The following is a 223,789-nucleotide window of genomic DNA, read 5'->3' as shown; positions in this document are numbered from 1 at the left end:
AACGGGTGATCAGCACGGCCGACCCCGAGCCCGACGACGCGACGGTGATCAGCGCGGGCGGCACCATCCGGGTGCCGGACCGTTCCCTGGTGGTGTTGGAGAGGACGATCTGACATGCCGGCCACCCCTCCCAAGGCCACCTACCGGATCCAGGTCCGCCCCGGCTTCGACCTGGACGCCACCGCCGCGATCGTCGACTACCTGGACGACCTCGGCGTCAGCCACCTCTACAGCGCCCCGCTGCTGACCGCGACCCCCGGCTCCCAGCACGGCTACGACGTGGTCGACCACCGGGCCGTCAGCCCGGAGTTGGGCGGGGAGGCCGCCCGGCAGCGGTTGCTCAGCGCGTTGCGCGACAGGCAGCTCGGCCTGGTCGTCGACATCGTGCCCAACCACGCCGGGGTGGCCGTCCCGGTCGCGAACCCGGCCTGGTGGGACGTGCTGCGCCGGGGGCGCGACTCGTCGTACGCCGACTGGTTCGACATCGACTGGGACCGGGGCCGGCTGCTGCTGCCGGTCCTGGCCGACGACCCGGCCGCGCTGGACGACCTCAAGCTGGTCGACGGCGAGTTGCGCTACCACGAGCACCGTTTCCCGGTCGCCGACGGCACCGGCGACGGCAGCGCGGGGGAGGTGCACGACCGGCAGCACTACGAGCTGGTCTCCTGGCGGCGCGGTGCCGCCGAGCTGACGTACCGCCGGTTCTTCGCCATCGCGGGCCTGGCCGGTCTGCGCGTGGAGGACCCGGCGGTGTTCGCCGCCACCCACGACCTGATCCTGCGCTGGGCCGCCGCCGGGGAGGTCGACGGCATCCGCGTCGACCACCCGGACGGCCTGCGCGACCCGGCCGGCTACCTGACCCGGTTGCGGGCCGCCGCGCCCGACGCCTGGCTGGTGGTGGAGAAGATCCTGGAGTACGGCGAGGAGCTGCCGGACTGGCCGGTGGACGGCACCACCGGCTACGACGCCCTGGCCGCGGTCAACGGGCTCTTCGTCGACACCGACGCCGAGGGCGACTTCACCGTGCTGGACACCCAGCTCAGCGGCCGGCGTACCTCGTGGGAGGACCTGACCCACGCCACCAAGCTGGCCGCCGCGACACAGCTGCTCGCCGCCGAGCTGACCCGGTTGGCCGCCCTCGCCCCGGAGGTGCCGACCGAGCAGGCCCGCGCGGCGCTCGCCGAGCTGGCCGCCGCGTTCGACGTCTACCGGGGCTACCCGCCGCACGGCGCCCGGCACCTCGCCGCCGCCCGCTCCGAGGCCGGCCGCCGCCGCCCCGACCTGGCCGGCGCCCTGGACGCGGTCACCCGCCGACTGCGTAACCCCGACGACGAGCTGGCCCAACGGTTCCCGCAGCTCACCGGCGCGGTGATGGCCAAGGGCGTGGAGGACACCGCGTTCTACCGCTGGACCCGCTTCGTGGCGGTCAACGAGGTCGGCGGCAGCCCCGCCCACTTCGGGGTGCCACCGGCGGAGTTCCACCGCTTCGCCGCCGCCCAGCAGGTCCGCTGGCCCGCCAGCATGACCACCCTGTCCACCCACGACACCAAACGCGGCGAGGACGTCCGCGCCCGGCTCGCCGTGCTCAGCGAACTGCCGGGCCGCTGGGCGGAGCAGGTCAAGACCTGGATGGAGTACGCGCCGCTGCCCGACCCGGCGTTCGCCCACCTGCTCTGGCAGACCGCCGTCGGCGCGTGGCCGATCGAACGGGAGCGGCTGCACGCGTACGTCGAGAAGGCCGCTCGGGAGGCCGGGGCCTCGACCAGTTGGGCGGACCCGGACCCGGCCTTCGAGCAGGCCCTGCACGACGTGGTCGACCGCATGTACGACGACCCGAGCCTGCACGACGAGCTGACCGAACTCGCCGCCGCCATCGCCCCGGCCGGCTGGTGCAACTCGCTCGGGCAGAAGCTGATCCAACTCACCATGCCCGGGGTGCCGGACACCTACCAGGGCACCGAGCTGTGGGACAACTCCCTGGTCGACCCGGACAACCGCCGGCCGGTCGACTTCGACGTACGCCGAGAGATGCTGGCACGCCTCGACGGCGGCTGGCGTCCCCCGGTCGACACCGACGGAGCGGCGAAGCTGCTCGTCGTGTCGCGGACGCTGCGGTTGCGGCGGGCGCACCCGGAGCTGTTCACCACCTACCGGCCGGTGCCGGCGCACGGGCCGGTAGGCCGGCACGTGGTGGCGTTCGACCGGGGTGGCGTGATCGCCGTGGCGACCCGCCTGCCGCTGGGCCTGGCCCGGGCCGGTGGGTGGTGTGACACAGCCCTGTCACTTCCCGTTCACGAGATGAAGGACCTGTTCACCGACCGGGTCTACAGTGGCGGAGAGACGCCTCTGGACGACCTTCTGGCCGACTATCCCGTGGCTCTGCTGGCTCCTCCCACCGCTGCCGAGGAGGCCGTTTCATGACCGAATTCTCCGTCTGGGCACCGGACGCCACCCGCGTGCGACTGCGCCTGGCCGGCGACACCGACCACGAGATGCGTGCCACCGCCGACGGCTGGTGGCAGGTCGACGTCCCCGACGCCGGCCCCGACTACTCCTTTCTGCTGAACGACGACGAAACCCCCCTGCCCGACCCCCGCTCCCCGTGGCAGCCTGCGGGTGTGCACGGGCCGAGCCGCCGCTACGACCATCTTGCGTTCCAGTGGACTGATTCCTCCTGGACCGGCCGGCAACTGCCCGGCAGCATCCTCTACGAGCTGCACATCGGCACCTTCACCCCGGAAGGCACCTTCGACGCGGCCATCGACCGCCTCGACCACCTGGTGAACCTCGGTGTCGACCTGATCGAGCTGCTCCCGGTCAACGCCTTCAACGGCGAACACAACTGGGGGTACGACGGCGTCTGCTGGTACGCCCCACACGAGCCCTACGGCGGCCCCGACGGCCTGAAACGGTTCGTCGACGCCGCCCATGCCAAAGGGTTGGGGGTGATCCTCGACGTTGTCTACAACCATTTCGGGCCCTCCGGGGCCTACGCGCCACGGTTCGGGCCCTACCTCGCCGAGCAGAGCAACAGTTGGGGCCGCTCGATCAACCTGGACGGCCCGCACTCCGACGAGGTACGCCGCTACATCATCGACAGCGTGCTCATGTGGCTGCGCGACTACCACGTCGACGGCCTACGCCTGGACGCCGTGCACGCCCTGCGCGACTCGCGGGCGGTGCCGATCCTGGAAGAGCTGGCGGTTTCCGTCGAGTCGCTGTCGACGCACCTGGGGCGGCCGTTGTCGCTCATCGCCGAATCCGACCTCAACGACCCGCGGCTCATCACGCCTCGCGAGGCTGGCGGGTTCGGGCTGCACGCCCAGTGGAACGACGACGCCCACCACGCGCTGCACACGTTGCTGACGGGGGAGCGGCAGGGGTACTACGGGGATTTCGGCTCTTTGGAGACGTTGTCGGACGTGCTAACCGGTGGGTTCTTCCACGCGGGGACCTGGTCGAGCTTCCGCAACCGGCACCATGGGCGGCCTCTCGACTCGCGGGTGCCTGGGCACCGGCTGGTGGCTTACCTCCAGAACCACGACCAGATCGGGAACCGGGCTACCGGGGACCGGATCTCGGCTTCGCTGTCGCCTTCTCTGTTGCGGGTCGGGGCTGTGTTGCTGTTGACGGCGCCGTTCACTCCGATGCTGTTCATGGGGGAGGAGTGGGCTGCTTCTACGCCGTGGCAGTTCTTCACCTCGCACCCGGAGCCGGAGTTGGCCTCTGCGGTGCGGACCGGGCGGCGGCGGGAGTTCGCCTCGCACGGGTGGCCGGAGGGCGATGTGCCGGACCCGCAGGACCCGGAGACGTTCGTACGGTCGCGGTTGGACTGGGCCGAGCTGGACAAGCCTGAGCATGCTTCGATGCTGTCGTTCTACCAGCGGTTGATCGGGCTGCGTCGGTCTCTTCCTGACCTCTCGGATCCTCGGTTGAACGCTGTTTCTGTGCAGCATGGGGACCAGTTCCTGGTGATGCGGCGGGGGGACACGCTTGTTGTCGCCAACCTCGCGGGGCGGGGGCAGGGGGTGTCGCTGCCTGGGGTGGCTCGGCGGGTGCTGCTGGCTACGGGGGAGGGCGTCACGGTGATGCGGGACCGGATCGAGCTGCCAGCGGAGACTGCGGCGATCGTGGCGCTGTGATGGGTTGCCCGATCCGGCACGGCTTGGAGCTGATTGCCAGCGAACATGCTGACTGCGGAGCGGTGCGTGCCTGGCCCGACTACGGCGGATTCAGCCCGATGCGTAGTAGCTAGATAAGAGCATATTCGGCCAACCTGCGAAGTTGAGGGCTGGCCCATCGGTCATGCGTCTCAATCCGATTTACGAGGACGGGCAGACGCTCCGTCCAGACGCCGAAGCAACATGCTTGCGAAGACCAAGAGTTCCCAAACCTCGGCCGGGTCGTTCGGCTCGTAAGATTTGTGAGCCAAAGGGTTCCGGTAAGCCGCGAAAGCGCCCATGAATATCCACATCAAGCCCTCTTGTTCGCTCACCCCATCCTCGGCCCCATTCGGAGCGAAAATTAGTGAACCGTCCTTGGGGTTCATTGTGTAACTCATGAGCCGTTGACCAAATTGAAACTTCGCGGGAATGATGTCGTGTTGCCCGGCAGTCCGCTTCACGCTTAGTTCTACTGCCTGAAACGCTTCGAGGGCGGAGTGTGCCAGGTGACCGTCGTCGAAAATCTGTTCCGCTTTCGCAAGGTCTCGGTGTAGGATGAACGGTCGATGTGGATATTTCGTCCTCTCGACGTCGAGCGAATCGGTAGACGTATCCGGAGCTATCTCGGACTCCCCTTGATTGAGCAGAGAGGATCGAATTTGCCAATAGTCCGTAAATGTTCTGACGGAAGAAAACTTTCGAATATTTCGACCAATGGTGATCGACCAACCATCGGCATTCGGTCCTGAAAGACCGCACGTCCACGGCTCTGGGCTGACGATATGGAAGATTTGATCCGCGATCGTCTCACCTGCTCTTCCGGCCGGTAATCCCGGAAGGTATTGGAGCACCTGCTGCCTAGTCAGCTTGGGTGATGATTCTGGATCCCCCCAAAATCGGTCCACCTCCACGGCGATTTTTAGCAACCCCAGAAATGTATTTATATAAATGCTCGCACCCGGGCAGTTGGATACACCCGCGATGGTCAATCGGAGCTGTGTTTCAGCTGATGGGTGGGAAGGGCGCCTGGTGTCTATACCGACCAAGAGATCGGCGGGAACCTCCTTCATCGCATCCTCGAACAAGCGATCCTGCTGATATAAACCCCTGTCGATGTCTGCGAATACAGGCCAACTTCCTCGGATGTTAAACCGTTCCCAAATTAGGTCTAGGAGTGCCCTCCCACTGTCTCCACTGGGGGACGGAATACCCGCAGGCGCGACCGGTCGGAGAGCCACGCTTACCTCTTCCTCAATTAAATGCACCTAATCGGTGACGTAGCCATTAAAGAACAACCCTCGGTGAAACAAACAACCCTCGGTGAAACACCGGTGAACCCCGCGCCCTGCCTGGTCCGCTGTGGACCTAGTTGCCAAGATGCGCCTTAGTCCATCAAGACAAGTATGCTGCGTTCGCTGCTTGTCTTGTTGATCAAATCTACTCTGTCAGTGGCCAAAGTGCGGACAATTTGAATACCAAGACGTATCGCTGTCTTGCTTGCCTCGATAACGTCGTCCATTGCAACGCCGACTCCATGGACCACCTTGCTTCGAAGTCGATAAAGATCCGCCACCTCGCGCCGAAGCTGCTGTCGCTCAGGTCCAGGCGGGCGGAGGAGACGCGCGATCGCTGATGAAACACGTAGAGTCATCTCTGCATCCCCGCCGAATATAGCTTCCCAGCAAATCACTGAATCAATTAAGGAGTCGAACGGGTCCCGTCGTTCAGCGACTGCCCGCAGTAGCCGGGCTGGCGCCACGCCCAGTCTAAGAAGTTCGACGGAATCCAGCCTCCCGATCCACTCTCGCCATGACTCCACTTCCATTGAACTTAGGGTGGAGGGGACACGAGGTGCAGACAATTCTGGGTCGGATATGCCAACCGAGCCGCCTTGCCCGATCGGTTGAACAAAGCGACGCCACACTGGCAGCACGACCGGGATCGTGGCTCGTTCCAGTGCTAGCATTAATGCAATTCTAACCTGCAATACTCTTTTTTCCAGCTCAAGGGTACTTGATTGTTTCGGCCAGGTGAAGTCGGCGGTGAAGTCGATTGGGGCAGCTGGCATGTCGATGCGAAAAGGGACATCTACTTCGAGAATGACGTCTCCAGCGTCGGAAATTACCACCTCTTCTCCCGATTCGGCCTGGCCAACTGTTCTCCGCTCGACCATCGAGTCTACAAACTCCGGATGATCCTCGAACCGGGCCGAACGAAGACGTCCCCACCCTAACTCGATCACGGCATTCGACGGGAGGGTTGCTCCAGTAAAGGAACACAGTCCCGTTGTCTTGACGGTCGATCCCGAGAGTGCGGTTCTCGCTTTGTCAAGCGCGGTTGGAAGCGCCTCCACTAAGTTCTCTAACGAAGGTGTCGCAGGATTGTGCATGCGCACTTGTTCCCATGCGGCGCTGATGATTGAAGTGCCCGCGAAGGTCCCCTGGATCGAAGTTGCTTGACCCGCCGTCGTAACGATATAGACGCCAGCGTTCTCGTCGCCGAGGCGGAAGGGCAGGCTTGGATCGCTGGTGACAGCCGCTCGTAAGCGCTGCATCACGGGCGACGCATAGGGGCCCAATATGCCCGCATGGGGGTTGCGTAGGTTTAGGAGAAGTTCGCCATAAATTTCCACTGCCGCTTCGGTCAAGGCATCAAGAAGATCATCTTCACTCTTTGTGAATCTCGGCAGGGGTTGAGTGGTTGACCGAATCCGCAGGTAGTTCAAAGCGGATGTGTTGACCTCTGGATAGTACTGGGTTAAGCCCGATAGGATTAGGCGTGCCGATCCAGGGTGGCCGACCGATGACTGCCCTTGCCGCAGAAGAGTGATCAACAGATCGAGCGCTTCGGCTTGGTTTGGAGTTAATGGTCCTGACGGGTTAACGAGAACCCAGTCTATGAAAGCTTTACCCAGGACCTCGCAAAGGAATTCGAGTTGCCCCTCCATGTCGTTGGGGATTAGCGGCACCAGCTTCATTATTCAGCCCTCTTTGCTGCTTGTATTTCAGCCATTCTCGCTCGTCTAGATCGCGATGCGGCTTGCCACCGGTTGACAGGGCTAGAGCCACGGACCGCCGGTCTGGGTCGCCGCTGCACGATCTCACAGCCCATCAACCGATCGCGACCCCAGTAATTGCTGAAGCGAACAACTCGCGCCAAACGGGCAGGGAAGAGTGGCCGTCAATTGAACCGGAGCGCTCCGCAGGGCTGCTGTACAAAACAAGCGGGAGGGGCTACCAGGTGACCTTCAGCCGTTCGGAAGGTAACGTCGATATCGTCAGGATTGGCTGTTGTGATCATCATCCGTCGGCGCGAGGTTGGAGTGCTGCAATGCCCCCACGCGCAACCACCATCGTCGACCCGCGCTTCGCCTCTGAGCTGCGGCGACTTCGTGAGGCGAGGGGTCTCTCACTACGGCAGCTTGCAGCTGCTGTCAAACACGGTAAGAGCCTGATCCACCAGTTCGAAGCGGGGCAGACGAAGCCCACGGTGGACGTAGCGGTCCGGCTCGACGACGCACTTCACGCATGCGGCGCTTTGGCGGCACTAGTCACCAATGCTCCTGACAGCGACGACCGCCTGGCATTCGTGACGGCGTATCCCCGCCGTGTTGACCGTGCCGCCGCAGATGCCCTCGCCGGCCTTCTGGCCGGCTACCGCCGGCTGGAGGATGCCATTGGGTCGGGCCCCATCATGGCACCAGTTCGAGCCCATCTCGGGACCGTGACAGGTTTGCTGCGGCATGCTCCGCCTGACGTACGGCCCCGAGTCGTCGACCTCGCTGGGCAGTGGGCGCAGTTCGCCGGCTGGCTGAGCATGGCGCGCGGTGATGGGCGTGCTGCCACGATCTGGAACGCGAGGGCTCTGCAGTGGGCTACTGAGGCTGGCAACACGGATCTGGTCGCCGCCGTACTATCGTTTCAGGGGCACCAGGCGGAGTTGCGGCACGATCTCCCGGCCATGATCGTACTGTCGCGGGAGTCGCGGCGCGACGAGACGGTGAATACGGCCCTGCGCGCCTACTGCGCAGGGCAGGAGGCCAGAGGTCTAGCCATGGCCGGAGCAGCTAGCGCTGACATACTCGCGCGGCTGTCGGAGGCGTCGGACCTTTCGGCTCAGGCGGCAGAGGAGCCACTGTCCCCTTGGGGCTACTGGTATACACCATCGTTCTTCGCTGTCCAGCAGGGCAGTGTCTGGCGTTATCTGGGTGCTGAGGACAGTCGTGCGAATGGTCGCGCTCTTGAGCTGCTGACGGCCGGTATCGCAGGCGTCAGCGAGGACGCCGGTGGCGCAGAGTGGCACGGCCGAAACCTGGTGCATCTCGCCGTCAGCCAGGCGCAGGCCGGGGATGCGGCGGCGGCCCGCGAAACCCTGGCGGCGGCAGACGCCATTGCGCTTGCCACGGCATCCCGAGAACTCGCCCGCCAAGTGACCGCAGCCGTTCACCACCTCCGACTGTCCGCTATGCCGTAACGGACGCGTTTCGCCTGGTCCACCACCGGTCCTCACACGGACGATAACGGTGGGTGACGGCACTTGGGGCTACTCAAAGACTGATGTCGCGCCCACTGTTCGATGGAGGTGGGCATGCAAGGCGACGAGTCGGCGAACAAGGGTGAGCGGTCAGAAGCGGCCGAGCGGGAGGCTGCCAAACAGCGACTCCTAGCCCAGGCCGAGGCGGAGCGCGTACCCGTGGAGGACACGACCCGTGCGGTCCCGGACCGGCGGTGGCGGCGTGACCAGCGATGACGTCCCGATCGGTCGTCGGGTGGCGAGCTGGCGGGTGCGGCGGTCGATGACGCAGCAGATGCTCGCCGACCGGCTGCGCAGGTCGAAGAGCTGGGTGGACAAGATCGAGCGGGGTGCCCGCACCCTGGACCGGTACTCGGTGATCCAGGAGCTGGCCCACGTCCTGCGGGTGGAGCCGGAGGTGCTGCTCGGCCAGCCGCGGAGCACCCCGGCGGGCACGCCGGACGGGGTGGACGACATCCGGGCCGCGCTCGCCCGCTACGGCATCGCGCAGGCTCCACCGCAGACGGACGAGCTGAGGAGGCAGGTCGGGCATGCCTGGTTGACGTACCAGCACGCGCACTACGGCCAGTTGGTGCGGGTGTTGCCGGGTCTGCTCGACACTGCCCAGGGCGCGCAGAAACCAGACCTGCTGGTGCAGGCGTACCGGATCACCTCGTCGCTCCTGGTGAAGCTCGGCGAGGCCGACCTCGGCTGGCTGGCCGCCGACCGGGCGATGTCCGCCGCCGGTGACGACCCGATCCTGGCGGCAACGGCGGCCATCTCGGTCGCCCAGGCGCTCCGCGCGTCAAACCGCGACCCCCTGGCCCTAACAGCGGCCCTAACCGCCGCGAACCGCATCACCACCACCTCGGCGCGCCTCGGTGATCATGAGGTTGACGGGCCTCATGAAGATCAAACCGGCCGTCAACCTCATGATCGCCGGGGCGGGGGCAGGGTCGCGCCGCAGTGGTCGGCGGGGGAGTGGGCCGTGGGTGGGACGTTGCTGGTGCAGGCCGCGCTGGCCGCCGCGGGCTGCGGTGACACCCGCCGCGCCGACGAGATGATCGGCCGGGCCGCGGGGATCGCCGCCGGGCTCAGGGGGTACGACGATCCGCACCGCACCAGTTTCGGGCCGGTCGCCGTCGAGGTGGCGCGGGTGGTGGTGGCGGCCTTACGGGGTGACGCCGACGAGGCGCTCCAACGGCATGCGGTGATCGTGCGGCGGGAGGGGTGGCGGCGGCTGCCGGCCGAGTATCGGGGTGCGTACCTGGTCGACGTCGCGCGGGCGTACCTGCGACTGGGTGACCTGCGTGGGGCGGCCCGCGCCCTGGTGGACGCGGACAGTGTCGCGCCGGCTGAGGTTCGGTGCCGGCCGTTGGCGCGTACCGTCATCGCCGATGTCGCCCGCGCGCAGCCGGCACCGGCCGGTGTGGCGCGACTGGCGACGCTGGTCGGCCTGACCCGTTGACGGCCGGCGCTCGGCCACCACCTTGCTCCGCGCCGGCCTCGTCGGCGGTGCGTGAGGGCGATTACCGCGTATCAGCGTTCCTCATCGGCCTCGATGGATGACCGCTGGCGGCGACCGCGTGAGCAATGCGGATCCTGCCCGCTCCTGCCTGTCGTACGCGTTGCCCAGGAACAGTCATGGGGCCACTGCTGTGCGTGGGGTGTCTGTGACAGATGCCCCGAACATGTCTGCTTCTCGCGTCTGTGCCCGATGCGAGAAAACCTCTGCTACGTTCCGTTCTGGTAGCAAAGACCCTATTTGGTCGCTATCGGCACCGTAGTGGCGGTGCGGACCTGTTGTACAGGGAGAAGGGTGAGGTTCCGCTAATGTCTGATCGTCTACCGAAACACCGAAATGTCAGCCAAGCAGCAGCTCGGCCCGGACCGCCGGGACGGAGCCGGCGGTCACGCTGGCTTGTGGTCGGGCTGACCGGAATGACCGGGCTGGCCGCCGTCAGCGGCGCCGTCGGCGTCACCGGCGCGTCCGCCCTTGCTGGTGTCAACGATCGCCTCGAAAAGGCCGCGCAGCAGTTCATCGTCGAACGCGGCCGGGTAACCGGCGACGACAATGGCGGACAGGATCCGGGCGGACAGGATCCTGGCGGACAGGCCCCGGGCGGCAACGACGGCGAGGGCCACGAGGGCGGCGAGAGGGTGGTGCCCTGTGACCCCGATCTGCTGATCGCCGCGCTCGTACACGCCAACGCCGGAAACGGGGCGACGCTCAAACTCACCGAGCGATGCACGTACACCCTCACCGCGTTCGCTCCGGTCGCCACACCGCCCACGGCCCACGGCCCCAACGGCCTTCCGGTCATCACCAAACCCATCACCATCAAGGGCGAAGGTGCCACCATCGTCCGGGCGGCGAACGCCGAGCCGTTCCGGATCCTGGAGGTCGGGAGCGGCGGAAACCTGAAGCTCCGCGATGTCACCATCAAGGGCGGTTCGGCGAACGTTTCCGGTGGTGGCGGGATCCGGGTCAGCGCCGGCGGCGAGGCCACCCTCGAACACATCAACGTGGTCCAGAACCGGGCCGCCGGCGCCGGTGGCGGGATCGCCAACTTCGGCATCACCAAGATCAGCGGCAAGACCGAGCACGGCAAGGACTCGGCCACCAGCGGCACCCCCAACACCGAGGCACCCAGCACCGAGGCACCCAACACCGAGGCACCCAGCACCGAGGCACCCAGCACCGAGGCGCCCAGCACCGAGGCGCCCAGCACCGAGGCGCCCAGCACCGAGGCGCCCAGCACCGAGGCGCCCAGCACCGAGGCGCCCAGCACCGAGGCGCCCAGCACCGAGGCGCCCAACACCGAGGCGCCCAACACCGAGGCGCCCAGCAACGGGCCGGCGGCGCAGGCCCCGGATGGCCAGGGCGGCGCGGCGGAACCGCCTGCGGAGCACGCCGGCACGGGTAAGAACTGGGACGACAAGGACAAGGGCGAGTACGAGGGCAACGAGACCACGATCAGCAACAACTCCGGCGTGCTCAGTGGCGGAGGCGTCCACAACAACGGCTACCTCACCATGGAGAACACCCGACTGAGTTACAACGCCGTACGTGGAACCGGCGGCATTGCGATAACCGGTAACGGTGGCGGGGTGTCGAACGGCCGTGTCGCCGTGCTCAACGATGTGCGCCTCGACCACAACCTCGCGGACTTCCGCGGTGGCGGCATCCTGGGTGGACTCAACTCCACCACCAAGGTCACGAACGCTGATATCAGCGACAACACGGCCAGCAACGAGGGCGGCGGCATCTTCACCGACGGCGACTTCCACCTGAAGCACAGCAAGGTCGAGCGCAACTCGGTCTTCCAACGTGGCGGCGGCATCTACAACCAGATCGGCCAGATCGTCATCGAGGACAGCAAGATCAGCGAGAACATCGTCCGCAACGAGCACGGCGGCGGCATCTACGTCGGCACCGGCACTGTCGTGCTGCTGCGGAGTCACGTCGAACGGAACAAGGCCCTGGGCCCGAACTCGCAGGCCGGTGGAATCTACAACCGCGGCACGCTCAGCCTCACGGAGTCCAAGGTCGTCCAGAACGATTCCACCCTGCCGCCCGGCGGGATCTTCACCGAGAACAACCTGGTCACGGTGGATCAGAACTCACTCATCATCAAGAACCGGCCCACCAACTGCACCGGCAGCGACCAACCCGTTCCCAACTGCTTCGGCTGACCCTCAGCCACCCGGACAGCCGGAGTCTGACGGCAGTCGCCAGAAGCACACCGAACATCCGGCCCCGCCCGGGTTTGATCAACCAGATCAGACCCGGGCGGGGCCGATCGTGAGACTCGTCCGCTCAGTCGGGGTCGGCGCAGAGTTGGTGGGTCAAGGTGGTGCGGGCCCACTCTTCCCACGTGTCCGGTGACCAGTCGCGGTCGCGGACGAAGATCAGATAGAGCTGCGGGCTGAGCAGGCCGAACAGCAGGTCTGCCGCCATGTCGACGGAGAGACCGGGACGGGCGTCGGGCTTGCCGACCAGGGCTTCGGCCGCTGCGTACTGCACGGTGTAGTGCGGGTCGGGGCTGTCCGGCCACTGTGCGGCGATCTCAGGGTCGGTGGCCGCGGCAGCCGCGATCAGCGGCATGATCGGGGCGACCCGGCCCAGGATCTCGCGGGCGCCGTGAACGTGCGCGCGCAACTGCCCGGCTGCGGTGGGCTCGGCGCACGCGGCGCGAAACCACCCACGATCCATGGTGGCGACCGGCTCCGTGTCCCCGGCGATGGACGTGTCGACGACGTCCTTGAACAGCGTGCGCTTGTTGCCGAAGACGAAGTAGACCGTCTGGACGGCCACGCCCGCCCGGTCCGCGACCTCCTGCAGGCTCGTCGCCCCGTAACCCTGCGCGACGAACAACTCGCGAGCCGCCTCGACGACCTTTTCACGGGTACGGCGTGAGCGCTCGGCCCGTTTGTCCGGCCGCTTGACCTTGTCCATATTACGAGTCTAACTTTAGAGCATGTCACTAGAGTTCAACTCTAAGATCTTGGAGGAGACGATGGGCCAGCCCGACGCCACCCAGAAGCCGGAACCGGACCTGACCTCGACACAGCGAGACCCGGAGGAGGAGTCCGTCCACCGTGCACTGGAGGGCTACTACCGCACCGGCAAGCCACCGTGGGACACCGGCGTGACGCCGCCCGAGCTGGTCGACCTGGTAGAGGGGCGCGGGGCGCTGCCGCCCGGCCGCGCCCTCGAACTCGGCTGCGGCACGGGGACCAACGCCACGTACCTCGCACGGCACGGCTGGGAGGTGGCCGCCGTCGACCTGATCGACAGCGCCGTCGACCAGGCCAGGGAGAAGGCTGCGGCGGCGGGAGTGGCGGTACGACTGCTGCACGGAGACGCCACCCGCCTCGACGAACTGGACGTGCCGGGTCCCTTCGACCTGTTCTTCGATCTGAGCTGCTACTGCGGGGTCCCGCTGCACCGCCGCGACGCCTACGCCGCCGGGCTCACCCAGCGTGCCGCTCCCGGAGCACTGTTGCTGATGTTCGGGTACGGCCCCGAGTCGCTCGGCAATCCGATCCCCGAAGTCACGTCGTGGGCAGCGGGCGTCACCGCCGACGAGCTCCGCGCCAGGTTCCCCGGCTGGGCGCTGATCGACGTCACACCGGGCACCAACTCGGTGCCGACCTTCTGGTTCACACTGCGCCGCGACGCCTAGCGGCACGGGCGCTTCGGGGGTACGACGACACGCACCGCACCAGCTTCGGTCCGGTCGCCGTCGAGGTGGCGCGGGTACTGGTGGCGGCCGCGCGGGGTGACGCTGCCGAGGCGGTACGGCGGCATGCGGTGATCGTGCGGCGGGAGGGGCGGCACGCGCCCTGGTCGACGCGGACAGTGTCGCGCCGGCTGAGGTTCGGTGCCGGCCGTTGGCGCGTACCGTCATCGCCGATGTCGCCCGCGCGCAGCCGGCGCCGGCCGGCGTGGCGCGACTGGCCACGCTGGTCGGCCTCACCCGCTGACGGCAGCTACCGAGTGAGAGACGACGCGCGGCGGCATCTGGCGACCTGCGACCTCAGTCGAATTCGATGCGCATCAGTCTGCTGTTCGCCCAGTCCGCCAACCGTGTCGGCCGGATCGTGCCGGGATCGTGGGGCTGGTTGAGGTCGTCGACGATGGCGGCGAGGACCGCCGCTCGTTCGGCCGGGTCGGTGACGGGGGTGGCGTGAGCCGGCAGGTCGGCCGTGATGCCGTTCTTCAGGTGGAAGGTGAAGGCGGGGTTCGCACGGAGGTTCGCGCTCCAGCCGGTGGGGCCTCCGCCCGCGCCGCTGCAGAGGTAGGTGGCGCCGTGGGCGCGGTAGAAGAAGATCTCGATGCGGCGGGGGCGTCCGGTGCGCCGCCCGGTGGTGGTGATGTCCACGATCCGTTCGCGGGTGCCGGCCGCGGGCGTGATCTCGATGGCTCGCCTGATCTCCGGCGGTAGGTGCGACAGCGACGTCATGCGGCCTCGTTCTTCAGGGCCGGTCCGAGGAGAAGCCCGCCGTCGACGACGTGCTCGGCGCCGGTGATGAAGGCGGCGTCAGGCGAGGCGAGGAACAGCAGCGTTGCGGTGATGTCGGCGGGTTGTCCGAGCCGGGGGACGGCGAACGGCTCGGGGGAGTAGAAGTCGGCGATCGGGGCGTCGGCACCGGCCGCTGGTTCGGTGATGAACGCGGTGGCGACGACGCCGGGGTGGACGGTGTTGACACGGATGTTGTCGCGACCCAGTTCGAGGGCGGCGGTCTGGGTGAGCCCGCGGACGGCCCACTTGCTGGCGACGTAGGGCGCGTAGAAGGCGGTGCCTCCGGTGCCCATGATCGAGGCGATGTTGACGATCACCCCGCCGCCCGCTCGCCGCAGCGCAGGTGCGGCGGTCTTGATGCCGAGGAACGTGCCGGTGAGGTTGATGTCGAGGATGCGATCCCACGTGGCCTGATCGGTGGACTCGATGAGGGCCGGCGGGTTCTGCACTCCGGCGTTGTTGACCAGGATGGTGAGCGCGCCGAACGCTTCCTCGGTCACCGCGACGGCGGCGTCCCACGACTTCTCGTCGGAGACGTCGAGGCGCACGAAGAGCGCTGTGTCACCCAGTTCGGCGGCGAGGGCGGCGCCGCGCTCGGCGTCGATGTCGGCGATGACGACGTTGGCGCCCTCGGCGTGGAAGGCGCGTACGTGGCTGGCGCCCTGCCCACCCGTGCCGCCGGTGACGAGAACTGTTTGAGCGGTGAAGCGGGACATGCGGGTCCTCCGTGAGCGGGCGAATGGTGAGTCGGACGACTCACCATGGGAACCGTACGCCGCCACGAGTGGTGAGTCAACCCACTCACCTCGCTATGATGGCCGCATGACGACCTATCACCAGCGGGTGGCTCAGCAGAAGCGCGCGCTGATCGTGCGGGCCGCTACGCAGTTGTTCTTGGAGTTGGGCTACGACCGGGCGTCGCTGGCGCGCATCGCCGAGGAAGCCGGGGTGTCGAAGGCGACGCTGTTCAAGCAGTTCCCGACGAAGGCGGCCCTGTTCGACGCCATCGTCATCGACTCCTGGGCCGGTGGTGACGACGCCGAGGTGCCGTCAGCAGGCGACCTGGCAGCCGGCCTGACCGCGCTCGGGCGGCACTATGCGGCGCTGTTGGGGCGGCCGGGGATGGCGGATCTGTTCCGCATCGTCATCGCCGAGTTGCCCCGCTTTCCGGAGTTGGCCAAGTCGCACTTCGCCGAGGGCAAGTTGCCGTACTTCGAGACGGTTCGGGCCTACCTCGTGGCCGAGCACGACGCGGGGACGGCGGACATCGCGGACCCGCAGATGGCCGCCACGCAGTTCCTCGGGATGATCTCCAACTACCTGTTCTGGCCGAGCCTGCTGATCCCGGGATGGACGGTGACCCCGGAGCGCGTGATCGCGGTGGTGGACGACGCCGTCCGCACCATGGTCGCGCGATACGGCCGGCACGCAAACCGATAGAAGGTGGACCAGGCGGCTGCACCGGCACCGACCACGACAGCCCCGCTCACCCGCTGATCGCGCCACCCTGCCCGGGTCGTCAGCCCCAACGTTCGACCCGTCACGCCCACTGTTCGCATTGGGCGTCAAGGCGTGGGTCGGAGCGCACCCAGACTTCGCCCTCGGTCGCCTCGGCCGGGGCGTCGACCCGTTCGAGACCGAGGAACTCGATCAACTGGAGCAGTTCGGCGCGGTCGGCCCGGTCGTCGTCGATGTCCTTCGAGTCGAAGAAGATGTAGTACTGGTCGGTCGGGTCGACGTAGCCGGAATCCGCCCAGATCCGGCCCACTTCGTCGATGGCCGCTGCCTCCGTCGCGAACGTGGCGGCGCGGGCGGCACCCCGGGTCTCCGGTGACGCGTCGAGCTCGGAGAGGTCGGAGAACCACTGGCCGAAGTGGTCGAGCCCGGCATACCCGTTCTCGAAGAACAACATCGCGCTCGGCAGGTAGCGGTTGGCCCGGTCGACCTTCAGGTGCTCCGACCGAGGTTGGTCCGCATCACTGATCCGGGAGATCACCCCCAGGCGGGGCATGAGCACCACACTCTGCCTTGCCGGTGCGTCAGTGATGGTGTACGTATCAGCCTCGCGGCTGCGGAAGAACGCCGAGAACGCCACGTACGCCTCCTGCGGGTCGCCGACCGTGACGTGCTGGTCGTCGCCGTCGCCGGCTGCGAAGACGAATTGCTTCGGGCCGGGCTGGTAGGGGCGGGCCATGAGCGTCCTTCGTTCGGGTGCGAAAGCTCCGCCAGAGTAGTGGGTCAGGGTGACATCACCGCGGTCCCTGATCGGGGCGGGGTTTCCGGGAACGTGAGATTCGGGCATGTATTCCGGCACTGCTGGAGGGGAGAGACAGCAATGCTGGTAACCGGTTATCTCGGCGCGGTGCTCATCGGCGCGCTCGTCGGCCTGCTCGGGCGACTCATTCTGCCGGGGAGGCAACGGATCGGCGTCTTCGCCACGTTCGTCCTCGGCGTCGGCTCGGCGGTGCTGGGCACAGTGGTCGCCAGGGCACTCCACGTCGACGACGACGCCGGTGTGAAGGTGTGGGTGCTGCGCTGGGACTGGATCGTGCTCGCGATCCAGGTCGGCCTCGCGATCGTCGCCGTGGCGCTGGCGAACATGCTGACTTTCACCCGGCTTGCCGGTGGTGACGAAACCCCTCGTCGGCGGCCCCGTCGCAGCAAGGCCAAGAGCTGACGAGCCGACCCCGCTCAGTCGGCCGTCAGCCGGGCCCTACGTCGGGCCAGCGTGTTGCTGACGGCGAAGGCCACCAGCGACAGCGGCACGAAGACCCAGAGCTGAAGCACTGTGTACCGGCGCAGTTCCCCGTCGATGTCGACGCCGGCCAGCTCGGCGTCGAGGGCCCCGAGCCGCATCAGTGCGAGCGCGTACCGGGACAGTGGCGCGTAGTTGAGACCCGCGCCGACCAACCACAGGCCGATCGCTCGGGTGCCGAAGCCGTTCGCTGACGCCAGCAGCCAACCACCCCACGTCACCATCAGCACCACGCCGACGAGGAACTCGGCCAGGATGATCCGCCGTCGGGGGATGGTTCCTCGGCTGCCGTGCATGTCGATGGCAGCCAGGCGACGAACGTTCATCGGAATGATGGTGCCAGCGGCGGGCAAGCCGTGGTCGGAGCGCGGCTTCTTCCAATCGAAGATCTTACGACTACCGGGTGCGGGTGATCGACTTATGCTCGACGTAGCCGGTCAGGCCGACCTTGCCGTACTCGCGGCCGAGACCGCTGGCCTTGTAGCCACCGAAGGGTCCGTCGAAGCTGATCGGCGAGCCGTTCAGCGTGACGGTGCCCGTACGCAGGCGGCGGGCGACGGCCAGGGCGCGGGCAACGTCCGCGGACCAGATTCCGCCGGACAGGCCGTACTCGGAGTCGTTGGCGATTCGCACGGCGTCGTCATCGTCGTCGTAGGCGATGACGACCAGGACCGGGCCGAAAACCTCCTCCTGCGCGATGCGCATGCCGTTGTCGACGTCGGCGAACACGGTCGGGGTGACGTAGTTGCCCTTCTCCAGGCCGGCGGGGATCTGCGGGCCGCCGGTCACCAGACGCGCGCCGTCCTCGATGCCGATGGTGATGTAGTCGATCACACGCTGCTGCTGGTCGCGGCGGATCATCGGGCCGATGAAGGTGTCGGATGCGGCGGGGTCGCCGACCTTCAGCGACTCGACCATGTCTTTCACGGCGGTGACAACCTCCTCGTAACGGCTGCGTGGAGCCAGGATGCGGGTCTGCAGGATGCACGCCTCGCCGTTGTTGCCCAGCGAGCCGAACCGCAGTCCCTGCATCGCGGCGGCCAGGTCCGCGTCGTCCAGGATCAGTGCGGCAGACTTGCCGCCCAGTTCCAGACCGACTCGCTTGAGTTGCTGCCCGGCGATCGCCGCGATCCGCCGGCCGGCGCGGGTCGAGCCGGTGAAGGAGATCTTGTCGACGTCGGCGTGCGAGACGAGGTGCTCGCTGGTTTCCCGGTCCGCCGGGAGCACACTGAGGACGCCTTCGGGCAGCCCGGCCTCGTGCCAGAGGTCCGCCAGCAGCATCATGCTCAGCGAGTTCTCCGGGGAGACCTTGAGCACGACGGTGTTGCCCGCCAGCAGAGCCGGGATCAGCTTCGCGGTGGCGGCGGAGAACGGGGAGTTCCACGGGATGACCGCGGCGACCACACCGATCGCCTCGCGCCGGACGATGGTGTCGAAGGCCACCGAAGGGTCGGACGGCGCGACGATTTCCTCCCAGCCGAACTCCTCGGCTGCATGGAGGTAGGCGTTGGTCTGACGGGTCAGAAAGGGTTGACCGATCTTGGTGAACCAGCCTGCCGAGCCGTTCTCCCTGGAGATCGCCGCGGCGATCTCGTCCGCCCGGGCGGTACGCAGCGCGTCGTAACGACGCACGACGTCCTGGCGCTCCTTCGGCGAGGTGCGCGGCCACGGACCGTGGTCGAACGCCTCACGCGCGGCGGCGACAGCCTTGTCGATGTCGGCTGGTGCGGCCTGCGCCACGCGGCCGAGCACCGACTGGTCGTGCGGGGACAGGATGTCGAGCATCAGGTCCGGCGCGCTGGGAGTCACCCAGGAACCACCGATGTAGAGCTTGTCGCGCACAGTCATGTTTGATTCCTTGAGATGAGAAGGGGTGGAGGTATGCGGGCGGGGTGGATGTCGGCGCGCGGCCGGGCGGACCATCCGCGCGACGGACTCGGCGAAATCGCCGAGTCCGTCGCGGTCGGCGGAGACGCGGCCATCGTGGCCGGGTCGCCCCGCTGCACGTTCCGAGCCACCACGGTGTCGGTCAGGCGGTGGGGTAATCCGTGGACCGGCTCACCTCGGCCCACGAGTTGGCTTCCGCTATACGGCCTTCCTCTGAGCTGATCGCGATCCCTAGTGCGTCGCTGCCGAGCAGCAGCCGGCGCGGAGGCTCCACGGTGTCCACGGTGTCCACGGTGTCGACGATGGCGCGGGCCATGCGGTCCGGGTCGCCGGGCTCGTTCCCGGCATACTGTGCGAATCGATCCAGCCATGCGCCAACCGTCTGCTCGTAGTCAGGCGTGATGGGACCGGAGGGCTGGGCGGCCCCGGTGGCCCAGCCGGTGCGGATACCACCCGGCTCGACGATGGTGACCTTGATGCCCAAGGGGGCCACTTCGTTGGCGAGGACCTCGGAGAAGCCCTCCACAGCAAACTTCGCCGTCTGGTAGGCACCCAGGCCAGGGGTGCCGCCCACCCGGCCGCCGATCGAGGAGATCTGCACGATGTGCCCGGAGCGCTGCCCGCGCATCACGGGTAGGACCGCCCTCGTCACATTGACCACGCCGTACAGGTTCGCCTCGACCTGCGCGCGGAATTCCTCCTCGGGGAAGTCCTCGATCGAGCCGCTGGTGGCATAGCCCGCGTTGTTGACCACCAGGTCGATGGAGCCGAACCGCTGCACCGCCGCGGCGACCACCTCTCGGGCCTGCGCCGGGGAGGTGACGTCGAGCGCGACGGCCGCGAGACGCTCGGGGTGCTCTGCCACCAGGGAAGCCAGCGCTTCCGGCTTGCGGGAAGTCGCCACCACTCGGTCGCCGGCCTCCAGCGCTGCGAGCACCAGTGCCTTGCCCAGGCCCTGCGAGCTACCGGTGATCAGCCAAGTCCTTGTCATCGTACGTATCCTCTCGCTTGTCATTCCTCGCCACCCGAAGCGGGCAGCAACACAACCGTAGAGTTACGGTCGCTAAATGCAACAAGCTTGAGGCGGTAAAATTCTGTTCCGCGACTCACACGCAGAAGATTGCCGTGTAGCTGAAACAGTCGAGTATGATCGCAGCACCATGAGAGCCGATGCCGCCCGTAATCTAGATGCCGTCCTCCGCGCCGGAGCTCGACTTCTGGCCGAGGACCCCGGCACCTCCATGTCAGCCGTCGCCGCTGCCGCCGGAGTGGACCGCACCACCGTGCACCGCCGCTTCGCGAACCGCGAAGCCCTGCTCAGTGCCGTCTTCGAGGCCAAGCTCGACTCCGCCGAGAACGTCCTCGACGAGGCCCGCCTGACCGAGGCCCCCGTGCCCGTCGCCCTGCACCGCTACGTGGAGGGAATCGTCCCCGTCAGCCGCGAATGGCCTCTCGACACTCGCCGCATGATGCACGACGACCCTGCCGCCAGCATCCGCCGTCAGGAGCAGAGCGCCCGAGTTGACGCCTTCATCCGCCGATCACGAGACGAGGGATACCTCCGCGGCGACGTGGACATGACCTGGGCGCGAACGGTCCTCGACCAACTCGTCGACGCCGCCGCCCACCAGTTCCCCACCCTGACGCCGCCGCAAGCCGCCGACCTCGTCGTAGCCACCTTCATGAACGGCCTCGGCGCGGCCTGACGGTCCCCCGTTCACCGCACCACCCGCCTGGCACGGCGGGCGACTACCGGGCAGCCTCCGCTCCCGGCTGACTGAAAACTCCTAACTCGTTGAGTGTTGAAGTCGGCGCCAGCAGATGATGGCGCAGGCGAGGGTGAGGACGGCTTCGTGAATGTCGTCGCGGATCTCCCAGCGGATGCGCAGGTGGCGGAACCAGCGCAGGAGGGCGATGGCCTGCTCGACGACCCAGTCGGGTACCGAGCCCGGAGTCGTGTGGGACACCGCGTCGGGCGATGACGGGTGTGGTGCCGCCGGTCAGGCTGGCGGCGAGGGGGATGCCGTCCAATACGATGCGGGAATGGGCAGATTCCTCGCGCTGTTCCACGGCGCGGCTGACGAGGCCGGCAAGGCCGACCTCACCGAACAGCAGCAGACCGAGTTCATCAACGCCTGGGCGTCGTGGGCGCAGGCCAACGAGAAGGCCATCATCGACCCGGGTGCTCCGCTGAACGCGAAGAAGCTGGTCACCGCGCAGAGTGTCGAGGACGTCACCGACTCTCTTACCGGCTACACCATCGTCGAAGCGGGCTCGCACGACGAGGCCGTTCAGATCTTCTCCGGGCACCCGCACCTGGGGCTGTTCGCCGGGAACTCGATCGCGGTCCTGGAGTGCCCGCCCCCGCCCAGCTGACACTCGTGCCACCCGGCGGCTTAAGGGATCCTGATGCGCTTCAGGACGTGCGCCTCGCGATGGCGGCCTCGACGCCGTCGAGGATCAGGTTGAGGCCGAAGGTGAAGTCCTGGTCCTCCGGGTCCTCGCCCGGTTCGCTCTCGAACGCGCCCGCCGCGAACAGCGGCGCGGCCTCGGGGAAGCGCTCCGGGTGGACGAGCGCGGCGAGGGCGTGGCCGTAGTTCTGCTCGACGTCGGCCTGGCTGAGCCCGGTGCCGCTGCGGCCCTGCGCCATCTGCCGGCCCTGCAGGATCGCGTTGCGCACGTAACCGCTGACGACGACGAGTACGCCTGCCTTCGTCCTTGGGTCCAGGCCAGTGTCGTGCAGGACCCGCAGGAACGCGTCCATCCAGCCGATGGCATTCGGCCCTCGGGGCGGGCCGGCGATCGGAACCTCCACGAGCCACGGGTGTTCGGCGTACCGGTCGCGGATCGCCGCCGCCCAGCGATGGACGCCGTCACGCCAGTTGTCCGCGTCCAGTCGGGGGGCGGACCCGGTGGCGTGGTCGGTCATCAGTTCGACGAGTTCCTCCTTCGAGCCCACGTGCCGATACAGCGACATCTTGGTGAAGCCGAGAGTCTGCGCGACCTTCTGCAGGGTCACCCCGTCCAGCCCCTCGTGGTCCGCCAGGTGCACCGCAGCGGCGACGATCCGCTCGACGTCGAGTTCAGCGGGCCGACCGCGGCGTGCGGATGTCGGCAGTCGCCAGAGCCGCGCCAGGTCGGCGGGCACATCATCGGCCATTGACGGCAAACTGTGTCCCATGGATAGTATCTCCTGTACATTAACGCTGTCGTCGGGCGGGACGGGGAGAAGAAGCATATGGACGTGTCAGCGGGCGCAATCGGCGCCACGGCGAGCCGGGCACCCGCCGGGCAACGCCTCCACGACCTCGACGCGCTGCGCGGCTTCGCGCTGCTCGGGATCTTCGTCGTGAACATCACCTTCATGGCCTCCGGCTACCCGGGCAACCTGGTCACGGACCCGGCGTTCTCGTCGGTCCTCGACGACGCGGCGCGGTCGCTGTCCGCAGTGTTCGTCGACATGAAGTTCTACCTCCTCTTCTCGTTCCTGTTCGGATACAGCTTCACCCTGCAGATGGCGGCGGCCGGGCGAGCGGGCGCCGCGTTCGGGCCGCGGATGCTGCGCCGGATCGCCGGCCTCTTCATCCTCGGCGTCCTGCATACCGCGCTCCTGTACGGCGGCGACATCCTGATGACGTACGCGGTGGTCTGCCTGGTCCTGCTCGCGATGCGCCGGGTCCGCGACCGGACGGCGCTGCGCGTCGCCGGCGTGCTCTACGGGATCGTGCTGCTGAGCCTGCTGGCCAGCGGGCTCCTCGTGAACTCCTCCGCGTTCCTGCCGACCCGAGCCGAGGCGCTGGCCAACGCCGAGAAGGCGACGGCCGCGATGCTGGGCAGCTGGGGCGACGTCATCGGCCACCACCTCTCCGGGCTTCCCCTCCTGGTGCTCCAGTCCGCGACGTTCCAGGGGCCGACGGCGCTGGCGATGTTCCTGCTCGGCATGGTTGCCGGCCGACGGCAGCTCCTCGTCGGCGTCAGCGGGCACGAGCCGGTGCTGCGGCGGATCCAGTGGATCGGCTTCCTCGTGGGTATCGCGGGCGGTGTGGTGTATGCGCTGGGCGGCGGCAACGGCGAGCCACTGGCCGTCGGCGTGAGCGCGGCGACCGCTCCGCTGCTGACGGCTGCTTACGTGGCCACGCTGCTGCGGATGATGCACGGCCCGCGGTTCGGGTTCGTGCGGTCAGCCCTGGCACCGGCAGGGCGGATCGCGCTCACCAACTATCTGGGGCAATCGCTGCTGGGGCTGCTCATCTTCAGCGGGATCGGGCTCGGCCTGGCCGGAAGCGTCTCGCCGGTGGGGACGACCGGCCTGGCATTGCTGATCTTCACGGCACAGCTCGCGGTGAGCGCGTGGTGGCTGCGCCATCACCGGTACGGGCCGGCGGAGTGGGCGCTACGGCGGGTGACGAACGGAAAGACGGCGGAGACCGGCGTGATCTCTAGCGGGCTGAGGCGACGCTGGTGAGCGACCTGTTGCTCGGACCATCGACCGCGGACAGGCCGGTGGCGAGCACGGCGGTCAGCAGGCGCAGAGGATTCGTGGGAGGGTTCGGTTTCCGATGGTCACGATCGGCCCTTCCTCAGTCGACGTCTGTAGATCAGCTTCAGGGGGCGGATTTCCGTGAAGTTCCTTATCACCTCGGGGGGCATCAGTAACCCGAGCATCTCCGACGCGCTCGTCGGCCTGCTGGGCAAGCCGATCGCCGAGTCCACGGCCCTGTTCATCCCCACCGCTGTCTACCCCTTCCCCGGCGGGGCCGAGCGGGCGTGGAAGGCAGTTCACGGTCGGGCCGACATTCCGCTGTGTCAGCTGGGTTGGAAGTCCCTGGGGTTGTTGGAGCTCACCGCGCTGCCGACCATTCGGAAAGAGAACTGGGTCCCGGCCGTCCGGGAGGCCGACGCCCTCCTCGTCTGGGGCGGCGACGTGCTGTACCTGACCCACTGGATGCGCCAGTCGGGCCTGGCCGACCTCCTGCCGTCGCTGAGTGACATGGTCTATGTGGGGGTCAGCGCCGGGAGCATCGCGGTCACGCCGCACAACTGCGACGCTGAGTTCGATCTCGGGTTCGTCCCGGACGGCAGCGACATGGTGCAGGACGCCGACCGGGCGTTGGGGCTGGTGGACTTCACGCTGTACCCCCACCTCAACCATCCGGAGATGGCGGACACCACGTTGTCCGACATCCAGAAGTGGGCCTCCGGAATCCCGGTCCCGACGTACGCCATCGACGACAACACCGCCATCCGTGTGGTCGACGGCACCGTCGACGTCGTCTCCGAAGGCGAGTGGGCACTGATCAACCCCTGAGCGGGGCGTTCCCTTCAGTCGAGCACCGACTCGCCGCCCGGGTTGGCGAAAGACTCTCCGCGTACCTCGATGGTGGTCTTTCCCGGGGTGGCCGGAACCCTCACTACCTACGGGGTGCGTCCCGTTCCGACGCCGGGACCGGTGGCAGGTGGCGGGCGAGTGCGTCACGCAGGGCGCCCGTCGCGGGCCGAAGCAGGCCGACGTTGACCGTGTAGACAGGCTGGCCGGCACGGATCCGTGGACGAAGCGTCGTGCCGGGCGGTGCGACCGCTCCTGGGCGCACGGTGACCTGGAGGACGGCGAACGGGCCAGGGCGGCGAACCGTCGCCGAGTGGATCGCCTGCCACGGGAGGACGGCGGATCGCCCCTTCTCGACGAGCCCCAGCGTCGGAGCGGTGACGTCGACCGATGACCAGTTCTTCCGATGCAGCACAACCGAGAGAACGCTGAAGACGACGGCGTAGAGGGCACCGGAAACGGCGATGTTCGTGTAGTCGGCCGGCAGCCGTCCGGCGATGAGTGCCAGCACGGTGTGGACGAGAACCCAGGCCAGCAGCCCCATCAGCAGCATGAACACGAAGGTGAGGCGGGTGGACGTACGGAACGTCGTCCTGTCGTTCTCGTCCACAAGGGTCCTTCCGCCGACCGTGCCGACGACTGTAGGGCATTCCTGGTTGACGTGGCGCTGCCTGCATGACTGCTGACCGACCAGGTTCCGCTGCCTGTCGACCTCGACTATGCCCGTCCCGACGAGCGGAGGGACCACCCGTCCGAGTGGTCCCTCCGCTGGTGTGCTGGTGAGTGGCTAGACTTCAGGTTGGCAGTTCACCTGTGCTCTGCTGCGGCGGGCGCAGCCTCGGGAGGGTGTTCCAGCACCCTCTCGAGGGGCCGTCCCATCAGACGGCGCCTACTCGCAGAAGACCCGCACGGTGGCATCGGGGGAGTCCACCTCCACGGTCACCTCGTCGAGGTGCTCCACGAGCGCCTCCAACTGCTCGGGCTTGAGCTGCGTCAGGTCGATCGGCACGCCCGAGTCGCTGAGTGAGGCGTTGGCCTTGACCAGGGCCTGCGGCGGGACCAGCGCCGCCAGCCGTACGCCGGCCCGCAGCAGTTGCAGTGGCACCCGCACGTTGACCCGCGACGGCTCGCCGTTGTCGGTGGCGTCCACCACCACCCGCAGGTACTTCACCTTGCCCTTCGGTCGGAGGTCGTGACCTGCCACCGCCGGTGCCTGGTCCCGTTCGATGGCGGCGATGAGCTGCTCCGCCTCCTCTGCGGTGATCTTGCCGGCGGCCAGCATGTCGAGGATGTCCTTGCGTTGTTCGGTCATCTGAACCTCTCCTATCGGATAGCGACGAGCACGGCCGTGCGGCCCTGCTCGATGTCGAAGCGGGCGCCGGGCAGCGCGGAGATGACGCACCAACCGGCACCGAGCGCCCGCATCACACGGATGCGGAACACGAGGCAGGCCACGATCGCCGCGAGGACGACCAGGATCACGACCGGCAGGAGTACGAGCGCCACGGGCAGCACCGGAACCCAGAAGCGGAGGGGCCGATGGTCCGGGCGGTTGACCTTCACGGTCACCAACTGCGGCATCACGATCGGCCGTCCAGCTCGGCCAACGCCTGCTGTGCGGTGATCTCACCGCGGCGCAGCCTGTCGATGATGTCTGCCCGTGACGGTGCCGGGTCGGTCTCGACGAAGTCGAGCATCTGCGTGATCCGGTTGAGTCGTGACTTGATCGTCGGGTAGCTCACCCCGAAGATGCGTTCCATCTCCTTGATCGAACCGTGGCAGCGCACGAACGCCGTGACGAAGACCTGGTCCTCGACGTTGAGCTGAGCCAGTTGCGGTAGCTCGAACTCACCCTCGATCGCGACGCCGTTGCTCGCCAGGCGCACCCGCTCGACGACGAACGGCTGGCCCCTGGTCAGGCTGGTCAGTTCCTGCCAGTCCATCGCCTGCTCTGTCATACCTAAATTTGTACCTTAAGAATCTTCAACTTCCAAGACTTGGACCTTAATTTTCTTAAGACCGAGCTCGTGGCCGGGGAGGTGGCCCCCGCTGCGCCCCTCGCGCCGGCCCCGGCCCTTCGGGTAGGCCGGCTGTCGCGCTGGACGGCCGCAGGTTTGTGCGGGCCGGGCCGGGTAACACTCCCCATGGCTGCTGACCACGAGGACCGCTCGCACCCCGACGCCGCTGTTGGGGCGGTCACCGCGGTGGCAGCTCGGGCGCGGCGTCGTGGGGGCGAGGCGGGACGACTCAGGCTCCGGCTGTTCAGCGTCATCTTGCTCGTCGCAGCCCAGTGCGGGCTGGCCGCGGCCTTGTCCTGGGGGCTGGCGCACTACGTCCTGGACCGCCCTTCGCCGATCTTCGCGCCCAGCGCGGCCGTCGGGACGATCGTCGCCGCCCTCGGGCAGCGCGCCCGACGCACCGCCGAACTGATGCTCGGCGTGGGGCTCGGCCTGGTGGTCAGTGACCTCCTCGTGCGCTTCCTCGGCTTCGGGCTCTGGCAGATCGGCCTGGTGGTGGGGCTGGCCATCGCCGTCGCCCTGCTGGCGACCGGGCACAGCGGAGCGCTGGTCGCGCAGGCCGGCAGCACCGCCGTGCTGATCGCAACGTTCTCGCAGTTCGAGCGGGGCCTTGAGTGGGCGCGGATCGTCGACGCCGGCGTGGGAGGCGTCATCGCTCTGGTGGTGGTCGCACTCCTGCTGCCCATCAATCCGATGCGCGTTCTCGAACGCGCCACCGCACCGGTCACCTCGGCCCTGCGTACGCAACTGCAGGAGGTGGGACACGCGCTGGCCGAGCGCGACCGGGACCGGGCGATGCGCGCACTGGATCAGCTGAGTGCGACAGACCCCGACCTGCAACGCATGGACGAGGCCCTGGGCGGCGCCGAGGAAGTCACGGTGATCGCCCCGGCGCGCTGGCAACGCCGACTCGATGTCGAGCACTACCGCAACGGCATCCCCCACGTCCACCGGGTGAGCCTCGAAGCCCGCGAGCTCGCCCGATGGGCGGTGACCACGCTGGAGTACGACGAACCGGTGCCGGAGGAACTTCCGGCCGCCGTGCAGAAGATCGCCGAGGCGGTCCACCTGCTCAGGCGGGAGGCACGCGCGGGCCAACCCTTCAACCGGACGTACCAAGCGGTGTCGGACGGCGCGCGGCTGGCCGGGCGCGCCTACCGCCAGGGGAGCAAGCCGTTTTCCGACGCGATGGTGATCCAGCTACGCACAATGGCCAGCGACCTGCTCCGCGCGACCGGCTGCCCGCCGGAGACCGCCAACCGGATAGTCCGCGAGGCCAGCACGGTCTAGTGCCTCGTCTTGGAACGTGGATGCGCCGGGTCCTGGACCTCTACGACCACCCTGCGCCGCCGCTGGCCGACCAGCGCCAGCACCTGATCGTGGACTTGGTGTTCCTGCCCACGCATGCGTCCGGTCGAATCGGCGACTACATCCGCTGGCAACCGACGAGCCCGACCGAAGTCCGGATTCGCGACCAGGCCCAAGATCCGCCACCCGGACCACCCGATCAAAGGCTGCTTGACGAGGCACTAGTTACCGACGCCGAGGCTCGACATGAACGCCGCCGGGTAACGGTCACCGCGCGCGGCACCCTTCGGCACGGCCGCCTCGATCTCTTCGAGATCATCGGCCGACAGCTTCACGTCCAGCGCAGGCAACGCCTCGGCCAGCCGCTGCCGGGTGCGCGCACCGACCAACGGAACGATGGACGGGTCCTGCGCCGCCACCCAGGCGATCGCCAGCTGCGCCACCGTGCACCCCTTCGCGTCGGCGACGCGGCGCAACGCCTCCACCAGGGCGAGGTTGTGCGACGCGTTCTCGGCGGAGAAGCGGGGACTGTGGTTACGTGGATCGTCCGCCCGCCCCGGCACCCAGTTCCCCGAGAGCAGGCCCCGGCCCAGCACCCCGTACGCGGTCAGCCCGATGCCCAGCTCCCGCAGCGTGGGCAGCACGTCGGCCTCGACCGCTCGCGATAGCAGCGAATACTCAATCTGAAGATCAACAACCGGATGTACGGCGTGCGCCCGCCGGACGGTCTCCGCGTCAATCTCGGAGAGCCCTACATACCGCACGTAACCGGCGTCGATCATCTCCTTGATCGCGCCGATCGTGTCCTCGATCGGCACCGACCGGTCGAGCCGGGCCGGCCGGTAGATGTCCACGTAGTCGACGCCGAGCCGGGTCAGCGAGTAGCTCAGGAAGTTCCGCACCGAAGCCGGGCGGGAGTCCTGACCGGCGAACCGCATGCCCGGCCCCACCTGCTGCCCGAACTTCACACTCAGCAGATAGCTGTCCCGGTCGCGTCCCCGCAACGCCTCCGACAGCAGCAGCTCGTTGTGCCCCATGCCGTAGAAGTCACCGGTGTCGACCAGCGTGACCCCCGCGTCCAGCGCGGCCCGCACGGTGGCGATGCTCTCCTCGCGATCGGCCGGGCCGTACGCGCCCGACATGCTCATCGCCCCCAGTCCCACCGCGGAAACCGTGGGACCCGTGTTGCCCAGAGTGCGTGTCTGCATCGAAACTCTCCCTCATCGGTCGATCTCGGCTCCACCCTGCGCCGCTGTCCGGCCCGCCGACAGCGGAGCGCTTATCGTGGGAGCGCCGCTCCCTGGCTCGGTGCCCAGTCCCCGGGGCAGCATGGAGGCATGCAGCGTGAGCAGCTCGCCGACTTCCTACGCCGCCGGCGCGAGGCCATCCGCCCCGCCGAGGTCGGCATCGCCGACGGCCCCCGCCGCCGCACCGCCGGCCTGCGCCGCGAGGAGGTCGCCATGCTCGCCGGCATGTCCGTCGACTACGTCGTCCGCCTCGAGCAGGGTCGCAGCAGCCAGCCGTCGACCCAACTGCTCGGCGCCCTGGCCCGGGCCCTGCGCCTGACCGACGACGAGCGAAGCCACCTCTTCCACCTGGCCGGCCATCAGCCGCCGCCCGCCGACGGCATCGCCCGCCTGGCCCGGGCCGGCCTGGTCCGCCTGCTCGACCTGGTGGGCGACACCCCCGCCATGATCCTGTCCGACCTCGGCGAGATCCTGGCGCAAAACCGCATGTCGATCCTGCTCACCGGCGACCACACCGGGCTGACCGGCGACCGCCGCTACGTCGCCTACCGCTACTTCACCGACCCGGTCATCCGCGACCTCCACGGCCCCGAGGAATGGCAGCGGCACGCCCGCCAGCAGGTCGCCGACCTGCGCGCGGTGGCCGGCCGGCGGGCCGGCGACCCGGCCGTGACCGGCCTGATCGAACGGTTGCGGGCAGCGAGCGACGACTTCCTGCGGCTGTGGGCCGAGCACGAGGTGGCGGTGCGCCGGGCCGACCGCAAGACGTTCATGCACCCGCGCGTGGGCCGCATCACGATGCACTGCGAAACCCTGGTCACCCCCGACCTCGGCCAGCAGCTGCTGGTGCTGACCCCGGCCGACGCCGAGGCCCGGGAGAAACTCGAGCTGCTGCGCGTGCTGGGGGTCGAGGAGTTCCCGGCCGGCGTGCCTCACTGACGGTGCCCGCGGTTCCGCACGCCCACGGGAGCTCTGACCGACCCCGACGACGACCGGATCACCGCTCTCGCTGGCCACGCCCGCAGCGTCAGCACGAACAAGCCGTGGGGGCGGTTCAGAACTCCGTGCCGGCATGCGGCTCCTCGCGGATGCCGCCGATACCACCGGGCTGACCAGCGCGTTCAGCGACGCCCTTGCTGTATTGAGGCAGCGGCGGTCCGGGCATGACCCAAAAGAAGACGCCCTTCCTGGAAACCGTGCAGTGCCTGTCATCAGGTTCCGGTCTACGGGGTGCGGCGGGTGGCGAGGGTGGCGGGCATGACGGCGGCGGCGCCGAAGCGGCGGCGGGCGGTGTCGGCGGCGGCTTCGATCAGCCGGGCCCGGGGGCTAACCCCATGGTGCCCACTGGCGTCAGCTTCATCACCAACAGACATGCCAGCCTGATCGCGTAAGCGATCAGGAGCCCGAATGCTTGGACAGGTACAGCAGCACCCTCTTCCGTCGAAGGATCCTCATGTCCCGCACCCCCCGCAAGTACCAGTCCACGTATCGCGTTCTGTCGTCTCTCGCCGTGCTGACCCTGGCTGCCGGTGGCGTCACGGCGTGTGGCGACGACGGTTCCTACGCCACCTCCTCGACCTCGAAACCCCCCACATCGTCCGCCTCGCCGTCGGCCAGCCGGGCGGCCGCAGCGAAGCTACACATGGTCAACAACGGAGGACATCGCCTGGCCTTTTACCTCACGCAGGGCAGCGGTTCCACCATCGTCCTGGACTCCGGCGGCGGCGAGTACTCCTCGCAGTGGAAGGACATCGCCCCCAAGCTTCACGCGGCCACCGGCGCCACCGTCATCACCTACGACCGGGCCGGCCTCGGCGAGAGCGACGTGGTGCCCGGCGCGTGGAAGGTCGAGAGCGCAGTCAGCGACCTCAAGGCAGGTCTCAAGCAGCTCGGCGTCACCAAGGACGTAACCCTGGTGTCCCACTCCCAGGCCGGTGAGATCGCGAACAACCTTGCCCAGGACAACCCGGAGATGCTCTCCGGCGCGGTCCTCGTCGACGCCAACCTCCCCCAGTTCTTCACCGACGAGCAAATCCCCCGCCTCGTGGCCGCAGGCCAGCCGGACGTCGACGTGGCGAAGCAGGATCCCGAGAAGCCTGCGAACCGCCAGCTCATCTCCACCGCGGAAGGCTTCGCCGCCGCCCACCAGACCTTCCACAAGGTGAAGTGGCCCGCCTCCGTGCCGGCCACGGTCATGGTGTCGGAGAAGACCCCCTTTGCCGCGTCTCCCGAGGACGCCCAGCGCTGGCGCGACGCCGCCGCCTCGTTCGTCAAGGAAGCCCCCAACCGCAAGCTCGTCACCGCCAAGGGCACCTCCCACGAGATCCCGACAGATCGCCCCGACCTCGTCATCAAGGCGATCGAAGACATGTTCGCGGCACAGCACTGACCGGCGGGGCGGTTTCTAGGGGTCGTCGCAACATGTGGTCGTGTTGATCAGGCCGTGAGCAGTTTATGCAGGCGCTCGACTGGGGTTTCCCAGTCGAGCGTTTGCGTGGGCGGCCTACGCCCCCAAGATGGCCTTGAGTGCCGCGTCGAGTGCCTGGTCTGCCGGGACGGGCATATCGGGGACCACCCCGACACCTTCCCAGTTGGTGCCGGTGACGCTGTTGACGGTCCGGGCGGTCGGCACGGTCACGAGAATGTGTTCGGTGACCGGGTGGCGGGCCGTCGGATGCGCGCCGCCACGCGTCGTCTCACCGACGACGACGGCCCGGCCGTGCGCCTGCAGGGTGTACGCCACGTCCTCGCCGCCGGAGAACGTCATCGCGCTGGTGAGCACATAGACCGGGCGGTCGGTATAGCGCGGTGCGGGCAGGTGCGCCGTCGTCCAGAACTGGCGCGTGGCGCCGGTGGACCGCTCGTAGAAGTCGTTGAGGTGCACCTGGTCGTCGCGGAAGAAGTAGCTGCACCACATCGCGGCTCCCTCCGGTGTTCCGCCGGAGCACGCGCGCAAGTCCAGGATGAGCGCGCAGCTGAGAGCGACCAGTTGCATGGCCGCACCGATCGCGGCGGCGCCTTCGTCGGCGTACGCGATGCGCCGCACGTCGATGAGCCCGACGGTCCCGTCCAGCTGCTCGACCCGGCGGATCCCCTGGTTCTCTGCCCGCAGCAGCGCGAGGAACGCGGCCCGCCCCCCGTCTTGGTCTGCTGGGTCCAGCGACTGCGGCTGGTCCGACCACAGCAGACGCAGATGTTTGTCCGGGCACACCTCCTGCAGGTGGGCGGTCACCGTCTCGCAGAGCACCGGCCCGTCCAGGTCGTCGTACTCGCCTGCCGCGAGGCGGCGCCGGATCGCGGTTTCGATGTCCGCGACCTTCTCTGGAAAGACGTACCCGGCGTCGATCCGATCCAGGGCCTGTCCGATTATCTGTTCGTTTGAGAGCACGGCGGGCCACGGTAGACCGGAAGCAGGGTCATGGCCACCGTATTTCGCAGGGACTCAGGAGCGCGGCAGCATGCCCACGAGCGACGTGATGATCGCGAGCCGCAGGGCTGACCGCAGGTCGACATGGTGGACCGCGAGCGCCGGCTCGGACTCGTAGACGGCGAGCAGGCTCGGCGGCGGCGAGGTGTAGGCGGACAGTGCGCCACCCATGATCAAGGCGTTCAGGCAGAACAGCTCGGCGTGGTCGCCGACCTCGGGCAGGTCCCGCCGGACGAGGCCGGCCATCACCGCGAGCTTGCCCAGTGAGGCCCGCTTGTGCCGGCGGGCCACCTCGACCGAGACGTTGTGCTCGAGCACTCCGCCCTGCGCGCCGAAGAGATCGCAGAGCACCGTCTGGGCGGCAAGCGATCGGCTGAGCACGTCTGCCACCTGCTCCGCCCGTTCCAGCGCGGACCCGCTCGGGTTGACACCGTGGGCCAGCTCCTGCTCCAGCTCGGCCAGCCAGGTCGTCGTCCGGTCGTCCATCAGGTCGAGCAGGATCGCCTCGCGCGACTCGAAATAGCGCAGCACCGCTGTCTTGGCCAGGCCGACCCGCCGGCTCAGCTCGTTCAGGGTCACCTCGGCCACCGGCATCTCGTCGAGCATCGCCGAGGTCGTCTCCAGGATCGCCCGGCGCCGGACCGCACGCTGCTCCTCGCTGCGCGCCCGCTGGAACGTCATGACGCCAACCCTAGCTTAGGTACCGGCGGTCCCTTGACAGCGTACCGGCGGTACCTTACCGTTTCAGGCATAAGTTACCGGCGGTACATAAGGAGTCTGAGATGAAGTGGACCGAGCAGCAGATCCCGCGTCAGGACGGCCGGGTGGCCGTGGTCACCGGCGCCAACACCGGGCTGGGCTTCGAGACGGCCCGGCGGCTCGCCGAGCGCGGGGCGTCGGTCGTGCTGGCCGTGCGAGACACGGAGAAGGGCAAGCTGGCCGCCGCCCGGATCAACGGCGACGTCTCCGTACAGGAACTGGATCTGGCCTCGCTGGAATCTGTGCGCACCGCCGCGACCGGCCTGCGCGCCACCCACCCACGGATCGACCTGCTCATCAACAACGCCGGCGTGATGTACACCCCGAGGCGGACCACCCGCGACGGCTTCGAGATGCAGTTCGGCACCAACCACCTGGGCCACTTCGCGCTCACCGGGCTGCTGCTCGACCTGCTGCTGCCCGTGCCCGGCTCCCGGGTGGTCACGGTCAGCAGCAACGGCCACCGCATCCGCGCCGCCATCCACTTCGACGACCTGCAGTGGGACCGCTCCTACGGCCGGGTCGCCGCGTACGGCCAGTCGAAGCTCGCCAACCTGATGTTCACGTACGAGTTGCAGCGTCGGCTCGCCGCGCACGGCACCACCGTCGCGGTGGCCGCACACCCCGGCATCTCCAACACCGAACTGCCCCGCAGCGTCCCGGCGGTCGTCCGCCGACCGCTCACCTGGCTCGCCCCGTTGATCATTCAACCCGCGACGGCGGGCGCGTTGCCCACCCTGCGGGCCGCCACCGACCCGTCCGTCCTCGGCGGGCAGTACTACGGCCCCGACGGCGCGACCGAGGCGCGCGGCTACCCGAGGCTGGTCACCTCAAGCCCCGAGTCCTACGACATGAGCCTGCAGCAACGCCTCTGGGCCGTCTCGGAAGACCTCACCGGCGTGCGGTTTCCGGTGGGCCGGGCAGCCGTCGCGGCGTGACCGTGCCGCGTCCCCCTGTCAGCCGTCAGAACGTCGCCGTCGTTCCCTTACCGCGAAGCCCACGGCCATGAAGAGCAGCCCGACCGCGATCAACCCGCCGCCCAGGTCCGAAGTGCTGGTGACACCTCCGGCCAGGCGAATTGCGCAGCGATGATCAACAAGAAGAACGCGAGCACGACCAGTGCGCTCGTCGCTTGCCGACGCCGTGAACCCCCTTGATCCCCGGCGCATGTCCGTGGCTCCCTCAGTCCCTTTGCTGCCGCTGTCGCCGGAGGCGCAGCAGGTGCACGAGTACGGCAGTCAAGCCCAGGATGCTGATCGCGGCCGATGTGGCCACGAACGCATCTGGATAGCGCTCACCGACGGTGCTGGCGAGCACAAACCCGATGATGGTGCCCAGGATCACGAGGAGTATGCCGAGAGTCGGTCGTTTCACTGGGCTCACTCCTCTGTGGCAGCCGGACCCGACTTTCTTGGTTGTGCTCGAAGTTCTCCTCGGCCAAACCTGCGAGATGCGGTGATCGTGCCGACGGCGGACCCCGCGGCTGTCAGGTCCGCCCGTCGGACGTGGTGCCGGCCCGGCCCGGTGATGAGTCTTCCGGCCCGCGCCCGCCATACCTATGAAGGGACATGACGAGACGGAAGGATGTCAGGTCGATCGGCACGCCCGAGTCGCTGAGTGAGGCGTTGGCCTTGACCGGCGCGGCTGACGACGCAGGGCGGGCCGTGGCAGTTCACCCGACCGAGGTCAGGTGCGGGCGCTCGGGACCGACCGCTCAGTGAGCTCCCACCGGTCGCCGTGACCGGTGGCGATCGCGACCGCCTCGATGACCCGCCGGGCCGCCGCCGGGTCATCGACGAGGCTGACGGCGGTTTCGAGGTCGACCGGTGGCCCGCCGGCGAGGCTCGCGGCCACGGCGATCATCTGCCGGTCCCGGTCGGGCACGTCGCCGTCCGCCGCGAAGTCGACCACCGCCGCCCAGTCGGTGACCTGCCCCATCCGCACGGTGTCACCCATGTCCCACACCAGATCCAGGATCCCCACGAGGTCACCGAAGCCCGGCTGGTCCGGCACCGCGGTGCCGGTCAGCAAATGCACGGCGGCCCGCCGGCCGAGCGAGGCGCCGGTGGCAGTGTCGGTGCGCAGGACGGCCCGAATCTCATCACCGGTGAACCCGGAGGCGAAGCGTGGCCGGGTGGCTCTGCGATGCAGCGGCGGCGCCGTATCGGGGTCGGCCAGCAACTCCGCCACCCGCAGGCACTCCGCGCACGGCGGCAACGCGGCGATGTCGACGCGGGTGTCACTGAGATGCATCTCGTAGGCGACGTCGATCGCCCACTGGTCACTGCTCCAGACCGGACGCTCCGGAGCCGAACACAGGGTGAGACCCGTCTTCCCGCCGTCGCCGCCCGGCGCGTCGTCGAGATCGACGGACAGATGCTGGAGCGTGCCGTCCGTACAAGCTCGAGGTGTCATCGGATCCTCCTCACCACCGGCTGCTTCGCCGGTCGCTCGTGCCAACGAAGTCTATCCATGCCCCGCAACCGCCCCCACCGACGCCGAGGCGGCACCCGGAGGGACCCGCCCCCTGCGTCGACCCCACCTGCGCACCGGCGCCCCGCCCGGTGGGGCCAGCTGGCGCCCGACCCGCTCACAGGTGGGCGACGACCACCCTGGTGGCCTGGGCGATGCGGGCGCCGTCGTCGGTGGCGTCCTTCGAAACGATGGTGCCAACAGCGGGCAACGTCCGGAGACGGGCCATGCCAAACGACGCTGGTGATGAGTTTCGGCGCCCGCCCCCGTCACACCTCCGACCGGACACGACGAGAGGCGAGGATGACGTGATGAGTGCGGACAGGCGGCTGGAGGAGCTGGGCGTGAGCGGTCTGGGCGAGGGTGACGAACCGGAGTTCTCGGGGTTGGCGCAGCGGCACCGGCGGGAGCTGCACGTGCACTGCTACCGCATGCTCGGGTCGTTCGAAGACGCCGAGGATGCCGTGCAGGAGACGTTGCTGCGGGCCTGGCGGCGGCGGGAGACCTTCGAGGGGCGCTCGACGTTCCGGGCCTGGCTGTACCGGATCGCCACCAACACCTGCCTGGACCTGCTCGCCAAGCGTCGCCCGGAACCCGCTACCGGCGGTGAGGTGCGCTGGTTGCAGCCGTATCCGGATCGGCTGCTCGACGAACTGCCGGCGGGCGACGCGGACGAGCCGGAGGCGCTCGCCGTGGCGCGGGAGACGATCGAGCTGGCGTACGTCGTCGCCGTCCAGCACCTCGCGCCCCGCCCACGGGCCGCGCTGATCCTGCGCGACGTGCTCGGCTGGCCGGCGAAGGACGTCGCGGAGCTGCTCGGCGACTCCGTCAACTCCGTGAACAGCGCGCTGCAACGGGCCCGCGCCGGCATGCGGGAGCACCTGCCCGCCGAGCGGCAGGACTGGACCGGTGGCGACGAGGACGCCGGGACACGCGAGCTGGTACGCCGCTTCACCGAGGCCAGCGTGGCCACCGACATCGGCCGGCTCACCACGATGCTGCGCGACGACGTGCGCTGCTCGATGCCGCCCACCCCGGGCCTGCAACTCGGCCGCGACGCGGTGGTGAACGACTGGATCGAGGGCGGCTTCGACCGCATGACCGGCCTACGAGGCGTCCCCACCTCCGTCAACCGGCAACCCGCCGTCGCCTTCTACCACTGGCGGGAGCGGGAGAACGTGTACCTGCCGTTGACGATCGACGTCCTGCGCGTCACCGGAGGGGCGATCACCGAGATCACCACCTTCCACGACGACCAGTTCCCGAGGCTCGGGCTGCCGGAGCGGCTGCCGGCGGACGGCACGGAGTAGTCCCGATGTCCGCCCGCTACCCGAGACGATGGAGCAATGACGTGACCAGCATGGACGCCGCCCCGGCAGTTACTCAGACCAACCGCCGACTTCTCGGGCTCGCCGGCACCGGCCTCGTCGCTGCCCTCGCGGCGGTGGTGGCCACCACCCTCGCCGCCGCGCTCGCCCAGGCCGTCGGCGTCGACTTCGAGATCCCCGACGGTGGCGAGACGGTCCCGCTGGGCGGGTTCGCCGTCGTGACCGGCTTCTTCTCGGTCGTCGGCACCGTCATCGCCGTCGCCCTGCTGCGGTGGAGCGCCCGTCCCGCCGAGCGGTTCCTCTGGACGGCGGCGTCGCTGACCGCGATCTCACTGGTTCCACCCCTGCTCGCCGGGGCGAACACCACCACCACCACCGTCGCTCTGCTCGGGCTGCACCTCGTGCCGGCGGCGGTGATGATCCCCACCCTGACGCGCAGCCTCCGCGCCCGGGCCGGTTGACGGTCCCGCGCCGGGCGGTCAGGCCGCCGAGCGACCGGGCCGCCGAGGTCGCGGGGCTCGCCGGCCGATCTCGCATACTCGGAATGCTCCTCGGGACTGGGCGCACGCGGTGCACACCCGCCGCGCGGGCATCGGTCGGATAGCCTGTCGCCCATGGAATCCGTGGACGTGGTCCTGGCCGTCGCATGCCTCGCGGCCAGCCTGGCCATGGCCGCCGTGCTGCTCTACCGGAGCCGTGGCGGCACGAGGGTGCCCCGGATCTTCGGCCGCCCGCAGCCCCTCCCACGCCTGCGGGCCGCGATGCACATCTGCCTCGGCCTCGGACTGGGCGGTGGCTGGCTCGTGAAGGACCTCTTCCCACCCCACTCCACCGGCGACACGGTGCTGTTCAACGCGGTGCGGATCCTGCTGCTGGCTGCCGTCGTCGCCGCCGTGCTGGGCGCGTTCCGGCACCCGCGGTCACTTCCCGACGAGGCCACCCGCTGAGCCGGCTTGCGTTCGTTGGTCTGCCCGTGACGAACGTGCGTTGTTGATCGGCGGCATGGAGATCCGCGCAACATCAGGGTTGTTGCTTCCACCCGCTGAGCAGGGGACCAACAATCCTGATGTTGCGCGGATCTTGGCGACGAGCGTTCGATGCGGGCGGCCTCGCCGGTGTCACGCGGGGCGACGTCAGTCGTCGTGCCGGGCACCGCGATCGGGTGCGGCCATGTCGCCCGTGGCGGGCGTGCCCTCGGCCAGCCCGTACCGCAGGTACACGGTGCCCTTCGTGCTGGCCACCGGTGGTTCGAGGAGTGTGAGGTTCGTGGGCACCGCGCCACCGTCGAACACCTTCTTGCCGACGCCGAGCACGATCGGGTGCACCCACAGGTCCAGCCGGTCGAAGAGCTTCTCGCGCAGGAGGGTCTGCACCAGGTTCAGGCTCCCGACGACCTTCACGTGCTCGTGCCGGTCCCGGATGTCGCGCACCGCGCCGGCCAGGTCCGGGCCGAGCTGGGTGGACCCGGCCCACGACAGGTCGGGCGTGCCCCGGGAGGCCACGTACTTCGGGACGCTGTTGAAGAGCGTGGCGATGTCGTTGTCCTCGCCGCCCTCCTGGTGCGGCCAGTAGGCGGCGAAGATGTCGTACGTCCGCCGGCCGAGCAGGAGAGCGTCCGTGCCCTCGTACGCGGCCGCGACCTGCGCTCCGGCGACCTCGTCCAGTAGGGGCGCCTGCCAGCCGCCGAACGGGAACCCCGCCGGGTCCTCGTCGGGACCTCCGGGCGCCTGCCCGACGAGGTCGAGGGTGGCGAACAGCTCGATGTGGACGAGGCCCATGCCCTACTCCTCACGAAGTGGTTGTCTCGACCCCCGAGAGTAGACCGGTGAAGGCGCGCATAGAGGGTCCTCAGGAGCGTCGGCGTGGTCGTCACGGCAACAGCTTTGATCCGCACGCCGGCCCATCCAGGACCCGTGGACGTCTCAGGGCGTGGCCGGCCGGGGCGTGGGTGTGAACGGGGCCAGGAGGAGATCGGTGAGGCGCCGCTGGGCGGGCTCGTCACCGGTCAGGCGAAGCGCGCCCGATGCGAGCGCTGCCGCCATGGTGATCTGGTGGCCGCAGACGGCCCGGAGGGTGTCGATGTCGGTGGTGAGGGCCGCGTCGGGCTCGGGTGCCGTGCCGCGCCGGATCTGCACTGCACCGTCGGCGACCTCGGCGAGGTAGGTGTCGGCGTCGACGTGAAACTCGTAGACGCCACGTAGGGCCGCGGCTCGTGCTGGATCGAAGGCCGCCTTGATGCTCAGCAGCAGGGAGTCGATGCCGAGGGCGCCCTCGGGGGACTGTGGGGACTGGCTTCCCCAGCGTCCGAACTGAAGGAGGATGGGCTCCAGGGCCCGGCCCCATTCGGTGAGTTCATAGAGGTGGACCCGGGTGGGCGGTCCCAGGTCACGCCGGTGCACGACGCCGTGCTCGGTCAGCTGGCGCAGCCGCTGGCTCAGCACGTTCGGGCTCACTCCGGGTAGGCCGCCGAGCAGGTCGTTGAAGCGCCTGGGGCCGAGCAGGAGGTCGCGTACCACGAGCAGTGCCCACCGCTCGCCGATGACATCCAGTCCACGCGCGACACCGCACGGATCCCCATAACTACGCATGCCGCTCATGACCTTCAGCCTACCCGGATCCTTTTTTAGGAGCGCCACTTGTTCTGTAGGAGTTAACCCTCTAGCTTGGCTCTCATGAGCCTGCTCAACTCCGAGGCGGCGAGCCCGCCGCAAGGTGATGTGAAGCTGCTGGCAACCCCCGTGGCGCAACGCCTGCTCGTCGGGCCCGTGGCGCGCCTGGCCTACACGAGCAGGGATGGGACGCCGCGGTTGATTCCGGTGAACTTCCTGTGGACCGGCCAGGAGTTGGTCGTCGGCGCGTTCGCCGGCACCTACAAGATCCGTGAACTGCGCGCACGACCGGACGTGGCGGTCTGCATCGACACCACGGACGGGCTTCCGGAGGTGCTCATGCTGCGCGGGAAGGTCACCCTGACGGAGGTCGCCGGCGTCCTGCCCGAGTACGCCACCATCCAGCGCACGGGGATGGGCGAGGAGATGGGCAACGCCTACCTGGAGGCGATCGACAAGCCGGGCCTGCGGATGGTCCGGATCGGCCTGCGCCCCACGTGGGTCGGAGTCGTCGATTTCCGGGAGCGGTTCCCGGCCCGGACACCGGAACCCGTCCGAGCCGCACTCAGGGGCAGCCGATAGCGGCAGAGCACCGGCACTCACCTCACGATGACGGAGGACGAGAGATGCGCAAGATTGTCGTGTCGATGTGGACCACGCTGGACGGGTTCGTAGCCGGTCCGGACGACGAGATGGACTGGCTGCTGGTCGACGACCAGCTCCAGAGATACGAGCGGGACCTGGTGGACAACGCCGGAAGTCTGATGCTGGGCCGGGTGACACACGCCGACTTCGCCGGCTACTGGCCGCAGGCCGCCCGGAACCCCGACGAACCCGACGACGTCAGGGGGTACGCCCAGCGCGTCGACGCCCTGGAGAAGATCGTCGTCTCCGCCTCGGGCGACATCGCGACCTGGAACAACACCCGGAGACTCACCCACGTCGACCCCGACGAGATCACCCAGCTCAAGCGTGGGTCCGGCGGTGACATCGTGGTCTACGGCAGTCTGTCCGTGATTCGGTCCCTTGCCCAGTACGGGCTCATCGACGAGATCCACCTCCTGGTGCACCCCGTGTTCCTGCGTGACGGCAAGGCGCTGTTCCCTGGCGGTCAGCCGCCCGCGCGACTGGAGCTCCTGTCCGCCGAGCCCTTCGCCTCCGGGGTCGTCCTCATCACCTACCGCCCGAGCATCGACACCCGAAGCGCCTCCTGAGTCCTGGCCGACGAACCGGGCTCGAGACGCCCAGACGTTCGGACAGGGATCGTCATCGCCGTTCCTCCTGAGGCGCCGTCGGTCAGGGCAGGATCTCGACGTACCCGTCGCTGCCGTGCACACGGATCCGCTGCCCGTCGCGGATCAGCCGGGTGGCGTCGAGCACGCTGACCACAGCCGGCAGGCCGTACTCCCGTGCGATCACCGCGCCGTGCGTCATCAACCCGCCGACCTCCGTCACCAGGCCGGCGATGCCGACGAACAGGGGCGTCCAACTCGGGTCCGTGTGGGCCGTGACGAGGATGTCGCCCGCTTCGAGATCGGCCTGCGCCATGTCGAGGATGACACGGGCGCGTCCTTCGACAGTCCCGGCGGACACCGGCACACCGACCAGGGCGCCGGCCGGCACGTCGTCGCGTCGGTACGCCCCGCGGACGACCTCACCGTCCGAGGTGAGCACCCGGGGCGGGGTGAGCGCCTGGTGCGACCGGAACGCCTCCCTGCGCTGCCGGATCAGCTCGTCGTCCACCCGGTGCGAGCGCACGACCTCGTGGAACTCCTGGAACGTGAGGTAGAAGACGTCCTCCCTCTCGGTGAGCACGCCGGCCCGCACGAGGCGCTCCGCCTCGTCCAGCAGGGCCTGCTTGTAGACGAAGTAGCGGCAGACGATGTCGTACTTCGGGTACTCCCGATAGCCGATGAAGGTACGCACCCGGTCGATCATCCGCTCGGTCTCGTCGGCCTTCTGCTCCCCGTCCGGCAGCGCCCGCAGGCGCGTCAAGACCTCCTGCGCCTTCTGGTGCGCCTGCTGGTCTCCCTGCTCGAAGCGCCTCCTGGCGGCACCCGGCTCGAAGAGCCTGACGTTGTCGAGGATCACCGGCACGAGTGTGCTGGGGCGTTCGCTCCACCGCGGCCTGGTGATGTCGATCTCGCCGACACAGCGCATGCCGTACCGGTCGAGGTACGCCTCGATGGCGTCGCGCGCCTCGGTCCCGCCCGCGAACTTCGGCAGCTCGTCGAGGAAACCGTCGTCCTCGACGCTCTGGAGGAACGCCACCACCTCCGGATGCGGACGGATCTGGTCGGCGACGTCGAGCAGCGCCAGTCCCATCTCCGACGTGATGTTGCCGGGGGCGGACAGGGTGAGGGTGTCCGCGGCGTTCTTCTCGCCCAGCCACTCGTGCAGCCGGTCGTTGAGCCACCAGGTGGCCTCCATGCCGGCCATGATCGCCTGCATGTTCAGCGGCTCGGCGAGGACCCGTTTGTGCTCCTGGAAGGCTTCCAGCAGGAAGTCGAACAGCGCCGTGCCGGTCACCGTCGCGATGTCGCGCCGCAGGGCGGCGACGGACGTCTCGCTGCGCTCGATCAGCTCGGTCACGATGGCCGGGTCGGTCGCGATCGGGGTGGACGCGCCGCCGGTCGTCGGCCTACCGGGACCGCCGTCGTCCGGGAGTGTCGGAACGAAGTCCCGGTCGAGGATGGTCTCCAGCGCGTCCCTCATCAGCGGATCGTCGCGCCCCGCCATCTTCAGGAAGCCGGCGCGGCTGGCGGGGGAGGCCAGCAGCCGGGTGGCGTCGACGAACAATCTCCCGCCGGCCGCCAGCATCGGGGCGATGGCGGTCAGCTGCCACATGGAGAGTCCCAGCGGCCGCATGGCGTCGGTCATCATCTGCTGGTGACCGACCGAGAGGTAGACGTGGTTCTCCTGGTCGCTGGTCGGGGGAACGGGGAACAGCGTGGTGATCGGCCGGCTCTGCACGATCAGGAAGTCGTCGTCGACCAGGCACCATTCGATGTCCTGCGGGCGGCCGAAATGGGCCTCGATCCGTCGCCCGAGCCGCACGAGCCGTACCACCTGCGCCTCGGTCAGCGCCGGCTGTTCCTGCCGCTGCGGATCGATCGCCACCTCCCGCGTACCGCCGCCCGGCAGGGCGGCGACGGCACGGTGTTTGGCGGCAACCGCCCTGGTGACGACCTCCCCGTCGCGCACCCTGAAGACGTCCGGGTTCACCAGGCCGGACACCAGGGCCTCGCCGAGGCCGAAGCTGGCGTCCACGGTCGAGACCTTCCGGTTGCCCGTGACCGGGTCGGCCGTGAACAGGATTCCGGCCGCATCCGGAAAAACCATCTGCTGTACGACGACAGCCATGTGCACCGTGCGGTGGTCGATGCCGTTGCGCAGGCGGTAGACGACGGCCCGCTCGGTGAACAGCGACGCCCAGCATCGGCTGACGTGCCGCAGGATCGCCTCCGGCCCCACGACGTTCAGGTAGGTGTCCTGCTGGCCCGCGAAGGACGCCGTGGGGGTGTCCTCCGCCGTCGCGCTGGACCGCACGGCGTAGGCCGCCTCGTCGCCGAACCGGGCGAGCGCGCGGGTGATCGCTGCCGTCAGCTCGCCCGGGATCGCGGTCTCCTCGATGCTGTGGCGGATCTCCGCGCTCAGCGTGCGGATCTCCTCCCGGTCATCCGGGTCCAGGCGCGAGAGCTGATCGAGCCGCTCGTCGACAGACGGCGCCTCTGCCATGACCCGCCGGAAGGCGGCCGTCGTGACGCAGAACCCGGCCGGCACGCGGATGCCGTCGATCCGCGACAGCCCGCCGAGGTGCGCGGCCTTGCCACCGACGACCGCGACCTGCGTCTCGTCGACCTCTCGAAGATCCACCAGCGGTACGAACTCGCTGCGGCCCGCGTCCATCGACACCACACCCACGTCGCGCCCCCGTTACCTCGTTTGTGCTGGTCCGGCCGCCGATTCTGCGCCACGACCGGGGTCTTGCGGCAAGCCCCCAGGTGCGATATACGTTAGAAGTGGCAGGGAGAGTCATCTCCTTGCCTTTACTTTTTGTCGCCCCCGGTGGTGTGGTGACCCGCCTGACCGCTGCACACCTCGGCCGGCCTCTCCAGGCCGCCGACACCACCGACCGGCGCACCCGAACCGGTCGGGGAACGAGAGTCGCCAGCATGCGGATCCGGATCGACGGCAGCGACCTCCCCGGTCGACGTGCCGGTGCGCAGGCCGACACGCTGCGGCTGAGCGACGTGCACGTCGGAGTTCAGCGCAAGGCCGAGGTGGTCGACCTGGTGCCGGCCCACGCAGACGACGCCACCTGGCGCTTCGAGGTGTCCAGCCGCGAGATCGACGGAATGCTCGACGTCGGCGGTCCATGGGTGCACGGCCGTCCCGGAGCGCGATTCCTGTACCTGAGCTGGGGCACGATGACCGAGGACGGCTTCGCGATGTTCCGACGGGCGAAGTTGATGTTCACCGACGTCCCGACCGAGCTGCTGCGCGCCGCACACGAGGGCGGCGGGGTCCTGGTCGGCCGGGTCGGGCTGACCGACGCCACCGGCGGGCCGCTCTGCGCGCGCGTCCGGCCGCCCGCCATCGCCTGGACGGTGGAGTGAGGGGCTGCGGCCTCCGGGTTGGTTCAGCTAGCTGGCGAAGTCGACGCCGCTGAGGGAGACGGCACGGTGCGCGGCGAGGTGTTCGGCCTCGACGGTGATGGCGTCGCGCGGCGCGCCCGACAGCCGCAGCCAGGGCTGCACGGCGACCGTGAACGTCCTGCCGGACTTGCGCGGGCGCCAGGTGCCGACCAGCTCGCCGTCGACCAGGACGGCGCCAGGGCGACCCAGCACCGGCCACAACTGCTTGGCGTGCGCGGCGTTCGGCACCAGTGTCGCCCGGTCCTTCGCCTGCAGGAACAGGTCGTACGGACCGAGGAGGCGGGTGCCCGTGCCGTCGGCCGACTTCAGCGCCTGTTCGTCGGCGGCCAGCAGTGAGCGCACCTCACCGCAGACCGTCACCTCGACCACGTCGTCGGGCCAGCGCGCCTTCACGTCCTTGACCGGGGCGTCGAGATAGTCGGCCACCTGTTTCGGGGTGGCCGGGCCGAGCAGGCGGAGGTACGCGCGGATGAGGTCGAACCGGTCACCCGGAGCGGCTGCTTTCGTGAAGCCGGTGATGCGCCGCAGGACCGGGGGTGAGGTGTCGAGCTGCAGTTCCAGTCCGGCCCGCACGGCGGCGAGCCGGAACGGCATCTCGTAGAGGTGCGTGGCGTCGCACGGCCGGCAGAACCGCAGGTACGGCTCCGGCAGCATCGTTGCCAGGCGGCCGGACACGTCTCCCTTGACCGCTGGCACGGTGACGATGGCCCGCATGCGAGAGGCGATCTCGTCGAGGGCCGCGAGGTTGTCGATGCCAGCGGCTTTCAGGGGTCGGGACGCGTCGTAGATGCGCTTGCCCGCGTCGGCATCGGTGAAGGGTTCGACCGCGGCCGCCACCCTCCCGACGTCGGCCCGGCGATAGAGGTGGGGGGCGCCCCGCACGGTCCACAGCAGGACCACCTCCCTGCCGGACACCGCGGTCACGTCGACCCCGCGCACCGCCAGCGCCCAGCGGGCGCCGTCCGGCCCGGTGTTCTGCACCCCGATGTCCAGGACGGCGGTGTCGGCGAGCGTGCCCACGCCCCGGTCGAGCTGCTGGGCCCGGACGCGGAAGTTCAACACCTGGCGCCGATCCACCATGCCCGCACCCTACGCTGCTCGACCGGCCCGTCGATCGAGCTGCCAGGAGGCGGCCGGCCACGCCGCGATGAAGCCGGCCATCAGCCCTATCTGACCCGCGAACCAGAAGATCGGGCTGCCGGGCCGCAGAGACGGCTCGGGAACGACGTGGTGCGCGAGAGTCAGCCACGCGAACAGGGCCAGCTCGAAGGCGGTGATGGTCACCAGTTCGACCTTGACGACGGTGGTTGTCGCGTGCCAGATCTTCGTGACGCTGCGACCGGGTTCGCCGATGTACCGGAAGAGGACAGCGATCGTCACGGCCGCCAGATAGTCGCCGGCGTAGTCGATCCACAACGTGCCCTGGGCCGGGTCGTCTCTGAGGGCGTACAGGGCGACCTCGGCGACGACGAAGCCCAGCGCGCAGTGCGCGCCGCAGCGGGACACGTAGGTGACCATGACGCCCCGCCGAGGCCGGCGCTCAGCGTTTCGCCGTCGTCGTCCGGACGCCTCGGGCCTGCCCCAGTTCCAGTAGAGCCGGACGGCCGCCGGGCCGATGTAGAGGACGGTCACCAGCCAGACGATCTCCATGACCCGCACCGGCTGGCGATGCCCGCGTAGGTAGGTGTCGGCGACCACGATCACGAAGCTGACGAACGCCGCCGCGAGTGCGGCCCAGGACAGCGCCAGCAGCCAGGTTGGTTGCATCCTCGCCCCTTCCGCAGCCGGGCGCCGACCCGCCGCCCGCAGCCGAAATGCAGGACCACCGAGGACACCTCGGAGTTTGCCACGCCGTACTCGCCCGCAGTGCGGAAAGGCGCAGGCGAGGATCGCTTGACCTTGACACAGTGACAAGGTCTGTACTGGGGTCCGAGGAGGTGGGTTCGATGACCGGTCCGCAACAGGACACGACCACCACGAGGGCTCTCCAGGGGCTGAAGCACACCAACGCGTCGGTGCGACTGCGTGCGGCCCTGGCCGTCGGCACGACCCCGGACCCGCGAGGCGTCGACCCGCTCGTCGCGCGGTGCGCGATCGAGCCCGACTTCTCCGTACGCGAAATGCTCACCTGGGCCCTGACCCGCCACCCGGCGGCGCAGACGGTCCCCAGGCTGCTGGGTGAACTCGGCTCGGAGCGTGCGCAGGCACGCAGCCAGGCGTTGCACACGCTCTCCAAGATCGGGGACCGGCGGGCGTGGCCGGCGATCACGCGGGCGCTGCTCACCGACGCCGACGACGAGGTGGCGCGCAGCGCCTGGCGGGCGGCGGTCGCCCTGGTGCCCGACGGCGCGAGGGCCGACCTGGCCGGGGTGCTGTCGACGCAGTGGGGGCGGGGCAACCGGGAGACGCAGTTGAGCTTGAGCCGCGCGCTGATCGCGCTCGGCGAGGTGATCATGCCGACGATGCGGGCCGCGATGACCGATCCCGACCCGCGGGTACGCGCGCACGCGACCGCCACGCAGCGGCTGTGGCAGGACCCGGACGCCGGTTTCGCGTACGCGATCGACGAGGCCACGCGGGTGGTGGCGCTCGGCCCGGCGGCGGCGAGCGGGTGATCGGGTGCTGATCGGCGAGGTGGCACGCCGGTCCGGGGTGAGCGCGCGCGTGCTCCGGCACTACGACTCGCTCGGGCTGGTCCGGCCAAGCGGTCGGACCAGCACCGGCTACCGCGAGTACACCGCCGAGGACATCCGGCTGATCTTTCAGATCGAGAGCCTGCGGTCACTGGGGCTGTCGCTGCGCGACGTGCGGCGGGCGCTCGACGATCCCGGGTTCGCTCCCTCGATCCTCGTCGACGACCTCATCCGCCAGACGCGGCAACGCATCGCGGGCGAGATGGAGTTGCTGACCCGGCTGCGTCGGATCGGTGCGGCCGAACCGGTTGACTGGGGGGACGTCCTGGAGACCGTCGGCCTGCTGCGCGGATTGGGTTCGGAGAGCGCTGGCCGGCGTCAACGCGCGGCCCTGTCGTCTTCGGTGAAGGTCTCCGTGGAGGCACTGGTCGAGGCGGTGCTCAGCGAGGCCGACCCGAACGTCGCCGGTGCCCTGCGCTGGGCTCTGGCGCGGTCCGCCGACAGCGGACTTGCCCTGCTGGCGGAGGGCCTTCGGTCGCCGGAGGCTGAGGTACGCAGCCGTGCCATCGAGGCCATCGCCCAGGTGGCGCACGACCCGGCGACCGGCCTGCTGCGCGACGCCCTCACCCACGCCGACATCGTGGTCCGCCGGCGCGCGGCACTGGCGCTCGGGGCGCGGGGCGTGGCCGACGCGGTCCCGACGCTGGTCGACATGGTCGTCGAGGAGGCCCACGACGTCGACGCGGCCGACGCGCTGAGCGCGTTGGCGAGCGACCCCGCGCTGGCGGAGCAGATCACGACCGGGCTCGTCGACCGCCTCGCGCACGAGTCGGTGCGACCGTCAGCGCGTCGACGGCTGACCCAGGCGCTCGCGGACATCCCCGGAGGAGCCGCCTCCCGTGCCCTCGCCGAGCTGACCCAGGACCAGGACCGGGTCGTCGCCATGACGGCGACGTACGTCCTCGGGCTGCGCGACCTGAAGGGCTGACGGACCACTTCCGACCACAGTGGAGGTCGGAGGACGGAATACCGACGTGCCCTTCAACCCGGACCGGCAGGAGGTGGACGGCATCAGGGGCGCTCCGGCTCGCCGACCTTCGTGGTGGAGGTGTTCGAGGTGTGCAAGCCGGCGGTGGCTCGCGTGGCCCTCGGGGGCGGCGAAGGGTCGCTCAGCGAGCTGGCGACCCGAGGGCTGTCCGTCGACTGACCGGCACGACCCGGGAGCTGACGCACGACACGACCGGACTGTCATCTCTACGACCCGGGATGGTGGGGGCGATGGCGGGCGAAGGCGTCGGCCTTACCCCAACGGCCGGGAACGTCCAGGAGTGCCATCCGCCCGAAGGTGGACGGTAGCGCGGGGTCCACGGCCAGGTGGTCCTCGTGCGGGTCTAGGCCGAGCATGGTGCGGATGAGCAGCATGCACGCTCCGCTGGACCACGCCTGCGGGCTGCCGGCGGTCGGGTACCGGACCGGGTACCGGGTGGTGGCGCGGTCGAACCCGCCGAATGCCTCGGGCAGCCGACCCTGGAAGTAGGTGGCCGCGGAGAGGATGCTCTCGGCGATGCGGCCCGCCTCACTGGTGAAGCCGTACCGGCGCAGACCCCAGGCGATGAACGAGTTGTCGAACGGCCAGACCGTGCCGTTGTGGTAGCCGAGCGGGTTGTAGCGGCGCTGCCCCTCGGCGAAGGTGCGCACCCCCCAACCGGAGAAGAGCGCCGGACCCATCAGGTGCTCGACGATTCTCGGGGCCCGCTCCGGTGGCACGATGCCACTCCACAGCAGATGCCCGATGTTGGAGGACAGGCTGTCGACGGGAGTGCCGTCGTGGTCGAGCGCGAGGGCGTAGAAACCCGCGTCCTCCAGCCAGAAGTCCCGGTTGAAGCGGTCGTACAGCGCCGCCGCCTCCTGCTCCAGCCGCTCGGCGAAGGCGGGGTCGCCCCAGACGGTACGCGCCAGCCGCGCACCCCGGATCTTGGCGTCGTAGGCGTACCCCTGCGTCTCGCAGGTGGCCCTGGGAAAGCCCGGCAGTCGTCCGTCGGCGTAGGAGATGCTGTCCCAGGAGTCCTTCCAGCACTGGTTGTCCAGGCCGGTGGCGCGGTTACGCCGCTCGTACCAGATGTAGCCGGTGGAGGTCAGGTCCGCGTACCTGTCGATCCAGGCCAGGGCGGCGCGGGCCTCCTGCTCCAGATCCAGCGCCAGCGCGGTGTCGCCACTCCACCGCTCGTACTCGTCGAGCAGCACCACGAACAGCGGCGAGGCGTCCACGGTGCCGTAGTAGGGCGAGTGCGGCTGCTCCTCGAACGCGGCCGACTCGCCGTAGCGCAGCTCGTGCAGGATCCGGCCGGGATCTTCCTCCAGCACGTCGTCGCGCCGAGCGCCCTGCAGGGATGCCAGGATCCGCAGCGTCGGCGGAGCCAACGACGGTGTCACGGGCAGGGTCTGCAAGCAGGTCAGCAGGCTGTCGCGGCCGAACAGGGTCATGAACCAGGGCAACCCGGCCGCGGGTACGGTCGCGCCGCCCAACGACAGTGGGGCGAAGCGCAACGCGGCCAGGTCCACCAGGCTGCGGGCGTACACCTGTTGGAGGGCGACGCTGTCGGTGTCCAGCGTCGGCGCCGCCGCGACCCAGGCCCGCAGGCTGTCGGGCAGGGTGGAGTCGTCCGGGCGCTGGGCTCGCAGGGCGGAGCGCAGGTCGACGCCGTCCGGGCGCAGCGCCCGCATCACCGCCTGCAGGCGCGTCGACCACTGCTCTCCGGGGCCCAGGTGGACCGTGAACCGGAGGCCGTCCGGGTCGTACTCGGCGGGTTCGGTGGCCGACACGACCACCTCACGCTGGTAGGTGGAGCGGCGGTAACCCAGGCGCAGGTCGTTCGGGCCGACCTCGGTGTAGTACGTGCCCACCTTGTCACTGACGTCGAACTTGATCTCGAAGATGTCGGCGAAGTCGGCAGCCACCTCCAGGCGGATGTCGAGCTCCGTCTCCTGCTCGCCGTAGTTGAAGATCGTCAACGACTCGGTGAGGTCCGGGCCGATCCGCCTGCGCCGGATGGCGGACACGTCGGCCTGCACGTAGTCGACCGCCGCGCCCGGCACCACGAAGAACGTGACCTCGTAGTAATGGCTGTCGTCCACCGACAGTGCGGTCATGCACTCGCCGTTGACGAAGAGCATCCAGCGGGACAGGAAGCGGGTGTCGGCGGCGAACAGCCCGACCGGGGTGGCGGGGGACGACTCCACATCGCCACTGGCGTCGGACACCATGAAGGTGTTCCCGTCGATGCACGCCACGGTGCCCTGGATGTCCCGCATCGGTCACCGGCCGCCGTCCGGGCCGTCGTGCTCCGGCTCCCGCGGGAACAGTCGCCCGATCCGCAACGCCAGGCCGAGGTCACCGTCGACCAGGATCTCGCCCCGGGTGATCGCCGCCAGCCCGTTTACCCGGCCACGCGCCATCGCGTCCGCGACCTGCGCCGAAACCATGATCACGGTGGTGGCCGGCTCGGCGCTCCTCGTCACCCGCATCCGGCCGTGGTCGATGTCGAGGAGCCACTGTTCGAGGCGGTCCCCGTCCCGAATGTCGAAGCGCACGCTCCCACAGACCTTGCTGAAACGCGGGTCCTGGCCGGCAACGGTCAACTGCTCGAAAAAGGCGCTGGTCGCCGTCATCCCACCTCCCCGACCGCTGGTAGCAGCGGATGGCGGCTACCCGGTGCGGGTCACTGTTAACTCGTGGCGGCGCGTCTTGTTCAGGGTTTGAGCGTGAGGCGGCTCCAGCCGATCGCGTCCGTGGTGACGAGAATGTGGTCGGGCTCGCCCGCCGACCCGTCGTCGCGGCCGAAGAGCCAGGCGTACCCGGGTGCCACACTGGCCGTCCCGACCACCGGGCCGTACTCCCGCGCGACCGTGAAGTGCCTCCCGTCGTCCCGGCTGACCAGGAGCCGCGCGAGCCGGTTGGGCTCGGTCCCACCGGCGATCGCGAGCAGGGAGCCGTCCGACCCCACCGTGAGGTCCCACGTCCACCACGGCAGGTCGACGCCGACGTCCGTCCAGGTCTTCGCGCCGTCCGTGGTGCGGAGCAGCCGCATCCCACCGTTCGCTGTCGGCGAATCGGTCAGCGCGTACCCTTCCCGGTCGTCGAGTCCGACCACCGCGACCACGCTCGCGTCGTCGCCCGCGTCCCAGGTGGTCCAGGTCGCGCCGCCGTCGGTGCTGCGGGCAACGGTCGAACCCGAGGCACCCCCCATCCGGTACATCGCCCAGATGGAGCCGTCCGCAGCCGGGTAGAGACTGAACAGTGGACGCCACGAGGGCGCCTTCGCGGTGAGCCGGTACACGGTCCCGCTCGACGGATCCACCGCCAGTGGCTCGGACAGTGGCTTGCAACCGAAGCCGCAGAAGACCGGCCGGGCCGTCGCGGGGAAGGCGGGTACGGCGACGATTGCGGAATTCCCGTCCCGCCAGGTACGGCCGTAGTCGGTGGAGAGATGAAGCACCCCGGCGTCGCTCACCAGGTAGGACCGGTCACTGAGCACGGCGACCTCGTTGCGACCGGCCGGCGTGCCGGTGGAGGAGTTGGCCGTACACCTGGTGCCCTGGAACCGGGCCGCGTCCCAGTCCGACCAGGTCCGGCCGCGATCACCGGTGTACGCGAAGCGCACGACGCAGCCGTCCTCCGACACGTCGACGTCGACCGCGGAGTCGGGTCCGGTCAGCGTGAAGCTGTCCCCCTGGGTGGGCGACGGGTCCGCGGGGAGCACCGGGTCGGCCCGGTCCGCCCCGGCCACCAGCGGCACGACCGCCAGCCCGGCCAGTGCGACGAGTGCGGTGGCCACCATCGCGACCGACCGGCGTCGGCGGGACCGGGCGGTGGATCGCAGCTCGTCGAGGGGCGGCGGAGACACCGCCTCGGTGAGGGTGTCCACGTCGAACCCGGAGAACTCACGACCGTGCATCGATCCTCCTGGTCTCGGTGTCGTCGGTGTCGGTGAGCAGCGCCGCCAGGGCATGCCGGCCCCGGGACAGCCGGGACTTCACCGTCCCGGCCGACACGCCAAGCGTGTCGGCGACCTCGTCCACCGGCAGGTCGACGAGGTAGTGCAGCGCCAGGGCGTGCCGCTGCCCCGCTGGCAGTTCCCGCAGCGCGGCGAGGAGGGCCAGGTGCTCCGGTGAGTGGTCGGCGACGGCCGGTGGCGGGCCGATCCGGCGCAGCAGCCCGTCGAGTACCCGACGGCGGCGGAACCGGCTGCGGGCCCAGTTCACCGCGACCCGCCGCAGCCACGCCTCCGGGTTCTCCAGCGCGGCGAAGCGCCGTGGCGACAGCAGCGCCCGGGTGAACGCCTCCTGGACCGCCTCCTGCGCTTCGCTGAGGTCACCGGTCACCGCGTACAGCTGGACCACCAGGCGCCGGAAACAGCTGGCGTAGAGGACCGAGATCGCATCGCCGTCGGACACCGTCACCTCCCTTCTCCACCACTCCCACCAACGGGCCGGGAAGAAGGTTCCGGTGGCCGGCCAGAAAAAGTCGGCCGGTGATCGAGCGGCTCTGTCCGTCCAGCGACAGGAGGTCAGGCGGACCCGGGCCGGTGCGTCGGCGCCTGGTAGACGTCCGGCACGCCGTCGGCGTCGGTGTCACGCTCCTCCAGGACGCACACCTCCTGGTAGTGGCGGTTGCGAGCGCGGAGTACGACGGTGGCGAGCAGTGCCGACAGCAGCGACCCGAGCAGTACGCCGATCTTGGAGTGGTCGTCCCGTTCGGTGCCGGCACCGAACGCCAGCTCGCCGATCAGCAGGGACACGGTGAAGCCGATCCCGGCCAGCAGCGACAACCCGACCATGTCCCACCAGGCCAGTCCTTCCGCGAGCCGGGCCCGCGTGAACCGCTGCACGAGCCAGGTGGCGCCGAGGACGCCGACGGCCTTGCCCACCACCAGCCCGACCACGATGCCGAGGGTGACCGAGTCGGTCAGCGTCGCGCCGAGGCCACTCGCGCCGGTGATCGACACTCCGGCGGCGAAGAACGCGAACACCGGCACCGCCACCCCGGCGGACAGCGGCCGGATCCGGTGCTCGAAATGTTCCGCCAGGCCTCGGCCCGGCCCCGGCTTACGGCGGATCACCGGCACGGTGAAGGCGAGCGCGACCCCGGCGACAGTGGCGTGCACGCCCGAGGCGTGCACGAGTGCCCAGGTCGCCACGGCCAGTGGCAGCAGCAGCCACCACGACCGGACCCGCCGCTGCACCAGCAACCCGAACAGGGCCAGCGGGACCACCGCGAGCAGCAGCGACCCGAAGTGCAGTGAACTTGTGTAGAACACCGCGATGATCACGATCGCCAGCAGGTCGTCCACCACCGCGAGGGTCAGCAGGAATGTCCGCATCGTCGCCGGCAGGTTGGTGTTGATCACCCCCAGTACGGCGAGCGCGAACGCGATGTCGGTGGCGGTGGGGATCGCCCAACCCGTCAACGCCCCGTCGCCCGCCCACAGGTTGAACCCGACGTAGATCAACGCCGGCACCGTCATCCCGCCGAGCGCGGCGGCGACGGGCAGGACCGCACGTCGGGGGTCCCGCAGGTCACCGGCGACGAACTCACGCTTGAGCTCCAGCCCGGCGACGAAGAAGAAGATCGCCAGCAGGCCGTCGGCGGCCCACTGCCCCAGGGTGAGATCCAGGTGTAGCGCCTCGGGGCCGATCGTCAGGTCACCCAGTGACCGGTACGCCCCGGACCAGGGCGAGTTCGCCCAGGCCAGGGCAAGCACCGCGGCGACCAGTAGCAGCACCCCGCCGACGGTCTCGGTGCGGAGGATGTCGCCGACCCGGCGTACCTCAGGCCAACTGCCGCGCGAGAGGAGCTGCGGCTCGCGGGGTGCGGGCGGCGGGGTCATCGGGAGCCTCCGGAGGGGTCGCTGACGGAATCGCCGACCAGTCTTCCCGGCACACCGCTGATCATCTTAGCCGAACGACGAACACCGGCCCGAACGGTGCGCAGCGAGTTCGGGTGTCGCTGGCGAGATCACCCGAGGTCGAAGTCCACGACGGTCGGCGTCCGCCGGACCCGCACGGAGGTCGCGGCGTCGAAGCCGGCCGCGTCGCGGTGCCACACCGGCTGGGCGTACGAGCAGTCGCAGCGCAGCTTCACCCGCTGCCCGGAGAGCAGGCGCAGGCCGTAACTGTCGCCCGCGTCCGCCACGCCGGCCAGGTCCCCGGTTGCCGCGTCGAAAGCGATCACCTGCGCGTAGGTGAGCAGCTCGTCGACCCGTACCGCCCCGCTCAGCGGTGTCCCGGCGGGCAGGGCCTGGTTCAGGGTCGCGGTCTGCTGGGCGCGTACCCGTACCGTCCGGGCCTGCGCCCGGCTGCCCACCCCGCCGGACCACACGGTGGCGAACCCGTTCGCGGCGAACTGCAGCGGCCAGTGGTACGGCCCGAGGCCGGTGACCGTGTAGCGGCCTTCCTCGTCGGTGGTCGGACCGTGGTCGTCGTACTTCGGGTGCGGCACGTAGGGCACGACCATCACCAGCGCGCGGGGCACGGGTGCGCCCGTCACCGCGTCGGTCACCACCCCGACGACGGTGCCCGGCGGGTCGAGCCGGACGATCGGCGCGCTGGTCACCCTGCCGGCCCGGACGTGGACCACCTGCGCCCGTTCGCGCTCACCGGTGCCGCCGTGCCGGCCGACCCACTGCGAGCCGTGGACGGTCCCGTCGTAGGGGCGCACCAGCAGCCGGTACTTTCCCGGGGCCACGTCGCCGGTCACCAGCACGCCCTGCTCGTCGGCGCAGCCCCCGTACCGGCCGAGCTGGTCCTCACCGATGGCGACCGCAGTGAGGGCCGCCGCGTCCACCGGGAGGAGCGAGGCGCAGGCCCGGGGCACCGGAGCGCCGGTCGCCGCGTCCCGCACCACTGTGCGGACCTGACCGGGCGCGGGCGACCCAGACCCGGGAGTACGGGCGGAGGCCGGCGCGGCGGCCTCCAGGACGAGCAGTGCGACAGCGACGGTGGCGGTCAGGTGGCGCAGGAGTACGCGGCTCATGGGTGTGGTCCCTTCCGGCGGCGTGACGGGGCGAGCCGACGGTAACGGCCCGTAGTTGATCCAAGTTGGTCAATGTCGTTATGCCGACGTTCGGCGGACGGCCAATCCGCACGGGCCGCGCGCGAGGGGCCTTGTGCCCGAATCAGGCGCACGGGTCACGAGTACCGCATAGCGTCACGGGGCAGGTCCACCGCGCTCCGTGGTGGACCGGTGGCGACGTTTACCGGAGGAAGCGGACATGAGTCGTGTCGAGACTGTGCTCCTGCCGGAGCTGGACGGGCCGGTGCCGGCGACGCTGCCGAGCACGTTGGGCCTGCTGAGCCTGGCCCTGGGCGTGGGTGCCCTGGTCGCACCCGGCCCGCTCGCGCGACTGACCGGGGTGGACGACTCCCCGGCCGCGCGGGCCGTGCTCCCGGCTGTCGGCCTGCGCGAACTGGGCAGCGCCGCTGGCCTGCTCAGCGGCCGACGCCCCGCCGGCTGGACGTGGAGCCGGGTGGCCGGTGACGCCATGGACCTGACCCTGCTCGGGCGAGCCCTCGCCGACCGCGACGGTGAACGGCGTCGCCGGGTCGCGTTGACCACCCTCGCGATCGCCGGCATCACCGCCGTCGACGTGCTCTCCGCCGTCCGCATCGGGAGGGCTCGACGGGCGCGGGACCGGGTGATCCGGATGGAGATCGCCGTGACGGTCAACCGGTCGCCCGCCGAGGCGTACCGGTTCTGGCGTGACGTGGAGAACCTGCCCCGGTTCATGGCGCACCTGGAGTCCGTACGCGCCGACGACCTGCGCCGCTCGCACTGGATCGCCCGCGGCCCGGCCGGTCGACGGGTCGAGTGGGACGCCGAGATCATCGACGACCAGCCGAACAGGTCGATCACCTGGCGATCGTTGCCGGGTGCCGGGGTGTCCAACGCCGGTCGGGTGCGGTTCGTGCCCGCGCCCGGTGACCGCGGCACCGAGGTCCGGGTGGAACTGCGCTACGCGCCGCCCGCCGGCGCGCTCGGCCGCGCGGTGGCGAAACTCTTCGGCGAGGAACCCGAGCAGCAGGTCCGTGACGACCTGCGCCGGTTCAAGCAGGTGCTGGAGACCGGCGAGGTGGTCCGGTCCGAGAGCAGCCCCAACGGCATCTCCGTACGCCAACAGGCCACGCAGCGCCCCGCCCAGCCGCTGCCGGCGTCGCGCCGTTGACCGCCCACGCGGTGTCCCGCCGTTGACCTGCTCACGCTCCGAAGGGGACCGAGAATGAAGGCCACCGCCTGGATGGGCACCGACAGCGTCAAGGTGATCGACGTGCCCGACCCGACGATCATGAACGCCCGGGACGCGATCGTGAAGATCAGCACCACCGCGATCTGCGGCTCCGACCTGCACCTCTACCACGGCTACATCCCCGCGATGCGCAAGGGCGACATCCTCGGTCATGAGTTCATGGGCGAGGTGGTCGAGGTGGGCCCGCAGGTCCGCAACCTCAAACCGGGCGATCGTGTGGTGGTGCCCTTCCCGATCGCCTGCGGGCACTGCTCGTCCTGCCAGCGCGGCCTCTACTCGGTGTGCGAGAACTCCAACCCCAACGCGGGGATCGCCGAGAAGATCATGGGGCACTCGCCGGCCGGCATCTTCGGCTACTCCCACCTGCTCGGCGGCTACGCCGGCGGTCAGGCCGAGTACGCCCGGGTGCCGTTCGCCGACGTCGGCCCGGTCAAGGTGCCCGACGAGATCACCGACGACCAGGCGGTCATGCTGGCCGACGTGTTCCCGACCGGCTACATGGGCGCCGAGATGTGCGACATCAAACCCGGGCAGGTCGTCGCCGTCTGGGGCGCCGGGCCGGTCGGGCTGCTCGCCGCGGCCAGCGCCCGGCTGCTCGGCGCCGAGCGGGTGATCGTCATCGACCGGTACCCGTACCGGTTGCGGCTGGCCGAGGAGCACATCGACGCCGAGACGATCAACTACGAAGAGGCCGACGTGCTGGACACCCTCAACGAGATGACCGCCGGCCGGGGCCCCGACGCGTGCATCGACGCGGTCGGCCTGGAAGGACACCACGGTAACGCCGCCATGTACGCGTACGACCGGGCCAAGCAGGTCGCCCGGGTCGAGACGGAACGGCCGTTCGCGCTGCGGGAGGCGATCCTGGCCTGCCGATCCGGCGGGGTGGTCTCGGTCGTCGGCGCGTACGGCGGCTTCGTCGACAAGTTCCCGATGGGCGCGTTCATGAACCGCTCACTGGTCATGCGGACCGGTCAGTGCCACGTCCAGCGCTACACCCGCCCGCTGCTGGAGCGCATCCAGCGCGGCGAGATCGACCCGAGCTTCATCGTCAGCCACCGGATGCCGCTGCGCGACGCCCCGAAGGGCTACAAGATCTTCCAGAAGAAGCAGGACGACTGTACGAAGGTGCTGCTCAAGGTCTGAGTGGGTGGGCGCTGCCGGCGGGGGAGTGCGTCACGGGCGCCAGCCGCCGGCCGTGGCGAGTTAGCGTGTCGCCATGGAGAGTGGCGGTATGTCGGTGCCGGTATCGGTCGACCTCACTGTCCGGCTACGGCCGGTTGCCGAGCCCGACCTGGCGATGTTCCGACGGTTCTGCACCGAGCCGGGCCTGATCGGGCTGGACTGGGCCGGCTTCCGGGACGCCGGCGCGCCGGCACGGCGGTTCGCCGTCGACGGCTACCTCGGCGAGGACGACGGACGGCTCGTCGTGGAGGTCGAGCAGGAGCAGGGCGCCGCTGGCGTCCTCAGCTACACCGCTGGGCGTTACGCCGGACGGGCGTCGTACTGGGAGATCGGCATCGCCCTGCTGCCGCAGTGGCGCGGGCGGGGCGTCGGCTGGCGCGCGCAGGCGTTGCTCTGCGACTACCTGTTCCAGCACAGCCCGGCGCAGCGCATCCAGGCCGGCACCCACCCGGAGAACGTCGCCGAGCAGCGGGCGCTGGAGAAGGCCGGCTTCCAGTTGGAGGGGATCATCCGGGCCAGCGAGTTTCGCGCTGGCCAGTGGCGCGACGCCTACCTCTACAGCCGGTTGCGCGACGACCCGTCCCCCTGGGAGTCGGCGACGAACGGCTAGCGCGCGCGGACTCCCGGCTCCACCGTCAAGGTCCCCGCCTCGGCGTCGATCGTGGCCCGCGCGCCGAGCGGAACGGTGAGCTGTCCGTTGCCGTGGCCCAGTCGCAGCCCGCCCAGGACCGGCACGCCCAGGTCGTACAGGCGGTCCCTCAGCACCGCTGCCGCGTCCCACTCGCCCGGCCCGCCGACGCTGTTGGTGATCTGACCGATGACCACCCCGGCCACCCGGGACAGCACGCCCACCCGGCGCAGTTCCGTCAGCATCCTGTCGATGCTGTACGGAGCCTCGTCCACGTCCTCGAAGAACAGGATCGCGTTGTCGAACTTCGGCGAGTCCGCCGCATCGAGCGAGGTGGAGATCATCGTCAGGGTGCCGCCGAGCAGAGGCCCTGATGCCGTCCCCGGCACCAGCACGGGGGCCGCTGTCTCGGCCGGGTCCCGGACGATCGTCACGGGCGCGGTGGTCATCACCGCCCTGCGGAGCGCCTCGGCCGACTCCGGGCCGGTGCGGGCGTCGTTCCAGTTGACCATGGGGCCGTAGAAGGTGACCAGACCGGTGTCGCGCCACAGCTTGCCGTGGATGCTGGTGATGTCGCTGAAGCCGACGACCACCCGAGGATCCCGGCGCAGACCGGAGACGTCGATCTGGTCGACGATCCGCTGGGTGCCGTAGCCGCCGCGGGCGGCGAAGACAGCACGGATCCCGGGGTCGGTGAGCGCGGCATTCAGGTCGGCCAGCCGCTGGGCGTCGGTGCCCGCCAGGTAGCCGTACCTGGCGAAGACGTGTGCGCCCAGCTCGACCTCCAGGCCCCAGCTGCGCAGGATCTCGATGCCGCGGGCCATGTTCGTGGGGTTGGGGGTGCCGCCGGGCGACACGACCCGAACCCGGTCCCCGGGTGCCAACACCGGCGCCCGTAGGGCGCGTTTCGCACCAGCCGGCGCGGCCTGCGCGGCCTCCGCCGTGCCGACGAGCACCGCGCCACCGGCCGTCGCCGCTCCCATCCGCAGCATGTGTCGACGGGACAGAGGCACCCGCGCGGCCCCCTGGATCGTGGCTGGCTCTGTTCCAGAAGTGGTCACCGGCGTCCCCTCATCGTGATCAGACGATGTGCGAGCCGCCACAGCCTACGACAGTCATCGATCCGATTGGGGGTCCACAGGGGACACAGCGGGCCGTGGCCAGGCCTGGGTAGCCTCGCGGTATGCCGAACGACATCCACCACGGCCAGATTCGGGCAGACGTACGCGCGGGGACGCCAGCCGACGCCGTGGCGTTGGCGGGCCTTCGATGGCGGCGGCTGACCGAAGAAGACGGCTACCCGGGCAATGACCACGACGACTTCGTAGAGCTGTTCGCCACGTGGGTCACCGAGCATCTGTCGACCCACCGGCCGTTCGTTGCCGAGGTCGACGGCGACGTGGTGGGGATGGCCTGGCTGATGGTCGCGGATCGCGTGCCGGCCCCCACGCGCCGGCATCGTCGGACCGGGGACGTCCAAGCGGTGTACGTGGTGCCGGAGCTGCGCAACAGCGGGATCGGCGCGGCCCTGCTGACGGTGATGCTGGCCGAGGCGCGCGAACTCGGCCTGGAACACGTGACCGTCCATTCCAGCGAACGCGCGGTGAGGCTGTACCAGCGGGCCGGCTTCCAACACGGCCCGACCTGGCTCAGCTGGCAACCCGAGTGACGTGAGTGGCCTGTTTGTGAGGACCCGCCCGCCGATGGCAGGGGGTCCGGATCCGCGGGTGACCCCGTTTGTGGTCAGGGAGCCTGGGAACTCGCCCCGTTCGTCCGCAGGCAGGCCTGACGGTATGCCGACGAGACCGAAGGAGCGGGGCATGGACTACGAGCAGATGATCGCCACGGTACGACAGCGCGCGGGCCTCGGTGAGAACGAAGCCGTGCGGTCCGTACAGGCCGTCCTGTCGGTGCTCGGCGAACGGCTCGCCGGACAGGAGGCGGACAACCTGGCGGCACAGCTACCGGATCGACTGGACGCGTCGGTCACCCGTAATCCGCAGGGCCGCCGGTGGGACGTCGGCGAGTTCCTGAAGCACGTCGGCGACCGGGAGCAGGTAGCGAACGCGGACCAGGTGCGTCAACACGCCCAGGCGGTGCTACGTACCGTCGCCGAGGCGCTGAATGACGACGAGCGACACGACCTGCTCGCCCAGCTTCCCGGCGGCATCATCGACCTCTTCGGTGTGCCCACCCCGCGAGGCTGAGCCCCGCGCCGATCGGGCCACCCGTGGCGCTCAGGGAATCGGCCACTCGTGCACCGGCCGGTTGCTGTGCATCAGGTCCACGTAGTGGCGGACCACCTCACGTAACGCCTCCGGCCGGTCCAGGTGGTCGGCGGACTCCAGTCGGTGCAGCGTCTCCACCTGCCAGGTCGCGCCGTTGCGGCCGGTCAGGCAGCGCTGCTCGATGACGCCGAGCAACCGGTCCCGCTCGGTCGGGTCGAGCCCCCACCGATCCAGCCCGTGGTGCGCCAGCGGCAGCAACCGGCGCAGCACCAACTCGGTCACCGGAAGGTAGCCGAGGCCGGGCCAGAAGACCTGCGCGTCGATGCCGTGCCGAGCGCAGTTGGTGAAGTTCTCCTCGGCGGCGCTGAACGACATCTGTGACCACAGCGGTCGGTCCGACTCGGCGAGAGCGCGGACCAGTCCGAAGTAGAAGGCACCGTTGGCGATGGTGTCCAGCACGGTCGGCCCGGCGGGCAGCACCCGGTTCTCCACCCGCAGGTGGGGTCGGCCGCGCGACACGTCGTACACCGGGCGGTTCCACCGGTAGACGGTGCCGTTGTGCAGGCGCAGCTCGTGGAGGTTGGGTACCTCGCCGGCCGCCAGGGCCTGCGCCGGGTCCTCCGGGTCGCAGACCGGCAGCAGCGCCGGGAAGTAGCGCACGTTCTCCTCGAACAGGTCGAACACACTGGTGATCCACCGTTCGCCGAACCAGACTCTGGGGCGTACCCCCTGGGCCTTGATCTCTTCCGACCGGGTGTCGGTGGCCTGCTGGAACAGCGGGATGCGGGTCTCGCGCCACAGCTCCCGGCCGAAGAACAGCGGCGAGTTCGCGCCGACCGCGACCTGGATGCCGGCGACCGCCTGGGCGGCGTTCCAGTAGTCGGCGAACTGGGGCGGGCTGACCTGCAGGTGGAACTGGGTGCTGGTGCAGGCCGCCTCCGGGGTGATCGTGTCGGCGGTCACCGCCAGCCGTTCCACGCCACTGATGGCGATCGGCAGATCCTCACCGCGCGCCGCGAAGATCTGCTCGTTGAGCAGCTTGTAACGAGGATTGGCCGAGAGCGTCTCGGCGGTCAGGTGCTCGGGGCGCAACGTCGGCAGGATGCCGATCATGACCATGTGCGCGCCGATCGTCCGGGCCTTCACCTCGGCGGCGTTGAGGCTGGCCCGCACGTACTCCTCGAAGTCGGCCGTGCCGGTGCCGGTCAGCCGGCGCGGCGGCACGTTGATCTCGACGTTGAACTGGCCCAGCTCGGTCTGGAAGCTCGGATCGGCGATGGCCGCCAGCACGTCGGCGTTACGCATCGCCGGATTCGACGACTCGTCGACCAGGTTCAGCTCGATCTCCACGCCCGTCATCGGCCGGTCGACGTCGAAGCGCGACTCGCGCAGCATCTCGGCGAAGACGTCGAGGCAGCGGCGAACCTTGTCCCGATAGCGGGCCCGATCTTCTCGACTGAAGGTTCGTACGCCGACGTCCTCGCCCATGGTCACCACCCTGTCACCGCTGGCCACCCCTAACCTCGCACGTCGCGGCGGGCGAGGATAGACCCGATGGTCCTTTCCTACCCAACTGCCCGCCCTGATAGCCCAGCCAGCCCGCCCCGTTAGCATTACGGCCCGGAGAGGTGGTGGCGTGCGGATGCGCGAGAAGGTGACCCGGTTGTTCGTCGCGGCGGCGATCGCGGAGGCCTGCTCCTGGCTGGCTCTGCTGGTCGGCATGCTGGTCAAGTACGGCCCGCCGGGCAATGAACTGGGCGTGAAGATCTTCGGGCCGATCCACGGCGGCCTGTTCGTCGCGTACGTCCTGCTGGTGCTGGCCGTGGCCCGGCTGCACCGGTGGAGCCTGCTGGCCACGGCGGTGGCCCTCGCCAGCGCGGTGCCGCCGTTCGCCACCCTGGCCTACGAGCGCTGGGCCCGCCGCCGGGGCATGCTCGGCGTCGACCGCCAGCCCGCCCGCGAGCCCGCGCCGGTCGGCTGACCGGGCGGATCCGTGCGGCCCGGATCTTTCGGGGGAGCGGTCACGTCAGCGCGGAGCAGGCCACGATGCCGGCCAGCAGCAGCGCGCCCAGGAACGCCTGCAACAGCAGCGGCGGTCCGAGATGCGACCACAGCGTCGCGGTACGCGGAGTCAGCAGCTGCCCGGTGGTGAGGTTGACGATCCTCTCGATCCGGGGCGGCAGCTCCGGGTCCCGCTGCGGGCGCAACGTGAGCTGCACCTGGTCCGCCGGGTGCAGGGCGCTCTGCGGCAGGTGACCGTGCAGCTCCACCTCGCAGAGCTGACCGGCGGCGTTACGCAGCCGCACCGGGGTGACCAGATATTCCGGGCCCTGCTTCAACTGCTTCCAACGCCGCCGGGTGCCGCCACCGCCGAAGGAGAAGAGCGCGCGCAGCAGCAGGGCGGGCAGTCGAGCCACCGCCGCCGCGGCGAGCACCGCCACCAGCACCGGCTGCCCGATCCGGACCTCGCGGGTGTAGCCGTCCAACAGGCGGACCAGGCGCCCGGTGACGATTCGCTCCGTCGGGTGCACGATCCGTCGGGTATCGAGTCCGCTGTCCATCTCCACCACCGAGAGTCCGCTTGTGTGCACAGATCGTATCGACGTCCTCGGTTGAACGACGTGAATGAAACCTGGTCACGGGCTCACGGCCGCGAGGTGACATCCCGGGCGACCCGGGTAAGCGGGGGGCCGAGCTGGAAAGGGGTCGAGCATGCAGCTGTCCTTCCTGCGCCCGCTCTACGACCGTCCCGGGCCGTGGTGCTCGGTGTACCTGGACGCCTCCGCGGACACGGAGGACGCCCATCCCGCACTGGACCTGCGCTGGCGCGCCTTGCAGAGTCAACTCACCGACCAGGGCGCCGACGAGGCGAGCGTCGCCGCGCTGGACCGGGTGATCCGTGGGCACGACCCGATGGTCGGGGACTACGGCCTGGCGGTGTTCGCCAGCCACGGCCGGGTGGTGCTCTCCGAGTACCTGTCCGCGCCACCACTGCGCGACCTGGCCAGTTTCGCGCCGCTGCCACACGTCATGCCGCTGCTCGCCCAGCGCGGCGAACAGGTGGCCTGGGTGCGGGTGGTGGCCGACCGGATGGGCGCCGACGCCATGGCGGTCAGCGCCGGCGGGGTCCCCCGGCGGGCACACGTCGCCGGTCGGGACGAGTTCCCGCTGCGCCGAACGAAGCCGGGCGGCTGGTCCCAGTCGCGTTATCAGCGGGCGGCCATGGAAGCCTGGCACCAGAACGCCGGCGACGTCACCGCCGCGACCGTGGACCTGGCCGACAGGGTCGGCGCCGACGTCGTGGTCGTCGCCGGTGACGTCCGCGCCACCGGAATGATCGCCGCGCAGATGCCGGAGCGTTGGCAGGACCTCGTGGTCCGCACCGACGCCGGTTCCCGGGCGGGCGGCGCCGACCAGACGATGCTGGACGACCTCACCGTGCAGACCATCGCGGAGGTCGCCGACCAGCGGATCGCCGCCGCACTGGACAAGTTCGGTGTGCAGGAGGACGTCGGCGGCGGTCTCGACGCGGTCGTCTCGGCCCTGCAACGCAACCAGGTCGACACAATGATCATCGTGGACGACCCGTCGGCCACCGGTGAGCTGTGGATCGGCTCGGAGCCGACCGAGATCGCCGTCGACCCGGGGCAGTTGGCCGCGATGTCGGTGGACGACCCGCAACGGGTACGCGCCGACGCGGCGCTCGTGCGGGCGCTCGTCGGCACCGACGCGGCACTGACCGTGCTGGGCCCGGACGAGGCACCCGAACTGACCGACGGCGTCGGCGCGGTGCTGCGCTACGTCGACCCCGGCACACCGGGGCGCGGCAATGGCTGAGCGCCGGGTGGCGGATCTGGTGGTGGAACGGCTGCTGGCCTGGCGGGTACCCCGTGCCTTCGGCTACCCGGGGGCGGCGATCGCTCCGCTGGTCGAGGCGCTGGAGCGTACCGGTGGCGAACCGGCGTTCGTCCCGGCGCGACACGAGGAGACCGCCTCGTTCATGGCCACCGGGCACGCCAAGTTCACCGGCGGCATCGGGGTCTGCCTCGCCACCCAGGGGCCCAGCGCCGTCCAACTGCTCAACGGCCTCTACGACGCCAAGCTGGACAGCAAGCCGGTGGTGGCGATCGTCGGGGAGGACATCTCCGGGCCGCTCGGCGCCGCGCACCAGGAGATCGGGTTGAGCCGTCTCTTCGGGGACGTGTGCAACCAGTTCGTCCGGTACGGCCGTAGCCCCGAGGACGTGGCGACGCTGCTGGACCAGGCGTTCCGTACGGCGGCGGCGACCCGCAGCCCGACCTGTGTCGTGCTGCCCCGGCAGTTGCAGGAAGCCCTGGTGCCCGACCTGCAGCCGTCCGCCGTCGGGGTGGTCTCGGCGACCCCCGGTGAGCCGCTGGCCCGGGTACTGCCGCACGACGCGGACCTCGACGCCGCCGCCCAACTGCTCGGCGGCGGTCAACGCGTCGCGATCCTGGTCGGCCAGGGTGGTCGCGACGCGGCCTCCGAGATCATCGAGGTGGCCGACCGGCTCGGCGCCGGGGTGGCCGCCTCACTGCTGGGCAAGCCGGTGCTCGACGAGCGGCTGCCGTTCCACACCGGGGTCCTCGGCGAGGTCGGCACCCCGGCGGCGGCCGAGCTGATGGGCGGCTGCGACACGCTACTGATGGTCGGCACCAACGACCCGTGGACCGACTACTTCCCGATGCCGGAACAGGCCCGCACGGTGCAGATCGACATCGACGGTCGCCGGATCGGCACCCGCTACCCGGCGGACGTGCCGCTGGTCGGTGACGCCGCCGAGACCCTGCGAGCGCTGCTGACCCGCCTGCGCGGCAGACCCGAGCAGCGGTGGCGCGCCACCGTGGAGGCCTCGGTGGACCGGTGGCGCGACGTCGCGGCCGAGCGGGTCGCCGCGCCCGCCGATCCGGTCAACCCGCAACTCGTCCTGCAGGAGCTGTCCGCCCGGATGCCGGGCAACGGCGCGGTCGCGGTCGACGTCGGCTCGGTCCTCTACTGGTACGCCCGGCACCTCACCCTGCCGCCCGGGGTGAACGCCCAACTGTGCGGCACGCTCGGTTCGATGGGCTGCGCCCTGCCGTACGCGGTGGCCGCCAAGCTCGCCGCCCCCGACCAACCGGTGGTCGCGCTGGTCGGTGACGGGGCGATGCAGCTCAACGGGCTCGCCGAGCTGATCACCGTCTCGCACCACTGGCAGCAGTGGCGGGACCCTCGTCTGGTGGTGCTGGTGCTCAACAACCGGGACCAGAACGGCATGGGCGGTGGGCGAGCGCCGTCGTCCGACCCGACCCAACGCCGACCCGACGTGCCGTACGCCGGTTGGGCTCGCCTGCTCGGGCTGCACGGGGTGCGGGTGGACCGCCCGGAGCTGGTCGGTGCGGCCTGGGACGAGGCCCTCGCGGCGGACCGCCCCTGCGTACTGGAAGCGGTCGTCGACCCGGCGGTGTCGCTGGCGCCGCCGGAGCCGGCGTTCGCCGACCTGCGGGGCCTGTACGCCGACGGCGCCCCCGCCCGCAAGGTGCGGGAGCAGGTGGAGGTCACCGCGAACGCCGACGACCTCGTTTAGTCGCGCCTGGCCAGGGCATCAGAAGCGGCCCGACGACGCTGGAGGTTCCATGTCCGAGCCCGCTGACCGCCGCTACGGTCCCGCGACCCTTCCGCGGCCGCGCGGCCCGCTCTCCACGGCGGTGGTCAAGGCTCTGCGGCGTCCGCCGCACGACCTGCCGACCGATCTCGGCGTCGACCTCGACCCGGCGGACCCGATCACCGACGAGGACCTTCAGCTGACCCTGTTCCTCTGCTACGAGTTGCACTACCGGGGCTGGCTCGGGGTGGACGAGTCATGGGAGTGGCAGCCGACGTTGCTCGCGCTGCGCGCCCACTGCGAACGCCTCTTCGAGGCGGCGCTGCGCCGGCTGGTGGGCACGCCAGCGGTGCCCGCCGCCGGGGTGCCCGCCGGCCTGGCCGAGCTGGTCGCGGCCGACGACGGGCCGTCGCTGGCCGCGAACCTCCAGCGGCGCGCCGACCTCGCCCAGTTCCGCGAGTTCGTCGTGCACCGGTCCGTGTACCACCTGCGCGAGGCGGATCCGCACAGTTGGGCGCTGCCCCGACTCGGCGGGCCGGCGAAGGCCGCGCTCGTGGAGATCCAGACCGACGAGTACGGCAACGGCCGACTGGACCGGATGCACGCCGAGCTGTTCCGGCGCACCCTCGACCGGCTGGGGCTGGACATCGGGTACGCCGCCCACCTGGACGCCGTACCGGCGGTGACCCTGGCGACCAACAACCTGATGTCGCTGTTCGGGCTGCACCGACGGTTGCGCGGCGCGCTCCTGGGGCACCTCGCCGCGTTCGAGATGACCTCCTCGTTGCCGAACCGCCGCTACGGCAACGGCCTGCGCCGGCTCGGCTTCGACGAGGTGGCCACCCGCTTCTACGACGAGCACGTCGAGGCCGACGCGGTGCACGAGCAGATCGCCGTCCACGACATGTGCGGCGGCCTGGTCGGTGTCGAGCCGGCCCTCGCCCCCGACGTGTTGTTCGGCGCGGCGGCCGGGCTCGCGCTGGACCGGTTGTTCGCCGCGCACCTGCTGGACAGTTGGGCTGCCGGTCGCAGTTCGCTGCGGCCGCCCGCGCCGCCGGCCCTGCCGCCGACCGTCTCGCTCGTCGCGTCGACCCTGGTGGGCCCGCCCCTCGTGGTCGCCCCGCCGGCCCCGACCGCGTTCGTCTGACCGGAGAAGCTGGTCGCGCTGGTCGCGCTGGTCGCGCTGGCTGCGCTGGTCGCGCTGCGAGCCGGCGGAGGTGCCGCCGCCGCCCTCGGGCGTACACCCCTTGCTTCGCCCTTTGCTCTGCACCCACCCATGCGACGGTTACCGACCGTGCGTGGTGCCTGCGTGGGTGCAGAGCAAAGGCGGCGTGTGTGGCGGGTGGGCCCTGCCGGCGCGCTCGCGCTGCGTGACGTGGCGACCTCGGGTCAGCCCTCGCGGGCGGTGCCCGCCCGGAATCGAATTGCCTTGTGGGTGCCGTCGCAGAACGGCTTGAGCGCCGACTTGCCGCACCGGCACAGCGCCACCGTGCCCCGGCGCGGGTCGATCCGCTCGCCGTCCGGCGTGACCAACGCGAAGTCACCCCGGACCAGCAGCGGTCCGTCCTCGTACGGGGTGATCGTGGCGGCCGCTGGCTCGCTGGTGTCGTCGGTGCCCATGGACCCGGAAGTGCCCGCCCTGACCCCACCGAAACCCGAGCGACCGAACGCCATTGATGACCGGCGCACCCCCCTGACCAGCGAAATGTGCCGACGGGTGGGTGATGCCCCGTTTGAACCCCATCGGGACGGGAAGCCGGGCCGCGTGGTGAGCGAACGAGGCAAGGTGGGGCCGGTGCACAAGGTGCACAAGGGGCTCACGGCCGATGGCGCCGGTCTGGCCGGCGACCGGGTCGTGGCCGCGGGCAGCGCCGCCCGGGTGCTGGTCGCCGCCACCGCCCGGGCGCTGCGCGGAGCGGACTGCGCCGACCTCGGGCAGACCGGACCCACGTCGCGCTTCCCCGGTGCCCCGGAACCGGTACGCCGTGCCGCGGTCACCCGGGCCGCCGGACGGGTCGCCCTCACCGTCGACCAGGTCGACGAGGTGGACGCCGCACGGGTCGCCCGCTGGTTCGTCGACCAGTACCCCCGCCGGCGCTACCCCGGGGTGCTGATCGGCTCTCCGCACGGCGGCCTGGCACACCTCGCGGTGGCTCTCGGCGTGCCGTGGCTGCCGGCCAGCTTCGAGATGACCGTGCACTGGACCGACGGCGCGGTGGACCGCCCGGCGGACGCCCTGGAGCACGGGGCGGCACTCGCCACCCGGCTGCTCGCCGGCAACGCCGACCTGCACCTGCGCCAGGTGCACTGCCCGGCCACCCGTGGTCCGCTGACCGGGGCGACCGTGGCGCTGACCGCCGCGTGGAGGGCGCTGCCGGCCGCGTACGCGCGGTTCCTGGCCGACCGGCTGCTCCCCGGTGCCCCCGTGCTGCTGGTGCGCGACGCGCGCACCTGGCCGGTCCTGGAACGCGGTCCGGGGCACAGCTTCCAGGTCGGCTGCCCGGCCAGCGGGCTGGACCCGGTGGACTTCCACCCGGACAGCCACGCGCTGCGGCAGGTCCTGCGCTCCGTCGGCGGCGACGCGGCCCGGTGGGCGCCACCGGAGGTGTCCGTACCGTCGGGTGACGCCGAACACGGCATCGACTCGGGCTTCGAGCTGGCCGTGCGGGACTGGTCCGCGCGCCACCAGCACCCGATGCACCGGGTGCTGGTACCCCGACCGGCGGCACTGAGCGCGGGCGTCGCCGACCTCTACCGGCGGTGGCTGCGCTCCGCCGGCAAGACCGGTGACCGGCTGGTGGTGGAATGCGGGCGCCTGCTCGACCCGTGGCAGGTGGTGCGGGCGGGGCTGGTGCCGTACTGGTGCGAGAACGCCACCCGGCGCAGCGTCGACGAGGCCGAGTGGTGGCTGGCCGGCAGCGAGGCGTTCAGCTCGGTGGACGTGTTGCCCGAGCCGCCCGGGATGCGCTCGCCCGCCCTGGCCGGGCTGCCGCAGTGGCTGGCCGTGGCCGGGTTCGGGCGGCGGCGTCGGGCGTTGGACCGGACCACCGCGCGCGGCTACCCGGTGACCTCCGTGCCCACCCGCCGGGCCACCGAGGTCCTGCGAGCCCAGCCGTACGACCTGCCCGTGCCGCCCCCGCTGAGGGCCGCCGAGGCTCTCGCCGTGCTCCGCGACAGCGGCGGCCACCAGGGGTTGTTGGTCTCCTGAGGCGGAGCACGCCGAAACATCCTCGCGAACCCGGGGTCCCGTGATTGAGTACCTACGGAGCGGGAACATCGCTGACTGCGACGGCCTGATTGCGCTGCGTGGACGCGGTGTCGCCCGCTGGCATCCCAGTCACTGACCCACTTTTCCGGCCCGGTGCGTGGTTCGACCACGCGCACGACCGGTTTCCCGATCCGGGCGGGGGACCTTCCTGAGGGAGGCGCGGATGTTCGGACAGACGAGCACAACCACGACCACACCACCACCACCCACCGATCGAGGTCTGGAGGATCTCGACTCGGCGGCACTGGCGTACGCGGCCCGGATCGAAGGGCTGCCGCCGGAGCGACGCGGAGAGGCCCGCGACGACCTGGTGCGCTTCGCGCTTCCCTTCGCCGGGCGGCTGGCCCGCCGGTACCGGGGGCGTGGGGAGCCCCTGGAGGACCTGGAGCAGGTGGCCCGGCTGGGGCTGGTCAACGCCGTCGACCGGTATGACCCGGAACGCGGGTCCTTCACCGCGTACGCCGCGATCACCATCGTGGGCGAGATCAAACGGCACTTCCGCGACCGCACCTGGGGCGTCCACGTACCCCGCCGGCTGCGCGACCTGATCCTCGAAGTGGGACAGGCCACCGCCGCGCTGACCAGCGAGCTGTCCCGGGCCCCGTCGGTGGCCGAACTGTCGGCCCGACTGGAGACCCCGGAGGAGGAGATCCTCGCCGCGCTGGAGTCGGCGGCCGGCTACAGCCCGGCCTCCCTCAACGCTCCGGTCGGCGGGGAGAGCTCCGCGGAGTTCGGTGACCTGGTCGGCGAGTCGGACAACGCGCTGGAGTCGGTCGACGACCGGGTCACGGTGAGCGGTCTGCTGCACCGGCTGCCCTGGCGTGAGCGGCGCATCCTGGCCATGCGCTTCTACGGCAACCAGACCCAGGCGGAGATCGCCGCCCGGTTCGGCATCTCGCAGATGCACGTCTCCCGGTTGCTGTCGCGGGCGCTCACCTGGCTGCGTCAGGCGATGCTCGCCGACGCGGCGCCGCCGTGGCAGAACGGCGCCGCCGAACCCGACCCGGGCAAGACCCGAATCTCGGTCAAGCAGAACGGCGACCGGGTGGTGGTCGAGGTCGGCGGCGAGATCGACCGCGACGGCGCGGACCAGCTGCGCCGGGCCATGCTGGAGGCGGTCACCGGCCAGCCCAGCGAGGTGGTCGTCGATCTGGTCGGCGCGGGCGGGTTCGACGCCGGTGGGATAGCCGCCCTGATGGCCGGGCGGGACGCGGCGGAGCGGACCGGCGTGCCGCTGCGCCTGACCCGGGTCCAGCCCGCAGTACGCCGCTCGCTCACCGCCGCCGGCCTGGCCCCCGCCCGGGACTGACCGCACACCGACGACAGCAGGGCCGACACCCGGTCGGGCGTCGGCCCTGCTGTGCGCGTACCCCTGGTCAGTGCTCTTCGGGGTTGCCGTCGCTGTGCGGGTGACGCCAGCGTTCGTGGGGCTTCGGCGGGTCCTCGGCGTCCTCGGGCGCGTCGCTCTGTTCGAAGCTCGGCCGGCGGACGCCCTCGGGCTCCGGCACGTCCACCGGACGGGCGCCGGAGCGCGGCGCCGGCCGGTAGTCGACCGCGTCCCGGGCGCCGTGCGCGCCCTCGGCGGCCGGCGACTCCGGGGCGTGGTGCTCCATCCGCAGCTCGTCGGCGAAGTGCTGTGGCGGCTTCGTGGTGCGCTGCGGCAGGTCCCGGCCCAGGTCGGCGACGAGCGGGCCGTACTTCAGGTCGAAGGCGGGGCGCTCGGAGCGGATCCGGGGCATCCGGTCGAAGTTGCGCAGCGGCGGCGGGCAGCTGGTGGCCCATTCGAGGGAGTTGCCGAAGCCCCACGGGTCGTCCACCGTCACCACCGCCCCGTAGCGCCAGGACTTCCAGGCGTTGTAGATGAAGAACAGGGTGGACAGGCCGAGGATGAACGCGAAGATCGTGGAGATCGTGTTCAGCGTGGTGAAGCCGTCGCTGGGCAGGTAGTCGGCGTAGCGGCGCGGCATGCCCTCGCTGCCCAGCCAGTGGTGCACCAGGAAGGTGCCGTGGAAGCCGATGAACATCGTCCAGAAGTGCGCCTTGCCGAGCCGCTCGTCGAGCAGTCGCCCGGTCATCTTCGGCCACCAGAAGTAGTAGCCGCCGAAGAGGGCGAAGACCACGGTGCCGAACACCACGTAGTGGAAGTGCGCCACGACGAAGTAGCTGTCGTGGGTGTGCCAGTCGACCGGCGGGCTGGCCAGCAGCACCCCGGTGAGACCGCCGAGCAGGAAGGTGACCAGGAAGCCGATGGCGAACAGCATCGGTGTCTCGAAGGTGAGCTGGCCCTTCCACATCGTGCCGATCCAGTTGAAGAACTTCACGCCGGTGGGAACCGCGATCAGATAACTGAGGATGCTGAAGAACGGCAGCAGCACCTGACCGGTGGCGAACATGTGGTGCGCCCAGACCGTCATGGACAGCACGGTGATCGCGACGGTGGCCAGCACGATCCCGGTGTAGCCGAAGAGCGGCTTGCGGGAGAAGACCGGGATGATCTCGGTGATGATGCCGAAGAACGGCAACGCGATGATGTACACCTCGGGGTGGCCGAAGAACCAGAACAGGTGCTGCCAGAGCATCGGACCGCCGGTCGCGGCGTCGTAGACGTGCGCGTTGAGCAGCCGGTCGGCCGACAGCGCCAGCAGTGCGGCGGCCAGCAGCGGGAACACCAGGATCACCAGGACGCTGGTGAACAGCATGTTCCAGGTGAAGATCGGCATCCGGAACATGGTCATTCCGGGTGCGCGCAGGGTCAGGATCGTGGTGATCAGGTTGACCGCGCCGAGGATGGTGCCGAGCCCGGAGACGACGAGACCGAGCACCCACATGTTCGCGCCCACACCGGGGGAGTTCTCGACGCTGCTCAGTGGGGTGTACGCCGTCCAGCCGAAGTCCGCCGACCCCTGTGGGGTGAGGAAGCCGCCGACCACCATCAGCCCGCCGAACAGGTACAGCCAGTAGGCCAGTGCGTTGAGGCGGGGGAACGACACGTCTGGCGCGCCGATCTGGATCGGCACGATGTAGTTGGCGAATCCGAACGCCGCAGGCGTGGCGAACAGCAGCAGCATCACCGCGCCGTGCGAGGTGAAGAGCTGGTTGTACTGCTCCGGGGACAGGAACTGCATTCCCGGACGGGCCAGTTCGGCCCGCATCACCATCGCCTGCAGGCCGGCCAGGACGAAGAAGCCGAAGGAGGTCAGCAGGTACAGCAGGCCGATCTGTTTGTGATCCGTGGTGGCGAGGAACTTGATCAACGAGTTGCCGGGGACCGGTGCCCGGACCGCTCCGGGGAAGCCCCCGAACCGGGCCGGTGCCAGGATCGCCGGGCCCCGATCGCGACCGGGTTCCGTGGTTACCCGCTTGGGCATGGCTGTTCACCCCGTCGTGACGGCAGAAAGGACGGGCGTGCCTACCCGACCCTCTCCCCATGTAACCAGCCCAGAGCGGTAATTTCGGTCAGATCGCCAGTACCGGCGCAGGCACCTCGACCGCTCAGGTCGCCGGCAACATCGCCCAGACGGCCTTGCCCTGACCGGCCGGCACGCTGCCCCACCGTTGCGTCAACTCCCGGACCAGCATCAAGCCCCGGCCACCCTCGGCGTGCAGGTCCGTCCCACCCGGCCGGGCCTGGGCGCTGCTGCCGTCCACCACCGCCAGGTGTAGATACGGTCGACGTAGGGTCACCGTCACCTGCATCGGGGTGCCGGCGTGGCGCACCACGTTGCCGACCAGTTCGCTGAGCACCAACGCGGCCGGGCCGGACGCGTTGGGCAGGTTCCACCGTGCACAGGCGTCGGTGACCAGGTCCCGGGCCCGCCGGCACGCCTCGGCCACCGGCTCCAGCCGGGTCCGCATCCGCAGCGTGGCACCCGCCATCCGGGTGGCCTCCGCGCAGTCCGCGGTGACCGGGACCGCCCGGCAGGTGGTCGACTCGGCCAGCCAGCGCGCGGCGACCGGCGACGGGGCGCAGAGCACCACCGGCACCGCCGGCCACTCCTCGGCGCGACGGGCGGCCGCCGCGAAGACGGACAGCGCGAGCCTGTCCTCGACGCTCACCTCGGCCATGTCGATCACCAACGCCTCCGGTTGGTCGACGAGGGCGTCGTTGAGTGCCTGGTGCACCGAGCGCATGGTGCCCAGATGCAGCGCACCGGTGAGTCGGACGACCGCCACCGGTGCCGTGCGGCGCACCTCGCAGGTGATCCGGCTCGACATCAGTGCCCTCGATTCGCTGCTGGGTCGGGAGCTCCCCACTACCCGGGGCCGCCCGGCGTCAAACCGGACCAACGGCGGAGCGAGGAGGCTCACCGGCCGCATCGGCGCAGGTCACGGCCGAGGTCGTCCGGTCAGGACGCCCAACGCGATCATGCCGACGCCGAGGCCCAGGTGCAGCCAGCCGTCCGCGTCGTTGACCGGCAGCACGTTCGCGCCGGTGTCCTGGTCCACCGCCAGCCCGTAGAGCCAGAGCACCAGGTAGACGGCGCCGCCGCCGATCAGGAACGTCCGGGCCCCGGCGACCGTCCGCGCCAGCACCAGACCCGCCACCCCGAACGCCAGGTACACCAGGTTGTGCAGCACCGACACCTGGAAGACACCGAACAGGTACGCGCCCGAGCCGTGGCCGGCGAAGCGCAGGTCGTGCATCCCGCTGGTGATGCCGGGAACGAAGCCGAGCACGCCGATCAGCAGGAGCAGCACGCCCACCGTTGCCGCCGCGCGCCGGACCGGCGCCTTGCCGTCGGCCGGGTTGGGTCGGGCCCGGGAGTGGGCCATCGGTCCGACCATTCCCCGGCTCCTCGCTGCGCGGCGGGTACGAAGCGCTGCGGCCTACCCGCTGCCGCCGCCGACAAACGCCGCCGACGGTCAGGCCGGCAGCAGCCTGGGCGCGCTGGAGAGGTGGCGGACGCACTCGTACAGCTCCACATAGCGTTGGGCCATCACCGCCGGGGTGAACCGCTGCGCGGCCACCCGCCGACACTCGTCCGGGTCGAGCAGGTCGCTGGCGAGCACGAGATCGCCCAGCTCCTCCTCCTCGGCGGTGAGCAGCCCGGTCCGGCCGTGCTCGATCAGCTCCGGCAGACAGCCCCGGGAGGTCGCCACCACCGGGGTACCCAGGGCGAGCGACTCGACCACCGCCGTGCCGCCGGGCTCCTCCCACCGCAGCGGGAACAGCGACGCGCGGGCGCTGGCGAGCAGGTCGTCCCGCTCCTGACCGGCCACCGTGCCGACCCAGCGGACCAGGTCACCGTCGACGTGCGGCGCCACCTCGTCGAGGAAGAACCGCACGTCCGGGTTCTGCCGGGCCTCGTCGCCGGCCGCGGCCAGGTCGGCCGGCCGATGGTACGGGCCCACGGGACCGGCCAGCACCAGCGGGAACCCGACCCGGTGGGCCAGTCGGGCACCCACGTCCTGCCCCTTGCCCGGGTTGATCCGGCCCAGGATGAGCAGGTGCTCGCCCTTCTCCGGTCGGGGTCGGCGGTCGGCGTCGACGGCCAGCGGCGTGGACAGGTGCACGTGCCCCACCGAGTGCTCCCGCAGCGCCAGCGGGGCCCGGGCCAGCTGCGATGCGGAGACCCCGTTGACCCGGACCCGGTCGCCGCCGTCCAGGCTGCCGTAGAGCGCGGGATGCTTGGCCAGGTCCCAGTGCAGGGTGTGCAGGGTCGGCGGCCCGGCCGGCCCCATCGCGGCGAGCGTGGCCAGGCCGACCGCTTCCACGTGGTCGTGCACCAGGTCGATGTCGTCGCGGGAGTGCAGCTCACGGACCACCCCGGCCAGGTGCGCCTGGGCGATGCCACAGACCTGGTTGTACGGCCGCTGCAACGCGGCGAACTGCCCGTCGGCGAAGACCGACACCCGCTCGTCCACCGGCAGGGTGCTGCTGCCCACCGAGGCGAGCACCACCCGTACGCCCAGTCGCCGCAGCTCCGGCACGAGCGTGGCGATCACGTTCTCGATGCCGCCGTAGCCGGGCGGTGGCACGGACAGCCACGGCCCGGCGTTCATCAGCACGGTGAGGCTCATCCGGCTCGCCCCTTCCGGCCGCTCACTGGGCCCGCGGTCGCCGACTGCGGGGCTCGCAGGATCGGCGCAGCCCTCGCGCTCACGCGGCGGCCACCCGTCGGCGCGGCACCCGGTGGCGCAACTCGGCCAGCGGCGGGCGTTCCTCGATGGACACGTCGGTGACCACGATCTCGCGGTCCAGGTTCGGCAGGGTGTCCGAGCCGCCGCGACGGAACTGCGTCAACAACGCCTCCGGTGCCAGGCCGGGGGTCGCCCAGCCGCGCCGCTGCAACCGGGACCAGGCGGTCAACATGATCTGCGCGGACATCCGGCCCAACGCCGCCGTGTCCTGGTGCCGGTGCTTGCGCTCGCCGAGGTCCACCTGCGCCATCGCGTCGAGGCCGACCAGGTCGAGCAGGTCGATCATCATGGCCGTCTCCACCCCGTACCCGGAGACGAACGGCACCCGGGCCAGCACGTCCCGGCGGCCCGCGTACTCGCCCGCGAGGGGCTGCACGAAGCCGGCCAGCTCGGGCCAGAACAGGTTGAGCAGCGGTCGAGCCATCAGCTCGGTCACCCGGCCCCCGCCGTCCTGCTCCACGCTGGCGGTGCCCACCAGTGGCCGGTGGTAGAAACCCTTCACGAAGTCCACGGAGGGGTCGGTCAGCAGCGGGCCGAGCAGACCGCTCACGAAGTGCGGCCGGAACTCCCGCAGGTCGGCGTCGATGAACGCCACCACGTCCCCCTCGGCGGCAGCCAGACCGGCCCAGAGGGCGTCGCCCTTACCGGTGAGCCGGGGCAGCCCCCGGGTCATGGCGTCCTGGCTGACCACCTCCGCGCCGGCGGCCCGGGCCACCTGCGCCGTGCGGTCGGTCGACCGTGAATCCACCACGATCAGCTCGTCGACCAGGGCGACCCGATCCATCAGGTGCTCCCGGATGGTCGACACGATCGCGCCGACGGTGGCCTCCTCGTTGCGCGCCGGCAGCACCACACTGACCCGGGTCTCGCCCTTGGCCCGCATCAGCCGACGTGCCGGCCAGTCGGCCGCCGTCGTCGTCCGGTACGTGGCCCACGCCTCCACCACAGGTGACACGCTCGATGTCGCATCCCGCACGGGCACCCCCTCCGTTCGTGCGTGAAAACCGAAATTGGTAGTTCCCATTCCCTGCCACGCGTTAACCGCTTTCTCGGCAACAGCTTGATCACAGAGGTGACGCCGGTGCGTTCCCGGGGGATGAACGTTTGATTGCGCACACCCCGGGGGACTGCTCCCATCGCACATGAAAGGTCTCCGAAGGGGTGTCGAATGCGTCAGTGCCGGGTGGGTCTGGTCGGAGCCGGCGGCGTGGCACAACGTCACGCGCGAGTGCTGTCCGGCTTCGAGGACGTCGAGCTTGTCGGCGTCACCGACGTCACACCGGAGGCGGCGTCCGCGCTGGCCACGCAGCACGGCACGCGGGCCTGCGCCGACATGGCCGAGCTGCTGGGCACCGGCCCGGACGCGGTGTACGTCTGCGTACCGCCGTTCGCACACGGCCCCGCCGAGGAGGCGCTGGTCGAGGCCGGGGTGCCGATGTTCGTGGAGAAGCCCGTCGCCGTCGACCTGGGCACCGCCGAGCGGATCGCCGACCTGGTCGCGCGCCGGGGGTTGCGTACCGCCGTCGGCCACCACTGGCGCTACCTGAACGTGCTCGACCAGGCCCGCGAACTGCTCGCCGACCGTCCGGTGCGGATGGTCTCCGGCGCCTGGCTGGACAAGGTGCCCCCGGTGGCCTGGTGGTCGCGGCGGGACCGCTCCGGCGGCCCGGTGGTCGAGCAGGCCGCCCACGTGCTGGACCTGGTCCGCGTGCTGGCCGGCGAGGTCACCGAGGTCACCGCGTACGGCAACGGCACCCCGCCGCCGGTCGACGGCGCCGACATCGATTCGGTGACCACCGCAGTGCTGCGCTTCGCCGACGGCGCGGTCGGCACCCTCAGCGCGGCCTGCGTGCTGGGTTGGAAGCACCGGGCCGGCCTCGAGATCCTCGCCGACGGGCTGGCCCTCGCCCTCACCGAGGACGGCCTGTCGATCCGCGACGCCGACGGCGAACGACACGTGCCCGCCGATCCGGAGGCCGCCCGGGTGGCGGTCGACCGAGCGTTCGTCGACGCCGTGCGCGGCATCGGCGACGACGTCCGCGTCCCGTACGCCGAGGCCCTCGCGACCCAGCGACTGGCCCTCGCGGTGGCCGACTCGGCCCGCACCGGCGCGACCGTACGGCTCACCACCCCGACCGCCCCGGCGGCGCTCTCCACGGGGGTGGCCGTCGATGCGTGACAAGGTCGTGGTGGTCACCGGTCCCGGTCGGGTCGAGCTGGTCGAGCAGGACGCCGCGCCGCTACGCCCCGGCACGTTCCGGGTCGAGACGCTCTTCAGTGGCGTCTCCGCCGGCACCGAACTGAGCTACGTCAAGGGCACGAACCCGTACCTGAACGTCACCTGGAACGCCGACCTGGGCCTGTTCCAACCGGGCGCGGCGAGCACCCCCTACCCGGTGAACCGACTCGGTTACATGCAGGTCGGCCGTGTGGTGGAGAGCCAGACCCCGGCCGTCGCGGTGGGCACGGTCGGCGCCATGACCTACGGGCACCGCACCGGCTGGCTGGCCGACCCGGTCGCGGAGCGGTTCGTGCCGCTGCCCGACGACCTGGACCCGCTGCTCGGCGTCTACGTCGCGCACATGGGCCCGATCTGCGCCAACGGTCTGCTGCACGCCGCCGCCGACCTGCACGGCGCCGACGTCCGCGCGCTCGGCGACGGGGTACGCGGCCGGCGCGTCGCCGTGGTCGGCGCCGGTGTGGTGGCGCTGCTGACGGCGCTGTTCGCCCGCCGCAACGGCGCTGCCTCGGTGGTGGTGCTCGACCCCACCCCGCAACGCCGCCACGCCGCCGAGGCGCTCGGCCTGGAAACCCTCGACCCGGACGCGGACGACCCGGCCGTCGTGCTCAAGACCCGCTGGGCGCACACCGCCGGTGACCGGGGCGCCGACGTGGTGTTCCAGTGCCGGGGACAGGCCTGGGCGCTGCAACTCGCCCTGCGGCTGCTGCGCCCCCAGGGCACGGTCATCGACCTCGCCTTCTACCAGGAGGGCGCGGACGCGGTCCGGCTCGGCGAGGAATTCCACCACAACGGGCTCTCGCTGCGCTGCGCGCAGATCGGCCGGGTGCCGCGCGGCCTAGCACCCACCTGGGACCGGGAGCGGCTCTCCGCCGAGACCGTCGACCTGCTCCGCACGTACGGGGACGTGGTCCGTAAACACCTCGTGTCGGCGGTGGTGCCGTTCGACGAGGCGCCCACCCTGCTCACCGACCTGGCCGACCGTCGACGCCAGGAACTCCAGGTGGTGCTGGCCGCCTGATCGGCCCCCGCAGCGGGGTGCTGGCCGCCTGACCGGCTCCCGGAGCGGTCACCGGGAGCGGGTCGGCCCGGACCGCGTCCGCGGGGGTGACGCGGCGGACTACCGTTCCCGGCATGAGCACCCCGAAGGACCGGCCGGTCAGCACCCCGAAGGAGCGGTCGGTCGGCCTGGCCGCGCTGCTGCCGTACCTGCGTGAGCACCGCGGCACCCTGGTCGTGGTGGGTGTGCTGTCGCTGGTCGGCGCGGCGGCCTCGCTGGCACAGCCCCTGCTCACCCGGTCGGTGCTCGACCGGATCGGCGCCGACCACCCGGTCTCCGGACTGGTGACGGTGCTGGTCGCCCTCGTGGTGCTCGGCGCGGCGATCGGCGGGCTGCGCGACTACCTGCTGCAACGCACCGCCGAAGGCGTGGTGCTGGGCACCCGGCGACGGCTCGCCAGTCACCTGCTGCGGCTGCCCATCGCCGAGTACGACAGCCGACGCACCGGCGACCTGCTCTCCCGGGTCGGCTCGGACACCACACTGCTGCGAGCGGTCGTCACCTCCGGGCTCTTCGAGACGGTCACCGGGGCGGTGACGGTGGTCGGCGCCGGCACCGCCATGGTGCTGCTCGACCCGCTGCTGTTCGGCATCACCCTGCTCGGGGTGGCGCTGGGGCTGGGCTTCGCCGTCACCTTCGCCCGCCGGGTCCGGGCGCTGGCCCGCGCCGCCCAGGAGCGGATCGGCGAGATGACCTCGGCGGTGGAGCGGGCCATCTCGGCGGCCCGGACCATCCGGGCCAGCCGCGCCGAGACCCGGGAGGCGCAGACCGTCACCGGCAGCGCGCGGGAGGCGTACGCGGCCGGACTGCGGGTGGCCAGGGTGCAGTCACTGGTCGGCCCGATCGGCTCGATCACCGTGCAGGGCGCGTTCCTGCTGGTGCTCGGCATCGGCGGGGCGCGGGTCGCCGCCGGGGCGATCTCCGTCGGCGACCTGGTCGCCTTCGTCATGTACCTGTTCCTCCTGGCGCTGCCGTTGGCCCAGGTGCTGCGGGCGTACACCCAGTTGCAGTCGGGTCTGGGCGCCCTGCAGCGGATCGAGGAGATCCTCGCCGTGCCCGCCGAGGGCGCGGCGGACCGGCCGGCGCCCTCGGTCGCGACGGCGACCCCGCGCGGCCCCACCCCCATGATCGAGTTCGACCGGGTGGGGTTCGGCTACCCGGGCGGCGAGTCGGTGCTGCACGAGGTCAGCTTCACGGTGCCCGCCGGGACCCGTACCGCGCTGGTCGGCCCCTCCGGCGCCGGCAAGTCCACCCTGCTGGCCCTGGTCGAGCGCTTCTACGAGGTGAGTGCCGGCGCGATCCGGCTGGACGGCACCGACCTGCGCGACCTGCCTCGCGACGCGCTGCGGGCCCGGCTGGGCTACGTCGAGCAGGAGGCCCCCGTGCTGGCCGGCACGCTGCGGGAGAATCTGCTGATCACTGCTCCGGACACCACCGACGACCGGTTGCGCGAGGTCCTGGACGAGGTCAACCTCGCGCACCTGGCGCAACGCACCTCCGAAGGGCTGGACGTCCAGGTGGGTGAGGGTGGAGTGCTGCTCTCCGGAGGTGAGCGGCAGCGCCTGGCCATCGCCCGCGCGCTGCTCGCCGGCCCGCCGGTGTTGCTGCTCGACGAGCCGACCAGCAACCTCGACTCGCGCAACGAGGCCGCCCTGCGCCGCGCCATCGACGCGGTGGCGGTCCGGCGGACGCTGTTGATCGTGGCGCACCGGCTCGCCACCGTGGTCGACGCGGACCAGATCGTGGTCCTCGACGGTGGCCGGGTGGTGGCCGTGGGCACCCACGCCGAACTGGCCGACACCGACCCTCTCTACCGCGAACTCGCCAGCCACCAACTGCTGGTCGGCTGACCGACGGCCGCTTGCGGCGAACTTGCCGGGCGGCCGGGCCGCGCACGGCGGCCGGAATCGCGTACCGTTGCCGCTCATGGGTGTGTCGCAACGGTTCAAGAGCAAGTTCCGGCGGTTCCTCCAGCGCCCCGGCTCGACCGTGGATCTTGCTCCGCTGGAGAAGCTGCTGCCGGCGATCGAGGCACGCGAGGATCAGCTCGCCGCGCTCGACGACGCCGAGCTGACCGAGGCCGCGGGCGCCGCCGTCGGTTACGAGGAGATCTGCGCGGTCGGCCGGGAGGCCGCCCGCCGTGGCCTCGACCAGCGGCCGTACGACGTGCAGCTGCTCGGCGCGATGTCGCTGCTCTCCGGCAAGGTCGCCGAGATGGCCACCGGTGAGGGCAAGACACTGACCGCCACGATCGCCGCGTACGGGCACGTCCGGCTCGGCAACGGTCCGGTGCACGTGCTCACCATCAACGACTACCTGGCCCGCCGCGACGCCCAGTGGATGGAGCCGGTCTACACCCTGCTCGGCCTCACCGTCGGCTGGGTCAACGAGGCCTCCACGCCGCAGGAGCGGCGTGACGCGTACGCCTGCGACGTCACCTACGTCTCGGTCAGCGAGGCGGGCTTCGACTACCTGCGCGACCAGCTGGTCACCGACGCCGAGGACCGGGTGCAGCCCCCGCTGACCACCGCGATCGTCGACGAGGCCGACTCGATCATGATCGACGAGGCCCGGGTGCCGATGGTCCTGGCCGGCGCGGTGCCGGGCGAGCAGGACCCGGTGCACGCCGCCGCCGCGCTGGTGCGTGGCCTGCGCAAGGGCAAGCACTACACGGTCGCCGAGGACGGGCGGAGCGTGGCGTTCACCTCCGCCGGCCTGGCCGCCATCGAGGCCAAGCTCGGCATCGACCTGTACGACGAGGAGCACGTCGCGCAGCTCTCCGCGGTCAACGTGGCGCTGCACGCGCACGCCCTGCTGCACCGTGACGTGGATTACATCGTCCGGGACGGCTCGGTCGAGCTGGTCGACGAGATGCGCGGCCGGGTGGCCCAGCGCCGCCGCTGGCCGGACGGTCTCCAGGCCGCAGTCGAGGCCAAGGAGGGCCTGGACGCCACCGCCGAGGGCGAGGTGCTTGGCACGATCGCCATGCAGGCGTACATCGCGCTCTACCCGAAGGTGTGCGGGATGACCGCCACGGCGGTGCTGGTCGGCGACCAGCTGCGGGAGTTCTTCAACCTCGAGGTCGCGGTGATCCCGTCGAACACCCCGTGCATCCGCGAGGACGAGCCGGACCGCATCTACGCCACCCGGGCCGAGAAGGACGACGCGCTGATCGACGAGATCCAGCGCTGGCACGCCGAGGGGCGACCGGTGCTGGTCGGCACCCTGGACGTCAAGGAGTCCGAGGGGCTGGCGGCCGGTCTCAACGCCGCCGGGGTGCCCTGCGTCGTGCTGAACGCCAAGAACGACGACGAGGAAGCGGCGATCATCGCCGAGGCCGGCGCGTACGGCGCGGTGACCGTGTCCACCCAGATGGCCGGCCGGGGTGTCGACATCCGCCTCGGTGGCAGCGACCAGAGCGACCAGGAACGGGTCGCCGAGCTGGGCGGGCTCTACGTGATCGGCAGCGGCCGGCACGACAGCCGTCGGGTGGACGACCAGTTGCGCGGCCGGGCCGGCCGGCAGGGCGACCCCGGTGGGTCGGTCTTCTTCGTCAGCCTGGAGGACGACCTGGTCGTCCGGCACGCCGCCGACGCGGTGCCGGCCTCGCCGCGGATGAACGCCGACGGCCTGGTGACCGACGAGCAGGTGGACTACGCGGTCGAGCACGCCCAGCGGGTCGCCGAGGGCGTCAACCACGAGATCCACCGCAACACCTGGCGCTACAGCGTGGTGATCGAGCAGCAGCGCAAGGCGCTCGCCGCGCGCCGCGAACGGCTGCTGACCAGCGACGTGGCCGCCGTGATGCTCCTCGAGAAGGAGCCCGAGAAGGCCGGCGAGATGGACGAGGACCTGCTCGCCCGCGCGGCCCGTTCGATCGCGCTCTACCACCTGGACCGGCTCTGGGCCGAGCACCTGGCCGAGCTGTCGGAGGTCCGTGAGGGCGTGCACCTGCGCGCGCTGGGCCGGCTCGACCCGCTGGACGAGTTCCACCGGGCCGCCGTGCCGGCGTTCAACGACCTGATCCCGGAGATCGAGGCCCGCACCATCGCCACCTTCAACGAGACCGAATTCGATGAGGACTGGCAGGCCGACGACGGCACCCTGGTCCGGCCCACCGCCACCTGGACGTACCTGGTGCACGACAACCCGTTCGGCTCCGAGCTGGACCGGCTGATCGCCTCGATCGGGCGGCGGCTCAGCGGCGCCTCCCGCTGAGGTAGGCCCTCGGGGCCCCCTGTCGTGCGCTCGCGCCTGGCAAGGGGCCCCGATTTACGTCGTTTCGACCTAGGTTTGCGAGGGTAGTAGGGCTGGTCGGTCGAGTCGGGAGAGAGCAGACGATGACACAGGTGACGATGCCCGGCGGGCAGGCGCGGATGGGCACGGAGGCTGCGAACCGGTGAACCTCGACACGCGAGAGCCGGTGGTGCAGACCCTCGGCGTCCTGGAAACCGCCGCGCTGTTACGGGAACTGACCGCAGGGCTGATCGCTCTGACCGATTTCGACGAGGCGCTGCTGGCGCTGGTCCGGGTGACCCGGGACGCCGTGGCCGGGGTGCGCTGGTGTGGTTTCACCGCCCTGCGTGCCGGCGAACCGGCCGGTGTGGCCGCCTCCGACGAGCGGCTGGCCGGGCTGGACGACCTGCGACACGGTCCGGACTCGCCGGCGATGAGCGCCATCCATCGCCGCGAGATGATCCTCGCCGCCGACCTGACCGCCGAGCCCCGCTGGCCGGTCTGGACTGCGCGCGCCCGTGACCTCGGCGTACGAGGGGTGATCTCGGCGCCGGTCGACATCGACGACCAGGTGATCGGAGCGATCAACCTCTACGCCGCCTCGCCGGACCTGCTCACGCCGCAACACCAGTTGACCGCGATGCTGCTCGCCGAGCACGCCGGCCTGCTGCTGGCCGCCGTCCGCGACCGCAGCCGACAGCTCACCCTCGCCGGTGAACGGGACGCCTCGCTCCTGCACGACGGGGTGGTGGGCCAGGCCGTCGGCGTGATCATGACCCAGCGCGGGTGTCCGCCGGCCGAGGCACTCGAAGTGCTGCGTACCGCCGCGACGTCGCTGGACATCCCGCTGCGCGAGGTGGCCGAGCGACTGGTCCGCACAGTCTCCCGCCCCCGCGACGCCTGACCGACAGCGCGTCGCGACCCGCCCGACGGGTCGGCGTTGGCGCCTCGGTGTTCGGCGGCCTAGGTGTTCGGCGGCCTAGGTGTTCGGCGGGGCCTCGGCGTTCGGCGGCCTAGGTGTTCGGCGCGGCCTCGGCGTTGATCGACTCGGGTTCCTTGATTCCGGGGTGTCCAAGGCACTTGGATGGCCCGGTTTCCTGTATCCCGAGTCGATCAACCTCCCGACGGGCCCGTTCACCCGGCGGTGCCCGTTCACCCGGCGGTGCCCGTTCTCCCGGCGGTGCCCGTTCTCCCGGCGGTGCCCGTTCTCCCGGCGGTGCCCGTTCTCCCGGCGGTGCCCGTTCTCCCGGCGGTGCCCGTTCTCCCGGCGGTGCCCGTTCTCTCGCTCGGTGGCGAGTCGGGCGGCGTCGTTTCGTCCCGACCGGCCCCGGGTAGCACTCTGGTCAGGTGAGCTGCGCCGACCCGGGGGAGGACCGATGCAGAGCCGGCTGCGGGTGCAGGGGCACCCGATCCAACCGATGCTGGTCACGTTCCCGCTCGGGCTCTTCGTCAGCGCCACCGTCTTCGACCTCACCGATATCGTCGGCGGACCGGCGTTCCTGGGTGAGGTCGGCTACTGGACCGGCGTCGCCGCCCTCGTCGCCGCGGCACTGACCGCGGTGGCCGGCATGATCGACCTGTGGGACGTACCAGTCGACCGCACCCGCCGCACAGCGGTCGCCTTCAACCTGGTGAACGCGGTGATGGCCGGCATGTTCCTGCTCACCTGCCTGGTCCGGTCGCAGTCACCGGAGCACGGCGCGTCGGCCGCGATCCTGATCACCGAGTTGGTCGCGCTGGCCGCCGGTGGCATCGGCGTGCACCTGGGCGCCCGGCTGATGCGCCAGTTCGACACCGGCCGCACCGAGACGGGCGGCCTCGACGCGCTCGCCGGTGGCACCGTCGAGATCGTCCGCCCGCGCCCCTGACGCGCGCTGCCGGCCCGGCGCTGCCGCCCAGGCGCTGTCGCCCGTGACCCGCAGTCGTCCGGCGGGCGGTGGCGGTGGCCGGCAAATGAGTTGCCGGTCGGGTGGCCGGGCGGTGAGGCTGACCGCCATGACCGATCTGCGGAACGCCGAGGAACTGATCGCGGAGGCAGCTGCCGCCCCGGTCGACGGGTGGGGCTTCGGCTGGCTGGACGGCCGTGCCACCGAGGAGCGCCCGCCGTGGGCGTATGCCCGGCTGGTCGCCGATCGGATGGCGCGCGCCACCTCCGCGCTGGACGTGGACACCGGCGGTGGGGAGGTGCTCGCCGAGGTGCCACGGCCACCGAAGCTGCTGACGGCCACCGAGGGTTGGCCGCCCAACGTCGAGGTTGCCCGGCGCACCCTGAAAAAGGTGGGCGCGACGGTGGTGGCGGTCGACCCGGACGGCCCGCTGCCCTTTCGCGACGCCTCCTTCGACCTGGTGGTCAGCCGGCATCCGGTGCGTACCGACTGGGCACAGACGGCCCGGGTGCTGCGACCGGGCGGGACGTTCCTGTCCCAACAGATCGGGGCGGGCACGATGCGGGAGCTGAGCGAGGCGATCCTCGGTCCGCTGCCGCCGTCGACCGCGCGGCGCCCCGAGCACGCGGTCACCGCCGCGGAGGCGGCCGGGCTGCGGGTGGTCGACCTGCGCCGGGCGTCTCTGCGGGCGGAGTTCTTCGACATCGGCGCGGTGGTCTGGTTCCTGCGCAAGGTGATCTGGACGGTGCCCGGGTTCACGGTCGAGCGCTACCGCGATCGGCTGCGAGACCTGCACGGGCGGATCGTCGAGGAAGGCCCCTTCGTGGCCCACGCCGAGCGCTTCCTCATCGAGGCCACCCGCCCCTGACCGACCAGCGGGGGTGGCGTGATCGACTCCACCTCGGCGAGGTGGGGGTGTCCGGGCAGCAGGATGGCACCACATCGCCGAGATGGAGTCGATCATCAGGGCAGGGCAGGGCAGGGCAGGGCAGGGCAGGGCAGGGCAGGGCAGGGCAGGGCAGGGCAGGGCAGGGCAGGGCAGGGCAGGCGGTCGCGCGCGGGCGGCAGGGCAGGGCAGGCGCGGGCGCGGGCGCGGGCGCGGGCGCGGGCGAGCGTTCCTAGTGGTGGGTCCGGTGGTGCCCGGCCAGGACGTCGGCACCGAAGTCGCTGGCGGGGCGACGGAGGACGGTGTGCGCGTGGTTGCCGTCCGGGCTGGTGTTGTCGTACTCGATCAGCAGGTCGTCGCCCTGTACCCGGTAGTAGTGCCGCTGCCCGGGGCGGGTGGGGCCGGCCCAGGCGAAGTGCAGCGGGCCGGCGGCCAGTCGAGTCGCCTCCCGGATGGCCAGTTCGGGGGGCAGCCGGTCCAGGTACAGCGCGACCACCTGGTCGAGCAGCGCGCGACCGGTCGGCCCCATCCGGTCCGCCGGTACGCCGAGCGGCTCCAGTGGCGCGTCGACGGTCCCTCGGGTGGCGCTGATGATGTCCGCCGGCGCCTCGTCGGCGATGACCGCGGCGGCCCGTTCGGCGGGGCCCAGCGCGTCGAGCAGGGCCAGGGCGAGGTCCTCCTCGACTCCGAGTGGGCGGGAGACCGGGCGGCCGGCGTAGCGGACCGTCGCCGGGTTGGCGCCGAAGAAGATCGGGGCGGGGGAGACCTGGTTGTCGACCACGGTCATGGTCACCGACAGGTGGTGCCCTTCGAACCGCCATCCCCAGCGGTCGTCGCGCGCCGGGTCGCCGAACACGGCCACCCAGTAGTCAGCGCTGTGCCGTCCGCGCTGCCAGTCCTCGGCTCGGTCCAGCACCTCCTCCAGCGCGATGATCGCCATCGCCTGCGCGTACGCCGAAGGGCTGAGCGCGGTGGCCAGCAGTCGGTGGGCGGCCTTGCGGCCGGCGACGTCCATCTCGGCCAGGCTGACGCCCGGTCGGGGTCGGGGCCGGTACTCCAGCCAGCGTCGGGCCGCCTCGTCGTCGAACGGGTGCGCGGCGCTCTCGCGGGCGGCGGGGTCGAGCGCGGCCAGCAGCGTGGTGCTGGCGGCTCGCATCTGCTCGGGCAGGGGATCTTCCACCGACCCTGTATACCGGCCCTTGCGGGCTGGTGTCAGCCGGCGCGCAGCAGCTCCGTCATCTCCGGCAGGTCGAAGAACTGCGCGGTCTCCAGCGCCGACGGGTTGCCGTGTGCCGGGGCGGCGCCCGCGGCGAGCAGCGCGCGGACCGCGTCCGTGCTGCTGCGGAAGACCGCCGCCGCCAGAGCCGTCTGACCCCGGTCGTTGGCCCGGGAGTGGTCGGCGCCGCGACTGAGCAGGGCGGCCACCGTGTCCGGGTGGGCGTGGTACGCGGCCAGGATCAGCAGCGTGTCGCCCTTGTCGTTGGTGAGGTTGACCGGCAGGCCGGCGTCGAGCTGCGCGGCCAGTTCCTCGGTGGAGCCGGCGCGGGCCAGGTCGAACATCCGGTGCGCGAACGCCAGCGTCTCGGCGTCGAGGTCCTCGGTCACCCGTCCAGGCTACGGCGTGTGCTGATAGGTTGCTCGGCCGGCGTGCTGGGGGAAGGGTCCGATGGGTGAGACGGTGTACGTGGGCAACGCGGGTGTCGACGGTGCCACCAACGCCGGCTGGCTGCTCGGGCACTTCGCGCCACCGGGGGAGATCCGGCACAGCACCGACGTCGAGGTGAAGTGGGGTGTGCATCCGCCCGGGCAGGCCCGGTCGCGATGGGCGACGGGGGAGCGACGGACCACCCTGCTCGTGCTCGTCGAGGGCTGCTTCCGGGTGGAGTTGCCCGATCGGACGGTACGGCTGGCGTTGCCCGGCGACTACGTGGTGTGGGGCCGGGGGGTGGACCATTCGTGGTTCGCCGAGCGCGCGTCGGTGGTGTTGACGGTGCGGTGGCCCTCGCTGCCCGGATACCGGGTGGACCCACCGGTGGTGCGCTGAACGACACCAGGTCCGACCCGCGTCCCAGTGAATGGAATTACCTACTAAACCTATAGGCTTTACCGTCTAGAGTACGAGGGCACCCCGCCGCACGACCCGCGAGGAATTGCCATGACGCGCCACCGCCCGGAGCCTGACCTGCTCACCGTCGCCGCCCGGTGGGCCGACCCGGCCGGCTGGCCGGTCGCGCTGTGTTTCGACCCCGCCGAGCGCTGGTACGCCCGCCTCGCCGTCAGTGACGAGCACGAGGTGTGGGCGCTGAGCTGGCTGCCCGGGCAGGGCACCGACCTGCACGACCACGGCGGCTCCTCCGGAGCGTTTCGGGTCGTCAGCGGAACGCTCACCGAGGAGACGGTCACCGCCGGTCGGCTACGCCCACGACTGCTACCCGCCGGCGCCGGTCGCCGCTTCGGGCCCCGACACGTGCACCGGGTGACCAACCAGGGCCCGGATCCGGCGGTCAGCGTGCACGTCTACCGGCCGGCGTTGCTGCGGATGACCCGCTACGACCTCGTGGACGGCCGGCTGCGGGTCGCCGAGGTCGCCGAAGCCGGCACGTCCTGGTGAGCACGGCGAGTCCCGATCAACCCCCTGGCACCGGAAGGAACACGATGATGCAGGTAACCGCCGAGCACTGTCCGACACCCGTACCGCCCCCGGGCTCCCGCGGCATCGACGAGATCCTGGCCGCCGCGCGGGCCCGGCTCCGTCGGCTCGACCCGGAGCGGGCGCACCTGGCGTACCGGGCCGGCGCGCTGCTGGTCGACATCCGACCGGCCGCGCAGCGGGCCGCGCACGGCGTGGTGCCCGGCTCGCTCACGGTCGAGCGCAACGTGCTGGAGTGGCGCTTCGACCCGCGCTGCCCGGCTCGACTGCCGCAGGCCGTCGACTACGACGTGCCGGTGCTGATCCTCTGCCAGGAGGGCTACACCTCGTCCCTGGCCGCCGCCGCCCTGCAGGACGTCGGCCTGCACCGGGCCACCGACGTGGTCGGCGGCTTCGCGGCGTGGCGGATCGCCGGCCTGCCGGCTCTCGGCCCGACCCCGCTGCACACCTCCCCACTCGCGTCCCCCGTGCACACCGGGTGGGCGCGCCGCTGACCGTCACGCCGCACCAGGCGTGGCGGCGTACCGCCACTCAGGAGGCATCATGTCCGTCGTCGCCATCCCCACGCGCCGCCACCCGGGGACGCGCCCGACCTGTCCGCGCACCGCCCCGACCCTCACCATCACCCTCGACCTCGTCCCCGGGCCGCTGAGCCCACGGCTGGCCCGGCTGGTCCAGCTGCTCGGTGAGCTGGCCGAGTCGGGGGAGGGTCGGTTGCGTACCGTCGAGGACCTCGCGCCCGCACCGCGACCGGCCCCGAGCCCCGTCGGCGAGCCGTCCGCCGACGCGCCCCACGTCCGCATCCTGGCCGGCTCGCGGATGGTCCGCCAGGGCGACCGGGTCGTCCCGCTGACCCGCATCGAGTACGAGCTGCTGCTGTTCCTGGCCGAGCGGCCCCGCCGGGTCTTCACCCGCCTGCAACTGCTGTCCAACGTCTGGGGGTACGAGCACGCGGTGGCCCGGACCGTGGACGTGCACGTCCGCCGGCTGCGCGCCAAGCTGGCCGGGTCGGAGGTGGTGACCACCGTCTACGGGGTCGGCTACCGGCTGGCCGACGAGGCTCGGATCAGCGTGGACCACAGCCGGTAAGCCCTGGTCCGGCGGCCTGCGGCCACCGCGTTGAACCGGGCGGGGACCCCCGTAACGGGGCATCTCGGTGACTCTGCTGTAATCATCAAGCTCGTACGCAGAGCGAGCGCCCGGCTCCGATGCGTTCGTCAATTGTCACATTCATGCAACGCCGCCGCCTCTTGACCCTTGCCCGGGTGCCGGGAAGCATCGATGAGGCGGCGTCCCGGGCCGTGGGGAGATACCCGGACCAGCCCAAGGAGGACCATGTCGGTCAGCCCCGCCTCGTCGCGCGCCGGATGGCACACGTCGCAACCCGCGGTGCCCGGTCGACCGCCCGGCGGTCAGCGTCGCCCGGCGAACACCGCGACGCCCGTGCTCACCGTGACGCTGTCCATCCCGCTGACCTGTGAGGAGTCGCTGACCCCGGCGGCACGTCGGCTGCTGGAGGCCGCCCGCGAGATGCTCGAACGCGGCGAGGGAGTGATCATCGGGTCCGTGCCGACCGAACGCCGCCCCGACCAGCCACCCGCCAACCGGTCGCCCACCCGGGCGCTCAGCCCGACCATTCCCGCCCTGCACATTCTCGCCTCGTCCCGCTCGGTGCTGCGCGACGACGAGCCGCTGCCGCTGACCAGGTTGGAGTTCGACCTGCTGCTGCACCTGGTCGCCCATCCGCGCCGGGTGTTCACCCGACTGCAACTGCTCAACGCCGTCTGGGGCTACGAACACGCCGGCGTACGCACCGTCGACGTGCACGTGCGTCGGCTGCGCGGCAAGGTCGGGGTGGACGTGCCCCTGGTCACCACCGTCTACGGCGTGGGCTACCGGCTGGCCGACGACGCCCGGGTCACCATCGACCGCAGCGGCTGACCGGCGTCACCCGCCCGCCCGACCCGGGGCAGGATGGTCCGGTGCGCATCCGTCCCATCTCGCCCGACCTGCTCGTCACCGAGCTGACCGGCCGGCTGGCCGACGCCGCGACAGGCGCCGGGACCGCCGACGCCGGGCTCGCGCGGCTGCGGGTGGCGATCGACGGCGCCTCCGCCGCCGGCCCGGACGAGCTGGCCGCCGCCCTCGTCGACCCGTTGCGCGCCCAGGGCCGCCCGGTGCTGCACGTACGCGCCACCGACTTCCTCCGCCCCGCGTCGCTGCGCTTCGAACTGGGCCGCACCAACCCGGACTCCTTCTACGAGGGCTGGGTCGACGAGGCCGGACTTCGTCGGGAGGTGCTCGACCCGGCTGGCCCGGGTGGCACCGGCCGGGTGCTCCCGTCGCTCTGGGACGCCGACGCCGACCGGGCCAGCCGGGCCCGCTACGTCGACCTGCCACCCGGAGGCGTCGTCCTGGTCAGCGGTCCGCTGCTGCTCGGCGGCGGGCTGCCGTTCGACGTCACCGTCCACCTGGAGATGTCCCCGGCGGCGCTGCGTCGGCGTACCGAACCGTCCCACGCGTGGGTGCTGCCGGCGTTCGACAGGTACGCCGAGGAGGTCGTCCCGGCGAGCTTCGCCGACGTGGTGGTACGGGTCGACGACCCCCGCCGCCCCGCGCTCGTGGAGCCCGGCGGCGACGCCTGACAACCGCGAGAAATTCGCCGGTTTGCCCCGCCGATCCGGCGGGTACTCGCCCGGCTCACAGGCGCGGGTGATCGCCCGCGCACCGAACGCGACCGTGACCGGGGCTCGACGCCGCCGGCACCCGGTTCACCGTGAGCCACAGGCTTAGGAAAGGCAGGCAGCGATGCTCGTCCACGACACGGTCGACACGAACCGTTCCCAGCAGGAAATCGACCAGATCCGGCTCTCTCTCCAGGCGCGCTACGACGAGCTGACCGCCGAGTACGACCAGGCCGTGCTCCAGAGCCAGGTGCTGCGGCTGGTGGAGGTCGGCGACACCGCTGGCGACGACCAGGCCGACAGCGGCACCAAGACGGCCGAGCGGGACACCGCACAGTCCCTGTTGCGCACCATCCTGGACCGCCGCGCCCAGTACGAGCACGCCCTGGGCCGGCTCGCCGAGGGCACCTACGGCTGGTGCGAAGGCTGCTCGGCGGCGATCCCGGTGGAGCGGCTGGAGATCTTCCCGTCCGCCACCACCTGTGTGACCTGCAAGCAGACCCGCGAACGGCGGGCGGCCTGAGCGACGCCAGCGGTTGCCGGTCGGTCCGCGGCGCGATGGACTTGAGCCATGGGTGACATCCTCGTGGGCACCGCGTCCTGGACCGACCGCACGCTGCTGGACTCGGGCTGGTATCCGCAGACCGCGGACAACCCGGAGAAGCGGCTGGCCTACTACGCGCGGCAGTTCCCACTGGTCGAAGTGGACGCCACCTACTACTCGCCGCCTGCCGAGGCGACCGCGCGGCTGTGGGCCGACCGCACCCCGGCCGGCTTCACCTTCAACATCAAGGCGTTCAGTCTGCTGACCGGGCATCCCACCCGGGTCAGCGCCCTCTACAAGGACCTCCGCCCGGAGACCGACAAGAAGAACGTCTACCCCGACGACCTGCCCGCGCAGTCGTACGAGGAGGTCTGGACGCGCTTCCTGTCCGCGCTGGACCCACTTGTCGAGGCGGGCAAGCTCGGTGCGTTGCTGTTCCAGTTCCCGCCCTGGTTCACCATCAAGCGGGCCAACAAGCAGTACCTGCTGGAGGTGGCGAAGCGCTGCGCGCCGCTGCGCCCGGCCTACGAGTTCCGGCACGCCTCCTGGTTCGACGGCGACAACGCCGACGAGACCCTGGCCTTCCTGCGCGAGCACCAACTGCCGTACGTCTGCGTGGACATGCCGCAGGGCCACCGCTCGTCACTGCCCCCGATCCTGGCCGCCACCGCGGACCTCGCGGTGGTGCGCTTCCACGGCCACAGCGACAAGTGGACCAGCAAGGACATCCACGAGAAGTTCGGCTACCACTACTCCAAGCGGGAGCTGGCCGACTGGGCGCCGAAGCTGCGCGAACTGGCCGACGAGGCCGGCCAGACCCACGTCCTGATGAACAACTGCTACCGCGACTACGCGCAGACCAACGCGAAGACCCTCGCGGGCCTCCTCGACGCCACCTGACCTCACCCGATCCGGGTGGGGCCGCCTCACCCGCACCGCCGGCAGGGTGGGGACGGTGGGTACGACCGCCCGGGGGCGGTCGACGCCGCAGACGACACGGAGGTGACGGGGATGACGGTTCGAGTGGTGACGGATCGACGGCGCGGTGCCGTCCTGCACGTGGTCGGTACGGCGGACAACGCCCGCCGCGCGCCGCAGGGCAGCCCGGTGCGGGCCCGCCGCGGCCCATCGGGGCCGCCGCGCCGCGCAGACGACCGACGGTGGGACAGCACGGAACGGGGGTCGACCGATGGCTGACTCGATGATCTCGGCGTTCGAGTCCTCGCTGGACAAGACGAACCTCATTCTCAAGGACATCGAGAACGCCTACGGCTGGCCGAAGGAACGGCGCAACCAGTCGTACGCGGCCCTGCGTACGGTGCTGCACCTGCTGCGCGACCGGCTGCCGGTGGACGAGAGCGTCGAGTTCGCCCAGCAGTTGCCGGTGCTGGTGCGGGGGATCTACTTCGACGGCTGGGTCCCGTCCGACGTGCCGATCAAGCTCAACCGGGACGACTTCCTCTACGAGGTCCGGCAGGGCTTCCCGTACGACGCGGAGGGCGGCCCGGAACGGGTGACGCAGGTGGTGCTGGACACTCTGCGCCGACACGTCACCCAGGGCGAGTGGCAGGACGTGAAGGACACCATGCCCAAGGACCTCGCCACGATGATGCCGTGACGGCCTGACGCTCGTGAGCCCGCCCGACGAACTCCTCGGGCGGGCTCAGTCGCCGGAGGTGTCCGCTTCGGCCGGCGTCGGCACCCGCGACACCGGGTGCCCGGCCGCACGGGCCAGCGCGGCGAACGCGACAGCGTCCACGATGGCAGCGCTGCCCGGGTCGTTGTTGAAATAGACGTACGCGGGCTCGTCCTCGCCGAAGGCGTCGGTCAGCCGGCGTACCCATGAGGTGAGCGCGGCTCGGCCGTAGCGGGGCCACGGCCGTGCCCGCCCCTCGTGCAGCCGCAGGTACCCGAAGTCGGTGGTGCGCCAACGCGGAGCGACCGGGCGTCCCAGCCGGTCGGCCCAGACCAGCGCCGCCCGATGCCGTTCCAGCACCGCCCGGGTGGTGTCGGTCCACCAGGAGGGGTGCCTGGGCTCGACGGCGACCCGCACCTGGGCCGGGAACAGCCGTAGGGTCGCGTCGAGCGCGTCGACGTCCGCCCGTAGGTTCGGCGGCAGTTGCAGCAGCACCGGCCCGAGACGGTCACCGAGCGCGGTGGCGCGACCGAGGAACCGGGCCACCGGCTCGGCCGGATCGCGCAGCCGCTTGATGTGGGTGAGGTAGCGGCTCATCTTCACCGCCACGCAGAAGTCCGCCGGTGTACGCGCCCGCCAGGCGGCGAAGGTCTCCCGTTCCGGCAGCCGGTAGAAGGCGTTGTTGACCTCGACACTGGCGAACCCGGCCGCGAAGTGCTCCAGCCAGAGCCGCTGCGGGAGTTGTTGCGGGTAGAAGCGGCCCCGCCAGTCCCGGTACTGCCAGCCGGACGTGCCCACCAGGATCACCACCCCATCCTGGCACTCTGCGCCGCCACCCGCGAACTGCCCGTGTCGCCCCGATTCGGCGTCTACGGTGAGGGTTAGAGAAGATCGCGCGTGGGGTACCACCCGCAGTACGACGGACCCCGGCGGATGGCGGGGGCGGCACACCCGAGGGAGTACCGATGGCACTCAACGATGACGACATGCAGACCATGGGCGGCGGCGGCGCGGAGGGCCCGGCCGACGGTGGTGCGACCCCGGGTCAGCACGACGGTGGTGCGGACGGCAGCGCGGAGGGCCCCGCCGACGGTGGTGCGACCCCGGGTCAGCACGACGGTGGTGCGGACGGCAGCGCGGAGGGCCCCGCCGACGGTGGTGCCACTCCGGGTCAGCAGGACGGTGGCGCCGACGGTGGCGCGGAGGGCCCCGCCGACGGCGGCGCGACGCCGGGTCAGCAGGACGGTGGCGCCGACGGCAGCGCCCGGTAACGGCGCAGACCATGACACACCTCGACCCGCCGGGCGGCCAGGGCCGTCCGGCGGTTCCGTCTGCACAGGCCGCCGCGGCGCTGGCCCGCTGCGTGTCGGTCGAACCGGCCAAGTTCGCCGCCGCGCACTGGGGACACACCCCGCTGCTGTCCCGCGCCGCCGAGCTGCCCGACCCGGCCGGCTTCACCGACCTGCTCAGCCCTGCCGACGCCGACGAGCTGCTGAGCCGGCGCGGTCTGCGTACCCCGTTCCTGCGGGTCGCCAAGGACGGCCAGTTGGTGCCGGCGGCGCGCTGGACCGGCGGTGGCGGCGCGGGGGCCGAGATCGGCGACCAGGTGCTCGACGAGCGGGTCCTGGAGCAGTACGCCTCCGGTGCCACCCTGGTGTTGCAGGGTCTGCACCGGATCTGGCCGCCGCTCGTCGACTTCGCCCGCGACCTGGGCCTCGCGCTCAACCAGCCGCTTCAGGTCAACGCCTACCTCACCCCGGCGGGTAGTCAGGGGTTCGCCACCCACTACGACACCCACGACGTGTTCGTGCTCCAGGTCGACGGCCGCAAGCACTGGCGGATCCACCCGCCGGTGCTGCCCGACCCGCTGGAGAGGCAGCCGTGGGGTGGACGCGCCGACGAGGTCGGCGCCACCGCCCAGGGGCCGGCCGCGCTGGACGTGGTGCTCGCCCCCGGTGACGCCCTCTACCTGCCCCGGGGTTGGCTGCACAGCGCGCAGGCGCAGGAGGCCAGTTCGCTGCACCTGACGGTGGGCATCCGCGCGCTGACCCGCTACGCGCTGGTCGAGGAGTTGTTGGCGCTGGCCTCCGAGGACCAGCGGTTGCGGGCCAGCCTGCCGTTCGGCACCGACGTCGCCGACGCGGACGCCATCGAGCCGGAGCTGACCGAGACGGTGGAGGCGCTGCGGGACTGGCTGCTGCGCGCCGACCCCGGCGCGGTCGCCGCACGGCTGCGGCAGCGCGCCTGGCCGGCGGCCCGCCCGGCGCCGATCCGACCGCTCGCCCAGGCCGACGCGTTGGCCACCCTGGACGCCGACTCCCGGGTCACCCTGCGGCCGGGCCTGCGCTGGCAGCTGCTGCCGCACGATCCGGACACGGTGGCGCTGCGGCTCTTCGACCGGACCATCACCCTGCCCGCCTCGTGCGAGCCGGCGGTTCGCGCCCTGCTCAGCGGCACGGCCACCCGGGTCGGTGACCTGCCGGGGCTGCCCGACGACGCCGACCGGGTCACCCTGGCCCGTCGACTGCTCCGCGAGGCCGTCCTGGTCCCGGCCTGAGCTACCGCGCGAGTGAGGTCAGCATTTCTCGCAACCAGGCGATCTCCGTGCGGCTGGTGGCGGTGGCGATGCGGAAGAGCCCTCGCCGGAAGGGGTCGTGGGGAAAGTCGTCAGCGCGCAGCGGTCGGTTGCCGTCCCAGAAGAAACTCGCCGGCTGGGTGAGGAAATCGAGCCGGCGGTACAGGACGGCCGCTTGAGCTGCCGGGTCGTCGAGATAATGCAGGAAAGCCAGCAGCGTGAACCAGCGGTTCTCGTCGGTGATGAACAGCTCGTCGGGTGTGCGGAGCTGACGCAGCAACTCCGCCTGTCCGTCCGGGCTCAGGATCAGCACGTGCCGTGGTGCCGCCACCTGGCCAGCCTGCACGTCCCGACGAAGTAGGCCCGCACGTTCCATCCGCTTGATCGTCGGGTACAGCGTCCCGTCCGCGATCGGCCGGACGTGGCCGGTCAGCGCGGCCACGCGTTTGCGTAGGTCGTACCCGTGCAGCGGGGCGTCGGCCAGGAAGCCCAATATCGCGAACTCCAACACCGTGCTAACTTACCTCGGCAACGAAATACCTCGAACACGAGGTATCGGTCAGGAGGTATGTGATGCGTGGCGCCCAGGTCCGACCAGATGGCACGACCATCCGGTGGGTGGAACTTCCCGGTGCCGAACCCACTCGGGTCTACCTGCACGGGCTCGGTGCCTCCTCGCCGGCGTACTACGCGGCGGTGGCCACCAACCCCGCGCTCGCCGGACGGCGCAGCCTGCTGATGGATCTGCTCGGGCACGGCATCAGCGACCGGCCGGCCGACGCCTCGTACACCCTTGAGGAGCACGCCGACCTCGCCGCTACCGCGCTCACCGCAGCCGGGGTCAGGGCCGCGGAGGTGATCGCCCACAGCATGGGCGGCGCCGTCGCCATCGTCCTGGCCGCGCGCCATCCGCACCTAGTTAGTGCACTGGTTCTCGTTCACGCCACTCTCGACCCGCAGCCTCCGGGCGTCGGCATCGGAGCCCGCTACACCGAGGAGCAGTTCGTACACGGCGACGGCCGATCCGAGACGCTCACCCGAGTCGGCGCCTCCTGGGCGGCGACGATGCGGCTCACTGGTCCGGAGGCGCTCTACCGCACAGCGTTACACCTCGGCCGCAGCAGCACCATCCGTGAGCTGCTGCTCGAACTGCCCGTGCCGCGCACCTACCTTCACCCTGCCGACGACGAGCCGATCGGTGCGCGCGCCCTGACCGACGCCGGCGTGCGGGTGGTCGCCGTGCCAGCGAGCGGCCACAACATCATGCTGGACAATCCCGACGGCTTTGTCGCGGCCACCGTCGCGGCACTGCCGGCGTAGCGCACGCTCCGATGATCAGCGGCCGAGGACCAGCAGCAGCGCGGTGGTAACCAGACCGGCGCCGATCACCACCGTGATCGGTCGGGGGCCGAGCATCGCGTGCCGGCGGTCGGCCAGCATCCGTGCCGGCGCGAGACCGATCAACGGTCCGAGCAGCGTCACCACCAGCGCCAGCACCGGCAATCCCACCGCCAGGTCGCCGCCGTACCCGACGCCGAGCGCGCGGGCACCGGCACCCAGCGCGTACGCCAGCACACCGCCGGCCACCCCGCAGAGCGCCAGCAGCGGGTTGACCGAACCGGGCAGCTCACCCGGCTGACCAGCCCGGTCGAGCAGGTCACGGGCCTTGGCGAGCAGCAGTACAGGGTCAATGGCTCCGACCCCGTTCGCCGGGCCGGGTGGGCCGCCGAGGCGGCGGACGCCGAGGCGCGAGCGGGCCTGCTGCCACAGGTGGGCCACCTCGGCGTCGACCCGTTCCTGCTGCTCACGGGCGGCGACAAGCTCCTCCTCGGCCCTCTGGAGCTGCTCGGCCGCGTCGGCGACGGCCCGCTCGGCGGCGGCGCACTGCCGTTCGTGCCAGGTGTGCGCCTCGGCGCGCTGCTCGCGCACCCGCGCGGTGAGGTCGGCCAGCCGCCGCAGCTGTGCCGCGTACGTCTCGCTGGTCACCGGTTCGTTCACCGTGTCGGTCCATACGGGATGATCACCTGTCCGGTGCGGTGCACCGCCCGGTCGAAGAAGAGACCCCGCCAGGGGCGGGGATACCAGTCCGGGCCGCCGGTGCCCGGGTAGAGCGACGAGCCCAGCTCGCCGCCGTGCGCGTCCAGGGCCACCCAGGCGCCGATCTGGTCGGTACGGGCGGCCGGCCCGCCAAGATCGGCGCGCATCCGGGCGACCCCCCGCCACCAGGCCAGCACGTGCGTGCGTCGTTCCGGCCCGTCGTGCATGATCCGGCGTAGCTGCTCCAGGCCGGTCCGCCGACCCGCGCGGGCGGCCAGCGCACCCGCTGCCGCGTCGACCGCGAACAGCAGCAGGTAGTGCGGGCTTGCCGGGCCGCCGAGCCCGTCGGCCGTCTCGGCCATCAGCTCGCCGACGGTCTCCTCGTCGTACCAGGCGGCGTCGTCGGCCAGGTCGTCGTAGAGGGCGCGGGCGATCGGGTCGGCGTCCGGGTCGAGGCAGGCGATGGAGAACCGGGCGGTGCCCGGCGGGTGCTGCCGGGCCAGCGACCGGGCCGCCGCGTCGAGCACCGCGCACGCCTCGTCGACGCGGGTGCCGAGCACCGCGAGGTTGCGGCCCGGTGCGCGCGGCAGCCGCAGCGCAGCCGAGCGGGACTGCACGTCGATGATCTCGCCGAGCAGGGCCACCGGGTTGCGCGGCGCGCTCCCGTCCGGGGGTACGGCGAGCGCCCGGAAGTCCGGGGCGTCCGCCAGCCGGGGGATCGCGTCGCCGTCGAAGAGCCGGGCGGGCGCCGCGTCCGCGGCGCGCATCCGCCACAGCCGGTGCTGCAACCCGCTCCAGGTCTCCCAGTCGCTGGCCGACGGGATGCGGGCCACCTCGTTGCCCTCCACCATGCCCGACTCGGCGTTGACCACCGCGTGCCAACGCGGCAGCGACTGCGCCGCGTCGTTGCGCTCGGCGAGGATGCGCAGCGCCTTGGGCAACGCGATGCGCAGGGTGAACTGGGCGACCAGCGCGGGGCGGCCCCACAGTGCTTCGATGCCTCGCACGTCCTGCGAGGCCAGGACCAGGTGGATGCCCTGGGACCGACCGCGCCGGGCCAGGTCCTCCAGCAGGTCGGCCGACTCCCGGGCGACCACGTCCCGGCCGGCCAGCAACATCTGGAACTCGTCCACCACCGCGACGATGCGTGGCCAGTGCCCGGTCGGGTCGACCGCCCGTAGCTCGGCCAGCTTGGTCACCTCGTGTTTCTTGGCCGCGTCGGCGCGTCGGCGCAGCTCCTCGGCGAGGAAGCGCAACAGCGCCAGCCCGAACTCCCGGTCGGTGTTGACGTTGATGCCGACCAGCCGCATGTGCGGCAGCCAACTCGGGTCGCGCCGGCCCTGCGCGAACCGTGCGAAGGAGACCCCCTCCTTGAAGTCCAGCAGGTAGAACTCGAGTTCGGCGGGGGAGTAGCGGGCGGCGAGCGCGCCGATCCACGCGAAGATCAGGTTGGTCTTGCCGGTGCCGGACGGCCCGCCGATCAGCGCGTGCGGTGGATAGTCGCCAAGCGTCAACCGCACCGGCCGACCGTGCGGGCCCTCACCGATCGGCGCGGTCAGCCCGTCGGCTGAGTCCTCCCGCCACATCAGCTCGGGCGGGGGTAGCAGGTCGGTGAAGGGGGTCGGCGGTGGGCCGGCGTTCACCCGGGCGGCGACGTCTCGGCAGGTCTCGGTGACCACCGTCGCCGGCGGCGGTGGGTCCAGCCGGACCGGCAGCCCGGCCGAACCGCCGATCCGCGCGCCGGACACCCCGGCCACCACCCGGGTCACCGTCGGGTCCTCCGGCAACGGCACACCGTGCACCACCAGGTGTACGCCGCAGGCCGCGCCGGCCCGCACCACCCGGTCCAGTTGCCCGCGCTCGTGCCGGTTCAGCTCCTCGCCACCGAGCAGCACCGCCACCCGCCACGGCTCGGGTCGTCTGCCGGTCGCCGCCGCCAGTTCGCGCAGCGACGCGTACTCGCCGGCGAGGACCGTCTCGTTGATCCGGCGGATCTGCTCCACCAGGTCGTCCAGCAGTGGGCCCAGCCCGCCCGGGCCGACGAAGGTGAGCAGCCCGGCCGTGCCCAACGGGGAGAACCCGGCCAGACCGCCCCCGAGCTGGTCCGGGTCGTACCCGATCAGTCGTACCGCCCCGGGGTCGGCGCGGCCGACGGCCCGCAGCAGCAACGCGGACACCACCGCGTCGCAGCCGGCGCGGTCGTCCCCGGAGAGGTGGACGTGCCCGGCGTCGAGCAGCGGCACCAGCGCGGGCACCGGGTCGACGCCGTCGATCCGGACCGTGCCGACCCGCAGCGCGCCGGGCGGCTCGGCCCGTCGGGCGGGTGTCGGCGCCCACCCGGCCCAGTCGGCCCCCGCGCAACCCGGGGCCTCCTGCCGGGCGGCGTCGGCGGCCCGCCGGGCCAGCTCCGCGATCCGGGTGGAGTAGCGGGCGTCGATGTCGGCGATGCGGCGGTCCCGTTGGGCGCCGACCCGCTCCGGTACGGCGGCCGCCGCCCGCTGCACCCGGGCCAGTCGTTCCCGCCCGGCGGTCAGGTCGGCCTGGGCGGCGGACAGCCGGGTACGGGTGGCGCCCAACGCCTCGGCGAGGGTGTCTCGGACCCGGCTGGCCAGCTGACCGCGCCGGTCAGCCATCGGAGCCCCGACGCGTCGGCGCGTCCCGCCACGGGCTGCCCGAGCGCGGCGGTAGCCCGCCGGGGCGCGGCGGACCATCCGAGCGCGGCGGCAGGCCACCGGAGCGCTGCGCGGCGGCACCGCCCGGCCGCTGCACCGCACCGGCGGCGCGGGGAACCGCGCCCGGCCTCCCAATCCCGCCCGGTTGCTGCGCCCGCGCCGGTTGCCCGGCGCCGCCCGGTTGCCCCTGGCCCGCCGGTTGCCCCGCACCCGCCGGTTCTCTCGCACCGCCGGGCGGCAGGTCCCGGCCGAGGCGGGCGAGCAGCAGCGCGGTCGCCACCCCGGCGGTCACCGCGGAGTCGGCGGCGTGTGGTGGTTCACCGGAGACGCGCGGCGGCGGCATCCGGCACACCCGGGTCAGCAGCGTCTCCAGCACCGGCGGTGGCAGCCCGGGCAGCAGGTCGCGGACGCGCCCGTCCAGCTCCCCACGCAGCCGCCCCAGGTCGGTGGCGCGGGGCGGGTGCCCGAGCAGCTCTCCGGCCAGCTCGCGCAGCAGCGGCGGCGCCAGCGCCGCCATGCCCAGCCCCACGTCGGCCGGTGCCCGGCGCAGTTCGGTACGCAGCCGGTCCCGGTCGCCGGCGCGGACGCCGCCCACGACGCGGCGCAGCAGCTCCTGGGAGTCGTCCACCCGCTCGTCGGGTTCGTCGTCGGCGCCCTCGCGCCCGCCGGTCAGCTCGGCCACCCGCACCGACCACCAGCGGCGCATCCGCACCTGCTCGGCCGGCTCCGGCGCGACCGCGGCGGGCCCGGACGTCGGTGGCATGTCGTGTCGGGGAGCGCGTTGCTCGGGGCGGGGCGCCGGGGCGCCGTCCGCGCCGAGCCCGATCGCCGTCAGATAGGCCGACAGCTGCTCCTGGGCCACCCGCAGCGCGTAGCCGGCGCTCTCGGCGTGCTCGGTCGCGGCGGACAGCTCGGGCACCCCCATCGGGTTGGCCGACTCCTGGCGGACCCAGCGCAGTCGCTCCGCGGCCAGGCCGAACTTCTCCAGCGCCTGCCCCAGCAGGGCCAGCGGAAACTCCTCGCTGGCGGCACGGACCTGCCCACCGACGTCCTCGATGATGGACATGACGGCCTACAGCGTGGCGACGTAGAGCTGCGCCTGCTCCACCGCGACAAGTGTCGCGGCGAGACACTCCTCCAGCTCCTGGCTGGCCTGTGTCAGTGACGCCTGGGCCGCCTCCACCGTCTCGTGCCCGCTGCCCTCCAGCGCACCGGCGAGGGTCTGCTGCGCCTCCGACAGTTTCTCGCCGGCCGCCTGCACGGCTGTCTGCCCGTCCCCGATCTGTTGGAGGGCGACATCGATGGCAGCCTTCAACTCGGCGACGCTCGCCACGGCGGAACCTCCTGGGGGCGGGGAGATCTCCATTAGAGCCTATCGGCGGTTCCGAAAGAACATCCGCCCTGTCGGTGTTCCTGCCCGCCTGTCCGGAAGGCACCCGGAAGTGCCGGGAGTCCGTTCTGTGGGAGTCCCAGTGCGAGAACTTCTCAACTGTTGGTCAGGTCTCGCGTAGCCAGCGCGGCCCGTACACCTCCGCGCCCAGGGCGGCGACCCGCTCGCGCAACTCCCGGTCCGCGGTGACCACCAACCGGCGCCGCTGCGGAGCGCCCGCGACCAGGTCGACCACGCTGTCGTCGCCGGAGCCGGGGGCCGAGACCACCCGGACGCCCTCGGTGCCCGGCACGTCCCGCGCGGCCCCCTCGACCACCAGCACCACCTCCACCGGGGCGGGCAGCCGGGCCGGCAACCCGACGGTCGCCACCGGGGCGAGCGAGTCGCGCAACCGGGCGGCCGCACCGGCGCGGTCACGCCACCACCCGTTCGGGCGGGAGCCGACAACGTTGGCACCATCCACGATCAACAGCGGGGTGTCATCCATCCGGTCAGCCTGCCACCAACGGCCGGTCCCGTACCGACGCCACACCCGGGACTCCGGTGTGCCACCGCCTGCCGCGTTTGTCGGGCCGCGCGCCGGGTAGCCCCTGCCGACCGTGCCGCGCCCGACTGCGGAGGACAGACATGATGGGACCCGGTGACATCGGCTCCGACCCGTGGGATGAATTCCTGGCCCGGTACTTCGGCCGGGGCGAGGGGGGACGCCGGCCACCGCACCGGGTCGACATCACCCGACTGATGACGGCCGACGCCCGGGAGATGCTGGCCGACGCGGCCCGACGCGCCGCCCAACGCCAGAGCAGCGACCTCGACACCGACCACCTGCTCTGGGCGGCGCTGCAACGCGAACCCCTGCGCGACCTGGTACGCCGGGCCGGCGCCGACCCGGACACCCTGCTCAACGCCCTCGGTGGCAAGGGTGACGGCGCGCCGCGCGGGGAGGTGCCACCGAACCTGTCGTTGACCCCCGCCGCCAAGCGGGCGCTGCTCGACGCCCACCAGCTCTCCCGGGCGATGGGCGCCAACTACATCGGCCCCGAACACATCCTGATGGCCCTGCCGCTCAACCCGGAGTCGCCGGCCGGACGGATGCTGGCCGCCGGCCGGATCCAACCCGAGTCGTTGCAGGCCGCCAACGCCGAGCGTGGGCCGATGACCGGCCCGAAGCCGGATCGGGGCACCCCCACCCTGGACCAGTACGGGCAGGACCTCACCGACCTGGCCCGCAACGACCAGATCGACCCGGTGATCGGACGAGCCGACGAGATCGAGCAGGCCGTGGAGATCCTGTCCCGGCGTACCAAGAACAACCCGGTGCTGATCGGTGAGGCCGGAGTCGGCAAGACCGCCATCGTCGAAGGGCTGGCCGAACGGATCTGCGACGGCGATGTCCCACAGACCCTGCTCGGCAAGCGGGTCGTCCAACTCGACCTCGCGGGCCTCGTCGCCGGCACCCGCTATCGCGGTGACTTCGAGGAGCGGCTGAAGAAGGTGATCGACGAGATCCGGGCGCACCGCGACGAGCTGATCATCTTCCTGGACGAGATCCACACCCTGGTCGGTGCGGGTGGCGCCGGCAGCGAGGGCGGGATGGACGCGTCCAACATGCTCAAACCCGCCCTCGCGCGTGGCGAACTGCGGGTGATCGGCGCGACGACGCTGGACGAGTACCGCAAGAGCATCGAGAAGGACGCCGCGCTGGCCCGGCGCTTCCAGCCGGTGCTGGTGCCCGAGCCCAGTGTCGACGACACCATCGCCATCCTGCGCGGTCTGCGCGACCGGTACGAGGCACACCACCAGGTGCGCTTCAGCGACGAGGCGCTGGTCGCCGCCGCCGAGCTGTCCGACCGGTACGTCACCGACCGGTTCCTGCCGGACAAGGCCATCGACCTCATCGACCAGGCCGGCGCGCGGGTGCGGCTGCGCACCCGGACCCCGGCGTCCGACGTACGGGAGCTGGAGCAGGAGCTCGACGAGGTACGCCGGGACAAGGAACAGGCCGTCACCGACGAGCAGTACGAGCGGGCCTCCGCGCTGCGTGACCGGATCTCCGAACTGGAACAGGAGATCCGCCGGGCCAACGGCGAGGACGGGATGTCCTCCTCCCAGGTGCCCGAGGTGGGTCCGCAGGAGATCGCCGAGGTGGTCTCCAGGGCCACCGGGATCCCGGTCAGCCAGCTCACCGAGGAGGAACGGGACCGGCTGCTGCGCCTGGAGGGGCACCTGCACCAGAAGGTGGTCGGCCAGGACGACGCTGTCACCGCGGTCGCCGAGGCCGTCCGCCGCTCCCGGGCCGGGTTGGCCGACCCGGACCGGCCGATGGGCAGCTTCCTGTTCCTCGGCCCGACCGGCGTCGGCAAGACCGAACTGGCCCGCGCCCTGGCCGAGGCGTTGTTCGGCGAGGCGGACCGGATGGTCCGGGTGGACATGAGCGAGTTCCAGGAGCGGCACACCGTGAGCCGGCTGGTCGGCGCCCCACCCGGGTACGTCGGCTACGAGGAGGCCGGCCAGCTCACCGAGGCGGTCCGCCGCCGCCCGTACGCGGTGGTGCTGCTCGACGAGATCGAGAAGGCCCACCCGGACGTGTTCAACATCCTGCTCCAGGTGCTCGACGACGGGCGGCTGACCGACAGCCAGGGTCGCACGGTGAACTTCAAGAACACCGTACTGATCATGACGAGCAACCTCGGTTCCGAGCTGATCACCGGCGCCCAGCGCTCGGTCGGCTTCGGCGCCGGCGACGTCGGCAGCGAGCAGGAGAACGACGAACTGCGCGAGCGGCTGATGCGTCGGCTCCAGGAGAACTTCCGCCCGGAGTTCCTCAACCGCATCGACGAGGTGATCATCTTCCGCCGACTGGAGGCCGAACAGTTGCGCGACATCACCGCGCTGCTGCTGGAGGAGACCCGCCGCCGCATGCACGCCCAGGACCTCCAGGTGGAGTTCACCACCGCCGCCATCGACTGGCTCGCCGAGCACGGCTACCAGCCGGAGTTCGGCGCCCGCCCGCTGCGCCGGGTGATCCAGCGGGAGGTCGACAACCACCTGTCCCGGATGCTGCTGGAGTCGGCGATCTCCCCGGGGCAGAAGGTCACCGTCGACGTCCGCGACGGCGCGCTCACCTTCGACGTGAGCGCCGGTGAGCGCGGGTACACCCCGGCCACGACCACCCACCCGCGATGAGCGGGCCGGCGCGGCGAGACGAGCACGAGGACCCGAAGGAGCCCGTGCCACCCCGCGACGAGGACGAGCACCCCGACCCGATCCTGGCGCCGCCCACCGCGAACCCCCGCAGGACGCGGGTGCCCGCCGAGGGCCTGCATCCGAAGACCGACCAGGACGACGACCCGGAGACGTCCGGGCACCGCCGGCGAGAGGAGACCTGATGGTACGCGAAGCGCGGCTCGACCCCGAGGTGGAAGTGCTCTGGGAGGACTTCCACGCCGAGGTGAACGTTCCGTCGGAGCAGCTACGGACCTGGCTGCTGACCCGGGGTTCCGGTGAGGAGTCGTTCAGCCCGAACCCGAACCTCGACCTGCCCCAGCCGGGCCGCGAGATCCTCAAGGTGTTGAACAAGCGCAAGGTCGACCTCACCCCGGAGGACATCGAGGTCATGCGGGAGGCGGTCGAGCGCATCCGCGAGCTGATGGACGCCAAGCCGTCGCGCGGCAACGCCGACGACGGCTGGCGGCACTCGCTGCTCGACCTGGGGCACGACCCGCTCGTCGAACGCTGAACGGTGCGCCGCTCGACGGTGCCGCCCCGCTCCGGGACGGCACCGTCGACGCGCACTGCTACTGACCCTGGTCGGGCTCCAGGCTGGCGATGGTCAGTCCGGCGGCGTCGGCCGCCGCGTCCCGGTCGCCGCGGGTCTGGTCCTCCCGGGTGAGCAGGTTGGCGTACTCGGTGACGTCGGCCGGGTCGGGCACCGTCGGCAGGCGGCGCAGGAACGCCTCCACCTCGCGGGTGGCGGCGGTGTGCGCGGCGGCCGCCTGGCGCAGCAGTTCGCGGTCGTCGGCGGGCGGGTAGAGGTCCGTCATGTCCGCCAGATACCCGGCCAACGGCGGTTCGCACCGCCACCGGCCGGTCATTACCTCCCGTCAGACGACCGGCCGGATTCCGCTGGGCTGCCGCACCCCGAACCCCGGGTTGCTCAGCAGCCAGGCCAGGTACGCGGGATGCGGGGCCAACGAGTCGACGTACGCCGCCTTGGCCGTCTCCAGCACCAGGTCGGCGCCCTGGGCGGCGGGGGAGTCCGGGTGCCAGCCGAGCAGGAGCCGCCAGCGCAGCGGTGTCCCGGCGAGCCGACGGGTCACCAACCCGGCCACCGGGCGGAACGTCGCCTGGCACAACGCCACCGCCACACCGGCGTCCACCAGGTCGGTGCAGCCGCGGATGTCGGTCTCGTACACCTTGCGTGGGGTGAAGCCGGCGCGGGCGCACGCGGCGGCGAAGCAGTCGCCGAAGCAGCCGTCGCCCGGCGCGGCCACCCACTGCTCGTGGCGCAGGTCCGCCAGGCGCACCTCGTCGTGGACGGCGAGGGGGTGCGTCTCCGGCAGCAACACCAGCACCGGGTCGATGGCCACCTCCTGCCAGCTCAACCCGAAACCGGCCGACGGGCTGGCGTCGCCGCACACCCCGGTGAGCGCGAAGTCCAGCCGGCCGCCGGCCACCAACTGCGCCAACTCGTCCACCGACCAGGAGGCGAACGTGGTGATCTGGATCGGCGGCTGCTCGGCCGCCAACCGGTGCACCAACCGGCCCAGGATCGGGCTGTTCACCCCACCGAACCGGTAGGACGTGGGAGCGCCGCCGGCCCCGGCCAGCCGGGCCGCCTCGTCCTGCAGCCCCTTCATGGCCGGCAGCAGGACCCGCGCCCGGGCCAGCACCAGTTCGCCGAGCGCGGTGGGTCGGGCACCACGCCGGTCCCGGTCGAACAGCGGGCCGCCCAGGGTCCGCTCGATGCGTTGGAGCTGGGCGGTGAGGGCCGGCTGGGCCAGACCGAGGGCCGACGCCGCCTTCGTCACACTCCCCGTCTCCGCGATCGCGCAGACCACCCGCAGGTGACGCAGCTCCAGGTTCATAGGGTGACGGTAGGACTACGCGTCAGCCTGCGGAATAGCCCGAGCGGATCGGTGATAATGAATGCATTGTTGGGTGGCGCCCGCGCTCAGTCGCGGGGTGGCTCCGGCAGGTCCGCCAGGTAGGTCGGTCGCCGGGTCACCGCGTCGAGCACCTTGTCCACCACACCGACCGCCGGCTCCACGATCCGGTTCCACGGAGGCGTGGCCGGAGTGCTCGGGTGCGGGCGGGTCGGCGCCGCCTCCTCGGCGATCTCCAACCGGTTGCCGAGGCGGATCAGCTCCTCCTCGGTGGCGACCGCGCGCAGCTCGGTGACGAGCGCGCCCACCCCCTCGACGTGCTGGCGAACCCGCTCGGCGACGTCGCTCAGCGCCTCGTCCGTCAGACCCTTCAGGGTGTTCAGCAGGCCGGCGTCGGCGGCGATCTCGGCATCCACCCGTTCGGCGGCGCTCGGCAGCGCGGCGCGCACCGCCGGCAGCAGGTACTGCTCCTCGGCGGACAGGTGCCGCGACAGCGCGGCGGTGAGCACCGCCAGCGCCTCCTGCGGTGTGGCGTCCGGACCGGTCAACTGGTCCAGCAGCGACAGCAGTTGCTGGTGCTCCCGGTCGACAATGTCGGCGATGCTGCGACCAGCGGGCCGGTAGCCCTCCTCGGATGCGGGCGCGGGCGGCAGCGGCGGTAGGGGAACGGCGGACATGGTGCCCTCCTCGACTGGCGGGCGGAAGCTCCGGCAGGGGACGTACGGTCGTGGGCGGCGGTACCCGAACGCGGCCACGGCGAAACCGGCCCGTCGATGTGTCGACCCGCGGGCACCGGCGCGCCGGCCCGTCCGCGCCGGTGCGCCGGCCCGCCGGTCATCTCAGGCTGGTATGAAGAGGCGATGACGAGCGACGCCGCCTCCGCCCCAGCCGACCCCACCGCAGAGGTCGTGGACCTCTGCCGCGACCTGCTGCGCATCGACACCACCAACACCGGGGACAACGACACCAGCGTCGGTGAGCGCCGCGCGGCCGAGTACGTGGCGGAGAAGCTCGCCGAGGTGGGCGTGGAGTCCGTCCTGCACGAGTCCGCTCCGGGCCGGGCGAACGTGGTGGCCCGCATCCCGGGCACCGACCCGAGCCGGGGCGCGCTGCTGGTGCACGGCCACCTGGACGTGGTGCCCGCCGACGCCGACGAGTGGTCGGTGCACCCGCTCTCCGGGGAGCTGCGCGACGGCTACCTGTGGGGTCGCGGCGCGATCGACATGAAGGACTTCGACGCGATGGTGCTGGCCGTCGTGCGGCACTGGCAGCGCACCGGCGTTCGACCGCCGCGCGACATCGTGCTCGCGTACACCGCCGACGAGGAGGCGGGCAGCGACTACGGCGCGCGTTTCCTGGTGGACAACCACCGCGGCCTCTTCGACGGCTGCACCGAGGCGATCGGCGAGGTCGGCGGCTTCTCCTACTCGGTCAACGACAGCCAGCGGCTCTACCTCATCGAGACCGCCGAGAAGGGCATCGACTGGCTGCGGCTGCACGCCAAGGGTCGCCCCGGGCACGGCTCGATGGTCCACGACGACAACGCGGTCACCGCGCTCGCCGAGGCGGTCGCCCGGATCGGCCGGCACCGCTTCCCGGTGGTGGTGACCGACACCGTACGGGCCTTCCTGACCGAGGTCTCCGACCTGCTCGGCATCGAGCTGGACCCGGACGACCCGGAGACGGCCATCGCCAAGCTCGGCCCGATCGCCAACCTGATCGGCGCGACCATCCGCAACACCGCCAACCCGACCCGGTTGAGCGCCGGCTACAAGGACAACGTCATCCCCGGCCGCGCCACCGCCACCATCGACTGCCGCAGCCTGCCCGGCCAGTCCGAGCTGCTGGAGCGGCAGCTGCGCGAGCTGGTCGGCCCGGACATCGCGATCGAGTACGTCCAGCGGCAGCCAGCGCTGGAGACCACCTTCGACGGTGACCTGGTCGAGGCCATGTCGGCGGCCCTGCGCGCCGAGGACCCGGGGGCACGGCCCGTGCCGTACATGCTCTCCGGCGGCACCGACGCCAAGGCGTTCTCCCAGCTCGGCATCCGCTGCTTCGGGTTCGCCCCGCTCCGGTTGCCCGCCGACCTGAACTTCTCGGCGTTGTTCCACGGCATCGACGAGCGCGTTCCGGTCGACGGACTACAGTTCGGCGTGCGGGTGCTCGACCGGTTCCTCCGCACCTGCTAGCCGCGTCCGGCAGTTGTCGCCGGGCGCGCAACCTCCCCATCGTGAAGGGACTGCCCCACATGACCGACCAGCACGGTGAGCTGGACGCCGCTCTCGAGCGCGTGATCGAAGCGGCCCGCCACCACCTGGCCGCCGTACGCGCCGCTCAGGGCCGCGTCGACGACGACGACGTCTGGCAGGCGTACGTGGCGTTGAACAACGCCTCCTTCGCGTACGACGAGCGGCTGCTCGACGCCTTCGGTGAGGTGACGCCGTGGGATGTCGACTCGATCGACCCGGACGAGGCCGACGAGCGCTTCGGCGGCGTCGACGGGGCCGAGGCCAGCGACCCGCACCCGCGGGTGATCTCGGTGCGCCAGCGCCGTGACTACCGGGTGCCGAGTGTGGCCGCGCTGCTGCGCGTCGCCGAGGCTGCCCGGCGCGAGGGAACCCCGGAGGACGACGAGCCGGCACCGGTGGAGGGCGTCGGCGAGGCGGTGCTGGAGTTGCTGCAGAGCGGCGACGGCTCGCTCGGCGCGCTGGACGTCCCGGAGCTGGAACCGCTCGACGGGGTGGTCATGGTCAGCGAGGTGGGCACCCCCGTCGACCTGGAGTCGTTCGACGACGACGACGCGGTCGGCCCGTTCCAACCGGCGGCCGACGACCGGCTGGTCGGCCGGCTCGACGAGCACCCGTTCATGGAGCTCGACGACGACCACGACCACGCCGGGCACCAGCACTAGACGAGTAGGTCCCAACTCAAGACCGGGCCAAGGTCGCTCGCCACCCGCTTCGGCTGGCCCGCCATATCGATGTCCTGTTGAGCGGTATACCTCAGAGGTATGAATATGACTCTGAGGTATACCGCTCACCACCGCATCCACCGCGACGGCGGTGACCGACGGTCACCGCCGGCCGGCTGCGCCCACCGCCCCAGCCAGGGTGAGGACTTCCTCGTCTGGTCGACGGCCCGGGGCCCGCACAGGCCCCGGGCGTCGCGTCCCGTTCAGTACGACAGGCCCGGCTGCGGCTGGTTGACCCGCCGGCGACGCAGCACCACCTGCCGCGTGCCGTCGCGGTACAGCCGCACCCGGGCCAGCTCCCATCCGGAGAACTCCGCCTGGATCGCCAACTGCGCCGCGGCGGTCAACCGGTCGACGTTCGGCGGCAACCGCAGCGGCGCGTATTCGTAGTCCATGTCATCCATGCTGCCCAGCCCAGCGGCCATTCGCCACCCCCTCCGGGGTGACCGACGCCGCTGCCGTGGACGGTTCGTGTCCCTGTGTGCGCGTCCGGGTGGTGTAGCGAGCAGGTCGGCGACCAGGCCGACCAGGCGGTGCAGGGCGGCGCCGACTGGATCGACCAGAATGTCTTCGGGCAGCCGCCGGCCGACCAGCCGGCGGGCCGCTAGGGAGGGAACGCGTGATGTCAGGGGAGCGAGGTCGGTTCGGTCGGTTCAGCGACGCCGTGCTCGGCGGCGCGCGGGCCGCCCGGGACAAGGCCCGCGAGCTGCGCGAGGAGTTCCGCACCAGCGACGAACCCGAACGTGCCCTGGTGGCGCCGCTCCTGCCGGGGCAGGAGCTCCGCTACGTGGGCCTCGGCCCGGTCCGTGCCCCGGACACGCACAAGGCTGGCCGGCAGCTCGCCGACGTGATGGCCAACGAACTGGTCGAGTCGCTCGACCCGAAGGTGCTGTTCGGGCTGCTCAACATCGTCAACCCGGTGGTCTGGGTGGATGCGGTGCTGACGCCGGTGCGGCTGGCCGCGGGTGTGCTGCTGCTGCCGGGCAAGGCCGGCGCCATCGCCGCCGGTGTGCCGGAGACGGCCGAACCGGAGCCGGGCCCGCCACACCAGCGGGTGCGGCGTGACCCCATCCCGCTCACCGAGGAGCAGGAGGCGTTCCGGGCGCTGTTCCGGCTCAGCCTGTACCGCCCGCTGGCCGACCAGCTGGCCGAGATCGCCTACCGCCGTCGGTACGTCTTCAGCGGCGACCTCGCCACCCTCGCCGGCAGCCTCCTGCTCTTCCTGGAGCGCTACACGGGTACGCCGCTGGCGGTGACCGACACCCACCTCCACCTGCTGCGGATGGGGCCCCGGCCCGACGCCGACCGGCGCCAACCGCGGGTGCTCTGGAGTGTGCCGCGCAGCCGGGTGGCCCGGGTCGACTCCGAGCGCAGCGCGGCCGGGCTGGTCCAGCTCTCGTCCACCATCGTCTTCGACGACGGCTCGTGGATCCGACTCACCCAGCCCGCTCTCCGCGACGACCAGTCGCGTTTCCTGACCGCGATCCGCGAACTTCCGGGCCGGCGCCCGACGCCGTGACCGGGACGGCGGGCGCGCTGTGCCGGCCGACAGGTCTGCCGGGTGGCCCGGCGGACGGGTCAGCCGTCGCGCTCGGGGTAGCCGACCGGCACCGCCGAGACGTCGTCCAGCGCGGTGGTGATCTCCTCGGGCAGTGTGATCCGTTCCACCTGGAGAGCGCCGAGCAACTGCCCCACCGTCCGGGCGCCGAGGATCGGCGCGGTCACCCCCGGCCGGTCCCGGATCCAGGCCAACGCCACCTCCAGCGGCGACACCCCCAGCCCGCCGGCCGCTGTCGCCACCGCCTCCACGATGCTGGAGCAGCGCGGTTCCAGGTACGTCGCGACGAACCGTTCGAAGTGCGGCGACGCGGCCCGGGAATCCGCCGGACGGCCGTGCCGGTACTTGCCGGTCAGCACCCCCCGGCCCAGCGGGGACCAGGGCAGCACGCCGAGGCCGAGCGCGTCGCACGCGGGCAGCACCTCCCGCTCCACGCCCCGTTCCAGCAGCGAATACTCCACCTGGGCGGCGACCACCGGCGCCCGGCCCGGCCAGGCGGTCTGCCAGGCGGCGGCCCGCGCGGTCTGCCAGCCGGAGAAGTTCGACACACCGACGTAGCGGACCTTGCCGCTGGCCACCGCGTGGTCCAGCGCGGCCAGGGTCTCCTCGAGCGGGGTGTCCGGGTCGTACCCGTGCACCTGGAACAGGTCGACGTGGTCGGTGCCGAGCCGGCGCAGCGACGCGTCCAGCGTCCGCAGCAGGTGCCCCCGGGAGCCGTCCCGACGTCGGCCGCTGCCCGGCCGCAACCCGGCCTTGGTGGCGATGAGCAGCTCCTCGCGGGGCACGAGGGAGCCCAGCAGCGAGCCGATCACCGACTCGGCGTCACCGTCGCCGTACACGTCGGCGGTGTCGATCAGGTTGCCGCCCGCGTCCAGGTAACTCTTCAACTGGGCGGCCGCATCGTCGGCGTCGGTGTCCCGGCCCCAGGTCATGGTGCCGAGCGCGAGCCGGGAAACCGCCAGCCCGCTTCGGCCGAGCGGTCGCTGTTGCATGGGTGAACCTTATTTCGAACCTGCCGCCACGGATATCCTCGCTCCCGTATCTCTGCCGGTTCTGCCGGTTCCGCCGCCCGGGGCTGTCCCGATGGAGGGGGGACCAAAGGTGTCGAGCCGGTGATCGACTCCGTTATCGGCATTGCGTAACCTGGTGCGACCTGTGCCACGGATGGGGGAGGACCAGTGCGACTCGGGCTCAGTCTTGGATACCAGACGGCGTGGAGCACACCGGCCGACCACCTGGCGCTGGCGCAGGAGGCGGACCGGCTGGGCTATTCGGTGGTGTGGGCGGCGGAGGCGTACGGCTCCGACTCGCCCAGCATGCTGGCCTGGATGGCCGGCCAGACCGAACGGATCGACGTCGGCGCCGCGGTGATGCAGATCCCGGCCCGTACGCCGGCAGCCACCGCGATGACCGCCGCCACCATCGACGCGCTCTCCGGTGGCCGGTTCCGGCTCGGCCTGGGCGTCTCCGGCCCGCAGGTCTCCGAGGGCTGGCACGGGGTGCGGTTCGCCAAGCCTCTGGCCCGCACCCGCGAGTTCGTCGACATCGTCAAACTGGCCATCGCCCGCAAGGAGGTGGCGTACGACGGCGAGCACTACACGCTGCCGCTGCCGGACGGCCCCGGTAAGGCCCTGCGGCTGGGCTTCCACCCACCCCGCGAGCACATACCGATCTACCTGGCCGCGGTCGGCCCGAAGAACCTGGAGCTGGCCGGCGAGATCGCCGACGGCTGGCTGGCCGTGTTCTACGCCCCGGAGTTCGCCGAGGAGCAGCTCGCCTCGGTCCGTGCCGGGCGGGCCAAGGTCGGCAAGGAGCTGGCCGGGTTCGACGTGGTGCCGTCGGTGCCCGTGGTGATCGGTGACGACGTGGCCTCCTGCGCCGAGTTGGTGCGCTGGTACGCGGCGCTGTACGTGGGCGGCATGGGCAGCCGCCAGCAGAACTTCTACAACCAGCTCGCCACCCGGATGGGGTACGGCGACGCCGCCCGCGAGGTGCAGGACCTGTACCTGGCCAAGCGGCAGCGTGACGCCGCGGCCGCCGTACCCATGGAGTTCATCGACCGGACGTCGCTGCTGGGCCCGAAGGAGCGCGTCGCCGAGCGGATGCGGGAGTACGCCGCCGCCGGCGTGACCACACTGTCGGTGACGCTGTTCGTGGCCGACCGGGACAGTGGGATTCAGACCCTGCGTACCGTCGCCGAGGCACTTGATCTTTCGGGAGTCGGCGAGTGACCTGGGTCGAGGCCATTGTCCTGGGCATCGTCCAGGGACTGACCGAGTTCCTTCCGGTCAGCTCGTCGGGGCATCTGCGGATCACCTCGGCGATCTTCTTCGACCGCGACGCGGGCGCGTCGTTCACCGCGGTCACCCAGCTCGGCACCGAAGCGGCCGTGTTGATCTACTTCGCCAAGGACATCTGGCGGATCACCCGGACCTGGCTGGTCGGGATCCGGGACACGTCGGTCCGGTCCAGCCTCGACTACCGGATGGGCTGGTACGTGATCGTCGGCTCGATCCCGATCGGGCTGTTCGGCTTCCTGTTCAAGGACCAGATCAAGACCGCCGGGCGCAACCTGTGGGTGGTGGCGACCACGCTGATCGTGTTCGCGTTCGTGCTGGCGTTCGCCGAGTACTGGGGGCGGCAGACCCGCACCCTGGAGAACTTCCGGATGAAGGACGGCATCGTGATGGGCTTCGCCCAGGCGATGGCGCTGGTCCCCGGGGTGTCCCGCTCCGGTGGCACGCTCACCGCCGGCCTGCTGCTCAACCTGACCCGGGAGGCGGCGGCACGGTACTCGTTCCTGCTGGCCATTCCGGCGGTGGTGATGTCCGGCGTGTTCAGCCTCGGGGACGTCTTCGAACCGTCCGCCCCGGGCACGTCCACGCCGTCGGTGGCCCAGATGATCGTGGCGACCGTCATCGCATTCGGCATCGGGTACGCGGCCATCGCGTGGCTGCTGCGGTACGTCGCCCACCACACCCTGTACGTCTTCGTCCTGTACCGGGTCGCACTGGGCACCCTGGTCCTGGCCCTGCTGCTGACCGGCACGATCAGCGCCACCTGATAGATCTGCCGACGGCCCCCGGCCCTGCCTGAGGGCGGAGCCGGGGGCCGCATTCGTCCTAGCCGCCTGTCGTCCGCCGTCCGCCGCCCGGTGCCCGGTGCCCGGTGCCCGGTGCCCGGTGCCCGGTGCCCGGTGCCCGTCATGATCCACTCGACTTTCTTGACATCGCGCTGTCCGGGACGGCCCGACACCCCGACTTCCTGAAAACCGAGTCGATCAGGAAGGTCGGGCACTCGGCACGCGCCGACGGCGACGACCCCGGGTGGTGCCTCCGGAGCCCGCGACGGCCCGGCGCGGGGCCCAGGTCATATGGTGGTCGCTGTGGCGACCCTTCTGCTTCTGCGACACGGCCGGACCACGGCGAACGCCGACGGCGGCCTGGCCGGCCGGCAACCGGTCGAGCTGGACGACACCGGGCGCGCCCAGGCCGCCGCGGTGGGCGAGCGGCTGCGGGCGGTGCCGCTGGCCGCCGTCGTGACGAGCCCGCTGATCCGCTGCCGGCAGACCCTGGAGCTGGCGCTGCCGCAGGCCACGCCGGTCGTCGAGGACGGCCTGATCGAGTGTGACTACGGCAGCTGGGAGGGGCAGCCGCTGAAGAAGCTCGCCAAGGAGCCGCTCTGGCCGGTGGTGCAGCAACGGCCCAGCGCGGCTGTCTTCCCCGACGGGGAGGCGATGGCGGCGATGTCCGCCCGGGCGGTGGCGGCGGTTCGGTCGTGGGACGCTCGGGTGAACGCCGAGCACGGTCCCGAGGCGGTGTGGTTGGCGTGCAGCCACGGTGATGTGATCAAGGCCATCGTGGCGGACGCGCTCGGCGTACACCTGGATCTTTTTCAGCGGGTCGTGGCCGACCCGGCGTCGGTGACCGCGATCCGGTTCACGCCGCTGCGGCCGTTCCTGCTCCGGCTCAACGACACCGGCGGTGACCTCTCCGCCCTGGTGCCGCCGCCCCGCAAGCGGCGTCGGCGGGCCCCCCGCGCGGCCGATTCGGACGCCGCCGTCGGCGGTGGGGCCGGTGCGGTCGCGTGACGACGCCGGGCAACGGCCGCCCGGCCGCACCATCCCCGACCCGGCGGCCGAGGCAGGCGCAGGCCGGCGGCCGAGCCGCCACGCCCGGGTGTAGCCGCTGGTACGCCGGGCGCGCCGCCGCTGCGGCGATTCGGGTCGGTGGGGTGCGCGGTGCCATGGCGGGCCGGATAGGGTCGTGGGTATGACCCACCAGGTGCATGCCTTCGAACCGCCGGAGCGGTTCGTCGCCGGGACTGTCGGCCCGCCGGGAGAGCGCGCCTTCTTCCTGCAGGCCCGTGGCGGCGGTCGGCTGGTCAGCGTCGCGCTGGAGAAGGTCCAGGTGTCCCTGCTCGCCGAGAAACTGGAAGAGCTGCTCACCGAGGCGCAGCGTCGCTTCGGGGTGGACCTGCCCGAGCTGGCGCCGGTGATCGGTGACAACGAGCCGCTGGACACTCCGGTCGACGAGGAGTTCCGGGTCGGCACCCTCGGCCTGGCCTTCGACGTGGACACCGCGACCGTGGTGATCGAGGCGATCGCCGCCGGCGAGGTGGAGCCCGAGGTCGAGCTGGGCGACGAGGACGACGACGAGGACGAGGACGACGACGAGGACGAAGAGCCGGACGAGGACCTGGATCGGCTCCGGGTCCGGCTCACCCCGCAGGCGACCCGCCAGTTCATCGAGCGGGCCCGGCGAGTGGTCAACGCGGGCCGGCCGCCGTGCCCGCTCTGCGGCCAACCGTTGGACCCCGCCGGGCACCTCTGCCCGCGGCACAACGGTTACCACCGGTGACCTCGTCCGGCCTCCAGCCTCGCCAGGACGGTGACGCCGCGCTTCGGCTGTTGCGCGACGGCGTGCTCGACCTGGAAGGTCGTCTGGTCGACGCGTCGAACACGACGCTGCGCGGCATCCTGACCCTGGACGGGGTCACCGCCCGCTGTGTCTACAAGCCGGTGCGTGGCGAACGACCGCTCTGGGACTTTCCCGACGGCACCCTGGCTGGCCGGGAGGTCTCGGCGTACCTGGTCTCCGAGGCGACGGGTTGGGGCCTGGTGCCGCCCACCGTGCTGCGCGACGGCCCGTTCGGCCCCGGCTCCTGCCAGTTGTGGATCGACGAGCCGGAGGACGCCGAGGCGCTGGTCGGGTTCCTGCCGGCCGACGAGTTGCCGCCCCGCTGGTTCCCGATCGCCGCGGCGCGGGACGACGACGGCAGCGCGTACGTGTTGGCGCACGCCGAAGACCCGCGACTGGCCCGACTGGCGGTGCTCGACGCGGTGATCAACAACGCCGACCGTAAGGGCGGTCACGTGCTGGTCGGCGCGGACGACCGGATCTACGGCGTGGACCACGGGGTGAGCTTCCACGTGGAGGACAAGCTGCGGACGGTGCTCTGGGGTTGGGCCGGTGGGCAGCTTCCCCCGGACGCCGTGGAGATGCTCGACGGGCTCGCCGGGCAGGTCGCCGGAGCGCTCGGCGCTGAGTTGGCCGACCACCTTACGATCAGCGAGGTGGCCGAACTGGCCTCCCGGATCGACCGGCTGCGGGAGGCTTGCCGTTTCCCACAGCCACCGGAGGACTGGCCGGCGATGCCCTGGCCACCCATGTGAACCGCTGTCATCTTGATCACCCGTGGGGCGCTCCGGCGGCGTCGTCGGGCTGGTTAGGCTGATCCCATGGAGTCTTGGGCGGGACACGAGGTGCCACGGCTGCCGGGCACGGGCGTGCCGTTGGCGTTGTACGACTCGGCGCGCCAGAGCGTGCAGCCGAGTGACCCGGCCGATGCGGCCAGCATGTACGTCTGCGGCATCACCCCGTACGACGCGACCCACCTCGGCCACGCCGCAACCATGATCACGTTCGACCTGGTGCAGCGGATGTGGCGCGATGCCGGCCGTCCGGTGCGCTATGTGCAGAACGTCACCGACATCGACGATCCGCTGCTGGAGCGGGCCGCCCGCGACGGCGAGGACTGGGTGGTCCTCGCGATGCGGGAGACCGCACTGTTCCGGGAGGACATGGAGGCGCTGCGGATCATCCCGCCGGCGCACTACGTGGGTGCGGTCGAGTCGATCCCGGACATCGCCGACAAGGTCGAGGTGCTCGTCAAGGACGGTGCCGCGTACCGACTCGACGACGGCACGGGCGACGTCTACTTCGACATCTCCGCCACCGGCAGGTTCGGCTACGAGTCGAACCTGACCCGCGAGCAGATGCTGGAGATCTTCCCGGACCGCGGCGGTGACCCCGACCGGGCCGGCAAGCGTGACCCACTGGACCCGCTGCTGTGGCGCGGTGCCCGCGAGGGGGAGCCGTCCTGGCCGGGCGGGGAGCTGGGGCCGGGCCGCCCCGGGTGGCACATCGAGTGCGCGGTGATCGCCCTGAACCTGCTCGGCGACCGGATCGACGTGCAGGGCGGCGGCAACGACCTGCTGTTCCCGCACCACGAGGCGTCCGCCGCGCACGCCGAGCGGCTCACCGGTCAGGCGCCGTTCGCCGAGCACTACGTGCACGCCGGGATGATCGGCCTGGACGGCGAGAAGATGTCCAAGTCCCGTGGCAACCTGGTCTTCGTGTCCCGGCTGCGCGCCGACAAGGTCGACCCGATGGCGATCCGGCTGGCGTTGATCTCCGGGCACTACCGCGCCGACCGCACCTGGACCGACGAGTTGCTCACCGCCGCCCAGGAGCGCCTGGCCCGCTGGCGGCAGGCCGCCGCCGCGCCCGCCGGGCCGTCCGGGGCCGAGCTGCTGGCCGGGGTACGCGCACGCCTGGCCGACGACCTCGACACTCCCGGTGCCCTGGCGGTCGCCGACCGCTGGGCCGAGGCGACCCTCGCCGGGGCGGCGGACGATCCCGAGGCTCCGGCCCTTTTCGCGAAGACGGTGGACGCCCTCCTGGGCATCCGCCTCTAATCCCGCGCTGGCTCGCCCCGCGCTGGCTCGCCCCGCGCTGGCTCGCCCCGGCTTGGGTCGATCATGGAGTTGTGGTGGTCGGTTTGCGGAGCTGCGCCCCTTATGTAAGGCACCATAACTCCATGATCGACGGAGCGCTCGGGGCGGGGCACGACGCTGCGAGCCTCGCCCGAATGCCTCGCTGTCGATCTTGCAACTTTCGAAAGTTGCCAAGCGGGGCAAAATGGCGACAGAAAGTGCAAGATCGCCGTGCCAGGGCAGGGCCGTGCCAGCTCCGGGCCGGGCAGGTCAGCCGAGGACCAGGCCGGGGTCCGGTTCCGGATCGGGGGTCGGGGCGGGGATCTTGTATTCCTCGGTGAGCGTGGTCATCGGGCCGGGCCAGGTCGCCTGGGCCACCTCGATCGGTTTGCGGTTCGCGTCGTACGCGATGTGCAGCAGGTGCAGCACCGGGGTGTCCGGCCGGATCTGGAGCGTCTCGGCCTCCTCCCGGCTGGGTTGGCGGGCGCTGATCGTGTCGGTGGCCGAGACGTACCGCCGGCCGGTGGCCTCCTCGGCCTCCTGGTAGAGGGGACGTCCGAAGGCCTCGGTGCGCTCCAGCGAGGTGCCGGCGGTGTCGCGGGGCAGGAACCAGGAGGCGCCCACCTCGACGGGGGAGTCGTCGGTGCGGACGAGGTGGCGGCGGCAGAGCAGGTTGGTGCCGTCGGACATGCCGAATGCGTCGGCCACCTCGGCGGGGGCGGGGGCGAGCCCGACGGAGACGAGTTGCTGGCGGTATCGGGCGGCCAGGTCGGTGTGGTAGCCGCGGAAGCCGCCGTACCGGCCCCGGGAGAGGCGGTTGAGGCGGCGGCGGGTGCCCCGGACGTACGTACCGGAGCCGGGTTTGGTGATCAGGATGCCCTCAACCCGCAGCTGGTCGACGGCGCGTTGCACGGTCTGCTTGGCGACGCCGAACATCTCGGCGATGGCCGGGATGGATGGCAGCCGCTCGCCCGGCCCCCAGTCACCGCGGCGAACCTGGAGCTTGAGTTGCGCGGCGATCTGCCGGTGGGGGAACTCGGCCGCGCCGGGGTTGATCTGCATACCCGCCTCCTTGATCACAGCTAGGTTCCTAGGATGCCCTAGGGGTTGTGACCGCGCCACCCCGGACACGCGGGACGATTCCTCCGGCCCAGACACCGCCCCGGGCCGGACCCGCAAACGTTCCAGGCACACAGGCTGGCAATCGGTCATGGCAGGATGCACCGAGCTGAAGGCCGCTGTGACCGGCGGGGTGACAGGCCGGGAGCATGTCGAGCCGGGGGAGGGGCATGGTCAGCGACGCGCAGCTGTCCCGTATCGGCGCACAGCTGAACATGGTGGCCGCAAGCCCTCTCCGGTTCCTGACCGCGTTCGGTGCCAAGACGCACGGCTACCAGCTGAGGCCGCCGCCGCCGGAGTCGAGGGTGTCGTCCTTCGAGACCCAGCACGGAATCGCCCTACCGGAGGGTTACCGCAGGTTCATCCTGGGGCTCGGCGACGGGGGAGCGGGCCCCGGCTACGGCCTGTTGTCGCTGGCCGACGCGTACGAACAGGTGTCCGACTCGTTCGCGGGGCATCTGGCTGCCCCCAGCCCGTTCGTGCCCGGCACCCGGTACGAGCCGGACTGGTGGGACGGGTTCTGGGGGCCGGATGACCGCCCGGACCCGCAGCAGGGCACCTTGGCGATCGTGCATCACGGCTGTACCAGCTACACCCTGCTGGTGGTCTCCGGACCGGGTTGGGGTCGCCTCGTCAACGTGGACCTCAACGGTGCCCCAGCGCCGTACGTGTTGGAGGACGAGGACTTTCTGTCCTGGTACGAGCGCTGGCTCGACGAGCTTGTGGCCGGCTACGACGTGACCTGGTTCGGGGAGAAGATACCCGGCGACGAGGCGCGGCTGCTGGGCATCCTGTCCGATGATCCGTCCCCACACCGTCGCGCGCGAGCTGCGCGGTCGCTGGGAACGTTGCCCGCTCTCAGCCCGACAGGTGTCCGTGGCCTCGCCGCGGCGGTTGCCGACGACGATCCCCTGGTACGCGAGGCTGCTCTGCGTGTCGGAGCGCGTCACCGGGCGGCTGGGTTGGAGCCGGCGGCACGAGCGAGGCTGGCCGACGTCGAGGCACCGGTGCGGGCGACTGTGATCGGATTCCTGGCCGCTCTGGACGTATCTGATCTTGCCGATCAGGCGCGTGTGTTGCTCGGTGACCCCGACCGCGAGGTGCGGCGCAGGGCGATGCAGGCGCTGGCCGACACCGGAACGATGACGGTGGCCGACCTCGCACGGCTCGTCGCCGGCCCGGACGCCGGATCTCGTGAATTCGCCACCTACCTGCTTGCGCGGGTGCAGGGAGGCGTTGTCGACCTGCTCGCCGGCGCGCTCGACGACGACGATCCGCGAGTCCGGCGGCAGGCGGTGCAGACCGCTGAGAAGCGGGCGGAGCGGGCACTTCTGCCGGCAATGCGGCGCATGCTCGAGACCGAGACGGACGCCTACGTGCGGACCAACCTCACCCGTGTGGCCAGGGCGTGGATGTCCGACTGACACGGTGTGGCCGCCGCGGGACGGCGACGAAACGGGCCCCGGACGCGAGGTCCGGGGCCCGGGCGGCGGTGCGGGGAGGGCGCTACCAGGAGCCGGCGGTGGGGCCGGCCGAACCGCCCCGTCGGCGCAGGTACTTCTCGAACTCCTGGGCGATCTCGTCACCGGTCAACGGGGTGATGCCCTCGTCGCCGACCCGTTCCTCCAACTCGCGAACGTATTCGCCCAACTCGGCGTCCTGCTCGGCGGCGCTGCGCACCCGCTGCTCCCACTCGGCGGACTCCTCGGCCAGGTCGGCCATCGGCACCGGCAGGTCGACGACCTCCTCGACCCGGTGCAGCAGGGCGAGGGTGGCCTTCGGGCAGGGCGGGTTGTTGGCGTAGTGCGGGACGTGCACCCAGAACGAGACGGCGTCCACCTCGGCGCGGGAGCAGGCGTCGTGCAGCACGCCCACGATGCCGGTCGGACCGTCGTAACGGGTGGGGGTGAGCTGGTAGCGCTCGGCGGCCTGCGCGTCGGAGGCGCTGCCGCTGATCGGCAGCGGCCGAGTGTACGGAACATCGGCGAGCAACGCGCCGAGCAGCACGACCCGTTCCACTTCGAGGCTGTGGCAGATCTCCAGCACCTGCTCGCAGAACGTCCGCCAGCGCATGCTCGGCTCGATGCCGCGGATCAGCACCACGTCACGGTCGGTGCCCTCCGGGCTCGCCACCATGAACCGGGTCGTCGGCCACTCCACCCGGCGGGTCTCCCCGTCGGCCATCGTGATGGTGGGCCGGCTGACCTGGAAGTCGTAGAAATCCTCCGGGTCCAGCTCGGCGATCTGCCGGGCGTTCCAGACCTGCTCCAGGTGCTCCACCGCGGCGGTGGAGGCGTCGGCGGCGTCGTTCCAGCCCTCGAAGGCGGCGATGGCCACCGGGGACCGCAGCACCGGCAGTCCGTCGAACTCGGTCACGCCGTCACCTCACCCTGCTCGTCGCGGTCGGCGCCGGGATCGCGCCCGGGCGTCGTACCGTGTGGCACAGCGGCGTCCCTGTTGTCCTTCACGTCCGCCAGCCTACGTGCCGGGCAGGGATGCGGCCCGTCGGCCGCGCCGGTCCACCGGACCGGCGACCGGTCATACACGAACGAACCAGACAGCGTGATCCCGGCGACACAATATGGGATCGCGCGTGGAGGACCGCTGCGTGCGGTGGGGACCGCACTAACCTGAACGGGTGCGGACTTCGTTGATGGATGTGCTGGCCCACCGGATTCTCATCGCCGACGGCGCGATGGGCACGATGCTGCAGGCCGCGGACCTCACGCTCGACGACTTCGACGGGCTCGAAGGGTGCAACGAGATCCTCAACGTCACCCGACCGGACGTCGTGCGCGGCGTGCACGACGCCTACCTGGCCGCCGGCGCGGACTGTGTGGAGACCAACACCTTCGGCGCCAACCTCGCCAACCTCGCCGAGTACGACATTCCGCAGCGCATCCGGGAGCTGTCCGAGGCGGGCGCCCGCATCGCGCGGGAGGCCGCCGACGCGGCCAGCACCCCGCAACGACCCCGGTTCGTGCTGGGTTCGATCGGGCCGGGCACCAAGCTTCCCACCCTCGGGCACGCCGCCTACGCCACCCTGCGCGACGCGTACCAGGAGAACGCGGCCGGCCTCATCGTGGGCGGCGCGGACGCGCTGATCATCGAGACCTGCCAGGACCTGCTCCAGGTCAAGGCGGCCGTGGTGGGGTCCAAGCGGGCGATGGCCGAGCTGGGCCAGTCGGTGCCGATCATCTGCCACGTGGCGGTCGAGACGACCGGCACCATGCTGGTGGGCAGCGAGATCGGTGCCGCCCTGGCCGCGATCGAGCCGCTCGGGGTGGACCTGATCGGGCTCAACTGTTCGACCGGCCCGGCGGAGATGAGCGAGCACCTGCGATACCTGTCGCAGCACTCCCGCATCCCGCTGTCGGTGATGCCGAACGCCGGCCTGCCGGTGCTGACCGCCGACGGCGCGTACTTCCCGCTGACCCCGGTTGAGCTGGCCGAGGCCCTGGAGCGGTTCGTCACGGAGTACAGCGTGGGGCTGGTCGGCGGGTGCTGTGGCACCACGCCGGAGCACATCCGGGTGCTGTCCGAGCGGCTGCACGGCAGCACCGCCCCGGCCCGCGAGGCCCGGCACGAGGCGGGTGTCTCCTCGGTGTACCACCCGGTGCCGTTCGCCCAGGACGCGTCGGTGTTGATGGTGGGGGAGCGGACCAACGCCAACGGTTCGAAGGCGTTCCGCGAGGCGATGCTCGCCGGCGACTGGCGGGCCTGTGTGGAGATCGCCCGCAGTCAGGCCCGCGACGGTTCCCACCTGCTCGACCTGTGCGTGGACTACGTCGGCCGCGACGGCACGCAGGACATGCGGGAGCTGGCCGGCCGGTTCGCCACCGCGTCGACGCTGCCGATCATGTTGGACTCCACCGAGCCGGCCGTCGTCGAGGCCGGGCTGGAGATGCTCGGCGGCCGGTGCGTGGTCAACTCGGTGAACTTCGAGGACGGCGACGGCCCCGACTCCCGGTACGCGCGGGTGATGCCGATCGTCCGCGAGCACGGTGCCGCGGTGGTGGCGCTGCTCATCGACGAGGAGGGGCAGGCGCGCACCCAGGAGTGGAAGGTGCGGGTCGCGGCGCGGCTGATCGACGACCTGACCGGCCGCTGGGGCCTGGACCGCTCCGACATCCTGATCGACGCGCTGACCTTCCCGATCGCCACCGGGCAGGAGGAGACCCGCCGCGACGGCCTCGAAACCATCGAGGCGATCCGGGAGATCGCCCGCCGCTACCCGGGGGTCAACTTCACGCTGGGCATCTCGAACATCTCCTTCGGCCTCAACCCGGCGGCTCGGCAGGTGCTCAACTCGGTGTTCCTGCACGAGTGTGTGCAGGCCGGTCTGACCTCGGCGATCGTGCACGCCAGCAAGATCCTGCCGATGTCGAAGATCCCCGACGAGCAGCGCGAGGTCGCCCTGGACCTGGTCTACGACCGGCGGCGCGAGGGGTACGACCCGGTGCAGCGGTTCCTCGAACTCTTCGAGGGTGTCGACGTGACCAGTGCCCGGGCCAGCCGGGCCCAGGAGCTGGCGGCGCTGCCGCTGGACGAGCGGCTCAAGCGGCGGATCATCGACGGTGAGCGCAACGGCCTGGAGGTCGACCTGGACGAGGCGATGGCCGGCGGCCGGTCCCCACTGTCGATCATCAACGACATCCTGCTGGACGGCATGAAGGTGGTCGGCGAGCTGTTCGGCTCCGGCCAGATGCAGCTGCCGTTCGTGCTCCAGTCCGCCGAGGTGATGAAGACCGCCGTGGCCTACCTGGAGCCGCACATGGAGACTACGGAGGACGGCGGCAAGGGCCGCATCGTGCTCGCCACCGTGCGCGGTGACGTGCACGACATCGGTAAGAACCTGGTCGACATCATCCTGTCGAACAACGGCTACGAGGTGGTGAACATCGGCATCAAGCAGCCGATCAGTGCCATCCTGGACGCCGCCGAGCAGCACCGCGCCGACGCGATCGGCATGTCCGGGCTGCTGGTGAAGAGCACCGTCATCATGAAGGAAAATCTGGCCGAGATGGCCACCCGCGGGGTCGCGGAGCGCTGGCCCGTCCTGCTGGGTGGTGCGGCGCTGACCCGCGCGTACGTCGAGGACGACCTGCGGTCGATGTTCCCCGGGCAGGTGCACTACGCGCGGGACGCGTTCGAGGGTCTGTCCCTGATGGACAAGGTGATGACCGCCAAGCGCGGCGGCGCGCCGGTGATCGACCCGGAGCGGGAGGCGGCCCTCGCGGCCCGGCGCGCCCGCCGGGAACGGCAGCGCACCATGGTCACCGAGTCGCTGCCGGAGCTGCACGACTCCTCGGTCCGCTCCAACGTGGCCCTGGACGTGGAGGTGCCCACCCCGCCGTTCTTCGGCACCCGGGTGGTCAAGGGTGTGCCGATGGCCGACTACGCGGCGCTGCTCGACGAGCGGGCCACGTTCCGCGGCCAGTGGGGGCTCAACGGCGCCCGGGGCGGCAACGGACCCTCCTACGACGAGCTGGTGGAGACCGAGGGTCGACCGCGTCTGCGGTACTGGCTGGATCGGCTGATCGCCGACCAGGTGCTCGAGGCAGCCGTGGTGTACGGCTACTTTCCCGCGTACTCCGAGGGCAACGACCTGGTGGTGCTCGACGAGAACGGGCACGCGGAGCGCGCCCGGTTCTCCTTCCCTCGGCAGCGGCAGGAGCGGCGGCTCTGCCTGGCGGACTTCTTCAAGCCCAAGGGCGACCAGCTCGATGTGGTCGCGTTGCAACTGGTCACCGTGGGGCAACCCGTCAGCGAGTACGCGGCGAAGCTGTTCGCCCGCAACGAGTACCGCGACTACCTGGAGGTGCACGGGCTGTCGGTGCAGCTCACCGAGGCCCTCGCCGAGTACTGGCACCAGCGCGTCCGGGCCGAGATGACCCTGCCCGACGGGCGTCCGCTGGGCCACGACGACCCCACGGACCTGGCGGGCCTGCTGCGCAACGACTACCGGGGCTGCCGGTACGCGTTCGGCTACCCGGCCTGCCCCGACCTGGAGGACCGGGCGAAGATCGTGGACCTGCTCGGCGCGGACCGGATCGGTGTCGAGCTGTCCGAGGAGTTCCAGCTCATGCCGGAGCAGGCCACCGACGCGATAGTGGTCCACCACCCGGAGGCCAGCTACTTCAACGCCAAGTAGCGGGCACAGGTGCCCTGGATGACGTCTTCGGCCGTCCGCGCGGCGCCGAGGCAGTGGAGGTGATCGCTGCGGCGTCCTCGGTTTCCAGCAGGTGACGCGCGGCGGCGATGAGTTCAGCACGCCGATCTGTCCGGGCGGTGGCTGCGGCGGTCGGCGCCTCGGCGGTCATTGTGGGCGGCGGGCGGTCTCGACGCGCTGCTTGAGCGCTTGATTGAAGGCATCGAACCCGGTGTGGGTGTTCTTCAGTGTGCCCTTGAACAAGACGACGAGGAGACCTGAGAAGCGCTCGCTGTGGGTGAGGTGAGTGCTGCCGTCGGCGTTGGCGGTGAGGACGAACGAGTGCTCACCGTCGAAGAGTCCACCGAAGCCGAGTTTGCCGAGCCAGCGCAGTTCCTGGCCCGGGTCTGCGGTCAGCACGGTGGGCTTGAAGGTCATGCTGCGTCCCCCGGGAGGGCTCAGGTGCACGACAAGCTTGGTGCCGACCTCAGCGGTGCCCTCGATGCGGCGCATGAACGGGTTCCAGTCCTGATAGGCGGCGAACTCGGTGAGAACCTTCCACACGGCCTGCGGGCTGGCGGCGATGTCGATCGTGGTGCTGATGACTGTACCCATGGTTGGCTCCGTCCCAAGTGCGGCTAACCCTGTTAGCCGCTTTATTGACTAACAGCGTTAGCCTGACGATCTCCGGCCGGCCGTGGTACCGCTCGAGCAAGGGATCACTCGTAGAGGTACCGGCGCGCGCCGATCCGGTTACGGCGAGCGGTGGCCGTGCTCGCCTGGGCCGGCGGAACGCAGTGCCGGCGATCGCCCGCCTGGTTCAAGCTGAGCGGGGGTGAGCCGCCACGCGAGATGGGGGTCAGTGGTCGTCGGGGTCGATGTAGCGGTCGGGGTTGGTGGCAGTGTTGTGGGGGCCGTGGTCCGACGGCAGATCGTGCAGCCATCGGCGCAGGCCAGGGTCGGTGGTGAGGGTCCAGGCGGGGTCGGCGGGGTGCTCGTCGTGCAGGCCGGTGGCCACGGGCACAGCGGTGGGCACCCCGGCGAGGGCGTCGAGCAGGCTAGCCTCACGGCGGCGGTGCGGCACGCGCAGCAGGACGGGGTATCGGGGGCCGAACTCGGCGAGGCGCTCGTAGGCGCGCAGCTTGCGCAGCACCCTGGCAAGCGGTTCGGTGCCGTTGTCGTGTTCGAGGAAGAAGCCCACGGTCCGGCCGCCGGCGGTCCAAATGCCGTGGCCGTCGGGGCGGATCTTGGCGAGAGCGTAGGCGGCGGTGGCGTGCTGCTCGGACCACCAGCGCCGCAGGTGGGCGCGCGAGTCGGTGCGGGTGTGGGCGACCAGGTCGACGAAGAGTTGGTTGACGCCGAGCAGGTGCCGCAGCCGAGGGCTGCCGATGATGCGTGCGGTGCGCTCGATGCTGCTGCGCGGCGGTCGAGCGTCCGGCCGCTCGGGGTCGGTGTAGGTGGTGGGATGTACGAGCATCCCGAGCGGGCCGAGAGTGTAGAGGTGCTGGCTGTCGCCGGTGGTGACGTCAACGAACCGGTGCACGGCGTCGATGCGGTGCAGGGTGTCCAGGCGCAGGCAGGCCGAGCGCTCCGACGGAAACAGTGCCCGGGCGATCTGGGCGGTGGACAGCACGTAGTGCTCAGCGAGCCATGGGAGAAGCTCACGGTCGAGCGGGGTCAGCCGCCGCAGTTGCGACAGTCGCTGAGATTTGTTGAACGGCGTTCGGGATGTCGACTGACGGAACACGGGAATGGAGCAATCGCTGCTCATGAGGAATCTCCTCAGGGAATTGAAGTAAGGAACCCCTCCTTGGGAGGAAGTCTGGAAACTGTCGCCGCTGATGACGGTGGGCAGTCATCCCGCCGGTGGCCGGCCCGGACAGGTTCGTCGAGCAACCCGTCCGGGCCGTGCCGCCGGAACCGTGACCGGCAGGTCCACACCGAGCCCCGGTCGATCGTCAGTTTGGGCAGCAACCGGGGGGTTCGAGATTGCCTCGGCAGGCCAGCACGATCCCGCCCCTCACCGCGCTGACGCCTGCGCCGTCCTGCGGTCTGCACCCTGTGACGGCGATCGGCATCGGTCAGCGGCATCGTCGGACCCCGGCACTCCACCACCGCGCTAATGGGAACTGTCGACTCAGGACGTTAGCGCTTCGCCTCCAAGGCGGAGCGTTCCCATCTGGCCAGGTCGGCGGCGGCCGCGTAGGTCGAGCGGAGGAACTCGGTCAGCACGGCGTCGGGATCGGGCGCGTTGGCGACAGTCTCGTAGGGCAGCACGCACTCCCGCAGGTCTTTGTCGTAAAAGGCGGCCGTGCGCTCTGGATAGCCCGGCGGCTCCGGGTAGGCGTACGCGTAGAAGGCGCCCTCCTCGCCGCCGCCCGGCCAGAAGCCGAAGCTCGCCAGCTCGTGCGAGTAGCCCTCCTGCATCACCGCCGGCGGGCAGTTGGGCACGCCGCCCGGGTGGGCCGGAGCGACGCGGCCGGAGAAGCGCGTATAGGCCAGATCCATCGCTCCCCAGAAGAAGTGCACCGGGCTTGCCTTGCCCACGAACTCCGAGCGGAAGCGGCTGAGGACGCGTTCGGCCTGCGAGAGTTGCTGCCAGAAGAGATGCGCGGCCTCCCCGTCGTACGACTTGTTCTTGTGGTCGTCGGCGAAGGGGATCGCGATCTCGACCTCGTTGGGAATCGCATGGATCTGCGGCTCGAGTCCGAGCGCGGCCAGCGCCTCGAAGGTTTCGCCGTAGAACGTCGCGACTGGCTTCGGTTCGAGCGCGATGTCGCTCGAGCCGCCGTCACTGGTGCGCAGGCGAAGCCGGTGATCGAGGAAGTCGAACTCGATGTCGAAGGCCCCATCGCGGTACGGCACCGACGACGTGGTCAGACCGCGCGCGGTCGGATAGAGCGTGACGTGCCACCAGTGGTTGACCGCCGGCGCGTAGGCCATCCGGATCTTGCCGATGATCTGGGTCCACATGTGCAGCGTGTCGCGGGTATCGGCCCAGTCCGCCACGCGCAGCCGGGGCCATGACCCGGTGATCGCGTTCTGCATCGCCCTAACCTCCCCAGCCGGTCGAGGTGGCAGCCGTGACGTTGGAGATGACCGGACAGCCGTCGGCGTGCAGCCGCTGGATCACTCTGTTGCAGGTGGCGGACTCGGCGAACGCGCCGTGGACAAGGACGATCGTGGGTTTCATCCCAGTACCTTTCATCGGGTCGACAGAAGGGCGGACAGGAAGTTGGCGGCCTGGCGGATCGCAGCCTCGGCCGCTCGGATTCCGCCGCGGCACCGCGGACGCACTCGGCGGCGTGCAGGCAACGCCCCGCCTCGAACGTGACAGTGTCTTCTGGCCCTCGTACGCCTTCGTCTTGGTTCCGCTGCTCATAGCGGCCTCCGTCGCCGCCATGCTCGGTCGTTCAGTCACTGACCCTGCTGTGGGCCTGGTACACCAGGTCCTGATACTCGGGGTGCCTGTCGATCCACCCCGCGATAAATGGGCAGGTGGCCAGGACCAGGAGGTTCGCGGCGCGCGCCTCGTCGAGGGCGGTGCGGGCCAGTGCTGCCCCGACTCCTCTGCCTTCGTACTCCGGCGAGACCTCGGTGTGTAAGAACGCGACGAGTTCCGTGGTGCGGATGTACTGCACGACGCCCGCGACCTTGGACTCTCCCTCGATGCGGGCCTCGTATCGCTTGGCCTGGGGGACGTCACTCACGGTTACTGCCACGTGTCCTCCATGTGTCTTTAGCGTGGATCTCAAGCCACGCTGGTTCGGTCGAGTTGAGGCATCACTTAATGTCACCGGCCTCCTGGGCCGACCCGATATCAGGACCTGGTTGACAACGCGTCGTTGGACGTCACCAAGTTGAGCGGGCGCAGGCGTCTCCGCGTCGTCTCGGTGAAGCGCGGCGATGCTGCGGTCACCACCCAGTGTGCGTCAGCAGCCGGCCGCGACCAGTGACACGGTGTCACATGCGGTGATGACACGGCGCCACTACCGGGTCGGCTGCGTCCGCGCTTCGAGGCGGACCGTCCACCAACCAGTCATCGAAGTCGAACGGGTCAACGCCGACCACCGTCCTGCCGGCGGTCGCCGGGTCCCGGCCCGCACGAGCCGCTCGCGGCGCCTGGGTGACTTGCATCCCAACCCCTTGCCGAAACGCGCCCCTGAGTTGAGAGTTCAACTCAGCGGCGAGTCGTGCCGCGCGAGCAACGGAAGGGCATGTCATGACCAGGCAATTGACAGGGCGTAGCTACCGCTTCGACCTGGGCGACCTGAAGGTGCGGTTCACCTTTGATTCGCCAACCCAGGGCAGCTTCGTCGTAGTGCAGGGCGCGGGGCTCGCCCCCGACGGTCACGCTGAAACGGTGGTTCTGAACCTGCGGGAGATCCGTGAAGGCGTCTACCTGAACTCCTGGACCGAGGCGAGCGGGGCCACCGTCACGCACCTGGAGGACTTCGAGAACGGGACGGTCTATTCCAACGTGACCGTCGACGGCAAGCTCTACAACTTCGTCGGAACGATCAGGGAGGCCTGAACATGACCCAGCACCCCGCCGCCCAGGACGATCAGGCAAAGCGAAACACCGAAATCGTGCTCACCGCGATGCGAGAGTTGTTCGCGGAGAAGGATCTCACCGCGATCGACCGATACTGGGCCGAACCCTATGTCCAGCACAGCCCGCAGATGCCCAACGGGCTTGACACCTTGCGCAACGTCGTCCCGGGGCTGGAGGGCTTCTCCTGGGAACCGCAACGGGTCGCCGCTCAGGGCGATCTGGTCTTCACCCACAGCATCGTCCGTGGCTGGGCCCCGAACCCTGTGGCCATCGTCGACATCTTCCGGCTGGAGAACGGACGGATCGTGGAACACTGGGACGTCGTTCAGGACATCGTCACCGCCGAAGCCTCTGCCAACGGCAACGCCATGGTGTAGGCCCGGAAGGTCGACATGCCGGTGCGTCGACGCGAAAATGAACACCGTGACCATGCGACGTGACGACGACCCCGACCGGGCCGCAGTATGGCAGGACTTCGTGCTGGCGGCCCACCTCCTCGAGGTCGCGCTGGAACGACAATCCCAACGCGACGGGAACATCTCGCACGGGCACTTCAAGTTGCTGGTCCTGCTCAGCGCAGCGAAGAATCAGACGCTGGGCCTGAAAGCGCTCGCCGGCATGCTGCGCTTCTCGCCCAGCCGCGTCAGCCACACGCTGAACGTGCTGGAACGCCAGGATCTGGTCACCCGGGGTCGGGTGCCAACGGGGCGACGTGCCTACGAGGCCACCTTGACCTCGCAAGGTCGGCTGCTCGTGGTGCGCGTGCTACGCGCGCAACGTGCAGACATTCGAGACGTCCTTTTCGATAGCCTGGGCCCAGCTGATGTCGCCGCCCTCGGCAGGATCAGCGCGCGTGTTGTTCGAGTGTTGGACGAGGCAGAAGCCTAGTGCGGATCCTCAGCCGGTCCTGAGCCGTTCGGACAGCTCGCAGACCGCCGCCTCGTATCGGTCGTCGGTCACGCACGGCTGATGACCGCACATCGGGGGCCAAACCGTGTCACGGCCTCGGGCATCGAGATCCTGCGGATCCCGAAGCCGGCGGTCCACCTCGGACCGCTGTCGCAGGGCGTCGTCACCCCCGCGTCCGGACGTGAAGATCCAGCCGCCGATGGGATCGGTGTCACGCCACAAGTTCACCCAGCGCCAGCCCAACCGGCGGCCGGCCTCACTCAGCACATCCCTGCCCACGTACGCCGGGAACAGGGTGCTGTAGAAGCGTCTGAGCGGGGAACCGTGCGTCAGCAGGGCGACCCTGGAGAGCACGGACGGCTCTAGTTGCAGGATGCTCGCCAGAGCGAGTACCGAGCCGTGGCTGTGCGCCGCTACCAACACGTACCTCCCCTGCCGGACCAGCATGCTGATGCGGCACGCGAGTTCGGGCACGGCGCGCTCGGCGTAACACGGTGGGGCGAAGGGGTGAGCGGCGCGCGGCCAGAACATCCCGAGGTCCCAGAGCATGCCGATGTAGCGACGAAAAGTGGTCGTACGGTAGGCGAACAGCCCTCCGACGAACAAACCGACGAACAGCAACGCCATCAGGTAGCTGCCCAACTGGGTGCCCGCACTGACGAAATCGGACGGCAGGCTGACCAGGCCCTCCACGGCGACACTCGGCTGCAGCTCGTCGAGGGCCAGAACTGTGAAACCCAGGCTCAGCGCGACGAGGCAGCAGTAGGTCAGCCCGAGCGGGCACAGCCGTTCCGTGAATTGCGCCCGGGCGATTGCGTCGCGCACCTGTGCCCGCCGTCGGGCCGTCCTCGCATCCGCCTCAGGGAAGTCACGCGCGACGATGCCGTCCGCTGTCCGCCGTCGGTGCGTCCAGGTGAACAGCACCATCACCGCACCCGCGACCGCTGCGCCAATGACCGACACGAAGAAGCCGAACATCGTCCACTTGTACGGCAGAACGGGGCTGGTGGGCAGCACGTCGGGGGTGGGCAGGTCGCGGTCGAGGTAATCCGATACGCGGTAGTTGAACTCGGTGGCGAAGCTGACCGCCAGTCCCACCGCCAGACACGCGAACAGCGGCGCACCCGACCAGCGCAGCCTCCCAAGGCTGCCATCCCGGCCCACCAGTGCCGCGATCCCGAGCAGCGCCAGCAGGACGCCCTGCGTCCCGAAGAGCAGGACGACCGCGACATCGTGACCGGGCAGCCCGTTTCCGGCGGGCCACTCGCTGCGGTCGAACGCGACCCGCCCGATGACGGCGATCGTCACCACCACGCCAGTCGACCGCAGGGCACGGACCACCCCATCGACCACCGGGGTGCCGGCTACGGCGTCGATCACCGAAGGTACGCACAGCAGTACGACACTGGCGACAAGGACGAGCACGGCGCAGAACGTGAGCAGGACGGTGAGAAGGCTCGGTCCACGAGCAGCCCACAACGCCGCAATCACACTGAGATCGAGCACAGCGAGACCGGTCGCCACATGGATGGAGCGAAGTCGCACCACTCCCGGCGTGGCGTCATGTGTCCCGATCGAGCCCAGTGGCGTGTCGGCCGGCCCACCCCTAGGAGGGATGAAGTTGTCGTACCAGCGACCGCACCGGGAGCCCACCAGCCACAACACCCAGATCGCGGCGACGGGCACCAGCGCTAGCAGCGCAATGCGCAATCCGACCGGCTGACCGCCGAGCCAGGACAGCCAGGTCCGGCCCCCGAGGCAACTACCCAGCGACATGCACTTGCAGGCGAGCAGGTCCAACGCCACACCGACGAAAGACAAGACGTACAGGGCCGTGAGGCTCAGGCCGACCAGCCTGCAACCTACCCAGACCACACCGCCGCTGACCTTCGCCCGCGGCCGCATCCATGCCGCCGCGTTGCATGCCATGAACGGCAACAGCAACACCAGCGACAGCGTCCTCGCGGCGGCTCCGCTCCGCAAATCGCTCCACCGGTACGTCTCCAACAGCACGCCGCAGGCGCCTCGGGAGTCACCATAACCTCTGCGGGGCCGGTAGAAGCCGCCCTTGCTGTCGCCGGCTACCCGCTGCACGTGCGGCCGATCCAGGATGTCATCCGCGCCGGCACCCAATACGCCGTGCACCCGCAACTCAACGACGTCACCCGGCGGATGGCACCCACCCGGTGCACGGCACGGCGACGATTCCGGCATCCTTACCTCGCAGGCTGGGACAGACCTCGGAGCGAAGCGCTGGCCAGCCGCGCATACCCGAACAGGCCTATTACAGACGGGGCTGCGCAGATTTTCCGTGTTTGACCCGGTGTGGTCCGTTGGACAGGACGTTGACCCCTGTCCGGGAAGGGGGGCACGTCTTGGCAGATAAGAACAACGTGGTTCAGCTTCCGCAGCCGACGGCAGGAACGCACCCCGAGCAGCACCTGCGCGACGGCCAGGGGTCAGCAACTCCGCATCGGAGACTTCGGCGGCGTACCGGTCCGGCGAGGACGTCCCGAGCCAGTCATCGATCTTCACGTAGGTGCGGTCAGAGTCATATTCATACCTCTGCGGTATACCGCTCAACGGCGCGTCCGCCCCGACGGAGGCGACCGACGGTCACTGCCGACCGCCGGCTGCGCCCACAGCCCCAGCCAGATCAGGACTTACTCGTCTAGGGGATCGGCCCGTCGTAGTCCATCCAGAAGTCGACGGCGTCGGGGCGTGGGCGGGGTGCCATCCCGCTGCCGCCAGCGAACTCCATGACGTGGTCGGGTGCTTGCTCGACCGTCGGCCAGGCCGGCAGGCCTGGTGCGTTGGGGTCGCCCGTGCGGACAAAGCTGACCCAGTACGCGCTCATCTGGTCGCGGAGCCGGTAGTCGGCCTCCGTGTAGTCGGCGGCGCTGTCGGCGCCGAGGTTGTCGTACGCGTACGCGACCTCGGCGCCGTGGTAGGCGCCGTACTTCTCAAGACCCTTCTCGGGAGGGATGTGTGAGAAGAAGTAGAGGTAGGCGTCCGACTCACCCGTCTGCGTCTGCAGCTGAGCCCAGCGCCGCATGGCTCGGGTCATGATCTTGTCGGTCTCGACCCGCAGGAGCGACTCGAGAACCTGCTCCGCTGTCTCCCCTGGATACAGATCGAGGAACCGATCCGCATCCTCACCGTATGTCTCGCGCGCGGATGACCGGTACTCGTCGACGTCCGTGTCCGGTGGGCTGGCCAGCGCGAGCGAGGCCTCGTCCGCGTTGCTGCCGACCAGGGTCGGCACGTCCAGTTGGTCTCCGGACGCGTAGGTCTCCGCCGGCGATCGTTCGAGCACGTGGCCGTCGACGGAGGGCTGCCAGTGCGCATCGAGCGCGCCCGCCGCGTCCAGGACGCGCTCGACGGGCATTTCGCGCATCTCCTCGATGGTCGCCCCTCCCAGTTGCTTGCTCAGGCGGCGGCCGGCATCCTCTGCCGCCTCGCGTGTGTCAGTCTGGTCGCCGCGTTCGGTGTTCCCCGTGGTGCCCATGCACCCTCCGCTGCCGGCGATGATGCCGTCCACGAGGTCTTCGGCGAGGGGTGTCGCACCGAGGATGCAGACGCTCTCGCCCCCGGCGGATTCGCCCGCGATCGTGACCTGGTCGGGGTCGCCGCCGAATGCCGCGATGTTGTCGCGCACCCACGACAGGGCGGCGATCTGGTCGAGGATCCCGTAGTTGCCCGACGCGTCGTGCGCGGACTCGGCGGACAGTTCGGGATGGGAGAGGAAGCCGAGTACCCCGAGCCGGTAGTTGATGGTGACGGTGATCACCTCGCCCCGGGAGGCGAGAGCCTCGCCATCGTAGAGGGGGAGGGCGCCGGAGCCGGTCGCGAAGCCGCCGCCCGGGATGTAGACGAGCACGGGAAGCTCCTCCGAGGCGGGTGTCGTGCTCCGCCAGATGTTGAGGGAGAGACTGTCCTCGCTCACGGGATACGGATTGAGGAGCGTGTCTTCCAGGGGCACCTCCACGATCTGCGAGAGCGCCCGCGTGAGGAACGTGGAGGTGCCCTGAACCGGAACAGCGGAGAACCGGTCCGCGGTGAGCACGCCCTCGCGCGGCTTCAGCGGCTCGGGCGCACGCCAACGCAGATCCCCCACCGGGGCCTGCGCGTACGGGACGCCCGCGAAGACCTCGACTGTGCGCTCGTCGTTGTAGACGCCGGTGATCGGCCCCTGCTGCGTCTGCACCGGCCCGGACGGCGAGCGGTCCTCGCCGCCAGCGATGCGGGTCTGCGGCGGTGGATAGGCGAACACCGCCGCCGCGAAGACGAGCGTCCCGGCGAGCAGCCACGCACCTGTCCGGAGCAGCGCGTGCCCTCGGGCCCACCAGCGCACGGTCGCACCGAGCACCACGAGCAGCCCCACGACAAGTACCCAACCCCACCACGGACTTCGGTTGAGCCACGCGAGCACGAACGCGATAGCCGTCAGCGGGAACAGGGGGACCCAGGGGCGGAGGGACCTCGCAAACCGTCGGCGCCCACCAACCCTGGCACCCTCCTGGACGACACCGATTGGGCGCGGTTGCTGCTCGCTTCCCACTCTTCACTCCTGTTGCTGGATTGAGAACCGACACATGTTTCGCGCGAAGCGCTTCACTGGCGGGCGCACAATGACGCGTCGCCTATCAGCGGACACCCTGCCCCCGCAACAGGGTCAAGCGCGGCGGCGGAGGGTGGCGGCGAAGGCGACCCAGGCCAGGGTCGTGCGAGGTTGGCCTGCGGTGTCCCTCGACAACTTCCAGGGTCGAGGACTTCCCGGCTCCGTTGGTGCCCAGCAGCGTGTAGATCTCGCCGGGCCGTACCTCCAAGGAGAGGTCCTTCACGGCGTGGAAGTCACCGTAGGTGAGGTTCAGCCGTTCGACTTCGATGACAGGGTGTGGTGGGGCATGTATCCATGACAGCGCGGGCGTGGCTTACCCGTCAGTGACACCGTGTCACCTCCGCATGTGACGTCGTGTCACTGGTCGTCACCCCTTGCTGCCGGATACTCGGGTCGCGTCCGTGGGTGGTTGCGGTAGGCCATCCCGCCTGCCGTCGACCCCGGCAAGCCGCTCCCCAGGGCGGGTGGACAGCAGACAGTGAGGATGGTGGGGTGGGTCGGGTACTGTCCGGATCATGCAGTGCTTCGCCGCTGGGCGCATCCGCTTCTGAGGGGCGGCTCGATCTGAGCCGCGAGTTGCCCGACCTACCGGTCAGGTCGGGCTGTTCGACGCACCCTCAGACGAAAGGCACTGAGCACCATGAATCTACGTCCGTTTCGGTCATCCGACATGGAGCCACTGCTCGAATTGACCATCGCCACCTTCGGCCCGTTCTACGAGGACTCGTTCCGGTCGATCGTGGGCGACGCCATCATGGCCAACCAGCATGGCACCTGGCGTGAGGACTACCGCGACATGTGGGTCGGGCTGCACGACCCGCAGAACAACAAGCACGTTGTCGTCGTCGAGGACGGCGATACGCTCCTCGGATTTGCCGCATGGCAGATGAACCCGGACAAGCGCAGCGGCGAGATCGACATCATCGCCGTGGCGGTGGATCAACGCCGGCACCACGTCGGCACGGCGCTATGCACACATGCCTTCGAAGCGATGAAGCACGCTGGGGTCGAGGTCGTATCGATCGGCACGGGAGGCGACCGGTTCCACGACGCGGCCAGGGCGTTCTACGACAGTCTCGGCATGACCGCCCTGCCCTTGGTCCACTACTACATGGCCCTCTGACGGCGTACCGGTCGGCCGTCGATTGCGGCCGACCGGTATCCCAGTCTCATGAGGTCGAGCCCCCGACCGATGACCAAATACAACGCCAGGTGGTCCGTCCCACCGGACAGTGCGCCGTCGATACCGGGGCTACCGTTACGGGCATGATGGTGCGTACGCGCTGGATGATGCCCCACCCTCCGGAGGTGTTGTGGCCGGCGCTGTGCGATTCGCGGCTGGAGTTGCAGCCCCGGTGTCCGGTCTTCTACCTGGGTACGCCTCGGCCGACGACGTGCCGCCTGCCGGACGGCCCGGGTGAGGTGGGCGCCGCCCGGCAGTGTGTGTCCGAGCAGGGTGTGGTGCGGCAGCGGATCACGACGTGGGAGCCGCCGGCCCGGTTGGCGTTCCACATGGAGTCGACCGATCTGGGCTTCCACCGCTTCGTCGACCAGCTCGGTGACGTGTTCGAGTTGGCCCCGACAACGCGCGGCACCCAGGTCACCCGGACGACGACGGTGATGGTGCGGGGGTTCGGCCGCGCGGCTCTGTATCCGGCCCTGTGGGTCGGGTTGAAGTCGGTACACCGCTTCGTGTTCCGCAACTGGCAGAAGATGCAGTTGTCGCCCCCGGCGCTGGGTCGACCTCGATGATCGACCCAGCGTCGGTGCCGGACATGGCGACTGTGTCCATGGAACGTATCGAGGATCCCGCCAGTTTGTTGACCTGGCTCGCAGACCGCCCTGATCATGAAGCGGGGGGCGGCGGGGTAGGCACCACGTGTGGCGTGGCCCGCTGTCGGCAGTGCCGGGCCTGATCGAGGGACGTGGAGGACGCTACTGGTTCTCACCGACGAATCTGTGGCCCGAGGATCGGTCCTGGATGGTGTGGACGGACTACGACCTGCAGGGCAGCAAGGTCAGCGGATCGAAGTCGCTGATCGAGGCCGTCGAGCGTCACCCCGTTCTCGAGACGACTGCCTGGTCGGCCCGGCGCTGACGGACGTGGTGCAACCGGCTCGTCCTGCCGGGCGGGGGAGTCGGTCTTGCCGGCGAGCTGCATCATGGGCGCGTGGAGGGACGCGAGCGGCTGTATCGAAACACCGCCAAGGTGCGGCGCAACAGGATCATCTTCGCTGTGTTCGGCGTGCTTGTCGTGTGGGCCGCGCGGGCGGCAAATGCTGATCCTGACCATCATTTCCACAACAAGGCTCCGCTGTACGGGTTGGTGGGCGTGGTCATGGTTGTTGTCTCCCTCATTGCTCTCCTTGCTCTTCTGTGGCCCTTTTTGATCGAGGTGGATGCCGATGGGCTGACGCTTCGCCTTCGCGGGTTCACGACGCGACTGCCCTGGGAGTCGGTCGAGTCGCTGACGGTGGTGAAGGTCGGGGAGAGTTGGGATCGGGGGAGCCTGGAGATTCGCCTGGCTCCCGGCGTCCGGCTCAGAGGGCGGTCGGCCAGAAAAGACGACGGGCGGCGTACGTACTCGTTGCTCTCCCTCGACGACTTCACGGTCGACGCCGAAGAAGTGATAGCGGTGCTGCGCCGGTATGGCGGCGGCCGGGTTGATGCCCTGGAGTACCTCCAGCACCAGGCCACCCGGCGGGCCGTCGCCCGCTATTTTCAGGGCGGAACGCTCCAGGTCGATCCGCATCTGGCGGCGTATCTGGCCCAGCAGCGCCGCATCGCGGACGAGGCGTCCGGTGCCTCCAACTCCTCGGACCTACCGGACAGCCGGTGAACCCCGGCTCACCACTTCCCGCCCCACCAGAGCGCTATCGTCGCCAGGGCGCCCACCAGGACGATGCATCCGAGCCCCGCGCAGATCAGTGCGGCCATGCCAGTAAAGGCTCCGGTGTCCACGGCCGGACTGTAGTTCCCGGATCCGGGCCTGAGCGCGTCGGGTCGACGACGCGAGCAGCACGCCCCGTCATGCTGGGTGCGATGACGGGCCGGGGAGTTGGACTTGCCGGCGAACTGCACCTGTCCGGAATCGTTCAGGCGCGAAACGCCTGGATGGCGAGCGCGGCGAACCGTCGGGAGGCGGCCACCCGGGCGTCCGTCGAGGTGGCGTGCAGGCCGCCGTTGGCCATCAGGATGAGGATGAGGTCGTCCAGGACGAAGTCGGGCCGCAGGTGGCCGGTGCTCCTGGCCCGGCGTGTCAGTTCGGCGAGTGAGGCGAGGGCCGCTTCGCGCTTCGCGGCGAGATCCATGGCGTGCGGAAAGGCCGTGGTGAACGCCGTGGTGTAGCCCCGGTCCCGGGCGTGCAGCTCGCAGAGCTTCTCGATCACCAGGCACAGGCCATGCCACGGGTCCGGGTCGGCGAGCCCTTCGTCGACGATGACGTGGCACGCGTCCATCTGCTCGGCGAACGCCTCGGTCGCCAACGCCTGCTTGGTGGGGAATCGGCGGTAGAGAGTGGCGGGGCCGACACCTGCCCTACGGGCTATCTCGCGCATCGGCACGTCCATGCCGTCGGTGGCGAACATCGTCCGGGCGGCTTCGAGGATCCGCTGGCGGTTGTCCAGCGCGTCCGAGCGCAGGGTTCGAGTCAATTGCTCCGTCACGCTCTCACTTTAGCTAAACGGACGCCGGCGTCCACTACCGTTCGTGCTGATCACCTGGCGATTCGGATCGAGGAGAAGCAGACCAGTGAAGGCAGTCACGATCAGGGAGTTCGGCGATCCTCGCGGGTTGGCGGTGACCGACATCCCTGACCCGGTTGCGGCTCCGGGACACGTTTTGATCACCGTCGAGGCGGTCGGTGTGGCGGGTGCCGACGTCATGATCCGAAGCGGTGCTCTCGCCGCCTACGGCTTCCGGGAGGGTCACATCCTCGGCGGCGAGGTGGCGGGGACGGTGACCGCCGTGGGCGAGGGCGTCGACCCCGGGTGGATCGGGCAGCGTGTGTGGGCGTTCACCGGCACCGGCGGTGGGTACGCCGAGCAGGCGGTCGCGCCGATCTCGGAGGTCCTGCCCCTCCCGGCGGGCCTCTCCGTCGTCGATGCCGTAACGCTCGGCAGCTCCGGGGTCGTGGCCCACTTCGGTCTCGTCCACGCGCACTTCTCGGACGGGGAGACCGTGCTGGTACGCGGTGCGGCCGGCAGCATCGGGATCATGGCGGTGCAGCTCGCGAACCGCTGTGGCGCCGGCGTCGTCGCGGTCACCACCTCGTCGCCCGAGCGTGGTCGTCGGCTGCGCAGCCTTGGCGCGACCCAGGTGCTGGACCGCTCCGGGGTTGGAGGCCCGGACGGTCCCTCCGGCTATGACGTGATCATCGACGTGGTCGCGGGTGACGGCATGCCCTCGTTCTTCGACAGGCTCAACCCCAACGGCCGTCTCGTGGTCGTCGGCGCGGTCGGAGGCCAGCCGCCAGCAGACTTCGGCGCGAGGCTGATGACCGCATTCCAGAAGTCGATGTCGTTCGCCACCTTCAGTGCCGCGACGGTGCCGGAACCCGCCCGCCAGGCCGTGCGGCGCGACCAGTTCGCCGCCGCTGCCCGTGGCGAACTCCACGCCGTGGTGCACGAGGTGCTGCCGTTGCAGCAGGTGGTCGCGGCCCACCAGAAGATGGACGCCGGCCAGGTCTTCGGGCGAATCGTCCTCACCCCGTGACCCTCTCTGGTCGATGATGGAGTTGTGGCGGGTGATGAAAGCCGCTGCACACCAGGTTCCGGGCACCACAACTTCATGATCGACGCGGGCGGCTGGTCGGCGGCGACACGACGGACAGGCCGCTCCGGATGTCGAGAACGGCCGGGCGGCTCCGTCCTACGGGAGAATGCGGCGACCGTGACCGCACCGCACCCGAGGAGATCCAACATGGCGATCCAGCGGATGGACAACGTCCTCATCGTGGTCGAGGACCTCGACGCTGTCATTGCGTTCTTCGTCGAGCTCGGCATGGAGGTGGAGGGGAGGGGGCCGGTCGAGGGACGGTGGGTGGAGCGGGTCATCGGGGTCGATGACGTCCGGCAGGAGGTCGCGATGCTGCGGACCCCGGACGGTCACGGCAAGGTCGAGCTGGCGATGTTCCACACGCCGAAGGCGATCAGCGTCGAACCGAGGGACGCTCCGGCGAACACGCTGGGCATCCGCCGCATCATGTTCGCCGTCGACGACGTCGAGGACACGGTTGCCCGCCTGCGCGGCCACGGGGCCGAACTCGTGGGTGAGTTGGAGCGGTACGAGGACGTCTTCCGACTCTGCTACGTCCGCGGCCCCGAGGGCATCATCGTCGGGCTGGCCGAACAGCTTCGCTGAGCACCGCCGCAGTCGTTCAGGAACCACAACTTCAGGGATGTAGGGGCCTCACGGGCGGGGGAGACCACTACATCCCTGAAGCTGCTCGGATCTTGACGCCGGTGCGCGGTGCGCGGTGCGCGGTGCGCGGTGCGCGGTGCGCGGACCCGGGCGGGTGGCGCGGTGCGCGGCACGTCAAGGGTCAGGCGAGCAGGGTGCCGCCGTCCACGGTCACGATCGTGCCGGTGGCGTACGTCGACCGGAGGAGGTAGGCGAACGCCTCGGCGACCTCCTCGGGTTCGCCCACCCGACGGAGCGGCAGTGACGCGCTGAGCTGGGCGTACATCTGCTCTCGGGTTTCCTCGGGCAGCGAGTCCCACAGCGGTGAGCGGATGACGCCGGCGGAGACGGCGTTGACCCGGATCGGGGCGAGTTCGACGGCGAGCGAGCGGACCAGCGCGTCGATCGCCCCGGTGATGCCGGCCGCCACCGACCAGCCCGGGTTCGGCCGGTGGTTGGCGGTGCCGGTGGTGAGGGTGATCGACCCGCCGGGCCGCAGGGACGGCAGTGCCGCGTTGATCGCCGCCAGCGAGCCGAAGTAGCGCAGGTCGAAAGCGGTACGGGCGGCGGCGAGGTCGAGGGCGTCGACGGACATCAGCGCGAGCGGTTCGCCGGCGGTGTAGACGAGGTGGTCGAACGGGCCGAGCCCCTGGAACAGGCGGGACACGTCGGCGGGGTTGGTGAGGTCGGCGACGTACCCCTGGGTGCCGGTCGGCAGGGCGGCGAGGGCGCGGTCCACGCTGCGCCGGTTGCGGGAGGCGACCACGACGCGAGCCCGCGCGGAGGCGGCGTCTGGCTTCCTGATTACGCTGAAGGCATGTTCCGTGCGGCTCGGTCTGACGACTTCGCCCAGATCATCCGTCTCTACCGGCAACTGAACCCGGACGACCCGGTGCTCGACGATGGGTCCGACGAGGTGGCCTTCCACCAGATCGTGGACACACCAGGGCTGCACCTGTTCGTCCTCGACCTGGACGGGATCGTCGTCGCCACGACGTACCTCAACGTGATCCCGAACATCAGCCGGTCGGCGTCGCCGTACGCCGTCATCGAGAACGTCGTCGTCGAGGAATCCCGTCGGGGCACCGGTCTGGGTCGGCAGATCATGGCCGGCACGCTCCAGGCCGCCTGGGATGCGGGCTGCTACAAGGCGATGCTGATGACGGGCTCGCGTACCCCCGCGACGCACGCCTTCTACCGTGCCTGCGGGTTCTCGGCCGACGTCAAGACCGCGTACCTCGCGCGACCAACCTAGGCGGGGAAGGTCTCGCGCAGCGCGGAGTCCAGCGATCGGCCGGTCGTCGGCTCGATGAACAGCTCGGCGAGCAGGAGGTCGGCGAGGTAGGTGGGGTTGACCCCGGACTCCTTGCGCGCGAGGGCCTGCAACGCGCCGCCGAGTCGCAGGGCGGCCTGTGCCGCGCCGGTCGGCAGCCGGGTGATCCGGCGGCGTCGGCCGACCGCCTCGGCGATGCCCGCGAGCATGTCGTGCCAGGTGAGATTCTCGTCGGCGACCGGGATGTCCGCGCCGCTGGCCTGCTCCAGGGCGTCGGCCGCGACCTCGGCCACGCTGCGCGCCGAGGCCGCGGCGCTTCCGCCGGTCGGCGCCACCAGAGGTGTACGCGAGCGCGCCCACCGGTCCAGCGGGCCGGCCCAGTTCGGCAGCCGGTCGCCGGCCCGACCGAAGACGAAGGGCAGTTCGAGTACGGCGACCGGCAGACCCAGGCCGGCGGCGGCGCGCCCCTCCCGGGCCTGCTCCAGGCGGCAGCGGATGTACGTGTGCCGCTCGGCGAGCCGCCACTGCGGATGCAACCGGTCGAAGTAGGTGTAGTACGAGCCCATGAGGACCCCACGGGTGAGGCCCTCCGCACGGGCGGCGGTGAACAGGCGTACCACCGGGTCGACGTTGTCGCGGCGGAACTGCGGGTAGATCGGCTTGGGCAGCGGCCGCTGCTCCTCGGTCCGGGTGGCGTACACGACGCCGTCGTGACCGGCGAGCAACGGCCGCAGGTCCTCGATCGAGGCGGACCCCACGTCGAGCAGGTGGTCGACCCCCGGATGGGCGGTCCGCGCCACCGCAGTTGTGGCATGGCCGCGCTCACGCAGCACCTCCACCACGTGAGCGCCGATCAGGCCGCTGCCACCCACCACGAGAATTCGCACGCCACATCGTCCACTCTGGAGCCCCGTGCTTGTCAACCCACGACCACCGCTGCCGAACGAGCGTCGGTCACTGCTTGTTCTTCGCCACGTTGTAGATGTCCAGGACGTCATCGTCGAAGTAGGGGCCGTACATGTTGCCGGAGAACTTGTACGACATCACCGAGTTGACGAACCCGAACCGGAGGTCGTTGTCCCAGGCACGAAGGAACGGGCCGCCGCTCGCGCCACGGTTGAGCGGACAGTTCTTCAGCTTCACCCGCTGCGCCCCGGCGGCCTTGATGTTGCCCTGGGCGAAGTGCTGTGACTGGCCGTCGAACGGGGGCTCCGCCGGGTAGCCGAGCAGCATCGCCAGGAGCGTCTTGGACTTGTTGACACTGAGCCCCTGCCCGCCGGTGACGTGTACGAGCCGGTCGCCGTCGAGCGGGTGCATGGTGACGAACGCGAAATCCCACCAGAGGAAACCCCAGTCGACCCAACCCTCGACCGAGGTGAACTCCTTGGCGAACCAGAGGCCGTGCAGCGGCTCGCCGTTGGTGAACTCCGGCGCGTACGCCCAGTTGTCGAACCAGACGGACCCGCCGTCACCGGGGTGAACGCAGTGACCGGCGGTGGACACCAGGTTCGCCTGCGGGTTGTTGATGGTCGCGCCGGAGCAGAAGAAGTCCTCGTTGTCGTGCGTGAAGAAGACCCGGCCGACCCCGGGTGAGGCGTTCACCGCCTGGGTCCCCTGGCTGCCGCCCCCGGCGGCCACGCCCAGACCGGCTGCCTCTGACCGGGGGGCCGTCGGCTCCGCGACGTCGCGTGGCGCACCGACGCGGCCGGGGCGGTCGACAGCCTCCCCGTCGGGAGCGTCGACCCCGTCCGGCATGGGGGCGGGCCGTGCCGCTCGCATCCGCGCCGGTGTCCAGTAGGCGTTGCCCGCCGACGCCGCGGTGGCCGCGTCGGTCGACGGCCGTCCGTTGATGGTGGCGCGCGCCTCGGCCACCGTCGCGGATCCGTTCGCCCCGGCGGTGCCGGCCCGAGCCGGGGCCTGCGCGACGGTGACGCTGGCCAGCAGCATGATGCCCACCGAGGCGAATCCGAGTTTCCTGCGCACGAGACCTCCCGGGAATGGCGGCCGGAGGCGGTCCGCTCCGACGTCGCGCCGTCCACGCTAGGCGTACGCGTGCGGTCCGCAGTGGTCGTGTCGTATACGTTCAGTGACGGGTGCCTGACTGCGAAACGCGCCGGTGCGGATGCGGCGGCGCGAGGTGCGACCACAGGGCGGTGCGGCGAGAATGGACACCCGGAGGTGATCGAGCATGGGCGATCAGCAGAGCGTGCCCCGGTTGGGTTCGGTGGTGCTGGACGGCACCGACGCGCGGGTGCTGGCCGAGTTCTACCGGCATCTGCTCGGCTACGTCTACCGGCCCGGAGACGAGCCACCAGCGGCCGGTCAGGACGACGAGCGTGGTCGCGACTGGCTGGTGCTGAGGTCCCCCGACGGCAGCACCCAGCTCGCGTTCCAGCAGGTGGATCACCTGCCGGAGACGACCTGGCCAGAGAACGACGTACCTCAGCAACTGCACCTGGACCTCACCGTGGAGTCCGTCGAGGAGCTGCTGGTCCAGCACGAGCGCGTCCTGCGCCTCGGCGGCCGGCTGCGCTACGACCGCATCGAGGATCCCGTCGAGCCGCTGCGCGTGTACGCCGACCCGGCCGGTCACCCGTTCTGCGTCCTCGTGGGGTAGTCGCGGCGAGGGCACCGCCCGCGCCCCCCGCATGGCATAGGTTCGACGTGCTGGACGTCATCGCTGCGAAACGGGGACGAGGATGCCGGAACCGCGCGCCTTCTGGCTGGACGAGCAGTTCGACCGCGAGCACGGCGCCGCCGGACGCGGCCGGTACGAGGCCGAGGTGCTCCGCCGGATCGACGAGTTCGCCGGGACCTGGGGTGACTTCGCGCCGGTCGCGTTCGCGGCGACGGCCTGGCGGGTGGCCACCGAGCTGTCGCCGGGCTTCGTCCGCTGGCATCGACGGATCATCTCGGCGACCTGCGCGCGCAGCCCGTGGGACGGCAGCATGGTCTGTGCGGTCACGGTGGTCTCCGGCTGGCCCGCCGAGCTGACCTGGACCAAGCAGTGGCAACGCGACCGCGGTTGGCGGGACTGGCCGCAGCTGTTCGGCCAGTTCACCACACCCACCGAGCAGGACGAGACGCGCAGCCCGCATCTTCGCGCGCTGCTTCAGGTGGACGCGCCGCTTCCGCTCGACGACCTGCCGCCGACACCCGACGGACCGGACGACGACGTGGTCGCCGCAGCGCGTCGGGCGGTCGTGGTGCTGGCCCGGGACCTCAACGACCTCCTGGCACCGATGATCGGGCAACTCGACGCCGGGGTTCCCGCGGACTCCTGAGACCAACGTGCGGGCACACCGTCGACCCGTCCCGCCGGTAGGGTCACCCGGGTGGACCTGCACGACACTGCCGCTCGGCTCGGAGTCCCCGTCGAGGAGGTCGAGCGCGTCGAGCAGCTCGCCGGCGATCGACAGTCGGTTCCGCTGCCCGCCAAGACCGAGGCTCCCGCGCTGCTCGATCGGCTCGCGGTGCGGCCGGACGACGCCGCCGAGATCATGGCGGGCTGGCCTGACCCCGCCTCGCCACTGTGGACGCCGGAGCTGCGCTGGCTGCTCGACCGGTCGATCGCCCTGGTCCACGCCGACCTCGGCGGCCACGGCTGGCTGGTGCCCGGTCCGGAGTTGCCCCGCGACCGGGGTCCCGCCTGGCGGCACCTCTACGTGTACGTGTACCTGGCCCTGGTCGACGTCGCCCGGGGATACCACCGCGATCACGACGTCCCCGACGACGTGTCGTGGCTGAGCCTCGCGGACCTGGGCCGCAACCTCGCGATCGACCGACGGATGCGCGGTGAGGGTTGGTCGGTCATGCAGGCGTGGCTGACGCTGCACGCGCGCGGCAGCGTCTACGAGCTGGGCCGGCTGCAACACCACCGCGGCGACACGGCCATCAGCCTGCACGTCCCCGACGCGGGACCGCTGACCCCGGAGGCGGTCACGGCGTCGCTGGACGAGTCCCGGTTGTTCTTCGCGCGGCACTTCCCCGACGAGCCCTACACCGCGTTCTCCTGCGGCTCGTGGCTTCTCGACCCGCAGTTGCGGGAATACCTACCCGAAGGCTCCAACATCGTCCGGTTCCAGCAGATGTTCGAGCTGGCTCCCTACGAGGAGAAGGACGGTCCGGACGCCGACGTCGAGGTGCTGCGTTTCGTGTTCCGCACCCTGAGCACCCCGCTGGACCAGTTGCCCCGCCGCACCGTGCTCCAGCGCGCGATCGTCGACCACCTCCGGGCCGGCCGGCACTGGCACTGGCGGCACGGCCGCTTCCCGATCTAGCCACACCCACGGCCGGCGAAGGCCAATTGGTTCGGTGGGCCCGGCCCGTCACGGACCGGGCCCACCGCTCGTCAGTTGGTCGTCAGGATGAACCTCTCCCAGGAGCCGACCGACGCGCGGTTCGCGATAAGCGATCCCGCCCCAGCGTTCTCGGCGGCCACGATCTGGCTGTTGACCGTGGCACGCAGACTCACCGTCCCGTCCGAGTTGGTGATGAGCTGGAAGGTCTCCCACGCACCGATCGTCGTACGGTTGGCGACCAACGGCTCCGTACCCGCGTTCTCGGCGGCGACGTACAGCCCGTTGGCGCGTGACCGCAGGGCGATGGTGCCGTTGCCGGCATCCACCCGGTCGAACTGCTCGGTCGTGCCGACGCTGGCCTTGTTGGCGATCAGCGCGCTGGTGCCGACCGCCGACACGTACTGGTTGTTGACCTGAGCCCGGAGGCTGATTCCCCCGGTGGGGGTGTTGATGGTGCCGGTGGTGAAGGTGAACGCGTCGACGTCGAACAGGTAGCCGGATCCACCTTTGAACACCAGGTACAGCGTGGTCGACGCGGTGGGCGGGTTGCTGATCGCGCCGGACACCTCGGTGAAGGTCTCCCAGTTGCCGGTCACCGGCACCGTGACGGTGCCCAGCAGGGTTCCGGTGGCCGACCCGGCCCGGACCTCGATGGTGCCACCCGCGCCGGCCGACGACGCCCGGACGGTGAAGCGGTTGGCGTTGGCCAGGTTGTACGGCTGGTACGAGATCCAGTCGTTGTTCTCGATGAATCCAGCCGTACGGCCGCCCTCGGCGTTGGTGTGGTCGGTGGCCTGGACACCGGACTGGGCGCTGAAGTGCTCGCCCTGGCGGTGCTTCGGTTGCAGCGTCTTGATGCTGTGCGTGGTGAGCCCACCGTTGTCGGTGTAGGCGGCGTCGAAGACCCCGTAGATGTTGGCCGCCGAGTCGTGCTCCCCGTCGGTCGGGACGGTGATCGAGCCGCTGCATCCGTTCTTCGAGGTGATCTGGTGGGCGTGACTGTCGTGACCCAGCGCGTAGGTCAGGCTCACCTTGGAACAGTCGATCGTGCCGTCCTGCGGGTCGCTCACGCTGATCTGGTACGACACCGTGTCACCGAAGCTGAACAGCTGCCCGTCGGCGGGCGAGGTGAGCGTCACCGTCGGGGCGGTGTTGCCGACGGTGACGACCAGGCTCGCCGTGCCGGATAGCCCGGCCGGGTCGGTGACCTTCAACGTGGGGGAGTACGTGCCGTTCGTGGTGTACGTCTTGGTGGGGTTCGCCGCCGTCGACGTCGTGCCGTCACCGAACGTCCACAGGTAGCTCAGCGCCCCACCCTCGGGGTCGGAGCTGCCGGCCGACGAGAAGTTGACCGTCAGCGGGTTGGCCCCCGACGTGGGGTTGGCCGAGGCGACCGCGATGGGGCTGCGGTTGCCGCCACCGATGTACTCGATCCGGAACAACGCCTGGTTGTTCGAGCCGGTGCCGTAGTCCAGCACGTAGAGCGCCCCGTCCGGGCCGAAGGCCATGTCCATGACCTGCGTGCCGGACCACGGGAAGTTGGAGATCTCCCCGCGTGAGCCGTCGGAGTTGACCGCGATGGCCTTGATCCAGCGGCGGCCGTACTCACCGGCGAAGAACTGGCCGTTGAGCGACGCCGGGAACTTGATGCTGGAGTTCAGCGAGGCGTCGTACCGGTAGACCGGCCCGCCCATCGGGGACTCCGAGCCGCTGCCGAACTCCGACGGCGAGCCGGAGTCGCCCGCGTACTTGATCCAGGCCGGCTTCGCCCCGGGCAGTGTGCTGAGCCCGGTGTTGCGGAACGAGTTGTTGGTCGGCCCGCCCGTGCAGTTGTACTTGGACTGCGACGGCCCGGACGGGAAGGTGTATTCATTGTACGTTTCGGTGCTCGTGTTGCTGCCCGTGCAGTACGGCCAGCCGTAGTTGCCGGGTGCCGCGATGCGGTTGAACTCGACCTGACCCTGGGGGCCCCGGCTGGAGTTCGTGCTGCCTGCGTCGGGGCCGTAGTCGCCGAGGTAGACCACGCCGGTCGCCTTGTCGACGCTCATCCGGAACGGGTTACGCAGACCCATCGCGTAGATCTCCGGGCGGGTGCCGGACGTGCCGGGCGCGAACAGGTTGCCCGACGGGATGGTGTACGTGCCGTCCGCCTGCGGCTTGATCCGCAGCAGCTTGCCCCGCAGGTCGTTGGTGTTGCCCGCCGAGCGCTGGGCGTCGAACTGCGGGTTGCGGTTGGTCCGCTCGTCCAGCGGCGCGTAGCCGGACGACTCGAACGGGTTGGTGTCGTCGCCGGTGGTCAGGTACAGGTTGCCGGCGGCGTCGAAGTCCAGGTCGCCGCCGACGTGGCAGCACTGCCCGCGGTCGTTGGCGACCTGGAGCACGATCTTCTCGCTACCCAGGTTGAGCGTGTCGTCGGAGTTGAGGGTGAACCGGGACAGCCGCAGGTGCCCCTTCCACCGGTCCCAGTCCGACGACGAGCCGGTGGTCGGGGCGTCCCCGGACGGGGTGCTCAACGTGGGCGAGTAGTACAGGTAGATCCACCGGTTGGTGGCGAAGTTGGGGTCGACGGCGACGCCCTGCAACCCTTCCTCGTCGTGGGTGTAGACGGACAGGGTGCCGGAGACCTTGGTGTTGCCGGCCACGTCGGTCACCCGCAGGACGCCGTTGCGGGCGGTGTGCAGCACCGAGCGGTTGGGCAGGACGGCCAGGGACATCGCCTCGCCCAGCTCGGCCGAGCCGGTGGCGAGTTTGACCTGTTGGTAGTCGGAGGCGGGAATCACCGCTGCCTGCGCGGCGGTGGAGGGTGCGGCCACGGCGAGGGTCACACTCGCGACGGTGGTGACCGCCGCGACGAGTGCCCGGGACCAGCGCCGGGGGTTCGAAAGCATGATCGTCCTTCCTCGACGATCGGGGGCCGGGCGCGCGGGGGCGCACCACGACCAGGGGGAGTGGTGACGAGTGAGCCGCGGCGCGGTCAGTTGGTGACGAGGTCGAACTTCTCCCACTGCCCGATGGAGGTCCGGTTGGCGATCAGCGGCGAGGCGCCGGCATTGTCCGCGGCGACGTACCGGTTGTTCACCGTGGCGCGCAGGCTCACCGTGCCGTCGGAGTTGCGGACCAACTGGAAGGTCTCCCAGGCGCCGGCGGTGGCGCGGTTGGCGATCAGCGCGGCGGCACCGGCGTTCTCGGCCGCGACGAACTGCCCGTTGCCCTTGGCGCGCAACGCCACGTTGCCGTTGGCGAGGTTGACCAGGTCGAACCGCTCGGTGGTGCCGGCGGAGCCGCGGTTGGCGATCAGCGCGGTGGTGGAGTTGGGCGCGCTGACGAACTGGTTGTTGGCCCGGGCCCGCAGGGTGGAGCCGCTGGTGGTGGGCGGCGGGGTGGTCGTCCGCGGCGAGCAGTCGGCGGTCACCGAACCCGCGGCGACCTGGAGGCCACCGAGCAGCATCCGGGTGAAGTTCGGGTCCGTGTACGACGCCTCGGTGTGCCCGAGGCCGGTGTACCAGGCCCGCCCGCCGCCGTACGCCTTGCACCAGGTGATCGGGTGGTCGCCGTTCATGTTGCCGCCGCTGTAGGACGACTCGTCGAGGCTGGCCAGGACCCGAGCGCTGGACCGGGGGTTGGTGCGGTAGTTGTACCACTCGTCGGAGCGGACCCAGGTGGCGCCGAGGTGGGCGGTCGACGGGTTGGTCTGGTCCTCGATCTTCACGGTCGCCGTCTGGATCGCCGGGTGCGAGTCGAAGTACGCGCCGACCAGCGAGCCGTACCACGGCCAGCTGTACTCGGTGTCGGCTGCGGCGTGCACGCCGACGTACCCGCCGCCGGCGGCGATGTACGACTCGAACGCGGTCTGCTGGCTGGCGTTGAGGACGTCACCGGTCGTGGACAGGAAGACCACCGCCTGGTACTGGGCCAGGTTGGAGGTGGTGAACTGGCCGGCGTCCTCGGTCGAGGTCACGGTGAAGCCGTTGGCGGAGCCGAGCTGCTGGATCGCGGCGATGCCGTTCGGAATGGAGGAGTGGCGGAAGCCCGCGGTCTTGCTGAACACCAGGACCTTGGTCAGCGGTGCCGCCGAGGCCGGTGTCGGAAGGGCTACCAAGCTGGTCAGCATCACGGCCAGGCCGGTGACGAGTGCCAACAGGCGGGAACGGGAACGCATGGTCTTGCTCCTCTGCTGAGCGTCGACCCTGGCGCGCGCGTCACGTGGGCGTGCGGGCTCGCCGAGGCCGCGATGGCGGTGGTACGGGAGCCGGGCCGCCGATGCTCGGCTGAGATGCTGCGGGGTGGTGCCTTGCCGGTGGAATCGTCCCGCAGGGGGTGTGCGCGACGCTGCGCCGTGCGGGTTACCGTGCCGGTGCTCCCCGCCCGCCGAGGGGGGAGCATCGCGTCGCTACCGACAGTGCCAGGAGACGGCTGGCGCACCGGCTTCGACCGATCGCGATCGCACCGCCGATGCGCCCGGCCGCCATAGTGGACGGTCAGGCCGCATCGACTTCTATCGCTGACGCAGTAAACCTCCGATGTCTGGGCCCCGTCAAGCCCGCGTCGGCCGACGTACGCCGCCTGAGGCGGGGTTCGTGCCACTCGTACCGCCGTGGCTCCCCGTCACGACAGGTGCGACAGAGCGACGCGGAACCAGGTGGTGTCGACGATCAGCGCGCGGGCGGCTGTCCCTGGGCGGACGGTGCCGGGCCGCGGGCGCCTCTGGTGGCCATGATGATGAGATCGGCGATCGTCTCCGGGTGGGTGACCATGGCGAGGTGTGAGGAGTCGACCTCGATCGTCGTCGCGTTCATCCGCTCGGCCAGGAACCGTTCCAGCTCGGGCGCCGTGGTGCGGTCCTGGGTGGAGATCGAGTAGTAGCAGGGCTTGTCCCGCCAGGCGGCGACCGTCGTGCGGCCCTTGAAGAGGTCGTCGGCGATCGGCCCCTGCACCGCGTAGAGCGAGCGCGCACGGACCTCATCGACTCCGCCCGCGAAATCGTCGAGGAATGCCGCCTCGCTCAGCTGTGCGTACCCGTCGTGGTGGACGAGACCGGCGTTCGCCGGCGGTGTCGGATACTTCGCCGCGAGGGCGGCGTAGTCCTCGCCGGCGTCCGGGGCGCGGGCGGCGACGTACACCAGCGCGGTGACCTTCGGATGGTTGCCGGCATCGCTGATGACGGTGCCGGCCCAGGAGTGGCCCACCAGCACCGTCGGCCCGTTCTGGCGGTCGAGGGCGCGGTTGGTCGCGGCGACGTCGTCGGTCAGGGAGGTCAGCGGGTTCTGCACCGCGGTGACGGTCAGGCCGGCCCGCTGCAGGAGGGGGATCACGTCGGACCAGGACGAGCCGTCGGCGTAGGCGCCGTGCACCAGGACGACATTGCTGGCAGGCTCGGCGCTCATCTGGACCTCCGCACGCGACGACGCGGTGCCACCGCTGACAACTCTCGCCTGACACTCTTCCGCAAGCCGACCGGGTCGGTGGGCCGAACGCCGCAGGTTCAGCCGGTCACCGTGCCGGCTCTGGTTCGACCGCCCGCCAGTCCAGGCGGTCCCGGTAGAGGTGCCGCACGACGATCCAGCTGACCGAGAACGGGATTGCCCCCATCGCCACGACTCCCAGGACGTCGGACCCGACCACGTCGAAGACCGCCCCCACGTCGCCGAACAGTTGCGCGACCGTCTGGAAGGCGACGTGGAAACCGATGCCCGCCCAGATGTCGCCGGTCGCGGCCCGGAAGGCGCCCAGCAGGAGCGCGAAGACGAAGAAGAGCGCGAGCCGGTCGGCGGACCGGGCGGCCCCGACGAGGAACCCGAACAGGGTGAACACCACGGCCTGCCCGGCGACGGCCTGCCACGCCGGTAGCCGGGTGGCGAGGTTGCGCTGCAGGTAGCCCCGGAAGATCAGCTCCTCCGGCAGTGCCTCCTTCAGAAAGACGAGCACCACCAGCAACGCCGCCACGCGCGACACGTCCCCGACGGACGTCCGCACGCTGATCTCGACCCAACCGAGGCCGAGGCAGAGCGCGAACCCCGCCCCGGCGGGGACCAGCCAGCAGGCCATGCCGAGCAGCAGACGCCGCCATCCGGCGCGCAGCGACGGCAGCCCGAGGCCGGCCCACGGGCGTCGGTCCAGGAGGCGACGGGCGACAACCACCAGGGGTACGACGAGCACCGTGGTGAGGACGGCCCCGACGGCGTGCGCGGTGCGGTCGTAGTCGCGGTCGAGCAGGGCCCCGAGGAACGACCACACCAGCACGGCGCCAGCGGACACGACGAGGACCCGCCAGGGCAGGGCGAGACGGGGCCGGGCGCTCATCACGCGCAGCGTAGCCAGTGGCGTCAACGGTGGGCCGTCAGCGACCGAGGACGAGGTAGGCGAGGCCGAGGACCCCCCGGTAACCCTCGACGTACTGACGCAACCTGTCGTCGAGTTCCGCGCGGACGTCGGCCGCGCGGGGATCCTCCGGGTACGTCAGCAGCCACTCCTGCCGACCGGCCAGCCAGGTGGACTCGAAGTCGTCCCACTCCCGCTGGTCGGCGGTGCTCAGCTGCAGCACCCGCCAGCCGCGTTCCCGGGCGGCCTCGACGAGGCCGGGCAGTTCCGTGACCTCGGGCCCGAAGATCTGCTCGGCCTGCGGGGTCGGGGGCCGTTGCCAGTAGGCGTCGCCGAACAGCAGCCGGCCTCCCGGTCGGACCACGGTGGCGAGCGCGTCCAGCGCGGCGCCGGTGCCACCGAAGGCATGCGCCGATCCGATGCACAGCACCCGGTCGGCGGGCTCCTGCCAGGCCGCCGCCTCGCCCATCACGAAGGCGACGTGCCGGTCGAGGGACCGGCTGGTCGCCAGCCTCCGCCCTCGGGCGAGCGCCGCGTCATCGGTGTCGACGCCGACGCCCCGGGTGGCGAGCGGGCCCGACACGCCACCGGAGGCGACTGCCCGCAGCAGCAGCTCACCCCAGCCACAGCCCAGGTCGAGCACCCGCGCGCCGGGGCGTACGTCGAGTCGCCGCAGCAGCAGCGTGGCGTGCTCCTCGGACAGGGGTGTGTTCCAGCGCATCCGCGCGTAGCGGCTGTCGGCGAGGTGGTCGGTTGCCTGCATCCGTCGAGGGTGTCAAGTCATGATCCGCGGCGCACCCCGGGTCCGGTGCCCGGTCGTACGGAAGGATCGGTGGGATGGACGCGGAGCAGGCGGGGGCGTTTCGGCGGCCGACACCGCAGGAGGTGGCGGCGGCCGCCGGTCGGGGCCTGCCGGACGTGATCGGCTCCGACCTGCGGGTGCTGTTCTGCGGCTTCAACCCGGGCCTCTACTCCGCCGCCGTGGGGCTGCCCTTCGCCCGCAAGGGCAGTCGGTTCTGGCCGGCCCTGCACGGCGGCGGCTTCACCGACCGGCAACTGCGCCCGTGGGAGCGTGCCGAGTTGCTGCGGCAGGGCCTGGGCATCACCAGCCTGAGCAACCGGGCCACCGCCCGCGCCGACGAGCTGACGTCGGCGGAGCTGGTGGCTGGTGTCACCGGGTTGGCGTTGAAGGCGCGGCGGTACCGGCCGCGGTGGGTGGCCATCCTCGGGGTGACCGCGTACCGGATCGCCTTCGCCCGGCCCAGGGCCGGGCTGGGCCCGCAGCCCGACCGGCTGGGCCCGGCCCGGGTCTGGGTGCTGCCGAACCCCAGTGGCCTGAACGCGCACTTCCCGCTACCCGCGTTGACCGCCGAGTTCGCCCGGCTGCGGCAGGAGGTCTAGGCGACCAGTTCCTGGTAGTAGGGCTGCATCGCGGGGTGGTAGTCGTCGAAGTCGGGGCGGGGGGAGCCGTCCCGGGACGCGACGAGCATGTCCAGGTAGTACTCCCAGCCGGCGCCCACCTCGGCGATGCCCTCCACGCTGGTGAGGTGCTGGACGAACCGCAGCTCGGTGGTGCCGTCGGCTTCGGTCAGCGTCAGCTCCAACAGCCAGGTCCCGTAGCTGTCGATCATCGAGACGGCAAGATGCCGCTCCGGTTCGCAGGCGTCGATCCGAACGTCGCACCAGGGCTGCTGCTCCTCGTACGCCATCTGCACCCGGATGCTGCGTCCGGGCGCCGCGTCGCCCTCCCAGGGGCCGAACCAGCGGGCTGTGCGCTCCGGCTCGGTCAGGCTGGCCCAGACGTCCCCCGCCGGGGCGCGGAACGTGCGGGTGAGGACGAGGTCGTGGCCGGTGGCGGTGCGAAACAGGCGTCCGGCGGGTGTGCGGGTCATGCCGTGTTCTCCCTTCGGTGGGCCGCCGGGCCGCGGCTGCGGCGCTCCCGGCGGGTGCGATAGACCTCGGTCTCCAGCGCGTCGAGATGCCGCTCCCACCGGTCGGTGCCGGCGAGCCCGGCGAGCCAGCCGACCAGTGGCGCGAGGGGACCCGGGTCGAGGTGGTAGACCCGCTGCCGACCGACCAGTTCGTCGCGAACCAGCCCGCTCTCGCGCAACACCCGCAGGTGGCGGCTGATGGCGGGTCGGCTGATCACGAACCGTCGAGCGATGTCGCCAGCCGCCAGAGGTTCGTCGCGCAACATGGTCAGGATGTGCCGTCGCACCGGGTCCGCAATCGCGGTGGCCACCTCGTCCACCGCTGAAGCGTAACCTATGGGTTACGCGTCAGCGGTGTCGGTGCGTCGATGGTGGGCACATGATCACTTGACCTGGCACTCTTTACGCCATGGCCGCCCTCCTTCGCTCCCGCATGACCGACTGGACTTTTGTCGTACCCGTGCTCGCCGTTCTGGTGTTGATCCTCACCTGGGGACGGAGCCTGCCAGGGCCGGTCATCGTGGTGGTCGCGGTTCTCCTCGGTGGCGCGGTGCTCGCGGCCGTGCACCACGCGGAGGTGGTCGCCCACCGGGTGGGGGAGCCGTACGGCTCGCTGGTGCTGGCCGTCGCCGTCACCGTGATCGAGGTCGCCCTCATCGTCACTCTGATGATCAGCGGGCCGGAGAAGACCCAGTCGCTCGCCCGCGACACGGTCTTCGCCGCCGTCATGATCACCTGTAACGGAATACTCGGCCTGTCCCTGCTGCTCGGTGCCCTGCGCCGTCGCGTCGCGGTGTTCAACCCGGAGGGCACCGGCGGGGCCCTCGCGACCGTGATCACCCTGGCCACCCTGAGCCTCGTCATCCCGACCTTCACCACGGCCCGCCCCGGCCCGGAGTTCAGCCCCGCCCAGCTCGCCTTCGCCGCCGTCGCCTCGCTGGCGCTGTACGGGTTGTTCGTGCTCGTGCAGACCGGCCGGCACCGCGACTACTTCCTCCCGGTCGACAGCCGCGGCCAGGTCATCGACGCGGAGGAGCACGCCAAGCCGCCCACCACCCGCGCGGCGCTGGTCAGCCTCGGCCTGCTGCTGGTGGCACTGGTCGCGGTGGTCGGTGACGCCAAGACCGTCTCGCCGACCATCGAGGCCGGTGTCGCGGCGGCGAACCTGCCGCACGCGTTCGTCGGTGTGATCATCGCCCTGCTGGTGTTGCTGCCGGAGACCCTGGCCGCCGCCCGCGCCGCGCGCCGCGACCGCGTGCAGATCAGCCTGAACCTGGCTCTCGGCTCCGCGATGGCCAGCATCGGCCTGACCATCCCGGCCATCGCGATCGCCTCGATCTGGCTGGACGGCCCGCTGCTGCTCGGCCTCGGCGGCACCCAGCTCGCCCTCCTCGCGCTGACCGCGGTGACCGGCGTGCTGACCGTCGTACCCGGCCGGGCCAACGTGCTCCAGGGTGGCGTGCACCTGGTGCTGTTGGCCGCCTTCGTGTTCCTGGCCGCCAGCCCGTGATCCGCACCGCCCGCCGGGTCAGCCGGCGAGCGGCGGGTCGCCGAGACGCTCCGCGCGGGCGTTCAGGTAGCGCTGCTGCGCCAGGTTCGTCGACCGTGCCGCCGCCATCCGGTACGCCTCCCGCGCCGCGACCCGGTCACCGACCATCTCCGACAGGTGGGCGCGAGCGGCCGGCAGCCGCGGGTCGTCGGCCAACCGCGCGTCGCCGGCCAGCTCGGCGAGCAGCGCCAACCCGTCCGACGGGCCCCGGCTCATCGCCACCGCCACCGCGTGGTTGAGCGCCACCACCGGGTTGTCCGAGATGCCCAGCAGCACCTCGTACAGGGCGGTGATCTGCGCCCAGTCGGTGTCCCGCGCGCTGGGCGCCTCGTCGTGCACGGCGGCGATGGCGGCCTGTAGCTGGTACGCCCCGACCACCCCGCGCGGCAGCGCCTGGGTGATCAGTTCGATCCCCTCGGCGATCTGGTCGGCCCGCCACCGGGAGCGGTCCTGCTCGGCCATGGGCACCAACTCACCGGTTGGGCCGATCCGCGCCGGAGCGCGGGCATCGGTGAGCAGCATCAACGCGAGCAGCCCGGTGACCTCGGGGTCCTCGGGCAGCAGCCGGTGCACCAGGCGGGTCAGCCGGATCGCCTCGGCGGTCAGGTCGGCGCGCAGCAACCCCGGGCCGGCCGTGCGCGCGTACCCCTCGGTGAAGACCAGGTAGAGCACGTGCAGCACGGCGGCGAGCCGGTCGGCCCGCTCCGCCTCGGTGGGTGGCGCGAACCGCAGTCCACTGTCGCGGATCCGTTGCTTTCCCCGGCTGATCCGCCGGGTCATCGTCGCCTCCGGCACCAGGAACGCGCGGGCCACCTCGGCGGTGCTCAACCCGCCCACCGCGCGTAGCGTGAGCGCGATCTGCGACGCCGGCGACAGCGCCGGATGGCAGCACAGGAAGAGCAGGACGAGCGTGTCGTCCGCGTCCGCACGCGGTCGGTCAGCCGGCGGAGCGCGCCACTGCTCCGGCAGCACCCACCGGGCCACCCTGTCCTCCCGCCGCGTCCGGGCCTGGTCGCGGCGTAGCAGGTCGGTCAGCCGGCGGGACGCGACGGTGACCAACCAGCCGCGCGGGTTCTCCGGTACGCCGTCGCGCGGCCAACCGTCGGCCGCGGCGATCAGCGCCTCCTGCACCGCGTCCTCGGCGGTGTCGAAGTGCCCGTACCGGCGTACCAGCGCGCCGAGGACCTGCGGCGCCAGCTCGCGCAGCAGGTCCTCGACCCGTGTCTCGGGCACCGCTCAGCCGGCCAGGTCCTCGATGCCTTCCAGCACCGGCCGCACGTCCACGTATCCGCCCGGGGCGTCCGGGTCCACCAGGCCGGCCGCGATCTCGGTGGCCCGGTCGAAGCTGGCGCACTCCACGATCGTGTAACCCGCCAGGACCTCCTGCGTCTCCGGGTATGGGCCGTCGGTGACCACCGGGGCGCCCTCACGTACCTGCACGCGGCGGGCGTGCACCGGCTCGCTCAAGCCCTGGGCGTCGACCAGTTCCCCGGACTCGGCCAGCGCCTGGTGGAAGGTCTCCATGTGCTTGTGCATCGCCGCGATCTGCTCGGCCGACATCGCGGGCCGCTCGGTCGCCCGCCCGGACAGCACGTCGTAGTCCTGCTGCGAGCCGTAGAGCAGAATCATGTACCTCATGATGCGTCTCCTCCTGTCCTCGGGCGCCCTCCGGCGCCCCCACAGGGAACGTCGAACCCGCGCCCCGTCCCCGGACACACCCACCCCACCCGATCTGTCGATCATGAAGTTGTCGTGGCGACACGCCGAGCGGGGTGACGCCAACTTCATGATCACCGGAGGGTGCGGGGTGGTGGGCGGGCGGTAGGTTGGCGGCTGTCGGAGGGCGGGCCGGGTGAACCGTTCGGTCGGGGCGCACGTGAATCCGGTGACGGGCTTGGCGCTCGTATCGTCGGGGGTACCGCGTGGCGCGAGCACCGAGGTCTGGGGAGGCACAGTGAGGGCACGGTCAGGACGCGGCGCCCGCGGCTCCGTGGCGGCCCTGCTGGTCGCCGCGCTGGTGTCGCTAGCCTGTGCGGGCGGTGGGCTGGCCGAGCCGGAGGGTGAGCGTCCCGCACCGCGACAGTCGCAGGCGTCGCCGGGGCCCAGCACCACCCGGGCCGACAGCACCACGAGCGTCGCCGAGTTCGAGCAGGACGTCGCCGACGCGCAGACGATCGCCGAACGTTACTGGGCAGCCCACTTCACGGCATCCGGGCAGCGGTTCCAACCGGTCCGGCGGATCACCCCGTACCAGCGGGCGGGCGAGGTGTCCTGCGGCGGCGAACCACTGCCCCGCAACAACGCGGTCTACTGCTCGCGGGGCGACTTCATCGCGTACGACGTCGGCTGGTCGGTGGCGGCGTTCCGCCAGATCGGTGACGCCTTCGTGTTCTACCTGCTCGGGCACGAGTACGCGCACGCCGTGCAGGTGCGGCTCGGCATCAACTACAGCTTCACCATCCAGCAGGAGTTGCAGGCCGACTGCATGGCCGGGGCGTACCTCGGCGACTCGGTGCGCTCCGGTGCCCTGACCCTGGCCGAAGGTGACCTGGACGAGTTCCGCGAGGGGCTGACGGCGGTGGGCGACGACCCCGACCAGCCGTGGTTCGCCGAGGGCTCGCACGGCACCGCCGAGCAGCGCACCGACTCGTTCTTCCGCGGCTACGAGCGCTCGCTGGCGGCCTGCGACCTGGGCTGAGCGGGTTGCCCGGATCACGTGCACGCCCATCGCGGCTGTCGGCGGTGGTGGGGCCTGGCAGGATCGCCGGTGTCGGCCACGACCCTGGAGGATCCGCTGAACAGCCATCACCCCGCCGCCGTGCTCTTCGACATGGACGGCACGTTGGTCGACAGCGAGAAGCTGTGGGACGTCGCGTTGCAGGAACTCGCCCGGGAGTACGGGGGTGAACTCTCCGTCGACGCCCGCCAGTCGATCATCGGTACCGCCATGGCCGAGTCGATGCGCATCCTGCACGACGACCTGGGGCAGCCCGAACGGGACCCGGAGATCAGCGCGGCGTGGATCAACGCCCGGATCCTGGAACTGTTCCGCACCGGCCTGCCCTGGCGACCCGGCGCGTTCGAGCTGCTGCGCGCGGTCCGCGCGGCGGCAATCCCCACCGCGCTGGTCACCTCCAGCCCTCGGGCGCTGGTCGAGATCGCCCTGGACACCCTCGGTCGGGACAACTTCGACACGGTGGTCGCCGGCGACGAGGTGGTGGCGGCCAAGCCGCACCCCGAGCCGTACCTGACCGCGGCTCGGCTGCTGGGTGTGCCGATCGAGCGGTGCGTGGCGATCGAGGACTCGCCGACCGGGGTGGCCAGCGCGCTCGCCTCGGGCGCGGCGGTGCTCGCCGTACCGGCGGAGGTGGCGTTGCCGAGCACCGTCGGCGTACACCAGGTGGAGAGCCTGGCCGACGTGGACCTGGAGCTGCTCGCGGCGCTGCTGACCGATCGGGCCGCGACGACCGCCTGACCCACCCGGCGCGGGTCAGGGGCGCTCGGCTGACGCGACCGGCCGGCTCACTGGCGCTCGGCGAAGACCGCGGCGACCACCTGGTAGCTGTCGAACGCCCGCGCGGCCCCCGCGTACGCGGCCAGGTGGATGAACAGTTCGACGATCTCCTCCCTGGTCACGCCCGAGGTCAGCGCGATGCGCAGCTGCCCGCGCAGCGGCTCGTGGGTGCCGAGGGCGGCGGCGATCGCCACCGAGACCAGGCACCGGCTGCGTAGGTCCAGTCCCTCCCGGGGCCAGGCCGCGCCGAACGTCTGCACGGTGGCGAGACGGCGGAAGTCGTGCCCCACCGACGGTTCGCCCTCGCCGAGCGGTAGGACCAACGGCTGGCCGAGCAGCCGCTCGGCGTTGTCGAGTGCCTCCTGGTACGCGTCCTCATCGGTCATGTCACCGGCCCCGGCTCTCCGGCCGCCCGGGTCGCGGGCGGGCCGGCACCCTGCCGGCAGCACCAGCCTGGCAGTCGTGCGCGGGTGGCCGAGGGGGAATGGGACAGTTTGAGGCCCCCGGTCGCGCGGATGGCGACCGGGGGCCTCGGCAGTGCCGATCAGTCGTGGGCGATGGCGCCCAGGACGTTGATCCGTGCCGCCCGGATGGCCGGGAGCACCGCGGCCACCACACCGATGATCGCGGCGAGGCCGAGGAAGACACCCATCTGCCCCCAGGGCAGGATCAGGTCGGTGATGCCCTCGTCCTTGAGCGCCTCGACCACCGCGGCGCCGAGGCCGGTGCCGACCGCCACGCCCAGCAACGCGCCGAACACGGAGATCACCACCGCCTCCACGGTGATCATGCCCATGGTCTGCGACCGGCGTAGCCCGATGGCGCGCAGCAGCCCCAACTCGCGGGTCCGCTCGAGCACCGACAGCGCCAATGTGTTGATGATGCCGAGCACGGCGATGACGATGGCCAGCGCCAACAGGATCTGGATCATCGTCAGCAGTCCGTCGAGCGAACTCGTCTGCTGCTTGATGAACGCGTCCCGGTCGGCCACCGACACCTCGGGGCTGTCCGCGAGAAGCGCCTCCACCTGCGGCTGCACGTCGGCCACCCGAGTGCCCGGGGCCAACTGGATGAAGCCCTGGATGGGCTGCGGGATGGTGAAGTCCCGCGCGGCCGTCGCCGGCAACGTCACCGGGTTGGTCAGCTGCGACGACTCGTAGATGCCGCTGACCGTGTAGGTGCGTTCCGCGCCCCGGGCCAACTGCACCTGCACCGTCGAGCCCACCGACCAGCCACGGGACGTGGCGGTGTCGGAGCTGGCCAGCATCTGGGTCGGCCCCAACCGGTCGATGTCACCGGCGGTGGCCTTCGCGCCGAAGATCTGCCGCAGCGACGCGACGTCGCTGCTCGCGGCGACCCACGTGCTCTCGCCGCCGACCTTCGCCATGTCGCCGTACTCGCCGTCGACCAACCGCACACCGGGCAGGGCCTTGGCCCTGTCCAGCACACCCGGGTCGAAGGTCGGCGGACGCGGGCCGCCCTGCACGCCGGCGATCACCAGCTCGGCCTTGATGGTGTCCTTGGCGAGCGCGCTGATGCTGCCCTTGGCCGAGTCGAGGATGACCGTGACGCCGGTGACCAGCGCGATGCCGACCATCAACGCGGCGGCCGTGATGGCCGTGCGGCGCGGGTTGCGCCCGGAGTTGAGCCGGCCCAGCTTGCCCGGCACCGACCACGAGAAGATCGCCCCGAGCAGGCTCACCACCGGCCGGCTGATCAGCGGGGTCAGCAGCGCCACCCCGATGAAGGCGAACAGCACCCCACCGAGGATGGTGGCCAGGGTCTGACCGCCGGCGTTGCCGCTGAGCCCGAGGAACAACAGCACCGCCCCGACACCGGTGACCAACGACCCGGCCACGGTGACCTTGGTCAACGGCCGGTCCGGGGTGGCCACGTCCTGCATGGCCGCGATCGGCGGGATCCGGGACGCCCGCAGCGCCGGCAGCAACGCCGCCACCACGGTGATCACCAGACCGACGGCGAACGACCCGATCACCGCCGCCGCCGGCACGCCGATCCCGGCGAGAGTGAGCCCACCGGCCAGCTTGCCGAACAGGTACGCCAGCAGCGCGCCCACGCCGATGCCGGCGGCCAGGCCGAGCACCGAGGCGATCAATCCGACCGCGATGGCCTCCAGCACCACCGACCCGATGATCTGCCGGCCGCTGGCCCCGATGGCGCGCATCAGCGCCAACTCGCGGGTGCGCTGGGCCACGATGATCGAGAAGGTGTTGAGGATCAGGAAGGTGCCCACCAGCAGGGCGACCGCGGCGAAGCCGAGCAGGATCTTGTTGAAGAACGACAGACCCTCCTTCAGGCTGGCCGAGGCGTCCGCGGCGACCTGCTCGCCCGTCTTCACCTCGAAGTCCGCGCCGAGGGTGCGGGCCACGTCGTCACGCAGCTTCTCGTCGGAGACGCCGTTGGCGGCCTGCACGGTGATGCTGCTGAACGTGTCCGGCTCGCCCAGCATCAGCCGCTGCGCCACCGGCGTGGTGAAGAAGACCTCGTTGACCCCGCCGATCGAGTCCCGGTCACCGCTGTAACCGAACACGCCGACCAGGGTGAAATCCCGCTTCTTCGACTCGAACGCGGTGAGCACGCCGACCTTCTGGCCGACCTGCAGCTTCGCCGCGGTGGCCAGGCCCTTGTTGATGACGATCTCGTCCTCGGCCTGCGGCGCGCGTCCCTCACGCAGTTGCAGCAGGTCGCTCTCACCGGTCCAGTTCTCGCCCAACTGCGGCGGACCGAACGAGGTGACCACCTTGCCGTTGCTGCCGATCACCCGGGCGCCGTCGGCGTTGACGATGCCCGTCGCCGAGGCGACCCCCGGCACCTGCTTCACCCGGTCCACCACGGCGGCGGGCAGCGGAGCGGCGGTCTGCTCGCCCTCCAACTCGCTCAGCTCGACCTTCGGCTTCCCCGCGACGTTCACGTCGATCTCGGAGAAGCCGTCGGCGAAGACCGAGTCGAAGGAGCGGCCCAGCGTGTCGGTGAGGACGAACGCGCCGGAGACGAACATCACTCCGAGCACCACCGCCAACCCGGACAGGATCAGCCTGACCTTGCGGGCCAGCAGACTCTTCAGCGTCGCGCGGAACATCAGTTGCCCACCTCGGCGGGAGTGTCCAGCTTCTTCATCGTGTCGAGCACCGTCTCGGCGGTCGGCTCGATCAGCTCCGAGACGATCTCGCCGTCGGCGAGGAAGACCACCCGGTCGGCGTACGCGGCGGCGGTCGGGTCGTGCGTGACCATCACGATCGTCTGACCATGCTCACGCACCGAGTTGCGCAGGAAGTTGAGCACCTCCGCGCCGGAGCGCGAGTCCAGGTTGCCGGTCGGCTCGTCCGCGAAGATCACCTCGGGGCGGGAGACCAGCGCCCGCGCGCACGCCACCCGCTGCTGCTGCCCGCCGGAGAGCTGCGCCGGCCGGTGGTCCAACCGGTCCCGCAGGCCGACCGTCTCGATCACCGTGTCGTACCAGGCCGGATCCGGCTTGCGCCCGGCGATCGACAGCGGCAGCAGGATGTTCTCCTTGGCGGTCAGGGTGGGCAGCAGGTTGAACTGCTGGAAGATGAAGCCCACCTTGTCGCGGCGCAGCTTCGTCAGCCCCGCGTCGCCGAGCCCGGTGACCGTCGTCTCGCCGATCGCCACCGTGCCCCGGGTAACCGCGTCCAGGCCCGCCAGGCAGTGCATCAGCGTCGACTTGCCGGAACCCGACGGCCCCATGATCGCGGTGAACTGGCCGCGTTCGAACTCCGCGCTGACCCCCCGCAGCGCGATGACCTGGGCCTCGCCACTGCCGTACACCTTCCACACGTCGTTCGCCCGGGCCGCGGCCTGCGCCTCCTGGCCTACCGTCGCGGTCACGTCATCTACCTCTTCCGTCTGTCGAAATTCACGCCGCCCCCCGATGGTCCGGCGCGACTGTTCCATCATCGGCGCTGCTCACGCCCGCTCCGTCCGCCCACGGGCTGACCCGGTGCGGATTTCCCGCTGCGGGTGCACCCTTATGTCACGTCAGGGTTGCCCCTGACCCGACGGACGGTCGAGCCGATTTCCCACCCTCCCGCCTCACGTCACAGGAGGGTCAACCGCGCCGGGCCTTCTCCGGTCACGGTAGGTGACGGCGGCAACGGCAGCCGTCACCCCACGGTGGGATCTTCGAGTACGCCGGGTGAGGTACCCGGGCCGACGCAGCTACGCCCGAGGGCGGACCAGACCCGACTCGTACGCCAGCACCACGGCCTGCACCCGGTCGCGCAGTCGCAGCTTGGTCAACACGTGCCCGACGTGGGTCTTGATGGTGGTCTCGCTGACCGAGAGCACCGCGGCGATCTCGGCGTTGGACAGCCCTCGCGCGACCTGCACCAGCACCTCACGTTCCCGGTCGGTGAGCGCGTCGAGCGCCGCCGCGGGCGCCGCCGCCGGGTCGGGCAGCAGCGCGGCGAACCGATCCAGCAGCCGCCGCAGGATCCGCGGCGCCACCACCGCGTCCCCACCGGCGATCGTGCGGATCGCCGAGATCAACTCTTCGGCCGGCACGTCCTTGGCCAGGAACCCACTGGCGCCCGCGCGCAACGCGCCCACCACGTACTCGTCTAGGTCGAAGGTGGTCAACACGAGCACCCGCACCGGCAGGCGGGCCTCGACGATCGCCCGGGTCGCGGCCACCCCGTCCATCCGGGGCATCCGGATGTCCATCAGGACCACGTCGGGCAGCAGCCGGCGGGACAGCTCCACCGCCTCCACACCGTCCCCGGCCTCCGCCACCACGTCCAGGTCGCCCTCGGCGCCCAGCACCATCCGGAACCCGGTACGTAGCAGCGGCTGGTCGTCGGCGAGCAGGATCCGCACCGGCCGTGCCGGGGTCACCCGATCGGTCATCTTTTCTCCCGTCCCGTGCTGCCGCACCGGTCATCCTCGCGTACACCAGGCGGTGCGTCGCGGATCACCGTAGAGGCCGGCCCGTCGCGCCGTCCCGACCGCAGCGGCACCGTCGCGGTCGGGTGGGCGGGTCGTGGGGCCACGGCGGGCCCCACGGAACAGGGCGGGCGGGGGAGCAGGGCGGGCGATCAGCGTCGCCGGGCCGGCCTCAGCGCGTTGCGGGACCGGCCGTCACTCGTCGGCGCCCGGCGCCACCGGAGCGGACCGGGAGTCGCGCAGCGGGTCGGCGTTCGTCGCCGCGACCGGGAACGGCGGTGGGGTGCCACCGAAGGTGGGACACAGGGCCTGGTGGCTGCACCAGTCGCAGAGCCGACTCGGCCGGGGCCGGAAATCCTGCCGGGCGGTGGCCTGCTCGATCGCCCGCCACAGGGCGACGACCGTACGCTCGAAGCGAACCAGCTCGTCGGCGTCCGGCGTGTAGTCCAACACCTCGGCGTCGCGCAGGTAGAGCAGCCGCAGCACCTTGGGCACCACCCCCCGGGTGCGCCACAGCACCAGCGCGTAGAACTTCAGCTGGAACAGCGCGCGCGCCTCGAACGCCTCCCGTGGCGCGCCGCCGGTCTTGTAGTCGACCACCCGCAGCGCCCCGTCCGGGGCGACGTCGAGCCGGTCGAGGTAGCCCCGGATCAGCAACTCCTCGTCGACCACCGCCGAGATCAGGCTCTCCCGCTCGGCCGGCTCCAGCCGGGTCGGGTCCTCCACCGCGAAGTAACCCTCCAACAGCCCGGCGGCCGAGCGGAGGAACTCCGCCGGGTCGGTCGGCTCCGCGCCGTCGAAAAGCCCGGCCAGCTCCGGCTGCTCGGTGACCAGCCGGTCCCACTGGGGTGCCACCAGATCGCCGGCCGCGGCCGGCGTGCGCCCCTGCGCGGGCAGGTCGAACAGCCGCTCCAGCACCGCGTGCACCAGCGTGCCCCGGGCCTGCTCCATGGTGGTGCGCTCGGGCAGCCGGTCGATGCTGCGGAACCGGTAGAGCAACGGGCAGGTCTTGAAATCCGCCGCCCGCGACGGCGACAGCGACGCCCGCACCGTCGGCGGCGCCTGCGCCGGGGAGGAGGGCTGGGAGGTGGTGACCGGTTCCGCCGTCATGTCGGCAAAGGTTAGGGCACCGGTGTGACACCGACCGCCGCCCGCCCCGCACAGCGACGGTCCGTAGCATCGTGCCGATGGAGCGACGAACCCGGCCACCTCGCCGACCCGACCGCCGACTCGGCCTCAACGTCGGCCGGGTGTTCGGGGTGCCACTGCACCTCAACGGCTCCATGGTCCTGCTCGCGGTGGTCATCGCCGTGCTGTACGCCGAGTTCGCCGCCCGGCAGCTGGACCTGCCGCAGATCAGCGGCTATCTGATCGGCTTCGGCTTCGTGGTGTCCCTGCTCGGGTCGGTGCTGCTGCACGAGCTGGGGCACGCCCTCACCGCCCGTCGTTTCGGCATCGGTGTGCGCGGGATCACCCTGGAACTGCTCGGCGGCTACACCGAGATGGACCGGGACGCCCCGTCGCCCCGCGTCGACCTGCTGGTGTCACTGGCCGGCCCGGCGGTCTCCGCGGTGCTCGGCGTCCTCGCGGTCGCCGCCACCCTCGCCCTCCCGCCGGGGACCGTGGTCCACCAGCTCGCCTTCCAGCTCGCGGTCAGCAACGTCATCGTCGCGCTGTTCAACAGCCTGCCCGGGCTGCCGCTCGACGGCGGCCGGGCGCTGCGCGCGGCGGTGTGGGGGCTGACCCGCGACCGGCACCTCGGCACCGAGGTCGCCGGCTGGGCGGGACGCGTCGTCGCCGTCGGCACCACGATCGTGGTCCTGGTGCTCACCGTCGCCGACTACCTGGCGCCGTTGGCGCTGCCGCTGATGCTGCTGGTCGCCGTCACCCTCTGGCGCGGCGCCGGGCAGTCGATCCGGGCCGCCCGGGTCAGCCGCCGGTTCCCGCTGATCGACCTGTCCCGGTTGGCCCGTCCGGTCTGGCCGGTGGCCACCGGTACGCCGCTGGCCGAGGCGCAGCGCCGACGCGCCGAGGGTGGGCAGCCCGGCTCCGCCCTGCTGGTCACCGACTCCGCGGGCCGGCCGGCGGCGTTGGTCGACCCGGTCGCCGCGGAGGCGGTGCCGGTCGAGCGCCGGCCGTGGCTGGCGGTGGACACCGTCGCCCGATCACTGGGCACGATCCCCACCCTGTCGGTCGGCTGGGACGGCGAGCGGGTGATGGAGGCCGTACAGACCCACCCGGGCGCACAGTACGTGGTGACGTCAGGCGAAGATGTCGTCGGCATTCTGCACATCGCGGACCTTGCACAGCTCCTCGAACCCAACCGGAAGATGACACCGTGACCGCAACTCCCTCCGCCGTCCCCGCCACCACGGCGCTGACACCCGTGCACCGCGGGCCCTTCCGGCCCGGCGACCGGGTCCAGTTGACCGACCCCAAGGGGCGGATGCACACCGTGACGCTGGAGCCGGGCAAGGAGTTCCACACCCACCGTGGCATCCTGGCGCACGACACGCTGATCGGGCTCCCCGACGGCAGTGTGGTGACCACCTCCGGTGGGGGCACCGCGTTCCTGGCCCTGCGGCCACTCCTGTCGGACTACGTGCTGTCCATGCCGCGTGGCGCCCAGGTCATCTACCCGAAGGACTCGGCGCAGATCGTCGCGATGGGCGACATCTTCCCCGGTGCCAAGGTCCTCGAGGCCGGCGCCGGCTCCGGCGCGCTGAGCTGCTCCCTGCTGCGCGCCGTCGGCACCGAGGGCGAGCTGCACTCGTTCGAGCTGCGCGACGACTTCGCCCAGATCGCCAAGCGCAACGTCGAGGCCTTCTTCAACGGACCGCACCCGTCGTGGCACCTGCACGTCGGTGACGTGGCGCAGTGCCAGGAGACCGGCTTCGACCGGATCATCCTGGACATGCTGACCCCCTGGGAGACGCTCGACATGGTGGAGCGGGCGCTGGTGCCCGGCGGGGTGTTCATCGGCTACGTCGCCACCACACCGCAGCTCTCCGAGCTGGTGGAGGCGTTGCGCGAGCGCGGCGGCTGGACCGAGCCGCGGGCTTGGGAGTCGCTGGTGCGCGACTGGCACGCCGAGGGCCTCGCCGTCCGTCCGGACCACCGGATGATCGCGCACACCGCGTTCCTGGTGTCCGCGCGCAAGCTGGCCCCGGGGGTGACCGCGCCGCCGCGTCGGCGCAAGCCCAGCAAGGGCACCGAGGCGTACGCCCAGCGCCGCCAGGACCTGCGCGCGGCGGAGGCCGCCCGGCAGGCCGCCGCCGCCCAGGCGGCCGGTGCGCAGCCCGACGGTACGGGGGAGATGGACAGGCCGTGACCATCGAGCTGGGCGTCGGTATCGGCGAGCAGGGGGAGGCGCCGGCATGAGCCGACCGGGCTACGGCGGCGGGGACCTCCCCGCGGTCTTCCCCGACTGGTCGCCCTACCAGGACCTCGAGTCGGCGGCGCGGGCCTACCTGCGCGATCCGGACGTCGCCCTGGAGGCGCTCGGCGGCGTGCTGCGCGGCGCATCGGTGCTCGGCTTCACGCTGGAACGCTTCGTCAACGAGGTCAACGGCGTGTGGCAGGAGGTCGTCGTCTGCGACGGCAGCCGCCTGATCCTCTGGCACGGCGAGGACGTGCCGCCGGAGGAGGGCCCGCCGGGGTCGATGACGTCGTCGCTGCGGGTGGTGCCGGTCTCCACCATCACCGAGGTCGGCTGCCGGCGGCGGCTCAACCGGTCCGACAGCGGCGAGATCCGGGTCGACAGCATCGACGTCTACCTGCTGCTGACCTCACTCGACGAGGCGCCGCCGAGCGAGGAGATGGCCGGCACGCCACGGCACGACGCGCTGCGCTTCGGCAAGACCCTCGACGACGGCGGGGCCGGGCAGATCGCCCGGTTGGAGGAGTTCGCGCGGCTGGTCGCCTCGGTGGTCGGTCGTCCGCTGCTCTGAGGCGTACCCCTTTCGGGGCCCGGCCGGGCCCGCGCGGCCCGGCCGGCGGGTCGGTCAGTCGTCCTCGGCCTCCGGGCCGGCGACCTCGACACCGTCGCCGCGCACCACGTGGATGCAGTCGCCCGGGCACTCCTTGGCGGAGTCGATGACTTCGAGCCGCAGGTGGGCGGGCACGTCGACCCGGCTGCCCGGCGCCAACAGCAGCTCACCGTCGGTGCTCTTGACGTACGCGAGGCCGTCGACGTCGAACTCGAAGACCTCCGGCGCGTACTGCACGCAGAGCCCGTCGCCTGTGCAGAGATCCTGGTCCACCCAGACCTGCAGCTGATCGGTCGCGACCTCGGCCACCGGTGCACCCCCCATGTTCTCCCGTCCTACGCTTTGACGGTACCCGAACGCCAGTAACGGCCCGTCAGGCCACCCTTGGCGATCAAGGTTCGGTGACGAGGGTGTTGCGTGGGACCGAATCGGCCTCATAGCGGCTAGTGTTAGGGCAGAACGTTCAAGCCCCCCGGGGAGGTGGGACGTGGCAGCACGCAGCGACGACGCGGACTCGCGCGCCGCACGGTGGGAGAAGGAAGCCCACGATCTCTCCACGCAGGTCGCGTTCCTTCAGGAGGAACTCGCCCTGGTGCGGCGCAAGTTGACCGAAAGCCCCCGACACGTCCGGCAGCTCGAAGAGCGGCTGGCGGCCACCCAGGCACAGTTGGCGCGGCTGACCGAGAACAACGACCGGCTGGTGAGCACCCTCAAGGAGGCTCGCACGCAGATCGTGACGCTCAAGGAGGAGATCGACCGCCTCGCGCAACCGCCGAGTGGTTACGGCGTCTTCCTGGCCAAGCACGACGACGGCACGGTGGACGTCTTCACCGGCGGTCGCAAGCTACGGGTCGCGGTCTCGCCCTCGCTCGAGGTGGGCGACCTGCGCCGTGGCCAGGAGGTCCTGCTCAACGACGCGCTCAACATCGTCGACGCGTTCGGCTATGAGCGGGTCGGTGAGGTCGTGATGCTCAAGGAGATCCTGGAGGGACCAGGCGGCGGGCCGGGTGACCGGGCGCTGGTGGTCTCCCACTCCGACGAGGAACGCATCGTGCACCTCGCCGAGACACTCATCGGCTCGGCGATCCGGGCCGGCGACTCGCTCATGATCGAGCCCCGCTCGGCGTACGCGTACGAGCGGATCCCGAAGAGCGAGGTCGAGGAGCTGGTCCTGGAGGAGGTGCCCGACGTCGACTACGGCGACATCGGTGGCCTCCAGTCGCAGATCGAGCAGATCCGCGACGCGGTGGAGCTGCCGTTCCTGCACGCGGATCTGTTCCGTGAGCACCAGCTCCGCCCGCCCAAGGGCATCCTGCTCTACGGCCCGCCCGGCTGTGGCAAGACGCTCATCGCCAAGGCGGTGGCCAACTCGCTGGCCAAGAAGATCGCCGAACGGCAGGGCAAGGAGAAGCACACCAGCTTCTTCCTCAACATCAAGGGCCCCGAGCTGCTCAACAAGTACGTCGGCGAGACCGAGCGGCACATCCGGCTGATCTTCCAGCGGGCACGGGAGAAGGCCGGCGAGGGCACCCCGGTGATCGTGTTCTTCGACGAGATGGACTCGATCTTCCGGACCCGTGGCTCCGGTGTCTCCTCCGACGTGGAGAACACCATCGTCCCGCAGCTGCTCAGCGAGATCGACGGCGTGGAGGGGCTGGAGAACGTCATCGTCATCGGCGCCTCCAACCGGGAAGACATGATCGACCCGGCGATCCTGCGCCCCGGTCGGCTCGACGTGAAGATCAAGATCGAGCGACCGGACGCCGAAGCGGCCAAGGACATCTTCTCGAAGTACATCCTCTCCGGGCTGCCCCTGCACCCGGACGACCTGACCGAGCACGGGGCCGACCCCCAGGCCACCGTCGCGGCCATGATCGACGCCGTGGTGCTGCGGATGTACTCGGAAACCGAGGAGAACCGCTTCCTCGAGGTCACCTACGCCAACGGTGACAAGGAAGTCCTCTACTTCAAGGACTTCAACTCCGGCGCGATGATCCAGAACATCGTCGACCGGAGCAAGAAGATGGCCATCAAGGAGTTCCTCACCTCCGGTCGCAAGGGGCTGCGTCTGCAGCACCTGCTCGACGCCTGCGTCGACGAGTTCCGCGAGAACGAGGACCTCCCCAACACCACCAACCCCGACGACTGGGCCCGCATCTCCGGCAAGAAGGGCGAGCGGATCGTCTACATCCGCACGCTCGTCTCCGGCGGCAAGGGCGCCGAGGCCGGTCGGTCCATCGAGACCGCCAGCAACACCGGTCAATACCTCTGACCGCCCAGCGGCGGCACCGGACACGTCCGGTGCCGCCGCTGCGTGTGTCGTTCCACCGCCACCCGCCTGAGCGGGCCAACGGCTGCGCCCACAACGGCTAGACTGCGGCGATTTCACTGACCTACCGAACGAGGATATTCGTGCGCGCCCAGGCCACGTTGGAGATGCCAGGAGTGCCGGAAGGCACACACAGCCGGGACCGGGGCACCGCACCCGCACACCGACGCCCCCGGGCGGGCGTGCTGCTCGCCGTCCTCCTCGCCTGCTGGCTCGTCCCGCTCGCCGCGAACGCCATCCACGGCCCGTGGCTGCTGCCCCCGCTGATCCTGCTCGGCACGGCCAGCCTGCTGCGCTCCGGACGGAGCCTGCTCGACCGGCTGGTCCTCGCCCTCGCCCTGCTCGCCGGCCTCACCTGCGCCGCCGGCCTGATCTTCACCGTCTGGCCCTGGGGGCTGCACCCGGTCCCGGTCACCGGCCTGACGCTGACCGTCCTGGCCCTGGCCGCCGTGCTGTCCCGGCGCGCACCCCGACTGCCCCGACCCCGATGGTCCGACCTGGTCTCGCTCGCCGCCGCGGCACTCGCCGCCGGCTACCTCGCCACCCCCTACCTGTGGGCCACCGGCTTCGGTCAACGCCTCAACCTCGCCATGATCGGCGAGGACAACGCCCGGCACCCCGCCCTCTTCGACGAGATCGGCCGCCTCGGCGGCTACCTCTTCATCGACCCCGACACCTCCCGGCAGCACATCTTCTCCGGCCTGGTCCACTACCCGCAGGGCTGGCACTTCACCACCGCCCTGCTCGACGGCTTCCAGACCCCTGGTGACCTGCCCGCCGGGCCGGCCCTGCTGAACCACTACCTCTTCTGGTCCCTCGCCACCTTCGCGATGCTGGTGCTCGCCCTGATCTGGGCGGCCCACCACGTCGCCGGCCCCCTGCACCCGCTGCGCCGGCTGGTCCTGGTCATCGCCGTGACCGCGCTCGCCCTCGGCACCGAGCTGCCCCGGCTGCTCGTCGCCGGGTACCCCAGCGAGACCTTCGGGCTCAGCCTCGCCGCGTTCGTCGTCGCCCTCGTCGCCCGCCCCCTGCACCGGCTACGCGAACAACTGCTCCTCATCGGGGCGCTGCTGATCGGCATCGGCTTCAGCTACTACCTCTTCCTCATACCGACCGGCGCCATGGTGCTCTGCTGGCTGATCGCCGATCGCCGCCGGCTGCGCGCCCGCCCCGGCACTGTCGCGATCATCGCGGGGTTCACCGCCGTGCTCGCCCCGCTGATCGCCGTCATCGGCGTGCTCTTCGCCGGGCAGAGCGAAGCGCTCGCGGCCCCCGGCGGCGCACCACTGGGCGAGATCTACAGCACCGTCGTCGGGCTCGGCGCACTCGTCCTCGCCGCCGTCATCGCGCGCACCAACCTGAGCGAGTCCACCTGGCGGCGCTACCTCGGCGTCCTCTCCGTCGCCGTGCTCTTCTCCGCCGCCATGGCCGCCGTGAACCTGGTCAACGGCAACCCGCCCGCGTACTACTTCGGCAAGAGCGCCCACCTGCTCGTCCTCGTCCTCATCGTGGGCACCGCCGCGCTCGCCCGCCTGCTGCCGGTGCCCGCCCCGAGCACCGACGCCGAGCCGCGACGCCGTCCGATCACCGCCGCCCTGCCGGCGGTCGCCACCGCCGTCCTGGTGACGATCGCGGTGGTCCTCGGCACCGGCCTGTTCAGCTGGACCGGCGGCTACTTCCACCGCAGCGCCAGCAACTCCACCTGGACGAAGGCGTGGGTCCACCGCGACCGAACCGCCATCACCCGCTCGGCGGCGGTCACCGCCGTCGCCGCCCGCAACTACCCGGCGATCCCCGGCACGGTCACGCTCGTCGTGGACGGGCACGGAGAACAGAGCTACCGCGAGTCGGTCTTCCTCTCCGCCCTCCAGAGCACCACCGCGCAGACCGAACCCGGCATCTATTTCTCCATCTTCGCGGAGCCCGCCCGGACCGCGGAGGTCCTGCGTCGCACCCCCCGCCCACTGCGGCTCATCATCGCCGGCCCGGCCGCCCAGCAGGCGGTCGACGGGATCCTCACGGCGAACCCGTCCCTCCGGGAGGGTCTGACCGTCGTGCCACTGAAACCCGCCACGGCACGGTAGCCGCGCCGCGCCGACCGGCAGGGCGGCGCGATAGGCCACCGCGCAGACTAGTCTCGATGGTGTGAGCGGCGGGCACGCCGGCTCCAGGGGCGAGCGAAGCGAGTGGTCGCATGACGGTACGTCGGATCATGGGCACCGAGGTCGAGTACGGCATCTCCGTGCCCGGACAGGCTGGAGCCAACCCGATGGTCACCTCATCACAGGTGGTCAACGCCTACGGGGCCCGCCCAGAGCTCAACCGGGGCGGGCGGGCCCGCTGGGACTACGAGGAAGAGTCGCCGCTGCGCGACGCCCGCGGCTTCACCTACTCCGGGGCGGCCTACGACCCGGCCGAGGCCCTCGCGGACGAGGACCTCGGCCTCGCCAACGTGATACTCACCAACGGCGCACGGCTCTACGTCGACCACGCCCACCCCGAATACTCCACTCCGGAGGTCACCACCCCCCGGGACGTGGTGCGCTGGGACAAGGCCGGCGAGCGGGTGATGGCCGAGGCGTCCCGCCGCGCCGCCACCATCCCGGGCAGCCAGCCGATCCACCTCTACAAGAACAACACCGACAACAAGGGCGCCAGCTATGGCTCCCACGAGAACTACCTGATGCGCCGGCAGACCCCTTTCGCCGACATCGTGGCGTACCTGACGCCGTTCTTCGTGACCCGCCAGATCGTCTGCGGCGCGGGCCGGGTCGGCATCGGGCAGGACGGCGGCCAGACCGGCTTCCAGATCTCCCAGCGCGCCGACTTCTTCGAGGTCGAGGTGGGCCTGGAGACCACGCTCAAGCGGCCGATCATCAACACCCGCGACGAGCCGCACGCCGACGCCGACAAGTACCGCCGGCTGCACGTCATCATCGGCGACGCCAACCTCTCCGAGATCTCCACCTACCTCAAGGTCGGCACCACCGCGCTGATCCTCACCATGATCGAGGAGAAGGCGCTCGGGGCCGACCTCGGCATCGCCGACCCGGTCAGTGAGCTGCGCGCCGTCAGTCACGACCCGTCCCTGACGCACCGCATGCGACTGCGCGACGGTCGACGACTCACCGCACTCGACCTGCAGTGGGCGTACCTGGAGCGGGTCCGGTCCTTTGTCGACGACCGGTACGGCACCGACGCCGACGAGCAGACCGTCGACGTGCTCGACCGCTGGGAGAGCGTCCTGGACCGGCTGGGGCGTGATCCGATGCTCTGCGTCGACGAGCTGGACTGGGTGGCCAAGCTGCGGCTGCTCGAGGGCTACCGGGAGCGGGAGAAGCTCGGCTGGGGCTCGCACAAGCTCCAACTGGTCGACCTGCAGTATTCCGACGTCCGGCCGGAGAAGGGCCTCTACCATCGGCTGGTCTCCCGGGGCGCGATGAAGACGCTGCTCACCGACGACGAGACGCGTACCGCGATGACCGAGCCGCCGGAGGACACCCGGGCCTACTTCCGGGGTCGCTGCCTCGCCCAGTACGCGTCCGAGGTCGTCGCCGCCAGCTGGGACTCGGTGATCTTCGACGTGGGCCGGGAGTCGCTGGTACGGGTGCCGATGATGGAACCGGAGCGAGGCACCCGTGCGCACGTCGGGGCCTTGTTCGACCGCTGTGCCAGCGCCAAGGACCTGCTGGAGACGTTGACCGGAGGCTGAACACGCGTCCGGATGCCCGTCGTGTGCTGTAAGCCGGCGCGCGGCGGGCTTTTCGTCGCCCGCGCGAGGTAAGTTCATCGCAGACGATCGTGGAGGAGGCAGCAGTGGCCACTCATGACAGCGGCGGCCAGTCGCAGTCCGGCAAGTCCCGTCAGGGCGAGGAGATCGAGGACGTCACCACCGAGGCCAACCCCGAGGTGGCCGAGCGGCACGCCGAGATCACCGAGGACGTCGACGACCTCCTCGACGAGATCGACTCCGTCCTCGAAGAAAACGCAGAGGAATTTGTCAGAGGCTATGTCCAAAAAGGGGGACAATAGAGGCACTTCTGGTCAAATCGGACATGCCTCGTCTCTCGGATGACCGAGACGGCCACCGCCGCTGCTGGGACTGTGGTGAGTGGCTGCCCCTCGATCAATTCTGTGCCAACAGCAGGCGACCCGACGGTCATGGCAGCTACTGCAAGCCGTGTTTCAACGTCCGCTCGAAGGCCAGCTATGCCAAGCGTCTAAAGGAGCGGCAAGGTCGGGACGTGCGTCAGCTGCCGTCGGTGCCGGAGGGGCACCGACGGTGCCCGGCCTGCGGTGCCACCAAGCCCTTCGATGACTTTCCGCGGAACCGCTCCGGCCGTGGGGGATACGGCCGATACTGCAAGCCTTGTCACAACGAGAAGGGCAAGGAGAGCAAGATTCGGCTGCACGGCGGCACTCGTGAGTACCACCTGCGGCGGCGCTACGGCATCGGGGAGAAGGAGTTCCAGGAGCTCCTGGCCGAGCAGGGCGGGGTGTGCGCGATCTGCGGCGGCGCGGACCCGCAACATCTGGACCACGATCATCGCACCGGATGGGTGCGCGGGATACTCTGCTTCAACTGCAACGGTGGTCTTGGCCAGTTCCGTGACAGTCCCATGAGGCTGGCCAGGGCGATCACGTACCTGAGAGGAACCACGTGGCAGCGGGCTTTGATCCATCCGGGCGTCTACCAGATGTGTTCACCAACGCGGGGACGTCCTCCTTCACGACGTTCCTGAGTCGGGTGGCCCCCGAGATGCTGCCCGGCCGGCGGCCGCTGCCGCCGGGCATGGCAGCCGACCTGGCGCCGCACGCGACCACCATCGTGGCCATCTCGGCCGCCGGTGGCGTCGTGATGGCCGGCGACCGACGGGCCACCATGGGCAACCTGATCGCGCAGCGCGACATCGAGAAGGTGCACCCGGCCGACGCGTACTCGCTGGTCGGCATCGCGGGCACCGCGGGCATCGGGATCGAGCTGATGCGACTGTTCCAGGTGGAGTTGGAGCACTACGAGAAGATCGAGGGCGCGATGCTCTCGTTGGACGGCAAGGCCAACCGGCTGGCGTCCATGATCCGCGGCAACCTGGGCGCCGCCATGCAGGGCCTGGCCGTGGTGCCGCTGTTCGCCGGCTTCGACCTGGCCGCCGCGGACCCGACGAGGGCTGGACGCATCTTCAGCTTCGACGTCACCGGCGGCCCGTACGAGGAGACCGGCTACGACGCGATCGGCTCCGGCTCGCTCTTCGCGAAGTCGGCACTGAAGAAGCGTTTCCGGGCCGGCCTGTCGGTCGACGACGCCACCCGGCTCGCGGTCGAGGCGCTCTACGACGCGGCCGACGACGACACCGCGACCGGTGGACCAGACCTCACCCGCCGGATCTACCCGGTGGTGATGACCGCTACCGCGGAGGGCACGCGCCGGTTGACCGACGCCGAGACGGCGGCGATCGCCGAGGGCGTGGTCGCCGGTCGGATGGAGAACCCCGGCGGTTGAGCCCCGTCCACCCCCACCAGTCAGCAGTCGTCAGCACAGCGCCGTAAGGAGAACCGCCGCCGTGGCCATGCAGTTCTACGCCTCGCCCGAACAGATCATGCGCGATCGCTCCGAGCTGGCCCGCAAGGGCATCGCTCGGGGTCGCAGCGCGGTGGTCCTCAGTTACTCCGGCGGGGTGCTCTTCGTCGCGGAGAACCTCTCCAGTGCCCTGCACAAGGTCAGCGAGATCTACGACCGGATCGGCTTCGCCGCGGTCGGCCGGTACAACGAGTTCGAGAATCTGCGCCGCGCCGGCGTGCGGATGGCCGACCTGAACGGGCTCAGCTACGACCGGCGTGACGTCACCGGCCGAGCCCTGGCCAACGCGTTCGCGCAGACGCTCGGCGCGATCTTCACGGAGCAGTCGAAGCCGTTCGAGGTGGAGATCTGCGTGGCGGAGGTCGGGGCCACCGCGGACGACGACGAGCTGTACCGGTTGACGTACGACGGCTCGGTCAACGACGAGCCGGGGCGGATGGCCATGGGTGGTCAGGCCGAGGCGATCACCGGTGTGTTGAAGTCGCAGCACCGGGCGGACATGTCTCTCGGTGAGGCGGCCCGGGTGGCGGTGCAGGCGTTGAGCACTGTTGGTGGTGAGGGCGGCGCCGCCCGCACGATCGCCGCCAACCAGCTCGAGGTGGCGGTGCTGGACCGCCACCGGGTCGGGCGCACGTTCCGCCGGATCACCGGTGCCGCGCTGACCGCCCTGCTGGACGGCGATGTGGCCGCCGCGGAGCAGCCGGCGGAGGCGGGCGGCCCCGACACGCCGTCGCAGCCGACTACGGAGGCACACAAGCCGACGACGTCGGCGGGCTCCGCCGACCTGGAGGACAAGCCGGCGGACGGCAAGTAGCACCGGCCAGAACGGCGGGCGGCTGAGTTCCATCGGCCGCCCGCCGCAGCACGTTCTCCTCTGGGCGGGGCCGACGTCGCGCGCCGTAGCCGGTCAGTGGCGCTTGAGCAGTGGCTTGGCGAGGCTCCAGTAGGCCCCGGCCAGGATGTTGAAGGCACCCAACCCAGGGGTGGTGACGCCGGTCGGGGGAAGCCGACCGGTCATCAGCTCGGCGATGACGCCGTCGGGCACTCGGCGTTCGGCCTGGAGTTGCCGGCGGCGGCTGCGCACCCAGCCCCGGTGCTGCCACAGCCAGCGCCATCCGCGGATCTTGTGTCGGGCCCAGCCGGCGGTCAGCGCGTTCGTGAGCATCGCGGCTTCGGTGAGCAGCAGCGCGGGGGCGAGCACCGCGAGGGTACGGGCCTGGTAGGTGGTGAGCAGGGTGACCAGCCGGTTGCGTTCGACCAGGTAGAGCTTGAGTGCGTTGCGGGAGAACTCGTAGTGGTGGCGTACCACGGCGTCCGGTACGTACTCCAGGCGCAGGCCGCGTTGGCGCAGCCGCACGCTCAGTTCGGTGTCCTCGTGGTAGGCGAAGTACTCGGGGGCGAAGCCGTCGAGTTCGCGCCAGAGGCGCCGGTCGATGACGAAGCAGCAGCCGCTCAGTGACGGCACCGAGCGACGGTGGGCGTGGGCGGTGGCGGGCTCGCCGTTGCCGCCCGCCCAGGAGAGACCGGCGAAGTGCAGTGGGTTGCCGGCGGTGTTGATCAGCTCGGGTTGGTCGGCGAGGCGGATGGACGCCATCGCGGCACCCACGCCGTCCTCGGCGGCCACCTCGGTGATCTTGGCGAGGGCGTCGGGTGCGACGATCGCGTCGGAGTTGACGAAGGCGAGCCAGTCGCCGGTCGCTTCGGCGGCGCCGACGTCGCAGCCGCCGGCGTAGCCGGTGTTGTGCTCGGGGGACAACACGCGTACCCGGGGGAGGTTCGTCACGGCGTCGATGCCGTCGCCGGTGCAGCCGTTGTCGACGACGATCAGCTCGACCGTGACGTCGGTGCTGGCGAGGACGGCGCGGGCAGCGTCGACCAGGTACGGCTCGGGGCCGTAGGCCAGCATGACCACGGTGATCCGAGGTGGTGCCATGATCAGGGTCCTCCGGTCACTCCCGGCGTGACAGCCTCGAGGGGAGGGGTGTGGGTGGGCACCGGGCGGAGGGTGCGGTTGCGCAGCAGGACGGCCATGGTGGCGGCGACGACGACCGACCCGATGGCGTAGCCGAGCTCCACCCGCAGCGCGGTGGCGACCGGTGCGAGCGTGGCGAGGACGAGGGCGGCCACCCCGACGGCCCAGGCGAGGGCCTGTGCCCGGTGCCGGTCGAGCGCGAGCAGCGCCTGCCCGAGGACCATCGCCCACAGGTAGGCGAGGGTGGCGACGGCGAGCCAGGCGAAGTCGCCGTGGCCGAGGACGCCGGGAGCGTCGAAGAGGGTCTGCACCAGCCACGGACCGAGCAGCACGGCACCCACGGCGCCGGTGAGGCCGAGCGCGGTGACGATGCCGAGGGCCCGGCGCAGCAGGCTGTGGAAGCCGGCCAGGTCACCGGTGGTGGCTGTGGTGGCGAGACCCGGCAGCAGTGACGCCTGCAGCGACGCGAAGACGAACAGCGGAATCCGCACCAGCACCAGCGCGGAGAGCAGCGCGCCGGCGGTCGCCACGTCGGACGGGTCCAGGACCTTGACGTTGATCACGCCGATGTTGACCACGACCTGGGCGAGCAGGCTGGAGACGATGAGCAGGCCGAGGCCGCGCAGCAGGGGCGCCCAGGCCATGGGTGTGCCGCCACCGATGGCGCGCAACACCGGCGGCGCGGTGAGGATGACGCCGGCGATCGGCGCGACGACGAGCACCGCGCCGAACCAGACCGGGTTGGTCACACCGGTCAGGCCGAGCACGGCGACGAGCACGATCCGCAGGCCGCCGTCGATGCCGAGCTGGGTGCCGTACCAGGGGAACAGTTGCAGGCCGGACAGGACGCCACGGGTGGTGTGCGCGATGGCGAGCCCGGCCAACGAACCGATCAGGACGGTGACCATGGTGCCGTCGCCGTCGAAGAGACGGTCGGCGAGCGGCTCCCGGGCGGCGATGATCAGCGCGACCATGGCGGCGAGCAGGCCGGCGGCCAGGACCGCCCCCCGGGCCAGGACCGGCCCGGGGGGAAGGCCCTGGCTGTGCCGGGCGGCGACGAGTCGGGCGACTTCCTGTTCCACAGGCATGAACAGGCCGATGCCCAGGGTGAAGACGATCGACCAGAGCACCGAGAGGGACGAGTAGTCCGCCTCGGTGAGGCTGTGCCCGGCGACGGCCAGGTGGACGTAGGAGGCCAACCCCAGCAGGGCGAGACCGGCGCCGACGGCGACGGTGCCCGGTGGGACCAGACTCAAAAGCCTGCGGATCACCGGCGAATGAGTGCCAACGTGAGGACGGCGAAGGCCCGGCCGAGGTAGATCATGGCCTTGGCGGGGGACTGGCTGGGGGTGCCCGCCATCCGCTTGCGCATGGCCACCGGCACCTGGCGGATCTTGTAACCGCGTCGGGCGGTGTGCACCAACGTCTCCACCGTGTCGCCCAGGTACTCGACCGGGTACCAGGTGGCGAACATGTCGATCACCCGACGGTTGGCGGCCCGGAACCCCGAGGTCGTGTCGGTGAGCTTGGTGTGCGCGACGCGGGACAGCACGCCGGAGAGCATGATCATCGCCCAGCGGCGGGGGCCGCGGACGGTGTAGTCACCCTCGCCGGCGAACCGTGCGCCGATCACCAGGTCGGTCTCGTCGAGCAGGTCGACGAGCTTCGGCACGTACCGGGGGTCGTGCTGGCCGTCCGCGTCGACCTGGATCGCGACGTCGTAGTCGTGGTCGCGGGCGTAGCGGTAGCCGCACCGCATGGCACCACCGACACCGAGGTTGTACGGCAGTTTGGCGACCCGGGCGCCGGCGGCGGCGGCGACCGCGGCGGTGCGGTCGGTGGAGCCGTCGTCGACGACGAGCACGTCGACGCCGGGCAGCTCGCCGCGGACCTCGTGGACCACGTCGGCGATCGAGCCGGACTCGTTGAGCGCCGGGATGATGATGAGGACCCGCTTGCCGTTAACCATCGTGGGACACCAGTTCGTCTCGGGCCGCCCGGTCCGCGTCGATCTCGGCGCGGAGCAGGGCGAAGTCTTCTGCCAGGGTGCGGGTCTCCTCTTCCAGGTGGCTGACCTCCCAGCTGAGGTGCACGCAGACCAGCAGCAGGAAGACGATGCCGAGGAAGAGCACGAGGCTCACACCGGAGGCGACGCCGAGCAGTTCGGCGACGTTGTCCAACAGGCGGGGGAAGAGCGACAGCGGAATGACGATCACCAGGACGCCGAGCCAGAGCATGCCGTACTTCTCGCGGAGCTGCCGACGGCGCAGCAGCTCGACGATCGTGGCCAGCAATATCAGGCCGGTCAGGCCGGTGACGAGGGTGAGTTTCATGCGACCTTCCACGGAACGGGCGGAGCGGGGGAGTTGAAAGCGTCGATGAGGGTGGCATGCCAGTCCGGGAGCGACGGCAGGCCCGCGGCCGTCCAACGGCTGTGCGACAGCACACTGTACGCCGGTCGGGGAGCAGGACGAGGATACCGGTCGCTGGAGGTGCGTCGAATCCGCTCCGGGTCGAGACCGGTCAACGCGAACACGGCGCGGGCCAGCCCGTACCAGGTCGTCTGGCCGGCGCAGGTGCTGTGGTAGACGCCGGGAGCGGCCCGACCGCCCAGAGCTGCGTCGACGAAGGCGACGAGCTGCTCGGCGAGCCGGAAGGACCAGGTGGGCTGGCCGCGTTGGTCGTCGACCACGTCGATGCGCTCCCGCTGCTCGGCGAGCCGGAGCAGGGTGGTCACGAAGTTCGGCCCGTGCGCCCCGTACAGCCAGGCGCTGCGCACCACGTACCCGGTGGCGGGCAGTAGCCGGGTGACGGCCTGCTCGCCGACCAACTTGCTCCGGCCGTAGGCGTTGACCGGCGCGGTGGGCGCGTCCTCCGGATAGGGGGTACGCCTGTCCCCGGCGAGGACGTAGTCGGTGGAGACCTGGACCAACTGCGCGCCGCTGGCCGCGCACGCCGACGCGAGGTTCGCCACGCCGTCGCCGTTGACCGCGGTGGCTGCCGCCTCGTTGCCCTCGGCGTCGTCGACGTCGGTCCACGCCGCAGTGTTGATCACGATGTCGTGCTCGCGAACAGCGGCGCGGACGGCGGCGGGATCGGTGATGTCCAGGTCGGCACGGGTGGCTGCGGTCACCTTGAGGTCGGAGCGGGCGTGCAGCACGGTGACCAGGTCCCGGCCGAGCATTCCGCCGGCGCCGGTGACGAGCAGGCCGGTGACGACCAGTCGGGTCATGCGGTGGGTGCGGGCTTGAGAGGTTCCCACCAGGCGCGGTTGTCGCGGTACCACGCGACGGTGTCGGCGAGGCCCCGGTCGAGGGTGATGCTGGGGGAGTAGCCGAGCTCTTGGTTGATCTTGGTGATGTCGAGGGAGTAGCGGCGGTCGTGGCCCTTGCGGTCGGTGACCGGGACGACGCGGTCCCAGCCGGCGCCGCAGGCGTCCAGGAGCAGGCCGGTGAGTTCCTTGTTGGTCAACTCGGTGCCGCCGCCGATGTTGTAGACCTCGCCGGCGCGACCCTTCTGCTGGACCAGGGCGATGCCGCGGCAGTGGTCGTGCACGTGCAGCCAGTCGCGGATGTTGCCGCCGTCACCGTAGAGGGGGACGGTGCCGCCGTCGAGAAGGTTGCTGACGAACAGCGGGATGACCTTCTCGGGGAACTGGTAGGGGCCGTAGTTGTTGGAGCAGCGGGTGACGACGACGTCCATGCCGTGGGTGCGGTGGTAGGCCAGGGCAAGCAGGTCGGAGCCGGCCTTGGACGCCGAGTAGGGGGAGTTCGGCGCCAGGGGCCACGTCTCGGTCCAGGAGCCCTCGTCGATGGAGCCGTAGACCTCGTCGGTGGACACGTGCACGAAGCGGCCGGTGCGGTGGCGCAGCGCGGCGTCGAGCAGGGTCTGGGTGCCCAGCACGTTGGTGGTGACGAACGGCGCGGCGCCGGCGATGGAGCGGTCGACGTGCGATTCGGCCGCGAAGTGCACGATCACGTCGTGGTCGGCCACGACCTCGTCGACCACGACGGGGTCGCAGATGTCGCCCTGCACGAACCGCAGTCGTGGGTCGTCGCGTACGGGGTCGAGGTTGGCCAGGTTGCCCGAGTAGGTCAGCTTGTCGAGCACGGTCACGACCGCCGGCTCGAGTGGCGGCACCCCTTCGGCGCTGCCGAGGGGCTTGCCCAGCAGCAGGCGAACGTATTCCGACCCGATGAATCCGGCTCCGCCGGTGACGAGGATCCTCACGGGTCGGGAAGTCTACGCGAAATGTTCGGGGCACCGATCGAGGCATGACCCCCCGGCGCGTCCGGCGGCTGTCCGGCTAGGCTCTCCGGGTGCGTGGAATCCTACTTGCCGGCGGCACCGGTTCGCGGCTCTGGCCGATCACCCGGGCGGTCTCGAAGCAGCTGATGCCGATCTTCGACAAGCCGATGGTGTACTACCCGCTCTCCACCCTGATGATGTCCGGGGTCCGGGAGATCCTGGTGATCACCACTCCGGAGGATCAGGACCAGTTCCGCCGGCTGCTCGGCGACGGCAGCCAGTTGGGGCTGCGACTGGAGTACACCACCCAGGAGCGTCCGGAGGGCATCGCGCAGGCGTTCATCCTCGGTGCGGACTTCATCGGCGCCGACTCGGTGGCGCTGATCCTGGGCGACAACATCTTCCACGGCGTCGGTCTGGGCCGGCAGCTCGCCAAGAACGCCGACCCGGTCGGCGGGCGGGTCTTCGCCTACCAGGTGGCCAACCCGCAGGAGTACGGCGTGGTCGACTTCGACGACGCCGGGCGGGTGCGTTCGATCGAGGAGAAGCCGGCCCGGCCGAAGTCCCGCTACGCGGTGCCCGGCCTGTACTTCTACGACAACCGGGTAGTGGACATCGCCCGCAAGCTCACTCCGAGCGCCCGCGGCGAGCTGGAGATCACGGCGGTCAACGAGGCGTACCGGGAGACCGGCGAGCTGTCGGTGACCGTGCTGGATCGCGGCACCGCCTGGCTGGACACCGGCACGTTCACCTCGATGATGCAGGCGGCCGAGTTCGTCCGGGTCGTCGAGGAGCGGCAGGGACTGAAGATCGGCTGCGTCGAGGAGGTGGCCTGGCGGGCCGGCCTGATCGACGACGACCAGCTGCGCGCGCTCGCCACGCCGTTGACCAAGAGCGGCTACGGCGACTACCTGCTCGGCCTGCTGGCCGACCCGGACGCTCCGACCGGCCAGCACGGGGGCGCGTGGTGAAGATCCGGGAGCTGAGCATCGAGGGCGCCTGGGAGATCACCCCCCAGCAGCACGGCGACCCGCGCGGCATGTTCATGGAGTGGTACCGCTTCGACAAACTCGCCGAGGCGGTGGGGCACCCCCTGCGGTTGGCCCAGGCCAACCTGTCGGTCTCGGCGCGAGGCGTGGTGCGCGGCATCCACTTCGCCGACGTTCCGCCCGGGCAGGCCAAGTACGTGACGTGCGTCCGCGGCGCGGTCCTCGACGTGATCGTGGACCTGCGGGTCGGCTCGCCGACCTTCGGCCGCTGGGAGGGCGTCCGGCTGGACGACACCGACCGTCGGGCGGTCTACCTCAGCGAGGGGCTGGGACACGGTTTCTGCGCGCTGACCGACGACGCGACGCTGAGCTACCTCTGCTCGGCCACCTACAACCCGACCGGTGAGCACGCGGTGCACCCGCTGGACGAGGAGTTGGGCATCGAGTGGCCCGCCGACGTCCCGTTGCTGTCCGCGCGCGACGACGCGGCGCCGACCCTCGGCCAGGCCCGAGAGCAAGGTCTGCTGCCGGAGTACGACAACTGCCAGCGGTTCGTGGCGAGCCTCGGGCCGGACGGAATGTCGCACTCAACCGGTATGTGACCGCACCCGGAGCACGACCTGTGGTGTGACAGTGACGAACCGGGCCTCCGGGCGGCTAATGTCACACCATGGAGCGGCGAATCTTCGGCCTCGAGACCGAGTACGGCGTCACCTGCACCTATCGCGGGCAGCGGCGACTGTCCCCGGACGAGGTCGCGCGCTATCTTTTCCGGCGCGTGGTGTCCTGGGGTCGGTCGAGCAACGTCTTCCTGCGTAATGGGGCCCGGCTCTACCTGGACGTCGGGTCGCATCCGGAGTACGCCACGCCGGAGTGCGACTCGGTGACCGATCTGGTCGCCCACGACCGGGCCGGCGAGCGGATCCTGGAGGGCCTGCTCGTCGACGCGGAGAAGCGACTGCACGACGAGGGCATCGCGGGTGAGATCTACCTGTTCAAGAACAACACCGACTCGGCCGGCAACTCGTACGGCTGTCACGAGAACTACCTGGTCTCCCGACACGGCGAGTTCGGCCGGCTGGCCGACGTGCTCATCCCGTTCCTGGTCACCCGGCAGTTGATCTGCGGGGCCGGCAAGGTCCTGCAGACCCCGCGCGGCGCGGTCTACTGCCTGTCGCAGCGGGCCGAGCACATCTGGGAGGGCGTCTCCTCGGCGACCACCCGCAGCCGCCCGATCATCAACACCCGCGACGAGCCGCACGCCGACGCCGAGCGCTACCGGCGGCTGCACGTGATCGTCGGTGACTCCAACATGAACGAGGTCACCACGCTGCTCAAGGTCGGCACCGCCGACATCGTGCTGCGGATGATCGAGGCCGGGGTGGTGATGCGCGACCTGTCCCTGGAGAACCCGATCCGGGCGATCCGGGAGGTGTCGCACGACATCACCGGCCGGCGCAAGGTGCGGCTGGCCAACGGCAAGGAGGTCAGCGCCCTGGACATCCAGCAGGAATACCTGTCCAAGGCCACCGAGTTCGTCGAGCGACGCGGTGGCGACCAGGCCGCCAAGCGGGTCGTCGAGCTGTGGGGACGGGTGTTGAACGCGGTGGAGAGCGGTGACCTGGAACCGGTCTCCCGGGAGATCGACTGGGTCAGCAAGCTGCGGCTGATCGAGCGCTACCAGCGCAAGCACGACCTGCCGTTGTCGCACCCCCGGGTGGCGCAGATGGATCTGGCCTACCACGACGTGCGTCGCGGTCGCGGTCTCTACGGGCTGTTGGAGCGCCGCGGTGAGGTCGATCGGGTGGCCACCGACCCGGAGATCTTCGAGGCCAAGGAGACGCCGCCGCAGACCACGCGGGCGCGGCTGCGCGGCGAGTTCATCCGGCACGCCCAGGAGAAGCGGCGCGACTTCACCGTCGACTGGGTGCACCTGAAGCTCAACGACCAGGCGCAACGCACCGTGCTCTGCAAGGACCCGTTCCGGGCGTACGACGAGCGGGTGGAGCGGCTGATCGCCAGCATGTGACCGGTGTGCCGGCCCCGGCGGCAGCGTGAGCCGACGGGGCCGGTCAGCCCGGCGCACTGTGCGGTTAAGCTGAGCGCGCCATGACGACTTCTGGACCTTCCGACCGCTCCGAGCGCGGCACCGAGCGGCAGAACTGGATCGAACGCCGGCGGGAGAAGATCCGCGCCGAGATCGACCGCAACCGACGCGGTGAATACACCGTGCCGACGTGGGTGCTGGCCCTGGCGCTGGCGCTCATCGTGGGCGGCTGGCTCGCCCTGATCTTCCTGGCCTGACCCCCACCCCTCCCGGTCCCCACCCATCCTCCGCTCGCGTCGATCATGAAGTTGTCGCCGCGACACGGCGAGGAGTAGGGCGACAACTTTGATCGACAGGTGGGTCAGGGGAGGTGGGTTGTGGCGTGGCGGCCGGCGGCGGCTGCGGCCAGGAAGTAGGCGTGGTCGGCGTCGAGGCCCCGGCCCATCGTGGACAGCGGCACGGCGCTGGCCCGCAACGCGGCGTCGAGACCTGCGGTGGGCACCCGGACGATCCGGTGTCGGGCCGTCAGGGGCGCCAGCGACGCGTCCACCTCGGCGGCAAGGCCCGGGTCCAGGTCGTCGGGCACCACCAGCTCCGCCGGGGCGAGCGCCACCCGGCCGTACGCGGTCAGGCTGTGGTGCGACACGCCCCGGTGTCGAGGGCGGGGGTCGGCGTCGGAGATGCGCAACGAGGCGATCGGCCGGCCGCCCAGCGTGGCGATCGCGTTGATCGCCTCGCCGACGGCGACGCCGGAGAAACCCCACCGGGTGCCGGTGCCCAGGTTGCCCGGTCCCTGCGCCACGATCGCCACGTCGGCGTGCAGCACGTACCGGGCGGCGAGCAGACCGCCGTGCAGGGTGGTGGCCTCCAGGTCGCCGCCGAACGCCTGCCCGACGGTGATCGTGCCGGCCAGTTCACCGCGCAGCCCGGCGAGGGTGCGGGAGAACCAGGCGGGCAGGGCCCCACCGTCGGTGAGCAGGTACGCCACCCGCGCCCGCGGGGCGTCGGCCCGGATGCCGGCCAGGATCGCCGGTAGCGCCGAGTGCAGGTCGGCGGTGACCACCGGTAGTCCGCCCAGGTCGTCCGCGTCGGCCAGCACGTCGCGGTGCGGTGACGCCTCCTCGTCCACGCCGAGCAGGATCGGCTGCAACGGCGTGTAGCGGGCCTTCACCAGGTGCCCGGCGTCGCGGGTGTCGCCGACCGACGCAGGGTCCGGCGGCAGCCGGTCCGGCAGGGCCACCACCAGGGCGTACCCGCCGGTGCCCAACCCCATCAGCAGCGCACCGGCGTTGAGCAGCACCCGGTCGCCGGGCTCCGGCGTGCCGACCAGCTCGGGATAGGCCAGCGCCCGCATGCGCGTGCCGTCGGGCAGGTCGACGTCCAGCTCCACCGCCCCGGTCCACTGCCGTCGCAGCGTCGCCACCGTCCCCGTACGCCATCGCACCATGACGGGCACGCTAGCCGCGCGGGCCCGACGGCCCGCGCCCGGGTGCGGCGGTGGCGTGGATCAGGTCAGGTCGGGGCCGGCGTCCGGGGCCGGCCCGGTCTGGGTGTGCCGGGCGGTGCCGGTGGCCCCCGGCAGCGAGCGGGTGGGATCGAGGAAGACGAAGCGGATCTCCGGGTACCGGCCGGTGAGGCGCCGCTCGGCCTCGTCGGCGGTGGTCTCGATCTCCGCGCCGGTGGCCTCGTCGCGGAAGTCGACCTTCGCGGCGACCAGGATGTCGTCCGGGCCGAGTTGCATGGTCAAGAGGGTGTCGATGCGCTCCACCTCGGGCAGCCCGGCCAGTTCCTGCTCGATCTCACGGCGCAGTCGTTCCGGGACCGCCCGACCGACCAGCAGCGACAGGTTGTTGGCGGCGAGGATCCCGGCGACCGTCAGCAGCAGCAGCCCGATCAGGATCGACGCGACGCCGTCCCACACCTCGTCGCCGGTGGCGTGCGAGAGGCCGACGCCGAGCCCGGCCAGCAGCAGACCGATCAGGGCCGCGCTGTCCTCCAGGAAGACCGCCTTGACGGTGGTGTCGGCGGTCAGTCGTAGGAACCGCCGGGGGGTGGTCTGCCAGCGTCGGGACTCACGGCGAACCTGGCGCACGGCCCGGGTGAGGGAGATCGACTCGATGACGAACGACACCCCGAGCACGATGTACGAGATCAGGTAGTCCCCGCTGTGCTTGTGCACCAGGATCGTGGTGACGCCGTGGGTGACGGCGAATCCGGCGCCGGCGACGAAGGTGAACATCGCCGCGAAGAACGCCCAGACGTAGCTCTCCTTGCCGTACCCGAAGGGGTGCCGCTGGTCCGCCGGCCGGGAGCCGCGGCGCAGCGCCTGGTAGAGCAGTACCTCGGTGGTGGTGTCGGCGAACGAGTGCGCGGCCTCGGAGAGCATCGCGGCCGACCCGGAGATCACCCCGGCGATCAGCTTGGCGACCGCGATGGCGAGGTTGGCGGCGCCCGCGACGATCACGGTGCCGACGCTCTCGCTCTCGGGCCTGGCCTCCGCTTGCGACATGAGCCTCACCCTATGACCGGAGACCACGACGCGCCGGGGGAGCACCGATCCGAACAAGTGTGCGGCACGCCCGCGCGGGTGCACGTCGTGGGCGCGTCGGCTGCTAGCGTCTACCGCGTGTCGCGGACCCGCACCGAACGCCTGGTCAACCTGGTGATCTGCCTCCTGTCCACGCGACGGTTCCTGACCGCCGCGCAGATCGCCGCGACCGTGCCCGGCTACGAGCACGATCCGGACGACGCGCGCGACCACGAGGCGTTCCAACGCAAGTTCGAACGGGACAAGGCCGAGCTGCGCGAACTCGGTGTGCCACTGGAAACCGGCACGGCGAGCGCCTTCGACGCCGAGCCCGGTTACCGGATCGCCCACCGCGAGTACGCGTTGCCCGACATCCTCCTGGAGCCGGACGAGGCCGCCGCCGTCGGCATCGCCGCACGGCTGTGGCAGCACGCCGGGCTGGCCGCCGCCGCGTCCTCCGGGCTGGCCAAGCTGCGCGCCGCCGGGGTGGACGTGGACCCGCAGGCCACCCTCGGCCTGGAGCCGATGGTCACGGTCGACCCGGCGTTCGCGCCGCTGACCGCCGCCGCCCGGGACCGCCGCGAGGTCGGCTTCGACTACCGGGTGCCTGACCGTGACGCGCCGAGCCGTCGGCGGCTGCAGCCGTGGGGCGTGGTCTGCTGGCGCGGCCGGTGGTACGTGGTCGGCCACGACCAGGACCGGGATGCGACCCGCTGCTTCCGGCTGTCCCGGGTCGTCGGCGCGGTCCGGGTGACCGGTGCACCCGGGGCGTACGAGCCGCCGGCCAACGTCGACCTGATCAGTCACGTGGCCCGCTGGTCGGGTCCGGTGGAACGCACCGGCCGGGCCACCGTCCTGGCCGCGCCGGGCCGGGCCGCCGGGCTGCGCCGCTGGGCGGTGGAGGTGACCACCGGGCCGGACGGCGACCGGCTGGTCCTGCCGTACGCGGATCCCGACGGGCTGGCCGGTCACCTCGTCGGCTACGGCCCGGACGTGCGGGTGCTCGACCCACCGGAGGTCCGCGAGGCGGTCATCCAACGACTCAAGGAGATCGCCGTCCGACACGACGAGCTGGCCGGCACCGGGGGTGCCCGGTGACCCGCCCCGCCGCCCGGGGCGGCTCCCGCGCCTCGGCGGACCGGTTGGCCCGACTGCTCAACCTGGTGCCCTACCTGCTGGCCCGACCCGGCATCGAGATCGCCGAGGCGGCCGGTGACCTGGGCGTCACCGAGCGGCAGCTCCGGGAGGACCTGGAGCTGCTCTGGGTGTGCGGGTTGCCCGGTTACGGTCCTGGTGACCTGATCGACATGGCGTTCGACGGTGACCGGGTGACCATCACCTACGACGCCGGCATCGACCGGCCGCTGCGGCTCACCCCCGACGAGGCCCTCGCCCTGGTGGTGGCGCTGCGGATGCTCGCCGAGACGCCCGGGGTCGCCAACCGGGAGGCCGTCGAACGGGCCCTCGCCAAGATCGAGGCCGCCGGTGACCTGGTGGGCGCCCCGGTGGCGGTCCGGTTGCCCGGGGACACCCCGCGGGTCGAGGCGCTGCGTGCCGCCGTCGAGGGCGGGAAGGCGCTGCGGATCACCTACTACACGGCCGCCCGGGACGAGACCACCGACCGTGTCATCGACCCACTGCGGATGCTCATGGTCGGCGGCCGGGCGTACGTGGAGGCGTGGTGTCGGCGCGCGGAGGCGGTCCGGCTGTTCCGGGCCGACCGGATCGACGCCATCACCGAGCTGGACGAGGCGGCCACGGTGCCGCCGCAGGCTGTCCCGCACGACCTCACCGAGGGCGTGTTCCGCCCGTCGCCCGACCTGCCGCTGATCACGCTGCGCATCGGCCGCAGCGAACGGTGGATCACCGAGTACTACCCGTGCGAGCGGGTGGAGGCCGGCGACGGCGACCAGTGGCTCGTCTCCCTGCGGGTCACCGACCTGAGGTGGGCTCGCCGGTTCGTGCTGGGTCTCGGCCCGGAGGTCACCGTGGTCGCCCCGGTCGAGCTGGCCGAGCAGGTCCGGGCGACGGCCGCCGCCGCGCTGGACGCGTACGCCGTGCCCGCGCCGACCGCCGCGCCCCGGCAGCCGGAGATCGACGCGGAGATCGCCCCGTCGGGTGACCCGGCGGTGGCCGGCCGCACCCAGTAGGCTGACCGCCGTGCTGATCTGGATCGTGCTCGCGGTGGTGCTGCTTCCCCTCGTGGTGCTCGCCTTGGCCGTGCGCCCGGTGCTGAGCCGGCTGCCGGGGCTGCGTCGCGCCGCCGTGGCGTTGCAGCGTCGGGCCGTCGAGGCCGAGGCGCTGCGGGAGACCGCCGAGGCGTTGCAGCAGCGGGCCGAGGGAGTGCAGCGTCAACTCGACACCACGTCCCGACGACTCGCGGTGATCAAGGCCAAGCGCGGCTGATCGAGTACGCACCCGGCGGTGGTTGACGGATCATCGCGGGTTGGTCAAGACTTCACCCTCCCGGCCAAACCACCACCACCCAGCGGGTGGCGGGCAGCCGATCCGCACGTACGATGGGCTGCGTACCACCCCTCGGACACAGACCGACTGGAGCTTCTCATGGGTGCCCTCAAGCCGTGGCACATCGCTGTTCTCGTGGTTGTGCTGATCCTGCTCTTCGGTGCGAAGCGGCTCCCCGACGCGGCCCGTTCGCTGGGTCGGTCGCTGCGGATCATCAAGGCTGAGACCAAGAGCCTGCAGGACGACGACCGCGACCTCGCCGAGAAGGCCGACGCGCAGGCCGGCTACCAGCCGCTGCCGCCGCACGCCGGGCAGCAGGCGCCGTACGCCGGCCAGCCGCAGCAGCCGCCGTACCAGCAGGCGCCGACGCAGCAGCCGGTCGTCGACCCGGTGCACCGCGTCCGCGACAACTGACCGAAGGGCCCCACTCCCGTGGCCTTCGCACTGCGCAAGCGCGGCTCGAGCACGTTCGAGCGGGCTGCCGACGGCTCGATGACGCTCATCGAGCACGTCCGCGAACTGCGCAACCGTCTCTTCCGCGCGTCGCTGGCAATCATGATCGGCTTCGGCTTCGGCATCTGGCTGGCCGAGCGGGTCCGGTTGCTGCTGTCGAAGCCGTACTGCGACCTGCCGGGGTCGGTCGACCCGGCCACCGGCAAGTGCCTGTTCGTTCAGCTCGGTCCGGCGGACCTGTTCCTGCTGAACCTGAAGATCGGCCTGTGGGTGGGCCTGATCATCGCGGCGCCGATCTGGCTCTACCAGCTCTGGGCGTTCATCGCGCCTGGTCTGCACCGGCACGAGCGGCGCTACGCCTACGCCTTCACGGCCCTGGCGGCGCCGCTCTTCGCCGCCGGTGCGGTGCTGGCGTTCTTCGTCACCGCCAAGGGCCTCGAGTTCCTGATGAACGTGTCCGGCGATGACATCTCGACCACGCTGGAAGTCACTCGCTACATCTCGTTCGTCACCAATCTGATCCTGCTGTTCGGGGTGGCGTTCGAGTTCCCGCTGATCGTGCTGATGCTCAACTTCGTCGGCATCGCCAGCGCGAAGCGGCTGCTCAGCTGGTGGCGGGTGGCGATCTTCGTGTTCTTCGCCTTCTCCGCGGTGGTCACCCCCACCCCGGACCCGTTCGGGATGACCGCGTTGGCGCTCTGTCTCTCCGCGCTCTACTTCGGTGCGGTCGGTGTCGCGTTCATCAACGACCGGCGGCGGGGTCGGGGCAAGGAGGTCTACGCCGGCATCGACGACGACGAGGTGTCGCCGTTGGAGTTCGACGCGGACCCGGTCGTGGCCGGGCAGCGGGTCGACGCGGCGGATCCGATCGGCGTACCCGAGCCGATCGCCAAGCCGGCGCCGATCGAGCGTCGCTATGACGACATGACCTGACGGCCTGCGCGCCGCCCGGTCAGCCGACGCCGTCCCCGTTCCGCGGGGGCGGCGTCGCTTTGTCAGCTTGAGCGCCGGCGTCACCTCGAGCGTCGGCGGCGGGACTGATGGTGACCGCGCCTGCCCCCGGTGAACGGCGGGTGTCCGACCGGTACGGTGCTGCCCGTGACCGCAGACGATCACCTGCCCGGCCCGGTCGCCGGTGGACCGGTCGACCGTGCCCCGCTCGCCGGTGGCCCGGTGGCCGTACTCACGAACCCGACCGCCGGCCGGGGACGCTACCGCGCCCTGCTGCCCCGGCTGCTGGACGGCCTGGCCGTCGCGGGTCGGCCGGTCCGGTTGCTGTCGGCGTCCGACCCTGGCGAGGCGGAGGCGGCGTGCCGGGCCGCGGTTGCCGATGGTGCTGACGCGCTCGTGGCGATCGGCGGGGACGGCACCGTGCACCGCGCTTTGCAGGCGGTCGCCGGCACCGACGTGCCGTTCGGACCGATCCCCGCCGGCACCGGCAACGACTTCGCCCTGGACACTGGTTTCCCGGCCGACCCGCTCGCGGCGGCGGACGTGATCGCGTCAGCGCTGCGCGACGGCCGCAGCCACACCGTCGACCTGGCCCGGATGAGCGCGGCCGACGGCACCGAGCGCTGGTACGGGGCGGTCCTCGCCGCCGGGTTCGACGCGATCGTGAACGAGCGGGCCAACCGGATGCGCTGGCCACGCGGTCCCCGCCGGTACGACCTGGCGATCGTCGTCGAGCTGGCCCGGCTTCGCCCGCGCCGCTACACGCTGCGCCTGGACGGGGTGCCGCACGAGTTGGACGCGGTGCTGGTGGCGGTAGGCAACTGCCCCACGTACGGCGGTGGGATGCGGATCTGCCCGGACGCGGACCCCACCGACGGGCTGCTCGACGTGGTGGTGGCGGGCCGGGTCGACCGGCGCACCCTGATCCGGGTCAAGCCGCGCATCTACCAGGGCACCCACGTCAGCCACCCGCTCGTGCGCAGCTTCCGCGCCCGCACGGTGGAGTTGGCCGCCGAGGGCATCACCACGTACGCCGACGGGGAACGCTCCCTGGACCTGCCGGTGACGATCAGCGCTGTCCCGGGGGCCGTGCGGCTGCTGCGTTGACCCGTACCGCACCGATGCTCGCCGCGATGACCAGCACGATCGCGGCGCATTCCAGCAGGGTCAGCGCCTGCCGCAGCACCAGCCACCCGGCGAGGGTGGCGACGGCCGGGCCGAGGCTCATCAGCACCGCGAAGGTGGCGGTGGGCATCCGCCGCAGCGCCAGCAGCTCCAGGGTGTAGGGCAGCCCGGAGGCGAGCACCGCGAGGGCGGCGCCGAGGGCCAGCACCTGCGGGTCGAGCAGTACCGCGCCGCCGTCGACGATGCCCAGCGGCAGGGTGACCAGCGCGGCGAGAGCCAGCGCGAGGGCCAGCCCGTCCGCGCCGGGAAAGCGGCTGCCCACCCGCGCGCTGAGCACGATGTACGCGGCCCACATGGCGCCGGCGCCGAACGCGAAGGCCACCCCGACCGGGTTGAGCCGGTCGAAGCCGCCCTGCCCGAGCAGCGCCACCCCGGCCAGGGCCAGCCCTGCCCAGCCCCAACTGGCGAGTCGCCGGGCGCTGAACACCGACAGCGCGAGGGGGCCGAGGACCTCCAGCGTTACCGCCGGGCCCAGCGGGATGCGTTCGATGGCCTGGTAGAACAGCGAGTTCATCCCGGCCAGCGCCAGCCCGAACGCACCGGCCGCGAGCCAGGCCGACCGGTCGTGCCCGCGTAGTCGGGGCCGGCACACCACGAGCAGCAGTACCGCCGAGATGGTCAGCCGCAGGGTGACCGCGCCGGCCACCCCGGTACGCGGGAAGAGCAGCGCGGCCACGGCGGAGCCGAACTGCACCGACAGCGCCCCACCGAGCACCAGCCCCACCGCGACGACACCACCACGCCGGGCCGGTGGTGTGTCGACCGGTGGTGGCGTGGGCAGCAGGATCTCGGTCACGGGCACGACGGTAGGCGGTCCCTTACAGCCACCCGTCGGCGGTGTCCACCGGCCCGCCGACGTCGCCGTCGACGGCCGCCACCGGGTGGACGACAGCGATGATCGACACGGCTTCACTGAAGTCGCGGTATCAGGTCGCCTCGGATACCCCGATTTCAGGGAAACCGAGTGGATCACGCCCGGAGGACCCCGCGTGCCCGGGTCAGGCGGGCAGGGCGAGGTCGAGCACCGCGCCCAGCCCGTTCTCCCGGCCAGGTTCGGCGGCCGGGAGCACCAGCACCGAACAGCCGGCGGTCACCGCGCCCGCGTCGGCCGGTGTGTCACCGACCATCAGGGTCTGCTCCGGGTCGACGCCGAGCATCCCGCAAGCCCGCCAGAAGATCGCCGGGTCGGGCTTGCAGCGCCCCACCTCGTAGGAGAGCGCGAACGCGCCGACCAGGTCGGTCAACCCCCACGTGTCGAAGTGCGGCCGCAGATCGAAGCCGATGTTGCTGACCACGGCGACCGGCACCCCGGCGTCGCGCAACGCGGTCAGCGTGGGTGCGGTGTCCGCGTACGGCAGCCAGCCGTCGGCGGTGAGCAGACGCTCGTAGAGCGCGTCGGCGAAGCCCTCGATGCCCGCGTCGACGGTCTCGGCCAGCCCGGTGTACGCGCCCCGGTGGGCGTGTTGGTAGAGGTCCCGGTCGGCCCACAGCTCGGCCAACCGGGGTGGCACCCGTGCCGGCAGCGGCCCGCCGGCACGCCCGGCGGTCAGCAGCCGGTCGGCCAGCGAGGTGGCGCGGACCCGGTCCAGGGTGACCCCGCACGCGGCGGCGGCCTCCAGCACCCACTGCCGGGGCTCCTCCACCTGGGCCAGGGTGCCGTGGAAGTCGAAGAGCACCGCCTTCACGGGCCGTCGGGACGCCCGGGGGGCGGCGGCCTCGGCGTTGCCCGGCGGACGAGTCTGGGGCGGTTCGGCATGGTCCGGCACGCCGTGCACCCTACCGACCGCCACCGACGGCACCTCCGGACGGCCTTGTGGGGTGTCCTGTCCCGGCACGCACTAATCTTGGTCCCATGTCGAGTCCCGCCGAGCGGTACGCGGAGGCCCGCCTCCGGGCCGCGCAGGCCTCACAGTTTCCAGCGCTGGACGAGTTCGCCCGTGACCTGGGGTTCGACCTCGACGACTTTCAGCGGGAGGCGTGCCAGTCGTTGGAGCGGGGCAGCGGTGTGCTGGTCTGTGCCCCCACCGGCGCCGGCAAGACGGTGGTCGGTGAGTTCGCCGTCCACCTGGCGTTGCGCGGTCGGCCCGACGATCCGGCGGCGGACGACGCGACGACCCCGCCGACGCGGCGCAAGTGCTTCTACACCACGCCGATCAAGGCGTTGTCCAACCAGAAGTACCACGACCTGGTCGCCCGCTACGGCGCCGAGCAGGTCGGTCTGCTCACCGGCGACAACGCGATCAACGGTGACGCGCCGGTGGTGGTGATGACCACCGAGGTGCTGCGCAACATGCTCTACGCGGGCTCCAGCACCCTGCAGGGGTTGGCGTACGTGGTGATGGACGAGGTGCACTACCTGGCCGACCGGTTCCGTGGTGGGGTGTGGGAAGAGGTGATCATCCACCTGCCCGCCTCGGTCACCCTGGTCTCGCTGTCGGCGACGGTCTCCAACGCCGAGGAGTTCGCCGACTGGCTGGTCACCGTACGCGGCGAGACCGCGGTGGTGGTCAGCGAGCACCGGCCGGTGCCGTTGTGGCAGCACATGCTGGTCGGCAAGCGGATGTTCGACCTGTTCCACGACGCCGACGCCGCCCGCAAGCACGACGTGCACCCGGAGTTGCTGCGCTACACCCGGGAGACCGCGCGACGGCTGGAGCTGGGCGAGGGCCGCAGCGCGGGGCCCGGTGCCGGCCGTCGTGGCCCGCGCTGGCGTGGCCCGTTGCGCCCGGACATCGTCGACCGGCTGGACCGGGAGGGTCTGCTGCCGGCGATCCTGTTCATCTTCAGCCGGGCCGGTTGCGCAGCCGCGGTGCAGCAGTGTCTCGCCGCCGGGCTGCGGTTGACCTCGCCGGAGGAGCGGACCGAGATCCGCCGGGTCGTCGAGTCGCGGGTCACCGCCATTCCCGGCGAGGACCTGACCGTGCTGGGCTACTGGGAGTGGCTCGACGGTCTGGAGCGTGGTCTGGCCGCCCACCACGCCGGCATGCTGCCGGTGTTCAAGGAGATCGTCGAGGAGCTGTTCGTCCGCGGCCTGGTGAAGGCGGTCTTCGCCACCGAGACCCTGGCGCTGGGCATCAACATGCCGGCCCGCTGCGTGGTCCTGGAACGACTGGTCAAGTACAACGGCGAGGCGCACGTCGACCTGACCCCGGGGGAGTACACCCAGCTCACCGGTCGGGCGGGCCGCCGGGGCATCGACGTGGAGGGGCACGCCGTGGTGGTGTGGTCCCCGGAGACCGATCCCCGGCACGTGGCCGGGCTCGCGTCCACCCGCACCTACCCGCTGCGTTCCAGCTTCCGGCCCTCGTACAACATGGCGGTGAATCTGGTCGGCACGGTCGGCGCGGAGCCGGCCCGTGCGCTGCTGGAGTCCTCGTTCGCCCAGTTCCAGGCGGACCGGTCGGTGGTCGGCCTGGCGCGGCAGGTGCAGCGCAACACCGAGACGATCGAGGCGTACGGCGCGGAGGCCGCCTGCCACCACGGCGACTTCGACGAGTACTTCGCGTTGCGGGTGGCGATCGCCGACCGGGAGAAGGCCATCGCCCGGCAGGGGCAGACCCAGCGCAAGGCCGCAGCGGTGGCGTCGCTGGAGCGGCTGCGCGTCGGCGACGTGATCCGGGTGCCGTCGGGCCGGCGGGCCGGGCTGGCCGTCGTGCTGGACCCGGCGACCGGTGGGTTCGGTGAGCCCCGGCCGCTGGTGCTCACCCAGGACCGCTGGGCCGGGCGGGTCAGCCCCGGCGACTTCACCACCCCCGCCGAGGTACTGGCCCGAATCCGGGTGCCCAAGCACTTCAACCACCGTTCACCTGCCGCCCGGCGGGATCTCGCCGCCGAGGTGAGCGGCACCGGCCTGGACCGGCACGGCGGCCGACGGGGTGGCCGTTCCCGGCAGGTGACCGGCGAGGACCACCGGCTGACCCAGCTGCGCACCGAGGTGCGGCACCACCCCTGCCATGCCTGCCCGGAGCGGGAGGACCACGCCCGCTGGGCGGAGCGGCGTCGCCGGCTGGAGCGCGACACCGAGGAGTTACGCGAGCGGGTGTCCGGGCGGACGGGTTCGCTCGCCCGGACCTTCGACCGGATCGTGGCGATGTTGACCGACCGTGGTTACCTCGCCCGGGACGGCGCGGTCACCGACGCCGGTCGGATGCTCGGCCGGATCTGGACCGAGGCCGACCTGCTGGTCGCCGAGTGCCTGCGCCGGGGCGTGTGGAACGGTCTGTCGCCGGCCGAGTTGGCCGCGGCGGTGTCGGTGGTGGTCTTCGAGGCGCGCCGCGATGTCGATGAGCGGGCGTCACTGCCACGCGGGCCGGTGGCCGACGCGGTGGACGAGACGCTGAAGCTGTGGGGGGAGATCGAGGCTGACGAGGCGGCGCGCGGGCTGGCCGCGACCCGGGAGCCGGATCTCGGTTTCGCCTGGCCCGTCTACCGGTGGGCCCGGGGTGAGGTGTTGGCCAAGGTGCTCGGCAGCGGTCACGAGATCGACGGTGAGATGCCCGCCGGTGACTTCGTCCGGTGGGCGCGACAGGTGGTCGATCTCCTCGGTCAACTCGCCGACTCCGGGGGTGCCTCGCCGGAGTTGCGGTCCACCGCGCGGCAGGCGATCGCGGCCATCAACCGAGGTGTCCTGGCATACCACACTTCGGCCTGATCATCACCCTCAGTCACCATCGCGGGCGAACCGACGCATCGGACGGTTACCGCAACAGCACCCCTCGAATGGGGCCGGGGGCACTGTTGCGCCTGATCACGGCACCCCTGATCATTGCCCGGGCGCTTTGTTGACGCGCCGGTAACGATGGGGGAGAAGACCGCTGTGGGGGACATCAATCACTTTGAGTACGGGTGGATCACACCCGCGTTGAGCTACGCGCTGTCCGTGCTCGGTTCCATCCTCGGTCTGGTCTGCGCCGGGCGCATCCGTACGGCACGAACGAGTGGCCAGCGGGCCTGGTGGGGTCTGCTCTCGGCCTGGGCGCTGGGCGGCACCGCCATCTGGGCGATGCACTTCATGGCCATGCTCGGGTTCGCCGTGGCGAACACCCGGATCCGCTACGACGTGCCGTTGACCGCGGCCAGCACGGCCATCGCGGTGGTGGCGGTGGGCATCGGTCTGGCGATCGTCGGCACCGGCCGGTTGAACGCGCTACGCCTGATCGCCGGTGGCGTCTTCACCGGTGTCGGCGTGGCCGCCATGCACTACACGGGCATGGCGGCGATGCGCCTCAACGGCACTCTCGCGTACGACACCGTCCGGGTCGCGCTCTCCGTGGTCATCGCCGTCGTGGCGGCCACCGTCGCGCTGTGGCTCGCGATGACCGTCCGCCGAGGGGTGGCGATCTTCGCCTCCGCGCTGGTGATGGGCGTCGCCGTGAACGGGATGCACTTCACCGGGATGAGCGCCCTGTCGGTGCACCGCCACGAGGGTGCGGGGCGCGAGGTGACCGGTGCCGGTGTGAGCACCCTGTTGGTGCCGATCATGCTGGCGGTGATCTTCGGGGTGGTCGGCCTGCTCTACGCCCTGCTCGCCGCTCCGACGGACGACGACCGGGCCGCTGCGGCGTACCTCAGTGGGCGTCCGGTGGCGGAGCCGGCAGTCGCGACGCCCGCACCGGACCCGGTCGGGTTGCGCGCCCGCTCCACCCTCGGTCAGCCGGGCAACCCGTTCCCGTCCCGCCGGGACACGCCGCCCCGCTGACGCAGCCCCGGCGGGTCGGTCCACCCGCGAGTCAGGTCGGCGGCTGGTCGTCGACGACGAGGGTGGCCAGCAACCCGGCATGATCGGTCGCCTCGCGCATGGGCACTGACCTGCGGCAACAGATGGTCACACCGGTCGTCGCCACGATGTGTTGGAGCGCGCCGTCGTCGACCCGCTGATGGTCCGGCGGCGTGCAGGACCGTACGTCCGGGTCGACGCCGGCCCGGAGGTTGAGGTCGCCGGCGAGCACGGACCCGGCGTTCCCGCGGATCATCGGCAGGACCGTGTCGAGCAGGTGCCCGCACTGGGCGAGCGCCACCCGGTAGCTGGTGTTGGCCAGGTGGGTGGTGCAGGCGAGCAGCCTGCGGTCGACGTCGACACAGAGCCAGGCGCGCTCCTCGGGGTCGGCGAGATCCTGCGTCGGGTGGATCCCGCGGTACACGGAGGGTGGGGTGTCCGGCGTCTCGACGCGGGCCAGCAACCCGACCCCGTACGGCTGACCGTTGCGGCACCGGGTGTCGGCGCCGCTGGGCCGGTCCCCGGCGGGCTGGAACGCGGACACCACGGTCCGACCGGTGTGGACCGCCTCGAACACGCGCCGAAGGGCGGGGACGTCGCCCTGGCAGATCTCGTTCAGGGTGACCAGGTCGGGTGCCTCGGTGTCGATCACGTCGGCGGCGACAGCCATCGACCGACCGGTGTAGCAGCCAGCCCGCCCGCTGTTGCAGAGGTTCAGTTGGAGCATCCGCAGGACCATGGGTCTGGCGGTGTCCGTGGTGCTGGTCGCCGTCGGCCCGCCCGGCAGCCCGGCGGCGGCGATCAGGAGGCAGACGGCCACCGCTCGGCGGAAGAATCGGGACGGGCGATCGGCCACGCGCACTCCGGGTGGGGGAGGCGACGGTCGTCGCCGCGGTGGCAGTGATCGTACTCGCGGTCGACCAGTGGGCCGACCCCGCGCGGGTCACCCCGGGGGTACGCGCGGCGCGCGTACCCCCGGGGGTTGGTCAGCGGGCGCGGACCGCGACGACCGTGTACGGGGTGGTCGGGGTCGGTGGTGTGGTGAAGCGGGCGTTGGGCAGGTAGAGCCGGCCCAGCGCTGTGGCGACGGTGGTGGGCACGTCGAAGTTGGGGTCGGTGATGGTGGCGGTGAGCGTGCCGGCGGTGCCGGCGTGGTTCAGCCGGACCACCGCGATCTGGTTGAGGCGGTTCTGCACGACGTAGAGGGTGCGGCCGAGCAGCAGCAGACCGTCGCCGTTGGTGAAGGTGTGGCCGGGCACGTCCACGGCGGTGCTCACGCCGGTCACCGGGTCGACCCGGTACAGCGTGCCGGTGGTCGACTGGACGACGATCAGGGCCCGACCGTCCGGTGTGGTGGTGATGCCGTTGAGGTTCACGCCGGTGCCGACCTGCTCGTACGCCCCGGTCAGCGCGATGGTGGTGAACCCGTCGGCGGGCGGCAGCGCGCCGCCGCGTCCGAGCGGCAGCCGGTAGAGCACGGGGCGGTTGGAGTCGGTGAAGTACGCGGCGTCGCGGGTCAGGATCACGTCGTTGACGAAGGTCGGCGCGGTGGCGAACTGGTAGCGGGCCAGGACGTCACCGGTGCGGGTGTCGAGCACGCGGGCGTCACCGGCCGTGCCGCCGGAGACGAACAGCCGGCCGCGTGGGTCGACCTTGAGGCCCAGCGACGGGGTGCCGGTGGCCGCGCCGATCGTCGTGCTCCGGCCGGTGACCAGGTCGACGCGCTGGATGGCGCCGGTCGCGCGGGAGCCGAAGTAGGCGTACCGGCCGGCGGTGGCGATGCCCTCGGGCTGGAACCCGTCGGGCAGGGCGAGGACGGTGGGTGGTCGGCCGGCGGGGTGCGCCTGCGCGGGGGCGACGGCGACGGAGGTCAGCAGGGCCACGACGAGCGCGCCGCCGAGTGTGGTGCGGAGGGGGCGGTTCACTGTGCTCCTTCCGGGCGGAAAGCGGCACGAGCCGACACGTCCGCCACGTTCACTGGGGCCAGGACCCTCCCCACTGTACGACCGCTGCCGGGCGTCCGCCCGGCGTCACCGGCGCGGCCTTCGGGTGACCGCGCCGGTGAGCCCGTGGAGCGGGGCCGGGGTCAGGCGTTGCGGACGAGTCTCCACCGGTTGTCCGCGCTACCGTTGTCCGAGTCCTGCACGGCCTGCGCTCCCCAGGCGGTCGACCCGTTGAGGATGCCGAGCAGCTTGTTGCTGTTGACGTTGCGGATCTTGTAGCTGCCGTCGCCGTTGTCCACGAGGATCCACCGGTGGTCGGCGGTGCCGTTGTCGGCCCACTGCAGGACCCGGGCGTTGTCCGCGGTGGACATGTTCTCCACGCCCAGGACCTTGCCGCTGTGGACGTTGCGGAACCGGACCGCGTTGCCGTCGGTCACCATCACCCAGTTGTGGTCCGCGGTGCCGCTGTCACCCCACTGCACGGCCAGTCCACCGTCGGCGGTGGACATGTTCTGGACGCCGAGGACCAGCCCGGTGCCGACGTTGACCAGTCGGTAGCTGCCGCCGGTGTTGCCGCCACCGGTGGTGCTCCAGTAGACCGTGTAGTTGTAGCCATGGGCGTCCTGGAAGGGCGCGAGGTTCACCGTGGACCCGTTGGCGCTGGCGGTGAACGCGAGCGAGCTGGTGCTGGCCCGCGAGATCGAGGAGACGGTGAGGGACGGCAGGGCGCTCAACGTGGTGTTGCCGTAGTTGCCGGCCAGCACCGTCGGCCCGTACGTCACGGCGGCCACCGAGCTGTTGTCGTTGGCGGCCCGCATGACGACCTGCATCGGCAGCCGTACGGTGATGGTGTCCCCTGCGGCCCAGGTGCGGGTGACGGTCGCGTAGCTGCCCGGTGTGGTGGCGACGTTCTGCACCGTGCCGTTCACGGCGACCGTCGCGCCGGTCGTCCACGCCGGGATCCGCACCCGGATGCTCCACGACCCGCTCATCGTGCCGGACAGGGTCAGGGTGGTGGTGTCACTGACCGGGTAGGTGGTGCTCTGGGTGACCGTGATGCCCCGCTGCGACCAGTTCAGCACGGACGGCGTGAACAGGTTCACGGTCAGCGTCGTCCCGTTGTAGAAGTAGATGGACTCCATCAACCTCGTGTTGATCTCCAGGCCGGTGCCCTGGCAGCACCAGAACGAGTTGTAGTCGGTGCTCCAGGTGCCACCGCCCCACGCCGGGCCCACGCCGCGACGCCCACCCGGCCGCAGCGGGGTGAAGTAGGTGATGTGGCCGTGGCTGTCGGCCGGGTTCTGCCCACCGATCAGGTGGTTGATCAGGGCCCGCTCGTAGAAGTCGAAGTAGTCGGTCCGGTTCGGGTCGAGCAGCCACAGCTCCCGGGTCAGCTTGAGCATGTTGTACGTGTTGCACTGCTCGCAGGTGTCGTTGCTGAGGTAGCCGGCGATGGCGTTCGGCGGCCGGAAGTGCTCCGCCTGGCTGTTGCCGCCGATGACGTAGGTGTGCGCGCTGACGGTGATGTTCCACGCGTTGCTGGCGATGTCCCGGTAACGGGTGGTCCCGGTGGCCTTGAACTCCCGGGCCGCGCCGATCCACTTGGGCACCTGCGTGTTGGCGTGCCGGCCGTTGAGCTGGTCCTGGTTGTTGGCCAGCGGGTCGAACACGGCGGCGTGGTCGAACCGCTGGGCGGTGGTGAGCCAGCGGGAGTCGCCGGTCTGCTGGTAGATGTCGGTGAGGACGTCGTTCATCCCACCGAACTCGGTGCCCAGCATCGACTGCATCTGGCTGGAGCTCAGTCGGCTCGTCCGGGTGTCGACCCAGCCGGCGAGTGCCAGCAGCACCGTACGGGCCTGCGTGTTTCCGGTGTACCGCCAGACGTCGAGCAGCCCGGCGAGGGTCTTGTGGATGCAGTAGTAGGGCACGTTGCCGTTGGACAACGTCCGTGCTTCCAGCGCGGTGAAGTCGGATTCCGGAAAACCGGACAGGTATCCGGCGCCGAAGCCGGCGGCGGAGTTGTTGGCCTGGCACTTGGCCAGCTCGGCCACCATGTAGTTCGCCTTGTCCCGGCAGGTGGTGTCGCCGAGCACCGCGTACGCGTATGCCCAGGCGGTCAGGAAGTGCCCCTGCATGTGGGTCCGGAACGGGAAGTTCGGCGCGTCCCAGCCGCCGTTGGTGGCGGCGCCATTGGTGGACAGCCGGTGGTTGGCGCGGAAGTTGTAGAGCATCCGGTCGACGTCGACGAACCGCAGGTAGTTGAGCGTCCGCGTCTGGTTGTCCATCCAGCGGCTGGAATTGAGCCGCACCTGACCGAGGTCGAACGGATACGCCGAGACGCCGAGGTCGGGTCGGACCGGTGGGATCACGGCCGCGGTCGCGCTGCGGGGAGTGACGGCGGCACCGGCTGCGGAGAGCGCCACGGTGGCTCCGGCGGCCTGCAGCAGGCGGCGGCGGCTGAGCGGCGGGGGTGGCATGGGACCTCCAAGGGTGTGCTGTGGTGATCCGGAAGGTGGCGTCCTGCCGGTGGGCGGCAATCGAACTGCCACTGAGCGTGTCGATGCGCAGGAGACAGGGTCGGGTGTCGCAGGAAGCTGCCGTCGTGGGCGTCCCGGTGCCCGTCCCGGGACGTCATCGCGGCACATCAATGTGATCGCTAACATAGTTGGTCGTTAACATGCCCGCAACCCCCCGGATCGCCTGGCCGTCCACCCGCGCGGGTCCGTTCGGTGACGTTATGCCGCGGTGTCCCGGCGGTGGTGGCCGAGATGGGGTCGCGAACGGGTCTGACCTCGACGCCGCTGACGCTGTTGATGGCTACGGCATGACCCAGTGTCACGAGCGCGGCGGTCGCTCTCCGTTGACGTCCGCCATGCCGCTCAGTACGGTGCATCGTAAACCGTGGATGTCAACGTCGATACATCGATGCGTCGGTGTGGTTACGACGGTCATCTCGCACCACACAAAAATCGAGGTCAGACCGGGGGAGGAGGGTTCGCAGGAAAGCTGTTAGCGCTAACACGGCCGCCGGTCGTGCTGCTCGGCGTGCGCGCGGTGACTCCCGCTCGATCGGCAGCCTGGCAGCGGTGGCTCGTCGATCCAGACCGCGCACCGCGCACTCTCTGTGGGAGTAATCGTGAAGGTGAAGACCCGCACCACAACCCGGGCGAGCGGCAGGGGCAGGCGCGCCATCGCCTGGCTGGCGAGCCTCGTCTGCGTACTCGCACTGCTGCCGGCCAGTGCCGCCCAGGCGGACAACCCGATCGTCCAACACATCTACACCGCTGACCCGGCGCCGTTGGTGCACAACGGTCGGGTGTACCTCTACACCGGGCATGACGAGGACGGCTCGACGTACTTCACCATGAGGGAATGGCGGGTGTGGTCGTCGGCCGACATGGTGAACTGGACCGACCACGGGTCTCCGTTGAGCCTGGCCACGTTCTCCTGGGCGGACGCCAACGCGTGGGCCGGTCAGGTCATCGCCCGCAACGGCAAGTTCTACTGGTACGTGCCGGTGCGTCAGCGCTCGAACGGGCAGATGGTCATCGGGGTGGCGGTGGGCGACAGCCCGACCGGCCCGTTCCGGGACGCGATCGGCCGGCCCCTGGTCGGCAACAACGAGATCGACCCGTCGGTCTTCATCGACGACGACGGGCAGGCGTACCTGTACTGGGGCAACCCGGGTCTGTGGTACGTGCGGTTGAACGCCGACATGATCTCGTACTCGGGTAGTGCGACCAGGATTCAGCTCACCACGGCGGGCTTCGGCACCCGCAACGGAAACGCCAGCCGCCCCACCCTCTACGAGGAGGGCCCGTGGGTGTTCAAGCGCAACGGGCTGTACTACAACGTGTTCGCGGCGGAGTGCTGCTCGGAGTTCATCGCGTACTCCACCGCGACCGGTCCGACCGGGCCGTGGACGTATCGCGGGACGATCATGCCTCGGCAGGGGGCGAGTTTCACCAACCACGCCGGTGTGATCGATTTCCAGGGTGGCTCGTACTTCTTCTACCACAACGGGGCGCTGCCCGGCGGTAGTGGTTACACCCGGTCGGTAGCGGTGGAGAAGTTCACCTACAACTCCAACGGCACGATCCCGACGATCAACATGACCACGACCGGCGCACCCCAGGTGGGGACGCTGAATCCGTACGTGCGGCAGGAGGCGGAGACGATCGCCTGGGGCTCGGGTATCGAGACCGAGGTGTCCAGCGAGGGCGGGATGAACGTCGGCTGGATCGAGAACGGCGACTACGTCAAGGTCAAGGGCGTCGCGTTCGGCGCCGGCGCGACCTCGTTCACCGCCCGGGTCGCCTCGGCGACGAGCGGTGGCCGGATCGAGGTACGCCTCGACAGCGCCAGCGGCCCGACCGTGGGCACCTGCACCGTCGGTGGCACCGGCGGTTGGCAGAGCTGGACCAGCACCACCTGCGCGGTGAGCGGCGCGACCGGCACCCGCGACCTGTACCTGCGCTTCGCCGGCGGCAGCGGCAACCTGTTCAACATCAACTGGTGGCAGTTCAACGGCAGCACCGGTGGCAGCGCGAACCTCCTCACCAACGGCGATGTCGAGAACGGCACGACCGGCTGGGGTGTCAACGGCAGCGGAACGCTCTCCCGGAACACGTCCGTCGTTCGTGGCGGCGCCGGCTCCCTGTCGATCACCGGGCGTACCTCGGCGTGGAACGGCCCCAGCCAGGACGTGACCGCCAAGCTCACCAACGGCAAGAGCTACACCACGAACGTCTGGGTACGGGCGCAGAGCGGCACGCCGTCCGCGAAGGCGACCCTGGCGCTGACCGCGAACGGAACGACCAACTACCTCCAGCTCACCCCGGCGACCGGGGTGAACGCGAACGGCTGGACGCTGCTCACCGGCACGGCGACCCCGTCGTGGAGCGGCACACTCACCGGCGCGACCTTCTACGTCGAGACGGCGGCGGGCACCGACAGCCTGCTCGTCGACGATGCCTCGTTCCAGTGACGCGCGGTGCCGGGGTCGTGTTCGCACGACTCCGGCACCAGGCCGTGACCGCAGGCGAGAGCGCCCGGTGGCGATGCGCCTCGTGACGACTTGACGAACAGCATGTTATCGCTCACAGTCGATGGATGAGGGCGGCCACCCACGTGGCTCACCGGGCGAGCCGGCCGGCCGCACCTCGGAGAACGACGTCCGCCCAGGGCATGCCGGACGTCGTCTCAGGACTCCCAGAAGTGGTGCCGTGACGGCTACCGGGCTCGCTGTCATGGTCTCGCCGGACCTGGGACACCCCCACACCGTCGTACGGGCGCATCGGTCGCCGGGCATCGCCGATGCGGCTCTGCGACGTCGCGGGTGCGGCTTCGGGCGCTGCACCCCCATCGCTGAACCACCACAGACAAGGAATCCGCATGAATCACAGAAGAGTCCTGCGAGCGGCGGTGACCATCGCAGCCACCGGTGCTCTCGCGGCCGGTATGACGATGGTGTTGACCACCGGGGCCAGTGCCGGCACGACCCTCGGGGCGTCGGCGGCCGAGAAGGGCCGTTACTTCGGTGCCGCCGTCGCGACGGGCAAGCTGTCCACCAGCGTGTACACGACGATCTTGAACCGTGAGTTCAACAGTGTCGTGGCCGAGAACGAGATGAAGTGGGACGCCACCGAACCGCAGCAGGGTCGGTTCAGTTACACCGGTGGTGATCGTCTGGTCAGTCACGCGCAGGCCAATGGCATGAGCGTGCGCGGGCATGCTCTGTTGTGGCACCAGCAGCAGCCGGGTTGGGCGCAGGGTATGTCGGGCAGCGCGTTGCGCAACGCCGCGATCAACCACGTCACCCAGGTCGCGACGCACTACCGGGGGAAGATCCACTCGTGGGATGTGGTGAACGAGGCGTTCGCCGATGGTGGTTCGGGTGGGCGGCGTGACTCGAATCTGCAGCGTACGGGCAACGACTGGATCGAGGCGGCGTTCCGGGCGGCGCGGGCTGCGGATCCGGGTGCGAAGTTGTGTTACAACGACTACAACACCGATGGGATCAACGCGAAGTCGACGGGGATCTACAACATGGTGCGGGACTTCAGGTCCCGTGGTGTGCCGATCGACTGTGTGGGGTTCCAGTCGCACCTGGGTACCTCGTTGGCTGGTGACTACCAGGCGAATCTGCAGCGTTTCGCCGACCTCGGCGTGGATGTGCAGATCACCGAGCTGGACGTGATGACGGGTGGTAACCAGGCGAACATCTTCGGTGCGGTCACCCGCGCCTGCATGAACGTCTCCCGCTGCACCGGCATCACGGTGTGGGGTGTCCGCGACTGTGACTCGTGGCGTGGATCGGACAACGCCCTGCTGTTCGACTGCAACGGCAACAAGAAGGCCGCGTACACCAACGTCCTGAACGCCCTCAACGCCGGCACGGGCATCCCGACCACCCCGCCGCCGACGACGCCTCCGCCCACCGACCCGCCGCCCACCACCCCGCCGCCGACCACGGGCGGGTGTTCGGCGTCGGTGTCCCTGAACTCGTGGACCGGTGGGTTCGTGGCCAACGTGAAGGTGACCGCCGGCTCCGGCGGCACGAACGGGTGGAACGTCAGCGTCACCCTCCCGGGTGGCGCCAGCGTCACCAACACCTGGAGCGCGACGGCCAGCGGCTCCACCGGCACGGTGCGATTCGCCAACGTGGACTACAACGGCCGGCTCGCCGCCGGCCAGGTCGCCGAGTTCGGCTTCCAGGGCAACGGTAGCGGGGCCGGCATGACGCCCACCTGCACCGCCTCCTGAAAGACGCCGGCCGGTGCGGAGGACCAGGGGTGGTCCTCCGCACCGGCCGATTCTCGCGCGATTCGGTCAGGAGTACGGGAGCCGCAGCACCGACTGGTTACCGAGGCCGACGGTGCTCGGGTTGTTGCCGATCGCCGACCAGACCTCCACCCGGACCCTGCCGTTGCTCAGCGCGCCCAACGACCCGGTGGCCGAGACCAGGCCGGCGCTCTGGGTGTAGTGCTCGTACCCGGGGACCGGGTCGGTGGCGAAGTAGCGCCAGGTCTCCACCCGGTCCCAACTGCCGTTGCCGGTGAGGTCGTAGGAGACCCGAACCTGCACGCCGTTGCCGACCGCCGTCCCCGCGTCCACGAACAGGTCGAACGCGGTCTGCCCGCCGGAGTAGGCGAGGTTGAGGCCCGTCGCCGTGAAGACCTGCGCGTTGGTGGGCGTACCGTCGTGGTTTCCGTTGGCCGCCGCGACCGTCGTCGTGGCCGCGCCACCGGCGGGGCCCAACCCGCCCCCGGGCAGCAGGTACCGCGTCGGACCGCCCGTCGACGGCGGCGGGGTGGTCGTCGGTGGGGGATCCGTCGGCGTCGTCGGGGGTACGCCGCCGGCCGCGTTACCGCCACTCCAGGTGTACGCCCCGGTGGTGGCCGTCTTGCCGGCGCCCACGCTCAGCGTGGTGCCGTTGGAGAACGTCACCGTGATCGGTGTCGCCGTCGGGTTCGACGCCACGTAGGTGCGAGCGCCGTTGCGGGAGAAGACCGCCGACAGCGGATGGTTGCCCGTCACCGTCGTGTCGACGGTGCCCAGCGCCGCGAGGTTGCGGATCCAGTGGAAGGTGTGTGCTCGGCTCTCGCCCTCCTCCGGGGTGTAGCCGGGGTTCGCCCGCAGGTTCGCCAGCGCCGCGTCGGCGTCGCCGAGGGCCTGGAACTGCCAGAGGATGTCCTGCCACACCGTCGGTTGTCCGCCGTTGTTGCGGACCAGTTCGGCGTAGTTGGTCCGCACGTAGGCCGGGTTGTTGCCCAGGTACAGGTGTCCACCGGTGACCGGCAGCAGGTTGATGCCCTGGATCATCTCCGGTTCGGCGCTGAACCAGGTGGCGTACGCGCCACCGCTACCCCAGACCATGCCGACCGTCGAGTGTCCGAAGGCGGCGGGGAAGTTCTGGTCGCTGACGTCGAACCAGTACTCCTGGATGGCCGCGGCCTGGGTGGTGTAGAGGAAGACGCCGGCGTCGCGAACGGCGGTGTCACCCGTCGTCTGGCCCCACTGGATCAGGGCGTTGGCGAAGTTCATCCCCTCCGACGAGGACTCCTGGTTGTTGCCCGAGCCGAACGAGCCGTGCCCGGACGCCCAGTCGTGGCCGGCGTAGATGTCGAAGTCCCGCAGGTACGGGAAGCGGGTGTCGTCGCGGCGGTAGTTGTTGGCGTCCCGGATCAGCAGGTCGACCATGCCGCCGTAGCGGCTGGTAGCCGCCCAGGTCGGGTCGAACTTCGCCAGGGTCGCCGCGGCGGCGATGAAGTAGCCGTAGTGGAAGTGGTGGTCGTTGAGTTCCTGGTCGGAGCCGTACGACGCCGGGTAGCCGATCAGGGTGCCCCAGTTGTTGTCGTAGTAGAAGACCCGGCTGGTCTTGCCGCTGGACGCGGTGAACCAGTCGGTGAGCGTGCTGCGGATCGCGTTCAACGCGCTGTCGCGCGTCGCGGTGTCGTTGACCTGGTCGGCGATCTCGGCGATCCGGGCGGCCCGACCGAGACCCTTGCCGGTCCAGTAGGTGTCGTTGCCGCGCTGGTCCATCGGGTTGCCGCGGACGGCGGCCAGCTGGCTGGTGAGCGTCGCCAGGTCGCTTCCGCTGCCGTCGCCGACGGCCGGCAACTCCGGCAGGACGCCCTGGAACTTCATCGCGGTGCGGAACTGGTTGACGCCGGTCAGCACCTTCATCCGGCCACGCGCCGACGGGTAGGTCGGTGTGATCGCGGTGGACCCGCTGAGCGACTTCCACTGGTGCGGGTAGAGGCTGACCACGGTCTGCGTGGCGGTCCCCTCCCGGGCGGTGGTGGTGAACGCGTAGGTGGTGGTGAGACCGCTGGTCGCCGGGTTGTACGCGTACGACACCTGGGTGCCGGTCACGTGGGCGTGCGCGTACTGGCCGTAGGTCGCGGCCAGGCTGGCGCGCTCCGCCGCGCTCGACGTCGGTGGCAGGAGGGCGACGGAGAAGTAACCCCGACCGGCCAGGGTGGACGTGATCCGGCCGGACGCGACGGTCCAGCTCGCGCCGCTCGGGGCGTACCCGACGTAGTCGTGGCCGTTGACCCGGAAGCCGATGGTGGCGCCGCTGTTGGACCAGACGTCGGGGGTGCCGGCGGTGCTGATCGAGGCGTTGCCGCCGGTGGCCTGGAAGTACGCGAAGGGCAGGCCGTGGCCGATGGTGGCGCGCAGGGTGCGACTGCCGTCGCTCCAGTGTGGGCTGACCGTCCAGTCCGTCCAGCCGTCCACCTTGACCTGGGGTGCGGCGAGCCCGGCCACGCCGACCCGGATGTCCTGCACGTACGGGTAGTGGAATTCCCCGACACCGGTCGCGGTGCCGCTGATGGCGGGCGTGGAGTTCGCGGAGAAGCCCAGCCCGTCGGTGAAGGTGTCGTACGAGATCGGGTGGGCGTGCAGGGGTTCGCTGAAGGAGCAGTCGGTGCGCTTCCACAGCAGCGAGGACCACCAGTCGTTGGTGGGGATCGGTCCGGCGGGCGCGTTGGCGGTGGCGAACTGACGGGGGTTGCTGGACATCGCGCCGCACCCGCTCGGGAGCGGGCCGACCGGGGTGGTGGTGTAGCTGCCGGCGCCGACGGGCGCGGCCTCGGCCGCGCGGGTGACGGGGATCGCGAGGCCGCCGACGACCAGGGTCAGCGCGGTGACGGCGGCCAGGGCCCATCGGCGGTGGGGGACGGGAGGTTTCATGGTGCCTCCATCGCGCGTCGGGTGTGGCCGTTTCCGGGTCCGACGCGGTGCGTCTGAATTGGGGGGAAGGTCGGGCGAGAGAGCGCTCTCACGGCCACGGTAGTGGAATACCGAGATTCCCGTCAATGTGTCCGTCCCGTTGCGTGCTGATGTCGCTAGGTGCCGACGCCCTGGACGTCGCCCAGCAACGTCTCGGGCACGCGCATCCGCCACGCGTCCGTCACCAGCTCGTCCAGGCGTGCCAGGTCGACCTGCCCCAGACGCAGCAGCACCAGAGGCAGCCCTTCGTACCCGGGCGTGGTGAAGAAGACGTCCGGCTCGCCGAGCAGGAGAGCCTGCTTCTCCGCCTCGTCCCCGACGTACAACACCGCGATGTCGAGTCGGATCACCCGCGGCCTGCCCGGTACACGCTCCGGATAGGACCAGACGAAGCCCTTGTCGGCCACCCGGAAGTCGAACCCGTCGCTGGGGACCTCCACCGTGTGCGGCAGGGCCAAGGCAACCCGGCGTACGTCCTCCGCGTCAACCACCGAGCCCCCTTGCGCCGAGCCTGCTTGCGCCGAGCCCTCTCGCACCGCGCGCCAAGCACATGCGCCGAGACTACCCGTCGGACAGCTCGATGGTCGTCGCGCCGACGATGGCCCGGTTGCCGTTCTCCTGCACGTACCCGACGACGGCGGCCCTGCGCGGGTCGAGATCAGGAGGTGTCACCAGGTCCACCCGTCCCCGGCTGGCGTTCAGGGTCGCCGACCCGAAGGCGCGGACGACGTTGTCCTGCCGGAGCGTCCGCCCCGCGTTCTCACCCCGGGCGATCTCGCTGTCCAGTCCCCGCTCCACGATCGCCACGTTCACCACCGTGTTCGCCGGCGGCCGCTCGGCCTGGTAGTCCAGCACCACCCGCTGCCCGTCCAACTCGGCCACGGACATCGTGAGAGGAGTGGCGGGGCGTGACGCCAGGGCGGACGCGATCGCGCCGGACGCCTGTCGACGATCGGATCCGACGAACTCGACCGTGCCGTTGACGATCATCTGCGGGGTGTACAGACCCCGGGTGCCGAGGGCGCGGGCGTACGCCTCCTGCCGCGCGGTGTACGCCGCGTCCCCGAACTGGTCGGGCCATCCCAGGTCGTCCCAGTAGTCGACGTGGAATCCGAGGCCGAAGACGGCCTCACCCCGTTCCCGGGCATCGCGTTCGATCTCGCTCAGCAACTCCTCCGCCGGAGGGCAACTGTTGCAGCCCTGCGAGGTGAACATCTCCACGACGGCGAAGCCGCCGTCCGTCGGTGGGTTCGTCATGGTGGCGGATCTCCTCCCACGTGCGTCCGGGGGCGTTGCGTTTCCCGTTCCGGCCGCGACAATGCGTGCGGGGTCACCTCTCCGCCGGCCGCCGGCCGGTCGGGTGGTTGGATGGCCAGGTGCAGTTCACCGTGACAGACGCGCCGGCGCGGGAGCGTTTCGAGGCGCGCGACGAGACGGGTGCGGTCGCCGGGTTCGTCACCTACCAGCTGACCGGCTCGATCATCGCCTACACCCACACCGAGGTCGATCCGGCGTTCGAGGGCAGGGGCGTCGGGTCGACGCTGGCACGTGCGGTCATGGACGACGCGCGCGCCAAGGGGCGGACCGTCGTGCCGATCTGCCCGTTCCTCGCCGACTGGCTGGTCAAACACCCGGAGTACGAGAGCATCGTGGTCCGCTCGACCCGCAAGATCAAGTAGGGGCGTGCGGGTCTCCCGGTCAGGTGCCTGAGCGGGCGGCGAGGGCGTCCACCAGGCGGCGGGCGGAGCCGGCCAGGTTCCACCGTCCGGCCAGGTCGAGCAGCCGTTCCGGGTCGACCGGGGCGGTCGGCAGCGCGGTGGGCAGCTCCGGCAGCGGCACGTCCAGGGCGACCCGGACCACCGTCGGCGCGACGGCCAGGTAGTCGCGGGCCGCGGCCAGCTTGGTGCGCAGGCCCGGTGCGAAGGACGAGTCGGAGTCGTCGAGTGCCGCCAGGATGCCGGCGATGCTGCCGTACCGCTCGATGAGCCGGGCGGCGGTCTTGTCACCGACGCCGGCCACCCCGGGCAGCCCGTCGCTGGGGTCGCCGCGCAGCGCGGCGAAGTCGGCGTACCGGTCGGCCGGCACGCCGTAGCGCGCCCGTACCGCGGCGTCGTCGCAGTCGTCGAGCTTGGCGACGCCGCGCCCGACGTAGAGCAGTCGGACCGGCCGGGCGTCGTCGACGAGCTGGAACAGGTCCCGGTCGCCGGAGACGACCTCGACCGGGCCCGGCTGGGTCACCGAGAGCGTGCCGAGCACGTCGTCGGCCTCGTAGCCGGTCGCGCCGACCGCGGTGATGCCGACGGCGGCCAGCACCTCCAGGATCATCGGCACCTGTGGGGAGAGCGTGTCCGGAACGATCTCGCCGCCCTGCGGGGCGACCCGGTGCGCCTTGTACGACGGCAGCAGGTCGACCCGCCACGCCGGACGCCAGTCGTAGTCGAGGGCGCAGACCATCCGGTCGGCGCCCCGCACGCGAATCAGGGTGGCGAGCATGTCGAGGAAACCGCGCACCGCGTTGACCGGGGTGCCGTCCTCGGCCCTGGCGGCGGACTCCGGAATGCCGAAGTAGGCCCGGAAGTAGAGGCTCGCTGCGTCGATCAACAGGATCGGGGGTCGGTGTGCCACGCCGGACAGCCTGGCACAGCCGTCCGACGATCCTGGGTACCCCCGGCCGGTCGGTGCTGTCAGCGTTGGTCGTCGTGCCGGTAGACGGTCTCCCGCCGGGCCAGGTGCTGCACGACGTAACTGGTCACCAGCAGCAGGATCGCCACCAGCACCTCGACCCAGGCCGCAATGCCGTCGGCGACGGTGAGGCCGAGGACCAACAGGACCAGCCCGACGAGCGCGAGGACTCCGGCCCAGAGTTGGCGGCGGCGACGTGTCGTCGCCCGGTTCGTCTGGTTCGGTGCCACGTCGGTCCTCCCGGTCAGGGTCGCCCGCGCGGACGACCCGATCCCAGGCTAGGGCCGCGGGGACGCGCCGGGCCGGAAAACGACCGTGCGGGCTGGTCGCCGCGCGGCGCAGACTGCCGGTATGGCGTTCCTTCCCGGCCTGACGTCGGCCCGTCGCTACCCCGTCTCGCGGCGCCTGTGCGCGCCCGAGCGTGGCCGTTCCACAGCCGCCCGTTCCTGGTGCTGCGCGCCGAGCGGATCGCCGCCGCGCTGAGTGCCGCCGTGACCGACCCGGCGCTGCGTGCCCGGCCGCCGGTGGCGCGGCCGACCAGTACGTGCACAGCGTCGATGTCCTCACCGACGCGGCCCGGGCGCGCCGGCTCGCCGGCAGCGTCTGATCCGCCGCCCGGTCACCGACCCCCGACACCGACCGTCGACGCAGCGGGGCGGCTCGGCTCGTCGACCTGATCGTGGTCGTTGAGGTCGCGCAGGTGCCGGACGGGGGAGAGCAGCAGCACCAGCGGTGCGCAGACCAGTGTCGCCGCGAAGACGAACAGGGTGGCGCGGGCGCCCAAGGCCCGGCCAGCGCGCCGGCGACCAACCCACCCACCGGGATCGCTCCCCAGGACACGAACCGCACGGTCGCCATCACCCGGGAGAGCAGGTCGGGTGGGCTGGCGATCTGCCGGTAGGTCCGGGTGGTCACGCTGAGCACCACCGTCCCGAGGGAGAAGACGACGCTGCCGGCGGCGAAGGTGGCGTACGCCGGCCACCCGGTGCCCCAGGGGATCAGGAACGCACCGACGACCGTGGTGAATCCGGCGGCGACCAGGGCGCGGGCGGTGCCGATCCGTGTCGTGATCCTGGTGGTGAGCGCAGTCCCGACCAGCGCTCCGACCCCCTCGACGGCGAGCAGGACCCCGACCAGGCCGACCGGGGCGTGCAGTTCGCGGACCAGGTAGAGCGGGAACAGCGCGAACTGCGCGCCGCAGACGAAGTTCATCGCCGTCGCGGCCCACATGCTCGGCCCCATCACCGGGTGGTACGCGACGAAGCGCCAGCCCATCCGGATCAGCTCACCGATCGGAGGCCACTGATCGGGTGCGTCGACGCGGGTGGCGGGCAGGGTGCGCAGCAGGGCCGCCGAGACGAGGTAGCTGGCCGAGTCCACGAGCAGGGTGGGCACCGCGCCGAGTGCCTGGACGGCGAGCCCGCCGAGGGAGGGGCCGCTGAGCAGGGTCGCGGTGTGGGTGGCCGAAGTGAGGCTGTTGCGGGACTGCAACTGCTCCCGTTGCACGATGCTGGGCAGGAAGGTCGAGTTGGCCACGTCGAAGAGCACGTTGGCGAAGCTGACCACGAGCGCGGTGACCACCAGGTGGGCGACGGTGAGGTGGCCCCACCACCAGGCGAGTGGGATGGACGCGACGGCGACCGCTCGGGCCAGGTCGGCGCCGACCTGGGCGCCGCGCAGCGGCAGACGTTGCACGATGACGCCGGCGGGCAGCCCGATCACGATCCAGGCGACGTAGCTGGCCGCGGCGATCACGCCCAGCTGGAACGCGGAGGCGTCGAGGACGGTGAGGGCGGTCAGCGGCAGGGCCACCGCGCCGACCGCCGACCCGACCATGCTGGTCGTGCCGGCGGTCCACCAGCGCCAGAACACCCCGGCCCGTTCGTCGACGTGCATGTCGCCGTCCCCCCGTCCGCCAAGCCAGTGCGTTCCAAACTGGAACGGACTATAGTCGGAACGGGAGCAACGGAGGTAGCGGGTGCGGCGAGAGGATCTTGCCGATGCGGACTGCGGCATCGCGCAGGCGCTCGGCGTACTGGGGGACTGGTGGACGTTCCTCATCGTGCGCGACGTCGCCGGTGGGACGACCCGCTTCGACGCGCTGCAACGTGAGCTGGGCGTCAGTCGGCGCGCGCTGACCGAGCGCCTCGCCGCCCTGGTGGAGCACGGCGTGTTGGAGCGCCGGCCGTACTCACGGCATCCCCCGCGCTACGACTACCTGCTCACCGGGAGGGGCGAAGGGCTGCTGCCGGTCCTCATCGCCCTACAGGACTGGGGGACGAGACACCTGATGGGCGACGGTGCGGTGACCGCGACGGCCGACGCCGGGTCTGCCGAGGCGCGCCGGGCGCACGAGCTGGTCGGGCGAAGGTTGCCCGACGTCGTGCTGCCGGATCCCGACGGCCAGCCGGTCGCGGTGGCCGCGACGGGCACGTGGAGCGTCCTCTACTTCTTCCCCGGGGCGTACGCGCCGGTGAGGCCGGACTATCCGCCGGGCTGGGCGGAGATCCCCGGCGCCCGGGGTTCCACCCTGGAGTCGACCACGTACGCCAAGCGTCACCCGGAGTTCCAGGCCGCCGAGGTGCGGGTGTACGGCATCAGCACCCAGCGACCCGACCAGCTCGCCGACTTCGCCGCGTACGCCGAACTGCCCTTTCCGCTGCTGTCCGACCAGGACGGCCGGCTGGCCGCCGGGCTGCTGTTGCCCGTCTTCCGCGCCGGCGGGATGAGCCGGTTCAAGCGGCTGACGCTGCTGGTCGACCCGACGGCGGTGGTGCGAGCCGTGCAGTTCCCGGTCACCGATCCGGCCGGCTCGGTGGACGAGATGCTCACCCTGGTCCGGGAACACGGAAAGGTCCCCGGCTGACGCTGGGCGTCGACCGGGGACCGTGCGAACCGTCAGGCCGGAAGCGTCCAGCGCTGGTTGGCGCCGGCGAAGCAGTCCCAGATCTGCAGCCGGGTGCCGTCGGCGGAGCTGTTGTCGCTGGCGTCCAGGCACTTGTTCGACTGCGGGTTGCGCAGCGTCCCGTTGGACTGGGCCTGCCAGACCTGCGCGCCGCTGCCGTTGCAGTCCCAGAGTTGGACCTTGGCACCGTTGGCGGTCGAGCCGCTGGTGATGTCGGCGCACTTGCCGAGGGCGCGCAGCGTGCTGTCGCTGGCCACGGTCCAGGTCTGGGCGTTGGTGCCGTTGCAGGTCCAGAGCTGGATGGCGGCGCCGTTGGCGGTGCTCGCCGAGGCCACGTCGACGCACTTGCCGGCGATGCCGGTGATCCGGCCGGTACGACCGGTCGGCGGCGGCGTGGTGCCACCCATGATGGTGTCGTACATCGCGCTGAGCAGGGAGGTGGAGCCGCTGGTGTCCTGGCTCAGCTCCCAGTTCATCACGCCGCCGGCGTTGGCCAGTGCCCACTGCGTCTTGCGCTTCACGGTCGGGATGCCGTTCCAGCACTGCTGCGACCCGCCGACGGTGGCGCAGTCCCGGTTGGCGTTCGCCGGGTCCAGACCGACCAGGTACGAGTAGTTGTAGTAGACCGGGCGGCTGTAGAACGGGATGCCGAGCACGGCCTTGCTGGCCGGCAGGCCGCGGGCCTTCCACTGGTTGATGGCGTTGATCGACCAGTCGTAGTTGGCGTGCGGGCTGCCGCCGTCGTACGCCATGATGTTGAGCCAGTCGACCTGGTTGAAGACGGCCGTCTGCACGCCCTGCACGGTGCCGCCCTCGGAGACCACGGCGGCGGTGAGCAGTTTGCCGCGGCTGCGCAGCGCGCTGCCGAGCTGCGTCATGAGTGCGGTGTAGTTGTTGGCCGAGGCACCCGGGTCGGGGTATTCCCAGTCCATGTCGACACCGTCGAGGTTGTACTGGTTGACGAAGTTGACCAGGTTGTTGACGAAGTTGGTGCGGCTGGTGGCGTTGGCGGCGAGGGCCTCGAAGGCCGAGTCGTTGCCGTCGTTCCAGCCGCCGACAGCGATCGAGACCTTGACGTTGTTGGCGTGTCCCTGCGAGACCAGCGAGGAGAGCCGGGCCCCGTCCACTCCCTGCAGGCTGCCGTTGCTGTTGGGCAGGATGAAGGCGTAGTTGATGTGGGTGAGCTTGTTGTACTGGATGGTGTTGATGTTGCCGGCCCAGGAGGGCATGTAGCCGACGCTCTTGAAGTTGTTCGGCAGCACCACGGCCTGCGCTGCGGTGGACGTGACGGTGAGGGTGGCGGCGGCGGTAGCCAGCGCGAGCAGGCCGGCGGCGAGGGCGCGGCGCAGTGGTGAGGACATCGGGGTCCTTCCCGTGGGCGGGGGACGACGCCCGCCCGCGCAGGGTTGTCGCGGGCGGGAGGTGCGGGACGCAGGAACGGGTGGGCCTCGAGGCAGCCAAATCTTAAAGAGTGTTAACTGTGCGCGTCAATCAACGATGATGGATTTCCTACCGACCGGTGTGGATACGGGGTTTGCCCAAACGACCGTTAAGCTGACGGTGTGGGAACCAACGAGCTGTATCCGCCGGATCGGCTGATCGCCGCGCAGCGCGCCACTGCCGCCGCCGGCCTTGACGCCCTGCTGCTCACACCCGGCTCCGACCTGCGGTACCTGACCGGGTACGACGCACACGCGGGGGAGCGGTTGACCTGCCTGGTGCTGCCCGCCGAGGGTGAGCCGACGCTGATCGTGCCGACCCTGGAACGCCCCGCCGCGGAAGCGTCCCCCGCGCCGGCCACCGGGGTACGCATCGTCGACCACGTCGACGGCACCGACCCGTACCCCCTGGTCGTCGCCGCCCTCGACGGCCCGGTCGCGGCGGTCGGGTTGGCCGACCGGATGTGGGCCGAGCAGGTCCTCGCGTTACGGGCGGCGCTTCCCGACGCCGCGCAGCGGCTCGCCGGCGAGGTGCTGCGGGAGCTGCGCATCCGCAAGTCGGCGGCGGAGGTGGCGGCGCTCGCCGAGGCCGGAGCGGCCATCGACGAGGTGCACCTGCGGATGGGCGAATGGCTGCGCCCCGGCCGCACCGAGACCGAGGTCGCCACCGACATCGCCGCGGCGATCCGGGCGGCCGGGCACGTCACCGTCGACTTCGTCATCGTGGCGGCCGGACCGAACGGGGCCAGCCCGCACCACGGCACCTCGGGCCGGCCGATCGGGGCCGGCGAGCCGGTGGTGGTCGACATCGGCGGCACGATGCCCTCCGGCTACCGCTCCGACTGCACCCGCACCTACCTGGCCGGCGGGTCGGCGCCGGGCGACTTCCTGGACTACTACGCGGTGCTGCGCGACGCCCAACGCGCCGCCGTCGCGGCGGTGCGGCCCGGCGTCACCGGCGCGCAGGCCGACGCCGCCGCCCGGGCGCCGATCGTCGCCGCCGGCTACGGCGAGGCGTTCCTGCACCGCACCGGTCACGGGATCGGGCTCGACGGTCACGAGGAGCCCTACCTGGTGGCCGGCAACGACCGCCCCCTGGAGGCCGGGATGGCGTTCTCCATCGAACCGGGCATCTATCTGGCGGGCCGGCACGGCGCCCGCATCGAGGACATCGTCGTCTGCACCACGGACGGCGTGCAACGGCTCAACACCACCCCCACGGAGCTCATCGCGCTATGACTGTCGACCGGATCCTGCCCACCGACGAGGCCCACGACCTGCTGGGTCTCGCCACCGAGCTCGCCGACCGCGAGCTCGCGCCGAAGGCCGCCGCCTTCGAGGAGCGCGCCGAGTTCCCCCGCGAGGTGCTGCGTACCCTCGGCCGGGCCGGCCTGCTGGGCCTGCCCTACCCCGAGGAGTACGGCGGTGCGGCGCAGCCGTACGAGGTGTACCTACAGGTGCTGGAGATCCTCGCCAGCCGCTGGCTCGCGGTCGCCGAGGCCGTCAGCGTGCACACCCTGTCCTGCTACCCGGTGGCGGCGTTCGGCAGCGACGAGCAGCGCAAGTTGCTGCCGGACATGCTCGGCGGCGAGTTGCTGGGCGCGTACTGCCTCTCCGAGCCGCAGGGCGGCTCCGACGCGGCGTCGTTGAGCACCCGGGCGGTTCGTGACGGCGACGGGTACCTGGTCTCCGGCACCAAGGCGTGGATCACCCATGCGCGGACCGCCGACTTCTACAACGTCTTCTGCCGCACCGGCGGGCCCGGCCCGAAGGGGATCTCCTGTCTGCTCGTCGACGCCGGCACCCCCGGCATCACCCCGCAGGCGGCCGAACGGACGATGGGTCTGCGCGCCTCCCCGGTGGCCCAGATCGCCTTCGACGACGCGCGGGTGCCGGCCGACCGGTTGATCGGCGGCGAGGGGGTGGGCTTCACCATCGCGATGTCCGCGCTCGACTCCGGCCGGTTGGGCATCGCGGCCTGCGCGGTCGGGCTGGCCCAGGCAGCCCTGGACTACGCGGTCTCCTACGCCCGGGAGCGGCAGCAGTTCGGCCGGTCCATCATCGATTTCCAGGGGCTGGGTTTCCTGCTCGCCGACGCGGCCACCCAGATCTCCGCGGCCCGCGCGTTGACCCTCGCGGCGGCCCGGCTGCGTGACGCGGGTCGCCCGTACGCGATCGAGGCGGCCAAGGCGAAGCTCTTCGCCACCGACATGGCGATGCGGGTGACCACCGACGCGGTGCAGGTGCTCGGCGGCGCGGGCTACGTGGCGGACCACCCGGTGGAGCGGTACATGCGCGAGGCGAAGGTGCTGCAGATCGTGGAGGGCACCAACCAGATCCAGCGGATGGTGATCTCCCGAGCCCTCGCCAAGGACTGAGGGCGGTGCGTGGCGCGGCTGCGGTGGGTTCACCGTAGCCGCGCCGACCGTGTGCTCTGCCGGGGTACCTCGTCGCCGTCGGGCGGTTTTCCCGGTAGGTTGCACGCCGTGGAGGAGATCGACCGCGCTATCGTCGCCGCGCTGACCGCCGACGGCCGTCTGTCGTACACCGACCTGGCCGAGAAGGTGGGGCTGTCGGTGTCCGCGGTGCACCAGCGGGTGCGCCGGCTGGAGCAGCGCGGGGTGATCAAGGGGTACGCCGCCCGGGTGTCGTTCGAGGCGCTGGACCTGCCGCTGACCGCGTTCGTGGCGATCCGCCCGTTCGACCCGTCGCAGCCGGACGACGCGCCGGAGCGGCTGGCGCACCTGCCCGAGATCGACTCCTGCTACTCGGTGGCGGGGGAGGATTTCTACATGCTGTTGGTACGGGTGGCCAGCCCGGCCGATCTGGAGCGGGTGTTGCAGGAGATCCGCACCTCGGCGAACGTCACGACCCGGACCACCGTGGTGCTGTCCACCCCGTACGAGAACCGGCCGCCGAAGATCAGTGCCGCGGCACCGAGTCGGTCGCGGTCCCGGGTGCCGGAGGAGCCGGCTGGTTCCACCGCAGGATGACCTGCCGGCCGTGCTCGTGACCGAGCGCGCTGACCGTGGCGGTCTCCAGGCGTAGCCGGCCACCCGCGGACGGGGGCAGGCCGATCCAGCGGGCGCCGAGCACCCGCAGGCTGTGCGCGTGACCGACGAGCGCGACGGTGCCCCGGTCGAGCAGTGGGGTGACGCGGTCCAGCACCCGGTCGATCCGTTCACCGACCTGCGCGGGGGACTCGCCGCCGGGGCAGCCGTCGGTCCAGATGTTCCAGTGCGGCTGGTCGGCGTGGATGTCGACGGTGGTGCGGCCCTCGTACTCCCCGTAGTTCCACTCGCTGAGGTCCTCGTCGACGGCGTCGACGGTGAGGCCGGCGAGTTGCGCGGTGCGCAGTGCCCGGGAGCGGGGGCTGGCCAGCACGGTGACGAACCGCCGGCCGGCCAGGAACGCGGCGAGGGTGCGCGCCTGTCGCTCGCCGTCGGGGGTCAGCTCCAGGTCGGTGTACGAGGTGTGCCGCAGGCTGGCGCTCCAGGTGGTCTCGCCGTGCCGGATCAGTAGGAGCTCTCCCATTCGGCCAGTTAACCACCGTGGCTGGGGTCGGCAGGCGGCCCTCCCTCAACCTATCTTCCTAGGACGCCTTAGCGGGTGTGCCCACCCGCACTGCCGGTTTCGGCACCGGGAGACCGGGCAAGCGTGCAAGGACAATCGCCAGACCGAGGAGGCGCGATGAGCTTCACCGAGAAGGCAAAGAACAAGGTCGAGCAGATGGCCGGCGCCGCGCGGGAGCGCGTGGGCGACATGACCGACAACGAGCGGATGCGTGGCGAGGGCGCCAGCCAGCAGAGCGACGCGCGCGCCAAGCAGGCCGGTCAGAACGTCAAGGACGCCGGTCGCAACGTGAAGGACTCCTTCACCAAGTGACCTTTGCGGTTCACTGGTCCCCGGGCATCGTCGCCCGGGGACCTGCCGTGTGTGGCGGCTAGTCTCGCCGGGTGACCGTGCTCCGTTCGCTGGTGTTGTTCGCGTTGGCCGCGTTGGCCGAGATCGGCGGCGCGTGGCTGGTGTGGCAGGGCTGGCGTGAGCAGCGCGGCCTGTGGTGGATCGCAGCCGGTGTGGTCGCGCTGGGCTGTTACGGGTTCGTGGCGACGTTCCAGCCGGACGCGAACTTCGGCCGGATCCTGGCCGCGTACGGCGGGGTGTTCGTGGCCGGATCGTTGGGCTGGGCGATGGTGGTGGACGGCTTCCGCCCGGACCGGTGGGACGTGACCGGCGCGGCTCTCTGCCTGCTCGGTGTCGCGGTCATCATGTACGCCCCACGCGGCGGTTCGGTCTGATCCTCACGCGGGTCTTGTGCAGGTGCGACGCCGCCGGCTGCTGGCGCTCGATGACTCTCGCGGGTGTTGTATCCCTATACCGCAGAGTCATATTCATACCTCTGCGGTATATCGTCCGCCGGAGCGGCGCCGCTCCGGCGGACGTGACACGCGTGCCAGTGCGCCGGCACGACACCGCGCGGGGGACAGTGAGGCGGATTCGCGTCTGCGATGATCTGCGGCGTGATCCGAGCTCGGCTTCGCCCGTTTCTTGGCGTACTGGTGGTGGCGGCCGTCCTCGGCAGCGCCGGGTGTGAGGCGTCCAGGGTGCCGCCGGCGGACCAGCCGGTCTTCGTCGGCTCGTCCGCCTCGTCGACCCCGGCAGTGCCGTCGGTAGGTGCCTCGTCGGCGGCACCGTCCACAGGTGTTTCCCCGGCCGTGCCGTCGGCCAGCGCCTCTTCGACGCCTGCGGTTGCCACGGTGCCGGGCGCGACGCCGACCGGGGTCCGTGCGCCGGTGCTGAACCACGGGCCGCGGTCCGGCAACAAGGTCGCGTTGACCTTCGACGCGGACATGACCGACGGGATGCTGGGCAACCTGCGTGCCGGTCGAGTGAAGTCGTACGCCAACCTGCGCATCCTCGACCTGCTGGAACGGGAGCAGGTCCCGGCCACGTTCTTCCTGACCGGTAAGTGGGTGCAGCGGTATCCGGACGTCACCCGTCGGATCGCCGGCAATCCGCGCTTCGAGTTGGCCAACCACACCTACGGGCACGCGGCGTTCACCGGCGACTGCTACGACCTGCCCTCGCAACCGGTGAACGAGTTGCGCGCCGACGTGGCCAAGACGTTCGAGGTGATCAAACCGTACGGGGGTCGGCAGACCCGCTACTTCCGCTTCCCGGGGCTCTGTCACGACGCGGCGGCGCTGGACGCCCTGGCCCCGCTCGGCGTGACGGTCGTCGACGGGGACGTGGTCAGCGGCGATCCGTTCGCGACCGCGTGGAAGCCGCTGGTGCGGGCGGTGTTGGACCACGTACGCCCGGGGTCGGTGGTCATCATGCATGTGACCGAGGCGAACGCCGCGATGACCGATGAGGCGTTGCCGCACATCCTGGCCGGGTTGCGCGAGCGGGGGTTGGCGCCAGCGCCGTTGTCAGAGGTGCTGGTCGGCGCCTGAGACG

Annotated in this window: 224 protein-coding genes and 1 pseudogene (1 of these 225 cut by a window edge); 120 read left to right on the top strand and 105 right to left on the bottom strand. The window is 70.8% G+C overall.

Annotation, left to right across the window (positions count from 1 at the left end):
* The 3 genes in view from glgX to treZ are tightly spaced (at most 1 nt apart) and all read left to right on the top strand, a layout consistent with a single transcriptional unit that may run on beyond the window.
* Window positions 1–113, top strand: partial view of a glycogen debranching protein GlgX gene (glgX, locus tag ABGB10_RS13200; RefSeq protein ID WP_347661158.1) — the 3' portion only. It extends 2,005 nt beyond the left edge of the window; only the last 113 of its 2,118 coding nucleotides appear in the window; its start codon lies beyond the left edge, outside the window; its stop codon occupies window positions 111–113.
* Window position 114: 1 nt separating this feature from the next.
* Window positions 115–2,421 carry a malto-oligosyltrehalose synthase gene (gene treY, locus ABGB10_RS13195; protein WP_347661157.1) on the top strand — a complete coding sequence of 769 codons (2,307 nt, stop codon included), beginning with the start codon at window positions 115–117 and terminating at the stop codon, window positions 2,419–2,421.
* Window positions 2,418–4,142: a malto-oligosyltrehalose trehalohydrolase gene (gene treZ, locus ABGB10_RS13190; RefSeq protein WP_347661156.1), complete on the top strand. Its 1,725-nt coding sequence runs from the start codon at window positions 2,418–2,420 to the stop codon at window positions 4,140–4,142. The genes treY and treZ overlap by 4 nt, the downstream gene beginning before the upstream one ends.
* Before the next feature lie 170 nt (window positions 4,143–4,312).
* On the opposite strand, the gene ABGB10_RS13185 is transcribed toward treZ, so the two are convergent.
* Both ABGB10_RS13185 and ABGB10_RS13180 read right to left on the bottom strand, forming a co-directional pair.
* Entirely contained in the window at window positions 4,313–5,248 is a 936-nt protein-coding gene (locus tag ABGB10_RS13185; protein WP_347661155.1) for a TIGR02391 family protein, read from the bottom strand.
* Between the two features lie 299 nt (window positions 5,249–5,547).
* Complete coding sequence (locus ABGB10_RS13180; protein ID WP_347661154.1) at window positions 5,548–7,140, bottom strand: hypothetical protein; 1,593 nt, start codon at window positions 7,138–7,140, stop codon at window positions 5,548–5,550.
* 263 nt (window positions 7,141–7,403) lie between these two features.
* Between ABGB10_RS13180 and ABGB10_RS13175 the strand changes: the two genes are divergently transcribed.
* The 3 genes from ABGB10_RS13175 (at window position 7,404) to ABGB10_RS13165 (ending at window position 10,143) form a co-directional block, all read left to right on the top strand.
* Window positions 7,404–8,636 (top strand): helix-turn-helix transcriptional regulator, encoded by a 1,233-nt coding sequence (locus ABGB10_RS13175; protein ID WP_347661153.1) that lies wholly within the window; start codon window positions 7,404–7,406, stop codon window positions 8,634–8,636.
* 114 nt (window positions 8,637–8,750) lie between these two features.
* Window positions 8,751–8,912, top strand: coding sequence for a hypothetical protein (locus ABGB10_RS13170; protein WP_347661152.1), 162 nt, complete (start codon window positions 8,751–8,753; stop codon window positions 8,910–8,912).
* Window positions 8,899–10,143: a helix-turn-helix domain-containing protein gene (locus ABGB10_RS13165; protein WP_347661151.1), complete on the top strand. Its 1,245-nt coding sequence runs from the start codon at window positions 8,899–8,901 to the stop codon at window positions 10,141–10,143. The genes ABGB10_RS13170 and ABGB10_RS13165 overlap by 14 nt, the downstream gene beginning before the upstream one ends.
* Window positions 10,144–10,586: 443 nt before the next feature.
* On the opposite strand, the gene ABGB10_RS13160 is transcribed toward ABGB10_RS13165, so the two are convergent.
* Window positions 10,587–10,820: a hypothetical protein gene (locus ABGB10_RS13160; protein ID WP_347661150.1), complete on the bottom strand. Its 234-nt coding sequence runs from the start codon at window positions 10,818–10,820 to the stop codon at window positions 10,587–10,589.
* Window positions 10,821–10,838: 18 nt separating this feature from the next.
* Here ABGB10_RS13160 and ABGB10_RS13155 point away from each other — a divergent pair, with 18 nt between their 5' ends.
* A complete protein-coding gene (locus ABGB10_RS13155; protein WP_347661149.1) occupies window positions 10,839–12,371 on the top strand; it encodes a hypothetical protein in 1,533 nt (510 codons plus the stop codon).
* 124 nt (window positions 12,372–12,495) lie between these two features.
* On the opposite strand, the gene ABGB10_RS13150 is transcribed toward ABGB10_RS13155, so the two are convergent.
* Window positions 12,496–13,134: a helix-turn-helix domain-containing protein gene (locus tag ABGB10_RS13150; RefSeq protein WP_347661148.1), complete on the bottom strand. Its 639-nt coding sequence runs from the start codon at window positions 13,132–13,134 to the stop codon at window positions 12,496–12,498.
* A 61-nt stretch (window positions 13,135–13,195) separates the two neighbouring features.
* Between ABGB10_RS13150 and ABGB10_RS13145 the strand changes: the two genes are divergently transcribed.
* On the top strand, window positions 13,196–13,864 hold the full coding sequence (locus ABGB10_RS13145; RefSeq protein WP_347661147.1) for a class I SAM-dependent methyltransferase: 669 nt from the start codon (window positions 13,196–13,198) through the stop codon (window positions 13,862–13,864).
* 354 nt (window positions 13,865–14,218) lie between these two features.
* Here ABGB10_RS13145 and ABGB10_RS13140 read toward each other — a convergent pair whose 3' ends face one another.
* A complete protein-coding gene (locus ABGB10_RS13140) occupies window positions 14,219–14,644 on the bottom strand; it encodes a nitroreductase/quinone reductase family protein (RefSeq protein WP_347661146.1) in 426 nt (141 codons plus the stop codon).
* Window positions 14,641–15,420, bottom strand: a complete 780-nt coding sequence (locus ABGB10_RS13135) for a glucose 1-dehydrogenase (RefSeq protein ID WP_347661145.1) — start codon at window positions 15,418–15,420, stop codon at window positions 14,641–14,643. Before ABGB10_RS13135 ends, ABGB10_RS13140 begins: the two co-directional genes overlap by 4 nt.
* 106 nt (window positions 15,421–15,526) lie before the next feature.
* Here ABGB10_RS13135 and ABGB10_RS13130 point away from each other — a divergent pair, with 106 nt between their 5' ends.
* Window positions 15,527–16,144: a TetR/AcrR family transcriptional regulator gene (locus tag ABGB10_RS13130; RefSeq protein WP_347661144.1), complete on the top strand. Its 618-nt coding sequence runs from the start codon at window positions 15,527–15,529 to the stop codon at window positions 16,142–16,144.
* 100 nt (window positions 16,145–16,244) lie between these two features.
* On the opposite strand, the gene ABGB10_RS13125 is transcribed toward ABGB10_RS13130, so the two are convergent.
* Window positions 16,245–16,898, bottom strand: a complete 654-nt coding sequence (locus ABGB10_RS13125; RefSeq protein WP_347661143.1) for a hypothetical protein — start codon at window positions 16,896–16,898, stop codon at window positions 16,245–16,247.
* Between the two features lie 141 nt (window positions 16,899–17,039).
* On the opposite strand from ABGB10_RS13125, the gene ABGB10_RS13120 reads away from it, so the two are divergent.
* Window positions 17,040–17,381, top strand: a complete 342-nt coding sequence (locus ABGB10_RS13120; protein WP_347661142.1) for a GlsB/YeaQ/YmgE family stress response membrane protein — start codon at window positions 17,040–17,042, stop codon at window positions 17,379–17,381.
* A 14-nt stretch (window positions 17,382–17,395) separates the two neighbouring features.
* On the opposite strand, the gene ABGB10_RS13115 is transcribed toward ABGB10_RS13120, so the two are convergent.
* The 3 genes from ABGB10_RS13115 to ABGB10_RS13105 form a co-directional block, all read right to left on the bottom strand.
* The gene (locus ABGB10_RS13115; RefSeq protein ID WP_347661141.1) at window positions 17,396–17,785 is read right to left on the bottom strand and encodes a hypothetical protein; all 390 of its coding nucleotides are present in this window, start codon (window positions 17,783–17,785) and stop codon (window positions 17,396–17,398) included.
* Window positions 17,786–17,855: 70 nt separating this feature from the next.
* Window positions 17,856–19,307 carry an aldehyde dehydrogenase gene (locus ABGB10_RS13110; protein WP_347661140.1) on the bottom strand — a complete coding sequence of 484 codons (1,452 nt, stop codon included), beginning with the start codon at window positions 19,305–19,307 and terminating at the stop codon, window positions 17,856–17,858.
* 181 nt (window positions 19,308–19,488) lie between these two features.
* Window positions 19,489–20,337 (bottom strand): oxidoreductase, encoded by an 849-nt coding sequence (locus tag ABGB10_RS13105; RefSeq protein ID WP_347661139.1) that lies wholly within the window; start codon window positions 20,335–20,337, stop codon window positions 19,489–19,491.
* 169 nt (window positions 20,338–20,506) lie between these two features.
* On the opposite strand from ABGB10_RS13105, the gene ABGB10_RS13100 reads away from it, so the two are divergent.
* Window positions 20,507–21,052 carry a helix-turn-helix domain-containing protein gene (locus tag ABGB10_RS13100; protein ID WP_347661138.1) on the top strand — a complete coding sequence of 182 codons (546 nt, stop codon included), beginning with the start codon at window positions 20,507–20,509 and terminating at the stop codon, window positions 21,050–21,052.
* A gap of 81 nt (window positions 21,053–21,133) precedes the next feature.
* On the opposite strand, the gene ABGB10_RS13095 is transcribed toward ABGB10_RS13100, so the two are convergent.
* Window positions 21,134–21,313, bottom strand: coding sequence for a hypothetical protein (locus ABGB10_RS13095; protein WP_347661137.1), 180 nt, complete (start codon window positions 21,311–21,313; stop codon window positions 21,134–21,136).
* A gap of 76 nt (window positions 21,314–21,389) precedes the next feature.
* On the opposite strand from ABGB10_RS13095, the gene ABGB10_RS13090 reads away from it, so the two are divergent.
* On the top strand, window positions 21,390–21,722 hold the full coding sequence (locus tag ABGB10_RS13090) for a hypothetical protein (protein ID WP_347661136.1): 333 nt from the start codon (window positions 21,390–21,392) through the stop codon (window positions 21,720–21,722).
* A gap of 40 nt (window positions 21,723–21,762) precedes the next feature.
* Here ABGB10_RS13090 and ABGB10_RS13085 read toward each other — a convergent pair whose 3' ends face one another.
* Entirely contained in the window at window positions 21,763–22,506 is a 744-nt protein-coding gene (locus ABGB10_RS13085) for a TetR/AcrR family transcriptional regulator (protein WP_347661135.1), read from the bottom strand.
* Window positions 22,507–22,584: 78 nt separating this feature from the next.
* Between ABGB10_RS13085 and ABGB10_RS13080 the strand changes: the two genes are divergently transcribed.
* Both ABGB10_RS13080 and ABGB10_RS13075 read left to right on the top strand, forming a co-directional pair.
* The gene (locus tag ABGB10_RS13080) at window positions 22,585–23,811 is read left to right on the top strand and encodes a DUF418 domain-containing protein (protein ID WP_347661134.1); all 1,227 of its coding nucleotides are present in this window, start codon (window positions 22,585–22,587) and stop codon (window positions 23,809–23,811) included.
* A 156-nt stretch (window positions 23,812–23,967) separates the two neighbouring features.
* Entirely contained in the window at window positions 23,968–24,654 is a 687-nt protein-coding gene (locus ABGB10_RS13075) for a Type 1 glutamine amidotransferase-like domain-containing protein (protein WP_347661133.1), read from the top strand.
* A gap of 103 nt (window positions 24,655–24,757) precedes the next feature.
* On the opposite strand, the gene ABGB10_RS13070 is transcribed toward ABGB10_RS13075, so the two are convergent.
* From ABGB10_RS13070 to ABGB10_RS13055, 4 genes are all read right to left on the bottom strand, one after another.
* Window positions 24,758–25,282, bottom strand: a complete 525-nt coding sequence (locus tag ABGB10_RS13070; protein ID WP_347661132.1) for a hypothetical protein — start codon at window positions 25,280–25,282, stop codon at window positions 24,758–24,760.
* 279 nt (window positions 25,283–25,561) lie between these two features.
* Window positions 25,562–25,984, bottom strand: a complete 423-nt coding sequence (locus tag ABGB10_RS13065) for a hypothetical protein (RefSeq protein WP_347661131.1) — start codon at window positions 25,982–25,984, stop codon at window positions 25,562–25,564.
* 11 nt (window positions 25,985–25,995) lie between these two features.
* Window positions 25,996–26,253 carry a hypothetical protein gene (locus ABGB10_RS13060; protein ID WP_347661130.1) on the bottom strand — a complete coding sequence of 86 codons (258 nt, stop codon included), beginning with the start codon at window positions 26,251–26,253 and terminating at the stop codon, window positions 25,996–25,998.
* Window positions 26,253–26,630: a DUF2089 domain-containing protein gene (locus ABGB10_RS13055; protein ID WP_208745033.1), complete on the bottom strand. Its 378-nt coding sequence runs from the start codon at window positions 26,628–26,630 to the stop codon at window positions 26,253–26,255. Before ABGB10_RS13055 ends, ABGB10_RS13060 begins: the two co-directional genes overlap by 1 nt.
* A gap of 186 nt (window positions 26,631–26,816) precedes the next feature.
* Between ABGB10_RS13055 and ABGB10_RS13050 the strand changes: the two genes are divergently transcribed.
* The gene (locus ABGB10_RS13050; protein WP_347661129.1) at window positions 26,817–27,980 is read left to right on the top strand and encodes an FUSC family protein; all 1,164 of its coding nucleotides are present in this window, start codon (window positions 26,817–26,819) and stop codon (window positions 27,978–27,980) included.
* A 239-nt stretch (window positions 27,981–28,219) separates the two neighbouring features.
* Here ABGB10_RS13050 and ABGB10_RS13045 read toward each other — a convergent pair whose 3' ends face one another.
* Entirely contained in the window at window positions 28,220–29,206 is a 987-nt protein-coding gene (locus tag ABGB10_RS13045; RefSeq protein WP_347661128.1) for an aldo/keto reductase, read from the bottom strand.
* 129 nt (window positions 29,207–29,335) lie between these two features.
* On the opposite strand from ABGB10_RS13045, the gene ABGB10_RS13040 reads away from it, so the two are divergent.
* The 3 genes from ABGB10_RS13040 (at window position 29,336) to ABGB10_RS13030 (ending at window position 31,634) form a co-directional block, all read left to right on the top strand.
* Window positions 29,336–30,184, top strand: coding sequence for a helix-turn-helix transcriptional regulator (locus ABGB10_RS13040; protein WP_347661127.1), 849 nt, complete (start codon window positions 29,336–29,338; stop codon window positions 30,182–30,184).
* 224 nt (window positions 30,185–30,408) lie between these two features.
* Window positions 30,409–30,636, top strand: a complete 228-nt coding sequence (locus ABGB10_RS13035) for a hypothetical protein (protein WP_347661126.1) — start codon at window positions 30,409–30,411, stop codon at window positions 30,634–30,636.
* Between the two features lie 62 nt (window positions 30,637–30,698).
* On the top strand, window positions 30,699–31,634 hold the full coding sequence (locus ABGB10_RS13030; protein ID WP_347661125.1) for an alpha/beta hydrolase: 936 nt from the start codon (window positions 30,699–30,701) through the stop codon (window positions 31,632–31,634).
* Window positions 31,635–31,748: 114 nt separating this feature from the next.
* Here ABGB10_RS13030 and ABGB10_RS13025 read toward each other — a convergent pair whose 3' ends face one another.
* Together ABGB10_RS13025 and ABGB10_RS13020 are read right to left on the bottom strand one after the other, a co-directional pair.
* Complete coding sequence (locus ABGB10_RS13025; RefSeq protein ID WP_347661124.1) at window positions 31,749–32,633, bottom strand: S41 family peptidase; 885 nt, start codon at window positions 32,631–32,633, stop codon at window positions 31,749–31,751.
* A gap of 54 nt (window positions 32,634–32,687) precedes the next feature.
* Window positions 32,688–33,353, bottom strand: a complete 666-nt coding sequence (locus ABGB10_RS13020; RefSeq protein ID WP_347661123.1) for a TetR family transcriptional regulator — start codon at window positions 33,351–33,353, stop codon at window positions 32,688–32,690.
* 101 nt (window positions 33,354–33,454) lie between these two features.
* On the opposite strand from ABGB10_RS13020, the gene ABGB10_RS13015 reads away from it, so the two are divergent.
* The gene (locus ABGB10_RS13015) at window positions 33,455–34,369 is read left to right on the top strand and encodes an SDR family NAD(P)-dependent oxidoreductase (RefSeq protein ID WP_347661122.1); all 915 of its coding nucleotides are present in this window, start codon (window positions 33,455–33,457) and stop codon (window positions 34,367–34,369) included.
* A gap of 244 nt (window positions 34,370–34,613) precedes the next feature.
* Here the strand turns inward: ABGB10_RS13015 and ABGB10_RS13010 are convergent, their stop codons facing one another.
* Together ABGB10_RS13010 and ABGB10_RS13005 are read right to left on the bottom strand one after the other, a co-directional pair.
* Window positions 34,614–34,805 carry a hypothetical protein gene (locus ABGB10_RS13010; RefSeq protein ID WP_347661121.1) on the bottom strand — a complete coding sequence of 64 codons (192 nt, stop codon included), beginning with the start codon at window positions 34,803–34,805 and terminating at the stop codon, window positions 34,614–34,616.
* Window positions 34,806–35,117: 312 nt separating this feature from the next.
* Window positions 35,118–35,846 (bottom strand): hypothetical protein, encoded by a 729-nt coding sequence (locus ABGB10_RS13005; protein ID WP_347661120.1) that lies wholly within the window; start codon window positions 35,844–35,846, stop codon window positions 35,118–35,120.
* Between the two features lie 368 nt (window positions 35,847–36,214).
* Here ABGB10_RS13005 and ABGB10_RS13000 point away from each other — a divergent pair, with 368 nt between their 5' ends.
* From ABGB10_RS13000 to ABGB10_RS12990, 3 genes are all read left to right on the top strand, one after another.
* Window positions 36,215–37,213: an RNA polymerase subunit sigma-70 gene (locus ABGB10_RS13000; RefSeq protein ID WP_347661119.1), complete on the top strand. Its 999-nt coding sequence runs from the start codon at window positions 36,215–36,217 to the stop codon at window positions 37,211–37,213.
* A 50-nt stretch (window positions 37,214–37,263) separates the two neighbouring features.
* On the top strand, window positions 37,264–37,692 hold the full coding sequence (locus ABGB10_RS12995; RefSeq protein WP_347661178.1) for a DUF6069 family protein: 429 nt from the start codon (window positions 37,264–37,266) through the stop codon (window positions 37,690–37,692).
* 153 nt (window positions 37,693–37,845) lie between these two features.
* The gene (locus ABGB10_RS12990) at window positions 37,846–38,178 is read left to right on the top strand and encodes a hypothetical protein (RefSeq protein ID WP_347661118.1); all 333 of its coding nucleotides are present in this window, start codon (window positions 37,846–37,848) and stop codon (window positions 38,176–38,178) included.
* 186 nt (window positions 38,179–38,364) lie between these two features.
* On the opposite strand, the gene ABGB10_RS12985 is transcribed toward ABGB10_RS12990, so the two are convergent.
* Both ABGB10_RS12985 and ABGB10_RS12980 read right to left on the bottom strand, forming a co-directional pair.
* Window positions 38,365–39,009 carry a dihydrofolate reductase family protein gene (locus tag ABGB10_RS12985; RefSeq protein ID WP_347661117.1) on the bottom strand — a complete coding sequence of 215 codons (645 nt, stop codon included), beginning with the start codon at window positions 39,007–39,009 and terminating at the stop codon, window positions 38,365–38,367.
* 144 nt (window positions 39,010–39,153) lie between these two features.
* Window positions 39,154–39,828: a winged helix-turn-helix transcriptional regulator gene (locus tag ABGB10_RS12980; RefSeq protein ID WP_347661116.1), complete on the bottom strand. Its 675-nt coding sequence runs from the start codon at window positions 39,826–39,828 to the stop codon at window positions 39,154–39,156.
* 75 nt (window positions 39,829–39,903) lie between these two features.
* On the opposite strand from ABGB10_RS12980, the gene ABGB10_RS12975 reads away from it, so the two are divergent.
* Entirely contained in the window at window positions 39,904–40,422 is a 519-nt protein-coding gene (locus ABGB10_RS12975; RefSeq protein WP_347661115.1) for a pyridoxamine 5'-phosphate oxidase family protein, read from the top strand.
* A gap of 44 nt (window positions 40,423–40,466) precedes the next feature.
* Complete coding sequence (locus ABGB10_RS12970) at window positions 40,467–41,054, top strand: dihydrofolate reductase family protein (RefSeq protein ID WP_347661114.1); 588 nt, start codon at window positions 40,467–40,469, stop codon at window positions 41,052–41,054.
* An 82-nt stretch (window positions 41,055–41,136) separates the two neighbouring features.
* On the opposite strand, the gene rph is transcribed toward ABGB10_RS12970, so the two are convergent.
* Complete coding sequence (gene rph / locus ABGB10_RS12965) at window positions 41,137–43,749, bottom strand: rifamycin-inactivating phosphotransferase (protein WP_347661177.1); 2,613 nt, start codon at window positions 43,747–43,749, stop codon at window positions 41,137–41,139.
* Window positions 43,750–44,015: 266 nt separating this feature from the next.
* Here rph and ABGB10_RS12960 point away from each other — a divergent pair, with 266 nt between their 5' ends.
* Window positions 44,016–44,459 carry a DUF5990 family protein gene (locus ABGB10_RS12960; protein ID WP_347661113.1) on the top strand — a complete coding sequence of 148 codons (444 nt, stop codon included), beginning with the start codon at window positions 44,016–44,018 and terminating at the stop codon, window positions 44,457–44,459.
* A 27-nt stretch (window positions 44,460–44,486) separates the two neighbouring features.
* Here ABGB10_RS12960 and ABGB10_RS12955 read toward each other — a convergent pair whose 3' ends face one another.
* Together ABGB10_RS12955 and ABGB10_RS12950 are read right to left on the bottom strand one after the other, a co-directional pair.
* Complete coding sequence (locus ABGB10_RS12955; protein ID WP_347661112.1) at window positions 44,487–45,578, bottom strand: winged helix DNA-binding domain-containing protein; 1,092 nt, start codon at window positions 45,576–45,578, stop codon at window positions 44,487–44,489.
* A gap of 9 nt (window positions 45,579–45,587) precedes the next feature.
* A complete protein-coding gene (locus tag ABGB10_RS12950; RefSeq protein WP_347661111.1) occupies window positions 45,588–46,265 on the bottom strand; it encodes a DUF4396 domain-containing protein in 678 nt (225 codons plus the stop codon).
* 179 nt (window positions 46,266–46,444) lie between these two features.
* On the opposite strand from ABGB10_RS12950, the gene ABGB10_RS12945 reads away from it, so the two are divergent.
* The gene (locus ABGB10_RS12945) at window positions 46,445–47,113 is read left to right on the top strand and encodes a HEAT repeat domain-containing protein (protein WP_347661110.1); all 669 of its coding nucleotides are present in this window, start codon (window positions 46,445–46,447) and stop codon (window positions 47,111–47,113) included.
* Between the two features lie 4 nt (window positions 47,114–47,117).
* Window positions 47,118–48,119 (top strand): MerR family transcriptional regulator, encoded by a 1,002-nt coding sequence (locus tag ABGB10_RS12940; RefSeq protein WP_347661109.1) that lies wholly within the window; start codon window positions 47,118–47,120, stop codon window positions 48,117–48,119.
* Window positions 48,120–48,385: 266 nt separating this feature from the next.
* Here the strand turns inward: ABGB10_RS12940 and ABGB10_RS12935 are convergent, their stop codons facing one another.
* The 6 genes from ABGB10_RS12935 to ABGB10_RS12910 all read right to left on the bottom strand — a co-directional run bounded on the left by ABGB10_RS12935 (window position 48,386) and on the right by ABGB10_RS12910 (window position 55,163).
* Window positions 48,386–50,434 carry a glycogen debranching N-terminal domain-containing protein gene (locus tag ABGB10_RS12935; RefSeq protein WP_347661176.1) on the bottom strand — a complete coding sequence of 683 codons (2,049 nt, stop codon included), beginning with the start codon at window positions 50,432–50,434 and terminating at the stop codon, window positions 48,386–48,388.
* Between the two features lie 12 nt (window positions 50,435–50,446).
* Window positions 50,447–50,800, bottom strand: a complete 354-nt coding sequence (locus tag ABGB10_RS12930) for an SCP2 sterol-binding domain-containing protein (RefSeq protein ID WP_347661108.1) — start codon at window positions 50,798–50,800, stop codon at window positions 50,447–50,449.
* An 80-nt stretch (window positions 50,801–50,880) separates the two neighbouring features.
* Complete coding sequence (locus ABGB10_RS12925) at window positions 50,881–52,086, bottom strand: sialidase family protein (RefSeq protein WP_347661107.1); 1,206 nt, start codon at window positions 52,084–52,086, stop codon at window positions 50,881–50,883.
* Complete coding sequence (locus tag ABGB10_RS12920) at window positions 52,073–52,585, bottom strand: sigma-70 family RNA polymerase sigma factor (protein ID WP_347661105.1); 513 nt, start codon at window positions 52,583–52,585, stop codon at window positions 52,073–52,075. The genes ABGB10_RS12925 and ABGB10_RS12920 overlap by 14 nt, the downstream gene beginning before the upstream one ends.
* A gap of 113 nt (window positions 52,586–52,698) precedes the next feature.
* On the bottom strand, window positions 52,699–54,018 hold the full coding sequence (gene nhaA / locus ABGB10_RS12915) for a Na+/H+ antiporter NhaA (protein WP_347661104.1): 1,320 nt from the start codon (window positions 54,016–54,018) through the stop codon (window positions 52,699–52,701).
* Window positions 54,019–54,146: 128 nt separating this feature from the next.
* Window positions 54,147–55,163: a carboxypeptidase regulatory-like domain-containing protein gene (locus tag ABGB10_RS12910; protein WP_347661103.1), complete on the bottom strand. Its 1,017-nt coding sequence runs from the start codon at window positions 55,161–55,163 to the stop codon at window positions 54,147–54,149.
* 238 nt (window positions 55,164–55,401) lie between these two features.
* Between ABGB10_RS12910 and ABGB10_RS12905 the strand changes: the two genes are divergently transcribed.
* From ABGB10_RS12905 to ABGB10_RS12895, 3 genes are all read left to right on the top strand, one after another.
* Window positions 55,402–56,352, top strand: a complete 951-nt coding sequence (locus ABGB10_RS12905; RefSeq protein ID WP_347661102.1) for an SRPBCC family protein — start codon at window positions 55,402–55,404, stop codon at window positions 56,350–56,352.
* Between the two features lie 54 nt (window positions 56,353–56,406).
* Complete coding sequence (locus tag ABGB10_RS12900; protein WP_347661101.1) at window positions 56,407–57,579, top strand: zinc-dependent alcohol dehydrogenase; 1,173 nt, start codon at window positions 56,407–56,409, stop codon at window positions 57,577–57,579.
* Window positions 57,580–57,652: 73 nt separating this feature from the next.
* On the top strand, window positions 57,653–58,228 hold the full coding sequence (locus ABGB10_RS12895) for a GNAT family protein (RefSeq protein ID WP_347661100.1): 576 nt from the start codon (window positions 57,653–57,655) through the stop codon (window positions 58,226–58,228).
* Here ABGB10_RS12895 and ABGB10_RS12890 read toward each other — a convergent pair.
* Window positions 58,225–59,238 carry an LD-carboxypeptidase gene (locus ABGB10_RS12890; protein WP_347661099.1) on the bottom strand — a complete coding sequence of 338 codons (1,014 nt, stop codon included), beginning with the start codon at window positions 59,236–59,238 and terminating at the stop codon, window positions 58,225–58,227. The two genes, ABGB10_RS12895 and ABGB10_RS12890, sit on opposite strands and share 4 nt — an antisense overlap.
* A gap of 191 nt (window positions 59,239–59,429) precedes the next feature.
* Here ABGB10_RS12890 and ABGB10_RS12885 point away from each other — a divergent pair, with 191 nt between their 5' ends.
* Entirely contained in the window at window positions 59,430–59,915 is a 486-nt protein-coding gene (locus tag ABGB10_RS12885; protein WP_347661098.1) for a GNAT family N-acetyltransferase, read from the top strand.
* A 151-nt stretch (window positions 59,916–60,066) separates the two neighbouring features.
* Window positions 60,067–60,453 (top strand): DUF2267 domain-containing protein, encoded by a 387-nt coding sequence (locus ABGB10_RS12880; RefSeq protein ID WP_347661097.1) that lies wholly within the window; start codon window positions 60,067–60,069, stop codon window positions 60,451–60,453.
* A gap of 30 nt (window positions 60,454–60,483) precedes the next feature.
* Here the strand turns inward: ABGB10_RS12880 and ABGB10_RS12875 are convergent, their stop codons facing one another.
* Window positions 60,484–61,962 carry a glutamate--cysteine ligase gene (locus tag ABGB10_RS12875; protein WP_347661096.1) on the bottom strand — a complete coding sequence of 493 codons (1,479 nt, stop codon included), beginning with the start codon at window positions 61,960–61,962 and terminating at the stop codon, window positions 60,484–60,486.
* A 154-nt stretch (window positions 61,963–62,116) separates the two neighbouring features.
* Between ABGB10_RS12875 and ABGB10_RS12870 the strand changes: the two genes are divergently transcribed.
* Window positions 62,117–62,455 (top strand): DUF3817 domain-containing protein, encoded by a 339-nt coding sequence (locus tag ABGB10_RS12870; RefSeq protein WP_347661175.1) that lies wholly within the window; start codon window positions 62,117–62,119, stop codon window positions 62,453–62,455.
* 40 nt (window positions 62,456–62,495) lie between these two features.
* Here the strand turns inward: ABGB10_RS12870 and ABGB10_RS12865 are convergent, their stop codons facing one another.
* Window positions 62,496–63,044 carry a hypothetical protein gene (locus tag ABGB10_RS12865; protein WP_347661174.1) on the bottom strand — a complete coding sequence of 183 codons (549 nt, stop codon included), beginning with the start codon at window positions 63,042–63,044 and terminating at the stop codon, window positions 62,496–62,498.
* Window positions 63,045–63,186: 142 nt separating this feature from the next.
* Here ABGB10_RS12865 and ABGB10_RS12860 point away from each other — a divergent pair, with 142 nt between their 5' ends.
* Genes ABGB10_RS12860 through ABGB10_RS12850 form a run of 3 tightly spaced genes read left to right on the top strand, consistent with a single transcriptional unit; the run spans window position 63,187 to window position 67,223 of the window.
* A complete protein-coding gene (locus tag ABGB10_RS12860) occupies window positions 63,187–64,311 on the top strand; it encodes a Vms1/Ankzf1 family peptidyl-tRNA hydrolase (RefSeq protein ID WP_347661095.1) in 1,125 nt (374 codons plus the stop codon).
* The gene (locus ABGB10_RS12855; protein ID WP_347661094.1) at window positions 64,304–66,058 is read left to right on the top strand and encodes a thiamine pyrophosphate-binding protein; all 1,755 of its coding nucleotides are present in this window, start codon (window positions 64,304–64,306) and stop codon (window positions 66,056–66,058) included. The genes ABGB10_RS12860 and ABGB10_RS12855 overlap by 8 nt, the downstream gene beginning before the upstream one ends.
* 49 nt (window positions 66,059–66,107) lie before the next feature.
* Entirely contained in the window at window positions 66,108–67,223 is a 1,116-nt protein-coding gene (locus ABGB10_RS12850) for an iron-containing redox enzyme family protein (protein ID WP_347661093.1), read from the top strand.
* A 242-nt stretch (window positions 67,224–67,465) separates the two neighbouring features.
* Here ABGB10_RS12850 and ABGB10_RS12845 read toward each other — a convergent pair whose 3' ends face one another.
* Window positions 67,466–67,696 (bottom strand): CDGSH iron-sulfur domain-containing protein, encoded by a 231-nt coding sequence (locus tag ABGB10_RS12845; protein WP_347661092.1) that lies wholly within the window; start codon window positions 67,694–67,696, stop codon window positions 67,466–67,468.
* Window positions 67,697–67,841: 145 nt separating this feature from the next.
* On the opposite strand from ABGB10_RS12845, the gene ABGB10_RS12840 reads away from it, so the two are divergent.
* On the top strand, window positions 67,842–69,284 hold the full coding sequence (locus ABGB10_RS12840; RefSeq protein ID WP_347661091.1) for a hypothetical protein: 1,443 nt from the start codon (window positions 67,842–67,844) through the stop codon (window positions 69,282–69,284).
* A 223-nt stretch (window positions 69,285–69,507) separates the two neighbouring features.
* Window positions 69,508–70,653 carry a SigB/SigF/SigG family RNA polymerase sigma factor gene (locus tag ABGB10_RS12835; RefSeq protein ID WP_347661090.1) on the top strand — a complete coding sequence of 382 codons (1,146 nt, stop codon included), beginning with the start codon at window positions 69,508–69,510 and terminating at the stop codon, window positions 70,651–70,653.
* Between the two features lie 67 nt (window positions 70,654–70,720).
* On the opposite strand, the gene ctaD is transcribed toward ABGB10_RS12835, so the two are convergent.
* The 5 genes from ctaD to ABGB10_RS12810 all read right to left on the bottom strand — a co-directional run bounded on the left by ctaD (window position 70,721) and on the right by ABGB10_RS12810 (window position 76,461).
* Complete coding sequence (gene ctaD, locus ABGB10_RS12830; RefSeq protein WP_347661089.1) at window positions 70,721–72,712, bottom strand: cytochrome c oxidase subunit I; 1,992 nt, start codon at window positions 72,710–72,712, stop codon at window positions 70,721–70,723.
* Between the two features lie 124 nt (window positions 72,713–72,836).
* On the bottom strand, window positions 72,837–73,559 hold the full coding sequence (locus tag ABGB10_RS12825; protein ID WP_347661088.1) for an ATP-binding protein: 723 nt from the start codon (window positions 73,557–73,559) through the stop codon (window positions 72,837–72,839).
* Window positions 73,560–73,670: 111 nt separating this feature from the next.
* The gene (locus ABGB10_RS12820) at window positions 73,671–74,129 is read right to left on the bottom strand and encodes a DUF4383 domain-containing protein (RefSeq protein WP_347661086.1); all 459 of its coding nucleotides are present in this window, start codon (window positions 74,127–74,129) and stop codon (window positions 73,671–73,673) included.
* Window positions 74,130–74,207: 78 nt separating this feature from the next.
* A complete protein-coding gene (locus ABGB10_RS12815; RefSeq protein WP_347661085.1) occupies window positions 74,208–75,365 on the bottom strand; it encodes a glycosyltransferase in 1,158 nt (385 codons plus the stop codon).
* 79 nt (window positions 75,366–75,444) lie between these two features.
* Entirely contained in the window at window positions 75,445–76,461 is a 1,017-nt protein-coding gene (locus tag ABGB10_RS12810) for a glucosyl-3-phosphoglycerate synthase (RefSeq protein WP_347661084.1), read from the bottom strand.
* Window positions 76,462–76,653: 192 nt separating this feature from the next.
* Here ABGB10_RS12810 and ABGB10_RS12805 point away from each other — a divergent pair, with 192 nt between their 5' ends.
* From ABGB10_RS12805 to ABGB10_RS12775, 7 genes are all read left to right on the top strand, one after another.
* On the top strand, window positions 76,654–77,664 hold the full coding sequence (locus ABGB10_RS12805; protein ID WP_347661083.1) for a Gfo/Idh/MocA family oxidoreductase: 1,011 nt from the start codon (window positions 76,654–76,656) through the stop codon (window positions 77,662–77,664).
* Window positions 77,657–78,745 (top strand): zinc-binding dehydrogenase, encoded by a 1,089-nt coding sequence (locus ABGB10_RS12800; protein WP_347661082.1) that lies wholly within the window; start codon window positions 77,657–77,659, stop codon window positions 78,743–78,745. Before ABGB10_RS12805 ends, ABGB10_RS12800 begins: the two co-directional genes overlap by 8 nt.
* A gap of 113 nt (window positions 78,746–78,858) precedes the next feature.
* A complete protein-coding gene (locus ABGB10_RS12795) occupies window positions 78,859–80,634 on the top strand; it encodes an ABC transporter ATP-binding protein (protein ID WP_347661081.1) in 1,776 nt (591 codons plus the stop codon).
* Between the two features lie 76 nt (window positions 80,635–80,710).
* Window positions 80,711–83,002 (top strand): accessory Sec system translocase SecA2, encoded by a 2,292-nt coding sequence (secA2, locus tag ABGB10_RS12790; protein WP_347661080.1) that lies wholly within the window; start codon window positions 80,711–80,713, stop codon window positions 83,000–83,002.
* A gap of 181 nt (window positions 83,003–83,183) precedes the next feature.
* Window positions 83,184–83,924, top strand: a complete 741-nt coding sequence (locus tag ABGB10_RS12785) for a GAF and ANTAR domain-containing protein (RefSeq protein ID WP_347661079.1) — start codon at window positions 83,184–83,186, stop codon at window positions 83,922–83,924.
* A 472-nt stretch (window positions 83,925–84,396) separates the two neighbouring features.
* Window positions 84,397–84,888, top strand: a complete 492-nt coding sequence (locus ABGB10_RS12780) for a DUF2231 domain-containing protein (RefSeq protein ID WP_347661078.1) — start codon at window positions 84,397–84,399, stop codon at window positions 84,886–84,888.
* Between the two features lie 127 nt (window positions 84,889–85,015).
* Window positions 85,016–85,774: a class I SAM-dependent methyltransferase gene (locus ABGB10_RS12775; protein WP_347661077.1), complete on the top strand. Its 759-nt coding sequence runs from the start codon at window positions 85,016–85,018 to the stop codon at window positions 85,772–85,774.
* A gap of 250 nt (window positions 85,775–86,024) precedes the next feature.
* Here ABGB10_RS12775 and ABGB10_RS12770 read toward each other — a convergent pair whose 3' ends face one another.
* Window positions 86,025–86,972 (bottom strand): DUF3500 domain-containing protein, encoded by a 948-nt coding sequence (locus ABGB10_RS12770; RefSeq protein ID WP_347661076.1) that lies wholly within the window; start codon window positions 86,970–86,972, stop codon window positions 86,025–86,027.
* Between the two features lie 32 nt (window positions 86,973–87,004).
* Window positions 87,005–87,397 carry an ankyrin repeat domain-containing protein gene (locus ABGB10_RS12765; RefSeq protein ID WP_347661075.1) on the bottom strand — a complete coding sequence of 131 codons (393 nt, stop codon included), beginning with the start codon at window positions 87,395–87,397 and terminating at the stop codon, window positions 87,005–87,007.
* 61 nt (window positions 87,398–87,458) lie between these two features.
* Between ABGB10_RS12765 and ABGB10_RS12760 the strand changes: the two genes are divergently transcribed.
* The 9 genes from ABGB10_RS12760 (at window position 87,459) to ABGB10_RS12720 (ending at window position 93,288) form a co-directional block, all read left to right on the top strand.
* On the top strand, window positions 87,459–87,836 hold the full coding sequence (locus ABGB10_RS12760) for a signal peptidase I (protein ID WP_347661074.1): 378 nt from the start codon (window positions 87,459–87,461) through the stop codon (window positions 87,834–87,836).
* Between the two features lie 111 nt (window positions 87,837–87,947).
* On the top strand, window positions 87,948–88,403 hold the full coding sequence (locus tag ABGB10_RS12755; protein WP_347661073.1) for a cysteine dioxygenase family protein: 456 nt from the start codon (window positions 87,948–87,950) through the stop codon (window positions 88,401–88,403).
* A 47-nt stretch (window positions 88,404–88,450) separates the two neighbouring features.
* Window positions 88,451–88,936, top strand: coding sequence for a rhodanese-like domain-containing protein (locus ABGB10_RS12750; protein WP_347661072.1), 486 nt, complete (start codon window positions 88,451–88,453; stop codon window positions 88,934–88,936).
* A 49-nt stretch (window positions 88,937–88,985) separates the two neighbouring features.
* Entirely contained in the window at window positions 88,986–89,531 is a 546-nt protein-coding gene (locus tag ABGB10_RS12745; protein WP_347661071.1) for a winged helix-turn-helix domain-containing protein, read from the top strand.
* 246 nt (window positions 89,532–89,777) lie between these two features.
* A complete protein-coding gene (locus ABGB10_RS12740) occupies window positions 89,778–90,383 on the top strand; it encodes a winged helix-turn-helix domain-containing protein (protein ID WP_347661070.1) in 606 nt (201 codons plus the stop codon).
* Window positions 90,384–90,424: 41 nt separating this feature from the next.
* Window positions 90,425–91,087: a uridine kinase gene (locus tag ABGB10_RS12735; RefSeq protein ID WP_347661069.1), complete on the top strand. Its 663-nt coding sequence runs from the start codon at window positions 90,425–90,427 to the stop codon at window positions 91,085–91,087.
* A 163-nt stretch (window positions 91,088–91,250) separates the two neighbouring features.
* On the top strand, window positions 91,251–91,649 hold the full coding sequence (locus ABGB10_RS12730) for a TraR/DksA C4-type zinc finger protein (RefSeq protein WP_278139333.1): 399 nt from the start codon (window positions 91,251–91,253) through the stop codon (window positions 91,647–91,649).
* Between the two features lie 48 nt (window positions 91,650–91,697).
* Window positions 91,698–92,570, top strand: a complete 873-nt coding sequence (locus ABGB10_RS12725) for a DUF72 domain-containing protein (RefSeq protein WP_347661068.1) — start codon at window positions 91,698–91,700, stop codon at window positions 92,568–92,570.
* 289 nt (window positions 92,571–92,859) lie between these two features.
* The gene (locus ABGB10_RS12720; RefSeq protein ID WP_347661067.1) at window positions 92,860–93,288 is read left to right on the top strand and encodes a DUF2267 domain-containing protein; all 429 of its coding nucleotides are present in this window, start codon (window positions 92,860–92,862) and stop codon (window positions 93,286–93,288) included.
* A 45-nt stretch (window positions 93,289–93,333) separates the two neighbouring features.
* On the opposite strand, the gene ABGB10_RS12715 is transcribed toward ABGB10_RS12720, so the two are convergent.
* Window positions 93,334–94,113, bottom strand: a complete 780-nt coding sequence (locus ABGB10_RS12715; RefSeq protein ID WP_347661066.1) for a DUF72 domain-containing protein — start codon at window positions 94,111–94,113, stop codon at window positions 93,334–93,336.
* Window positions 94,114–94,271: 158 nt separating this feature from the next.
* Here ABGB10_RS12715 and ABGB10_RS12710 point away from each other — a divergent pair, with 158 nt between their 5' ends.
* Together ABGB10_RS12710 and ABGB10_RS12705 are read left to right on the top strand one after the other, a co-directional pair.
* A complete protein-coding gene (locus ABGB10_RS12710) occupies window positions 94,272–94,577 on the top strand; it encodes a hypothetical protein (RefSeq protein ID WP_282303393.1) in 306 nt (101 codons plus the stop codon).
* A gap of 11 nt (window positions 94,578–94,588) precedes the next feature.
* On the top strand, window positions 94,589–95,863 hold the full coding sequence (locus ABGB10_RS12705) for a cupin domain-containing protein (protein ID WP_347661065.1): 1,275 nt from the start codon (window positions 94,589–94,591) through the stop codon (window positions 95,861–95,863).
* 1 nt (window position 95,864) lies between these two features.
* Here the strand turns inward: ABGB10_RS12705 and ABGB10_RS12700 are convergent, their stop codons facing one another.
* Window positions 95,865–96,392, bottom strand: coding sequence for a PadR family transcriptional regulator (locus ABGB10_RS12700; protein WP_347661064.1), 528 nt, complete (start codon window positions 96,390–96,392; stop codon window positions 95,865–95,867).
* Window positions 96,393–96,499: 107 nt separating this feature from the next.
* Between ABGB10_RS12700 and ABGB10_RS12695 the strand changes: the two genes are divergently transcribed.
* Complete coding sequence (locus ABGB10_RS12695) at window positions 96,500–97,201, top strand: alpha/beta fold hydrolase (protein WP_347661063.1); 702 nt, start codon at window positions 96,500–96,502, stop codon at window positions 97,199–97,201.
* Window positions 97,202–97,216: 15 nt separating this feature from the next.
* Here ABGB10_RS12695 and ABGB10_RS12690 read toward each other — a convergent pair whose 3' ends face one another.
* From ABGB10_RS12690 to ABGB10_RS12670, 5 genes are all read right to left on the bottom strand, one after another.
* Entirely contained in the window at window positions 97,217–97,879 is a 663-nt protein-coding gene (locus ABGB10_RS12690; RefSeq protein ID WP_347661062.1) for a hypothetical protein, read from the bottom strand.
* The gene (locus tag ABGB10_RS12685; RefSeq protein WP_347661061.1) at window positions 97,876–100,551 is read right to left on the bottom strand and encodes an FtsK/SpoIIIE domain-containing protein; all 2,676 of its coding nucleotides are present in this window, start codon (window positions 100,549–100,551) and stop codon (window positions 97,876–97,878) included. Before ABGB10_RS12685 ends, ABGB10_RS12690 begins: the two co-directional genes overlap by 4 nt.
* A complete protein-coding gene (locus tag ABGB10_RS12680; protein ID WP_347661060.1) occupies window positions 100,544–101,656 on the bottom strand; it encodes a hypothetical protein in 1,113 nt (370 codons plus the stop codon). The genes ABGB10_RS12685 and ABGB10_RS12680 overlap by 8 nt, the downstream gene beginning before the upstream one ends.
* Before the next feature lie 6 nt (window positions 101,657–101,662).
* Window positions 101,663–101,923 carry a hypothetical protein gene (locus ABGB10_RS12675; protein WP_130400840.1) on the bottom strand — a complete coding sequence of 87 codons (261 nt, stop codon included), beginning with the start codon at window positions 101,921–101,923 and terminating at the stop codon, window positions 101,663–101,665.
* 163 nt (window positions 101,924–102,086) lie between these two features.
* Window positions 102,087–102,467: a hypothetical protein gene (locus ABGB10_RS12670; RefSeq protein ID WP_347661059.1), complete on the bottom strand. Its 381-nt coding sequence runs from the start codon at window positions 102,465–102,467 to the stop codon at window positions 102,087–102,089.
* Between the two features lie 140 nt (window positions 102,468–102,607).
* Here ABGB10_RS12670 and ABGB10_RS12665 point away from each other — a divergent pair, with 140 nt between their 5' ends.
* From ABGB10_RS12665 to ABGB10_RS12655, 3 genes are read left to right on the top strand one after another with little or no spacing between them, the layout of a single operon-like run.
* Entirely contained in the window at window positions 102,608–105,166 is a 2,559-nt protein-coding gene (locus ABGB10_RS12665; protein ID WP_347661058.1) for an ATP-dependent Clp protease ATP-binding subunit, read from the top strand.
* Complete coding sequence (locus ABGB10_RS12660; RefSeq protein WP_347661057.1) at window positions 105,163–105,369, top strand: hypothetical protein; 207 nt, start codon at window positions 105,163–105,165, stop codon at window positions 105,367–105,369. The genes ABGB10_RS12665 and ABGB10_RS12660 overlap by 4 nt, the downstream gene beginning before the upstream one ends.
* The gene (locus tag ABGB10_RS12655) at window positions 105,369–105,719 is read left to right on the top strand and encodes a DUF3140 domain-containing protein (protein ID WP_347661056.1); all 351 of its coding nucleotides are present in this window, start codon (window positions 105,369–105,371) and stop codon (window positions 105,717–105,719) included. The genes ABGB10_RS12660 and ABGB10_RS12655 overlap by 1 nt, the downstream gene beginning before the upstream one ends.
* A 58-nt stretch (window positions 105,720–105,777) precedes the next feature.
* Here ABGB10_RS12655 and ABGB10_RS12650 read toward each other — a convergent pair whose 3' ends face one another.
* The 3 genes from ABGB10_RS12650 to ABGB10_RS12640 all read right to left on the bottom strand — a co-directional run bounded on the left by ABGB10_RS12650 (window position 105,778) and on the right by ABGB10_RS12640 (window position 107,762).
* A complete protein-coding gene (locus ABGB10_RS12650; protein ID WP_238646958.1) occupies window positions 105,778–106,023 on the bottom strand; it encodes a hypothetical protein in 246 nt (81 codons plus the stop codon).
* Window positions 106,024–106,083: 60 nt separating this feature from the next.
* Window positions 106,084–107,067 carry a LysR family transcriptional regulator gene (locus tag ABGB10_RS12645; protein WP_347661055.1) on the bottom strand — a complete coding sequence of 328 codons (984 nt, stop codon included), beginning with the start codon at window positions 107,065–107,067 and terminating at the stop codon, window positions 106,084–106,086.
* A gap of 86 nt (window positions 107,068–107,153) precedes the next feature.
* A complete protein-coding gene (locus tag ABGB10_RS12640) occupies window positions 107,154–107,762 on the bottom strand; it encodes a hemerythrin domain-containing protein (protein ID WP_347661054.1) in 609 nt (202 codons plus the stop codon).
* A 183-nt stretch (window positions 107,763–107,945) separates the two neighbouring features.
* Between ABGB10_RS12640 and ABGB10_RS12635 the strand changes: the two genes are divergently transcribed.
* The gene (locus tag ABGB10_RS12635; protein WP_347661053.1) at window positions 107,946–109,274 is read left to right on the top strand and encodes a M20/M25/M40 family metallo-hydrolase; all 1,329 of its coding nucleotides are present in this window, start codon (window positions 107,946–107,948) and stop codon (window positions 109,272–109,274) included.
* Window positions 109,275–109,333: 59 nt separating this feature from the next.
* The gene (locus ABGB10_RS12630) at window positions 109,334–109,996 is read left to right on the top strand and encodes a hypothetical protein (RefSeq protein ID WP_088989721.1); all 663 of its coding nucleotides are present in this window, start codon (window positions 109,334–109,336) and stop codon (window positions 109,994–109,996) included.
* A 263-nt stretch (window positions 109,997–110,259) separates the two neighbouring features.
* Here ABGB10_RS12630 and ABGB10_RS12625 read toward each other — a convergent pair whose 3' ends face one another.
* The gene (locus ABGB10_RS12625; protein ID WP_013734349.1) at window positions 110,260–110,451 is read right to left on the bottom strand and encodes a DUF5703 family protein; all 192 of its coding nucleotides are present in this window, start codon (window positions 110,449–110,451) and stop codon (window positions 110,260–110,262) included.
* Window positions 110,452–110,678: 227 nt separating this feature from the next.
* Here ABGB10_RS12625 and ABGB10_RS12620 point away from each other — a divergent pair, with 227 nt between their 5' ends.
* Entirely contained in the window at window positions 110,679–111,575 is an 897-nt protein-coding gene (locus ABGB10_RS12620; protein WP_347661052.1) for a hypothetical protein, read from the top strand.
* A gap of 59 nt (window positions 111,576–111,634) precedes the next feature.
* Here the strand turns inward: ABGB10_RS12620 and ABGB10_RS12615 are convergent, their stop codons facing one another.
* Window positions 111,635–112,606 carry an aldo/keto reductase gene (locus ABGB10_RS12615; RefSeq protein ID WP_088989714.1) on the bottom strand — a complete coding sequence of 324 codons (972 nt, stop codon included), beginning with the start codon at window positions 112,604–112,606 and terminating at the stop codon, window positions 111,635–111,637.
* A gap of 186 nt (window positions 112,607–112,792) precedes the next feature.
* On the opposite strand from ABGB10_RS12615, the gene ABGB10_RS12610 reads away from it, so the two are divergent.
* From ABGB10_RS12610 to mshC, 6 genes are all read left to right on the top strand, one after another.
* Window positions 112,793–113,845 carry an LLM class F420-dependent oxidoreductase gene (locus ABGB10_RS12610; protein WP_347661051.1) on the top strand — a complete coding sequence of 351 codons (1,053 nt, stop codon included), beginning with the start codon at window positions 112,793–112,795 and terminating at the stop codon, window positions 113,843–113,845.
* Complete coding sequence (locus ABGB10_RS12605; protein WP_347661050.1) at window positions 113,842–114,678, top strand: undecaprenyl-diphosphate phosphatase; 837 nt, start codon at window positions 113,842–113,844, stop codon at window positions 114,676–114,678. Before ABGB10_RS12610 ends, ABGB10_RS12605 begins: the two co-directional genes overlap by 4 nt.
* A 312-nt stretch (window positions 114,679–114,990) precedes the next feature.
* A complete protein-coding gene (locus ABGB10_RS12600; RefSeq protein ID WP_347661049.1) occupies window positions 114,991–115,704 on the top strand; it encodes an MSMEG_4193 family putative phosphomutase in 714 nt (237 codons plus the stop codon).
* A gap of 181 nt (window positions 115,705–115,885) precedes the next feature.
* Window positions 115,886–116,473: a DUF3090 domain-containing protein gene (locus tag ABGB10_RS12595; RefSeq protein ID WP_347661048.1), complete on the top strand. Its 588-nt coding sequence runs from the start codon at window positions 115,886–115,888 to the stop codon at window positions 116,471–116,473.
* Window positions 116,470–117,288 (top strand): SCO1664 family protein, encoded by an 819-nt coding sequence (locus ABGB10_RS12590; RefSeq protein ID WP_347661047.1) that lies wholly within the window; start codon window positions 116,470–116,472, stop codon window positions 117,286–117,288. The genes ABGB10_RS12595 and ABGB10_RS12590 overlap by 4 nt, the downstream gene beginning before the upstream one ends.
* 66 nt (window positions 117,289–117,354) lie before the next feature.
* Window positions 117,355–118,593 (top strand): cysteine--1-D-myo-inosityl 2-amino-2-deoxy-alpha-D-glucopyranoside ligase, encoded by a 1,239-nt coding sequence (gene mshC, locus ABGB10_RS12585; RefSeq protein ID WP_347661046.1) that lies wholly within the window; start codon window positions 117,355–117,357, stop codon window positions 118,591–118,593.
* 288 nt (window positions 118,594–118,881) lie between these two features.
* On the opposite strand, the gene ABGB10_RS12580 is transcribed toward mshC, so the two are convergent.
* The gene (locus tag ABGB10_RS12580; protein ID WP_347661045.1) at window positions 118,882–119,673 is read right to left on the bottom strand and encodes a GntR family transcriptional regulator; all 792 of its coding nucleotides are present in this window, start codon (window positions 119,671–119,673) and stop codon (window positions 118,882–118,884) included.
* 227 nt (window positions 119,674–119,900) lie between these two features.
* Here ABGB10_RS12580 and ABGB10_RS12575 point away from each other — a divergent pair, with 227 nt between their 5' ends.
* Entirely contained in the window at window positions 119,901–121,154 is a 1,254-nt protein-coding gene (locus ABGB10_RS12575; RefSeq protein WP_347661044.1) for a HEAT repeat domain-containing protein, read from the top strand.
* Between the two features lie 82 nt (window positions 121,155–121,236).
* Here ABGB10_RS12575 and ABGB10_RS12570 read toward each other — a convergent pair whose 3' ends face one another.
* Window positions 121,237–122,106, bottom strand: a complete 870-nt coding sequence (locus tag ABGB10_RS12570) for a PAC2 family protein (RefSeq protein ID WP_278139358.1) — start codon at window positions 122,104–122,106, stop codon at window positions 121,237–121,239.
* A 262-nt stretch (window positions 122,107–122,368) separates the two neighbouring features.
* On the opposite strand from ABGB10_RS12570, the gene metH reads away from it, so the two are divergent.
* On the top strand, window positions 122,369–125,884 hold the full coding sequence (gene metH, locus ABGB10_RS12565) for a methionine synthase (RefSeq protein WP_347661043.1): 3,516 nt from the start codon (window positions 122,369–122,371) through the stop codon (window positions 125,882–125,884).
* Between the two features lie 165 nt (window positions 125,885–126,049).
* Here the strand turns inward: metH and ABGB10_RS12560 are convergent, their stop codons facing one another.
* The 5 genes from ABGB10_RS12560 to ABGB10_RS12540 form a co-directional block, all read right to left on the bottom strand.
* Window positions 126,050–126,496 carry an SRPBCC domain-containing protein gene (locus ABGB10_RS12560; RefSeq protein WP_347661042.1) on the bottom strand — a complete coding sequence of 149 codons (447 nt, stop codon included), beginning with the start codon at window positions 126,494–126,496 and terminating at the stop codon, window positions 126,050–126,052.
* A gap of 244 nt (window positions 126,497–126,740) precedes the next feature.
* Window positions 126,741–127,652 (bottom strand): replication-relaxation family protein, encoded by a 912-nt coding sequence (locus tag ABGB10_RS12555; protein ID WP_347661041.1) that lies wholly within the window; start codon window positions 127,650–127,652, stop codon window positions 126,741–126,743.
* A gap of 374 nt (window positions 127,653–128,026) precedes the next feature.
* A complete protein-coding gene (locus ABGB10_RS12550; RefSeq protein WP_347661040.1) occupies window positions 128,027–128,929 on the bottom strand; it encodes a DUF5996 family protein in 903 nt (300 codons plus the stop codon).
* Between the two features lie 4 nt (window positions 128,930–128,933).
* Window positions 128,934–129,074 carry a hypothetical protein gene (locus tag ABGB10_RS12545; protein WP_347661039.1) on the bottom strand — a complete coding sequence of 47 codons (141 nt, stop codon included), beginning with the start codon at window positions 129,072–129,074 and terminating at the stop codon, window positions 128,934–128,936.
* A gap of 220 nt (window positions 129,075–129,294) precedes the next feature.
* Window positions 129,295–129,603: a GNAT family N-acetyltransferase gene (locus ABGB10_RS12540; RefSeq protein WP_347661038.1), complete on the bottom strand. Its 309-nt coding sequence runs from the start codon at window positions 129,601–129,603 to the stop codon at window positions 129,295–129,297.
* A 500-nt stretch (window positions 129,604–130,103) separates the two neighbouring features.
* Between ABGB10_RS12540 and ABGB10_RS12535 the strand changes: the two genes are divergently transcribed.
* Genes ABGB10_RS12535 through ABGB10_RS12525 form a run of 3 tightly spaced genes read left to right on the top strand, consistent with a single transcriptional unit; the run spans window position 130,104 to window position 131,324 of the window.
* A complete protein-coding gene (locus ABGB10_RS12535; protein WP_347661037.1) occupies window positions 130,104–130,415 on the top strand; it encodes a hypothetical protein in 312 nt (103 codons plus the stop codon).
* Between the two features lie 2 nt (window positions 130,416–130,417).
* Window positions 130,418–130,813, top strand: a complete 396-nt coding sequence (locus ABGB10_RS12530) for a nuclear transport factor 2 family protein (RefSeq protein ID WP_347661036.1) — start codon at window positions 130,418–130,420, stop codon at window positions 130,811–130,813.
* 46 nt (window positions 130,814–130,859) lie between these two features.
* A complete protein-coding gene (locus ABGB10_RS12525; protein ID WP_347661035.1) occupies window positions 130,860–131,324 on the top strand; it encodes a MarR family transcriptional regulator in 465 nt (154 codons plus the stop codon).
* A gap of 9 nt (window positions 131,325–131,333) precedes the next feature.
* On the opposite strand, the gene ABGB10_RS12520 is transcribed toward ABGB10_RS12525, so the two are convergent.
* From ABGB10_RS12520 to ABGB10_RS12510, 3 genes are all read right to left on the bottom strand, one after another.
* Entirely contained in the window at window positions 131,334–133,490 is a 2,157-nt protein-coding gene (locus ABGB10_RS12520; protein ID WP_347661173.1) for a hypothetical protein, read from the bottom strand.
* Window positions 133,491–134,016: 526 nt separating this feature from the next.
* The gene (locus ABGB10_RS12515; protein ID WP_347661034.1) at window positions 134,017–135,729 is read right to left on the bottom strand and encodes a carboxylesterase family protein; all 1,713 of its coding nucleotides are present in this window, start codon (window positions 135,727–135,729) and stop codon (window positions 134,017–134,019) included.
* A 262-nt stretch (window positions 135,730–135,991) separates the two neighbouring features.
* On the bottom strand, window positions 135,992–136,189 hold the full coding sequence (locus ABGB10_RS12510; protein ID WP_347661033.1) for an ATP-binding cassette domain-containing protein: 198 nt from the start codon (window positions 136,187–136,189) through the stop codon (window positions 135,992–135,994).
* Between the two features lie 447 nt (window positions 136,190–136,636).
* Between ABGB10_RS12510 and ABGB10_RS12505 the strand changes: the two genes are divergently transcribed.
* The 4 genes from ABGB10_RS12505 to ABGB10_RS12490 all read left to right on the top strand — a co-directional run bounded on the left by ABGB10_RS12505 (window position 136,637) and on the right by ABGB10_RS12490 (window position 138,805).
* Complete coding sequence (locus ABGB10_RS12505; protein ID WP_347661032.1) at window positions 136,637–137,089, top strand: GNAT family N-acetyltransferase; 453 nt, start codon at window positions 136,637–136,639, stop codon at window positions 137,087–137,089.
* Window positions 137,090–137,232: 143 nt separating this feature from the next.
* Window positions 137,233–137,718 carry a hypothetical protein gene (locus tag ABGB10_RS12500; protein WP_347661031.1) on the top strand — a complete coding sequence of 162 codons (486 nt, stop codon included), beginning with the start codon at window positions 137,233–137,235 and terminating at the stop codon, window positions 137,716–137,718.
* 151 nt (window positions 137,719–137,869) lie between these two features.
* The gene (locus tag ABGB10_RS12495; RefSeq protein ID WP_347661030.1) at window positions 137,870–138,064 is read left to right on the top strand and encodes a hypothetical protein; all 195 of its coding nucleotides are present in this window, start codon (window positions 137,870–137,872) and stop codon (window positions 138,062–138,064) included.
* Window positions 138,065–138,136: 72 nt separating this feature from the next.
* Window positions 138,137–138,805: a hypothetical protein gene (locus ABGB10_RS12490; protein WP_347661029.1), complete on the top strand. Its 669-nt coding sequence runs from the start codon at window positions 138,137–138,139 to the stop codon at window positions 138,803–138,805.
* A gap of 256 nt (window positions 138,806–139,061) precedes the next feature.
* Here ABGB10_RS12490 and ABGB10_RS12485 read toward each other — a convergent pair whose 3' ends face one another.
* Window positions 139,062–139,631: a helix-turn-helix domain-containing protein gene (locus ABGB10_RS12485; protein WP_347661028.1), complete on the bottom strand. Its 570-nt coding sequence runs from the start codon at window positions 139,629–139,631 to the stop codon at window positions 139,062–139,064.
* Between the two features lie 85 nt (window positions 139,632–139,716).
* On the opposite strand from ABGB10_RS12485, the gene ABGB10_RS12480 reads away from it, so the two are divergent.
* Window positions 139,717–140,679 carry a zinc-dependent alcohol dehydrogenase family protein gene (locus ABGB10_RS12480; protein WP_347661027.1) on the top strand — a complete coding sequence of 321 codons (963 nt, stop codon included), beginning with the start codon at window positions 139,717–139,719 and terminating at the stop codon, window positions 140,677–140,679.
* A 207-nt stretch (window positions 140,680–140,886) separates the two neighbouring features.
* Window positions 140,887–141,327: a VOC family protein gene (locus ABGB10_RS12475; protein ID WP_347661026.1), complete on the top strand. Its 441-nt coding sequence runs from the start codon at window positions 140,887–140,889 to the stop codon at window positions 141,325–141,327.
* A 181-nt stretch (window positions 141,328–141,508) separates the two neighbouring features.
* On the opposite strand, the gene ABGB10_RS12470 is transcribed toward ABGB10_RS12475, so the two are convergent.
* Window positions 141,509–142,294, bottom strand: coding sequence for an SDR family oxidoreductase (locus tag ABGB10_RS12470; protein ID WP_347661025.1), 786 nt, complete (start codon window positions 142,292–142,294; stop codon window positions 141,509–141,511).
* On the opposite strand from ABGB10_RS12470, the gene ABGB10_RS12465 reads away from it, so the two are divergent.
* Entirely contained in the window at window positions 142,184–142,621 is a 438-nt protein-coding gene (locus tag ABGB10_RS12465) for a GNAT family N-acetyltransferase (protein ID WP_347661024.1), read from the top strand. The genes ABGB10_RS12470 and ABGB10_RS12465 overlap by 111 nt on opposite strands.
* Here the strand turns inward: ABGB10_RS12465 and ABGB10_RS12460 are convergent.
* Both ABGB10_RS12460 and ABGB10_RS12455 read right to left on the bottom strand, forming a co-directional pair.
* Entirely contained in the window at window positions 142,618–143,526 is a 909-nt protein-coding gene (locus tag ABGB10_RS12460) for an NAD(P)H-binding protein (RefSeq protein ID WP_347661023.1), read from the bottom strand. The two genes, ABGB10_RS12465 and ABGB10_RS12460, sit on opposite strands and share 4 nt — an antisense overlap.
* A 67-nt stretch (window positions 143,527–143,593) precedes the next feature.
* Window positions 143,594–144,622 carry a hypothetical protein gene (locus tag ABGB10_RS12455; protein WP_347661022.1) on the bottom strand — a complete coding sequence of 343 codons (1,029 nt, stop codon included), beginning with the start codon at window positions 144,620–144,622 and terminating at the stop codon, window positions 143,594–143,596.
* Between the two features lie 205 nt (window positions 144,623–144,827).
* Here ABGB10_RS12455 and ABGB10_RS12450 point away from each other — a divergent pair, with 205 nt between their 5' ends.
* From ABGB10_RS12450 to ABGB10_RS12440, 3 genes are all read left to right on the top strand, one after another.
* A complete protein-coding gene (locus ABGB10_RS12450) occupies window positions 144,828–145,256 on the top strand; it encodes a VOC family protein (protein WP_347661021.1) in 429 nt (142 codons plus the stop codon).
* Window positions 145,257–145,338: 82 nt separating this feature from the next.
* Window positions 145,339–145,923 (top strand): hypothetical protein, encoded by a 585-nt coding sequence (locus tag ABGB10_RS12445; protein ID WP_347661020.1) that lies wholly within the window; start codon window positions 145,339–145,341, stop codon window positions 145,921–145,923.
* A 51-nt stretch (window positions 145,924–145,974) separates the two neighbouring features.
* Window positions 145,975–146,919 carry an acyltransferase domain-containing protein gene (locus tag ABGB10_RS12440; protein ID WP_347661019.1) on the top strand — a complete coding sequence of 315 codons (945 nt, stop codon included), beginning with the start codon at window positions 145,975–145,977 and terminating at the stop codon, window positions 146,917–146,919.
* A gap of 71 nt (window positions 146,920–146,990) precedes the next feature.
* Here the strand turns inward: ABGB10_RS12440 and ABGB10_RS12435 are convergent, their stop codons facing one another.
* The 5 genes from ABGB10_RS12435 to ABGB10_RS12415 form a co-directional block, all read right to left on the bottom strand.
* Window positions 146,991–149,828 carry a PQQ-dependent sugar dehydrogenase gene (locus tag ABGB10_RS12435; protein ID WP_347661018.1) on the bottom strand — a complete coding sequence of 946 codons (2,838 nt, stop codon included), beginning with the start codon at window positions 149,826–149,828 and terminating at the stop codon, window positions 146,991–146,993.
* A gap of 86 nt (window positions 149,829–149,914) precedes the next feature.
* Entirely contained in the window at window positions 149,915–151,051 is a 1,137-nt protein-coding gene (locus ABGB10_RS12430) for a ThuA domain-containing protein (protein WP_347661172.1), read from the bottom strand.
* A 541-nt stretch (window positions 151,052–151,592) separates the two neighbouring features.
* Window positions 151,593–152,324, bottom strand: coding sequence for an alpha/beta hydrolase (locus tag ABGB10_RS12425; RefSeq protein ID WP_347661017.1), 732 nt, complete (start codon window positions 152,322–152,324; stop codon window positions 151,593–151,595).
* A 106-nt stretch (window positions 152,325–152,430) separates the two neighbouring features.
* Entirely contained in the window at window positions 152,431–153,240 is an 810-nt protein-coding gene (locus ABGB10_RS12420; protein ID WP_347661016.1) for a CPBP family intramembrane glutamic endopeptidase, read from the bottom strand.
* Window positions 153,241–153,277: 37 nt separating this feature from the next.
* Complete coding sequence (locus tag ABGB10_RS12415; RefSeq protein WP_347661015.1) at window positions 153,278–154,021, bottom strand: methyltransferase domain-containing protein; 744 nt, start codon at window positions 154,019–154,021, stop codon at window positions 153,278–153,280.
* Window positions 154,022–154,095: 74 nt separating this feature from the next.
* On the opposite strand from ABGB10_RS12415, the gene mug reads away from it, so the two are divergent.
* Window positions 154,096–154,659 (top strand): G/U mismatch-specific DNA glycosylase, encoded by a 564-nt coding sequence (gene mug / locus ABGB10_RS12410; protein ID WP_347661014.1) that lies wholly within the window; start codon window positions 154,096–154,098, stop codon window positions 154,657–154,659.
* Here mug and ABGB10_RS12405 read toward each other — a convergent pair.
* Together ABGB10_RS12405 and ABGB10_RS12400 are read right to left on the bottom strand one after the other, a co-directional pair.
* Window positions 154,656–155,150: an SRPBCC family protein gene (locus ABGB10_RS12405; protein WP_347661013.1), complete on the bottom strand. Its 495-nt coding sequence runs from the start codon at window positions 155,148–155,150 to the stop codon at window positions 154,656–154,658. The two genes, mug and ABGB10_RS12405, sit on opposite strands and share 4 nt — an antisense overlap.
* Window positions 155,147–155,509, bottom strand: coding sequence for a metalloregulator ArsR/SmtB family transcription factor (locus ABGB10_RS12400; RefSeq protein ID WP_347661012.1), 363 nt, complete (start codon window positions 155,507–155,509; stop codon window positions 155,147–155,149). Before ABGB10_RS12400 ends, ABGB10_RS12405 begins: the two co-directional genes overlap by 4 nt.
* An 89-nt stretch (window positions 155,510–155,598) precedes the next feature.
* Between ABGB10_RS12400 and ABGB10_RS12395 the strand changes: the two genes are divergently transcribed.
* A complete protein-coding gene (locus ABGB10_RS12395; protein WP_347661011.1) occupies window positions 155,599–156,699 on the top strand; it encodes an ionic transporter y4hA in 1,101 nt (366 codons plus the stop codon).
* Between the two features lie 18 nt (window positions 156,700–156,717).
* Here the strand turns inward: ABGB10_RS12395 and ABGB10_RS12390 are convergent, their stop codons facing one another.
* Window positions 156,718–157,971, bottom strand: a complete 1,254-nt coding sequence (locus tag ABGB10_RS12390; protein ID WP_347661010.1) for a sigma-70 family RNA polymerase sigma factor — start codon at window positions 157,969–157,971, stop codon at window positions 156,718–156,720.
* Window positions 157,972–157,974: 3 nt separating this feature from the next.
* On the bottom strand, window positions 157,975–158,376 hold the full coding sequence (locus ABGB10_RS12385; RefSeq protein WP_347661009.1) for a YciI family protein: 402 nt from the start codon (window positions 158,374–158,376) through the stop codon (window positions 157,975–157,977).
* 256 nt (window positions 158,377–158,632) lie between these two features.
* Between ABGB10_RS12385 and ABGB10_RS12380 the strand changes: the two genes are divergently transcribed.
* Together ABGB10_RS12380 and ABGB10_RS12375 are read left to right on the top strand one after the other, a co-directional pair.
* A complete protein-coding gene (locus ABGB10_RS12380; RefSeq protein ID WP_347661008.1) occupies window positions 158,633–159,436 on the top strand; it encodes a neutral zinc metallopeptidase in 804 nt (267 codons plus the stop codon).
* 120 nt (window positions 159,437–159,556) lie between these two features.
* On the top strand, window positions 159,557–160,213 hold the full coding sequence (locus tag ABGB10_RS12375; RefSeq protein WP_347661171.1) for an HAD family phosphatase: 657 nt from the start codon (window positions 159,557–159,559) through the stop codon (window positions 160,211–160,213).
* Window positions 160,214–160,260: 47 nt separating this feature from the next.
* Here ABGB10_RS12375 and ABGB10_RS12370 read toward each other — a convergent pair whose 3' ends face one another.
* From ABGB10_RS12370 to ABGB10_RS12350, 5 genes are all read right to left on the bottom strand, one after another.
* The gene (locus ABGB10_RS12370; protein ID WP_347661007.1) at window positions 160,261–160,638 is read right to left on the bottom strand and encodes a carboxymuconolactone decarboxylase family protein; all 378 of its coding nucleotides are present in this window, start codon (window positions 160,636–160,638) and stop codon (window positions 160,261–160,263) included.
* A gap of 158 nt (window positions 160,639–160,796) precedes the next feature.
* Entirely contained in the window at window positions 160,797–163,352 is a 2,556-nt protein-coding gene (locus ABGB10_RS12365; RefSeq protein WP_347661006.1) for an ABC transporter permease, read from the bottom strand.
* Window positions 163,352–164,119 carry an ABC transporter ATP-binding protein gene (locus ABGB10_RS12360; RefSeq protein ID WP_347661005.1) on the bottom strand — a complete coding sequence of 256 codons (768 nt, stop codon included), beginning with the start codon at window positions 164,117–164,119 and terminating at the stop codon, window positions 163,352–163,354. Before ABGB10_RS12360 ends, ABGB10_RS12365 begins: the two co-directional genes overlap by 1 nt.
* A gap of 330 nt (window positions 164,120–164,449) precedes the next feature.
* A complete protein-coding gene (locus tag ABGB10_RS12355) occupies window positions 164,450–165,136 on the bottom strand; it encodes a response regulator transcription factor (protein WP_347661004.1) in 687 nt (228 codons plus the stop codon).
* 231 nt (window positions 165,137–165,367) lie between these two features.
* Window positions 165,368–166,282, bottom strand: a complete 915-nt coding sequence (locus ABGB10_RS12350; RefSeq protein ID WP_347661003.1) for a RecB family exonuclease — start codon at window positions 166,280–166,282, stop codon at window positions 165,368–165,370.
* Between the two features lie 77 nt (window positions 166,283–166,359).
* Between ABGB10_RS12350 and ABGB10_RS12345 the strand changes: the two genes are divergently transcribed.
* From ABGB10_RS12345 to ABGB10_RS12335, 3 genes are read left to right on the top strand one after another with little or no spacing between them, the layout of a single operon-like run.
* Complete coding sequence (locus ABGB10_RS12345; protein WP_347661002.1) at window positions 166,360–167,514, top strand: site-2 protease family protein; 1,155 nt, start codon at window positions 166,360–166,362, stop codon at window positions 167,512–167,514.
* The gene (locus tag ABGB10_RS12340; RefSeq protein WP_347661001.1) at window positions 167,511–168,503 is read left to right on the top strand and encodes a tRNA (adenine-N1)-methyltransferase; all 993 of its coding nucleotides are present in this window, start codon (window positions 167,511–167,513) and stop codon (window positions 168,501–168,503) included. Before ABGB10_RS12345 ends, ABGB10_RS12340 begins: the two co-directional genes overlap by 4 nt.
* 46 nt (window positions 168,504–168,549) lie before the next feature.
* Window positions 168,550–169,122 carry a hypothetical protein gene (locus ABGB10_RS12335; protein WP_347661000.1) on the top strand — a complete coding sequence of 191 codons (573 nt, stop codon included), beginning with the start codon at window positions 168,550–168,552 and terminating at the stop codon, window positions 169,120–169,122.
* Window positions 169,123–169,176: 54 nt separating this feature from the next.
* Here the strand turns inward: ABGB10_RS12335 and ABGB10_RS12330 are convergent, their stop codons facing one another.
* On the bottom strand, window positions 169,177–169,470 hold the full coding sequence (locus ABGB10_RS12330; protein ID WP_347660999.1) for a ferredoxin: 294 nt from the start codon (window positions 169,468–169,470) through the stop codon (window positions 169,177–169,179).
* A 178-nt stretch (window positions 169,471–169,648) separates the two neighbouring features.
* On the opposite strand from ABGB10_RS12330, the gene arc reads away from it, so the two are divergent.
* The 7 genes from arc to prcA all read left to right on the top strand — a co-directional run bounded on the left by arc (window position 169,649) and on the right by prcA (window position 177,882).
* Entirely contained in the window at window positions 169,649–171,433 is a 1,785-nt protein-coding gene (gene arc, locus ABGB10_RS12325; protein WP_347660998.1) for a proteasome ATPase, read from the top strand.
* 140 nt (window positions 171,434–171,573) lie between these two features.
* A complete protein-coding gene (locus ABGB10_RS12320) occupies window positions 171,574–173,574 on the top strand; it encodes a hypothetical protein (RefSeq protein ID WP_347660997.1) in 2,001 nt (666 codons plus the stop codon).
* A gap of 110 nt (window positions 173,575–173,684) precedes the next feature.
* Window positions 173,685–175,202 (top strand): depupylase/deamidase Dop, encoded by a 1,518-nt coding sequence (gene dop / locus ABGB10_RS12315; protein ID WP_347660996.1) that lies wholly within the window; start codon window positions 173,685–173,687, stop codon window positions 175,200–175,202.
* A gap of 104 nt (window positions 175,203–175,306) precedes the next feature.
* Window positions 175,307–175,522, top strand: coding sequence for a ubiquitin-like protein Pup (locus ABGB10_RS12310; protein ID WP_030332902.1), 216 nt, complete (start codon window positions 175,307–175,309; stop codon window positions 175,520–175,522).
* Between the two features lie 212 nt (window positions 175,523–175,734).
* A complete protein-coding gene (locus ABGB10_RS12305; RefSeq protein WP_347660995.1) occupies window positions 175,735–176,232 on the top strand; it encodes an endonuclease VII domain-containing protein in 498 nt (165 codons plus the stop codon).
* Window positions 176,151–176,990: a proteasome subunit beta gene (gene prcB / locus ABGB10_RS12300; protein WP_278139398.1), complete on the top strand. Its 840-nt coding sequence runs from the start codon at window positions 176,151–176,153 to the stop codon at window positions 176,988–176,990. Before ABGB10_RS12305 ends, prcB begins: the two co-directional genes overlap by 82 nt.
* A 61-nt stretch (window positions 176,991–177,051) precedes the next feature.
* A complete protein-coding gene (prcA, locus tag ABGB10_RS12295; RefSeq protein WP_347660994.1) occupies window positions 177,052–177,882 on the top strand; it encodes a proteasome subunit alpha in 831 nt (276 codons plus the stop codon).
* Window positions 177,883–177,975: 93 nt separating this feature from the next.
* Here prcA and ABGB10_RS12290 read toward each other — a convergent pair whose 3' ends face one another.
* The 6 genes from ABGB10_RS12290 to rfbB are packed head-to-tail and all read right to left on the bottom strand — an operon-like array spanning window position 177,976 to window position 183,270.
* A complete protein-coding gene (locus ABGB10_RS12290) occupies window positions 177,976–179,001 on the bottom strand; it encodes a glycosyltransferase family 2 protein (RefSeq protein WP_347660993.1) in 1,026 nt (341 codons plus the stop codon).
* 2 nt (window positions 179,002–179,003) lie between these two features.
* Window positions 179,004–180,311 carry a polysaccharide biosynthesis protein gene (locus ABGB10_RS12285; RefSeq protein ID WP_347660992.1) on the bottom strand — a complete coding sequence of 436 codons (1,308 nt, stop codon included), beginning with the start codon at window positions 180,309–180,311 and terminating at the stop codon, window positions 179,004–179,006.
* Window positions 180,308–181,009, bottom strand: coding sequence for a glycosyltransferase family 2 protein (locus ABGB10_RS12280; protein WP_347660991.1), 702 nt, complete (start codon window positions 181,007–181,009; stop codon window positions 180,308–180,310). Before ABGB10_RS12280 ends, ABGB10_RS12285 begins: the two co-directional genes overlap by 4 nt.
* Window positions 181,002–181,373, bottom strand: a complete 372-nt coding sequence (locus tag ABGB10_RS12275) for a DUF2304 domain-containing protein (RefSeq protein ID WP_088989662.1) — start codon at window positions 181,371–181,373, stop codon at window positions 181,002–181,004. Before ABGB10_RS12275 ends, ABGB10_RS12280 begins: the two co-directional genes overlap by 8 nt.
* Window positions 181,370–182,272, bottom strand: a complete 903-nt coding sequence (gene rfbD / locus ABGB10_RS12270; protein ID WP_347660990.1) for a dTDP-4-dehydrorhamnose reductase — start codon at window positions 182,270–182,272, stop codon at window positions 181,370–181,372. Before rfbD ends, ABGB10_RS12275 begins: the two co-directional genes overlap by 4 nt.
* On the bottom strand, window positions 182,269–183,270 hold the full coding sequence (gene rfbB / locus ABGB10_RS12265) for a dTDP-glucose 4,6-dehydratase (protein WP_347660989.1): 1,002 nt from the start codon (window positions 183,268–183,270) through the stop codon (window positions 182,269–182,271). The genes rfbD and rfbB overlap by 4 nt, the downstream gene beginning before the upstream one ends.
* An 89-nt stretch (window positions 183,271–183,359) precedes the next feature.
* Between rfbB and rfbA the strand changes: the two genes are divergently transcribed.
* The 4 genes from rfbA (at window position 183,360) to ABGB10_RS12245 (ending at window position 186,581) form a co-directional block, all read left to right on the top strand.
* Window positions 183,360–184,259 (top strand): glucose-1-phosphate thymidylyltransferase RfbA, encoded by a 900-nt coding sequence (gene rfbA, locus ABGB10_RS12260; RefSeq protein ID WP_347660988.1) that lies wholly within the window; start codon window positions 183,360–183,362, stop codon window positions 184,257–184,259.
* A complete protein-coding gene (rfbC, locus tag ABGB10_RS12255) occupies window positions 184,256–184,879 on the top strand; it encodes a dTDP-4-dehydrorhamnose 3,5-epimerase (protein ID WP_347660987.1) in 624 nt (207 codons plus the stop codon). The genes rfbA and rfbC overlap by 4 nt, the downstream gene beginning before the upstream one ends.
* 68 nt (window positions 184,880–184,947) lie before the next feature.
* Window positions 184,948–186,306, top strand: a complete 1,359-nt coding sequence (gene pafA / locus ABGB10_RS12250; protein ID WP_124816920.1) for a Pup--protein ligase — start codon at window positions 184,948–184,950, stop codon at window positions 186,304–186,306.
* Between the two features lie 80 nt (window positions 186,307–186,386).
* On the top strand, window positions 186,387–186,581 hold the full coding sequence (locus ABGB10_RS12245; RefSeq protein WP_347660986.1) for a hypothetical protein: 195 nt from the start codon (window positions 186,387–186,389) through the stop codon (window positions 186,579–186,581).
* A 104-nt stretch (window positions 186,582–186,685) separates the two neighbouring features.
* On the opposite strand, the gene ABGB10_RS12240 is transcribed toward ABGB10_RS12245, so the two are convergent.
* Window positions 186,686–187,771, bottom strand: a complete 1,086-nt coding sequence (locus ABGB10_RS12240; RefSeq protein ID WP_347660985.1) for a DUF3866 family protein — start codon at window positions 187,769–187,771, stop codon at window positions 186,686–186,688.
* Window positions 187,772–187,831: 60 nt separating this feature from the next.
* A complete protein-coding gene (locus ABGB10_RS12235; protein WP_347660984.1) occupies window positions 187,832–188,833 on the bottom strand; it encodes a cation diffusion facilitator family transporter in 1,002 nt (333 codons plus the stop codon).
* Between the two features lie 117 nt (window positions 188,834–188,950).
* On the opposite strand from ABGB10_RS12235, the gene ABGB10_RS12230 reads away from it, so the two are divergent.
* The 6 genes from ABGB10_RS12230 to ABGB10_RS12205 all read left to right on the top strand — a co-directional run bounded on the left by ABGB10_RS12230 (window position 188,951) and on the right by ABGB10_RS12205 (window position 193,828).
* A complete protein-coding gene (locus ABGB10_RS12230; protein WP_347660983.1) occupies window positions 188,951–189,949 on the top strand; it encodes a WYL domain-containing protein in 999 nt (332 codons plus the stop codon).
* On the top strand, window positions 189,946–191,001 hold the full coding sequence (locus ABGB10_RS12225; RefSeq protein ID WP_347660982.1) for a YafY family protein: 1,056 nt from the start codon (window positions 189,946–189,948) through the stop codon (window positions 190,999–191,001). Before ABGB10_RS12230 ends, ABGB10_RS12225 begins: the two co-directional genes overlap by 4 nt.
* Window positions 191,002–191,011: 10 nt before the next feature.
* Window positions 191,012–191,257, top strand: a complete 246-nt coding sequence (locus ABGB10_RS12220; RefSeq protein WP_347660981.1) for a hypothetical protein — start codon at window positions 191,012–191,014, stop codon at window positions 191,255–191,257.
* Window positions 191,258–191,416: 159 nt separating this feature from the next.
* Entirely contained in the window at window positions 191,417–191,731 is a 315-nt protein-coding gene (gene tatA / locus ABGB10_RS12215; RefSeq protein ID WP_347660980.1) for a Sec-independent protein translocase subunit TatA, read from the top strand.
* A gap of 18 nt (window positions 191,732–191,749) precedes the next feature.
* Window positions 191,750–192,703: a twin-arginine translocase subunit TatC gene (tatC, locus tag ABGB10_RS12210; protein ID WP_347660979.1), complete on the top strand. Its 954-nt coding sequence runs from the start codon at window positions 191,750–191,752 to the stop codon at window positions 192,701–192,703.
* A 183-nt stretch (window positions 192,704–192,886) separates the two neighbouring features.
* On the top strand, window positions 192,887–193,828 hold the full coding sequence (locus ABGB10_RS12205; protein ID WP_347661170.1) for a diacylglycerol kinase: 942 nt from the start codon (window positions 192,887–192,889) through the stop codon (window positions 193,826–193,828).
* Here ABGB10_RS12205 and ABGB10_RS12200 read toward each other — a convergent pair.
* Window positions 193,791–194,708 (bottom strand): EamA family transporter, encoded by a 918-nt coding sequence (locus tag ABGB10_RS12200; RefSeq protein ID WP_347660978.1) that lies wholly within the window; start codon window positions 194,706–194,708, stop codon window positions 193,791–193,793. The two genes, ABGB10_RS12205 and ABGB10_RS12200, sit on opposite strands and share 38 nt — an antisense overlap.
* A 196-nt stretch (window positions 194,709–194,904) precedes the next feature.
* The gene (locus tag ABGB10_RS12195; protein ID WP_347661169.1) at window positions 194,905–195,672 is read right to left on the bottom strand and encodes an HAD-IA family hydrolase; all 768 of its coding nucleotides are present in this window, start codon (window positions 195,670–195,672) and stop codon (window positions 194,905–194,907) included.
* 86 nt (window positions 195,673–195,758) lie between these two features.
* Between ABGB10_RS12195 and ABGB10_RS12190 the strand changes: the two genes are divergently transcribed.
* Together ABGB10_RS12190 and ABGB10_RS12185 are read left to right on the top strand one after the other, a co-directional pair.
* On the top strand, window positions 195,759–198,557 hold the full coding sequence (locus ABGB10_RS12190; RefSeq protein WP_347660977.1) for a DEAD/DEAH box helicase: 2,799 nt from the start codon (window positions 195,759–195,761) through the stop codon (window positions 198,555–198,557).
* Window positions 198,558–198,722: 165 nt separating this feature from the next.
* Window positions 198,723–199,604 carry an MHYT domain-containing protein gene (locus ABGB10_RS12185; protein WP_347660976.1) on the top strand — a complete coding sequence of 294 codons (882 nt, stop codon included), beginning with the start codon at window positions 198,723–198,725 and terminating at the stop codon, window positions 199,602–199,604.
* Window positions 199,605–199,635: 31 nt separating this feature from the next.
* Here the strand turns inward: ABGB10_RS12185 and ABGB10_RS12180 are convergent, their stop codons facing one another.
* From ABGB10_RS12180 to ABGB10_RS12170, 3 genes are all read right to left on the bottom strand, one after another.
* Window positions 199,636–200,478 (bottom strand): endonuclease/exonuclease/phosphatase family protein, encoded by an 843-nt coding sequence (locus ABGB10_RS12180; protein ID WP_347660975.1) that lies wholly within the window; start codon window positions 200,476–200,478, stop codon window positions 199,636–199,638.
* Window positions 200,479–200,608: 130 nt separating this feature from the next.
* Window positions 200,609–201,547, bottom strand: coding sequence for a superoxide dismutase (locus ABGB10_RS12175; RefSeq protein ID WP_347660974.1), 939 nt, complete (start codon window positions 201,545–201,547; stop codon window positions 200,609–200,611).
* Between the two features lie 161 nt (window positions 201,548–201,708).
* Entirely contained in the window at window positions 201,709–204,042 is a 2,334-nt protein-coding gene (locus tag ABGB10_RS12170; RefSeq protein ID WP_347660973.1) for a beta-L-arabinofuranosidase domain-containing protein, read from the bottom strand.
* A 752-nt stretch (window positions 204,043–204,794) separates the two neighbouring features.
* Between ABGB10_RS12170 and ABGB10_RS12165 the strand changes: the two genes are divergently transcribed.
* Entirely contained in the window at window positions 204,795–206,552 is a 1,758-nt protein-coding gene (locus ABGB10_RS12165; protein ID WP_347661168.1) for a family 43 glycosylhydrolase, read from the top strand.
* A gap of 407 nt (window positions 206,553–206,959) precedes the next feature.
* On the top strand, window positions 206,960–208,330 hold the full coding sequence (locus ABGB10_RS12160; RefSeq protein ID WP_347660972.1) for an endo-1,4-beta-xylanase: 1,371 nt from the start codon (window positions 206,960–206,962) through the stop codon (window positions 208,328–208,330).
* 66 nt (window positions 208,331–208,396) lie between these two features.
* Here the strand turns inward: ABGB10_RS12160 and ABGB10_RS12155 are convergent, their stop codons facing one another.
* The 3 genes from ABGB10_RS12155 to ABGB10_RS12145 form a co-directional block, all read right to left on the bottom strand.
* Window positions 208,397–211,264 carry a glycosyl hydrolase gene (locus tag ABGB10_RS12155; RefSeq protein ID WP_347660971.1) on the bottom strand — a complete coding sequence of 956 codons (2,868 nt, stop codon included), beginning with the start codon at window positions 211,262–211,264 and terminating at the stop codon, window positions 208,397–208,399.
* A 155-nt stretch (window positions 211,265–211,419) separates the two neighbouring features.
* Window positions 211,420–211,794, bottom strand: a complete 375-nt coding sequence (locus ABGB10_RS12150) for an MmcQ/YjbR family DNA-binding protein (RefSeq protein WP_347660970.1) — start codon at window positions 211,792–211,794, stop codon at window positions 211,420–211,422.
* A gap of 70 nt (window positions 211,795–211,864) precedes the next feature.
* Window positions 211,865–212,560 (bottom strand): DUF1223 domain-containing protein, encoded by a 696-nt coding sequence (locus tag ABGB10_RS12145; protein WP_347660969.1) that lies wholly within the window; start codon window positions 212,558–212,560, stop codon window positions 211,865–211,867.
* A gap of 119 nt (window positions 212,561–212,679) precedes the next feature.
* Between ABGB10_RS12145 and ABGB10_RS12140 the strand changes: the two genes are divergently transcribed.
* Entirely contained in the window at window positions 212,680–212,982 is a 303-nt protein-coding gene (locus tag ABGB10_RS12140; protein ID WP_347660968.1) for a GNAT family N-acetyltransferase, read from the top strand.
* A gap of 19 nt (window positions 212,983–213,001) precedes the next feature.
* Here the strand turns inward: ABGB10_RS12140 and ABGB10_RS12135 are convergent, their stop codons facing one another.
* The 3 genes and pseudogenes from ABGB10_RS12135 to ABGB10_RS12125 all read right to left on the bottom strand — a co-directional run bounded on the left by ABGB10_RS12135 (window position 213,002) and on the right by ABGB10_RS12125 (window position 215,881).
* Window positions 213,002–213,928 carry a 5'-3' exonuclease gene (locus ABGB10_RS12135; protein ID WP_347660967.1) on the bottom strand — a complete coding sequence of 309 codons (927 nt, stop codon included), beginning with the start codon at window positions 213,926–213,928 and terminating at the stop codon, window positions 213,002–213,004.
* A gap of 59 nt (window positions 213,929–213,987) precedes the next feature.
* A complete protein-coding gene (locus tag ABGB10_RS12130) occupies window positions 213,988–214,215 on the bottom strand; it encodes a hypothetical protein (protein WP_347660966.1) in 228 nt (75 codons plus the stop codon).
* A gap of 389 nt (window positions 214,216–214,604) precedes the next feature.
* Window positions 214,605–215,881, bottom strand: a pseudogene (locus ABGB10_RS12125) (MFS transporter).
* A gap of 82 nt (window positions 215,882–215,963) precedes the next feature.
* Between ABGB10_RS12125 and ABGB10_RS12120 the strand changes: the two are divergent.
* Window positions 215,964–216,851, top strand: coding sequence for a winged helix-turn-helix transcriptional regulator (locus tag ABGB10_RS12120; RefSeq protein ID WP_347660965.1), 888 nt, complete (start codon window positions 215,964–215,966; stop codon window positions 216,849–216,851).
* A 32-nt stretch (window positions 216,852–216,883) separates the two neighbouring features.
* On the opposite strand, the gene ABGB10_RS12115 is transcribed toward ABGB10_RS12120, so the two are convergent.
* On the bottom strand, window positions 216,884–218,251 hold the full coding sequence (locus ABGB10_RS12115) for a glycosyl hydrolase family 18 protein (RefSeq protein WP_347660964.1): 1,368 nt from the start codon (window positions 218,249–218,251) through the stop codon (window positions 216,884–216,886).
* A 201-nt stretch (window positions 218,252–218,452) separates the two neighbouring features.
* On the opposite strand from ABGB10_RS12115, the gene ABGB10_RS12110 reads away from it, so the two are divergent.
* The 3 genes from ABGB10_RS12110 (at window position 218,453) to ABGB10_RS12100 (ending at window position 221,322) form a co-directional block, all read left to right on the top strand.
* Window positions 218,453–219,568 carry a Xaa-Pro peptidase family protein gene (locus ABGB10_RS12110; RefSeq protein WP_347660963.1) on the top strand — a complete coding sequence of 372 codons (1,116 nt, stop codon included), beginning with the start codon at window positions 218,453–218,455 and terminating at the stop codon, window positions 219,566–219,568.
* The gene (locus ABGB10_RS12105) at window positions 219,565–220,707 is read left to right on the top strand and encodes an acyl-CoA dehydrogenase family protein (RefSeq protein ID WP_347660962.1); all 1,143 of its coding nucleotides are present in this window, start codon (window positions 219,565–219,567) and stop codon (window positions 220,705–220,707) included. Before ABGB10_RS12110 ends, ABGB10_RS12105 begins: the two co-directional genes overlap by 4 nt.
* A 108-nt stretch (window positions 220,708–220,815) precedes the next feature.
* Window positions 220,816–221,322, top strand: coding sequence for an Lrp/AsnC family transcriptional regulator (locus tag ABGB10_RS12100; RefSeq protein WP_347660961.1), 507 nt, complete (start codon window positions 220,816–220,818; stop codon window positions 221,320–221,322).
* Here the strand turns inward: ABGB10_RS12100 and ABGB10_RS12095 are convergent.
* A complete protein-coding gene (locus tag ABGB10_RS12095) occupies window positions 221,252–221,863 on the bottom strand; it encodes a histidine phosphatase family protein (protein ID WP_347660960.1) in 612 nt (203 codons plus the stop codon). The genes ABGB10_RS12100 and ABGB10_RS12095 overlap by 71 nt on opposite strands.
* A 156-nt stretch (window positions 221,864–222,019) precedes the next feature.
* Between ABGB10_RS12095 and ABGB10_RS12090 the strand changes: the two genes are divergently transcribed.
* The 3 genes from ABGB10_RS12090 (at window position 222,020) to ABGB10_RS12080 (ending at window position 223,785) form a co-directional block, all read left to right on the top strand.
* On the top strand, window positions 222,020–222,214 hold the full coding sequence (locus ABGB10_RS12090) for a CsbD family protein (RefSeq protein WP_088989634.1): 195 nt from the start codon (window positions 222,020–222,022) through the stop codon (window positions 222,212–222,214).
* Window positions 222,215–222,285: 71 nt separating this feature from the next.
* Window positions 222,286–222,627, top strand: a complete 342-nt coding sequence (locus ABGB10_RS12085) for a YnfA family protein (protein ID WP_347660959.1) — start codon at window positions 222,286–222,288, stop codon at window positions 222,625–222,627.
* A gap of 222 nt (window positions 222,628–222,849) precedes the next feature.
* Window positions 222,850–223,785 (top strand): polysaccharide deacetylase family protein, encoded by a 936-nt coding sequence (locus ABGB10_RS12080; protein WP_347660958.1) that lies wholly within the window; start codon window positions 222,850–222,852, stop codon window positions 223,783–223,785.
* Window positions 223,786–223,789: the final 4 nt, after the last annotated feature.

The sequence above is a fragment of the Micromonospora sp. B9E7 genome, assembly GCF_039871815.1.
GTDB lineage: Bacteria > Actinomycetota > Actinomycetes > Mycobacteriales > Micromonosporaceae > Micromonospora.
The sequence above is the reverse complement of the archived record's forward strand: the minus strand, read 5'-3'. Positions and strand labels throughout refer to the sequence as shown.

Bases quoted from the DNA above. Each gene is read 5' to 3' on its own strand.
- treY (WP_347661157.1), top strand. From the start codon at position 115: ATGCCGGCCACCCCTCCCAAGGCCACCTACCGGATCCAGGTCCGCCCC.
- treZ (WP_347661156.1), top strand. From the start codon at position 2,418: ATGACCGAATTCTCCGTCTGGGCACCGGACGCCACCCGCGTGCGACTG.
- ABGB10_RS13180 (WP_347661154.1), bottom strand. From the start codon at position 7,140: ATGAAGCTGGTGCCGCTAATCCCCAACGACATGGAGGGGCAACTCGAA.
- ABGB10_RS13170 (WP_347661152.1), top strand. From the start codon at position 8,751: ATGCAAGGCGACGAGTCGGCGAACAAGGGTGAGCGGTCAGAAGCGGCC.
- ABGB10_RS13150 (WP_347661148.1), bottom strand. From the start codon at position 13,134: ATGGACAAGGTCAAGCGGCCGGACAAACGGGCCGAGCGCTCACGCCGT.
- ABGB10_RS13145 (WP_347661147.1), top strand. From the start codon at position 13,196: ATGGGCCAGCCCGACGCCACCCAGAAGCCGGAACCGGACCTGACCTCG.
- ABGB10_RS13140 (WP_347661146.1), bottom strand. From the start codon at position 14,644: ATGACGTCGCTGTCGCACCTACCGCCGGAGATCAGGCGAGCCATCGAG.
- ABGB10_RS13135 (WP_347661145.1), bottom strand. From the start codon at position 15,420: ATGTCCCGCTTCACCGCTCAAACAGTTCTCGTCACCGGCGGCACGGGT.
- ABGB10_RS13130 (WP_347661144.1), top strand. From the start codon at position 15,527: ATGACGACCTATCACCAGCGGGTGGCTCAGCAGAAGCGCGCGCTGATC.
- ABGB10_RS13125 (WP_347661143.1), bottom strand. From the start codon at position 16,898: ATGGCCCGCCCCTACCAGCCCGGCCCGAAGCAATTCGTCTTCGCAGCC.
- ABGB10_RS13120 (WP_347661142.1), top strand. From the start codon at position 17,040: ATGCTGGTAACCGGTTATCTCGGCGCGGTGCTCATCGGCGCGCTCGTC.
- ABGB10_RS13115 (WP_347661141.1), bottom strand. From the start codon at position 17,785: ATGAACGTTCGTCGCCTGGCTGCCATCGACATGCACGGCAGCCGAGGA.
- ABGB10_RS13110 (WP_347661140.1), bottom strand. From the start codon at position 19,307: ATGACTGTGCGCGACAAGCTCTACATCGGTGGTTCCTGGGTGACTCCC.
- ABGB10_RS13105 (WP_347661139.1), bottom strand. From the start codon at position 20,337: ATGACAAGGACTTGGCTGATCACCGGTAGCTCGCAGGGCCTGGGCAAG.
- ABGB10_RS13100 (WP_347661138.1), top strand. From the start codon at position 20,507: ATGAGAGCCGATGCCGCCCGTAATCTAGATGCCGTCCTCCGCGCCGGA.
- ABGB10_RS13090 (WP_347661136.1), top strand. From the start codon at position 21,390: ATGGGCAGATTCCTCGCGCTGTTCCACGGCGCGGCTGACGAGGCCGGC.
- ABGB10_RS13085 (WP_347661135.1), bottom strand. From the start codon at position 22,506: ATGGCCGATGATGTGCCCGCCGACCTGGCGCGGCTCTGGCGACTGCCG.
- ABGB10_RS13080 (WP_347661134.1), top strand. From the start codon at position 22,585: ATGGACGTGTCAGCGGGCGCAATCGGCGCCACGGCGAGCCGGGCACCC.
- ABGB10_RS13065 (WP_347661131.1), bottom strand. From the start codon at position 25,984: ATGACCGAACAACGCAAGGACATCCTCGACATGCTGGCCGCCGGCAAG.
- ABGB10_RS13060 (WP_347661130.1), bottom strand. From the start codon at position 26,253: ATGCCGCAGTTGGTGACCGTGAAGGTCAACCGCCCGGACCATCGGCCC.
- ABGB10_RS13055 (WP_208745033.1), bottom strand. From the start codon at position 26,630: ATGACAGAGCAGGCGATGGACTGGCAGGAACTGACCAGCCTGACCAGG.
- ABGB10_RS13050 (WP_347661129.1), top strand. From the start codon at position 26,817: ATGGCTGCTGACCACGAGGACCGCTCGCACCCCGACGCCGCTGTTGGG.
- ABGB10_RS13045 (WP_347661128.1), bottom strand. From the start codon at position 29,206: ATGCAGACACGCACTCTGGGCAACACGGGTCCCACGGTTTCCGCGGTG.
- ABGB10_RS13040 (WP_347661127.1), top strand. From the start codon at position 29,336: ATGCAGCGTGAGCAGCTCGCCGACTTCCTACGCCGCCGGCGCGAGGCC.
- ABGB10_RS13035 (WP_347661126.1), top strand. From the start codon at position 30,409: ATGACCCAAAAGAAGACGCCCTTCCTGGAAACCGTGCAGTGCCTGTCA.
- ABGB10_RS13030 (WP_347661125.1), top strand. From the start codon at position 30,699: ATGTCCCGCACCCCCCGCAAGTACCAGTCCACGTATCGCGTTCTGTCG.
- ABGB10_RS13020 (WP_347661123.1), bottom strand. From the start codon at position 33,353: ATGACGTTCCAGCGGGCGCGCAGCGAGGAGCAGCGTGCGGTCCGGCGC.
- ABGB10_RS13015 (WP_347661122.1), top strand. From the start codon at position 33,455: ATGAAGTGGACCGAGCAGCAGATCCCGCGTCAGGACGGCCGGGTGGCC.
- ABGB10_RS13005 (WP_347661120.1), bottom strand. From the start codon at position 35,846: ATGACACCTCGAGCTTGTACGGACGGCACGCTCCAGCATCTGTCCGTC.
- ABGB10_RS13000 (WP_347661119.1), top strand. From the start codon at position 36,215: ATGAGTGCGGACAGGCGGCTGGAGGAGCTGGGCGTGAGCGGTCTGGGC.
- ABGB10_RS12995 (WP_347661178.1), top strand. From the start codon at position 37,264: ATGGACGCCGCCCCGGCAGTTACTCAGACCAACCGCCGACTTCTCGGG.
- ABGB10_RS12990 (WP_347661118.1), top strand. From the start codon at position 37,846: ATGGAATCCGTGGACGTGGTCCTGGCCGTCGCATGCCTCGCGGCCAGC.
- ABGB10_RS12985 (WP_347661117.1), bottom strand. From the start codon at position 39,009: ATGGGCCTCGTCCACATCGAGCTGTTCGCCACCCTCGACCTCGTCGGG.
- ABGB10_RS12980 (WP_347661116.1), bottom strand. From the start codon at position 39,828: ATGAGCGGCATGCGTAGTTATGGGGATCCGTGCGGTGTCGCGCGTGGA.
- ABGB10_RS12975 (WP_347661115.1), top strand. From the start codon at position 39,904: ATGAGCCTGCTCAACTCCGAGGCGGCGAGCCCGCCGCAAGGTGATGTG.
- ABGB10_RS12970 (WP_347661114.1), top strand. From the start codon at position 40,467: ATGCGCAAGATTGTCGTGTCGATGTGGACCACGCTGGACGGGTTCGTA.
- rph (WP_347661177.1), bottom strand. From the start codon at position 43,749: ATGGACGCGGGCCGCAGCGAGTTCGTACCGCTGGTGGATCTTCGAGAG.
- ABGB10_RS12960 (WP_347661113.1), top strand. From the start codon at position 44,016: ATGCGGATCCGGATCGACGGCAGCGACCTCCCCGGTCGACGTGCCGGT.
- ABGB10_RS12955 (WP_347661112.1), bottom strand. From the start codon at position 45,578: ATGGTGGATCGGCGCCAGGTGTTGAACTTCCGCGTCCGGGCCCAGCAG.
- ABGB10_RS12950 (WP_347661111.1), bottom strand. From the start codon at position 46,265: ATGCAACCAACCTGGCTGCTGGCGCTGTCCTGGGCCGCACTCGCGGCG.
- ABGB10_RS12945 (WP_347661110.1), top strand. From the start codon at position 46,445: ATGACCGGTCCGCAACAGGACACGACCACCACGAGGGCTCTCCAGGGG.
- ABGB10_RS12930 (WP_347661108.1), bottom strand. From the start codon at position 50,800: ATGACGGCGACCAGCGCCTTTTTCGAGCAGTTGACCGTTGCCGGCCAG.
- ABGB10_RS12925 (WP_347661107.1), bottom strand. From the start codon at position 52,086: ATGCACGGTCGTGAGTTCTCCGGGTTCGACGTGGACACCCTCACCGAG.
- nhaA (WP_347661104.1), bottom strand. From the start codon at position 54,018: ATGACCCCGCCGCCCGCACCCCGCGAGCCGCAGCTCCTCTCGCGCGGC.
- ABGB10_RS12910 (WP_347661103.1), bottom strand. From the start codon at position 55,163: ATGAGCCGCGTACTCCTGCGCCACCTGACCGCCACCGTCGCTGTCGCA.
- ABGB10_RS12905 (WP_347661102.1), top strand. From the start codon at position 55,402: ATGAGTCGTGTCGAGACTGTGCTCCTGCCGGAGCTGGACGGGCCGGTG.
- ABGB10_RS12900 (WP_347661101.1), top strand. From the start codon at position 56,407: ATGAAGGCCACCGCCTGGATGGGCACCGACAGCGTCAAGGTGATCGAC.
- ABGB10_RS12895 (WP_347661100.1), top strand. From the start codon at position 57,653: ATGGAGAGTGGCGGTATGTCGGTGCCGGTATCGGTCGACCTCACTGTC.
- ABGB10_RS12890 (WP_347661099.1), bottom strand. From the start codon at position 59,238: ATGCTGCGGATGGGAGCGGCGACGGCCGGTGGCGCGGTGCTCGTCGGC.
- ABGB10_RS12885 (WP_347661098.1), top strand. From the start codon at position 59,430: ATGCCGAACGACATCCACCACGGCCAGATTCGGGCAGACGTACGCGCG.
- ABGB10_RS12880 (WP_347661097.1), top strand. From the start codon at position 60,067: ATGGACTACGAGCAGATGATCGCCACGGTACGACAGCGCGCGGGCCTC.
- ABGB10_RS12875 (WP_347661096.1), bottom strand. From the start codon at position 61,962: ATGGGCGAGGACGTCGGCGTACGAACCTTCAGTCGAGAAGATCGGGCC.
- ABGB10_RS12870 (WP_347661175.1), top strand. From the start codon at position 62,117: ATGCGCGAGAAGGTGACCCGGTTGTTCGTCGCGGCGGCGATCGCGGAG.
- ABGB10_RS12860 (WP_347661095.1), top strand. From the start codon at position 63,187: ATGCAGCTGTCCTTCCTGCGCCCGCTCTACGACCGTCCCGGGCCGTGG.
- ABGB10_RS12855 (WP_347661094.1), top strand. From the start codon at position 64,304: ATGGCTGAGCGCCGGGTGGCGGATCTGGTGGTGGAACGGCTGCTGGCC.
- ABGB10_RS12850 (WP_347661093.1), top strand. From the start codon at position 66,108: ATGTCCGAGCCCGCTGACCGCCGCTACGGTCCCGCGACCCTTCCGCGG.
- ABGB10_RS12845 (WP_347661092.1), bottom strand. From the start codon at position 67,696: ATGGGCACCGACGACACCAGCGAGCCAGCGGCCGCCACGATCACCCCG.
- ABGB10_RS12835 (WP_347661090.1), top strand. From the start codon at position 69,508: ATGTTCGGACAGACGAGCACAACCACGACCACACCACCACCACCCACC.
- ctaD (WP_347661089.1), bottom strand. From the start codon at position 72,712: ATGCCCAAGCGGGTAACCACGGAACCCGGTCGCGATCGGGGCCCGGCG.
- ABGB10_RS12825 (WP_347661088.1), bottom strand. From the start codon at position 73,559: ATGTCGAGCCGGATCACCTGCGAGGTGCGCCGCACGGCACCGGTGGCG.
- ABGB10_RS12820 (WP_347661086.1), bottom strand. From the start codon at position 74,129: ATGGTCGGACCGATGGCCCACTCCCGGGCCCGACCCAACCCGGCCGAC.
- ABGB10_RS12815 (WP_347661085.1), bottom strand. From the start codon at position 75,365: ATGAGCCTCACCGTGCTGATGAACGCCGGGCCGTGGCTGTCCGTGCCA.
- ABGB10_RS12805 (WP_347661083.1), top strand. From the start codon at position 76,654: ATGCGTCAGTGCCGGGTGGGTCTGGTCGGAGCCGGCGGCGTGGCACAA.
- ABGB10_RS12800 (WP_347661082.1), top strand. From the start codon at position 77,657: ATGCGTGACAAGGTCGTGGTGGTCACCGGTCCCGGTCGGGTCGAGCTG.
- ABGB10_RS12795 (WP_347661081.1), top strand. From the start codon at position 78,859: ATGAGCACCCCGAAGGACCGGCCGGTCAGCACCCCGAAGGAGCGGTCG.
- secA2 (WP_347661080.1), top strand. From the start codon at position 80,711: ATGGGTGTGTCGCAACGGTTCAAGAGCAAGTTCCGGCGGTTCCTCCAG.
- ABGB10_RS12780 (WP_347661078.1), top strand. From the start codon at position 84,397: ATGCAGAGCCGGCTGCGGGTGCAGGGGCACCCGATCCAACCGATGCTG.
- ABGB10_RS12775 (WP_347661077.1), top strand. From the start codon at position 85,016: ATGACCGATCTGCGGAACGCCGAGGAACTGATCGCGGAGGCAGCTGCC.
- ABGB10_RS12760 (WP_347661074.1), top strand. From the start codon at position 87,459: ATGGGTGAGACGGTGTACGTGGGCAACGCGGGTGTCGACGGTGCCACC.
- ABGB10_RS12755 (WP_347661073.1), top strand. From the start codon at position 87,948: ATGACGCGCCACCGCCCGGAGCCTGACCTGCTCACCGTCGCCGCCCGG.
- ABGB10_RS12750 (WP_347661072.1), top strand. From the start codon at position 88,451: ATGCAGGTAACCGCCGAGCACTGTCCGACACCCGTACCGCCCCCGGGC.
- ABGB10_RS12745 (WP_347661071.1), top strand. From the start codon at position 88,986: ATGTCCGTCGTCGCCATCCCCACGCGCCGCCACCCGGGGACGCGCCCG.
- ABGB10_RS12740 (WP_347661070.1), top strand. From the start codon at position 89,778: ATGTCGGTCAGCCCCGCCTCGTCGCGCGCCGGATGGCACACGTCGCAA.
- ABGB10_RS12730 (WP_278139333.1), top strand. From the start codon at position 91,251: ATGCTCGTCCACGACACGGTCGACACGAACCGTTCCCAGCAGGAAATC.
- ABGB10_RS12725 (WP_347661068.1), top strand. From the start codon at position 91,698: ATGGGTGACATCCTCGTGGGCACCGCGTCCTGGACCGACCGCACGCTG.
- ABGB10_RS12720 (WP_347661067.1), top strand. From the start codon at position 92,860: ATGGCTGACTCGATGATCTCGGCGTTCGAGTCCTCGCTGGACAAGACG.
- ABGB10_RS12710 (WP_282303393.1), top strand. From the start codon at position 94,272: ATGGCACTCAACGATGACGACATGCAGACCATGGGCGGCGGCGGCGCG.
- ABGB10_RS12705 (WP_347661065.1), top strand. From the start codon at position 94,589: ATGACACACCTCGACCCGCCGGGCGGCCAGGGCCGTCCGGCGGTTCCG.
- ABGB10_RS12685 (WP_347661061.1), bottom strand. From the start codon at position 100,551: ATGGCTGACCGGCGCGGTCAGCTGGCCAGCCGGGTCCGAGACACCCTC.
- ABGB10_RS12680 (WP_347661060.1), bottom strand. From the start codon at position 101,656: ATGTCCATCATCGAGGACGTCGGTGGGCAGGTCCGTGCCGCCAGCGAG.
- ABGB10_RS12670 (WP_347661059.1), bottom strand. From the start codon at position 102,467: ATGGATGACACCCCGCTGTTGATCGTGGATGGTGCCAACGTTGTCGGC.
- ABGB10_RS12665 (WP_347661058.1), top strand. From the start codon at position 102,608: ATGATGGGACCCGGTGACATCGGCTCCGACCCGTGGGATGAATTCCTG.
- ABGB10_RS12660 (WP_347661057.1), top strand. From the start codon at position 105,163: ATGAGCGGGCCGGCGCGGCGAGACGAGCACGAGGACCCGAAGGAGCCC.
- ABGB10_RS12655 (WP_347661056.1), top strand. From the start codon at position 105,369: ATGGTACGCGAAGCGCGGCTCGACCCCGAGGTGGAAGTGCTCTGGGAG.
- ABGB10_RS12650 (WP_238646958.1), bottom strand. From the start codon at position 106,023: ATGACGGACCTCTACCCGCCCGCCGACGACCGCGAACTGCTGCGCCAG.
- ABGB10_RS12645 (WP_347661055.1), bottom strand. From the start codon at position 107,067: ATGAACCTGGAGCTGCGTCACCTGCGGGTGGTCTGCGCGATCGCGGAG.
- ABGB10_RS12640 (WP_347661054.1), bottom strand. From the start codon at position 107,762: ATGTCCGCCGTTCCCCTACCGCCGCTGCCGCCCGCGCCCGCATCCGAG.
- ABGB10_RS12635 (WP_347661053.1), top strand. From the start codon at position 107,946: ATGACGAGCGACGCCGCCTCCGCCCCAGCCGACCCCACCGCAGAGGTC.
- ABGB10_RS12630 (WP_088989721.1), top strand. From the start codon at position 109,334: ATGACCGACCAGCACGGTGAGCTGGACGCCGCTCTCGAGCGCGTGATC.
- ABGB10_RS12625 (WP_013734349.1), bottom strand. From the start codon at position 110,451: ATGGACTACGAATACGCGCCGCTGCGGTTGCCGCCGAACGTCGACCGG.
- ABGB10_RS12620 (WP_347661052.1), top strand. From the start codon at position 110,679: ATGTCAGGGGAGCGAGGTCGGTTCGGTCGGTTCAGCGACGCCGTGCTC.
- ABGB10_RS12615 (WP_088989714.1), bottom strand. From the start codon at position 112,606: ATGCAACAGCGACCGCTCGGCCGAAGCGGGCTGGCGGTTTCCCGGCTC.
- ABGB10_RS12595 (WP_347661048.1), top strand. From the start codon at position 115,886: ATGACCCACCAGGTGCATGCCTTCGAACCGCCGGAGCGGTTCGTCGCC.
- mshC (WP_347661046.1), top strand. From the start codon at position 117,355: ATGGAGTCTTGGGCGGGACACGAGGTGCCACGGCTGCCGGGCACGGGC.
- ABGB10_RS12580 (WP_347661045.1), bottom strand. From the start codon at position 119,673: ATGCAGATCAACCCCGGCGCGGCCGAGTTCCCCCACCGGCAGATCGCC.
- ABGB10_RS12575 (WP_347661044.1), top strand. From the start codon at position 119,901: ATGGTCAGCGACGCGCAGCTGTCCCGTATCGGCGCACAGCTGAACATG.
- ABGB10_RS12560 (WP_347661042.1), bottom strand. From the start codon at position 126,496: ATGGGTACAGTCATCAGCACCACGATCGACATCGCCGCCAGCCCGCAG.
- ABGB10_RS12555 (WP_347661041.1), bottom strand. From the start codon at position 127,652: ATGAGCAGCGATTGCTCCATTCCCGTGTTCCGTCAGTCGACATCCCGA.
- ABGB10_RS12550 (WP_347661040.1), bottom strand. From the start codon at position 128,929: ATGCAGAACGCGATCACCGGGTCATGGCCCCGGCTGCGCGTGGCGGAC.
- ABGB10_RS12545 (WP_347661039.1), bottom strand. From the start codon at position 129,074: ATGAAACCCACGATCGTCCTTGTCCACGGCGCGTTCGCCGAGTCCGCC.
- ABGB10_RS12535 (WP_347661037.1), top strand. From the start codon at position 130,104: ATGACCAGGCAATTGACAGGGCGTAGCTACCGCTTCGACCTGGGCGAC.
- ABGB10_RS12530 (WP_347661036.1), top strand. From the start codon at position 130,418: ATGACCCAGCACCCCGCCGCCCAGGACGATCAGGCAAAGCGAAACACC.
- ABGB10_RS12505 (WP_347661032.1), top strand. From the start codon at position 136,637: ATGGAGCCACTGCTCGAATTGACCATCGCCACCTTCGGCCCGTTCTAC.
- ABGB10_RS12500 (WP_347661031.1), top strand. From the start codon at position 137,233: ATGATGGTGCGTACGCGCTGGATGATGCCCCACCCTCCGGAGGTGTTG.
- ABGB10_RS12475 (WP_347661026.1), top strand. From the start codon at position 140,887: ATGGCGATCCAGCGGATGGACAACGTCCTCATCGTGGTCGAGGACCTC.
- ABGB10_RS12465 (WP_347661024.1), top strand. From the start codon at position 142,184: ATGTTCCGTGCGGCTCGGTCTGACGACTTCGCCCAGATCATCCGTCTC.
- ABGB10_RS12450 (WP_347661021.1), top strand. From the start codon at position 144,828: ATGGGCGATCAGCAGAGCGTGCCCCGGTTGGGTTCGGTGGTGCTGGAC.
- ABGB10_RS12445 (WP_347661020.1), top strand. From the start codon at position 145,339: ATGCCGGAACCGCGCGCCTTCTGGCTGGACGAGCAGTTCGACCGCGAG.
- ABGB10_RS12435 (WP_347661018.1), bottom strand. From the start codon at position 149,828: ATGCTTTCGAACCCCCGGCGCTGGTCCCGGGCACTCGTCGCGGCGGTC.
- ABGB10_RS12430 (WP_347661172.1), bottom strand. From the start codon at position 151,051: ATGCTGACCAGCTTGGTAGCCCTTCCGACACCGGCCTCGGCGGCACCG.
- ABGB10_RS12425 (WP_347661017.1), bottom strand. From the start codon at position 152,324: ATGAGCGCCGAGCCTGCCAGCAATGTCGTCCTGGTGCACGGCGCCTAC.
- ABGB10_RS12420 (WP_347661016.1), bottom strand. From the start codon at position 153,240: ATGAGCGCCCGGCCCCGTCTCGCCCTGCCCTGGCGGGTCCTCGTCGTG.
- ABGB10_RS12415 (WP_347661015.1), bottom strand. From the start codon at position 154,021: ATGCAGGCAACCGACCACCTCGCCGACAGCCGCTACGCGCGGATGCGC.
- mug (WP_347661014.1), top strand. From the start codon at position 154,096: ATGGACGCGGAGCAGGCGGGGGCGTTTCGGCGGCCGACACCGCAGGAG.
- ABGB10_RS12405 (WP_347661013.1), bottom strand. From the start codon at position 155,150: ATGACCCGCACACCCGCCGGACGCCTGTTTCGCACCGCCACCGGCCAC.
- ABGB10_RS12395 (WP_347661011.1), top strand. From the start codon at position 155,599: ATGGCCGCCCTCCTTCGCTCCCGCATGACCGACTGGACTTTTGTCGTA.
- ABGB10_RS12385 (WP_347661009.1), bottom strand. From the start codon at position 158,376: ATGAGGTACATGATTCTGCTCTACGGCTCGCAGCAGGACTACGACGTG.
- ABGB10_RS12370 (WP_347661007.1), bottom strand. From the start codon at position 160,638: ATGACCGATGAGGACGCGTACCAGGAGGCACTCGACAACGCCGAGCGG.
- ABGB10_RS12365 (WP_347661006.1), bottom strand. From the start codon at position 163,352: ATGTTCCGCGCGACGCTGAAGAGTCTGCTGGCCCGCAAGGTCAGGCTG.
- ABGB10_RS12355 (WP_347661004.1), bottom strand. From the start codon at position 165,136: ATGACCGATCGGGTGACCCCGGCACGGCCGGTGCGGATCCTGCTCGCC.
- ABGB10_RS12350 (WP_347661003.1), bottom strand. From the start codon at position 166,282: ATGACGGCGGAACCGGTCACCACCTCCCAGCCCTCCTCCCCGGCGCAG.
- ABGB10_RS12345 (WP_347661002.1), top strand. From the start codon at position 166,360: ATGGAGCGACGAACCCGGCCACCTCGCCGACCCGACCGCCGACTCGGC.
- ABGB10_RS12335 (WP_347661000.1), top strand. From the start codon at position 168,550: ATGAGCCGACCGGGCTACGGCGGCGGGGACCTCCCCGCGGTCTTCCCC.
- dop (WP_347660996.1), top strand. From the start codon at position 173,685: ATGACGGTACGTCGGATCATGGGCACCGAGGTCGAGTACGGCATCTCC.
- ABGB10_RS12290 (WP_347660993.1), bottom strand. From the start codon at position 179,001: ATGGCACCACCTCGGATCACCGTGGTCATGCTGGCCTACGGCCCCGAG.
- ABGB10_RS12280 (WP_347660991.1), bottom strand. From the start codon at position 181,009: ATGGTTAACGGCAAGCGGGTCCTCATCATCATCCCGGCGCTCAACGAG.
- ABGB10_RS12275 (WP_088989662.1), bottom strand. From the start codon at position 181,373: ATGAAACTCACCCTCGTCACCGGCCTGACCGGCCTGATATTGCTGGCC.
- rfbD (WP_347660990.1), bottom strand. From the start codon at position 182,272: ATGACCCGACTGGTCGTCACCGGCCTGCTCGTCACCGGCGCCGGCGGA.
- pafA (WP_124816920.1), top strand. From the start codon at position 184,948: ATGGAGCGGCGAATCTTCGGCCTCGAGACCGAGTACGGCGTCACCTGC.
- ABGB10_RS12245 (WP_347660986.1), top strand. From the start codon at position 186,387: ATGACGACTTCTGGACCTTCCGACCGCTCCGAGCGCGGCACCGAGCGG.
- ABGB10_RS12240 (WP_347660985.1), bottom strand. From the start codon at position 187,771: ATGGTGCGATGGCGTACGGGGACGGTGGCGACGCTGCGACGGCAGTGG.
- ABGB10_RS12235 (WP_347660984.1), bottom strand. From the start codon at position 188,833: ATGTCGCAAGCGGAGGCCAGGCCCGAGAGCGAGAGCGTCGGCACCGTG.
- tatA (WP_347660980.1), top strand. From the start codon at position 191,417: ATGGGTGCCCTCAAGCCGTGGCACATCGCTGTTCTCGTGGTTGTGCTG.
- ABGB10_RS12190 (WP_347660977.1), top strand. From the start codon at position 195,759: ATGTCGAGTCCCGCCGAGCGGTACGCGGAGGCCCGCCTCCGGGCCGCG.
- ABGB10_RS12170 (WP_347660973.1), bottom strand. From the start codon at position 204,042: ATGCCACCCCCGCCGCTCAGCCGCCGCCGCCTGCTGCAGGCCGCCGGA.
- ABGB10_RS12160 (WP_347660972.1), top strand. From the start codon at position 206,960: ATGAATCACAGAAGAGTCCTGCGAGCGGCGGTGACCATCGCAGCCACC.
- ABGB10_RS12155 (WP_347660971.1), bottom strand. From the start codon at position 211,264: ATGAAACCTCCCGTCCCCCACCGCCGATGGGCCCTGGCCGCCGTCACC.
- ABGB10_RS12145 (WP_347660969.1), bottom strand. From the start codon at position 212,560: ATGACGAACCCACCGACGGACGGCGGCTTCGCCGTCGTGGAGATGTTC.
- ABGB10_RS12115 (WP_347660964.1), bottom strand. From the start codon at position 218,251: ATGTCCTCACCACTGCGCCGCGCCCTCGCCGCCGGCCTGCTCGCGCTG.
- ABGB10_RS12105 (WP_347660962.1), top strand. From the start codon at position 219,565: ATGACTGTCGACCGGATCCTGCCCACCGACGAGGCCCACGACCTGCTG.
- ABGB10_RS12095 (WP_347660960.1), bottom strand. From the start codon at position 221,863: ATGGGAGAGCTCCTACTGATCCGGCACGGCGAGACCACCTGGAGCGCC.
- ABGB10_RS12090 (WP_088989634.1), top strand. From the start codon at position 222,020: ATGAGCTTCACCGAGAAGGCAAAGAACAAGGTCGAGCAGATGGCCGGC.